Consider the following 164,520-nt stretch of genomic DNA (forward strand, 5'->3'; position numbering starts at 1 on the left):
TAAGGGTTTTTATATTTCTCGAACTAAGATTATAAACAAATTAAATATTTTATTCCTAATCAATAAATTAAGCTGTTACAAAATGGAAATTTATAATTCCTTTTTAAACAGTATTGGTGCTAACACGAATGTAGATTTACATATATATCATTGTGATGAATCTTTGTTTTTAAATTTATTAAACAAGCATAAAAAAGCTTATGATTACTATGTTATTATGCCACATTTTAAAACTGATGACCTACAGCATACTAGTACAACAGTTGCTGTATCTCAAGCAATAAATAAAATACCTAAAGAGAAACTAGTAATACTTGATAATAAAAAAATACCAACCGAAGATAACGTAATCACAGTTTATGAAGATTATGAAAAAGATATATTTAATGCCCTAAAAAATGGTATTGAAAAGATTTCAAAATACAAAAAAATAATTCTTATTTATCCTAAAAAATCTATTTATCCATATCCTAAACGTATTATGCGTGGTTTCATGAAATTTTGTGTTGAACATAATTTAGATTTTGATATTTTGGAACAAGTTTATGATGATATGGTTCTTTTAAAAGGTGATTTATTTATTACTATTGAAGAAGATGATTTAGTTAATTTAATAGAGCAAATAAGAGATAAAGAATTTGTTTTAGGAGAAGATATTGGTGTTATTTCATATAATGATACGCCTTTAAAAGAGCTTCTTGATATTACCGTTATATCAACAGATTTTCAAAAAATGGGAGAAATGACATCTAGTATGATTTTAAACAATCAAAAAGGTGATTATAAAGTTCCTTTTAATTTTATTGACAGAAAATCTATATAGCTAATATCAAACTAACATTTGTTAAAAATTTATGCATAAAAGGGCTTTTAATTTAACAGCGTTTAAATAAAAAAAAGTCTATATTTAAATGATCAAATCAGAAGTAGTATATGGATCTAATTAAATACATAAAGATTGACGAAAATTCAAGGGTGCCAAAATACCAGCAAATCATTGATTGTATTATAGATAACATTTCATTAGGTAATTTAACAATGGACCAAAAGATCCCTTCAATTAACATGTTTAGTGAGGAGTTTTATCTATCAAGAGATACTGTTGAAAAAGCTTACAGTATTTTAAAAGATCGTAATATTATTACTTCAATTAGAGGCAAAGGCTTTTATATTTCAAGAACTAAATTAATATCTAAAGTCAATATTTTATTTTTAGTTAATAAACTTAGTTCATACAAATTAAGAACTTATAATCACTTTATTAATGCCATTGGCGCAAATTCTCATACCGATTTACACATATACCATTGTGATGAAAATTTGTTTTTAAACTTACTAGATAAAAACAAATCTGCTTACGACTATTTTGTTATCATGCCTCATTTTAAAACAGATGAATTAAAACATGTAAGCATAACGGATAATGTTATTAAAAGTTTAAAAAAAATACCAAAAGACAAACTTATAATTCTAGATAATATAAAACCAGAAATTAAACATGGGCTTGTAGAAATCTATCAGGATTTTGAAAATGACATTTATTTTGCTTTGAATGAAGGGTTACCAAAAATAAAAAAGTATAAAAAAATAATGTTAATCTACCCAGAAAAATCAATATATCCATATCCGAGAAGAATTTTACATGGATTTAGAAAGTTTTGTGTAGAACATAAATTAGATTTTGAAATTCTTGACAAAGTTTATGATGATATGATTTTGAAAAAAGGTGATTTATTTATCACTATTGAAGAATCTGATTTAGTAAGTTTAGTAAAACAAGTTAGAGAAGATGAATATCAATTGGGAAGTGAAATTGGAATTATTTCTTATAACGATACACCCCTTAAAGAATTATTAGGTATCACCGTGATGTCTACAGATTTTAAAGTTATGGGAGAAACGGCTGCTAACATGATTTTAAATAAGCAAAAAGGTAATGTAAAAGTACCTTTTAATTTTATTGTTAGGGATTCTCTTTAAATAATTTAAAACACCATAACTTTTAATCCATATTGCCTTGCTAAATAGTTGTTTGCTTCATTTTATATTTCAAAAAAAGGGTTGATGTTATTTAGTTTAAAATTAAATATCATAAAACTTTAAACCCTTTTACTTTTCAAATTCTTTATAAACAGACTTATTTAGATTCGTCTGTAAAATTTCATCTTTATAAATTAATTTATCACCTTCTCCAACATAAATGTTTTGTAGTAACTCATTTTCATTTAATGTAATTACAGCAAAAGTGCCTTTAAAATAAATATCTAATTCTTTATCTTGAAAAACGGAATCTTTCGATTGCGTAATAACGTATTGAATAAGTTTATTTGAAGGCGTAGTACTCTCAATTTTTAAACCTTTATATACACCTGCTTGCTCAATTTTTTCAACCGATGAAATTGTTGGCGTTTCTTTTTGGCTATACGCTTCATAAACCACCACAAAAGGCTTATCCCAAGCAGCACCTCTATTGCGAATTACCAATGTAGGCGTTGGTAATGTATCGTAAGGCTTTGGGGCTTCAAAAGTATGCGGCGCTTTTACTTGTGTGTATTCTCGGTTTTCAAATCCTGGAATGTGCAATTGCATATATATTGATCCGGCGTGCAATTGTTCAACATTAAAAGTTGCCTTAACAGCCTCGTTATAAGGCCTCGATGTTTTTACATACTTAAAAAAGTGCCATCCAGGATTTCTATAGGTTCCTCTATCCCATTTAGCATTAGCACTTTGGTTGTATTTTTCTGGTGTACTTTTAAAAGCCATATTATTATTTTCAAACGCCAAAGTATCCCCGATATTGTGATATAAATAATCATGAAACTGGTTTGGTAATTTAGATTTTGAACGAAAAACATCTACATAATATCCTGTGGTTGGTGAAGTTCTAATTAATGCAAGTGTACGTTCTTGCATAGCTTCTGCTTTCGAGCCACCATTATCTTCAAAAGTTGTTTGGCTAAACGAATGGTATTGAGAAATGCCCTTTGCTCCAACTTGAGGTTCCATGGAAACAACTTCAACAGTATTAATACCTAAATTACTCCAGCCACCTTCACCTTGCGAGCTGCCATTTACTATTACTGTGTTATGCGCCGCAAATATTCTTGAATAGTTTTCATGAATATCTTTGGCATATTTGCCTCTACCATTATCGACACCCAATACTTGACCTTCTCCATACAGCTCAATATTCATACCTTCTGCATGCCCATGTACCATGTGCGCTCCACCTACAAAACACATGAGTCCGTCTTCCGGCTTATTTGTACTGCTTGGGTTTCTTTGCATTACTATACCTGCATGATATACGCGATCTGTTCTAGGTAACTGGAAGTCATTAGAATTTCCTTCAACTTCAGAATTCAGCAAAAAAACAGACTCCATATCACTTCTTTTGTAATTACCGTTTTCAAAAACACGATTTAAAATAGGCCCCATTTTATCTATAATGTCTGTAGAACCATCCATTTTAGCTAAAGCATAGGCATGATCGATAGCCTCGTAAGGTGCTTTACCTTTTCGGTGGCCATCTCCCCACCTTACCAACTCGTTATTAGGATACACAAAATAGTCTAATCTGGGTAAAGCATGTAAGATATTAGGATATTCTTGAGATAGTTTTAAAGCTGGATTAAACCTATTTACCACTAGCATAAGTTTTGTTAAAATGGCTGTAGAATGGTTTAGATACTGCGATGTTTCTGGCCAAATATCGCCTTTTTCTTTATAGTTTTTAGCCATTACATTAAGCGCATCTTGGTTTTTGGTATTTTCAGTTAGAAAATAAGACAGCAATTTTTCTCGCTCCTTTTTATCGTCCATGGCAAGCGCGTTATACACCAAACTTGGTGCTTCTAACACAGAATGGTTGGAACCTGTATGCCCATAGTTTATAGTGATATCTGCGTAAGTTCTAAATACATTTTGAGCTTCATTAAAAGGAAAATCAACTTTATCACCCTTTATGATATCTAAAGATTTACCACCGTTTTGAATATATGGATATACAAAATCGTAAATTAAAGGTAGTTTATAGCCTATAACACGTACTTCTCTAAAACCATCATAAGGAAATAACCAACCACCTCTACTATACCAATTAGATAGTTCTGCCTTTTGCACAGATTTTATAAAACTATATAAAATGCTACTGGCTACGTAAGCGTATTTTTCGTCTTGAGTAACATAGTAAATCATGCTACAATCTAAGGCTACTTGCAGGTTTTTAATTAAAAGTTCGGCAGGCTTCCATTCTTCATCTGTAGCATTATCTAAATTTTTATGAACACCATTTTCTATATGGTCTGTTTTATAAAATGGTGGAAACTGATTCTTTTGAGCTTCATCCCAATTAAATGGTAATTGATTAACGTAACTTTCCGGATTTTTATAAAACAAATCGACTTCGTAATCTGTTTTTTTTAATAGCTTATTATAAATATCTTGAGCCCAAGGCTGGGTTTTTATTTTTTGAAGTATTTGTGGTCGTTCACTTGATTTTACTAATATAAAAGGACGTTTAGCGTCTTGAGCATATATTTTAAACCCTACTAATACGAAAAGAAATATTATACTGTATTTAACTTTCATTTTTCTGTTCAAGCTATTATTGCTTTTTAACTTTAATGCACTACTTAATACAAAACAGGTCTAGTTACTACTGACTAAACCATTCTGTGTTATATATGCTTTGCAATCTTTCAAAGTTGCTTTTCATTGCTGGGTCATTAGTAAAATGCTTAGTCTCAAAGGGATCTCGCTTTAAATCTAATAGTTGCTCTTCAATACCTTCTACATCATAACGCATGTATTTTAAACCATTTTTTTCAACAACCATTTTTCCTATTTCACTTTCTACTCCTAGTGTTTCTCGCCATGGTATTTGTTTACCTTCAAAAAGTGGCTTTAAGCTTTTTCCACGTGAATCGGCAACGCCGTTTATATTAGCATAATCGCATACTGTAGGAAGTAAATCTATACCATTTGAAACTAAACTTGTTGTATTAACTTGTCCTTCGGGAATATGACCTTTCCACATAGCCATAAATGGAATGTTTGCAGACTCTTCATACAATGTTGATTTGTGCTCCATTCTATGACTTGCGCTCATTTCACCATGATCGCTTGAAAACATTACAAGTGTATTTTCTTCTTGTCCACTTTTTTTTATAGCATCTAATAACACTTGTACTTCTTTATCTAATACTTCCACTAATCGATGGTAAGCATACCTGTGGTGTTTCCAATCGTTATCTGAAAAATGTTCTCTGGCATTTTTACGAAATGGCCTATTGTCAATTAAACTTTTAACCGCCTTAGGCTCATCAATTTGTGGTTCGTAGTTTTCTGGTAACGGCGGACAATAATTTTTGTAAAAATCTTCTTTACTTACACCTTCGGGGATTTCCATGGCATTATCTAAAGTTGCTAGTTCTACCTTTGCACGCTTAAGTAATATAGCGTCATTTTTACTAGTAGCTTTTTTACGAAGTGCGAGGTAACAAATATCATGCGGATTTATTAAAGAAACCACCATAAAATAAGGATTTTCATGCTTAGCTTTTATAATATCTGCAGCCTTATTTACTAACTCACCCCTTTCGTTATCGCTAAATTTATTAAACCCAAGTGCCTTTGGTGTTAATGACTCTGGTAGGTGTTCTTTACCTCCAAAATACAACTCGTAATTAGCTTTTTTTAGATAAGAAGCAATGGTTGTGTTCTTAACTTCTTGAGATACTTCTGGAATAGCCATAGAACCTCTATTCTCTCGAACTTCATGTCCCTTATCATCCTTAAAATAACCTGAAAAACGTCCTGTCATTAAACTAACTCGTGCTGGAGAACATACAGGATTAGTAGTGTAAGCCCTTGTAAAACGTATACCGTTATTGGCTATATAATCTATTGCTGGCGTTTTTAAATAGGTATTTCCAGCGCAACTCATCATATTAGCACTCATTTGGTCTACATATACATAAATGATATTGGGTTTAATTGCTTTAGTATCTCCTTTTTTTTCTTGATTTTGGCAACCAAATAGAGTTAATAAAAATAATGACATAAGTGCATAATTTAAATGCATTACAATCCTCTTAACTCCTTTTATTTTAAACGTTTTTTTCAAAATTTACTACTAATGTATTTAAGTGATTTTACTGGTAACTTGTTGCTTGTTCTTGTTTCTTTTTAAGAGCACTTCGCATGTTGTTAAGCACCTTAATATAACTATTGTCTGCAACAACATTTTTGTTCTCCTCAGGGTCTAACTTACGATTGTACAACATCTCTTCGCCGTTTTCATATAAAGAATACGTAAAATCTTCGGTTACTATAGCATCTGCCTTTTTAAAACGGGCATAAACGTTTTCTCTAAACGACTGCTTAGGGTTTTCGATTATAGATGCAAAACTCTTGCCCATGATATAATCGGGTGTATCTAAATTAGCTAAATCACAAAGTGTAGGGTAAATATCAACGCTCTCAATTAAAGCTTTAGTTTGCTGCCCTTTGGCTTTTCCTGGAACTTTTACAATTAGCGGTACTTGCAATGCATTGTGTAAGGTATTATGTTTACCCCAAAACTCGTGCTCTCCCAAATGCCAGCCGTGGTCTCCCCACAATACAACAACGGTATTTTCTGCTAAACCAAGGGTTTCAAGCTCGCTAAGCACCTCGCCCACCAACTGATCTACATAACTTACGCATGCATAATATCCATGACGCATCATTTTATGAAACTCTTCTGTTCCAGGTTCGTATTCTCCAAAATTATAGGTTTTAAACTCCCCACTTCCACGCAAAGAACTAGGTGCATTTTCAGGTAAATAACGATTATTGGCTATCGCTATAGAATCTCTATCATACAAATCCCAGTACTTTTTAGGGGCATAGAAGGGCATGTGAGGACGGAAAAATCCACAAGCCATAAAGAACGATTCTCCTGTTTCTTTAAAACGCCGTAAATCTTTAATAGTTTTTTGTGCTATTTTATAATCAGGATACACGCGCTCACTAACTTCTGGCGCTTCGTACACACGACCATTTCCCGATTTCATAATTACTTTTTTAGTCTCAGGGTCGTAACTTACAGCGTGTCCACCCTCTGGCATCCATGGGTTTTCACTCCAACTAGACTCCTGAGCATCTTTGTTATAGTGAAAAATCTTTCCGTTAGAAATACTGGTATAACCAGCATCTTTAAATATACTTGGTAGAGTTTTGGCATTTGGCACATCTTCCTGCGCTTTTGCTCTAAAATCTATAAAACGTGTTTTTGTAGGCAAAATACTTGTTAGTAAACTAGCTCTGGAAGCACCACAAACAGGTACATTACAGTAGGCCCGATTAAAAACAAGAGCTTCTTTTGCAAATTGATCTATGTTTGGCGATTTTACCTGTGGTGCACCATAGACGCCTAATTCGGTTCTTAAATCATCAATAGCAATAAACAAAACGTTCATTGGTTTTTGTGCTTGCGTTTCCGCTGTTTTATTTTTTTCATTTTTACATGACGTAAAAAGAAAAGTTAAACCTAATACAAATGTGAAGTACTTATTCATTATAATATTTGTTTTTACCAATGTTCAATAATTGTTACATCGTTTACTGTAAGTGTGTTTTTAATTGAATCTGGGATTTTTCGTCTGGGTGTATCTTGATCTAGTTTAAACCCTTTGTTTCCTTTTGGGGTAATGATAGGCATATTCCCGATAGTTTCATCTAAAATATCTTCTTGAGATTTCATCCAACTGAATAAATCTTGTTTTAATTTTGCTTTAACTGATTGCAATTCTGGGTTTTGAGCTAAATTGTTTTGCTCAAATGGGTCATTTTGCAAATCGTACAATTCTTCTAGAGGCTCATTTTTATGTGCGTTTGCTCCTCTTTTAATAAAGTAGTCTACATTAGCTTTTCCCGTTAAATTTTGACCAACAACCTCTATTGAATTAAAATTTCTGATGTATTTATACCGCTTATCGCGAATCATTCGAGAAGGAAACACTTCAGAATTTAAAATATTTTGATTGGTTCTAACACCATATACATACTTGTTTATTTCCACATCTTGACCTTGTAATAGCGGTAAAAAGCTATTGCCATCCATATTGCTAGGAGATTTCCCCTCTGCAATGGCCATAAAAGTTGGTAAAACATCGGTATAATGAATGAGTTGATTAGAAGTAGATCCTGGCTTAATTACCTTTGGCCAGCGTGCTACAAATGGTACTTTTAAACCTATATCTTTAACCGTAAATTTTCCTGAAACCCCATGATCTGCGCTGTAAATAAATAAGGTATTATCATCTAAATACGTATCAACTAAATCTAAAACCTTTTCTATTTGTGTGTTATCTTCTTCGATGCTTCTGTAGTAACCTGCCTTAGCTTTTACATAAGCTTTATCGTTTTTTTTGTGTTCATTGAAAGGATAAAACTTAATATCATCGGCATTTGGGTTTTCAACATCAAAATACTTCCCATGCGGGTATTTTGAGGTTATAAACATACAAAATGGCTTTTTGGATGTTTTAAAATATGCCTCAATACTATCTAAAGGAATATAATCTCTAGGCACATCCTTTTTAGGAACGGGTTCCCATTCTCTATCCCATTGGTAAACACCTTCTGGTTTTACATGGCTTTTACCTGCTAAAACAACTTGGTAACCCAAATTTTTCATTTGAGTAGTTACACTTTTTATGTCTGGTCTTGTGGCCGTATGATTTGCAAAACAACCATTCTTTAACGGGTATTTACCTGTAAAAAGTTGAGAGCGACTTGGAGCACAAATGGCTTGAGCCGTAAAAGCATTATTAAACAACATGCCTTCTTTTGCTAAACGGTCTACTGCCGCCGTATGTACCTTTTCGTTTCCGTAACACCCATAATCGTATACATCTTGATCGTCGGCTAGATAGAAAATTAAATTGGGTTTTTCGGTTTCGCTTAAATTGTGATGCTTCTGTACTAAGCCCTCTTTTTGTTGGTCTTTACAACCTATTAGTGATAAAAAAATTAAAGCTAAAAACATTTCAAATAATGATCTTTTTTCTAACATAATATTGATTTTAACCATCTTTATATTTTTTTCTGAATAAATTATCGTTCTGCCCCAATAACTTTTACAGGCTTAACATTTTTACCATTAACACGCTCCTTTTGTTCCACAAAATAGGGTTGAAATGTGTAATTTGACTCGGCGTCCCACTTCGCATTTGTTTTGGGTAACAAAGCTTTTAATTCTTGAATCTTATTTTTAAACCTTGGGTTATTAGCTTCGTTATGCCATTCATTAGGGTCGCTACTATGGTCATAAAATTCTTCATTTCCATCTTCGTAGCGAATATATCTATAGCCATCTGCTTTTATTGCATGGTTATTCATACCAAAGGTTGTTATAGCTCTTGCCGCTTCCAATCCTTCATCATTTTGCATCATGGCCACTAAACTATTCCCTTCATTTCTAGCATAAGCTGGCAATCCGCTTAATTCTAGTAGTGTTGGATAAATAGATAACATCTCGACCGGAGCTTCAATTTTCTTGCCTTTTGGTACATTAGGTCCCGCAAACATTAAAGGTGCTTTGGTTGCCGTTTCCCATAAGGCATGTTTTGCAAAGGTGCCTTTTTCGCCTAAACGGTACCCATGGTCTGACCATAATACAATAATAGTATTATCTGCATATTTACTATTCTCGAAAGCATCCAGCACCCGGCCTAATTCATAGTCTACATAACTCATACAGGCTAAATAGGCTTGTACTATCTTTTTCCATTCGCCACTTTCCTTTGCCCATTCTGTAGACGGCATCATAGGCAAATCATTTATTTGCAAGCCTACAGGTGGTATATCGTTTAAATCATCTACTAAATATGGTGGTGTTTCAATGCTTTCCAAAGGATGTAAATCAAACCATTTTTGCGGTACATAAAGCGGCACATGTACACGTAAAAATCCGAGTCCTAAAAAGAATGGCTTATCGTATTCTCTTTGCAACCGTTCTATAGTCCAATTTACAGATTGATGGTCTGGCATTAAAGTATCATGTTCTGGAAATGCACCCCAGTCTGTACTGGTTCTGCCGTGCGTTCCTTTAATACCTTCTCCAAAACCATCCCAAACAAAACGCTTTTCAGGATAGGGACCAAAACCTTTAACACGACCTCCAGATTCAATAAACGCACTATCTGGTGCATGGATATGGAACAGTTTACCTATACCCATGGTATGATAGCCGTTATCCTGAAAATATTCTGGTAAAAATGTAATGTCTTTGGTTGCTGGATTGCCTGGTCTTCGGATTTTGTTATCTGGAGTCATGCCATAAATTCCAGTTGTAGAAGGACGCAATCCCGACATTATAGATGCTCTAGATGGTCCACACAAAGGTGCTTGAACATGGGCGTTTGTAAACGTAACTCCCATAGCTGCTAACCTATCAAAATTAGGCGTTTTCGCATTAGAAAATCCATCAATAGACGATATCCAATTGTTTAAATCATCAACCGCAATGAATAAAACATTTGGCTTCGACACTTCATCTTTAACGACTTTCTTTTTTTCATTATTACATGAAAAGATGAATGTGAAAACTAGTACTAATAACAAAAATGTTTTTTTCATAATACGTACTTTTTATTCAGCTCTAAAACTAGCAATTTGTTGTTTTAATTTTTCAACTATTTCAGGATTGTTTTTTGCTATATTATTTTTTTCAAAAGGGTCTTTATCAATATTAAACAATTGAATATTTTCTTCAGCCTTTCTAACAGCATCTGGAACTATTACTTTATACGGCGGTGCAATAGCAATATTGTAAAACATGCTTGACTCTATTGTATCAAAATCGTGCGCATATATTTCTCCGAAAATAACTTCGCGATTGTTTAATTCCGTTTCATTTAAAACACTTATACCCGGTAAGTTTTTATGCTTATTAATATCTAATATATCTAAAACGGTTGGCACCATATCAATACTACTTACCACGGTTGTAGTATCTTTTTTAGGTTTTATTTGTCCTGCCCATTTATACATAATTGGTGTGCGCATACCCAAATCGTAAGGGGAGCGTTTTGATATTTTATCGTAACTAGAGTCGTTTAAGTTTTGTACCCAACCATTATCGCAGACATAAACAAATACTGTGTTATCACTTAACCCTCTTTCTTCAATGGCATCAAAAAGTTCACCACAGGTTTCATCAAACCATTCACACATGGCCCAATATTTAGCCACATGTTCTGTTGGCGCTTTTGGAAGATACTTATCTAGTAAACGTTGTGGCGGATTGTGCGGTGCATGTGGTAAAAATGGTGCATACCACAAAAAGAATGGTTTCTTCTGTTTTACAGCAACATCTATATAACTGTTTAACGTATCCATGCCTTTTCGTCCAATTTCTAATCCGTAATCACCATGACGACCGCCTCGGTTTGGATTGCCATGTGTCATCCCATAATCAAAACCACCATTTGTATGGTTTCCTATCCACCATTTGCCGGTTTGGAAGGATAAATACCCCTTATCTTTTAACATATCTGGAAGTGTATTTAAGCTTTTAAAATTCTCTATTACCGGCTCATAATTTTTAGCGCGCCATTCCTTTTTGTTTTCTCTTGTGTTACCAGGAAGCACTCTGTCATTCCCTAAAACGCCATGATTTTTTGGGTATACTCCTGTAATTATAGTTGCTAAAGAAGGCGAGCATAAGGATGTTGGCACATAGCCTCTGGTAAAGGTTAAACTCTCTGAAGCAAATTTATCTAAACGTGGTGTTTCAATTTGTTCATGCCCCATAAACCCATAGTCTGTCCAAGCTTGATCGTCGGAAAGTATGAAAACGATATTTGGTGGTGTTTGTACATCATCTGACACTTCATTTTTAATCGTCTCACTTTTAGTCTTATTACCGCAAGACAAAAGAGAACCTATCATAAAAAAAATAAGAAATAGTGGTTTAGTTGTTTTCATATTATGCGAATTAAATAATTATTTTATTCAATTGAAATTTTAAAGTTTTCACTATTTTTTTCAACATTATTCCAATTAATGAATAATGATACCGAGCCTTCTTGTGGTTCTTTTATAAACGTTGGTTGCGCATCTGGTCCAAACTCGGTAGGTTTTTTCCATTTGGAACCAATTGCTGAAATGGTATTAAAAAAATAAAACCCTGCTTTATCAGGATATTTCCATGATGCATATTTTGCGTTTTCACCATTTACAGGGTTCAGTACTCCTAAAATAACATCGCTATTATTTTGAAACCCTATTGGAACGTTATCTTCTAGATAAAACACAGCCCATTTCCAAGGTGCAAAATAGCCTTCGAACTCAGGTTGATTATAAACTTCTCCTGGTATGTTAATTAATTTATCCACTCCATACACATCATACAAACCGCCTTCCATTCGATTTTTCCAAATTCTTGCGGGCCCCTCACCTAGCCACCTTTTACTTTTTATTGCATCTGCGTTTACGCTCATACCTATTCCTGCATATTCGTATGTGCCCTCTTGTGGGGAAAATTTATAGTCTAGTTTTATTTCTCCCGATGGTTTTATAGTCCACCTTATAGCATCAAAACCATTACAATTGTTGCTTTCTACAACAAAATTTTCACTTTCTTTTTTTACTAAAGCCTTAACTTCAAGTTGATTTTTTTCTTCTACTTTCAACGAATCAGCCTGTTTTACATCAATAAAAGGAAAGTTTGTAATACTCGTTTGCTTTCCTTTTACTGCTACTTTTTTCAACACGGCGCTATGCGCATCAAATAATATAGTAGTTGTACCCAAATAAAAAAGGAACGGATTATTTTCATCCTGTTTTACTTTATTTCTTTCTGACGTTTGAAAGAAAATCGATTCTTTCTCTAGCATTAACCGCTTTTCATAAACCAATAGCCCTTTATTGTCTCTTACTTCAATAACCAATGCGTCGAATTTAGGTTTGTTTTGTGGTAAATCTATCCTTATCTGTCCTGTATGATTAGGAAAAATATTGGGTGTATTAACTTTACCTGAGACGATGGTTCTATATCCTGATGCCGATGTATTTGGTGTTTCAAAAGCAATGAGTTTCCATCGAAATTCACATTCATTTAAATTCACAAAATCGAACTTATTTTTAATGGTTAATTCGCCATTAAAATTTGAAGTAATTATACTTTCTTCTATATTAACTGGTGACCATATTTCTCTAACCGCATAAAAACTTCCGTCTTTTTCTGAATTTGGACCAACAATACCATCTGGTGCGTTATTACCTTGATGAAACGGTTTATTGTTCATATCTGTTCGCCTTAAACCTTCATCAAAAAGTGCCCAAATCATCAATCCGCCACCAACTTTTGATGTTTCGATGGCGTCCCAATAAGTTTTTAGGTTGGCACCGCCGCCGCCATCATATAGCGCATGCAAGGCTTCATTGGGTAAAACAATATGGTTTTCTTCAAATAAACGTTGCTTTAATAATTTGTAACCTGGATAAAAATTAGTTTTTACAATGTCAAAATCTGGAGCATACCCCTTATAAATATCACCTGTTTTGGTTTCATTTTTTAAAGGACGTCGTTTTTGGATATCCCATTTAAAAAAATCTTCATCAAACTTAGGATTATGTGCTAAGTGATTTCCATTACTCCATAGTACAACCGATGGATGATTTACATCTCTTACCACTAATTCTTTTACAATTTTGCTCCCAATTTCATCTGGAAGTGCATGCCTCCAACCAGGTAACTCATCCATTACCATTAAGCCCAAAGAATCACATAAATCTAAAAACTCTGCATCTGGTGGGTAGTGACAAATACGCACCGTATTAAAGTTCATGTCTTGCATGAGTTTTATATTATCAAGCATATCTTGTTTGGCTAATGTGCGCCCTGTTTCTGGTCTAAAACTATGCATGTTTGCTCCTTTTAATAAAACTCGCTTGCCATTTAAGTAAAAACCGTCGTGATCTCGAACTTCAAAGGTTCTAAAACCAAATTTTTGTCTATACGTATGTAATGTTTTCTTTTTTTGCTTTAAAGTAACCTCAACACTATATAAGTTTGGGTACTCATGAGACCATAATGCAATATCTTTTAAAGTGGCTTCCAAATGACCTTTATTTTTTAAAACTTTTCCTGAAAATGTTTTCCCTACTTTTTGATTATTGCTGTCGTAAATTAGTGCTGTTAATGATACATTTTCTTTAGAAGCATCTGTAAACACATCCATTTTAAAGTCACCATTCATTTGAGCATCAATAGCAACACGCTTTATATAATTTGTGGGTAACTCTTCAATATAAACAGGTCTAAAAATGCCTCCAAACAACCAATAATCGGCAATACGTTCGGCTTTAACAACTTGAGGATGTATGGCTGGTTTTAACACATCCACCTCCAAAAGGTTGTCTCCCGTTTTTAAAAAATTTGTAATTTCATATTTAAACTCTGTAAAACCACCAATGTGAGTCTCTCCAACTTGTTTACCATTTAAGGTAACAGTAGTTTCTGTCATAGCGCCCTGAAACACTATAAAATAACGTTTATCTGATTTTAAATTGAATTTAAAATTATGACGATAAAACCCAATTTCAGGTTTTGTTTTATAATCCTTATGATCTTTACCATAGGTGTAATAGCCAAAGCCTTTGGTTTCCCAGTTTGATGGTACAGGAATGGTAGTCCAATAGCCACTATTGCGTCCTTGAGACATTTTAAATTCCCAGTCAACAGCAGTATCGGCGTAGGTACCGGATAAGTAGGTTTTTGTTTGTGCAATTAAACTACTAAAAAAGAAAAAATTGATTAGAATAAAATAACATGTATACTTACTAGTTTTCATTTTAAATCTTGTTTTTAGTGCTTCAAATTATAAACGTTAATTCTCATAAGTTCACAATAGACTAGATAGTTTTAATATGGCATTGGCACCCCATAGTTACTAGATTCTAAAATGCATTTACTTACTCCTTGTTTCTAATCCCTTAGAATTTTAGCTTCATCTATATCACGCTTAATAGGTCCATGATCCCCCAACAAATACATTGTTCTATAATCTGTTCCAGATATTTTTTCGCCTACAATAATTCTAGCATCTGGGTGTGGATTATCAATAAGAGAAGATATTACGAATGAAGACTTTTTTCTGCTTAAAAAAACAGTTCCTTTTTTAAAGGATGCTCCGCCATTAAAGCTATCCCATCTACTAATTTCTCCAAAACCCTCATTGGTTACACTTTCTAGATATATACTAACTTCTTTCGATGATTTTACTTCTAAATCACCATTACCTCTAGGAAGGTCTTTATTTTCGCTTTTTAACCACATTTTCCCATCCCATCTAAAATGTTGAATACGTTTTGGGCCACTTCTATTTTCTCCTATATCTGGACCTACCAATACGCAAACTTGTGGGTTTCCGTTTGGATCTACATCTGCTATACCTTGAAATGTCCAATCTTCAGCTATTTCCCTAACCAAGGTTTTCTCGTCGGCCATTTCTTTGGTTAAAGGCATTTCTAACCGTTCATTTTTAACATTTTTCCACACTCCAGTTTTGGTATTAAACACCATATAATACAAGTTATGTCGCTCTGGTATATGACCTCGAGCATCTTGAGCATTTTTACTATCTCTACAGATATGGTAATCGAACGCCACAATAATGTCATCTCCATTACCCTTGCTCACCCAAGGATACCAAGAATCTTCGGCTTCAATACTTTGCAAGCGCTTATGTTTTAAAAATGAAACAGGTGCCTCGAAAGTAATTCCATTGTCTGTAGATTTTTGATACACCCAGTCGCTTCTATGTGCACCATGTCTATAAAACAAATAGATATCACCGTTATCCATTTTTACAAACTGACTATAGGTTCCAAATACCGAAATATTATCTAGTGTTTGCCATGAAGAAATATCTAGCGGCTTCTTAGAAACCGCATGTAAGTTTTTACCATAATGATGATTTCCTAGCGGATTTTTACCATCTGCTGGAGCTCCTCCATGCCCACCATAAGCAATGTGAATATACCCTGCATCATCAATAAGAATTGCAGGCTTACCATGGTTATCAATTTTCTTCTTCCGGTTTGGGTCTTTACCCATCTCACTAATTCCTGCTTTAAATGGCCCTTGCCATTCTTTAGTTTTATTATTATATGAAGCAACATAAGGGTCTTCTAGCGGTCCTTGATACGCAACATAAGTGATGCCTTTGTGATACACACCCGATGGATGTTGCACAATGGCTACCGCATTTCCAAAACCGTTGTCGGCAAAATAATCTACCATTTGATTTTCCTCTGTAGTTGCTTTGGCTTCTTTAGTTTTTGATGCACATCCTAAAAAGCAAAAAGAAATGAATAGTATTTTGAAACAAAGTTTATTTAGTATCATCTTAAAGCTTTACTTTTTTATAAAATTGAATATTTACAGGCCCTAAAAGACCAGACATTTTTAATTCATCATCTTTACTCCAATGTTTCCAAGAAGAGAATGTTTGCCTTTTGGAATCTCGAGATTTTGGATTTGATAACCAACTAGGAAGCGCTTTGGTTTTATTACCTCTACGCTCGTAATCTAATGGCTCTTTTTCATCGCCAATTAAACGATTCACCCATAAATTCGTGATTTTTAGTGTTATTGTATTACGGCCTTTTTTCACATAATCACCAATAGCAACTCTAAAAGGCGCTTTCCATAGTGTGCTTACTTTTTTATCGTTTATAAAAACTTCGGCTACAATAGCTACACTTCCTAAATCCAATTCAAAAGCATTTTCTTTAGACAACTGTTTTTTAGATAGGATGAATTCTTTCTCATAAATTGCAGTTCCTGAAAAATGTTGAATGTCTTCTTCTTTTGCTTCTGACCACGATGTTAAGGCTTTGTATTTCTTTTTGATTGAAGAACCATTTTTTAAAGGAAATGTTACTTCCCAATTTTCAGATAGTTCTATTGGCTGTGGAACTGTTATTTTTATTTGATTTGATTTCCCTGATGCCTTTGTATAAGATAAACTTCCAGAAAAAGGGGTTTTCCAAATGTTATGACCATTAGCTTTATAAATTTCTGATGAAGGTACAGACCTATTTAAGTTTAAAAATTCGCCCTCTGGAATTATAGTCGTTCTTGAATTGCCATCGGTTTCAAATGTAATTTTTAAGAAATTAACAGCATTTTTTAAAGCTTTACCATTTACCAATTCATCTGAAATTTTGATATTCAAGTTTCCAGAAGCCACTTGTTTTTCGATGCTTTCGGTAACATTGAAAGCTTCAAAGTTTTTAGGCACACCTTTAGTTTCTGCTTTAAATTTACCAAAAACCGCAGAAATTATTTTAAGAGGTTTATTGCCTGCATCAATAGTAACAAACTCTCTTTCTTCGGCGTGAATATGTTCAATTTCATCACCAATTTGATATTCCATTCGAAACTCTTTTACATAACCCATTGCAGGATCGCAATCGCAAAAAGCTCTTGACATCTGAAAATTTAGTTTTCCATCATGTACTTGGGCTGCTACCTTATCAGTAATATCTACCAAGCCTTCTTGTAGAAAATTACCGTATTCTGCTTTTATTATTTTTAGGTTAGATAATGATGTTGGTGTTGGTTTTTCTAATTTCACATCAGCTTCAACAATATGATTTTTATCTACTGAATTTTCTTTAAACACTACAAAAACAGCTTGTTCACTATCTAAAGCAATAGGAATACTTATTGTTCCATCATCATTATTTTTCCAGACTGCTAATTTTTTAATGTCTCCTGTTTCAGCATTCCAAATTTCAGGTAATTTGTTAGCCACTTTAAAACGCCCTGTAAATGCTACTTTTTCCTTTTTTGCATTGGCAACAAAATAGATATCGGCGTCTTTTGTTCTTCTGTGTATAAAACCAACGTCTTCCTTATTGGCTTCAACAATAGAAAAATCTGGGGTTATATGCGCGTTACTTAAGAACTCATCAATGGAAATAGCTTTTATTAAACCTTTGTCCCAAAGTGCATGGGCAGTTGTTCTTATATAAACATCACTTTCTAGGTAATTGCTTAAACTTGGCGAACGCTTTGGCTTGTTACCAATAATTTTTGCACCGTTTTTAACTAGTGCATCTATTATTTTTAGTGTTTTAGGCGTTATCCAATCGCTTTCTGGTAAGGTTAGTACTTCGTAGGCTACTCCAAATTTTGTAACAATTTTACCGTTTTCTACGGATAATTCTGCTAGTTTATTAGCACCAATTAAATCATAGTCGTAACCAGATTTCTTTAATTCTGGTAATAAAAAAGCCGTGTTTGGAGATGAATCGCCAGTAAATACCAATACGTCTGCCACATTTGTACCTTGTTGTAATAAATATTGGGATTTGGCAATATAATCTAAATACGATTTGCTTTGTGTCCACCAGGTATTCAAACGGTTAAAATCGAAACCGTGATAACTTAGCGCCATTCCTGGGCCAATATCCCAAGGCTGATGCACATAAGTATGAAATATAAAACGGGTAATGCCCTCTGCCCATGCTTTATCTCCGATAGATTTTATGGTTGCTGGGTGTTTGTCCCAACCACCAATACCGGTAAAAGATTCTGCACCAACAATGCTACTTCCATTTAAATGGGCTATGGAAGAGACAAATTTTGACGAATCAAAAAACGGATAACCTCCACTCCAAAACTCGCACATTACAATATCGCCTTTGGCACCAACCTGCATATTATCAAAAGGTCCCCAATAAGGTTCTACAGAAAATTTCAGTTTGTTTTTATGGCACAATTTTGCAAAATGTCCATAGTAGTTCTCGGCGATTAAATCGCCAATGGTTCTTCTAAAATCCCATTGAAAACGTTCGGTTATTTCGCCACTTTCTACATAATAACCTGCTAAAGTTGGTAAATACGGTGTTAAATCGTAACCTCTTAATTTTTTAAATTGATGCTCAAAACCTGTAGTCCAATTTTGCGAACCTACCTCGTAACTGTCAATTAAACAATTATTTACAGTTTCGCCAACTAAATCTCCTAGCTTATTCAAAATGGGCTGTACGCCTTTAATCCAATAATCATCTAAAGCAGCTGTAGACATTTTATCTACTTCCAAACCGTGACCACCATCAACAGCTGGTCTGTTTTTTGAACCATTCGGTGTATGCCCAATTCGTAAAATAACCCATTCACCTTTTGGAATGTTCCAATCTAAAACACCATTTTCAGAAAACTTAGACGTAATATCTATAATACTTTCTTTCTTTACTATGGCTGCTTTAGGAATTTCTTTGGTATCTGGCAATAAATGATTTCTGATTCTATCTGATAATATTTTATAATCTAATCCATCAATTTTTATAGCTTTTTCAGGTTTTGGAAATGCTAATACAGCAATGTCGTTATAGTAACTGAATTTAGTTTCTGGCTTTGAAAGTTCTCCTTTAAATTCTTGTTCTCCATTAACAATAATCTCGCTAAAAACTACGGTTTGCATTGCGTTTTCTTCTGTAACCCACGGTCCTCCACTAGAAGACCAACCCGCACTATTATGAAATGCTAATTCTAAATCCAACCGTTTTGCTTCTGAAGCTGCAAAATGAAATAAATCTAACCATGCCTCACTTAAATAGGTTATTCCGCCTTTTGGAAAACCCAAGTGCACATTAAACAACTGGGCTTCTTGAATGCCCACTTGTTTCATGGCTTCCAAATCTTTTGTAATTCCAGATTTGGAAACATTTCCGCTTATCCAATGCCACCAAGTTCTGGCTTTGGCTTGGTTTGGTGGATTTTGAAATCCAGATTCTAATTCATCAATTACAGTTGAGTTTTGACCTTGCAATGCCATGCTAAACATTGCTAGGAAGAAAACATAAAATAGATTTCTTTTTTTCATTACTTTTTATTCCTGTTTTTGTAATTCCAGTTGGACTGTTTTTCCTGCTTCATCACCTGTCGGTAATTGTAATGTTATCTGAGTTTTTCCGTTGACATATTGACTGCCATTTGCTTTATAATTACCAGAAATAGTTATGGTTATTTTAGTCAATTTGTGCGTTGGGTCACTTACTGATATTATGAGTTGATTTGCTTTTTCTTCTAACATCATCATGCAAGGTTGATTCACCGAAATACCTCCTTTTATTCTTGATGTTCCTTTTGAATAAAACACCATACCTACCAATGTTCCATCCATGGTTTCAACAGATTGTAGCGCTTCATTATTCTCGATTTTAAAAGGCTTATTTTTATTAAAATCCTTCAGTTTTGCTTCTGTAGCATTAGGCACCAAAATGTAATTGTATTTTTTATTTTTAGGTTGTTTACCATGAGTAAACCATAGTTTAAAAATATGTTCCGTTAGTATCACCGGACGATAACGTTTTGCAACTTTATTCCAACTGCCTTCTAAAATATTTGTTGATAGATTTACGGTTCCTCCATTTGGAAATAAGTAGCCTATGTTATCGTGAAGCAACCAATCGGGATTTATCTCTTTGCGTTTTCTTACATTAGTTTCTACTTCATCATTTTTTCCTATTACAACTCCTCCCTTTGCAAAGGCTTGATTTATGGCTGTCGTAACTGGATATTTGGTGTTTGATGAAATTCCACTTCCCAAACACACAATGGCATCATTAAACAAAAACCATGATTTTTTAGCCTTTAAACCATCACGATTATAGTCCATTGCAGTAATTCCATTTTCTCCATTACTAACACCTCCAACAAAAACACTATTGGTTTTAAAGTCACTAAATTTTATAATTGGTAAAGGTTTATTATCTTGAATAATCGTAGTTCCGGGTAATTTTTTCCAATCCCAAAACGGAAAGATATTTTCATATTCCTTTCCACTAGTAGATAGTAGCGACACACCATCGCCCAAGTAATAGCCTTGAATATTTTCTTGATTTACAGACTCAGTTCCAACAACTCTCTTTGAACTCATTTTAACAGAAAAGTAAAAATCTTTTGTTCTGTGCACTTGAAAATCAGATTTCCAAAAATGTTTGTTTCCAGATAGAATTTTTGAATCTAAAGCATCATCATAAGCTTTTGAATGTGCTTTATCCAAGACCTTCATTTTATGAATACATGCTTTTAAACGTGATGCTTTTTTAACTTGTTCGTTCTCAAAAAGCTGTCTGCCAGATGCGCTTATATCATAGCTATCCTTCCATAATATCCATTGCTGAGCTTTAAGGATAATGTTTCTTAAAAATTCTATTTTGTTGGCTTCAAAATGATATGGTGTGTTGTGAACAAATGAGTAACACTTTATCATATCTTCTAAATACGAAAGGCCGTAATTACCAAATTGCAATTGCGCGCCATGTTCGTGATACGACCAATCTGGTTTTACACCAACACCTTTTGCTATTTGTAATTCATTTTGAATGGCTTTACTTGCAATAGCCACAGAATCTGGTTTTCGCAATAACAATGAACGCAACATGACGTTGGTAGATAACCATACTTTATTCTGACCAGACATTTTTATTTTTGCACGATCAAGCAATACTTTAGCTTTTTTTAATTGGTCTTCACTTAACTCTGCTTCCATTAAAAAAAGTGTCGGCAATAATAGCTCTGGCACTCCAATATGTTGATCGTGCCAATTGGTGCTTAAAAAATCATTATCTAACCAATAGTTTAAACTTTTATGGATTTTTTTTGAAATGTTCTTATCTAGATAGTATTTTGAAGCTTTGTTTTTATAATTAATGGATAAGGTTTGAACATGTTGCAAATGATGTTTAACAGGCCATCCTCCTCTAATGTTATTTTTATAATCAATGGTAGACCAAGAGCCATCTTCTTTTAAATTTTTTAATAGTTGTTTTATATTATTGTCATCTGTTTTTTGATTTATATAATAGTTAAAAACGTTTTTATGTAATTGAACCAAATCAGACGAATATGAAACTGCTGCACTATTATTACTTAAATTACTACAACTAACCGCAGTAATTAAAAATAATAATAGACACAGATAAGTTTTATATAAATTCATCAATAAATTTTTATTTAAATCAATCCTTATTACAACTAAAAAACATTAATAATGCATTAAAAAATATTAACCCTCCTATTATGTAAAAATCATCACACTATTCTTTTTAAATTAATCAATAAAAAGTTCATCAATATAAGGGCCGCTTTCTCCAGTTGTTTCAAGCTTAATACTATTAGCTCCTGATTTAAAATAGACTTTAGCATTTACAAATTTCCAATTTTGCACCCAACCACCTGTAGGGACAAATTTAAAGGTTTTAATGTATATATCGTTTACAAAGAGTTTCATTGGATAGGTTTTACCAGCATCATTATGCATATATCTAAATCTAATGGCATACTCTTTTCCAGCACCATCATTTTCCTTATAAAACGTAACAGCTCCTTCTTTACCATCAAATTTGACAAAACCTGAGCCTTTAAAGTGATGAGCATCTTCACTTGCTTTTGCTTCTCCTGTAAGTATACCCTCTTCGGCAGCAATGTTTATTCCTCTACCAATCCACATATCTTTAGAGTGCTCGTCTCCCCAAAATAAACCTTTGTTTTTACCAAAGGTTTCTTCCATATTTAAAACAACTTTACCATTAAGTTTAACTACTGCTTTTACTGTAGTACCATCGGTAACTTGAAAAGCGCCTTTGTAAACTTTTCCGTTGGTTTCTGGATTTTCGCCATTGGTTGTGTAACGAATTTCTAAATCATCAGAATTTGAAGTTCCAAAAATTTGAATTTGTTTAGCATCGATTGTTATTTTATTTGTAATATATAATGCCTTATCACCTAAAATTGAAGCGGTTGTTATTGATGCTTTTTCTGCGTTAGGTAATGCTCTTAAAAACAATCTAGACTTACCAAAAAATAAAGCTCTATAGTCTGATTTTGTTCTACTGGTTGGGTCAATTGGATTTCCATTTTCCATAGAAATTTTCTTAACATCGCCTTGAATATTATAATAAACCTTATTTTCTCCGTAAGGATATAAATTATCCTTTTCATCTAATGCTTCTGAAGTAATGATATAACTTGTAGTAAAAGAATCTTCAGCATCTAACTTTTGAATACTTGTTTTTAATTTTGAAGGTTGCTTACTGGTTGAAAAAGAGGTGCGTTTTACTTCTTTACCATCAATGTATGCTACGGCTTCTAATTTACCATCTTGGTAAGGTACCATCCACTCGCATTGCATTTCGTTCCAAACGCTTCCTGGTTTATCTTTACCTAAAGATTTTCCGTTTAAAAACAGTTCTACTTCCTCTGCATTAGAATATACCCAAACCGGAATTACCGTTCCTTTTTCCATTCTTGGATGGGTCCAATGAGGAAGCATATGAATCATGGTTTCATTAGTCCATTGACTTTGATAGAAGTAGAATAAATCCTTTTTAAATCCTGCTACATCTAAGGCTCCTCCCATAAATAAATTAAATGGTAAACCTCCATGAGCTAAACCTGCCTCTCCGTAATAATCGAAACCTGTCCAACGGAAATGACCACTATGCCAAGGATTATCACGCATAACTTCCCAATATTTTCTAGCTGATACTCTTACAGTAGCATTATCATAAGACGAATTGAAACTTTGTTTTCTGTTTCGCCAGTTTTTTGGATTAATCCCTTCGTAGAAAAATACTTCTTTATCAGTTAAATTTGGCAACTCGTAAGTTCCTGGTAATTCATTATCTCTCCACCAAGTTTGTGTTCTGTAATAGCCTCGTGTTTGCCATGTATGTGGTGCTTCGGTAGAAATAAATGGTTTATCAAAGGTTTTACTTTCAATAAATGCTTTTGTTTCTGAACCTCCGTTTACACCTTCAATATCCATATCTTCTGGGTTTCCTGCACCAGATGTAAATAATCGAGTTGGGTCTAAATTTTTTCCGAATTTCACTAAGTCTGGTGCAATATCGTCATGAGTTTCGTTTCCTAAACTCCAAACAAAAATACTAGGATGATTACGGTCTCTAGTAATCCACTCTTTTACATCGCGTTGCCACCACTCATCAAAAGCTTGTTTCCCATAATCTTGTGGTGCTTTTTTGTGCCAACCATCAAATATTTCATCCATAACTAACAACCCTATTTGATCACATATATCATAAAACATTGGTGGTGTTGGGTTGTGCGATGGGCGAATGGCATTAATGCCCATATCTTTTAAAGATTGTAATTTCCAACGTAATAAAGGTTTTGTCCAAGCGCCTCCTACAGGACCACCTTCCCAATGCTCGCAAACACCTTTTAGCTTTACATTTTCACCATTTAACCAAAAGCCAGTTTCGGTTTTCCAGTCTACGGTTTTAAATCCAAAAATAGTTTCTAACTCATCAATAACTCTTTTACCATCTAAAATTTGGGTAACGGCTTTGTATAAGGTTGGACTTTCTGGACTCCACAATCTTGGGTTTTCTATTTCAAATTGATATGTTGGGTTTGCAACTTTTAATTTTTTACATGTATTAACCAATTCTTTTCCCTCTGGAGAAAACAATTTCACTTCATATTTTAGATTCTTTAAATCGCCATTAATTTCTGCATCAATAGAAACAGTCGCTTTACCTTCTTTAATTGAGGGCGTTTTTATAAAAATACTATTGGGTATAAAATGCGTCGGGTTTACAACAATTAATTTTACTGGTGCGTAAATTCCACAAGGATGATACCAACGTGCTGATGGTTCTAAACTATTATCGACCCTAATCGCAATGGTGTTTTTACCTTGTTTTAAATATTTAGAAATATCGTAACGAAAACTGATATAACCATAAGGTCTTTTACCTAAATGGTTGCCATTTATCCAAACTTCACTATTCATATAAACCCCATCAAAATTGATGTAGGTTACCTTTGATAGGTTTTGTTTTTTTACCTCAAAAGTTTTTCTATACCAGCCAATACCTCCATCATGATAACCGCCACCTTGACCTTGATCGCCTCCTTTACGAACGCCTTTTTCAAAAGACCAATCGTGCGGCACGTTTAATGTTTGCCAGTTGAAATCATTAACATTTTCTTTTGAAAATGATTGATTATCATCTAAAATAAACTGCCAATTATTATTGAAATTTATTTCCGCACGTTGCGAAAAAAGTTCCAACGACAAAAACATTAGAGAAAGTATTATTATGAAATGCTTTTTCATGGTATTGCGATAGTGTTTTTTATTTAAACTGATTTTATATAGATTTATATTTTACCTAGGAATATCATTTTGCAAGAATGGCTTATCCCTTGGAAATTGTTTTTCTAAAAGCATTTTCATTCTTTTTTCAACTTTCTTATATTTTATATTTCCAGATAAATTAACATAAGATAAAAGGCTGTTTTTATGCTCGTATAATTCGGCTTGCAAAACCTCATTAGTTTGAGAATTTCTCCATTCTGTATAACGCCACTCGCCATCTGTTGCCGTACAACCCATTATTTTTTTTCCTCTAGCAAACACACTTGTTGCCACTTTATCCCATCTTTTTTTTGGATTATCAATTACAGAAAGTAAACTTCTTCCTTCCGATTTTGGATCTTGTAATCCACATAATTCAACTAAAGTTGGAAATATATCTACATTTTCTACTAAGGCATCAGATGATTTGCCAATAACTCTATGTTTATAGCCTGTTTCTCTACTAATAATTAACGGAACTCTTACATCAATTTCTAGATTAGAATGTTTACACCAAGCTCCATATTCACCTATTTTATATCCATGATCGCTCATAAAAATAACCATAGTGTTTTTACGTAAATCTAATTTTTCTAGAGTATTCATGATTTTACCAATTTGAGCATCGATAAAACTAACAGATGCGTGATAACCATGAATTAAAGTTTGGGTTAAATCATCATCTAAATCGCCTTCTTTGGGTATTCCATAATATCCCCTTAGTTCTCCCCAATTAGTTAATGCTAATCTGTAAGCATCTTCAGGTTTTTTTCTTGAAGGAATTTTGAAATTATCTTTATTATGTAAATCCCAATATTTTTTTGGAGCATTAAATGGTAAATGGGGTTTACTTAAACCTACAAACATCAAGAACTTATCATCTTTAATTTTGTGCAATGTTTCTATGGCATATTTTGAAACACGACCATCTTTATAAGCCTCATCTTCTACATCTGCATCTTCGTAAGCAGGGCCTTTAACAGATTTTTTACCTTGCTTTTTTAATTTCTCTATTAAAGCTAAGTTGTCTGGCTTTAAATAGCTATTTGGCTCTTTCTCATAAAAATTCGTCCAACTTTCTTTATCATCATGACCATGATGATATACTTTACCAATACTTACCGTTTTATACCCATTAGCCTTGAATAATTGTGGCATGGAAATTACATTTTTATGAATTTTCCGAAATGGTGTAAAAATACTATATATACCCAGAGACTCTGGACGTAATCCTGTTAACGTACTCATTCTAGAAGGACCACAAATAGCTTGTTGTGTATAAGCTTTATTAAACATTACTCCTTCTGAAGCTAGCTTATCTATGTTTGGTGTTATTGCTGTTTCGCTTCCGTAGCATCCTAATTCTGCTCTTAAATCATCAACGTAGAAAACCAATATATTTGGTCGTTCTGCTTGAGCTGAAGTTGATAAAAAATAAAATACTGTTAAAAATAAAAATATATAATTTTTCATTGTAAAAAATGATCTATTGGTTTTAGTAATACTATTAAAATTATTTTTTAGCTATTTGCTTAGCTTTGGTATAGCTACCTGTCCTATTTAACTCATCATAAATTCGCATTTTCCAATAATAGGTTTTGCCTTGTTCTAATTTAAGATTACTAGGTTTTTCAGCTTCATTTGAAGTGCTTTGTATATTAGCACTATTCCAAACATCTCCTATATTGTTATTAATGTTTTCTTGAGAAGAGGCTACTAAAATTTGATATGCTGTTTGTTTTTGTATGGTGTTTGACAAATCCCAACTGAATGCTTTACCATCAAATCTATTTTCTACAATAGTTAAGGCATAAGGGTCTTTATACTTTTCTATTAAATTTTCACACTTTGCTCTTAAGTTATTTAACACGTCTTTGTATTGCTTATCATTAACAAGGTTGTTTGTTTCTCTTGGATCGTCTTTTAAATTGTATAATTCTTCAATAGATTTATTATCAACATATCTAAAATACTTCCAGTCTTTAGTTCTAACCCCTTCACTTGGTGCTATATTTTTAAAGTCCCATAAATGTTCTATTAAAACCGTATCTCTTTCTAAATTCACTTGTTTTTCATCAATAAAAGGTTTTAAACTTTTTCCGTGCCAACTTGCAGGTGCTTCTACGTTAGCAAAATCTAAAATTGTAGATGGTATATCTATATTTAATGCCATGGCATCAACATCTTTATGTTGTTTATTCCTTGGGTCGTAAATAATTAAAGGTACTTTTAATGAGTTATCGTACATTAACCATTTTCCAGAAATTTGTCTTTCGCCTAAGAAAAACCCATTATCTCCCATTAAAACAATAACTGTATTATCTGCTATGCCTTTAGCTTCTAATTTTGTTCTTATTTTGGCTATTTCGTTATCAATTCCAGCTAGCATTCTAAAATAGCCTTTAACACTATGTTGATATTTCTCTGGTGTATCATAACGCCAATACCAACGTAAACGATTAAAACCATCCTTTACCAATTGTGGTAGCTTATTATAATCTTCATCAGAAGAAATATTAGCATCTGGCACGGTTACATTTTCTAAAACATGATTGTTTTCTTCTTGCCAAAAGTATTGCTCTACAGTATTATCGCTTGCATGAGGTGCGCTAAAACTCAGTTGTAAACAAAACGGCTTATCTGTTGGTGCTTTGTCTAAAAACTGTAGTGCTTTTTCTCCTGTATAACGTGTTAAGTGCACCGTATCTTTACCTAAAGTTTTGTAGTAATAACTGGTAATATCTTTACGGTCGTATCTTAAATCGTAATTTTCATGAACATCATAAAGTGAGTCTAGTTTTTTATATTTTACACCAAACTTCCCATATAAACCAGTATAATATCCAGCTTTTTTAAGCAGTCGTGGATATGCGTTTTCCATATATTCGTCTTTCATAACTCCTGTTGTAAAACTGTAGTTATGTGTTCGCTCTTGTAAGCCACTAAATATACTAGCTCTACTTGCTGCACAAATTGGTGTTGTCGCAATGGTATTTTCAAAAAACACACCATTTTTTGCTAGTTTATCCATTTCTGGAGTGTGTGCTAAATCATTTCCAGCATAGCCTAAAGCATCCCATCTTTGATCGTCTGTTAGGATAAAAATAATATTAGGTTTTTCTTCTTTAATTTCAGAAGACTTGTTATTATTACAAGCTAGAAATGACAATCCTATTATTGATAATGTTAGTAATTTATTCATTTTAATAATATTGATTAAATAAATATATAGAAGTTTTACTTTACTGGTTTTGGTGATTGTACAACTCCCTTGCCTACTTCAAATTCCCAATGTGGAACAGCTGGCTTTTTCTTATCAAATGTGTAGTTGTATTTTTTGAGATAATAATCTCTTGATTTAAATTCATCTCCAATTTGAGCTAATTTCCCATTCAATTTATTATCTAATTCTAATTGAATTGTTTTAAACTCAGGTTTACCTAACAAATTATTCATTTGGTAAGGATCTGTGACATTATCAAAAAACATACTTGGGCCATTAGGTGTTCTTGCATAGGTGTATTGTTTGGTTCTAATGGCTCGATATGGTAAACTACTGTAATTGCCTGCAAAAGGAGCAACACTCATTACTAATGCTACTCTATCTGCACTCGAATCAGGATTCTTTATTAGTGCTGTTAAATTTTCTCCTTCAATATCTTGTGGAATTTTTATGTTAGACAACCCTAACAACGAAGGTAAAATATCAGGCGTGTTTATAGGTGCATTTATAATTGCACCTTTTTGCTTATCTATTCCTGGATAGCTTATTAAAAATGGGACTTTTATAGATTCATCCCATGCGCGCTGTTTCTGAAAAGGTCTAACATCATGTGCCCCCATCATTTCGCCATGGTCGGCAGAAAAAACTACTATAGTATTATTTAATATATCAAGTTCTTTTAATTTATCTAAAACGGTTCCAATGGCTTCATCGGTTGCGGTTGCATGTGCATAGTAACCTTGCAATTCTTCACGACTTCTATCTTTAAACTTTTCAGCAACATTTGGGTTTAAGGTTAAAGATTCTGGCGGGTACAAATCCTTATACTTTTTAGGCGCATTATCGTGCGGAAAATGTGGTGTTGCAATTGAAATGAATGCTAAAAAAGGTTTGTCATCTTTTGCATGCTCTGTTATATATTGATTGGCATCTTTAACAATTGCAAATGGCGAATACTCTTTCCAGTATTTTATCTCAGGATTATCATTATCATAATACGGCATTTTGGTGTAATTATGTGAGCACTCTAGAGCCTTCCAATAGTCAAAACCTTGGCGTCTTTCTTTTGGAGTGTAATTTAACCGTCCATGACCATCTAAATGCCATTTGCCCCAATAGGCAGTGTTATAACCTGCTTCTTTGTAAATTTCTGCCATTGTTAATTCTTCAGATGGCAAATACAAGTCATTAACAAACATACCTGTTGTTGTTGGAAACTTACCTGTTAATAATGCTGCTCTATGCGGTGTACAAACTGGCATTACAGATACGGCATTTGTAAAATTAACCGACGCTTTTGCAAACGCATCTAAATTGGGTGTTTTTACATCAGTATTCCCTGCGTATCCTAAAGCAGCCCCTCTCCATTGATCGGTTAGAATGTATACAATGTTTGGTTTTCTAGATACCTCTTTTGAATTTTCTGATAATGACTCAGATTTTGTTTCTTTTTTACAACTTGATAAAGTAACTACTGTTAAAAATAGAGCTATCGAAAATAATTTGATTTTCATTTTTTGGATTAATTGATTTTATTTAATTTTTTGAACCCCTTCTTTTGTGGCGTAAATTTCTTGTATTGTTCCGTCTGCGTTATAATATAAATATTCGATACAGGTATTTCTTCTAAATTTTGTACCTCCATTCCAACCTTGCCAATGGTAGAAGAAATAGTTTTGTCCTTTATATTCTACTATAGAATGATGATCTTGTCTTTGTTTTGGGTTAATCGCTCCTTTATACTGAAATGGTCCGTAAGGACTATCTCCCATAGCATAAAAACCTCCTAAACCTGCATTATAAGAATAGTAATACTTTCCTTTATATTTATGCATATAACTGGCTTCAAAGAAATTTTTAGCTCCATACTCTATAGCTCTAGGGGTTTCAGCTAATTCTAAAAGGTTGTCTTTTAATAACGCCATTTTTGGTTCTCTAACACCCCAATACAAATACGTTTTCCCATCTTCATCAGTAAAAATACAAGGATCCAACCATTGTCCTTCAACACCTTCAATCCAACCTATATCTTTAAATGGTCCTTCAGGCACATCACTAACAGCAACACCACATCTCATATCATCTTTAGAACCTTTTACAGAATGCGGATACAATAAATAATACTTATTATTTTTATAAATGGCTGTAGGTGCCCACATCCATCCTTTTGCACCCCACGGGATATTCTTAGAATGTAATACTTCTCCGTGGTCTTTCCAATTTACCATATCTGTTGATGAAAAGGCATGGTACCCATCCATGGAATCATAGAATGTAGCATCTTCCATATCCTGAGAGGTGTACATCCATACTTTTCCATCTTTCCATACATGTGCTGAAGGATCTGCAGTACGAATATGACGAATTACTGGATTGTTATTTACTTTTTCAATTGAAACTTCTTGCTGTTCTGTTTCTGTTACTTTTGTGTCGTTAGATTTACAGCTAATTACTATAGAAAGAACTAACAATAAAGTCTTTATTTTTCTGGCACTTACTCTCATTTATCCTTTTTACACTTTAAAATAAAATTCTAATTATTACCGCTTATGTAATCCAATAATATCGCTTTTACATCTTTTACTGTGCCTTGTTTTAGTCCATTTTTTGTATTCGCACCAGTTATCCAATATAATATCATACCAGCATCTGAGCAATCCCACTTTCCTTTTTGAAATTTAACCACATCATCAACCTCAGCCATTTTACCATATAACCATACTTGTTGTAACCTTGGGTCTTTATGGTCTCTAGCCCAATCCCACTCTGCAATATTAACTTTAAGTTTTATGTTCTGGTCTGGAATCCTAACTTCTTCAACTCCAAAATCTAAAATTTGCTGCCATGTGTAAAAATCTCCCGCATCATCGTTAGCAGGGTGGTGTGTTATTACTTTTACATATTTATGTTTGTCTTTAGAACTCGCATCAAGTGCAAAACCAATTATATCCGGTTCGCCTGCTTCTATAATCCAAAGTGGGTCTTCAGCTGTTGATGCGTTAATGGCTTTAGCTAAATCTTTAGTAGTTTCATCTATATTCCATTTTGCATCTAAAAATTTAATCCCATCAAAACCACCCCATCGTCTTGCTGTAACATCGCAAACACTTTGCATAAGGGCATGACGTTCCATTTCTGCTTTTTCAGAAATTCTGTTAACACGAACAATATCACAACTATGAGAGTAGTGTACCAATGTGTTTTCTAAACCTGAGGCTCTTAATAAGGCTAAGGTAATGGCTGTACCACCTAAATCATCAGGGTCGGGGGAGTTACCATCAGCAACAACAGCAATACGACCTTTAGGCGCGTTTATCTCTGGCTTTGTATTTGGTAACACTTTTAGCGCTCCATTATAAGGTGTTTTTATAACATCTTTTCCTTTGCCAACTGGGGCAAAAATAATACCCGACCAGCGTGCTCTTGCCCATTCTTTTCCGTCTGCACTTCCAATTTTGGCAATGACCGTGATTTTATCGCCTTTTTTAAACTTTATATTTTCCCAGAGGGCGTTGTTACTTTCTCCTTCTTCAAATAGATCTTTGGTTAATGGCGGTTTAAACGTTCCTAATTTTTTATCGTTGATTCTTATAGTAAATTCTGATTGTCCATCATTTTCTCCAACAGCAACAAATACCAAATCATAGTTTCCATTTTTAAACGTGAAAGGTGTTGTTGTTTGCGCTTCTTTTTGCTTGTTTGGATTAATCCCTAGCCATTTACCTCCAGCGTGTTTATAAAACCCTGTGCCTTTAATTGGAAAATCATCAATAGGTAGGGTTTTATTTTCAATATTAGAAGCTGCTATTTGTTTGTAATACGATTGTAAAGGCCAAAGCGTGGTTACTTTTAAACCTTCGCCTTTTGGTGTGTAAGTACTGTCTTTGGTTAAAATGAATTTATCAAACTCAAAACCATCCTCACGCATACTAAATTGAATATCGTGAGTACCAGCTTTATCTATATCTAAATAAATTTCTTTTGGCAAACCGCAATGCACTTCTTTTGTTCTTTGCTTACTCTCCCAAGTCCATTTATTTTTTCCTTCGCACCACTGCATGCGCTGCCCGTGCTCTGGCCACTCTCCATTTAATCCAACATGTAAACCATTATCCTCACTCCCTGTGCTAAATGCACGCACCCAAACGTAATAGCGTCCTGGATTACTAAAACTAACTTTATAATGCAAGATACCCATTTCACCTGCCTTATTGGAAAAGTTTTCGCCTTGGACTAGCTTATCGGAATGTGTTATTCTTGTATCAGGTAATATTTCGACGTAAGTATTATTACTTGCATTGATGTGATGTGGAGCGTCTTCATCACTACCTACATTCGATACAGCATTCTTTGAAGTGATATACCATTGTCGTAGTTCTGAATTGCTCTGTTTATTGAAGTATTCAGCTTCAACAGCAACCATACCGTTATTTTCTTGAAATATAACTTTGTTATCAACAATAGGCGTGTTGAATTTTGTGGACTGAGCGTTCAAAACTAAACTTGATACGATTAGCAAAAACGATACTAATTTTATTTTCATTTTTAATTATTTAAGTTTTGATTGAAATTCGTATGATCCAGCTTGTACTTCTAATACGAATGCATCCTTCTCAGTATTAGTTAATTTTACGTTTGAATTATCTTCAACGTTAGTATCGTTTAATAAGAGTGCTTGTTTCGTATTAGCTAGAATAACAACTTTTGCTGTGGTATTTGGAGGCACAACCACTTCTAATTTAAAATCATTACCTTTTATTTCCCAAGTAGAAGCTACTTTTCCATAAGGCGTATTTAAACTAGCTGCCGCTGATGTTAATGGTTCTTTTGGTACAGGCGCTATTCTAATAGTTTTGTAACCAGCCTCTAAAGGTGCAATACCTGCAATACGTTCGTACATCCATTCACCAATAGCACCATAAGCATAATGGTTTAGACTATTCATTTTTTGAGCATTAAAACCATCTTTTTTACTATAACTGTTCCAACGTTCCCAAATAGTGGTTGCGCCTTGATTTATAGAATAAAACCATGACGGATAAGTTTCATTAAATAATAATTTGTACATCAAGTCTAATTCACCAGTTGCATCTAAAACTTCGTATAATAAAGGGGTACCTAAGAATCCGGTTCTTAAATGATTATCGGCTTCTGCTATTTTTCTTAATAAATGTATTTTAGCATTTGCTTTATTCTCTTCAGAAAGTAAACCAAAGGCTAAAGCTAGTAAATAAGAGGTTTGTGTTTCTGCGACATCTTTTACTTTTCCGTTATTAAAAAACTTGTTTTCAAAAGCATTTGCAACCGTTTTATAAATGGCATTATATTTTTCAAATTCTTCAGTTTTACCTAAAGCTTTAGCTGTTTTTGCTGTTAAGTTTGCAGAATGCGCAAAAAATGCAGTTCCTATTAAGCTTTTAGATGTATCTCCTTTATTGTCGCCATTTTCTGGAAGCGGCTGTAACCAGTCTGCAAAAAAGCCCATAGAAGAAATGTTATTTTTAGTAACACTTTCGTGGTATTTCACCCAGCCTTTCATGGTTTCAAAATTCTCTTCTAGGATTTTTTTATCTCCTGTTCTTAAGTAAATTTTCCAAGGTATAATGGTACATGCATCTCCCCAACCTGCACTTACTTTATTGTTGTATAAAACATCTGGAACAACCCAAGGAATAGCTCCATTATCGCTTTGTGATTCGCGAACACTTTGCATCCAACTTGCCCAAAACTTATATACATCGGCATTAAACATAGACGCTGGTGCAAATACTTGTGCATCTGCAGTCCATCCCATACGTTCGTCACGTTGCGGGCAATCGGTTGGGATATCAAAAAAGTTTCCTCTTAATCCCCAAACGATATTGCTTTGTAATTGATTTAACTTTTCGTGAGACGATGTAAAGGTTCCGTTTTCTTCAAAATCTGAATATTGCACTAATCCTGTTACCCAATCTTTTGATGGGGTTTTTGAAGTATCAAATCCGCTTAATTCTACATATTGAAATCCGTGAAATGTAAATTTTGGCATCCATTCAATCACACCGTCCTTTGAAGCTGTATAATAATTAGTTGACTCCGCACTTCTATAATTTTCAGTATAAAACGTACCATCTGGAGATAACTTTTCAGCAAATCGAACTTTTAATGTTTGCCCTTTTTTCATTGGCACTTTTAGCAAAGGCACACCTACCATATTCTGTTGAAAATCAAAAATAGCAGCTCCATCTTTTTCAATAATAGCTTTTGTTGCTAATTCAATTTTAGATTTAACTGTGGTATGTCTTTTAGGTTCTAGCCTTATGTCTTCCGTAACAGGAAATGTTTTTACAGACTCCCATGTTTTATCATCAAAATTAGTAGTGGTCCAATTTGGCATTTCTAAATTGGCATCATAGGTTTCTCCATCGTAAATTTCAGAAACTCGAATCGGTCCAGTTGTTGTTCCTTTCCATGTGTCATCAGATAAAATCATTTCTTTAGAACCATCTTTCATAATTAATTCTAATTGAAACAACATTTTAGGAGTTTCTGTATCGCTCCAATATGATTCCATCCAACCTAAACGTCCTGAATGCCATCCTGCAGCAACCTCAACACCTATGGTGTTTTGTCCAGATTCTATTAAATTGGTAACATCGTAAGTAATCGTTTCAATACGTTCTTTATAAGGCGTATATCCGGGAGGCATTACATCATCACTAACATCTTCTCCATTTATAGCCACATCAAAAACCCCTTTTGCGGTAATGTATAATCTTGCGGAAGCAACATCATTAGACAATTTGAAACCTTTTCTTAAGTATTGCGGTCTATGAATAATATTATTTTGACTTCCTAAAACCTTTTCTTTTTTCGTGTCTAAACCAATCCATTTGGCTTTCCAATCATTATTATTCAATAAACCCAACTCAAAATGATTGATTTCACTCCATTTTGAAGCTTCATTATCTTGATTCCAATATTTAACTTGCCAATATACTTTTTGACGTGATTGTAAAGCTGCTCCTTCATACTTGATCCAAGTAGATTGTGCTGTTTGCTGTTTCTCAGAGTTCCATAAATCTGCATGATCAGGTAACAAATCTGGACTACTGGCCACTACTATTTGATATGCTGACTGACTTAAAACACCTTCTGAAACTGGCAACTGCCATGAAAAACTTGGCACTTTATCATAAAACCCTAATGGATTTTCAAACCCTTCTGAAATGGTTAATTTTTGAGCTTCTGCTATAGTTGCTTGTTCTTTACATGACGTAAAGCTCAAACAAACACTAGCACATAACGCATATATAAAATGTTTAAAGTTCATTTTTTTTAACATGATTTAAAGTTTAGTTTGAAAGTTATAGGTTCCTGGTTCTGCTAAAATCTTTACCGAATTTGTATCAGAACTCATTAATTTTAAATTTGAATTTTCTGTAAAAATACTTCCATTTACAAATAAATGATCTTTATTACCATAAGGAATATGTACCTCTGCAGAAGTATTAGGTGGAATTATAACATCAAGATTAAAAGAATCATTCTCAATTTTCCAAGATGATGAAGCTTTTCCATAAGGTGTTTTTACGCTTGCTGAAGCTGATGTTAAATATTCGGTATTAGGTAAAGGTGCAATTCTAATTTTTAGGTAACCTGGTTCTAATGATGCTAGACCAGCGATACGCTCGTACATCCATTGGCCAATAGCGCCGTAGGCATAATGATTTAAACTATTCATAGGCTGTGAATTGTAACCACCTTCTTTACTAAAGCTATTCCAACGTTCCCACATCGTGGTTGCGCCTTGATTTATAGAATAAAACCAAGATGGATACGTTTCTTTAAATAGAATTTTATACATCAAATCTATTTCTCCCATATCATCTAAAACCTTTGGTAAAATTGGTGTTCCTAAAAAACCTGTTCCTAAATGATAATCGGCATTTTTAATTTCTTCCAATAAATACTTTTGCGCTTTTATTTTGGTTTCTGGTTTAAATAAATCAAAATAAATACCTAGTAAATAACTTGTTTGTGTTTGTATTTCTCCTGTAAACTTTCCTTCTTCAAAAAAAGCATTTTCGAAAGCATTAGCAACTGCTTTGTATAAATCTCTATATTTTTTTGCATCCTCTGATTCACCTAGAACAACCGCAATTTTAGACACTAAATGTGCAGAATGTGCAAAAAAAGCGGCATGTATTAAGTCTTTTGGAGTATCACCTCTATTACCCAATTTATCAGATTTAGAAGGATAAGGTTGCAACCAATCTGAAAACGAATGCATCTTTGGTAAATAAGGTTGTTTTTTTACTTTAGATTGATAGTAACCAACCCATTTTTTTGCCGACTCATAACTTTCTTCAAGCACAGTAATATCGCCAGTTGCATTGTAAATATCCCAAGGAATAATTACAGCAACGTCACCCCAACCAGAACTTCCATTTCTGGTTTGTAATACATCTGGTACAATAAAAGGCACCATACCATCTTTATGTTCAGATTGATTTTCTCTTAAACTTTGCAACCAAGCCGTCCAAAATGCATGTACATCATAGTTAAACAAAGATGTTGGTGCAATAACCTGTGCATCTCCTGTCCAACCCAAACGTTCATCACGTTGCGGACAATCTGTGGGGATATCGAAAAAATTATCTCTTAACCCCCAAGTAATATTACTTTGTAATTGATTCAATTTTTCATGAGAAGAAGTAAACATTCCGTTTTTCTCAAAATCTGAATGCTGCGCTATACCTTGTACCCAAGAAGCTTCTGGTTTCGCATTTTTATCGTAACCACTTAATTCTAAAAATTGAAATCCGTGAAATGTAAATTTTGGAACATACTCTATAATTTCATTTTTAGCAGCTACGTAATAATCGGTTGACTTTGCAGAACGATAATTCTTGGTGTAAAAAGTATTGTCTTTTAACAACATTTCAGAAAAACGTATTTTTAAAGTATCGCCTTTTATCATAGGCACTTTTACTTTTGGTACGCCAACTATATTTTGTTTTAAATTAAAAACTGCCGAATTATCATCAACTGAAACTATTTCTATATCTTTTAAAACCCCTTGATATTTTACAGTTTGATGTCTTTTTGGAGCTAATTTAACATCCTTAGAAATAGTTTCTGTTTCAACTAATTTCCATTTAGAATCATCAAAAGTAGCAATATTCCAATTTGGTATTTCAAAATTTGCATCATATACCTCACCATCATAAATACCAGCTAAACGTATGGGCCCATTAGTTGTTCCTCTCCAAGATTTATCAGAAACAATGGTTTGTTTTGAACCATCTTTCATGACAACTTCTAACTGAAATAAAATTTTAGGTGATAAAAAATTATCATAAAGCGCGGTTAGTCTGCTAATTCTTCCTGAATGCCACCCAGAAGCTAACTCAACAGCTAAAGCGTTTTTTCCTGCTTGTAAAAGCTCAGTAACATCATAAGTCAATGTTTCTATACGGTGATTATATGGCGTCCAACCCGGTGTCATAACATCGTCACTTACATCTTTTCCATTTAAATGCACATCAAAAACACCTTTTGCTGTAATGTATAATCTTGCCAAAGCCACATCAGAGGCTAACTCAAAACCTTTCCTTAAATATTGTGGCCTGTGCATTAAAAATTTACGAACACCCTTAATGCTATCTTTTGCAGTATCTAATCCTACCCATTTGGCTTGCCAGTCGGCATTGTTTAATAAACCTAATTCAAAAGAATTGATTTCGCTCCAATTTGAAGCCTTTTTATCTTGATTCCAATACCTTACTTGCCAATATACTTTTTGTCTTGATTTTAGTGCTTTTCCTTGATATTTTACAAAAGTTGATTGTTTACTTTTTTGTTTTTCAGAATCCCATAAATCGGGATTATTAGATAATAATTCTTTAGAAGATGCTACAACTATTTGGTAAGCAGATTGGGATTTAATTTGTTCTGATACAGGTAATTCCCATGAAAATGTTGGATTGGGGTTATAAAACCCTATAGGATTTTTAAAACCTTCGGAAATTTTTAAGGATATTGGTACATTAATCCCTTCTTTAATACATGACACACATAAAAGTAACGAAACGATAACACAATATAATAAGAAATGAAAACTTGACTTTATTGATAATTTCATATTAAACACAAAAAGATAACAATATTTTACGTCCCTAAAAAAGGTCTTAAATTAACTACCAAAGTCTTATTTTTTTTGATAAAAACTATCCTGTACTGTCTCGAAATTTAAATATTTAATAAGAATTACTTTTCATCTGAATTTTATAAGTAAAAAAGCTAGAGATTTTAGAATCTCTAGCTTTTTTTAAACAAAATGTTTTTTTAACTTTTTATCTAATTATAAGTTTAGAATGGAAAACCCTTTGATTATCGTCAACTATTTTTATTAAATATAATCCCGATTTAAATCGACCATTATTATCAATATCAATTCTATTTGAATTTATTGTATTTTGATAAATAATTTGTCCAAGCATATCGTTTATTACAATAGTAGCTTTATTTACGCCATTAAGTAAAACGGTAAATTGATTGTTTGCTGGATTAGGAAAAACCTTCGCTGAAAAAGCATTGGCTTCTACTTCTGGTGCACTTAGCGTTGTAGATTCTACTACCCATTTAGACCTGTCGTCGGAATTTCCAATATGTTCAATTATACCGTTGGCGTTGTGATATATATAATTTGAACCATTTCGTGTTCGAAATTGATATGTACCATCACTACTGTTATAAATAACGGTAAACTGTTTATCCGAATCTTCTCTTGGTGCAGAAAACCCTGTATTGATAATATCATTTGGAGGATTGCCAGCTGCTCGTAATATTCCCCTATCAGATCTTTTACTTTCTATATTATAATATTCTCCAGCTTTTACAAATTCCCATTCCTTATCGCCAGAAGCACTATTATCGCCTGTATCACTTTCAACGACATCTGAACCTACAGAGTATAAATATTTGCCTGTAACAAAATTCTTAATTCTATAAATATCACCTGTTAGGTCTGTTGGATCGAATTCACTAAAATTAACAGTATTTTCAATTGAAGATACTGTTTCATTATTCACATTATACGCAATAGCTTGAAGTGTATAGTCTCCTTCAGCAGTAGGTGACCAATCTATAGCATAAGGCGCACTATTGTCTTCACCAAAATAAGAACCATTTACCCAAAATTCAACCTTAGATATACTGCCATTTTCATCAACTGCATTCGCCGAAACTTGAACTGTTTCTCCTATATCAAAAGATGCACCGTTGGATGGTGAAGTTAAAGATACTCTAAACGGTTCTTGCACAATATCTAAATCAATAATCTGAAGATAAAGTGGCTGCGCATTACCCGATTTATCTTCCATTAAGTAATAGTATGCTTTACCATTTTCTATGTGGACAACGCCGTGGTCAAACTGTTTTCCACTAGTAGCCTCATAAACCTTCTCAAAATTATCAGTTCCGCCTTCTGCTTTGTACACAACTACCCTACCGTTATTTAAACCTACTGTATAAACATTAGGCCCTGAGGTGTAAAAAGATCCTGTTATAGATTTTTCTGTAGTTGTAAACTCTGTAGCACCTGCTGGCTTGTAGGTGTGTAAATTTTTAGTAACGTTATTATCCAAATCTCGTACCTGACTCTTAATATGTACATCCCCATTGTTGGTAACGGTCCAATCAAATCCCCCTACAATGTATACTCTATTTGGATTTGTTGTCTCTACGTAATCTCCAGGTTCCATGACTTTCATAAAATCGGCATCCCATAATGGAAGACTAAAAGATTCTCCTTTATAATTCTTCCAACCCGTAGCAGCCGTTTGATCATCTGAATAGGCATAATACACACCGTTTTGATAAAGATATTTATCATCATTGTTTTGTGACCTACGTTGAAAACCTAAACGAAACTTACCGTTTACATATTTCATATCACCGTAAAGCCCCCAGTTATAATCAATTCCTGGTTGGCTTCTAGCATTTAACCTATTAAAATCTGTGAAATTACCCCAATCTCCTGTATTGGCATCGTATTTTATAAACTTAAACATACCATTGTTATTACCACCTTCCCGCATAAGCATGAAAAGGTCACCATCATCATTTTGGAAAAACCGTGGATAGGTCAATGCAACAAACTCAGATTGAGCAGCAGTACCTGGCATTCTTAAATGTTTATAATCATCATTAGAATTTTTAACAAACTTATCTAATGTAAAATCTGCATCTGGAAGAGATGCCGCATTTTTAACTGAATAAGAATATCTAAAATAATCGTTAGCTAAACTTCCATTTGATGGTCTACTGGCACTGTAAGCATGCATATCATATAACAAATGAATTGTACCATCTAAAGGACTTATACCAACAGCTATGGTATTATGAGATTCTCCAATCCAGTATTGATTTTGATATCCTGTATGCCTATGAGGAAACTCTATAGTTGCCATTGTACCGGTTACTGTATTGTAACGGGTAAGCATAACATGACGATCTGCTTTACCACCACGATACCACGTCATAAAAACATAATCACCATAGGTTTTTATGGCATCTCCATGAGCAGAAATATTACGTCCAAAGAAAAAATCATATGGTGCATTATCTCCTGTATTAGAGGTGCCACTAGAAACTTTACTACCATCAAAATGGAGACCTAAATCTGTGATTTTAACTTCCGTTTCTAGAATAACTTGAGCTAAACTGGTTTGAAATAAACACAGCGTAAGAAGAACACTTAAGTTTTTTATTAAGAAACTTAAGTTTGGGGTATTTTTTTTCATGCTTTTTTTTTTAATATTCGAAATTGAATAATTATATAAAAATTATGAAAAAAAAGTTTAAAAGTATCCTGCTCTATCCTGAAAAACAGACAAACAACTATATTTACTCCATATAAAACACTTCTTCCAAAGGAATTGAGACTGGAGAGTTATCTGGATTAACGTCCATAATATCTGCCATAAAATCCCACCATTTTTTTACAATTGGATTATGTGCTAAATCTTGAGAACCTCCATCTCCTGAAACTTTTTGAAAAGCAAAAAGGGTATGGGTTTCCTCATCAAAAAATATGGAATACTCACTTACACCATTATCTTTTAAAAGCTTTTCAAGTTCTGGCCATAGCTCATTATGGCGTTTAGTATAGGCTTCTTTTTGTCCTTTATTTAATTTCATTTTAAAAGCTAGTCTTTGCATAATTTATTTAGTTTTATCAGTTTCAATATAAGGTATTGCTCCAGGATAACCCATTGGTACATTTGAAAAATACTTTTTGTCTTCTATTTTCTTAATTTGTTTATATGGTATCATTTCATAATTTATATCATATAATACTAATTTCTCTTTAATTGATTTCTTGAACCACCTTGGACTTATTTGTATTGATTTATTTTCTTTTTTTAATAATAAAAGTTCTTCTTTAACTTTTAAAGTAGTTAAAGCTTCCCAACGAATATGAATAAATAATACAATTAATGCATTTATCATAATTAAAAAAATGAGTCCATAATTAAATGCTTTTTTTTCTTTAAAAGAGTATAATCCAATAAGCATAGGTATAATAGGAATTAGCCATATTTGAGGAGCAAAACGGGCCCACCAAAAATGCTTACTTATTAGCAAAGAACTAATTATGGCACTATATGCTATAAGCACTAGAAGTCTTTTACTTTTATAATGCCTCAATAAATAAAACAAATAGAGTATTGAAAGAATTAAGATACCACTAAAAAAAGGACCAAAACCTGCAATTCTAGTTTCATGAAAACGGTAGGCTTTCCAACTTGAAATACTAGATATAAAAGGTATTGCTAATTCTGCATTATCTTGATTATCGTAAGGGGCATTTCCTGGTTTACCAAAATGAGCATAAAACAAACGAAACGGTAGTGATTTACCTTTCATATTTAAAGGTGTTTCATGCTTTTCATTCCCGTCTTTTCCTTGTTCTAGTTGACTTAGATATTCTTTAGATCCTAAAATGGGATATAATGGATTCCCTCTTTTATGCAGGTTTGAAACATAAGGATTGAATCCAAAAACAATTAGCCCTAATACAATTGCTAAAGTATGAAACCCTATATAGTTAAAAATCAAAGCTTTATTTTTTAATAGAATATACATAAATCCAAAGCCTGAAAAAATAATTAAAAATACTATACCTGTAAACTTTACATTGAGTAATCCAACTATTGCCATTATACCAATTAAGAGGTGTAAAAAATTATATTTACGAATTACAGAAAATAGAGCTGCTATATAAATACTGAGATACAAAAAAAGAAGACCATCTACTAAATAAGTTGCAATTTCGCTCCACACTACAGGATTTAAAATAATTAAACTAGAAACAATAAAACTATTTCGTTTACTTAATCTAAACTTTCTTGATACTATATAAAAAAATAAGCTAGCAGCTATTAATACAATAAAATTAAGTGCTTTACCGGCTTCAATAAAACCAAAAGTACTGTATATAGATGCAGCCATATACCAGGATCCTTTAGGAAAATGAATAATTGATAAATCGTTACTTCTATTAAATTTTCTGATAGGTTCTGAAAAAGGGTTCCACCCTTCGGCTAAATTATAAATAGCAGACTGATGATACCATTGTCCATCCCACGATAAATCCAAGAACAATCCTGAAACCAATAAAGAAAATACAATAAAAAAAAAACTTAGTAAAACCGAAACCTTAACTGTTCTTTTATCAATTTCATATTTCTTTCCTAAAATAAAAAGAACGATAACAGCCAAAATAACAGATAATGGAAATGTCCATGGTAAAAAAAAATGCCCAATAATAAAACTTAATAAAACCAATAAATGATTTAAACAAATAGTCAGTAACAGTATAAGGCAACAGCTTAATGTTATTTTATAACCAAAAGAATATTCATATTCTTTATTCATATACTAATATGATTTTTTCTTAGATAAAGAATTCTTACAACTATTTAAGATAATTATTATAAAATATTCAATCCTACTGTTTCTAATTTAAATCAGAAAGATTTATAGCTTTTGACTTACTAGGCTTAAAACCAATACGTTGAGACTGGACCATAATTATAGCATCTTTAGAAGCAGAAAATGGGTTTGTATAAATCGACCACGTTTCAGGAAAATCACCACCTTTAGTTTTAATTTTATAACCTATTGATGCACCTTCTGTTTCGCAATTAATTTGAATTTCACCATTAGAATAAGATATTAATGGTTGAGATGTTAGCGGTTTACTATCACTACCTTTCCAAAGTTGATTGATAAGTTCTGCTTCTGGTAAGTTTGGCTTATCACCAATTGCAACTAACCACCTATCCATTTCAGATCGTAATTCATTAAGCTTGTCTTTATAGTCTGGGTTATTAGCTAAATTATTTAATTCATGAGGGTCTGCTTTACAATCAAACAACTCTTCTTTAGGTTTTGAATTTCTAAACCATTGCATTTGTAAATCGTTTAACTTACCAGTATCTTTTAATCTTAATAATTCTTGCATTGTCGGAATTTTTTCCCTGTAAGCAAGTGGTAAATAATAACCTTGTTCTGGTCTATAATTACGAATGTATTTAAATTGATTATCCTTTACTGCTCTTATAGCATCGGTTACTTCATCGAAACGGTCTGCAGCAGCATGTATATAGTTACGTTTATTTTTAGCCTGATAATCACCTAAAAATGCTTGTCCTTGCATATACTCTTCAGGCTTTTCACCTATTAAAGATAATAACGTTGGAGCAAAATCTGTAAAACTAATTAATTGCTCGTCTTTAGTTCCTGCATTCATTTTATTAGGAAAACGAATAATCATTGGTGTATTTAAGCCTGAATCATAAATTAAACGTTTTTGCCTAGGTAATGGCCCTCCGTGGTCACCATAGAAAATGATAATGGTATTTTCTAAAAGTCCATCATCTTCTAATTGCTTTAAAACGGCTCCAACTTGATTGTCCATTTCGGCAATATTGTTGTACAATTTCCACATATCACGTTTAGTAACGTCATTATCTGGAAGGTATGGCGGGATATTAAATTTTGTATCTTTAGGTAAATGCTTTGTAATATCTTCTTCTGCAATTCTATTTTTTGCTTCAGGTAGTCCGTTTTGTTTCCAAGCATAAGTTCTATCACCAGCACGGTAATGTCTTGTTTCTATTTGTCTAAAACCATAAGGTTCAAATAAGCCAGATTCGTGTGTTTCTGTAAAATTGAATATTGAAAAAAAAGGCTGATTATCTTTTCTGTTACGCCAATGTGCATAAGGACTACTTTCATCCCACGCTGTAACTGGTGCTCTAAATTGATAATCTTCCTTATAATTATTAGTACAATAATATCCATTTAAACGGAGTAATTCACTAATCATTTTTACTTGAGAAGGGGGTACTGCTTCATACTTAGGCAAGCCTGTTTGCTTAGTATTAGATGTTGTACGCATATGGTTTGCACCAATACTTGAAGGGTACATTCCTGTTGCTATGGCTGCCCTACTAGGGGCACATACACCAGAAGTTGAATACAAATTAGGATAAATAACACCTTCGTTAGCTAAACGAGTTAAATTTGGTGTTTTAACAGTTAAGTCTCCAAAAGGTGGAATATAAGCTCCCATATCTTCTGTAACTAACCATAAAATATTAGGTTTCTTAGGTAATTCTACTTGCTCGTTATTTACTATCTGTTCATTTTTGCTTTTGGTGTTTTGACATGTAAAAAACATTAAACAAAATACGCTACAAATTAATGTATTAATTTTCATTTTTAATTGTATTATCATTGTGACTTATATTGTTATAAGATAATATAACAATATAAAACACTAAATTATTTACTTCTTTTTAGCAATAACAACATACATTCTAGCGTCTTCTGGAGCATCTCCATCACTATTTCCAGCCATAACTACACTCTCTCCTGCTTTAACGTCACGCTTAAATAATGACATTTTAACTTCTCCTATAATGAAATCATCCCCTGTATCAACATAATCTTCAATTAAAAACTCTGGACGAGACACTCTATCATCATGTCCTACATAAAGTGTCATATCTTCTCCTGCTATAAATTGTAACAGGTCTCTTGCCCAATAACGACTATCTGAATTAGGTACTCTTACATATTCTGAACCATGTAAATAGCTTGGAATCTTTGTATAGTTATATTGTAAGTCAGTATATGGTTTCTTTCCCCAAAACACATTTGTTCTTAACATTGCTTGAGAGTCTCCTGTATAACTAAATTTAGTAAACAATTTACTCTTATTAGTAACACCTGGCACATAAGGAGGAATAAATGGTGTGTAAGCTGTTTTAGGTTCTTCTTTTACTACTGTCTTATAAAGTTGAGGCATTTTAGTACTTAAACCACCTTCTAAATTTACCGGTTTAGAATTTAAAGTAATGGTAGCATCTTTCAACCCTTGTCTTTTTGCTGTAATTTTAACTTCACCTGCTTTTAATAATGATTTAATTGCCACTCTATTTATACCGCATTCTGTATCTAGATATAGGTTATTAATTGTGTTTTCTTTACCACTATTATAACCACCTCTCCATATACCTGCCCCTGATATAGTAAAATCTATACGTCCTTTATCTAATGGACATCTGTTACCTTCTTTATCAACAACTTCAACATCGATTAAAGCAATATCTGATCCATCTGCTAACCATCCATCGGCACCAGTTATAGATGTTAATTTAATAGCTACAGGCTCTCCTGTAGTATGTTTAATTTGTGTTGCAGAAAGTTCATTATCAATATAAGCTTCTGCTCTTATTTCACCAGGTTTCCATTGTACATTATCAAATTTATAAACATACCCATTATCTGGAATAGTATCAGTACCTATCAACTCATTATTTACAAATAATTTAACTGCTGCTGTATTGGATATAACATATAATGGCTTGGTTGTATCTTCGGTATAATTCCAATGTCCAATTATATGAACTTGTGGTTCTGGTCGCCACATAGATTTTAAAGCATAAAACCCTTCTTTAGGTAAGCGAACAGCATCAACTTCTCCACTTGCTCTGGTAACTTCTGTAGGACATCTACCACCATGAGGTCCATCAGAAAAAATCCAATTTGCACCACCACTATGGTAAGGCTTTTTACCCATTTTTTTCCACCAATGGTCTGCTTGTCTTACAGCAAATTCTTCTGACGTTAATTTATAGGTATTTCTGCTTAAATTTGGGTGACTGAAAAAGTTATCATCTGGTGAATATTTATCCCATGATCTACGTGGTGCTTCATCTCGACAATATTCACTTTCAATAATTGGTAGGTTAGGATATTCACCTTCCCATCCTTCAGTTCCAATTTCAATACTAATGTATTTTTCTGACCAAGGTGCATTATCTGCACGTCTGTGTCCCATTAATCGTTTTCCTTTAGGATCGAAAGTATCAATAACATCTAATATTTCCTGATAATGTGCTTCCGACTCAGCCCAGTTACCGCCTTCCCATATAAAAATAGATGGATGGTTACGGTAGTAAACAATCATATCTCTAAAAGCAGCAATACGTATATCCCAAGTTTCTCCTTCATCTTCAGATTCTCCTGCAACGCCAGGCATTAAGGTTACAAAACCATATTTATCTCCCATGGCTATTTCAGCTGGAGATCCTGCGCAATGTCCCCAACGTATAAAATTACCTCCTGCTTCATCCATTAAATCATAGGTAAAATCTCTTAACCAGTCTGGTAAAGCAGCACCAAGTCCTGCCCAACTATTGGTTGGTTTTTGTCCCCATCCATGCAACTTTACATATTCCTTATTAATATGAAAACCAGAGTCTTTATTAAATTCAAAACTTCTTATTCCCAGAGGTGTTTCGTAACTATCTAATACAACATCATTTTGTTTAACCACGGTATAAACTTTATACATATAGGGGTTACGAGTGTACCAAAGTTGTGGGTTATCAATATTTAATTGTGTTTCAAATGTAAATTTTTCATTTGCTTTTATATCTTGAGAATTTGTTCCTTTTTGAACAATATTACCTTCTTTATTAATAATATAAGTTTCAAGAACCACATTTTTTTGTTCTTGATATTCATTATAAACTTCAGATTTTACAGTAACAGTTGCTTTATCGTTAGTAATGTTATCTGCATATGCATACGTACCAACTGTTTTTAAATTATCGTACAAAGGTAAAGTTACGTGTAAGGGATCCATAACATGTAAAAATACATTTCTATAAATTCCTCCATGTGTTGGGTGCCAATGTTCATGATTCCATACTAAAGGAAAATTATCTCTAAAATGATCGCCTCTGTCGTTATTAACTTTTACGGCTATTACGTTTTCTTCTCCAAAATTAATGTGAGAAGTTAAATCAAATCCGAAAGGGATAAACCCTGTTTGGTTTTGACCAATATGCTTACCATTAATATAAACATCGGCAATTTGTCGTACCGATTCAAATTCGATAAATATTTTTTTTCCTTTTTCTGATTCTGGAAGCGTGAAATTTTTTCTATACCAAACTGTACCTCGCCATTGATTATCTTCTCCATCGTGATGACCATGACTTAAATCATCAAAAGTATCAACATCATTAAAAGTATGCGGACAACTTATTGTGACCCAGGATTTATCATCAAATTCTTTTGATTGAGCATGATCTGGATTCTCTTTTATAAATTTCCAATCAAGATTAAAATTATATTTAAACCTATTACCCTTAGATAAGTCTTTTTCATGATCTTGAGAGCTACAACCACTTAAAAACAAAGTAGTTAAACAAAAAAACAGACAAACTATACTTTTAAAACGCTTTTTCATAAATTAAATAATGAGAAGTTACTTTAATTTTTAGCTGTTAAGATTATGGTTTTTAAGTCTTTTTCCATAGATGATGCCCCAACTGATATTGTAAATGTTCCTGGCTCCACCACTTTTTTCATATCTTGGTTTAACACATTAAGCTCATTAAAACCTAATTTAAAGGTTACTGTTTTTGTTTCACCTGGTTTTAAGGAAATACGCTCAAATCCTTTTAACATTTTAAGGTAACGTCCTACTGAAGCATAATCGTCTCTAACGTACATTTGTACTACCTCATCTCCTTGTCTATCCCCAGTATTGGTAACTTCTATTGAAACTGTGGTTTCTCCATCTGTATTTATAGTATTACTTTCTAATTTAGGTTCTCCATATTTAAAAGTCGTATAACTTAATCCATAACCAAATGGAAATAAGGGTGACTTATCAGTAAATCGGTACTTTCCTTTTCCAGATCCAATAAAATCAGGACGCTCAAGATAAGTTACAGGAACTTGCCCAACGGAGCGTGGAAAAGACATGGTTAGTTTACCTCCTGGATTTACGTCTCCAAAAATAACGTTAGCAACAGCATTACCTGCTCTCATACCACCATACCAAGTTTCAAGTACTGATGGTATGTTTTCGGCTATATAGTTGATACTTAATGGGCGTCCATTAATTAAAACCACAATAACTGGTTTTCCTGTTTTATGAATCGCCTCTACCAATTCATTTTGAACACCATACAAATCAAGATCAGAACGATCTCCACCTTCACCACATGTTTTATGAGAGCTACCTACTACTAGAACAACAGCATCTGATTTTTTAGCGGCAGAAATAGCCTCAGGAAATCCTTCTTTTGAAAAACTATCAATATCACAACCTTTAGCGTAATTTATTTTTACATTATCTCCTACTTTTTTCTTTAAACCATCAAGAACTGAAACATAATATGGTGGTAACCCTGAATAGCCACCCAATAGTTTATAGGTTTTCTTTTTAGGTCTCTCTTCATGAGCGTTAGGGCCAATAACTGCTAAAGATTTTATTTTAGATAAATCTAGTGGTAAAAGATTATTATCATTTTTTAGCATAATCATAGATTTTTCTGCCATTTCCAAAGCAAACTCACGATGTTCATCAGTACCAGCTTCTACAGTTTTCTCATCAATCTCTTTTGGTTTTGAATCAAATAAGCCTAATTTATATTTTGCTGTTAGAATACGTGATGTGGCTTTGTCTATATACTTCATCAATGAAGGATCCTGCTTTATTGTATCCTTCAATACATTGATATGATAGGTTGACAAATCAACATTCTTACCAATTACCAAGTCCATATCAACACCCGCTTTTAATCCTAAAATAGCCGATTTAGCTCTGGTTTCAGGAATAAAATGCATAGTCTGTAATCTCCCAACATCATTATTATCAGAAACAATAAAACCATCAAAACCTAGCTCGTCTCGTAAAATATCCTTTAACAACCAAGTATTCATATGACAAGGAACTCCGTTAAAATCTTGATGCCCTGGCATAACGGAACCTACCTTTGCTTCCTTTACTGCTGCCTCAAACGATGGCAGATAAACCTCACGCAAACGACGTTCGGACATATCACTAAATCCACCATTTATACCACGACGATTTTCAGGATATCCAACAAAATGCTTAGCTGTGGCGATAACATGATTTTCATCAAATTGCTCATCGCCTGTACCTTGTAAGCCCTCGATAAACGCAACACCCATTCGTGAAACTAAATAAGGGTCTTCACCATAAGATTCTTCAACACGACCATATCGTGCATCTCCTGAATAAACATCTAAATTGGGAGAATAACAATGAGTAACACCTAAAGCACGAGCTTCTAACGCTGTTTGTGAAGCCATTTTTTTGATTAACTCAGGTTCCCAGGTTGAAGCACAGGCCACCGCTTGTGGATAAACCGTTGTATTACCATAATAATCAAGAACAAGCCATAATCCATGTAATGCTTCCCCATACTTCATAACAGGAATGCCCAATCTTTCATTGGCAGGTGCATCCTGAATCATTTCTGTCATCTTCTCTTCTAAGGTCATTTGACTAATTAAATTTTCAACTTTTGAGGCAATTTCAGAATCTTTCTGAGACGTCGTTTTATTCGCTTTACTTTCTGAGTTGCAATTCAATAATAAGACTGTAAAAAATCCAAGAACAAATAATTTCTTCATAAACTCTTTTTTAATAATTACTTTATTTTAATTAATCAAAATTCCTTATTCCAGGAACAATTTTTATATCCAATATCCCTTCGGTTTTTGGCCATTTTAATACTATTAATTTTTGACTTTTGGAATCCCAAATAAAATCTGTCGGATCAATTTCATTAGACAATTTATAAATTTCAAGTCCAACATTTTTTAAAGGATTATAATATAAGACTGACTCTTGACCTATAAATATTGAAAAACCATCAGGATAATGTCTATTAGCACCAATAAATATTTTTGATGCACCTTTGCTATTATCTGGTTTTATTTTAACATCTAAACTTCTAGTTGCATGATTAAATAAAAAGGATTGAATATCTCCTGCAATAGATTGAGGAAAAGGTCTAGAAATCACATCTGTAATATACTTTCTTTCTACTGTACCTGCATCTGTTTTATCACTAAATATCGACCAAGTTGAAGGGCCACCTGGAAGAAAATTTTGCATGGTTCTATTTCCTAAAAACCAAGCTTTTATAGAACCTACACCCATCTTATCGAAAACTTCGGCAGTTCGGATATAAAGCTCTCTGTATTTTAATTGCCCTAGCTTGCCCTCTATTATAGTATCGGTTGTTGCAAATGTTGGAAACCCCCATTCTCCAATTAAAATTGGAGCTTTTAACATATCTGATTCCTTATCAAATCGATCCATATTACGCTTTATAAAGCTTATATCATTTTGGTATATATGCGGTGCAAAAATGATATTTTTTCTATTAATTGGCTTTGTAATTTCTGAGTATTGATTATTATCTATTTTCTCTCCTTTATTCATAAAAATAGACTGAAATAATATCATTTTATCTTCATTTATTTTTTGACTTTCATCAATTATTTTTTGATATAAAGGAATAAGGTATTTGTTTGTTAAATTTTCATAAGAAATATCCATGGTTAACTTTCTTGGTTCATTAACCACATCGTATCCTAACACAGAAGATGCATTGGAATATCGGTTCCAAATTACTTTCCATGCATCTATATAAGTTTTATATTCATTCTTTTTATTTTGCCAGAATTCTTCCCAGACAAACTTATCTACACCATAAACTGTCATTTTAAAAACCGTTTTTATACCATGGTATTTACCTAAAGCCACTAAAGAATCTAATTTAACCAAATAATCTGGCTCAAGCTTACCACCTGGAAAATTACTAAGTTTACCTAACTCCAACCGAATAACTTGGGTGTTAGCTCCCATTCGCACCATACGTACGTAGTCGTCGCTATTAAAAAACACTTCACCTTTATGGTCGTTGGTGTTTACTACAAAACCTCTGGGTATAATATGTTTTCCCATATCATCTCTAAGGCCATGTTTTATTTGTGAAAACGTGTGAAGTGAGCTTAAAAAACAAAAAAACAGAATGCATCTAACTTTTACGGACATGAAAAAGGATTTATTATTACAATTTTATTACCAATCAAAGTTAAATTGAAGAATAAAATTTTGTATCCTGTACAGTACTGCAAAATAAAATATTTAAAGAATTAGTATAAATTACACTATTTATTAGCGTTTTTAACAACAAAAAGACCGAAAGAAAACTTCTTCCGGTCTTTTAAACTAAACTAACTCAAAAAAATAAAACTAATATTTATCTATACCCATTATTTGTTGGATCTGATTCCAATAAAGCTGGATTATTTTCTAATTCTTGTAAAGGAATAGGCAATAAAACATGATATGGTTTTATATTTACATTAGGCTCCCAGAAACGATATTCAAGATTCTGAACTACATCTAATAATATTCCCCATCTAATCAAGTCATATCTTCTAGTTGCTTCTCCGGCTAACTCCCATTTACGTTCATCGTAAATAGCTCTTCTAAACGATTCTTGATCTAGTCCTAATATAGCTTCAGCTTCTACTTGAGTAGCAAAAGCACGCTCTCTTACTTCTCTTATATATTCAAAAGCAGTGTTAGGGTTTCCTCCAGGGCGTTCGTTTTCGCATTCAGCAGCCATTAAGGCAACATCAGCTAAACGGAATACCATTCTATTATCTGAGTGGTTAAAACGCGGTGAAGTTTCCAAATCTAAATTCCAAAATTTAGCCATGTAAGGAAATACTAAATCGAAACCTAAATAGTTATCTACAATATTAAGTTCTCTTCTTAAATCATTCATAGGAAATTTTTCCGCAAAATCTTTCGAAGCAACTTGTAAACCAGTTCCATTAAAGGCTTGTCCATTTGCAGCAAGCGCAGCTCCAAGAGCTCCTCTTTCATCGGTATTAAGGGGTTCATCTCTTAAACGCGGGTTAAACATACTTGGTCTCCAACTATTATTACCAGCAAATGAACGGCCAGGAAAAGCAGGATCAAATATACCTTCAATGTCCTTTGCAAAATCTAATGACCAAATAATCTCAGCATTATATTCATTTAACGGATCAAAAACATCATTATAGTTTGGTAAAATGGTATGAGGAGATCCATTTAAAATTTCATTACACTTATCTAAACCAGCTTGCCAGTTTTTCTGCTTCATATAAATTTTAGCCATAATTGTAGCGGCTGCCCATTTTGAAGCTCTACCGCTTTGATCACCGGTATATGAATCTTGTAAATTATCTTGAGCAAACTGTAAATCTACTAAAGTACCTGCAATTATAGTTGCTTCATCTGTTCTTCCTAATGCACCTATTTCCTCTAGTGTAAGCACTTCTGTATAATATGGTGCCGCGCCCCAAAGATTAGTAATGTGCCAGTAACATAAACCTCTTAGAAATGTAGCTTCTGCAATAATATCTGTTCGAGCTGGTTCAAGTATGCCTTCATTCCCAGTTACTCTATCTATAATTACATTGGTATTTAATATGACTCTATAAAGATCCTTCCAAGTATCAGAAACACTCATTTTTTGAACAGATACATCTGCCAAAGCTTCATTCATTGTATAATTACCAATAGGCTGTACAAAATTTGCAGCACGGTTAGGTTCAATGATATCGGCACCATTATCATAAAAATGATCAAGCCCTACTTGCCCGTATATAGAATTATTCTTTAAAATGGCATATGTACCATTAATAGCTTGTCTTGCATCACTTTCTGAAGCAAAAAAGGTTTCAGGAGAAACAAGTGCTCTTGGTTCTTCTTCTAAAAAACTCTCACAACTAAAACATGAGAATATCATAAAGACGTATAAAATTATATTTTTTGTTTTCATAATCATTATTTTTTTAAAAAGTTACGTTTAAACCAAGTGTTATAACTCTTGGGTTAGGATATTGTGCACTAAGATATCCTTGTGCTATATTACTACGACCAAAACTACTTGCTTCTGGATCAATTAATCTCGTTTTAGAAAACAATAATAAATTCGTTCCTGAAAAATAAACGGTTGCATTGTTAATTCCGTCTAATCCCATTTTATCAACAGGGAAATTATATGCTAATCTCACGTTTTTTAGACGTATGTGCGATCCATCTTCAACATATTCCGAATTACTTGGTGTGTTTGTAACAGAATCTGCACCTGCTCTAGGAATATTAGATGTTTCATTAACACCTTCTATCCAACGGTCACGTAAATCTCCAAACTTAACACCTTCTCCACGGTTAAAATAATTATTCCTCATGTTTAGGTTGTAGACTTCATTGCCCGTAGTACCTTGAAAATAGAAAGAAAAATCCCAGTTCTTATATGAAAATGAGTTTTCAAATCCAAAAATTAAATCTGGTGTAGGATCTCCTAAAATCACGTTATCCTCAGTTGAAATAATACCATCCGGAACACCATCAGGACCGCTAATATCGTCAAATCTAGACCCACCAACAACTTGAGCAGTTAAACCAGAAGCATCAATCTCAGCTTGACTTTTCCATGTCCCTAAGTATCTAACTCCTGTGTAAACAGGAACTGATTCTCCAACAATTAAACGTGTATTACCAGACCCAATAATAGGATCTACTACAATATCAATAAAATCTACACCACCAAGGTCTAAAATTTTGTTTCTGTTTGCAGATAATGTTACCGTAGAATTCCAATTAAAATTAGAGGTTCTAACATTTGTAGAGTTTACAAGAAATTCCCATCCTTTATTTTCTAAAGATCCAACATTTTGTAATTGACTATTAAAACCTGTTTGTCTTGGAATAGTTACATCTAATAATAAATCTTCTGTTTTCTTGTAGTAATAATTAAATTCTGTAAAAACTCTACCACCAAACAAAGATGCTTCTAGAGCGATATCGAACGAACTTGTAGTCTCCCACATTAAATTGGGATTTGAAGGCCTACCAAGAGTCAAACCGGGCACTTCTTTACCATTAAGTGTTGTATTTGCTTCAGTTAATTCTCCAAAAGTTCTATATGGCTCAATAGCTTGATTACCTGATTTACCCCAACTAGCTCTTAATTTTAAATCTTGAAACACATTTTGATCTTGCATAAAATCTTCTTCAGATATTTTCCAAGCTCCTGCTATTGAAGGGAAAAACGCATATTTATTACCTGGTGCAAAACGAGAACTACCATCTGTTCTTCCTACTAAAGTTAAAAGGTATTTATCTTTATAGCTATAATTTAATCTTCCGAAAAAAGATGCTATTTGAAATGCACTATAATCACTAGAAACCGCTGCCCTAACTGGATCTGAAAAACCTAAGTTATCAAAACCTACTGCATCACTTGTAATTCCTGCAGCCTCTGATAAAGCTATTTCAGTAGCTACTTTTTGAAAAGAAGCACCTGCAAGTGCGGTAATACTATGATTTTCTCCAAAATCTGATTGATATTGTATAGTATTTTCATTATTCCATCCTGTACTAGCAACTGTTCTCACACTCGCTGTACCTCCATCGGGTACGTTATCTGCGAGAAAACCTGGCAATTGACTAGATGTAAATCTATTTTGCTTAGTATTGTTAAATTCTGGACTAAATGTAGAACGAATAGTCCACTTTGGAGCTGGACTATACTCTAAATAAACTGTTGCTAATAAATTATTAGTAAACGTTTCATTAGTATTCAATGCTATAGCAGCTAAAGGGTTATTAAAAGGAGCTCCTGCAACCTCATCTCGTCCATTAAAGGTTCCATCGTCATTAAAAGCAGGCTGTGTACGAAGTATACCAAAAGCTGCCTGACTAAAACTACCCAGCGCGTTATCTTGTTCTAGTCTAGAATAATTTAATCTAAATCCTGTTTTTACTTTATCGTTAATTTTAAGATCTAAATTTGTTCTGAAAATATATTTTTCAATACCAGAACTCCTAACGATACCTTCTTGATTAAAATAATTAAACGATGTGTAATAATTAACATTATCTGATGCTCCAGAAACAGAAATATCTGCATTATAAATTGGAGCAGTTCCTAATACTAAATCAACCCAATCGTTGTCAGGATATGAAGATGGATCACCTGGAAATGGCTCTGCAGCAGACCTAAAACGAGCACTTTCGTTTGTAAACTCTATTTGCTCCCTTTGAGAAAGTCTATCTGGTAATTCTGGTAACATTTGTGAACTTGTATATAGATTTAGACTAATCTGTGGTTTTCCAGTTCCAGCTCCTACACCATTTTTTGTAGTTACTAAAACTACCCCATTTGCACCTCTAGAACCATAAATGGCAATAGAAGAAGCATCTTTTAAAACCTCGATAGATTTAATATCGTTACTATTAATGTTGTTTAAGTTGAAATTTGTACCAACCACAATACCATCAATAACCCAAAGCGGCTCATTACTTCCCGTAATGGAGTTACCTCCTCTTACTCTAATAACAGTACCAGCACCTGGCGCACCACTAGTTTGTGTTACTTGAACACCGGCAGCTCTTCCTTGTAAAGCTTGATCTACTCTGGCAACTGGTACAGCCGTTAAATCTTCTGAACTTACAGATGATACCGATCCTGTTAAATCTGATTTTCGTTGCGTACCGTAACCAATAACAACGACTTAATCTAGCTTATTGTCTTGCTCTAAAGATACATTGATTTGAGTTTGATTACCTACAAGTATTTCTTTTGTTGAGTAACCAATGTAAGAAATAACAAGTGTACTTAGTGCATCTGCCTTAATAGTAAACTCTCCATCAAAATCAGTAGTTGTACCTTGTGATGTCCCTTTAATTAATACTGTTGCTCCTGGTAGTGGTTGACCGTCTGCAGTAACTGTACCTTTTACAGACTGCGCATTAGACATTGCCATACAAGAAAATGCCAAAATAACACACATCCAGGTTTTCCGAAAACTCGAACGAATACTTAATTTAGTTTTTAAATTCATAAAATTTTAGTTTGATTGTTAATAGATTCCTAAAATATTATGAATTTTTTTATCAACTGTCCTGTTGCATCCCTTACTATCCTGCACTACCCTGTGCTATTCTGTACTATTCTGTACTATCCAATAATAGGTTGTTAAAAAAAAATCTCAGACTACATAGTAATCTGAGATTTCACAACTAAAAGAATGGTTATTTACTCTTTATTTATTGAGGAATTAATTCAATTAATTTAACACTATGTGGTTCTAAATCCACTTGTAAGGTAAGCTTACCATCTATTTTTTTTACAATAGAATCTGTGATTGTTAATGGCAATTTAGCCAACTGTGTATATTTGGTTAAGTTGGAATTTAACACGTTATCCCATCCATCTCCAAAACGATCTGAAGGTCTGTTTCCATAAATACGGCCGTTCGTATTTTCAACGATACCAGCTGCTCTTAAATCTTTATAAAGTTCGTGCATCATGATACCATGGTTTTTATCTATAGTCCACTCTTTCATTTTCCAGCTTGTACCGCCGGAAATTTGCCCACCATCTAATTGAGGGTAAAGCGTTCTGTTTGAAGTGCTTGTACGGCTTGTATTATGATTATAAACCATTAAGTAGATAATATCACCTTTTATAACAGGTATTACACCTGCATGGCCACTAAGATTATCAATAGTTTCTAATCTACTACCTCCTTCCATCTTCAAAAACATTTCGGTTACATTCCGTCTACCTTGAGGTAAATTACTAGATTCTATTTCTTGTCCCCAATCATAAATTTCAGTAATTCTATTCTCATAAGCCAAGTCTGCAATTCTTGCATACCAACTTGCTCCTAATTCTGTTGCGTCTGTTAAACTAAGCCCACGAACCCTATTTTCGTCACGCAATATCCCAAATTCTTGAATATCAAAAGGTATATTACTAAACTGTGGGTAACTATTTAATTTAGCTCTGTACGCATCTACAGTTTCAGGAAACTTAACTGTGTTTTCGTCAATTTTCTCGTAGTATGAAATACAGAAAAAATCCATTTTTGTCCCTACTTCTCCTGTTGCATAATTGGTACCATTGGCACAATGATCAATAATCTCTGTAGTGAAAGTAGCAACGCCTTCGGTTAAATTATTTCCTGGGCCAATAATAGCATCCGGAATAACTTTTAAAACCTCATCTACTGTAATATCGTAATGTTTAAAAAACTCATCTTTAGTGCCATTCCAATGTTGGGGCGAATAGTTTGGCTCTGTAGCTACTCGAAAGCGCCATGTTTTAACTTCATTCATACCAAACTCATTAACAAGTGTTTGCATAAATGCATTTATGTATTGTCTCCAAATATCATAATCATCTGGCGGGTTTGTATTCCCATAGGTATTTACCTCTTTTACCGCATTCATTTCCCATGGCACATTATCTAATACAATTCTAGGTTTAAAACCGGTTAACATAAAATTGCGCATATCATTTAACAAATCACTAAAATCTGTTATGATATTTCCCGAACCATCCACACCTTTGTAAAAGTCATTTTTGTTATCCGTTCTACCACCCAAAACACGAACCAAATTATAACTTTTAACATACGGCTTAATATTTTCTATATTGGTCCTAAAACCAGAACTACTAAAACGCGTTTGATTTATCATTGGTCTTGTTGACCAGAAATTATATAATTGCCCTACAACTGCGCCAGTATTAATACTAACTAAATTATCGGGATCTACAACAATTACAGGCTGTTCTGGCTCTTCTGGTTCTTCTGGTTCTTCAGGATCTGGATTTTCAATAACCGGTTCGGTTAAATCTTCTGACTTTGAACATGTAAAAAATATGGTGAATAATGAGAGAAATAGAAGAATAGATAATCTTCTAAAGGAATATAACATTTTCATAAGCAATTTGTTTACTTCAAAAATAAATAAAAACCAACTAACAAACCATCCTGTACTGTACTGTACTGTACTGTAATGCTATTATAAATAGAATTAATAAATTTTTGAAAGTTAAATACCTATGTTAGATAAAAAAACATCTTGAGTTAACAACATATTGTATATTTAAACTACAAAGACTTCAATCTAATATTTTTAAAAGACACAGTCATTGGTGGACCAACATGCACTTGAACGCCAACGAATCCTTTTAAACTTCTATTTGTAGTATCTAAATCGATTACTTCACTCATTAAAACACCGTTTACATAATGCTGCATTAGACTATCTACAACAATTAAATGCATGTCATTCCAGTCATTTTCTTTTACATTCGACTTTAGAGTTTTAGTATCCCCTAAAGAAGCCACAACATCTCTAGTTTGCCAACAATTCTTTTTAACGTTTTCTTTAATGTTTTTAATAGAAATGCTATCTGGCAAAGCATTAATTACCACTTTCTCTCCAATATATGCTAAAGTGGTTCGCTTTTTTTCTTCGTAATTTTGACCAGTATATTTATTTTTTCCATCAATATCACATTGGTAACCTTTTAAAGCAAAGGGGAAACCATCAATAACTTGACTTCTATAATTAACACCACTATTACCCGATTTGGAAATTTTGTACTGTAATTTTAATTCAAAATTTTCAGGTTGTTCTTTATTATAAATTATAAAAGTATTTCTTTTTAAAATAGTCTCTGGAGTTACTTCACCAACCAAAATACCGTCTTTAACCTTCCAATAAGCAGTATCACCCTTCCAACCTTCTAAATTTTCACCATTAAAAATAGATCTGAATCTTGATGCCTCTTTATTAGCTTGGTTATTCACATTATACTTACATGAAAAACACGTAATTAGAAATAGTAAACATATCGTTTTAATAATATTTAAAATCATTTTATTAATATTAATCTAATGTTATCTTACTCTTCCACCAATTTTCATTTGGTTGAAAATCTTTTGATAGAACTTCTAATCGTTGCTTTTCCAGGGCTGGTAATTTTTTATTTATGGTATTTAAATAACGATTTTGCGCTTTAACTTTACTGTATTCAACATCTTTAACGGGATATTTAGCACCTACTTTTTTTAACCAAGACAATAAATTATGGCTTAATTCTTTTGCTATTTCTGAATGTTGTGCAATCACATTTAAATTGTCATTTTCGTTTGAAGGTAACTTATACAACTCTTCACGACCATCTTCCCAATAGTGAATTAGTTTCCATCCATTTTGTTGAATTATAGAAGCTGGTTCGCCACCTTGATTACCGTAGTGAGGATAGTGCCAATACAATGGCCTATTTACAGCTAAAATCTTTCCTTCCAGTAATGGCTTAAGACTTATACCATCTATATGCTGTTTTGGTAGTAGTGGCACATTGGCAACATCAAGTAGTGTAGGATAAAAATCGGTATTAATTACGGGGAAATCTGTTGTAGTACCCGTTTTTTTTAACCATGGTATTTTTATAAAATAAGGTTCTCGAATACCACCTTCCCATTGATAGCCTTTTCCGCCTCTTAACGGCAGGTTACTTGTTGCATAATGATCGCCTGAGGCTACACCTCCGTTATCGGAAGTAAAAACTACAATGGTATTTTCTTCTAATCCGTTATCTTTTAATGCTTTTAAAACAATACCAACAGCATCGTCCATGGTTTCTACTAACCCTGCATAAACTGGATTGTCTTGAACTTTACGAATTGGTAAAACACGTTCCATACTGTAACCAGTATTTGCTATACCTATTGAATCGGCTTTATCGCGGTATTTTGCCCATTTAGGTTCTGTAGTTTGTATAGGTGCATGTACTGCATAAAAGGATAAGAAAGCAAAAAATGTGGTGTCTTTATGTTTTGAAATAAAATTGGCTGTTTCATTGGCTAAACGTAATGTTAAATTTTCTCCTTTTTGCTTATTGGGCAATTTAGGGTTATTCCATGGTGAGAAGAAACCGCCTCTAGGCGAACCCGCATCTATACCTGCAATATTAATATCGAAACCATGATTTTCGGGGTATGCTCCTTCACCGCCTAAATGCCATTTTCCAGCAAAAAAGGTTTTGTATCCGTTATTTTTAAAAGCTTCAGCAATAGTAATATCTTCTTGCGGTAATGCATGAACATAATCTGCTGGTAATAACTTATCATAACGATTTCTTTTACGCCAATCTTCTCCTGTTTTGGCACCAATCCAATCGGTAATACCATGACGAGCAGTAAACTTTCCTGTCATGATGCTGGCTCGTGATGGACTACAAACTCTACTAGCTGCATAGCCTTGAGTAAACATCATCCCTTCGTTTGCCAATTTATCTACATTTGGTGTTTCGTAAAATGTACTACCTGTAACACCTAAATCATGATACCCTAAATCGTCAACTAAAATGAATAAAATATTCGGTTTTTGATGTTGCTTTATAATTTCTGATGCTTTGAATTTACATCCAAAAAAAAAGAAAATACTAATACCAAAAAACAGCTTATTTAGTATATGCATGAATTTTAAACTTTATTTAGCTGCTTTTGGCCCATCATAATCATAGGTAAACCAATCAACATCTATATAACCTGTATCTGCTTTTTCATTCCAAGAGAAAAACCCTAATCTATCGCCTGTCCATTTTCCAAATGCAATAGTAAATGTTGGTCCAAAACGTGTATAATTTTTACCATCGATACTATATTCATAAGTGGCTTGGTTTATATTATTTGAGGTTCTTACATATAAGTTGTTACCTGTTATATCTGGCCCTTTTGTTTTTTTAGACATTGGATCCATATAAAACAGACTCTTTTTACCATTTTCATCTACTTCAACACCCAACAAATTAAAGACACCTCCATATCTTACAAATCCTGCTAATTGATGTGGTTTCATGCCTGAAACATCAAACTTTGCTACAGCAGTACCTGTTGTAATTCCCATAATTCGTTGACTTAATGTGTTACAAGCTCTCCAGAAATCTGAATCTGAACCATCATTGTTTGTCCACTCGTTTATATTTGGTCCATAACCTTTTTCGTTTGGTAATATTTTGCTTGCTTTAAGGCGTAGCCACCCTGGGCGCTCGGTTAAAGACCAATGTGAGTTTCTTGGATTATGGTTCCATTCCCATTGAAAACCTAATTTTGAAGAAGAAAAATCATCATCTGAACTTGGAGCAGAGATTGGATAACCATCTATAGGTTTTTTATATTGTTTTACAGGTTCGCCAATACCATCATTATCTTCGTCTACACCAATTATTGGCCAACCATCAACCCATGTAACAGGTGCTAAACATTGTGGTCGACCTTGAAAAGGAATATCATCATTTTGTATTAACTGATGCATATACCACCACGATTTATCTGGTGCTTGCATTAAACCTCCTTGACTACAACTACGATTATTAAATGCTGTTCCTTTTTCTAGAACAGTTTTTACTTCATAAGGTCCATATATACTTTCTTTAGAGCGTAATACAATTTGCTTCCTATCATTTTTAGGGTTTTTAACACCTGGTTTTGTAGAAGTATCACCCATAGTCCATTGTGCTAAAAAGATATACCAAGTGCCCTCTATTTTATAGATTTTTGCAGCTTCGGCTCCCATTCCTGTGTAGGCTAATTTACCTTCATCTAAGATTTTTGTACCATCCCAACTCATTTCGTAAATTCTATTCTCATTACCTTCAATGGTGTTTTCTGGTCCTTTTTGCTTTCCTGCTGTATTAATTATTACGTAAGCTTTATGTGCTTCTTCATCCCAAAAAACTCCTGGATCGTCTAATACTTTTGCTTTTGGAAGCATCATGATGGGCTTACTCCATGGACCTTTAATATCTTTAGCTGTGGCCACCATTAAACCATGTTGATAGTCTATTTGGTAACAATACCAAGTCCCTTCATGATAAGCCAAATCGCCTGCCCATGTACCAAAAGAATAGCCATTCATGCGATCCCAATTATATTCTGGAGCCCATGATAAACTTTCAAACACATGGCCAACATTTGTCCAGTTTACCATATCCTTAGATTCTAGAATAGGCATACCAGGTGACATATGTTGTTTAGATGTAATCATGTAATATGTATCGCCAACTTGCTCGATATCAGAATCTGGATAATCGGCATTTAAAATAGGGTTGATGTATGTGCCATCGCCTTGATCGCCAAAACTCCCTATTTTAGCTTCAACTTGAGCTATATCCTTAGATTTTAATATTTCATTTTCTGAATTCTCTGTATTTTTTTTACAGCTTAATACGCTTAAAACAGAAACTAAAACAAATGCTTTAAAAACACTTACATGTTGTATATTCATTTAAAAATTTATTTAAAATGTTTCAATTATAATTTAATAATCTTTTTTAACAATGTCGTTTTACTATCTTTTGTGGATATAAAATAAATTCCACTAATTAAATCGTTAATATCAATAATTTGATTTCTGGATGTACTTGTATATTCACGAACGGTAGCACCATGTATATTAGATATAATAAGTTTGGAGTTAAGTGGTAAATTTTTAAAATTCACAATACCATTGGTTGGGTTTGGGTACACTTTAATTTCTTCTAAATTACTTTCAGAGCCTATTGATAATGAACCATTGTAGCATGAAGATTCGCTATTTGATAAATTGAAAGCAACACTATCAGAAATACCATTTAATCTTAACACCATTCTATCTAATAGACAATAAGAAGACCTTGCATCTAAAGTTATTTTATATATCCCAGGGTTGTTAAAAGTAACAAAGACTCTATGAGAATCGCCATCATTAGTATTGGCAACAAATCTCCACTCCTGCGTATTTCCAAAAATTTTAAAAAAACCTAATTCTGATTTTCCTTCCGGGCAATCATTATTTGCATCGGTTTCACAAGCAGGTCTAGGGATAACTCTATGACCAGATTTTATACCATAATAATCATCGGCATCAATTTTTAACCAAGAATCGTTGTGCTCTCCATTAGATGTTCCCATATTTATTTTCATGTGCCAAGCAAATCTATAGGTACCAGGAGTATTTATTTTAATATTATAAACAATTGGAGCATTTGATAAGTTGTTAAAAGATTGTGGACCATCCCAGTATATATAACCACTACCTGTATAACCAGAAACACTATTATCTATTTTCCAGTTTGGGTGATTTATTATACCGGACTCCATTTCAATTGTTAAAAGTCCGTTTTGCTCTTCAAATGGTAATGTACCATCACAGGCTGCTGTTTGTGCAAACACACCCATTGATAATATTAAAAGAAAAAGAAATGTAATTCTATTTTTCATTTTTATTGTATTTTAATTTAAATTAGATATATATAATTACTTAACTTTTCAAATATAATCAAGCAATTCAGGTATATTGTCCTGAACTGTCATGTATCATTTATAAAAACACCTAATAAAGTAAAAAACTAATTTATGTTATTTAACCAAAACAGTTTTCACTTCTTTTAAATATCTAAAAGAGAAAAAGAAAATATAGTATTACCATATTTTCTTTTTCAAATTATAACTATTTAGATTTTGAATATTCAATTTGATAATTCCCAGAACCTAAAACTATAGAATCTTCTTTAATTTTAAGAGTGTTATTTTGTTTGAATTCTGAAATAGATTTTCCATTTATTTTTAAACTTTCAAGTTCTGAAGGTGTCACTAGAACCCTTGCTTCTGTATTAAACGGTACTTCAAGATTCATATGCAACACTTTATCGTTTATTGTCCAATTATTGGTAATATCGCCATAAGGAGTTGGAACTTTTACTTCCGTTTTTGTAATTGCATTAGGAAACTCAGGGTTTACAGTAAATGCTTTGTAACCTGGTTGATCTTCTGAAGATTTAATACCACCTAAAGATTCATAAAAATAAGCTGCAAAACCACTATGCATTGGGTGATTTAAAGAGTTTGTTGGCCCTTCCATTTCTTCCCAAACAAATTGGCGTTCTGGCCATGTGGTAAATCCTGAATTCATGACATAGGTTTGACTTGGAAAATCTGGAGTTGTTAGAATTTGATGTGCTAAATCTGCTTTTCCGTATTTAGATAATACGGTGTAAATATATCTATTACCATGTATTCCTGTTGAATGATGACCACCTTTAACTTTAACAATATCATGTGCTAAACCATTCACAATACTTTCAATATCATTTTCTGGTGCTAAACCAAATTGTAAAGCTTGAACAGTTGCCGTTTGACTTTGATACCATTTGTGCTTTGTGTTAGGAATTTCAACTAAAAATTGCTTGTTAAATGCCTCTTTTAATTCGTTTTGTTCTTGCTTCATTTTTGCGGCATAAGCAGCATCATTATTCATTTCAGCAAAGGTTTCCATAATACCCAAAACATCATAAAAATAAGCGTTTGCCGAAATAATAGGATCGCATTCCATGGCACTAGGATTTTTACGTCGGTCCCATCGTGGTGGACACCAATCGCCCATACCATCTTGCATAATGCCATTTTCGCCTTTAAAGTTGAGATAGAAATTGGTCAAGTTTCTCATTTCTTCATAGTACTCTTTTACTATAGCATCATCTCCATAAAACTTGTAATTATACCATGGCAAATACATGGTGGCCACACCCCAATCTATTTTTGCATAGGTTGATGTACGTTTTCCTGGAGCTATCATAGTTGGTACTTGAAACTTTATATCTGGATTATTATGTCCTTTTGTTGGTCGCATTTGCGTACGGATGTCTTCCATATATTTTTTATAGAAATCGTACATATCGTAATTGTAAAGTGCATATTCACAAAATGCATGTGCATCTCCCAACCAACCACATTTTTCACGGTGCGGACAATCTTCTGGAATACCGTGAACATTGTCTACAATCGTCCATTTACTAATACTGTGCATTTTGTTTAGTAATTCATCTGAAGATGTAAAACTTCCTGTTTCTTGAATATCTGTAGCCACCAAAACTGCTTTTATCATCTTAGCATCTGGTTTTCTAGAAACACCATTTATTTTTGCATATCTAAACCCGTGATAACTAAATTTAGGTTCCCAAGATTCTATGCCATCTCCTTTACAAATGTATTTATAAATTTGTGCCATTCCATTTGCGCCACCTCCTGTAGAGCCTGGAAAAATATCTTTCCCATTGGTTAATAATGCTTCGGTTGTTGTGATTTCAATTAATTGCCCTTCTTTTCCTTGAACATTTAATTTTACCCAACCTGCAATGTTTTGTCCAAAATCAACAATCCAATTACCATCTGGTGCTTTAAACACCTTTTGTGGTTCAAATTCTTTTAATTTTTTAATTGGAGGAATTTGACTCGCACTTATTTTTTTTACTTGCGGAGATGCTACTTTTGCATTACCCCATTTAGCATCATTATAGCCAACTGTATTCCAATTTCCTAATTCATAACGCGCATCATAGGTGTCGCCTCCATAAATATTATTGAATACTATTGGTCCTGTAGCTTCTTTCCAGTTTTCGTCTGTATAAAAATCTGATGATGTACCATCTTTATAAATCAATTTCACCAAACAACGCACGGTTGGTGGGCCGTAAGACACTCCTTTTTTATTAGATTCTGGATCACGGCTCCAAGAAATATTTTGTCCGTAAAATCCATTTCCTAATATAATTCCAAAGGCATTTTTACCAGATTTTAACTGTTCTGTAATATTATAATTTACATAATAGGCTTGCTTATCGTAGTTAGATGGCGCAGGATCTAAAACATGATCTCCAACTTTAGTTCCATTTAAATACAACTCATAATAACCTAAACCGCAAATATAAACTTGTGCATTTTCAACATCTTTACTAAGGTCTATCTCATTTCTAAAATAACTAGCTGCAAAACCATCAACTGGTTTGGCTTTTTTCATATTACCTCTTTTATAATCTCTAAATCGATGCTCTGAAGTTCGCGTATCTTTATTTAGTGTGATCCATTTTGAAGCTCCCCAATTTTCGGCATCCATCAAACTCATTTCGAATTCTTGAATCTCTGACCATTTAGAAACCGTACCCTGTTCATCCCAAATTTTTACTTTCCAAAAGTATTTTTGCATTGGTTTTAAACCTGTGCCTTTATATTTTACAAAAGTTGATTTGTTGCTTTTTACTTTTTTAGTATCCCATAAATCAGCATCTCCTTCATTTAATTTTTCTTTTGATGATGAAACCAATATGTGATATGCTGATTGAGATTTGTTAAATCCATCAATATTTACAATCCAAGAGAAATCGAATTGATTGTTTTCTATGGTAGTTGGATTTTCTTTAGCATTAACTAATAATTTTTCAAAAGATATTGGCTTACCTGATGTAGAAACATCTTTACAAGAAAAGCATATAATTAAGATTATAATAAGTGAGAATAAAGTTTGTTTTTTGACCATAACTATTTTCTAATTTGAAGATTTTTTAGGTTAATTACCCTTTATTTTATTATAATTTTATGATTTGAAATACCTTGCTCACTCTCTATTTGTAATATATAAATACCTTTTTGTTTATTCTGAAAACGAATTTGTTTTTCTGATTTAAAGCTCCCTTTTTGAACTTCTACTCCATTTATTGAGTAAATTCTATATTGAGCTTTTCCTCCATTGTTTATTTTAATGTTAAAGACTCCTATACTAGGATTAGGAAACACCTTAACCTTTTGTAGGTTATTTTTATCTACAGATAATTGACCTTTAGAAAATATGGCTTTGATATTCATATCTGATGTTATTACTAATGCTAAAGGATTATCAGTACTAGTTACATCTCCTTCCCAACGTTCAAACTCCCAACCTTCATCTGCAATAGCATTTAAACTAAATTCTTGCCCATTTAGTGCTGTACCACTACTATAATTTAAAAGACCTTGTCCTTCTTTACTTAGCGTTATTGTATGGATAGTTGGATCTGTAGGAATAAATTCAATGCTATCAAAAATGATACTTCCAGAACTGAAATTATTATAAAATTTAAATTCATTAATAGTACCTGTCCATAGCCCCCAATTAGTTAAATCAAAATCTAAGGTATGCCATTGGTTATCATTAGGTACTGTTTCTTTTTTTCTTCCAGACAAAAAACTTGTACCTGGTGCATTTGGTAACATTTGAAGATCTGGTTTATCTGTACTATTTTTAACTACAATTCTTAAGGTGCCATATAAACTAGCATTTATATTTAGATCTGTTATAGCTATCATAGGCCAAGTAACATCTGAAGTAAAAGGCACACTTAATTTATCATTTTCTGTATTAATTGTTACCTCTCCATTAACTGCATACCAAGACCAAGCTGAAAAATCATCAGTAGTAGTCCAAACATAAGTTGCTGGAGTAATGGCTTCCACAAAGCTTGCTTCTGGTCTAAATTCAAATTTTTCAAAAGCAAAAGATTCAATTTCAGTTGATACATTAACTTCAGACCCTGATTTACCATCATTTCGTTCTTCAGTATTAATACTTTTCCATTCTGTAAATTGATGAGGGCTTGGATTTTCATAATTTTGATATGCAGTAAACCCTTCTTCTGTTAAGGTTCGTTCTGGTGCTCCTTTCTCATCATAACCACTCTTTACATAGTTTGAATTGTTGATTAAAAAATTCTGAAGTTTGTTATTCTCTTTACCATAAGATTTACTTCTATAATACAAGGTTGTACCAACAGGTAGATCTGTTGTAAACGAAACATCTACAGTTTCCTTGTTTCTATAAGTTAAGGAACTACTATTATAATTATAGATTAACGCATCATATTCATTCTCAGTATTATTTTTTACAAAGATGGCATCCAACTCATTTGTTGATGTATTAGGACTCCCGGAAATACTAGTTTCATAACGAATTAAACCTAGCATCTCATTTAATTCTTTTATAGCATCTGGATTTTCACTTCCTGTTCTATTTCCCCATCTGTAAATAAATTCTAAGCCTTTGTCCTTATTCTTATAATAAGTATTGGAAAAAATCAATTCTACGATTTCTCTATGTGAAGTTTCACAACCAATTGTTCCTTTACCGTCTGCTCCATTCATGGTCGTTACGGTTTTATACTCCATAATATCTATTGACGTTTCAGGATTCCATTTAGGATTATTTATAAGAGGCGCAAAATTTTTGATGTATTTTCCATTCATATCCCTAAGAACACTATTACCAATAACAATATAATCTGAAAGTCCCCAAAAGTCACATGTTATATTATTATCAAAATTATAATCTATTAAGTCTTCTATAAATGATGCATAAGGTTCACCTTTATAATTTAATACTGATCCACTCTTATATATAAAACCTGGGTTTCTAGTGTGCAAGCCTATCTTAGCATTTGGTAATATAGCTCTAACGGCTTGTACTGTATTTGCAAAATGCTCGATAAAATCTTGCTTTGTGCCATACCAATGCTCTGGAGTTTCAATTTCTGAACCTACTCTAAAACGCCATGACAACACTTTTTCTTCACCATAGGTCTCAACCAATTTTGTCATTAAAGCTTTTATAAAATCATGGTAAGCTTGTTTATCTGCAGGAGGCAAAGAGTTTCCATAAATTGATATTCTCTCATTTTCTCGAAAATTAATATTATCTCGTGTGCCTTCTGGAATAAATGTATACCCATGTTGAAAAGCCCATGGTGGTTGATCTAAAGCTATTTGTAAAATTTCAGTTTGTGAATTAACAACTTTATTTAGTCTATCTATTAGCGCATCCCATTGATAAACGTATTGATTATTAATAGAATCGTAAATACAAGGATCAAAATCTAAATCTTTTACATTTTCATCATTAACTTTTTTATTAATACCTCCAATCATCCTTACTATATTCATTTTAAGGCCAGGACGAATATTAGATCCATTTCTTGGACTTATTCGATTAGCAGTATTCCAAACATCATGAATAGGGAGTTTTCTATCACTTTCACTTGTAAAATCGGTGGATAAGTTTACTTGACCTTGAGTTGAAGTAACTAAAATAAAACACAATAAAATAAAAATATTGCATTTAATAAAACTAAAATTTTTCATTTTTTTTTTTTTATAACTATCATCATTATACTCTCTCAAAATAACAACTTTATTATATGATTAATAACCTGTACTATCCTGCATAAAAACGCATCAACACTTTTTTACTCAATAGTGTGAATTTTTATCTAGATTAATACTCTGTGTTCTGGAGGTTATGAAAATTTAGCAAATAGCTGTGGTTGCTATGAGATTACTGATGGTAATATTTTAAAAGACGAAGAAGCTAGTAGCACCAACCTAAGTACTAGGCCTCTACTTTATGCTATCAAAACTTCAGACAATAAAAATAAACTTGAAAAACTATGTAACGATTAACCCTTTATGTAACTAAAAATGGAGATATGTTGCTAATAGTTGAGCTTTTTCAAAAATAAAAGTAGGCAATACTAAAACCTACATTAAACACTACCATACTACAGAACGGGTTTACCCTAGTTATGCACTTATTACAAAAGTGATACTGGGAATTTAACTGCACATGTTGTATATAAAAAGGTTAAGTTCTAAAGGGAATAAACAATAAGATATTTTAGTTTACAACAATTTTATGAGTTGAAACACCTTGACTACCTCTTAGTTGCAGAATATATATTCCTGTTTGATTATTATCAAAATGAATCTCTTTAGATGATATGAAATTTCCTTTTTGAATTTCTAAACCGTTAATTGAATAAATTCGATACTGCACTTCTTCTCCATGAGTTAGTTTTACATTAAACGTACCTTTATTAGGATTTGGATATATGCTTATCTCATCTTGCTTTACGATTTTTGAATTAGATAATGATGCATTAGTTAATTCTATAATATTTATTGAAAATTTTGGTAATATAATACTTTCGCTACCATCGCTAATTAAAGTTAAAGGATCTACATCTATCCCCATAGTTCTTTCTTCGTCCATTGTAGAAAACGCAATTGCTTTATGTACTGCAGCATCTGTATAAGCTACCCCATCAATATTTACATTGAATGGCACGTCTTGATCACTAAGATTTACAACAAAAACAGAGGTATTTCCATCTTTAGTTACCACTCTTGCATTAACTGCTTTTACGCTATCTTCAAGGTTAGCTACTTGTACATCGCTTTCAATTAATGTGGTATTTTCAAGTGCCAAACGTATAATTTCATAAGTTGAACCAAAAAGAGTTTTTTCTAAAGGATATTTAATTCTTGGACGTTCTACACCACTTGGAGCAATATAGGTTTCCCAAACATAATGTGAGTTTAATTGTCCATTAACACTAAACCAATTGGCACGTTCAAAAACATCTTGATTTTGACTCATATAGATATAACAATCTGCCATTCCTAAAGCAGATACCGCATTCGGGCCACCAGATTTCACACCCCACTCTGTTAACCAAATGGGCTTATTGGGTGCAACTTGATGTGCATAATCGTAAATAGAATTTCCTAGATGTTTACGTGCTGTAAGTGCCGTACCAAAAGCTTCATCACTATTGGCAGCATCATCAGGATCTGAACCTACGTAGGTATGTACTGTAACTGCATCAAAATAAGTTAAATCTTCTGTTAAATCTGCATTCCAATTAGGGTTTGCCCAACTATCTTTTCTTAATAATGGTATAGATACTTTTATATTGGGATCTTTAGCTTTAAGTGCTGCTGACATGGCTTTTGCTCTAGCAATATAGTCTTCTGTATTTGGAATAATAGAGCTTCGTTGACCTGGATAAAAACACTCGTTACCCATTTCAACAACTTTTACTTCTAAACCCCTAGCTATCAAATCATCATATCGTGCTATGGTTTCCGGACATCCGTTATTAAAATCAGTACCATCTGCACTCATGTTAAAAGTCCACATCATATCAAACCCCTTGCCTGTTGTAGATTTTCTTGAAGTATTTAAACTTGTTAGCCCATCAATACCAACTTTAATATTATTGCTATCAAATATTTTTATATTAGCTAATAAATCAGGAGATTTTGTTCTAATAGTCTTGCTAACTCCTTGTTCGTATTGAAAGCTTTCTGTTCCAAAAAGACGAGTAACATCACGCCGCCAATCATACCAGTTAGCCCATAAACCATGAGGAAACCTTATAGTTATAGGTTTTAATTTGTTTATTAAATCCTTCTCTTTTGTAGTTGAAAAATGATGTGTATTTGTTCCAAGTAATAAATTGTTATACACTTCTTTTGATGTTGAAGTTATATTAATAGTTGCTTCCATATTAGACGGCAAACTAAAAGGGTAATCTTGAGCATATAATGATGCTGAGATTAGTAGTACTAAGCAAAAATTAAGTAATCTCTTCAATATTTCTTTTTTATAAGTTTAATTAAGTAAATGTAGAACTTCTTAAAACTAATCATATCCTGTACTGTCCTGACAAACGTTATAAATACAAGACATAGCTGGACAATTATAAATACTTAACAGTTTATTTTTACTTATTTTTTAACAAATAGTTACAACCCTTAAGTTTAAAAGTTTACCAAGTTTTTCTAATTTATTACCTATGTGCCCTACTCCAATAGCACAATGATGTGATGGTCCTTGCTTAGACCACTCATTCATAAAAGCTCTTGCTCCTATTGAAAAACGGTAGCGGCTATTGGTATTCCCAATTTGTAAAACAGGACCTTCTACAGATTCGCCTTCTGCTACTAATAAAAAGACATCGTCTTTACCTTCTACCACAGATAATAAGGTTACATGACCATGTTTTACCGTCATTTGAATAGATAATCCTTTTCCTGGTTTTCCGTGATAAACTGGTAGTGGTACTAACTGTACATTTCCTTCGGCAATTGCAAAATGCGCTGGACCATCATGACCAAGCATAACAATATCATCATTAAAATCCATGGCATAAAATTCAGAAAAAGAACCACCAACACCAAAGGCATCCATTATTTTCATGGCTTGGGCATTTTTAACTTCATACTCGCCAGCTACAGGTATATTTCTTCCTGTTAATAAGGTGTTTCCTGCAATAACAGAGGTTACAATGTTTTCATATTCATTACCAGATTCTCCTTCATAATAATAGGCTAAAGAACCAAGGTTATGAGCATCTACTAATTTATCAAGTGCTACCGATGTTTTAGCGGCGCGAATCAATTCTGATTCTTCACATTCTTCAACAACCTCAAAAGTATTGTAAAATTCTTTAATTTTTGCTTGCACCTCTACTTCCGTGGCTTCATCTCTGTATTTTTTTACTTCGCACATTTCAACAACTTCTATATGCGTACCAAAAGCTGCCGATTGCTTCGTTAAATCTGAATACACATCTAACATTCCGCAGTAATAATGCCCTAAAACACCTAGTCGATTATTATTCATAACAGAAGCCACGTTAGCTGCATCTATCCAATCTTGAATATCATCCCAAACAGCTTGCTCTCCTAAATATCCTGTTACAAATTCGTAATCTAACCCAGAACGATTAAATACATTTGCAATTTCTGGTGCAGAACATGCCTGACAATGTGCAAGCCACTCCCCCGTCATTAAACCACGGTCTCCCATTTTATTAAATTTATCATAATCAATGGCAGCAACTGGTTGAATATTTAATATAACTATGGGGCATTTTAATTTTTGAACAACCGGTAAAACCGTAGATGATAACGCATACGTAGAAACGTATAAAAACACAATATCTACATCATTCTTCTTTAAACCATCTGCTGCTACTCTTGCTTTAACAGGCGAATCAATCAACCCTACATTTACAACCTCTGCACCAAATTCGTTCATTTTATCAGCTATCTGCTTTTGATAGCCTTCTAAACGCTCTAACAAACCTTCAAATTGAGGCCAATAGGTGTCCAAGCCAATTCCAAATAGTCCTACTTTTATTCCACTTTCTTTTTTAATATTCATTTTCAAACTTTTTACTTTCTATTACTTTTCTATTATTCGAGATACTTTTAACACCACAGGCCCTACCAATCCTGCAGGTAATAATTCGTCTCCTCTTTTATAAAATGGATAGGTGGTAAAAGTAGATCGCTGCCCTAAAGGTGCTGGTTCATTATTTGTATACCAATCTACCATCTTATTTCTATTGATAAGCGATAACTGTGGATCTTTAATTAATAATGGTGTTTTAAGGTGTGGTTGTAAATTGTAACCAGAAACATTAGGGAAGTTTTCGTCACCAATTAAACGATTTGTCCATTGGTTTGTAACTTCTATCTTTAAGTTATTTTTACCTGCTTTTAAAACAGAAGTAATATCAATGGTTTGGGGTGCTTTCCAAAGAACACCTAAGTCTTTTCCATTTAAAATAACCCTCGCAATTTCGTAAACCTTCCCTAAATCAAGTATAAACTTGTTTTTAGAAGTTAGTATTTTTTTATCGACCTTAAATGTTTTTTGATAAATAGCTGTTCCGGAGTAATACTTTATTCCTTCAAAATTATGAGAAGTCCAATCAATCAATTTTGGAAAGGTAAAACTTTGTACACCTGCTTTTAAATCTGGAAAAGCAACTTCCCAATCACCTTTTATTACAATTGGCTCTAGAAGATTTTTAACCTCTAATTTTTGTTGTTTTCCATCTGCATAAAAAATAGCATACACACCGTTTTTGCTGGCTTCAATTTCTGCTTTACCCGCTGAGTTTAACTTAAAGCTAAGTTCTGGATTATCTATAACACTAGCCGTAGTAATTGAATTTATAGATGCGGATGATTCTCTAAAAACTACAAAACCAGAACCCTGAGAAGGAAGTGTAATAGCAACTTTGGTTTTACCATTGCTATGCTCAAACCCCACTAATTTTGTTATAGATCCATCCATTGGATTCCAAAACTCAGGAATTTTTCCTTCTACGTTAAAGGTACATTCGTAGGTACGTTTTTCTTTCTCTGGATTGAAGAAAAAATAAATATCTTCATTTGCAGATGTACGATGTGCATAATTAATTTGCTCGCCTCCTTTTATCTTTAAATCTACAGGAATATTATATTTTTTATATATGTCATTCCAATTGTAGATTGTACTTGTGGTTGGTTTACTCCATATTTGTTCTAATAATTTAGAAAACTCAATTTCGTCTTTTTCTGATACTAAATAGCCTCCAATTTTACCGGGCTTATTTCCTATAATAATTACACCTTTATTCGCCAATTCTGCTATTCTTTTTAAGGTAGCAAGACGCATTTCTTTTTGGTTGCCTAAATAAAGTACACGATAACGAGTACCTTCTGGTAAAACAAGTTGTCCGTTTTCTACCGAAATACGGTTTAAAAGAACATCTGCATTTACACCATCATAATTGATATGATTTGGCAAATTTCTTACTCCTTTGCGTGATGCGGTAGTACTAGGAGAACCATCACCTACAAAAGCTAGTACATCAGACACAGGCACTCCCTGACGTAAAAGATACTGTCCACGAGCTAAATACTTAAACCAGCTTTTACCTGCATTATCCCACCAGGTTTGTGTACGATCTATATGTGACCCAAAACCGCTCATACCCATTCCTGGTTTTACTTTTGTATTGGCTTGGTGTGCAAAACGGTGAAAGACTATTTCATTAATTCCAGCAGCCCAACCCTTATCTCCAAATTCTTTAAAGAAACCTGGATGTCCTTCAAAATTGACATTAGGTCCCGAAGTAAAAGCTTCTGCAGAAATAATATTACGACCATAAATATGACCAGCAGATACTGCTACACCCGTCATTGATTTTCCACTAGCATGAAATTCTCCCATTGGTATATCAAAACTACGAGCGGCATCTAAAGTATTAAAAGGACCATTCCCATAAGGTTCTACATAACTCTTTAACCCATCTGCATGAATAAGCTCTGTAGCATAATCAAAGTAATTTTCACACATAAGCTTACTGTTTAAATTACGAATATCCCAAAGTACACGTTCTGTAGTACCTGCATTATCTACATAACGACCTGCGTACAATGGCAAGAAATTTGTAATATCGTAACCGTATTCTGCTTGAAATTGTTTTTCATAATCTTTTGTCCAATTTTGTCCTCCTACTTCATAGCTATCAATTTCTACATATTGTAAGGCATTTGGTGCTATTTTACTAGAAGCATCTATCACCTTTCTTACATGGCCATCGTAAAAAATCTTAAAAGATTCACGGCTAAATTTATCAACTTCCCAACCGGTACCTGCAACAGAAGCAGGATCATTTAAAGCACCTGTGGTAGTATATCCAACACGCATAATTGTCCACTTTCCTTTAGGCAATGTTGTTTTTAACACTCCTTTATCATCAACATATTTAGTTAAATTTAAAATTTCAGATTTCTTAATAACCTTACTAGCATCTACTGCCTCTAACTTTGGTAACCCTCCATTATTGGCTCTATGAATATTGGTACGAGAAATCATATTATCATAACGAGCTGTATTTGTTAGGCTAATTTCTGCAATATCTAAAGGCACATCTGTTACAAAACGAAAATATTGTGCAGTTATACCTTTAAAGGTCTTGTCAATTGTATATTCATACTTACCATGTCTAGACATTTTAATAACAAATTCGTCTTTAAAATTGATGCCATCGTAAGAACTTTGTAAAAGTTGTGGTACTTTATAACGCTGCCTTTGTGTTTTAAGAAGAAACGATTGTACGGTTAATGGTTTTCCAAAATTCCATTGTATCCAAGCCTTACCATCTTTAGGAACTCTTAACTCTGTACGTTCATCAATTTTACCATTGGTAGCAATATTAATATCAAAATCTTTATTTGAACTCGTGATAATCGTTGGATTTTCTGAATCTATAATTTCTGACGCCAAAGCTGGATAAGCTAAAACGGCAATCTCTTTATAAAATCCTCCAATTTTACTAGGGCTAGGCAAAAACATTTTAACGTTGCCGCCATTTACAATAACCTCACGATGCACCACTTGTTTCATAGAATGCTCTACGGGTACCCAAGGTCCACCGCTAGAAGTCCATCCATCGCAATTATGAATCCCAAAACTCAACCCTAAACGTTCACATTCCGCAGCAGCGTGCGCAGTAATTTCAATATATTCTGGTGAATTAAAATCAACAGGTCCGTTTGGTATTCTATGAGTTACATTAAAAAGAATAATGCCGCCAATACCTACATCGGCAATAGCCTCTAAATCTTTGGTCATTCCTACTTTACTCATATTTCCGCCCATCACATGCATCCACGTTAATGGACGATTCTCTGGTAATGGATTTTTAAATAATTGTTCTGAAATAGAATTCTCTTGCTTCTGCGAATAACTAGACATTCCTATTAATAAAATTCCTATTAAAATTTTTATTTTATTCATTGTATTAATATATAATTCCGGAAACTTATTAGATGCTAGCCTTAAATTGATACTTCCCAGCTTCTACTTTATATAAAGCATTTCCGTTTTCAAAACGAAGGAAGGTTACTCCTTCACTTTTTTTCATTGCTTTTCCGTTTTCAGTAATACTTTTTAAATTATTTGTTGGTATATAAACTGTAGCTTGAGAATTAGGAGGAATACTTACACTTAATGTAAATTGTTTATCATAATGCTCCCAACGGCTACTTATTTTCCCATAAAGGGATGTCGTACTTCCTTCTACAAAACTCAAATCGCGTGCTAGTATTGGTTGAATAATGAAAGATTGAAAACCAGGAGACAAAGGGTCTGGACGAATACCCGCGAGACTTTTTGTCATCCAAGACGCTACTCCTGTGTAACAGGTATGAATACGACTAGATACATCTACATTCCAATACTCTGGCCAAGTGTTTTCTCCGCGCTCAATAAAATACCCGTAACTCGGTTGTACCTTACTAGAAAGTGCTTTAAAAAACAAATCACTTCGTCCAGATTCTTCAATCATATACTTAAAGAAAACGGGTAAGCCAGAACTTCCCATATCTAAATAAGCCTGATTATCTGTAAGTTCTTTTTCTATGTTAGCAAATACTTTATCACGAAGATTTTTAGGTGCAACGCCTGTCATTAAAGCAAAAGCTTGTTGTACCTGAGTTCCGTTTGAATAGGTATTTGTTTCAGAATTAAAAAAGTGTTGATGTATAGCCTTTCTCAATGCATCTAAGCGTTTTTTATAAAGCATAGCCTCATTTTCTTTACCTTGTATACGTGCCATTTTAATGACATCTGATAAGTTCATTGCATATACGCAGTTGTTAAAATATTGCGCCTCTGGAGTATCTCCCCATTCCTTTCGTTTTTTAGGTGCTGCCCAATCCCCAAGAAATTTTCCTTTGTGTCCCGCATAATTAACAAGTAGTCCGTTTTCTACATTTTTATTTAAATATTCCAACCACTTAATAGCCGCTGGATATATTCGGTCAAAAATTTGTTTATCCCCATAAACTTGATAATATGCCAACGCAATATTTATTCCTGCACTACTCCACATTGGGCCACCGAAATGATGATTAATTTGTGGTGCCGTATGATAAAACCATCCGTTTTCTGTTTGTACATCTGCCCAATCTCGCACATGTTTCATGTACAATGCGCCACTTTGGTAATTTGGCAACGCTATACCCCAAGAGGTTGCAAAAGCTACTTCGCCATACCCTAATCGTTCTCTATGTGGGCAATCCATGGTAAAACCTTCTACCGTGTTTGCACGATAGGTCCATAAATCTGCCTCGTAAATTTTATTGAATAATTCTTTTGATGACGTAAAATGCCCAACCTGTTTAATATCGGTTGCAAGCACCAAACCTTTTACATCACTAAGTTCTGGTTTTTGCCTTAAACCTTCAATAGTTACATATCGTCCTGCTATATAATTAAATCGATTTCTAAAGACCTCTTCCCCTATTCCTGTACAAATATATTCATTAAGCTGTCCAAAATCTTGCCCAGTTTTATCATCATCGGCCACTTTAATTTTTATGACATCACCTGCTTGCTGTCCTCTTATTTTTAGTTCTACCCAACCTGTAAAATTCTTACCTAAATCTACAAAGTAAGTCTCTTCACCAGAAATATTTTTAGCAGAAATGGTTTCAATAATACGAGTTGGCTCCATCATTTGAGAAGAAAGCTTTGCTTTAATGGTTGTTTCTTCTGCTAAATCCCAATTTGTATCATCAAACTCAGGTAAATTCCACCCTTGTATATATTGTTGGGCATCCACAATTTCACCACCGTGATCTCTATATTTTATTTTCCCTCGGTTTTTACTGTTAGCCGCATGGCATCTCCAATCTTTTCCTGTTTCTAAAGAAATCGACTTTCCTTTTTCATCTTCGCCATTAAGTTGAACACGTAAGGCTTGAAACGTGTTAAAGGTTGTGTAACGAGACCATCCTGGGCCTGTCCAAAATGCTATAACATTATCGCCTTTCACTAATAAATCACTAATATCGTAAGTAACATACAAAATACGTTTGTCTAAACGCGTTTGAGCAGGTGCTAAAAAACGATTATCTGCTTTTTTGCCATTTACATACAACTCGTGATAACCACATGAAGCCACATGAAGAAATGCTTTTTTAGCCGGAGCAGATAAATTTAGATTTTTCCGAAACCATAAATGTTGTTCTACCGGAAGATTAGTTTTGTGATCTGTTGCTAATTCAGTTGTTTTTTCTTTATCAGCAGTCTTAGCAACTTTATCCATATTGGGATGTCTAATCCAAGAGGCTGTCCAATCTTTATCTGAAAGTAATCCTATAGAAAAACGAGCAGATTTACTCCAATTACTAGCTTTACCATCTTTATCAAAAACACGAACTTTCCAATAACAATCTTGATTTGAAACTAATGTTTTACCTACATAAGAGACCAAAGCAGATTGCGATGATTTAATTTTACCACTATCCCATAAATCGCCTTCGTTTTTAGTTAAAAGTTCTGGGCTACTAGCTACAAGTATATAATAAGCCGTTTGCTTTTGACCTCTAACATATGCTTCGTCAAAAATCTGCCAACTTAAACGTGGTTTATTAGTGTCTATCCCTAAAGGATTTACCAAATATTCACATCTTAATTCTTTTACATCTATATGTTTAACCTTTTGAGCACAACATACATTCAAAAAAGCCAAACAAAGTAGTACTAGAAAATTTCGAATTTTATAATCCATCTTTTTAATTAATTAGAAACCGCTTTTGGTGATTGTACTACGCCGTTTCCTTTTTCCCAACTCCAATAATCTATAGCCTTTCTGTTTTTATCCAATACATAATTCCATTTTTTTAGATAAAATTCTTTGGGTTTAAAATCATCACCCACATCTTTTAATGCTTTTTGAAGTTTAGCGTCTAAGTCTTTTTGTAGTGTTTCAAACTCTGGTTTATCCAATAAATTATTCATTTGATACGGATCTTTAACGTTGTCAAAAAGTTGAGTTGCGCCTTGCGGACTACGTGTATAACTATATTGCTTGGTTCTAATAGCTCTGTAAGAAGGATCTTTATAACTGCTAGAAAAAGGACTCACTCCCATTATCAAAGCAACACGGTCTGCATTAGGATCTGGATTTTTTATTAACTGAGAGATGTCTTCGCCCTCTATACTATTTGGTACTTTACTATTTGTTAAACCTAACAAAGAAGGTAAAATATCTGGTGTATTTATGGGTGCATTTACTACAGCTCCTTTATTTTGATGAATACCTGGGTAGCTTATTAAAAACGGAACTCTAGTAGATTCATCCCAAGCTAATTGCTTTGTAAAAGGCACTTCTCCGTGACCACCCATCATTTCTCCATGATCTGCAGAAAACACTATAATAGTATTCTCTAATAAATTTAATGCTTTAATTTTTGCTAAAACACTACCAATAGCTTCATCTGTTGCTGTGCAATGTGCATAGTAGCCTTGTAATTCTTTACGTGTTTTTTCTTCTAAATTTTTAGGAACATTTGCGTTGATTTTTAAGCCTTCCGTTGGGTACATGTCTTTATACTTCTGAGGAGCGCTATAATGCGGAAAATGAGGTGTAGAAATAGAAATAAACATTAAAAATGGATTTTCATCATTTACGTGTTCACTCAAATATTTATTAGCATCTTTGGTAATAGCAAAAGGCGAATATTCGTCCCAATATTTAATGTTTGTGTCTTCATTATCATAATAAGGCATTTTATTATAATCGTGAGAACATTCTAAGGCTTTCCAATAGTCAAATCCTTGACGTCTTTCTTTAGGTATGTAATTAGAGCGTCCATGACCATCTAAATGCCATTTACCCCAATAAGCAGTAGAATAGCCTTCTGTTTTAAAAATTTCGGCCATACATAATTCTTCTTCTGGCAAATACAAATCGTTTATAAACATCCCTGTAGATGTTGGGTACTTTCCGGTAAGTAAGGCGGCTCTATGCGGTGTACAAACAGGTGTTACCGAAACTGCATTTGTAAAATTTACAGACTCCTTAGCAAACTTATCTAGATTAGGTGTTTTAACATTGGTATCTCCAGCATATCCTAAAGCCGAACCTCTCCATTGGTCGGTTAAAATATAAACGATATTAGGCTTTTTATTAGATTGAATTGCTGATTTAGTATTCTCATTTTTTTTAATATTCGCACAACTTGATAGCGTTATGGTTACTATGGAAAAGACACCTAGAATTTTATATATTTTCATTGCTAATCATTTAGAATTGTTTCAGGTATATATTAATATTTTAAAAGTTTTACCGGTCCTTCTATACCTGTTGGAACAAGATCTTTGTATCTTCTTGTCCAACCATTTGTCATTTTATTGTCTTTAAGGGATTTAGCGTAATTTGCCAATACTGTGGTATAATGAATTTCTATTTCATTATTTCCTTTTTTAAGATAATCTTCTATATTATAAAGCGCTTTTCCGTACCAACGTTTCCCTACTTTTTGTCCATTTATGTACAACTCTGTAACTCCTTCGTTTACATCGCCTAAATCTAAATGTGTAAAATCTGTTGTGTTACTTACCGTTGTTTTATAAATTATTTTTCCACCAAAACCACTTTGTGTGCTATCATTAGATTTGCTAAAATCGATAAGTTCTTTCATTTGCCACGTAAAAGTTTGCTTATCTATTTGATTTCCTGTTACGGTCCAATTCACATCTAATACTTTAGAATCTTTTATTTTAGTGCTTACAGGAACAGCTTTTACAGATGGTTTTTCGTCTTCAAAAATTAATAATAAAGATTCTAAAGGATTTAAACTGATGCTTAACTCATTTGTTTTAGAAGCGTAATAATACGGTGTTCTTTCTCCTGTTTCAGGATTCCAAACCCAAGGGTATTTCCCTTCAACAGGAAATTTAGCATCAAAATTGGTGGTTTCGAATCTGTGTATATTAGTAAAGAAGTAAATATCTTTATCGGCAGTAAACTGATGTAATTGATACACCTTTTTAGTTGGATTGCTAATTACAACATCTGCAGCAATTTTAGATTCTTTTAAGATCTGTTCTGTCCATGGCAATAAGTCATCTAAAGACTTTGGTTCTTTTACCTGAATAAAAGATTTAGGATTTTCTGCCAACAACTTATCTAAAGTACTTTTTACAATGTTATCATTTTTTTCAAAATCTTTAAAATGTAATGATTTTGTAGGTATTTGATCTACAACCACTACTTTTCCTCCAGATTCTACATAGTTTTTTATAATGATTGTAGCCTCTGGACTAATCGATTTTAAGCTTGCTAAAACAAGTAAATCATAAGTCATATCACCAAAAGAAATAGTCCCTTCATTAATTACAGCCCCTTCTAAAACTCTTTGATTGATGTATTCACACGAATATCCTAACTGACTAATAGGCTCCCATAATTTATACAAATACCCTAAGTTGTTTTGTAGTTTGCCACGGTTTAATCCGTAATCTCCCCAGACATCTGCAGTTGGACCAACAATAGCCACCGATTTTTCTGCTTGCGAATTTTGGAAAACATAAGATAAACGCGCATTATAATCTGTCCAATGACTTAAATGCTCCCACCATGTATTTCGTTCACTAAAATAAGTACCGAAACGCACCCAACCAGGAAACTCAACTTCGGGTGGCGAATAATTATACCCATGCACTACAGTATGATTAATTCCTGTAATGAAATTCATATCATCATGCTGCTTTATCTCTTCTAGAGTTGCTTTAAAAACTCCATGTAAATTGGTAAATGCTTCACTACTTGTAATTTTCTTTCCTGTTAAGTGTGCCCCTGCAGATGCGTGCATGTTCCAAAGCATATACCCATGACTCTCTTTCCATTTCCAAATAGAATCTTTCATTTCAACGGTATAAATCCAGTTATTACTTTCAGGAATATCTGGTATCATATTACCATCTAAAAGTCCCATTAAAAAAGGCGTACCATAGGCTTGGTAACGACATAACACATTATTTTCTTCACAAAAATCTTTATAAGTTTGGGTAAAGTTCTTTAAGAATGTTTCTACCAATAGTTTATTATAATCATAACGTACACGCTTTAATTGATCTTTAAACTCTTGTGTGAAATTTTCAGAATATTTAGCTTTTGAATAATCATCATAAGCTAAATAAAATACAAAAGGCATCCAATTGTCTAATTTGTAACCATAGGTTTTGGAGAAAAGTTCAGCAAAACCATCTGTCCAGTTAGCACCAGAAACTTCTATACTATCACAAAACAAAGCTCTTATCAAATCGCTTAAAGGATATCCAGATCGCTCAGATATTTTCTTTAATCTATTTAAATACGCTAAGGTCATTTCTTTTTTATAATGATTCATTACGGGGCCTGCACCTCCTGGCGCACCTAATGTTACATCTCTAAAATTTTGTTGTACTAAGCCATAGCTTAAAAAGTAATTTCCTACTTTTTCTATCTTGTATGATAATTTTCCGTTGCTATCTATATGTTTTTTAAGATCTATCACCTCATTTGCATTCTCGCAATTTTCTGGTACTAACGTTACGTGCGATAGTTTGTAAATTGTACGCTCGCTAATGTGTTTTTGAGCACGATAGTTTTTATATTTTTCTTTATATAAATTGATAAGAAAAGGTTCATCTACAGAAATAGTTTCTCCGCCTTTATAAGAGACATTATCGGAAACCATACGCTGGCAAGTTTCATCATCTTTAAGAAACTCTCCACCAAATGGCCAACCTGTACCGGCAATCATATCGGTAATCATGCCTAAATCTTTGGCTTTTTTACTAGCATGTACTACCATATCAATCCATTCGTCACTCATCCAAACTAAGGACTTATCGCCATTATCAGGAGCTGCTGGCATACCAATAGGATTAATTTCTACACCACCAAAACCGACATTATAAAGCGATTCTAATTCTCTATCTAATTCTTTAGCTTTAATTTTATCTCCGTTCCACCACCAACGTACAAATGGACGGGCTTGGGCTGGTGGATTTTGGAATCCATTATAAAAATTTTGACTTGTCGATTCCGATTTACCTTTATTACAACTACTTAAATTAATCAATGCGAATATTAACAGTACAAATATTGATAACTTTTTCAATTTGAAACTAACAAATACTCTTTTTATGTTTTTCATTATTATTATTATTGTTGTTTTTTATCTCTTATATGAAAAATTCTCTGATCCTATCTTTTGCATGCGCATAAAAACGTGGCAAGCTGCTCTTACTTTATAATTGCGATCATCCATATTATACACCTCGAGAATAGTTGCTTCATAAGGCTTTTTATTTTTAAGGTAAAGCAATTGATTAATAGCTATTAGAGCGACCTCCATATTTTCGCTTCGACAATATTCCTTTAATTTTTCTTCAGCTTCTTTGTTACCAAATTCATTAAATGCCATAGCAGAAGCCATTACAGCAACCGGAAGATATGTATCTTTCATTGCTAAAATAATTTCTTGTTTATATGGCTTAATTAATTCTGAATTTTGAGAACGTAAACCAAGCATTGCCCAATAGCGTACAAACTTATTTGAATCTGCTAATAAACAAATTTGTTTTTTTGTTACTTTCTCAGTCCGTTTACCAGAAAGAGATGCAGCAGTATAAATCTGCTTTATCGGATATTTATTGTTGTCTAGTCTAAACTCATAAGCTGTACTAGTTTGTGAAATTAACCCAATTTCATACTCAGGTAAAAAATGTATATCTCGCGTTTCTATTATGTTCTTATCCAAAAGCTTTTGCATTTTTTTCAATACATTTTTGTATTTGGGATTTCCTGCTAAATTTTTAATCTCCCATATATCATTTTTAATATCGTAAAGATATTCAGCGGGGCGTTCCTCAAACAAACTCTTTTGTAATTCATTAAGAGTACCCTTTTTTAAATCACTTCGCATTTCCTTAGTAATATCACCAACTTCTACATAACGAATAGAGCGCATTTGCGGAATATAGGGCATAAAATTTCTTGAATACATAAATCGACCATCCGTAATACTACGAACCAAATCTGGACCATTATCAGCCCGATCTGCCGACAATTCCAAATAATCCACAATTTCAGAACGATTTCTACCTAATAATACCCTTCCAACCATATGGTCTGGTATTTTAGCTCCTACCAATTCTAAGATAGTAGGTGCTAAATCTTTAAAATCTATAAGTTCACTAGTTACAGTACCGCTTGTTCCCCAAGGAGAAAGATGCTTGTACTTTTCTGGAAACCATATTACAAAAGGGGCACGGTAACCTAAATTTATTCCATTGGTTTTTCCTCTAGGAATGCCCTCTCCATGATCGGCATAAAAGAAAATAATAGTATTCTCTTTTAAATTGTCTTTTTCTAATCTATCTAATAATTCCCCTATTCTAATATCAGCAAGTTTTATCGAATTATAAACACGCGCAAAATGTTTACGCATTTCTGGGGTGTCTTTATAAAAAGGAGGCATTTTAAATGCATCTTCGGCAATTCTTTCCTTTTCTGGAATTTGCCCTAATACATTTTCTAGATACCAATTATAAGGCTGGCTCATTGTACGTGATTGATGGGATTCCGTAAAATTAAAAACAGAAAAAAATGGTTGCCCTGGCTTTCTATTCCACCATCCTGCGGTATTAGAACTTTCATTCCAAGCCTCTTTTGTAAAAGCTCTCATATTGGCCACATTGTAATCGGTTTTTACATTATTACTTACATAATAACCTTGCTGTTGTAAATAATATGGAAACCCTTTAATGTAATTTGGTATGGTATAATTACTACGATGGTTACCAGTACCCATTTTAAATGTATGCACGCCTGTTATTATTGCACTTCTACTTGCAGAACACACACTACCCGTAGAAAAAGCATTTGTAAACCTTACCCCTTCCTTAGCTAGTTTGTCTATTACAGGTGTTCTAGCTTCTTGATTGCCATAACAACCAATAAACTGTGGAGATGTATCCTCTATAGTTACCCAAAGAATATTCGGTTTTTCTTGCGCTACTAAATTTGTTATGCTAAATATCGAGAATACTAATAATAGTTTTTTAATTATCATTATTTAAATTTTTAATAAGATTAATCTGCTTTAGTTATTCTATTTCTAATTTAGTACGTTCTGCTTTTAAAGAGGGTTTATTCCAATTAATAAACATTGATACAGCACCTTTTATTTGTTTTTCTATTAGAATTGGCTGTGCGTCTGGACCAAATACCTTAGCTGGTTTCCATTTAGAACCTACTGCTGAAATTTCATCAAAAAAGAAAAACCCTTCTTGTTTTGGATAATGCCAAGTTGCTTTTTTAGGATCATTACCATTTACAGGGTTTAATACACCTAAAGTTACATCTGTTTTGTTTTTAAAACCAACATTAAGATTGTTAGTTAAATAGAATACAGCCCAATGCCAAGGTGCAAAATAACCTTCAAATTCGGGTCCATTATAAACTTGTCCCGGAATATTTATTTTTTTATCAATAGCATAAACATCTAAAATACCGCCTTGTGTTCGGTTGTTATAAATTCTCCAAGGCCCTTCGCCTAACCAACGTTTTCTATTAACATCTTTTGCTGCAACTTCAATTCCTATACCTGAATAATGATATTTGCCTTTTGTTAAAGTATAGGCATAATCTAGAGCTATTTCTCCATTAGGCTTTAATGTCCATTTAAGAGTATCAAAACCTTTAGTATTTGTTGCTTCAATTATAAATTGATTTTCTTGTTTTGTAATAGTTGCTTTTGATGTTGATGATGTCTGGTTCTTTATAGATACATCGTCTGCTTTAAAGGTAAGAAAAGGGAAATTAGCTAAACTCGTTGCTTTATCATTATCTAAAACGGATACTAATATTCCACTAGACTCATCAAAACGAAGTGTTGTTTTTCCTCTATGAAATGTAAAACCATCTTTTTTATCTTGCACAAATGCTTTATTTTCTGATACTCTAAAACTATTTTTAGGTTCTGTAATAGGTAAGCGTTTATCATACACTAAGCGACCTTGGTTATCAAATACTTCGATAACAAGTGCATCATTTTTAATAAATGACTTTGGCAATGCGACTACTAATTGTCCTTTTTCTCCTGCCTTTATATTCGCTTTATTTACTGTTCCTGTTTTTATAGTTCTATGTCCGTTACTTGCAGCATCTGGGTTTGCAAAGTCAATCAATTTCCAATTAATAGTACATTGGTTAAGATTAACAAATGAAAATTTATTATGTATTTGTAAAGAGCAATCAAAATTGACATCGATTTTATTGTTTGCTATTACAACTGGCGACCAAATTTCGCGTACAGCATCAGAACTTCCTTTTTTCTCGGCACTAGGACCAGCAATACCATCAGCAGCTTTATTGTCTTGATTATCGACTGTATATCCTAAATCATTTCTCATCAACCCTTCATCATAAAGTGCCCAAATAGTCATACCACCACCTACTTTAGATTTTTCAAACAAATCCCAATAGGTTTTTAGGTTTGCAGCTCCACCGCCATCATACAAGGCATGAAGTACCTCGTTGGGAAGATATACGTGATTTTCTTCAAAGAGATTTTTCTTTATCGATTCGTAATCTGGATAATAAGTGGTATTTACAATATCCCACTTAGGGTTATAATTTGCAAAAATATCATTTGCTTTCGCTTCATTTTTTAAAGGTCTTCTGTTTTGAATATCCCATTTGGCAAATAACTCATCGAATTCTGGTGTATGTGCTATATGATTACCGTTACTCCACAAAATGATACTTGGATGATTTACATCTCGCACCACTAATTCTTTTAATATTTTGGGCCCAACTTCTTTATCTAATGGTCGCCACCAACCAGGTAATTCATCTAGTACTAGTAATCCAAGAGAATCACATAAATCAAAGAAATGGGTATCTGCAGGATAACAAACGGAACGAACAAAATTGAAATTTAAGTCTTTCATAAACTGAACATTATCTTCCATATCCTGCTTAGAAAGTGTACGTCCTGTTTCTGGACGAAAACTATGCATACTTGCACCTTTAAGTAAAATTCGTTTATTGTTTAGATAAAAACCATCATGATCCCGCACTTCAAAAGTTCTAAAACCAAATTTTTGTTTGTATGTATGTACTATTTCTTTCTTATTTTTTAATGCTATTTCTACCGTATATAAATTAGGGAATTCGTGCGACCAAAGTTTTATATTATTAAAATTACCTTTAACAACAGTGTAGTTGTCTAATATTTTGGTTTCTATAGGTGCCCCTACTTTATTGTTATTGGCATCGTAAATTTGTGCTAACACAGTTTTAGCGTTTTTAATACCTTTAGTAAAAACGTTCATAGTAAAATCACCAGTCATTTGAGCGTTAATAGCTACACGTTCTATAAATTCTTTAGGCACTTCTTCTATATAAACAGGTCTAAAAATTCCGCTAAACAACCAATAGTCTGCAAATCTTTCGGCAGCATTTATTGATTCATTTGAAGAAGCGTTGTTAACCTTAACTTCAAGAAGATTCGTCCCTTCTTTTAGAAAATTTGTTATTTCAAATTTAAACTCCGTATGCCCACCTTGATGGAAACCGACTTCTTTTTTATTTAGGATTACCTTTGTATCGGTCATTGATCCTTGAAAGATGATAAAATATCTTTTATCAGATGTTTTCTTAAAATCGAATTCATGACGATAATTACCAATACTAGTTATTCGTTGTTCTACCTTATCCATACCATACAAGTAAAACCCAAAACCTTCCATTTCCCAATTAGAAGGAACAGGAATAGTGGTCCAAAAACCACTGTTACGGCCTTTATCTATTTTAAAATCCCAATTTACCGCTGTAGTAGCATCTTCTCCTGAGAGATATGTTTTTTTCTGAGCTTGGATTTCAACCAAAAAAATTGGTACGAATAAAAAAAGTATTAACTGTAAAATATTTTTTCTCATAATCTTTAGTTTTGTTTTAATAACATTAAGCACATATTGTATGCTATTCAAATAATTTAATTATTCCATTTGCAATCAACTCATGTCCTTTTTTATTAGGATGATTTAATTGTGCCATATATTTTTTTAGTTCTTTGGTATCACCATAAAGAAATTTGAACGCTTTATAACTATCTACTAAACCGACATTATATTTTTTGGCAAGTAGCCTAATTTGATTTGTATGCTGTTTTAATTCGTTTTCAGGGTTATTATAATCAACTCTCGTGTCTGGAGAAGGAGTTAACAATATCAAAGGAATCTTTTGTTTTAATGCCTCTTCAATCATCTTTTCCCACGCTTTTTTGGCTTTTTCTAAACTTAAGTTATGCTCACTCAATCTATATTTCAACTATTTTAATTCTTTTACTTTATTAACTATGATTTTCACAGGTCCTAATAATCCCGACGGAAGTAGTGCAGAATCTTTATGCCAATGTTTAAAGGCAGCTAAAGTTACACGCTCTGTAGGTCGGTTTGTACTATTTAAAAGCCACTCGGGCCATTCTGTAACATTTGGTCCTTTTCTTTTATAATCTAGTTTTAATTGTTCATCACCAATCAATCTATTTGGCCAAAGATTGGTAATTTTTACTTCCAGAGAATTTGTTCCTTTTACAATAGCATCATCAATGTTAATTCTGAAAGGTGCCTTCCAAAATATCCCTAATTTTTTTCCATTAAGAATAACTTCTGCAATTTCCTTAACATGCCCCAAGTCTAAATGCAAAAAATGACTAGATTTAAGTAGGTTTGAAGAAATATTGAATTCCTTTTTATAGGTTGCAGTACCTGAAAAATAGCGTATATCTTTTTCTATTGCATTTGACCATGATATCAATTTATTGAAAGTATTATCAACAGAAGTATCATTTTTTAAAGGAAAATTAACATGCCACTCTCCTTGTAATTCAATAGGCTCAGGTACCGATTTTACTTTTAATGTTTTGGTTTTTCCTTTTGATGAATGATATGTAATTTCTCCTGGATAAGGCGTCACCCAATGTATTTTATCGTTTTTATTTGATAATTTTGATTCTGCTAGTACTTGCGTTAAACTTAAAACACCTCCATTAAAAACTGAAACTGTTTTCTCTTCAGCATTGGTAATATAACTTACGCGTAGTATGTTTTGAGTATTCTTATTTTTTTCTTTAAACAAACTATCGTTTACAGGAATTTCATATACTCCAGAGGCTAACAATGATTTTATTTTTTCTGTAACATTATAAATTGGTTTGTTTGGAGGAATACCTTCAACACCTCTTGCAAATTTTCCAAAGACGGCTTTAAAGATTTCAATTTTTCCTTTATTTGCAGCATCAACTTCCAACCATTCTTTTTCCATAGCATTTTTTTCAAATAGCTCATCTCCAATTTTGTATTGAATACGTAACTCTTTTTTATATCCAGGAGCAGGATCACCTTTAGACAGTTCTCGGGTTGCCTTTAAATATAATTTGTTGTTTTTAACTTTGTTTTTAACTACATCTGTAACATCCACCAGTCCATCTGGCAAAAATATACCGTACTCTGCCTTAATAATTTTTAAGTTTGGAAGCGGTATTGCATTTTGTTTTCCTAACGTAATAGCTGTACTTACAATATGTTCTTTTGTTCTAACTGGTTTTTTAAAAACTACAAAAACAGAGCCTTCTGGCCGAAAAGGAATAGCTACTGTAGTTGTGCCATCTCCATTATCTTGCCATACTGAAGCATTGGATATTTTACCAGTTTCGGCATTCCAAAGCTCGGGTTGTTTACCAGACACTCTAAAACGACATAACAATTCTGAATATTCTTTACTTGAGTTAACTACAAAATAGATATCTGTATCTTCTGTTTTTCTATGAATAAAATCAATAGATTCAGGACTTCCTTTCTCAATTAAAAAGTCAGGTTGCAAGTTTCCGTTTTTTAAGAAGGTTGTAATAGAGCTACATTTTATAATTCCAGAATTCCATAAATCGTTAGCTAAATGAGCTACATCATCATCGCATGCTGGATATTTTTTAAGACTTGGAGATTTTTTGGGTTTAGCGCCTATAATTTGCGCTCCTTGAGTCACTAATTCTTTAATTTTAACTAGCGTTTCTGGTGTCATCCAATCTGTTGGAGGTAATACTAAGGCTTTATATTTATCTCCAACAGTATTGTGTATCAACCCTTCTTTTACATATAATGAGTTTAGTTTATTGGCTCCAATAACGTCATAATCATAACCCATCGCTTTTATTTCTGGCATTAATAAAGCGTCATTAGGTGATGCTTCGCCTGTAAATACTAAAACATCGGCTACAGATTTACCTTGCTGTAATAAAAACTGACCTCTACTAATATAATCTACAAAAGGTTTTCCTTGGTTCCACCAAGTGTTTAACCTATTAAAATCGGTTCCAAAAGCTTGCAATGTTAATCCTGGACCAATATCCCAAGGTTGGTGAACATAACAATGAAAAACAAAACGATTAATACCTTGAGCCCAAGCTAAATCGCCCATAGCTTTTAGCGTTCCAGGATGCTGATCCCATCCACCCATTCCTGTAAAAGATTCTGCTTCTGCAATAGGACTTCCATTTAATTTGGCTATAGAAGCTACAAATTTAGGAGAATCGAAAAAAGCTAAACTTCCACTCCAAAATTCGGACATAACAATATCGGCAGTTTCGCCTACTTGCATATTATCAAAAGGTCCCCAATAGGGCTCTGTGGTAAACAACATATTGTATTTATGACTTAGTTCGCTAAACCTGCCGTAATAATTTTTGGCAATTAAGTCGCCAATGGTACGCCTAAAATCCCAAAGAAAACGTTCTGTTTCTTCTCCACTTTCTACATAATACCCAGCTAGACTTGGCAAATATTGTTTACAATCATAAGACCTTAGTTTCTTAAATTCTTCTGGAAAACTATGAGTCCAGTTGGTAGTGCCCACCTCATAACTATCAATATGACATCTTGTAACTGTACTTCCTATTAGCGTATCTAATTTATTGATTATTGGCATAATACCACCTTCCCAAAAAACATCAACGGCTTTTCTATTCATTTTATCACATTCCAAACCTCTTCCACCATCACTAGGAAATCGATTGGTTTCACCGGTTGGTGTATGTCCTATTCTTAAGACAACCCACTCTCCAGCAGGCACATTCCATTCTAAAACACCATTTCTAGTAAACTTAGAGGTTAGGTCTATTATGTGTTCTTTTTTTACCACAGCTAAATCAGGAACAAGCTTATCAACAGGAGATAAATGGTTACGTACTTTATGCGATAGTGTTTTTATATCTAAATCTTCAATACGTACATCGCTTTTAGGTTTTGGGAAAGCAAGTATTGCAATATCTTTATAGTATCCTAATTTAGTTTCAGGTTGCACCAACGCGCCTTTAAAAACCTTTTTGTCTTTAATAATTGTTTCAGAAAAAACCAATTCTTGCATAGCAAATTCTGGAGTTATAGAAGGCCCTCCAGATGATGACCAACCGGCTCCATTATGAAAACCAAGTTCTAGCCCTAAACGATTAGCTTCTAGCGCTGCATAATTAAAAAGATTTAACCATTCTGCACTTAGATAATCTGCAAATCCTTTAGGGTTTCCTAAACTAACATTAAAAATTAAAGCGCCTTGAATGCCTATATTTTTCATAGCTTCCAAATCGGCCGTTATACCTTTTTTGGTTACATTACCGTTAATCCAGAACCACATAGTTAGTGGTTTTGCAGATGTTGGAGGATTCTTAAAATGTTGTTCTAAGGACTTGTTTTGAGCTTTTAAATTTGATTGAAACAAACAAAGAAGTGTAAAAACAATAATAAAAGTTTTAAATAATAATTTCATCTATTTTATAAATTTTAAGCAGATTCTTTCCCTTTTAAGATTTAATATTTCCCTTAGTTTGTACATGTTTTTTTTTTGCAATACGTATTTGCTTAATAATTAGTCTTAAATGAATATATTCCTGGGTTTACCTTAAAAACAAAAGCTTTATTTGTTTTCCTTAGTAATTTTATATCCGAATTACTCTCAAATTCTACTCCGTTTACCTTAATGCTTTCTTGTGTATTTCCTGGTACAAAAACTTGAGCAGTTGTATTTGGAGGTACTATTATATCTAAATTAAATTGCTTGTCTACTATTTTCCAACTTGAACTTACTTTTCCATAAGGCGAATTATAAGTAGCAGCTGCAGACGTTAAAGGGCCGCCTGGAATAGGAGCAATTTCTATTTCTTTGTAGCCTACTTTAATAGGTTTAATACCCGCAATGCGTTCGTACATCCAACGACCAATAGCTCCGTAAGCATAATGGTTAAAAGAATTCATACCGCCTTTGTTAAAACCATCTTTATGGGTGTAACTATTCCAACGTTCCCACATGGTAGTTGCCCCTTGGTTTATGGAGTAGAACCACGATGGGTAGGTATCTTTAAACAAAATTTCATACATCAATTCTATCTCGCCTATTTTATCAAGTACTAAAGGCAATAAAGGTGTACCCAAAAAACCGGTACGCAAATGGTTATCGGTTAGTTTTATTTGTTCCAATAAATGAGGTACTGCTTTTTGCGCTAATTCATCATCCAACAAATCGAATGCTAAGGCTAATAAATAAGCTGTTTGAGTTTCAGGACCTTCAATAATACGTCCTTGAGTATCGAAAAAACTATTTTGAAATACATCACGAATAGCATGGAATAAAAGCTCATATTCTTTGGCTTCAGACTCAAATCCTAGCACTCTTGCTGCTTGAGCAGTTAGGTTAACAGAGTGCGCATAATGAGCCGTGATAATTAGCTTGTTGGAAGTGATACCAAATCGCTCATCTCTTTTGTGTGTTGAATAGGGTTGCAACCAATCGCCATGGGTAAACATTTTAACAATATGATCTTTGGCATTTGACTGATAAAATCCTACCCATTTTTTCATACTTGCATAGTTTTCCTCCAAAACACCTATATCACCAGTACGTTGGTAAGTTTCCCAAGGGACAATAGTGATCACATCACTCCAACCAGCTCCAGCTCTAAGTCTACCACCTAAAGAAGGCACCATTACAGGAACCGCACCATCTTCATCTTGATCGTTTCGTACGCTTTGCAACCAACTCATCCAAAAAGAATGCACATCACCTAAGAAAAACGAGGTGGGTGCAATTACCTGAGCATCTCCTGTCCAGCCTGCTCTTTCATCACGCTGCGGACAATCGGTTGGTATATCGAGTGTATTACCTCTTAATCCCCAAATTATATTGCTTTGCAGTTGATTTAGTTTTTCGTGTGACGAGTTGAACTCAACATTCAAATTATAATTAGAATGTTGCACAACACCTGTTACCCATGATTTATCTGGTGTAGCATTTGCACTAAAACCGCTTAACTCTACATATCTAAAACCATGAAACGTAAATGTTGGTTGATATTCAATTTGTCCATCTTCTTTAGCGGTATAATAATCGGTTGAAACTGCACCTCGGTAATTTTTAGTATACATACGTCCATCTTGCTGTAGCATTTCCGCAAAGCGTATTTTTAAGATTCCATCTTTGTTCATAGGCAGTTTTATACGAGGTACTCCCACCATATTTTGTCCCATATCAAAAATGACAACACCTTTGTCAATCTCGGTAATAGCAACTGGTCCTAATTCCTGTACAGATTTAACTGTATTGTGTCTCTTAGGTGTCAAACTAATTTGTGTCTCTATATCTTCAGCAACCACCTTTTGCCAACTTGCAGCATCAAACGATGTTAACGACCAAGCTTTTTGTTCTTTCCGTTCATCATATTGCTCTCCATCATAAATTCCAGCATAAACAATTGGCCCCTCTTGGGTAGCTTTCCAACTTTCATCAGTAATAAAGGTTTTAACATTGCCATTGGTATATTTTACTTCAAGCTGACACATTACTTTGGGAGAAACTTTTGGATAGCCTCTAAGCATTAATCGACCTGCATACCAGCCCTCAGCTAAGGAAATTCCAATGGCATTAGAACCATCTTGCAAATGGTCTATTACATCATAAGTTAACGTTTCAATGCGTTTATTGTAAGGGGTCCAACCTGGAGCCATTACATCGTCGCCAACCTTTATGCCATTGATTTCAGCTTCAAAAAGTCCCTTTGCTGTAATGTACAATCTAGCAGATTCAATTTTAGAGTCAAGAGTAAACTCTTTTCGCAAATACTGGACTTTATAAGAGGTTTTATTCGTATTTGGCGACTTTGCTTTATCAACTTTTGGCAAGCTAATCCATTTGGCCTGCCAATCGGAGTTATGGAGTAGTCCTAACTCAAAGTTGGATACCTCACTCCAAGCAGAAGCCTTTTTATCTTGATCCCAAAACTTTAACTGCCAATACACTTTTTGTCGCGAAGAGAGTTTTTTTCCTTTGTATTTTACAAATAGAGTTTGCTCACTTTCCACTTTTCCGCTTTCCCATAAATCAGCATTATTTGGTAATAGTTCAGGTTCAGAAGCCACTACAATCGAATAAGCTGTTTGCTTTTTGATGTTTTTATTTTGTGCTAGTTTCCAAGAAAAAGAAGGTGTAGCATCATAAAACCCTATTGGATTTTTAAATTGTTCACTAACAACCAACTCCTGTGGTGGAATATTGTATGGAGGAGTATTATTTTGAGTTGAAGAACACGAAACCAAAAATAGAATTGTCAGTATGACTGTTGCCAATCTATTGCTCGAAATTATGTACATGTTATTTTATATTTGTGTGTATTATTTACTAATGTTTAGTCGTTTCAATACTTGCAGGCCCTAACAATCCTGAAGGCTGTAATTTTGATTTCGGTTTAATATCATCAATAACTAACCAAGTATATTTTTCATTTTCCGACCGTTGTTTGTCTTTTATCAATTGGTTTCGCCATAAATTAACCACTTCTATCTCCAATTGATTTTCTCCTTTTTTTAGTGCTTCTGAAATGTTTAAACGATAAGGCGCTATCCAAAGCCCTCCCATATCTTTTCCATTTAGTTTTACCCTAGCCATCACAGAAAGCTTTCCTAAATTCAAATAAAATTCTTTATTTTTTGAAAGCTTGTCTATTGAAAAAGTGGTTGTATATGTTGCTGTACCAGAATAATATTTAATTTGCTCGTTTTCTGATTTAGACCAATCTTCTAAAGCATTAAAAACGATAGGTTCCTTAGGACCGATTTCCTTATTTGAGAAATCTACTGTAAACGGATTTTTCAATTCGCTTACTGTTTCAAATGCAGGAAAATTTTCCGTATTCATCGGTTTTTCTAATAAATTATTGTCTTTAGCAAATACAATAAACCAACTTTGTGCAGCTGTCATTTTTAAAGGCACTTTTATACCTGTTTCTGTAATTTCATATTCAGGTAAAACTCTCATTTCGCCAGTTACAGCATCCCACAACTGTGGTTTCATTTTTTTATTCACACGAAAAACGGGAGATAAATCTATAGTTTTATCACTCTGATTGGTTACAAAATAAATATCCATACCTGGCATATTTCTATGTATCCAAAGAACTGGTGCATCTTCAGAAACATTAACATCTTTCGCTAAATTTATATCAGTAAATACTTCTGACAATTCGTAACCATCCATTACTTTTCCTTTGCCATATTGAATTGTCATTTTACCATCTTTATAAGTTCCAGCCCATAACTTGCTTGCAATAATTTTAACTTCTTCATCACTAGTAGGATAGTTTTGCAGACTTGGTGATTTTTCAGGTTTCTGACCTAAAATGATTCCTCCTTGTGCAACTAATTGTTCCAACTTGGTTAATAATTCTGGGCGCATGGTTTTAAAAGGTGGCAAAATCATTACTTTATAAGACATGCCATCTGGTAACACAAAACGTCCATCTTTTACAGACAATCTGTTTAAAATTACTTCGGCATTGATATAATCATAAGAATATCCTTTTGGAATTTCAGGAACACGACCACCCGTCATTATTGGTGCATCTTCTCCAATAAAATAACAAACATCTGCTACGTATTTACCTTGTTGCAAAAGGTGTTGACAACGACGTAAATAGTCAAAATAGGTATCTGCTTGACTAAACCACGTATTATGGCGATTAAATTCGGTACCAAACCAAGCATTCATCCCTGGTTTACGATTATCATCGGGCTGCTGAATGTATAAGTGCATCACAAAATGATTAATCCCTTCTGTTAATGCCCAATCGCCACGTTTTTTTAGCATAGCTGGATGCCTAAGATAAGCTCTTCGAGACGATGTAAATGCCTCTGCAGAAGTTATAGGTTTTCCGTAGGTATGTGATGTGGAAGAAGACGCTTTACATTCGATATTACCCAATGTACCTTCGTTCCAAAACTCTCCAGAAATTAAATCTGACTGCCCACCATACATCATAAATTCTCCGGGAAACCCCCAATGCCCATAGTTTTCTAACCAGGTTTTTAAATTATGTTTGTTACTCGCTTTTCTTAATCCACCTACGTACTCATAAGCTACATCATCTGCAATAGCTCGTCGCAAATCCCAAAGAAAACGTTCTGACGCTTCTACACTTCCTACAATTCTACCTGAAAGAACTGGTAAAAATGGTACAGGGTCGTATCCGTATTTTTCTTTAAACTTTACCTCATATCCATCTGTCCAATTTTGAGAACCTTGTTCGTAACTATCGGCAACGACATACTTAAAAGCTGATTTACTTTCTTCTGGAATTCGTTTTAACAGTTCACCAACAAAATTATCAAAATGATACTGTGCCAATTCGCTATTCATTTTATCAATTTCATAACCCACACCTTGTGGAGCTGCTGGCGCATTTTTTGTACCTGTAGGCGACATTCCCATTCTCATTATCGTCCATTTTCCTGCTGGTGTATTCCAATTTAACACTCCGTTTTCATCCAACTTATCACTAACATCTATTACCTCATCAGGCTTTATAAATAGACTTTTGTTTGTAAACGCTTCTTGTGTTTTAAAAATGTAAGTATCCCAAGTAGGTTTAGGTGTAGAGTGCATTTTTCCGAGTTGTTTCTCTATATATTTATCTAAAACTGGAGCTTCTGATATATTAATTTCTGCAAAGCCATATTCCTTTTTTCTAGAATTAAAATTGGTACACTTTAATATGAATTGTTGTGCTTTGGTATCAGGTAAAATAGTGGCAAAATCTCCAGTTTCAATTGAAGCCACATTAGGTGTAATGCGAAAACGATCAAAATGAAACTCTTTTACCATTTTTTCTTGACCATCAACAATAGCATATAACGTCATTTTACATTTAAAGGCTCTACTTGGAATTATGGTAATTGAACGAGCAGTTATTGACTCAGAAAGCTGAAAATATATCTCTAAAGCTTCTCCTTTTTTAGGCTCAAAACTAGTGTCGTCCTCTTTATTTCCATCTGTTAAGATTTTTACGTTTAAATCGCTCCAATTGGCACTTACCTTAGTAGGGATAAACTGCGTACTTTTTTCTTCGATATCCGATGATTTAAAAGCAAAGGTATGAGTGTCTTGAAATTCCTTTTTAGGTTGTGGTAATTTAATAGAAAGCTGTTTTCCTCCTAGAACTTTTGTTTCACTATACGTTAAGTAACGCATTGCTTTTGTGTAATCTATCCAAGGACCACCACTTTGGCTCCAACCTGGACAATTAAATACTCCAACATCTACACCAATTCGTTTTCCTTCTTCTACAGCGTGTACCATATGGCTCCACCAATCTTCGCTTAACATCGGGACTTTACCATCTTTATGTGCTGGATTTATATTTCCTATTAATGCGCCACCAATACCGGCTTTTTTCATAGCAATCAAATCCTTGGTAATTCCTTCTTTAGAAATATCATCATTAATCCAATACCAATAACACCAAATGGTGTTGTTATCATTAGGTGTTACAAAATCTGATGTTATTTGCTGAAAGTTTTGAGAATTATTACACCCTAAAACAAAAAACACAATACTTACTAAAATTGCAACAATACTAATCTGGCTTTTTCTAATTTTCATTATTAAAAATTTTTACCTCTGAAATTGAGGGTGCTTTTATAGCATCAACAATAAATATTCTACATTTTGAAGCTGTTATTACATCAAAATTATGTTCTTTATTTTTTCCACAACTTGTATCAGTTACAATAGTTTTCCATTCTTTCTTATCCCAATATTGAATTTTATAGGATGTTATTTCTTCTCCAACTTCATCAATTATTATATTATTAAATATTTGTGGTTTTACCCAAGCCACTTCTAAGTATTGATTTTTAGTTTCAGCAGCCAACCAACGTGTTTCATCATCTTCATCATTTGATTTAAAAGCCTCAAAACCTGGTAGTTTTTCAGTTTCAATAAACATAGACGAAGCGTTCATTCGACCCAAAGCTGACAAATTTTTAGACGCCATTATCGGATCGGGATAAGATATCTCTGGTAATTCTTCTACATGGAAATCATAAATACCTGAAACGACATCAAAAATAATATAGTTACCTACAGCCTTATTTTTTTCAGTCCCCACAAAGGTGATATTTTCAGATTTATCTGCTAAAACACCACTCTCTAGTACACCCTTTTTATTTGTAGCCGGCAAATACACTTTTGCACTTGTATTTACAGGGACTTCAATATGAAATGTGGCCCCTTTATCTTCTTTTTTCCAGTTCACAATCACATTTCCATACATAGATTGGTATTCTGTGTTTGCAAAAGTTAAATCGCCTACAGGAGCAGGTTTTATAATCATCTTTTGCATGCCTAAATTATCTGGATTTGAACGAATTCCACCAAAACCTTTAATAAAATACCCTCCAATTCCAGTATAACATGTATGTATCTGGCTATTTCCAATAGCCGACCAACGCTCTGGCCATACTGTTTTTCCTTGCTCTATAAAGTAGCCATAACTTGGGTGATGTTTGTCTTGAAGTAATTCATATATTAAATCCATTCTTTCTCCAGACTCCGTAAAATAACGTGTGTATAATGCTTGTCCTGAGCTACCTGTATCGTAATAAGGAAACTTATACAACACATTATCTACTAAATTATCAGAAACCTTTTTCTTTTCTGCTTCTGGTGTAACTCCTGTTAATAAAGCAAAAGCTTGATTTACTTGTTGTCCACTCCCATATTTACCAGTTTGAGCATTGTAAGACATTTTATGTGTAGCTTCTTGTTGCACTTTTAATCTATCAGCATACTTTTTTGCATCTTCCGTTTTACCTAAAGCCGTTGCTATTTTTACAGCATTATCTAACATAAATGCATACACACAATTATTAAAATGTACTGCATCTGGTGAATTACTACTGGTCCAAAAATTACCTCTAGGTGTGCACCAATCACCTAAACCAGGAAATTCTCTTGCACCTTGTTTCCCTGCTTTTAGAGCTCCTCCCATTTCGTAATTTGAGTTATCAAACAACCATTTCATCCATTTTTGCATAGATTCATAATTGTCTTCTAGCACCTTTTTGTCTCCCAACATTCTGTAAGTTTCCCAAACCGTTAATGGACTATTGGCTTTCCACATTAAAAATGGTCTGTCTTCTTCGTTTATAACACCCCTAATTTGACCATCAGACAACTGAGCATCTCGGGTATATTGTAAATATTGATCCATATATGCACCACTTTCAAAATTGGGTAAGGCATCGCCGTACATGGCGGCTACTGTTACTTCTCCCCAACCTCGACGTTCTCTGTGTGGACAGTCCACTAAAATACCATCCATAGTATTTGCTAAATAGGTATTTAAATTGATTTGATAAATTTGATTAAGCTGCTCATTTGAAGATGTGAATTTGCTGATTCGCTTACGATTATTAGTAATAACATAGCCTTTTACATCTTCTAGTTTGGGCTTATAATTCAAACCATAAATAGTAATCCATCTTCCACCAGCCACATTAAATCGGTTTGCAAACGTACCTTTCCCAGATTTTCCAAAAATGTATTTACTCTTTTGGTTCCAGTTCATTACCACTTCCGTTTGATCACTAATTTCAAACGTAATTGAATCGCCTTCTACACCATTATACAAATCCATTTCAAAGAAACCGGTGTAGTTTTCTCCCATATCTATACGATAGGTACCATCATTGTTTTTATCAATAGCAACCGCTTTTATCTCTTTATATCTTACTTGTGGCTCTACCATTTGTGCACTTAGAGTAGCTTTTATAGGGCTGTATAATGCGCGAACTTTTCTATCTTTTTTACTGTTTATAGCTAAATTAATGTTGTTTCCTTTAGCTATTTTTGCATTTAGTGCTTCATGATTATAAAAAACAGCATGCTTCCAGTTCGTATCATCATAATCTGATGTATTCCAATTGTCCTCGCGTTTTCTATCATCAATAGTTTCCCCTCCAAAACGTAAAATATCCCAATCACCATAATACTCGCTATGGCTTTTTTTAGTTTTCCAGGTTTCGTCTGTACTTAACGTTATCTGCTCATTCTCTGTTTGAATTTCGGCTTGCGCTTTAAACACAAAAGGGATATTTCTGTATTCTCTAATTCGTCGCCATCTAGACCAACCTGCAGCATGCCAAACAGCAATTACATTATCACCTTTTTTGAGTTTATCTGAAATGTCATAAGTTAAATACGGAACCCTTTTTTTCATGTATGATGATACTGGATTCATAACATTTTCGGTAACTTTTTCGCCGTTTACATACAATTCATGATAACCAAATGAGCCCACAAATACGAATGCTGATTCCGCTTTTTCTTTTAATTCAAAGTTTTTTCTGTACCAATTGTGGTCCGTTTTCTTTTGATCAGATTTTAAAATCCAGTCGCCTTTCCAATCAGATTGTTGCAGTAGTCCCATTGAAATTTTAGCAGGTTCACTCCAGCTGGATGCATTGCCATCTTTATCCCAAACTTTTACTTTCCAGAAATACTGTTTTGCAGATTCTAATTCATTTCCTAAAAAGGTATTATTTACAGATTGGTTTGTTTCTACTTTACCCGAGTCCCAAACATCTCCAATATGGTTATTCAAATTTTCTAAACTACTCGCAACAAGTATTTGAAACGCTGTTTGCTTTTGTCCTCGTTTTTGATATAGATCAATTAACTTCCAACTTAATCTTGGTGAATTATTATCTATACCTAAAGGATTTATACGGTATTCGCAACGCAAATCATTAACTTCAAGTATTTCTGAATTATTAGGTTTGCAACTAAAAATGCACAGCGTCCATATTAAACCTATAGAAATTAATAATCTATTTCTCATGCTTTTTATTATTTAAATAGTGTTAGAATTACTATTTATTATTTGTGGTGATTTCTAAATTATCAAATAGGTTTTCATCGTAAGAAGTAGCCAACACAACATAACCCTTGGTCTTTTTATGAGATACGTTAACCACCGAAACCTCATCTACAAAAGCTTCTATTTCTTTATTTTGAAAAGTAAGTTTTAGGGAATGCCATTTATTTCCGTCAAAATTAGAAATACTCCCCTCTTTTATAACCTCCTTATTAAACATCAATTTCCAATTACCATTTTTTGCTACTTGGAAACGGTAGCCTTTTAAGTAACTTCCCTTAACACGACCTCCTAATTCTACATTACCGCCATCAATAAACACATCAACCTTACAAGTGTAATTTTCCCAGTTTACATCACCAACCAATGTATTTGGTTTTATATTGGAACGCCTATATACTCGCATCCAATCGTATCCTTGTTCGGGTATAATTTGTTTTAAACATTGTGATCCATCGTCTTTAAAAGCGATTTCGAAACTTCCAGTTTGGTCTGAATGATATTTAGGAAGATCTCCTACTTTTCGGTCTTCATAGTTTTCCTTGTAAGGAAAAGGAAATGCTGTTTCTTTTGGAATTTTATAAGTTCCTTTTTGTTGCCCTGTAGTAGTAGTTAATGAGTATATGGCTTTTGGATCTAATGAAAATCTAATTACACCGTTTTTAGGAACAATGGATTCTTGCTTTACAAACTGCTCATTTTTATCAGATTTCCAAATACTAACAGTACCTAACGAAAGACCCTCTTCTATTATTACTTCAATATCTTCTTGATTTTCTGTACAAATAATCATACTCCAATTTGTCCCATTTTTTTCCTTTAAGGCAACACTACTACCTTTATAAGTTGCTCCATCAAAAAGGCCACAAGCACTATTTAAATAGTGCCAATTTTCAGGCTCTGCAAATTGCGTAGTATGTGCTGTAGCCCATATAGTTGGCCATACTTCATAATACCCACTCCATGGACTATTCGCTTTCATAGCACCTGCTTTATCCCAAGTAACTGATTTATAAATAGACCCTATTGGCGCCCATATTAATGTTTTGGTAATTCGGTCGCGTATGTAAAATTTGTTATACATACGTGCTAAATTTAATGCTCCTGCACCACCCCAATCTTTACCTGTCCAGCTCCAATCTTCACTAGCCCATAAAGGTTTACCACTATTTTTAGCTTTTTTGGTTGTTGGACGACCTCTTCCATCCACCATATTTTCGTTAAATTCTCTACCAGTAACATAATGATAACCGACCGCTTCTACCACATTGTCAAAGACTTTATCTTTTTCAAATTCATTAAATATTTTCCAATCGCCACTATTGTCATCTGGTCCTTGAATTTTTACATTTTTGTAACCTCTAGCATCTAATAAAGGGCGTACTTGATTTACTAGCCAATCACGATTAGTGCCATTTTCATTTTCTGCAGCAGCAACCCAATCAATGTTCATGCCCCATTGATTTTTAGCCACATCCAAAAACGAAACAAAATACTCCGCAGATTCTTGAGTAAAAATATTTGGTTTTAAATATGCAGGAAAACTCCAAGGCAAGTATTCTAAAATAACGTTTGGATTTCTATTTTTAGCTTCTTTCATCAACCAAAATTCATACCCTCTAGAAACTGGATTTTTTAACTCTTCTCGTGTAATGGCATGGGATGGTTCTGATCCGCAAGTTGAGTTTTCTCCACCTCCCATTTCTACTTTTAAATGCTGAAAACCAGCACCAAATTTAGGTTTAAACAATACATCTAAAATTTGACTTTTTATTGGGTCTTCATAATCGTACAACAAATCGGTTGAAGCTCCTGCACTTACACCTCCAATACCTTCAAAAGTTCGTCCTTTATCATTTCCGTTTAACTTTATTTGAACAACACCTTTTGTTTTTGGAAACACATTAGGTTGAAAAGGAGTTTCTGGGTTTATTATATCTCCCATCTCAAACCACGCAGGTTCGCTATGCTTTGCTCCACGATTGTTGCCCCAAACAATTACTTTCCAGTAAATACGTTGTCCTGATTTTAAAGGAGCTCCTGAATATTTAAAAGGCCCAGTTTCTGATGTGCTTGTTGGTCCAGTATCCCAAACATCTGGGTATTTAAGTTTTTCTATAGAAGTTGCCATACAAATACGATAACCACCTTGTTTTGAGCTTTTTTCATCTCCAATAAAGGTCCAACTAAATTCAGGTATGGCATTAACAATACCTGTTGGATTTATTTTAGAATTGCACTTTAATTCTTTTACATCTATCGCAAAAGCTAAAGAACTAAAAAATAATAAAAACCCTAGAGTAAGGATATTGTATCTTTTTAATTGTGTTTTCATATTTCTTAATTTATTGTGTTTTATCATTTATCACAAAAAAGTAATCTGATTAACAAATTCCTGTTATTTTTTATACACTTCAAACTCTGAAACACTAGGTTTATCTGTAGCGCTAGTTATTAATAATCTACATTTTTTAGATGTAACCGTTTCAAAATTAAAGGTTTTAATATCTCCAATAGTCGTTCCCTTTTTAAGATCTACCCATTGATTTTCTTTTAAAAATTGAATTTTATAATTGGTGATATGCCTGTCTATTTCTCTAAGTACAATAGTATTGAATGTTATAGGTTTCACCCATTCTATCTCTAACCATTCATTAACCGAACCACTTGCTTTCCAATGGGTTTCATGGTTTTCATCATTAGCTCTAAAAGCTTCAAAAACTGGTAATTTTTCAGATTTAATAGTCATTGAAGATGCATTCATTCTTCCTATTAATGCTAAATTTTCTTGCTGATTTAACGGCTCTGGATAGATTGTTTTTGGAAGTTGTGTCACGTTAAAATTGTAAACACCAGAACTAATTTCATAAATAACATAATTTCCAACTGCATCACTTTTTTCTGTGCCTATGTAATTAATTCCTTCAACATCTTCTGCAATAACATTACCTTCTAAAACATCTTGACTTGAGCTAGCTGGAATATAAATTTTAGCTGATGTATTTACAGGAACTTCAATTTGAAAAACTGCTGAATTGTCCGTTTTCTTCCAATTTACAGCAATATCTCCATACATTGATTTATAAGCTGTATTAGCGAATGTTAAGTCTCCTACAGGAGCAGGTTTTACTATAAAACGTTTCATTCCAAATGTTTCAGAATCGGGTCTAATACCTCCAAAACCTTTTATAAAATAACCACCAATACCTGTATAACACGTATGTATTTGACTGCCACCTACAGCAGACCATCGCTCTGGCCATACCGTTTTACCTTGCTCAATAAAATACCCATAACTTGGGTGGCGTTTATCTTGAAGTAGTTCGTAAATTAAATCCATACGCTCGCCGTACTCGGTAAAATAACGCGCATAAAGTGCTTGACCAGAACTACCTGTATCATAATATGGAAATTTATACAATACTTGATCTACCAAATTATCATATACTTTTTGTTTTTCTGATTCTGGAGTTACACCAGCAATTAATGCAAAAGCCTGATTTACTTGATGTCCTTCGCCATATTTTCCTGTTTTAGGATTGTAAAGTTCTTTATGTGTAGCCTTACGTTGCACCTCTAAACGGCTTGCAAAAACTTTTACATCTTCATCTTTATCTAATGCTTCGGCTATATTCTTTGCTGATTCTAACATAAAAGCATACACACAATTGTTAAAATGCGCAGACTCTGGGGAGTTACTAGACGTCCAGAAATTACCTCTTGGCGTACACCAATCTCCTAAACCCGGAAAAGCCATAGAACCTTGCTCCCCCACTTTTAACGCACCGCCTGTTTCGTAATTAGAATGCTCGTATAGCCAATTCATCCATTTTTTTAATGCTGGATAATGTTTTTTAAGTAGCTTCTTATCGCCCAACATTCTGTATGTTTCCCAAATAGTAATTGGGCTATTTGCCATCCACATTAAAAAGTTAAAATCGTCGCCATTAATTACGGCTCTCATTTTACCATTATCTGCTTGGGCATCTTGCATAAACTGTGCGTATTGCTCCATATAAGCACCACTTTCAAAATTAGGTAAAGCATCGCCATACATAGCTGCTACGGTAACTTCTCCCCAACCACGTCTTTCACGGTGTGGACAATCTACCAAAATACCATCAATAGTATTTGCTATATAAGTGTCTAAATTAATTTTATAAATTTTATTTAAAAGTTCGCTAGAACTTTCAAATTTGCTAATCTGTTTACGATTATTTGTAATTACGTACCCCTTAATATCTTTTAGTTCTGGCTTGTAATTTATCCCCTGAATAGTAACCCAACGACCACCTGCTAAATTAAAACGGTTGGTAAAATGACCTTTACCCGATTTATCAAAAATATACATACTTCGTTGTTGCCAAGAAGATGTTTGCCCTAACTGGTCGCTAATTTCGAAGGTTACCGTATCGCCTTCTGAACCGTTAAATAAATTCATCTCGAAGAAACCTGTGTAATTTTCTCCCATATCTACCACGTAAGTACCATCGTTATTTTTTTGAACACCAATAGGTTTTACCTCTTTAAACTTAACTTGAGGTTCTACCATTTGCGCACTTAGAGTCGCGGTTATTTTACTTGTTGGCGGATTATTATCGGTGCTTTCTACAACTTTGGCTCCTTTTAAACCCAAATAAATATCGGCTTTACCAATTTCTTTTGCATCAGACTGATTGAAAACTACGGCATTTTCCCAATTGCTATCGTCGTAATCTGCTTTGTTCCAATCATCTTCACGTAAACGCTCATCAATGACTTCACCACCAAAATTTAAAATATCCCAAGGCCCGTAATACGCGCTGTAACTTTTTTTACATTTCCAAGTTGTATCTGTTGCTAAAACCATATTATTACCTCCAACAGAAATATTAGCTTGGGCTTTAAATACAAACGGTGCATCGTGATACTCAACCATTCTTCCCCATCTAGCCCACCCTGCAGCGTGCCAAATACCAATAACGTTATTTCCTTTTTTAAGTTGCTTTTTTATGTCGTAAGTTAAATACGGCAAACGTTTTTTCATGGCCGAATACACCGGATTCATAACAGCATTACTTACTTTTTCGCCATTAACGTAAACTTCATGGTATCCAAATGAAGCTACGTGTATAAGTCCTGATTCGGGAGCATCTGTAAGCGTTACGTTTTTTCTGTACCAGTTATGATCTTTTTTTGTTTGGTCGTTTTTGTAAATCCAATCGCCTGTCCAGTCTTTTTCATTTAACAAACCCATTGCAAATTTGGCTGGCTCACTCCAATTTGAAGCACTACCAGATGTATCCCAAACCCGAACCTTCCAATAACAAATTTGACCAGAAGTTAATGCTTTACCTTGGTATATATTATTAACAGATTGCGCATCTGAAATCTTACCAGAATCCCATACATCACCTATATTTGTGTTTAGATTTTCTAGACTATTGGCTACTATTATTTGAAACCCTGTTTGCTTTTGACCACGAGTTTTATTTTTGTCTATAATTTTCCAACTTAATCTTGGTTGTACATTATCTATTCCTAAAGGATCTGTACGATATTCACATTTAAGATCTATTGGTGTAACTTCGCTTTGAGTTTTTGAACTACAACTGATTATTGCCAGCATAAAAACGATAACAATAACAACTTTATAAGCTGATTTAGAACGACACCAAAATTTATTTTTCATTTTTAATAATTTAAAAATCTTATAACACATGTAACCCGTTTATTATGATAAAACACTAATTGGAAACATGCTTTATTTTAAATTGAAGTAGGACTTTCTTTTTTTTATAAATTTCTACAATTAAACACTATTTATCAATTAACAATTTGATATATTAGTTGCACAAAATGACATGAAAAATACATACCGAAAATATCTTATAACTCTAGAAAATGATAAAAAATGGGGTTTTTACATAAATAACTTAGGACGATCTGTTATCGAAAAAAATAGTGTTTATCCTCTAAAAGATCATCCAGATAATTATTTTTTCACTTGGGAGAGAGGTCGTGTTTTAAATGAATTTCATGTTGTACTTATAACTAAAGGCGAAGGTTTTTTTGAAAGTAAAGAAAGTGGACCTTTAAAAGTATCTGATGGTGACCTTTTTTTATTATTTCCTGGAGTTTGGCATAAATACAAACCGTTAAAAAAAACAGGATGGACAGAACGTTGGGTTGGATTCTCTGGTGTAATAGCCAATCAGTTATTATCAAATGGATTTTTTACGCCTAATGAACCTATAATTTCTAAATGCAATAAACCTCAAGTTTTAAATTATTTTAATACCCTTTTTAATTTATTTGATGAAGAACCTTTTGGATTCCAAAAATTAGCTTCTGGCGTATGCATTCAACTTATGGCAGAACTCCATAATATAAAATATGGAGGAAATAACGTAGACCATCTCAACTCTATGGTTTCTAAGGCAAAAGGTTTAATGTATGAGAACATTAATAAAACCATTGACTTAAAAAAAATTGCAGCCGAATTAGGTGTTAGCTATTCTAAATTTAGATTAGACTTTAAAAAGCAAACAGGTGTTTCCCCGCTACAATACTATTTATTGTTAAAAATTGAAAAATCTAAAGAGCTATTGTTAAGTTCTGAAAAAAACCAAAAGGAAATAGCCTATGAGCTAGGTTTTGAATCTGATTATTATTTTAACAGATTGTTTAAAAGTAAAACTGGATTATCACCTGGTAAATTTAGAAACTTAAGCAAAATACATACTTAAAATTCTAGTTTTAGCTTACTGTTATTGAAATATGCAATTCTTTTATATTTTTTGTAAAAAAAACTTCTAATGGTAAAGCCTCTGTACCCGGAACCATATTAAACGTTCTTTCACCCTCTATATCTTTTATTTTTATTGGGGCATTCGATTTAACTGTAACCAAACCTTCTGGCTTTTGTATAGTAAACTCTGTTTCACTTACTTTAGAAACTGCTTCATTATTAGGTGAGATTATTGGCAAAACAAATGCCGTTGGCTCCAAAATATCTTGCTTAGTATTTACCGTTATTTTTATATCATCTTCCTTACATGAATAAGCAATATTGAAATCTGAAGCTGTTTTTTCGATGACGTTTCTATCTACATCTTTCAGTTTAACATTTGCTAACAATTTAATGGTAGCATTTTCATCTTTACTAGAAACGGTAGCTGGCAAATCATACAAATTGGTGTACCATGTATCGTTTACAAATGCTTCAATTCGTGGTGTTAAAGCAATATCTTTACCTGGTTGTTCCTGCTGATTATTTTTTTCAACCATGTGATATTCTGCCATACTTGCTGCACATATCAACCCTACTGTATTATGATATAAAACACCTAAAGCACCTCCTGAAGCTTGACGAAAATCGTATTTATAATGGTATTCGGCATCATACGCACTAACAGTTCCTCTCCAATCACCTCTTGCAAAAAGATATACATCTAAATCTTTAAAATGTTTTACACCATCTGCTGCGGTTCTAGGTAACGCTGTGTTTTTATTTATTTCTGGTAGATGCTGCCAATGATCTAGCATAGCAGCTAATGGTTTAGCATGGGCAAATGTATGATGCACACAAGGTGGAATTCCGGCAGAGACAAAATGTGGGCCTCCATGAATTAAACCATCTGCGGTACAACGTTTTAATAACTCGGTATTTTTTACTGCTGCGGTTCCAAAGGCTGGATTAATATGTGCCATCATACCAAATGCTGGTTGGCTACCATCACAGGTTCTACTTCCCCAATAACTCCATTTGTACATACGGTTACCCCAACTATTATCCCAAGCACCATCTGGCAACATAAATTCTAAATGACTGTTTAGAGATTTAGTTACTATTTGTAATAACGATTCGTCTTTATGCTTTAAGGCATACATGACAATACTATTTAATGTTTCCTCTACATTATAACCTAAATCTACACCTTGTAAACCTTTAGCACTTAACTTTTTAGAATCTGGTTTACACTCACCAAATAATAGTGTTTCATTAGCTGTAAAATAGTCCTTAATTTCTACCGATAGCTTTTTGCTTTTTGCTTTAAAATCATCATTACCTACAACATCACCAATTAAGTCTAAACCATAAATGGCTGTGCCACCATAATTAATATTTGTAAAAGATATGGTAAACTCTTTATAAATAAACTGCCCCGCTCTTTCCAGACGTTTTGTCCAAGCATTGCGGGTTGTTTCATTTAAAACATGACCATGATAATGTAAGGCTTCTGCTAACGCAATAGCTCCAAAAACAGTAATACCTTTCCATGATTTAGGATTTCTAATTACTGTCCATGCACCATTTTCTTGAGACACATTATTTTCTGCCCATGTCATAACTAACTCGGCAGCTTCAATATATTTTTTATCACCCGAAATGTCGGCCATATATAAAAATGGATACACAGCGTCCATGCATCGCCCATGAATATGCGAACAAGATGGACAACCTAAAGCGCCATGTTCTTCTAAATTTTCTGGGTTATTAATTTGGACTTTTATCATACCATCGCACCAGTCTTTCAACAAATCTGAAATTAAATTTTTAAATTCTAAAGAATGCTCAGGATGATTTGAACAAGCGTTTAATATTCCTGCCATAGGAAGTGATAGTCCGATTCCTGCAAGGGCTGATAGTTGTATAAAGTTGCGTCTTTCCATAATTAACCACAATAGTTTTTCAGATTGAAAAGTATTTAAAATTAAATTTTAATCTATCCTGTTTCATCCTGTATTACTAAATTAAAAAAGCCAGAACATAATTTTCTGGCTTTTTTAACAATTGATATTATATTAAACTTTTTTTATTTTATTACAAGCTTGGTATTGTAGACTTTATTTGCACCATCAACAACCCTAATAAGATAAACACCAGACTTAAATTGTCCATTATTATTTACCTTTAGATTTTCACCTAGAGACTCACTTTTAAAAACAGTTTTACCTAACATATCGAAAATTTCAACTTTTACTTGATTTAGATTTTTAAAGGCCATAGTAAAGCTATCATTTGCTGGGTTAGGAAAAACTCGAACCTGTGAAGAAACTAGTTTATTTTTATCTAAACTAAGAGTCACACTTGTTGGAATAGCCTGCCATACACTTCTATTATCAGTTTCATTAGCTTGAATATGTGTTACTGTTCCATTTGCTTCATGGTACAAATATCTGCCACTAGTTCCAGATTGAAATCTATAAGTTTCATTAGTTGCGTTATATTGTATAGTCCAAACCTTATCACCATCACTTGCTGGTGATGCTTTTGAAGTACTTACAACTACATAGGCACCTCCTGGGCCACCAGCACCTGGTGCACGTAGTATTCCAAACGTTTCACTATCGATATTAAAAAACGCGCCACTTTCAACAAAAGTCCAATGTGTGTTTTGCGCTTCGCCCGAATCTGACATTGTAACTGGTGAAGCACTAACTCCAGAATCTGTTAAGAATTTCCCTGTTTCTACATTTCTCAATCTGTAAATGTCATCAGATGGACCTGAATTGCCATTATCTATAACTTCTTCCCTTTGGTATGTGGTATTTGCCCATCTAATTTGAGCTCTTCCACCTCTAACGCGGTATACACCATATCTAATACCAGATTCTAAACCTCTGTCTGGCTCAGGAATGTTATAATTAAAAGCATCACCTCCAATTACAGCATCACAATAATGAATCTTTTTTGTGGCATCGTTAGGGTCTTCTCTAAAACCTACCTCTAACTCAAAGTCAATTTCTTCATTTTTATTTACTCGCTTTAATAACACGACTTCTCTACCGCTACCTTCTCCACCACGTTCTAAGATACGTTCGGCATATATATCAAACGCCACTTGTTTGTCTGCATTGATACCTGTACCATAAACAGGTTTTGCTAGATATAAACAAATAGCTGGATCATTAGATCCTCCACCGCCTGTGTGCTTTCCTTTGGCTTGAGCTATATAAGTTCCATTTTGACTAAAACTACCAGCATCTCCTACCTCTAAAATCCTAAATACTCCCGTAAATCTTGCATAACTACCAACTCCTGTTTCCCCAGATCTAGGTAAAGAACGCTCTATTCTAGGCTGTAAGGTGTTTGGAGCATCCCAATGGTTAGACCCATCTGTAATATTATAAACGCCCCAATTTTTTCCATAAACATTACTTTCTGAATAATCGGAATAGCAACTTCTATCATCAGCAGTACCTACATTAACAGGGTTTGGTAAATCTACATTTCTGGTACTGTTGTTTTCGAATTCACCTGAAGCTGGACAATTTAAGTCTGTATTAGTGTCTTCATCTGGAGCTATCTCTACAGGTATTTCTACAAATGGAACAAGTTCCCAATTACTTCTATCATCCGTTGCTGAAACTGCAACATGTGTTACGGTTCCATTTGCGTCATGATACATAAATCTACCGCTATTTCCAGATTGAAATCTATAGGTGTCATCCGTTTGGTTATGTTGTATGGTCCACACTTTATCGGCATCTGCAGCTGGTGAAGCTTTAGTTGTACTAACAACCACAAAAGCACCTCCTGGACCACCTGCTCCTGGCGCACGTAATATTCCTAAAATTTCGCTATCTATATTATAAAATGTACCGCTTTGCACAAACTTAAAATGGGTACTTTGATCTTCTGCACCTAAATCTGTCATAGTTACGGCTGTAGCACTTACACCTGTATCTGTTAAGAATTTACCTGTTTCAACATTTTTCAATCTGTAAATATCATCAGAAGGTGGCGCATCTTGCGCTGTTATGCCTAATGAACATAAGATAAAAAAGAAAAATAAAATAGATTTTAAATTACTGTTTTTCATAGTTGTCTTAAATTATAGTTTATTTGGTATATCACCAACTTTGTAAAGTTCAATTAAACCTATGAAATTACTATCCTGAACTATCCTGATTAAGATGTAACTCCACTTTCTTTTCGTTAAAAACCTATTTCTTTAGATTAAAAACATATATATTTAACTAAAAATGAATTAGTTAATTGGTTATTTTTAAAAGAACTGGCCCAATAAGCCCAGAAACCTCTAATTCCGTTTCATTTTTTTTAGGCGGATTCGTAGTCCACGTTTTCTTTTGGTTTTTAGGGCGACTATTATCAAAAATTAATTGATTACGCCACGTATTAGTAACTTTAACCTCAAGGGTGTTTTCTCCTTTTAGAGCATACTTGGTAATATCAAACTCAAAAGGTGGCGCCCATTTTACACCAATTTTTTTACCATTACACGATAGTTCAGCAATGTTTGCAACATCGCCTAAATCAATTATTATACTTTTTGATTTTTGTTCAAGATTAAAAGTTTTTGAATATGTGGTTGTCCCAGAATAGTGCTTAACGGCATCATTTTCAAGTTCGGTTAGAGATTTTAATTCTGAAACTTTAATAGACTTTGGTGTATCCCAACCTTTTTCAAAATTTAATTTCCAATCTGTTTGAAGTAAAGCCTCATCGACTCTAATATTTTTAGTTACTATATCTTCATTTTGAATAAAACTATATATTCCTGATGTTGAAGCCGAAATTTCATCCTCTTTCCAGCTAATTTTAGGAAAATCTGCGGTATCATGAATTTTAAACCATCCCGTTTCTGCATTTAAAATAATGGTATCATTATAAGTTACTTTTGAAGCAAAAGGTTTTTTATCAGTCTTTAAAAACACAACAATAGTACTACCGTTTGGAGGAAAAGATAAAGCAACATTCGTTCTTTCATTTGATTTACTCCAAACTTTTGCATCTTGTTGTTCTCCAGATAATGCGTCCCAAATTTGTGGTGAAACACTACTAACTCTAAAACTTAATGCAGCATCAACTGGTTTATCGTTGTTTGATGCGACAAAATAAATATGTGCATCTGTGGTTTCACGATGAATCCATTTTATGTTTAAATCATCTGGTACTATAACATCTTGTGCAATGCGCTCTGCTTTTAAAACATCATCAAGTGATATTCCCCAATATACTTTTCCTTTTCCAACTTGTTTAGAACCACTTTTTGTATTTCCCCATAATTCATTCGCAATTTTATTTAGTTCTTTTAAATCATTTTCATCATCCATTAAACTTGGAGAGTCTTCTGGTTTATCACCTAAAATTACTGCTCCAGCTAATACTAACTCTTTTATTTTTTTAGCTGTAGATAACAACATGTTTTTTGAATCTCTTAGAGTAATAACACGATAATCGCCTGCATTTTCAATATGAATTTTACCGTTTTTTACACTCAATTTATCATTTAAAATTTCAGCATTTAAATAATCAAAACGATAGCCATCTGAAAACTCATCTAGATCAAAAGGTGGTCTATCAAAATCGTCTCCATAATACCGTAACACATCTGCTACATATTCCCCTTGTTGCAAAACATATTGATTTCTAGACAAATACTCAATCCATTGTGGCATATATTTCCACCAAGTTTGTTGACGAACCAAAGGAAAACCTATATTCCCTCCAAAACTAGAACCTGGATACACATCTGTTTGAGGTGTATGTGAAAAAGTGTGAAACACTAAATGATTTACACCTTTGGTAAAATTATAATCAATTAAATACTTTACAGAAAAAGGATGTTCATTCCACTTTACACCCACTTGTGTACAAGCTTCAGCTGCTAATTTGGGTTTGTTATACAAATGTACCGCAGAAGCAGCATTATAAATAGGCTTTGCATATTCATTTTGACTGGATGGTGCTTTAGGGTACCAAAACTCGGTCATTGGTATATCGCTAACACCATAATAGCGCATAGGGTCTATTGGCAATACTTCGCCTCCTGCTCCTTCAGTATAAACATCAGCTCCCATATCGTTTGCAACAGTAGCAAAATGCTTGAAGAAGTTTTCAATAAACACATCATCCATAGTTTGGCGGAGGTCTCTTAAAAATTTAGTTGTTACTTCTGGAGTATCTACGATATAACCCATTGTTGCAGGCAAATATGTTTTCATACTATAACCTCTTCGCGTTTCAAATTCAGCAAACATATCTTCAGAATTCATGGTCCACGTTGGCACATGACTTTCCCAACTATCAATCAATAAACCATGTAATTTTCCATCACCAATTGGGCCACCATCTTTAATTAAATTACCAATCATACCATTTCGTAAATGATTTTCTATGGCAACTTTATCTAGTTTACTTGATTCCCAACCTGTGGCTTCTGGTACTGCCGGCTTATTAGTTAATCGCATATTAATATGTCCAAAACGAACGACAGTCCAATTGCCTTCTGGAACTTCCCAAGTTAGTTTTCCATCAAAAGTCAATTTATCGGTAAGATTTATAATGCTACTTGATTTTATGATGGTATTTTTAGCATAATTATGTGATACCTTTTTTTCTAGACGTCTTAATACTTTTGCTGCTTTAGCTTCATGATTATGAAGTTTTGGTTTTGAACTTAATCGGATAAATTCTGGAGCAATATTATGTTTGCCCATAAATGTAAATACAAATTCATTTGAAGTAGTTTCAGGAATAGCCAACGTAAGATGTTTTCTCCTATCATTCCAATTCGCATCAGGTAAGTTTACAGTTGTCACTTCAACTAATTTATTGTTTTGAAGTGCTTCAACTTTGATATTAACGTCTACTTTAGGGTATTGTGTATCCAAAATCATGTGTCGTGATTGCGGAAAAGTAATTGTTCGCAATGTTATGGGAGCATTAAACTTTGTTTTAACCCAAGTATTTTGATTTTTTACTTTTGAAATACCTTGACTTCTGTATGCTTTTAAAGGTTTATCAAGTTGAGTAGTTTTTCGATTTACAATAATTTTTGAATTGGGATTAAAGATATCCTTCCAAGGCACCAAACTATTATTTGTTTCAATTTTTAAAGGGTTGAAGGGTTCTAAATCGTCCCCTTCTGGTGTTGGGAATGCTAATAGTTGAATATCTTTATAGTTATAATCTGGTGTATGGTATAATGAATCTAACTGAAGAGTTTCTTCAAATACTTTACCTCCTTTAACTCTGTAAACCGTTTCAACAACCTCACGTTGTGCCTCTTCTGCTGGAACCCATGGACCTCCAGTCATAGACCAACCTGGGCAGTTTTGCATCGTAAATTTTAACCCTAACCGCTTACTTTCATCTGCAGCATGACGAATCATATCTTCCCATTGTGGAGATAAAATTTTAATGGGTTTTACATCTGGATATAAGCGTCCTGCTTTATTAAATAAGTGAATACCTTGTAATCCTGCTGCTTTAATAGCTTCCAAATCTTGAGTCAAGCCTTCTTTACTAATATTATTCCCGTTAATGTGAAACCAGGTTTCTGGATGGTATTGCTTTGAAGGTGATTTAAAATTTTGTGATAATTCTTTGAAACCTATTTTTGGAGTAACACCTTTATTTACTTTATCTTTTGGATGGCAACTTAAAATTGAGGCTATTATAAAAAAGTATAAAAATTTGTGCATAATTTAATAGATTTACAAACAATAAAATAAGCATTTTATAAGTTTAAGAGTATCCTGTTGTATCATGTAAAAGAAATAGATAAAGCAATCTTAACATAAATTCTGCAAGATTTAAATTAGTTTGTGAAAACTAAAAAATAAAACACATTATAGATAAAAGCTATTTTCAATCAGGACACCACAGGATAACTAGATTCTACTATAGTCTTATCTTTGAATAAATTTGTGAAATATTATGAAAAAATCAAGATTCATTTATAAAATCTTATCAATTACTGCGTTATTTGTATTTACAGCATTCTTTTCATGTACAAAAGATGGGCTTGGGCTATCTGAAGACATCATAGTTTATGAAAACGTACCTGTTTCAGACCCTGATCCAGATCCAAACCCTATTCCTGTAGCTATTGATGAGGACACAGGATCTTATACAACATGTAATCCAGATGGAGAAAATGTTACTAGAACATCAAACGATTTACCAAACCCTGTTAATGTAGGAACTATTGACGACCGTAGTTGTTATGCAAATTACAAAGAAAGTATTATTGACGGTGTTACCTGGGGAATATATAATATAACTGCTGATTCTAATAATCAAGACGCAGCAGGCACCTTACAACCTCGAATAGAACGCTCATTACCTATAGCAAACGCTAACGTAGGATCTTTTGTTAAATTTAAAGGAGACTTTAGAATTCTAGAAGTAGGTGATGCGGGATCTTTTGATCAAGATGGCACTTACATAGCACAGGCCAAAGGTCAACATACTGGTGGTGGTGGTTCTCCGGATCCTGCTATTTGTTTATATCTAGCAAAGCCAGTTTATGGTACAGGTATCAATGCAGACAAGCAAGTGGCTTTCGATATTTATGCAGAGCGTATCTTAGAACGTGGTGGCTCAGGTAGTGGCAGAGAAGTAGTTCTACTAAAAAGAGTTACTAAAAATGAAATAACCTCTTTTGATTTAGAAGTAGGTTTTAAAGTAGACCCAACCGATGCTACTAAAAAAATACATTATTGTAATGCCATAATTGGTGGTGAATCATTTAACTGGAATATTCCTGATCCTGAAAGAGGAACACAATCGAAAATTAGATATGGCGCATACCGCGTTAAAGGTGGAAGAGCACAAATTAGGTGGGCAAACACGACGCATGAAAGAGTTTAAATATAAGCTTATGCGAAAGTGTACTTAATATTCTATAAATATTATAATTAAAAAAAGCCAGAAAATATATTTTCTGGCTTTTTTTATAATTATTTTATCTTAAAATCTCTTGTTAGATACTTTATTCTGTATTAAAATATTGAGTTATAACAAGAAGAAAAGATTAATTAACTCTTCTTAGCTTTATACCACTAAGTCTGGTTTTCCCTTTTCTAGCCTTAAATTCTACGGTAACACCTTTATCATCTTCAATTGTTATTAAAAAACGTTTGGAAACACCTCGGTCATTTCCGTACTCCTTTTTTAGATTTATGTTACTCCAAAGCGTTTTACCATTAACAATAATATCCATAACGTTATCATCTTTGGTATTTAACTCTGCTAAGAGTAATGACAATTCATAAGTACCATTAGGGGCATCAAATTTATAGGCGTCAATACCTAAACGTTGGGTTTGATAAATTGGATCGTTTTCCGTTCCTTTAATACTCACATCAACACCTATATTATTTCTTCGTTTACTTTTAAATCTTAAAAAATCGCCACCTACATAGCCATAGCCACCTTTTTCATATGCTTTATCCGGCATCCATAAATAATCTACATTATGGCTTTCAATAAAAAAACAATAAGAGCCAACATTAATTGCAACCTCTTTAAAAGGATTGGTTTTACTATTTAAGTTTTTAGGCTGTAGTGTAAATTCTATTAAGGCGAAGTCTTTTAAAGTTTCCCCGCCCTTTTCCGAGATTACTTCAATCAAGTTTTGTCCTTGTTGAAACGGCACATTGAATATTGCCGTTGAAAAATCAAAATATTGTTTTCCTAGAGACTTACCGTTTAAAATTAATTCTACTTCATCACTATTTCCTACTACAGTTATAGGCTGTGTAGCTACATTTGCCCCTTCATTATCTTCAATACCAGATCTTTTATTCCAAGATTTTGAAGCTATGGCTAAAAATGGAGTTTCTTTTAATAAGGCTTGATACAAATAATACGCATCTTTCTTTTCTCGTGAAGCTGACACTAAACCTTTGTTGTTAATATGCGGCACCGCATCTTTTCTATGTTCCACTTGAAAATCTGCATAATTCCAAACGTTTGCTCCAACAATTTCAGGAATATCTAAAATAGCTTTCATGTATGCCTTGTGTAGAAGAAACTGATAATCTACACTAAAATCAAATCGGGTTGGGTTATAAGACCTTATTCTGGGGTCTGCTCCTCCTCCATATTCACTTAAAATAAAAGGTTTATCTGGGTCTAACTCTAATGATCGCTTAACTAAACTTCTTAAATTCTTATCAATGTCTTCTAATTCTTCAATATACCAACCATAATATTTATTATACCCTACAATATCCGTTACTCTAATTCCTAAATTATCTTGGTAAGCTGGTTCTCTAAAAAACACAGAGTAAGAACTACGTGTTGTATCTTCTTCTTTAATAGTTTTTGCTAATGCTTTATGTGTACTTATAAAATGCTTAATGTAGTCTTCACCAAGTTTATCAGGCGCTTTCATAGTAGTTTCGTTTCCTAAATTCCATGCTACAATAGCTGGATTATTATAATTAAAACGAATAGCCTCTTTTAGCATATTAATACTATTTTGTTTACCAGCTTCGTTTGCCGCTGCTTTGTCTACAAATGGTATTTCTAGGGTTGCAATAAAGCCTAATTTATTACACATTTCTAAAATAGCCGGATCTTGTGGATAATGAGCAATGCGTAAGAAATTAGATCCCATTTCTTTGAGCAACTTCATATCATTACGGTGAATTTCATCACTTACTGCATTTGCTTTTCCATAAAAATCTTGATGTCTACATGTGCCAATAAGTTTGGTTTGTTTTCCGTTGATAAAGAAGCCTTTTTTAGCATCGAAACTAAACCATCTAAAACCAACAACATTCTCAATACGGTCTAATACATTATCTTTTTTATCTACTACTTCTGAAACTAATTTATATAAGTACGGATTATCTGGAGACCATAAATTTGGTTTAGAAATTGTAAATTCACTTATAACATCTTTCCCGAATGCTGTTTTAGTTTTTACTTGTTTAACAGGATTATTTTCGGCATCAAACAAAGATTGCCTTACATAATAGGTGCCTTTTTTTGGTCTTACTAATTTTGATTGAACAGAAACTTTTGCAGAAGCTTCAGACACTTCTGGTGTTCTGATAAATATGGCATTAGCACCTACATTGGCAACTTCAAAATGAATTGGTTTTGTAATGATTAATTGAATGTCACGATAAATACCTCCGTAAAATGAAAAATCTGCAGCTTGTGGCACAATTTCATCATTATGAGCATTGTTTACTTTAACCCAAATTTGATTCTTACCAGGTTTTAAAGCTGATGTAATATCTCTACTAAATGATGTATACCCGCCAATATGATCTTTGCCAACTGCTTTACCATTTACAAATAACGATGCTACCTGATTAGCAGCTTCAAACAATAAAAAAACTTGCTGATTTTCGTAAACTTGCGGAATTTCTAAGGTTTTTTTATACCAAGCTACTCCACGATAATAACCATCTTGATCGTCTAAAATATCTTTGGTATTCCATGAATGTGGAATGGTTACTTTTTCCCAGGATACTGAATCATCATTTGAAAAAGGCTTATCGATACTTCCTTTATGAAAGTGCCATAAATCATTTACAGTTTCTATATGCCGTACGCTTTGAGCCTTGCTTATTAAAACAAAACTTAATAAAATAAGGGAGAAAGTTTTTTTCATTATTATTTATAATTTGGTATTTATTTTAAGTCTTCTAATCATATCAATATTAAAGAAATATACCTTTTAAACAATCCTGCTCTGTTATGTAAAACTTAATAAAAAAACCTGTCGTATGTTATACATTTGACAGGTTTTAAAAATAGTTTACATGCAGTTTTTTTTGCATTTGAGTATTGTTTAGCATATTCTGTGTTAATGTATTAATAGTATAAAACTTAGAACTCTAAAAAAAAGGCATTAGCATAAGTATTTTAGTACCATAAACTATAATTTGTTTAAGCTTGTTTAAAATCATATAAAACCCAAGGACAAACTTAATTTCTAACAAACAAAAAAAAGGCCATTTAAAAAATTAAATGGCCTTTCTTTAAAAAGTTGTAAATATTTATTTTTTCACAATCTTTTTGCTTATGCTACCTTTATCGCTTGCAATTTTAACAATATAAATACCAGTAGATAAAGCACTAGTATCTATAGATAAAGAAGTCTCTTGGTTTAGGTTACGAGATAAAACTCTTTTTCCTAATAAACTATAAACACTAACCTCTTTAATATTTGGAGATAAGCCTTTAATTGATAATTCATTATTTACAGGATTTGAAACAAATATTGAGCTTGCATCAAAATCTATAGTACTTAACGCAGCAACAAGATGAAATTGTATCACATCAATTCCTGCACCATCAAATTGAACAGGGTCACCTGCTGCAGATGGAACTACCCCATATCTTGAATTAGTACCAATTGTATTTTTTAGAAATAATGCATTGTTTCCATCTGCTGGGTTAGATCCAGTAGCATCTGCAAGTCCCTCTGCATTAACTTTAGTTTTTCTTCTTTGAAACTGATCTAGACCAGAATGATCTGCAGAATAGGTAATCGGATCTGTTGTATCATCGTATGCTACACTTATCGGATCACCAGGTCTAACGGCAAGGGTTAGACTAGGATGTGCTGAGTCGTCGGCTGTACACAAGGTAACGGGTCCTAAACCAGTAATGTTTCCCGTAATTTCCATCAATCCAGCAGTAGCAGGAGTTCTATGACCTTTTATAGTCCAAAGTTGTGTTTCATCATCACCTGGTAATTCTTCGGCCCATTCTATAGTACCTAAAGAAGTGTTAACTGTAACGTAAAGATTCGGAGTTAAACCTGATGTTGAAATTTTATAAGTACCTTCCACAGTATACAATGCTTGCCCCTGTAATTGAAGCGCAAACATAGTTAACAATAAAAAAGCACTAATTTTTAAAGTAATTTTTTTCATAATTTTAGTTTTAGTTTTAATTAATATTAGTACAATATATAAACACTTATTAATCATATTATCCTGTACTATCCTGTTCTTAGTTTTATTAACACAGAAAAAAGTGTTAAAAGTGTTTAAAAACCAATAATTCAAGGCTTTAAAACTAAATTAAAAAATAAAAATTAGTTAAATAATGCTATTCTAATTAAATTTTAAAACTTCACTACCTGCCATTAAAAAAGCGCCAGTACCAAAATTTTGCCAAGAATCAGCCGATGCTGGCTCAGGAAATGCGCCAATATTTTGTACCCAACCTACGCGACCATCGTTGTGCTGGCAATTTGCTATTGCATTCCAAGCTTTAATAACTGCTGGTTTATGTTTTTTATCTAGCAAACCGTTGTTTATACCCCAAGCTAAAGCAAACGTATGGAATCCACTACCGCTAACTTCGCCATGATTGTAAGATTCTGGGCTTAGTAAACTTGTTCTCCATAAACCATCTTCTGGTTGAATGGCTAACATTTTAGCAGCCATTTCTTTATAAAGTTTTTCATAAAACGGACGGTGCTGATAATCTTGTGGCATATCATCTAAAATTAAAGCTAAACCAGCTATAACCCAACCATTTCCTCTAGACCAAAATACTTTTTTACCATTTGGTTCTTTACTATCTTTATCGTTACCTTGCCATACAAAACGCATATCTCTTGCAAACAACTGCTCTTCCTCATCATATAATTTATTATAAGTTTGCATATAAAATTTATGCATCTCTTCTAAATACTTTGGTTGCGCTGTGTGTTTTGCATACAAATTTAATACTGGCGGCGCCATAAATAAAGCATCACACCACCACCATAAAATATCTTTTCCTTCTTTACCCGGATTTTTACCCGATTTCCAGTTGTCATCTTCATATAAATGTACATCCAAGAATTTTTTTGTAGGCTCTAAGTCTACAAAATTTCTTCTTTTCTCATTCCTATCAATATATATATAACTATATGAGATGGCAACATCATCAGCGTGATGTAAACGTTTATAAGTTTGCCAATTATTCCAATAAGCTTGGTTCTTAAGAGCAGCCATGTACATCATATTTTTGGTTGCTTTGTGCGCTCTAGCAACCCCTACGTAATAAGCCCCTGCTGTCCAATCTGTAGGTGCAATAGCAAAAATAGGGTGCGCTTCTTGCCATTCTAAAGCTTTAATCATAGAGGATTTCACCTTAGCTTTATCTATAGTTTGAGTTGCAGTTACTTTTTGAGCTGTTGAACAATTGAATAATAATACAACTGCTACAAGTGTTAAAATTGTTTTATTCATTATATCTTACTTTTTTAGTTTGAATGTTGTTTCTAAATACTCTTGCGAAGAGGTTCCTATCTTTACGGTATAGTCTCCAGCTTCTAAAACTTTTTCCATTGAAATACCTGTAAACTCTAACATTTTTGGTGTTATTTTAAATGAAACGGTTTTGCTTTCTCCAGCATCTAATTCTATTTTTTCAAAGGCTTTTAATTCTTTATCTGGTCGTGTTACTGAACCTATTTCATCTTTAATATACATTTGCACCACTTCTTTAGCCTTAACACTACCATTGTTAGTGACTTTTACACTTACCTCTAACTCTGTATTTGGTGTTATTTCAGTATTTGAAATTGCAATATCTGAATATTTGAAATCGCCATAACTTAACCCATGACCAAAAGGATATAACGGCCCTTTACCCAAGAATAAATATTCTTTTTTATAGTTGATTTCTTTCATGCTATAATGGTATGGCAATTGACCAATAGATCGTGGAATTGTAACTGGTGATCTTCCTGATGGCGATACCTCTCCAAAGATAATTCTTGCTGTAGATTCGTCTCCAAATTCACTTAAATCCCAAGTGTCTAAAATAGCATCTGCATGCTCTGAAATAGCATTTATAGATAATGTTCTTCTGTGTTTTAACACTACAATAACTGGTTTTCCTAACGCTTTAATTTTTTCAACGAGCTCGTCTTGAGGGCCAACAGGATCAATAGTTGCTCTATCGCCTAGTGTACTATTACTAAAATAAGCTTCTTTAGCGGTATACTTATCGCCTCCTAAAAATAAGATATTTACATCTGCAGATCTTGCTTTATTTACTAAACTCGCAATAGCTTTAGGATCTCTTTCTAAAAGTTCTGGTGCCCCACCTTTTTGATTGGTTAATTGAAAGCCTTTTTCTGCTATAAACTTCACATTTGAACCTGCAGCAGATTCAAACATTGCTTTTGTATCTTCATTTAATAATGGACCTAATAGTGCCACTTTTAAAGACTTGTTTTTTGATAGCGGTAAGGCTTTATTTTCGTTCTTTAATAAGATTACAGACTCTAAATCTGATTCTTTAGCTAATTCTAAAGATGATGCTGCTCTTACGCCTTTTTTAACAGCTTCAATATCGATATACGGATTATCAAATAATCCTAAAATGAATTTTGTTCTTAACACACGTCTTACAGATCTATCAATTAGTTTTTCAAGTTCTGGGTTTTTCTTTACCATTTCAGGTAAGTATGCATAAGAATCTTCAGCATATAAATCGATATCGATTCCTGCTTCTAAGCCCATTTGTGCTGCGGCTTCTGGAGATTCTGCAACACCCATAAAATAATACAAACGTGCTATATCATTTGAATCTGAAACTACATAACCTTCAAATCCCCATTGATCGCGCAATACACCAGTTAACAATTCTGGATTACCATGACTAGCTACACCGTTTAAATCGCCATGTGATGCCATAATCCCTAATGTTTTTGCTTCTTTTACTGCTGCTTCAAATGGCGGATAAATTTCATCAATTAAGGTTCTTTCTGAAATTTCGATTGCTGCAAAGTTTGAGCCTCCTAATACTTGCCCGTATCCTGCAAAGTGTTTAGCTACGGCACCAATATGTGTTCCGTTTCCTAAACCTTCATAATTACCTTGTACACCAATTATAGCATTTTTAACCATTTGCGTTGTTAAATAGGTATCTTCTCCAAATGCTTCACTCATTCGTCCAAAACGTGGATCGCGTACAATATCTGCTTCTGGTGAGTGGCACATGTGCATCCCTCTTAATCGTGCTTCTCTACCTACTACATCCCATTGACGTCTTACCAAATCTGGATTGAATGATGCTGCCGATGTCATTGGGCGACCAAACTTAGTACAGCCCTCTGCATCTACGCCGTTATAAGATTCTGTAACAAACAATGCAGGGATTCCCCAGCGATTATTTTCTATAATATATTTTTGAAGTTCATTATTCAACTTAGCAGCAGCTACAGCATCAATATGCTCTCCAGGATTTTTTATACCTGCAATACCAATTTTAAGTTTTTCTTTAACTTTATCAGAAAGCTTTAAGTTGCCGTTTTCATCAGGTTTAGTACCTATATTTGCATGAAAAATTCGCATTTGTGCCACTTTCTCTTCAAGTGACAACTTTGGTAATAAAGCTTCTACGCGCTCATCAATGGATAATGAGGCGTCTTTATAATCTTTTGAAACAGTCTCCCCACAAGACGTAACAGCAATACTGATTATTAAGCATAACGAAAATAATTTCTTCATTTTAGAGTTTTTAGTAGTTGTTTAATTTTTAAATTGAAATCTATTTAGTGTAAACGATTTATCTTTTATTCCTTTGTACACAAAACAAATAGATTGTATGTTTTTAATGTTTTCAATATCAAACTGTCTATTTTGAAGCGTATAAATATCATTTTTAGGCACATTACAAGTAAATAGTAATTCACCATTAGAATGGTTAGCTCTAACTTCTATTTGAGCAGCTTCACGAGCTATCACCTGTAGCTCTATAGTATTTTTATCATTCAACCCTTTTACATTTGGATATATGGTATAACTATTATCATGTTGAGGCTGTATTGAAAAACCTCCAATGGTATTTTCAATTTTATTAACACCTTCGGATTTAAAATAATCTTCTGCTTCAATACTAGCATTTGCTTTATAATTACCAACACCAACACCATCTACTCGTATGGTTGCCATTTCTCCGTTGTCTTTAAAATGCACGTAACTTATAAAGCTATCTCTAAAATAGCGATTTCCTGTTTGACTGATATCACAATATACATAGTACCATTGATTATGCCACTCAAAAAAACTACCATGACGCCCTTGCAAAAAACCATTTGGCCAAGTAGGAGCGTTATACCCTTCTGCAAAACTTTCCTCTTTTATAACAGAATCTTTATATTCATAAGGGCCATATAAGTTATCAGACATGGCATAAAAGCAACCCCAAGATAAATAATATTTACCATTGTATTTGTGAAGAAACGGTTTATCGTCAGTTGGCATTTTTTTGTTTTTTCCATCTGTATTGTATGGGCCTCTAACATTTGAAATCTCTATTTTTTTAGGTGTTTCTGCTAAACTTATCATATCATCATTCAGCTTTGCTATATAATAATCCCAAACACCAAAAATGATATAATGCGCTCCATTTTCTTCAAAAATAGCCATATCGTATTCATGTGTTGGCGTTAAGTCTGAATTTAAAAGAGGTTTTCCTAAATCATCTTTCCAAGGTCCTGTTGGTGTATCTCCTACAACAACCCCTGTTTGTTCATTTCCTTCTGAAAAATACCAGTAATATTTTCCGTTTTTATATGCTGCATCCGTTGCCCAACATCTTGAAAAGTCTTTTCCTATATAGGTGTCTTTAGGATTTAAAACGCTTCGCTTTGTCCAATTCACTAAATCTGGAGACGACCACACCCACCAATCTTCCATAATAAATTTTTTATTATCAATGGATTTATCGTGAGATGCATAAACATAAGCTGTATCATTAAAAATATGAATATGCGGGTCGTTTAAACCTTGATTTGAGACTATTGGGTTTTGGGCATAGAAGTAACTAGTAAACACGAATAAAAAAACAGTATATGCGTATTTAAAATTCATAAACCTATTTGTTTTTTTGCTGGATTTTAACTGAATATATTAGTGAATAAATATATAATTATGGCTTTTGAATTGCGTCCTGTCCTATCCTGTTTTTCACTCTCATTTTCATGATTTTAGAACATATCTCTCTTAAATTGAAGTATCTGTAATTAAAAGAAAATAAATATAAATAAAGTTTGAAATAATTTTAAACTATTTATGAGCTTGGATACATATTACCCAATCTTTATCTATTTCTGAAGGAGAAACTCCTAAACTAACATATCCGTTTCCTTTTACAGAAGTAATTGATATATTTTGAAATTCGCCTCCCTCTCTTGGGTCAAACCATTTTACTACATAGCTTTTACCGGAAATTCTATGCCTTTTTATAACTCGACATCTATTAAAACCTTTTTTTAGTATGCTCCCTTATAAGTTGGATAAAAATGTGAAGAGGACTATTTTATATATTTTTTTCTTTAAGTTTTATATTTTCTGATAATTGATTTTAAAAGATAGAATATCCCAAAATGATAGATACTGATTTGAATTCTGTACCCCAAGAACCTTGGCTATTTAAAATATTTCTATTTGGTAAATATCTTAATTCTAGGTTATATCTATCGTTATATTTACACCCAATCCCAAGAGCTGTACTAATTCCTGTAACAAGTTTTGCTGAGAACAATTTTGCACCATCAACTCTATTTACTTCAACTATGGAATTCACATTATTATCTATAACTCCCAAAGCATTGACAAATAGTTTTAAGTTTTTGTTCAGAAACAAATAATGTCTTAAACCAAGATTTATTTGTATGGATTTATGATTTACATTAGCAACATACTCCTCTCCAGTAGTTCTATTTGTAACAAACGTTTCTTCAGACTCAAATTGTTGATAGGTAGGCTCCAAAAGAATCGCCCATTTATTATTGTTAAATCCTAAAACAAATTCAGCCTCTACTCCGAATCTAAAAGAAGTTAATCCTTTACCAAAGTCAATTTCCTTCCAATTATATTCTCCGTTTTTCAAAACAAGAGATGAACTTCTTATACCAGGGCGCAGCGTTAAATTAAACAAATCTTTTTTCTCTTTCTTTTTTATATAATTAATAAATTCTGAATTAGTACATTCATTGTATTTTATAAAAAACTTAATTAATGTAGATTGTTTATAATCTAGTTTTGAAAGGTTATTCATTGAAATACTTTCACACTTTAAAGTATTCCATAATTGTCTCCTAAACTCATTGTTTTTAGCTACTTGTCCTTCAGAAGTTAAATAATTTTTATAAATTAATTGCGCAACCTCAGAGTCATCTTTATTGTAAAAATATCTAGTTAAACCTTTGTCTTCATATAGAAATAAATTAGCTTTTCCTGCAATTAATACTTTCAAAAACAGCTCTTCCTTATTGAAAACTGGATTTTTATTATAATCTAACTCATTAACTATTTTGCTAGTTCTATCAATATCAACATTATGCCTAACATACTTTGATATATTAAAAAACCCAAACTCTTTAACCGAACTAATAGTTAGGGTTTTCTGTTCTGCACTTTCCGTAATTTTATATTCAAATTCAGTTGGATTATTCAACCAATCATTATTTTTTATAAAACAGTTTATTTTTTCATCAGAGTTGTTAATGAAATATCCCTTAACAAACGTACTTTGACTGAAGCCATTAAGTCCAAGAATTAGTGCTAAAAATAAAGTTATTAATTTATTCATTTTTGTATAATTTATTTAAGATCGATTCGATTATAAATTCAATATGTTCATCATTTTTGTACTAGACTAAGTTCAATAAAAAATTAAAATATTATTAAATACATTGTATTTTTTCTCATTAATTAGGCCAGATGTTTAAAAAGCTATTTTATCACTATTTTTTTTACTGTAGCACTATGGTTAGAATTTAATTGAAGAAAATAAATCCCAATTGGATATTTCATTAAGTCCAAACTGTTATTAACCAAAACTCCTTTTTTTAGCACTTTTCCTTGTGTAGAAATTAGTTTATAATTTAAGTTTTTTATTGGACTATTTATATTAAAAATGCCGATACTTGGGTTAGGGTAAACCGTTACTTTTTGAATATTAAAGTTATTAGTACTTAAAGCTGACTTCAACTCAAATTCAATTTTATCTGGTTCGCTTGATAATGATCTTCGTTGTGTTAGTCTTACTGTGTTTTCACCTTGAATTAGTGTAACATCAGGAATTATTGTTTCTAAATACACATTCCAATCAAAGGTTCTTGTTATTAGAACATCGTCATACAACGTGCCATTAATTTCAATATCCATTATGGAATCGTCTCTATTTCTATTCGCTGCAAAAAGAATAAAATCGTAAGTACCAGCTGTTGCTACTTGAAATTTATGTTCGATAAACTGACTTGCTGCAAACGCATCTATATATTCACCTCCAGATGCAACAGAATTAGTCCCAACTATAATAGTACTTGATGCGGTTGTGTAGTCTTCAGCTTCTAATAATAAATTATCAACTTCTACTGGAGCATCAACCTCAGACAATGTAAATTCTTGAAAGTATAAGGGGCGCTTATCACCAACACCTGGTGTGTTATTTCCTGTGTCTTGCATTAAATAAACATATAATTTATTACCTGTAACAAAAGCATCAAAGTGATCAAAATTTATAGATTCTGTACCTACATGTGCTATTTTCCAATTATTCTGACCTTCTAAAGTGGTTTTAACAATTATTTTCCCTCCTATAATTTCCACCATAAAGACATGGTTTTTATAACTGTAAAGTTCACCACGAGTTTGAGGATTGGGTATAACACCACCTACATCACTAGAAAAATTTGCATCTGTAGCCAACTTATAATAATGTACATTTCTATTATCAACACGTTGTACAAAATGAATCGCACCATTTTCAGTAACTGTCCATGCTGGATCAGAAGACGATTTAGGAAATGTGGCTGTCCCATAATCATCTCCAGGTTGTGCAATCTGTACTGGATCTAAGTTTGGGTTAATATTATTTTGAATTGGCAAAGTAATAGAAGTATCATTAACATCAAACCATGCTATTGATGCATTTTTAGGAATTCCGTTGGTATAAGCATAATAAAGTCCACTATTTAACATATAACCGTTACTGGTATTTGTATCATTATTAGTAGAGTATCTTATTGAAAAACCTGAATAAAATTTACCGTTTAAAAAACGTTCACCTCCATACATATTGTTTCTGTTAGGTAATGCCAAAGTTCCTTCATGAAATAACCAATTATTGCTCCATACATTACCATCATAATGTGCTAAAAGTATATCACCATTACCAGAGCCGCCTTGTCTATATCTAGCAATCAAACTTCCATCGTCAGCTCTGTGTATCATGGGATAGGTCATACGTTCGTAATCGCCTCCAGATTTTAAATAGTTTTGCTTTGGATTAAAAATAGCCAATGTGAATTCATTATCTGGTACGAAAGCTTTATTTTTAAGCGATACTGAATAATTAAAAAAATCATTAGGTAAAGAAGAAGCTCTGTAAGCATGCATATCATAAATGATATGTATTGTGTCATCTATAGTACTGATGCCTATAGCGGCGGTGTTATGAGAATCGCCTCGAATACCTGTACCATTTAACAGTTCGCCAGATTGCCCTACATGTTTGTGTGGAAACTCTATAGAAATCCAAGGCGAATTAGGGACATTCAAATTTTTTCTAGATAACATTAAATTGCGTTTATCCATGCCGCCTTTATACCATGTTATAAAGGCATAACCATTAACAACATCAATACAATCACCATGAGGAGATATTCTTTGGGAAAACCTATAATTTACATCTTTTGTTCCTGCAAAATATAAACCACCTACACCATCTGGAGTTACTTTGGTGGAACTATCAAGAGTTACTTCTAATTCTTTTTGTGCTAATGCGGAAAACACAGCTAATAATAGACATATTGTTAAGTAATACTTTTTCATCATTGTTTTTTATTTTATGCCTTAAAATCTTAGCTAAGCTTACAAAAAAGCCAGTAAAATTAGTGTTTTACTGGCTTTTTATATCCTTACCATTTTTCTTAAAAAGAATTAATTTTAAGTTGAATAGTATGCTTTCCTGGTGATAATCTAATAGACTCGAAAGCCGATGGCACCTTATCTCCATTATGTATTAAATCCTTTCCATCTAATCCATTTAAAGAAAACTCTGCTACCATATTACCCGGTATTTCTATTTCATAGGTTTGAAGTCTTGCACCGTTATACGTGTATTTTCCTTTAATAGCACCTCTTACAGTTGGTACTTCAATTTCACTAGACTTTAACTTACTCATCTGTGGCTTAATTGTTGCCACCCCAAATCCTGCTGTTTTAGGTTTAATACCCCACAATCCTCTTGGAATTACATTTGCAGGTACTGCACCCCAAGCATGATTCCAGTCTAAATTGTTTTTATATTTTAAATCCCAAGCTTCTAATGTAATTGTAGAGCCGCTTCTAATCATATTATACCAGCTTCTTTCTGCTTTACTTGCCATTAATTCTAAAGCATAATCTGCTTCGCCTGCGTTATACAATCCATCCATTAAAAATTGTGCACCATAAACACTACAAGCCATACCTCTAGATTTCACATAGTCTACTACAGTTTGGTAATGCTCCTCAGGTACCAATCCAAATGCTAAAGGCATCATATTAGCATGCAACGATGCATGATCTGTACCTATTCCATCCACATAAATGCCTCGTGAAGAATCAAACATTTGTTCATTAACTGCTTTTTTAACTTTGGCTGCTCTTAATTCAAAATCTAAAACTTCCTGGGTTTTTCCTAAAATCTGAGCAAATTCTGCCATGATTTTCATATTCTCATAGAAAAACGCATTAATTACAGTACTGTATGGTTTAAATACAAACCCGTCGCGCTCTCCTTTAGTTTTACTACCGTTAAAGTTTGCAGATGGCCAATCAACAATATCTGTTAATGGTTTTTTATAGCCTTCTTGAAAACCTAATTTTTTCATAAAGTCGGCATCTACTTTTGTAGACGTGATTAAGCCATCTTCATTAGAAAGTTCGAATAATGTTTTGTGTTTTAAAGGCTCATAATAACGCTCTATAAGCTCTGTATTTCCCGTGTACATATAGTCTGCATAAATTAATAATGCTACATGTTGTTGCCACTCTGTAGGCCATGTTGGGTTTTTCATAAAATACTCGATAGTTCGTCTTGCCATAGCAAATTCCCTATCTGTGGTATAATGACTTAACTGGTTTAAGTACGCATCAGCTTCGTAAGGAATGCGCTCTCTATCTCCATCGACATATAAACCATTAAAGGTTGTCGCTTTAATTGAATACTTACATAAATCCCATACTTGATTTAAAATGTCGTTGTTACTTGTAAAACTGCTAGCCTCATCATCCCAATAGGTACGATATACTAATTGTTCAAAATTATCGCCAGATATTGCGTTTTGCGCACCTTCAACTTCAGCATATCTAAATGGCACAAGTGGAGGAAATCCGTTTGGTAACGGAATGGCTTTATTAGCTCTGGTATTTCTCTCATTTTCCTGTACTTTTATTTGATATTTTGTCTGTCCCGGCTTTACATCAACTTTAATCTCTTGATAACGAATATTACTTTTCTTTGGCGGTGTTCTATTAACATTTCCATTGTCGTCAATCATTTCACCAACTCTAACGGTTAAGGTATGTGGTGTTTTTGCTTGGTATGTAAAGTCCATGGTGGCAAATCCTGCTTTACCAAAATCCATGAAATAAAAATCACCTCGCTTTTCAAACTTAACCGGCTTTATTCTATCTATTTCAAATTTGTTTTCAGTTGATATTATATAGCTATCACTTTTACCTGTTGTGAATTTTTGAGCTTCGGAATAATCAACCAATCTATTTTGCTCATCCCATATTCTCACTTTCCAATAATAGGTTTGTCCTATTGCAAGTGGGTTCCCCTGATATTCAACATTTGTTGATTGTAAAGAACGTACTTGACCACTATCCCAAACATTGCCATTATTATTATCAATGTCCTTTTTATTAGAAGCAACTAATATTTGATACGCTCCTTGAAATTTTGAACCTAACGGAACCGTCCAACCAAACTCTGGTTTTAAATCGAATATTTTAACATTGGTAGCAGGCTCTCTAATTAAATCTACCGTTAAATCTGTTGGAGCTGCTCTATATTCATTACTATTCTTTTTAATTAATTCATCAAGTTTAGCGCGAAGTTTATTGGCTATTTCATTATATTTTTTCTTTCCAATTAAATTTTTAACTTCTTTTGGATCTTTCTTTAAATTGTATAATTCTTCAATACTTTTATCATTTACATATCTAAAGTATTTCCATTCTTCAGTTCGTACACCTTCACTTGGTGGAATTTCGCTAAAATCCCAAATGTGCTCAATTAAAATAGCATCTCTACCTATAGTATTTGATTCTTTTTTTACAATAGGCATTAAACTTTTACCTTGCCATGTCTCTGGAGCTTTAACACCTGCTATATCTGCAATTGTTTGAGGTACATCTATATTTAACACCATATCATCAATGTCTTGATGCTGCTCTAATCTTGGATCGAAAACAATTAAGGGTACTCTAATTGAGTTATCATACATTAACCATTTACCTGCCATTTGTCGTTCACCTAAAAAATAACCATTATCACCCATTACAATAATTACGGTGTTTTTGTCAAGTCCCTTTTCTTTAAGTTTATTACGTATTTTTTTGATTTCTAAATCAACACCAGAAATCATTCTATAATAGCCTTTTAAGCTATGTTGGTATTTTTCAGGAGTATCATAACGCCACGTCCAACGTAATCTATTAAATCCGTCTCTAACAATTTTTGGTTGTGCATCAAAATATTTATCATCACCAAGTTCTGGACCAGGAATAGTTGTGTCTGTAAGTAAATTATCTGTTGTATTTTGCCAGAAATATTGTTCTGGTGCTGCATCGTGAGCATGAGGTGCACTAAAGCTTAATGATAAGCAAAAAGGCTTATTGTTTTCCGCATTTTTTTCTATAAAATTTAAAGCTTGGTGCCCAGTATATCTCGTTAAGTGTACCGTATCATTATCTATTGTTTTATAATAATATCCTCTTCTGTCTTTATACCTGTTATTTCTGTCGTAAGACTCATATTCATCAAACTGTTTATCCAAATCGTTATATCTAACTCCATATTTGCCATAAAAACCAGTATAATACCCGTTATTTCTAAGAAGCGTTGGATAAGAATTCTCCATATACTCACTTCTTATATTTCCTGTTTGAAAATTAAAATTATGTGCACGTTCATGCAAACCAGTTAAAATACTGGCTCTACTTGCCGCACAAATTGGGGTAGTAACAATTGCTGTATTAAAATAAGTACCAGACTTAGCCAAATTATCCATTTCTGGAGTTTCTACAAATTCATTTCCTGCATAACCAATAGCATCAAAACGCTGGTCATCGGTAAGAATGAAAATAATATTTGGTTTTTCGCTATTGTTTATTTGTTGAGCACTTAAAAAATTAAGACTACTTAAAGCACTTAATAGAACTAATAATAAACTGTTTTTACGCATAAATGGGTTTCTTAAAATTTAATAATTTCACCTAAATAACATCTAAAATATAGACTGACGCTAAAATTAAAACTTTAACCATTTAAACCTATCCTGTCGTGTCCTGAGATAATACTAATTTTTAAAAATATTTGATTGTTTTTACTTATTTCCAATTATCCGTTCTAAACACAGAAATTGGCAATCCTGATTTTGTTTTTAAATTACTTTCAAAACATTCTTCAAAACCATATCGTACGCTAACTGGTTCATTTACTTTTTCACTATATAAAATGATGCTTTTTTTATCCTTATTAAATTTTAACTGTGCTGGATAAAATATTTTATTTGTGCCTGCAATAGAGAAACCTTTTACATCATTACTTTCTTTAAAAAAATCTTTATTGTAAAAATTAAAAATTAAATGTATTTGACTATTTTTAACAGACATCGATTTAAATTCCGCACTTCTATAATTTAAATTCTTGAAATTATATTGTTTTGTTAAAGCCCAATTAGCTAATCTTTTGGCAATAATCTCTTTTTTTGGTGGGTGTATATCATTACAATCGCCAGCATCTGTTGTTACGACTAAGGCCGTATTATTAGTTTCTTGAAAAACTTTTAATTGAGCCTCTCTAATTAAGTCTGCCCCTAATAAAGATGCGTTTTTATTTTTAACATAATTAAAAGGTGCAATCTGTACAAAGTAAAAAGGGAGGTTTTCATCTTTCCATTGCTTTCGCCATGAAGCAATTAAATCTTTCATGTAATTTTTATATGTGCTTGGTTGCAGCCTATTTGACTCTCCCTGATACCATAGTATTCCTTTTATTTTAAAATCTTGAAAAGGATGAATCATTGCATTATATAAAAAAGTTGGTTGTTTTTGCTTGTTTTGTTCTTTCGATAAACTACTAGGTATTTTAATATATTTATATTTTAATAGACTTTCTTTTGGCATCCAAGATTCAATTTTAGTACCTCCCCACGAAGATTCAATAATACCAATTGGAACACATAAGTTTTCAAAAAGTTTTGTACCAAAAATATACCCAATAGCACTAAATGATTTTGCTGACTCTAAATTTGACTCTTCCCAATTTCCTTTTACGCTAAAATTAGGAGAAACACTTGCTGTTCTTGGATTATTGAATAATCGAATATTTTTGTTATTTGAGATTTCAAGATATTTATTGGCATTTAAAACCTTAGATTTATGAAAGCCTTTTAATGGCATTTCCATGTTTGATTGACCAGAACAAAGCCATACTTCACCAATTAAAACATTAGTTAAAACTACTGTATTGCTACCTTCAATACGTAATGTATGTTTTTCGAAAGAACCTTGACTTGTTTGAATTGTTGAAAACCAAAATCCTTTTGAATCTGAAACTACTGAAGTTTTACTTCCCCAACTTGAAGAAATTTTAATTAAAGTTCTAGGAATATCTTTACCCCAAATCGAAACGTTTTCGTTTTGTTGCAAAACCATATTATTTCCAAAAAAAGCTGGCAGTTCTATTTGACTATTTAGTGTTACACTAAAAAGACACATAACAAAGAAAATAAGTTTAGAATGTACCATCTTTTTTTAATAATTTATTTAGTTTTCCATTTTACAATTTCGTTGTTATACATAGCATCGAGTCCCATTTGTACACTTATTGCAGCATTTGCACCTGTAATAACATTTGATTCTGGAGTTTTATTATTTATTATTGAATACTTAAAATCAAGTAAAGCTTGCTTACTTGGGTCTAAATGCTCTAGATTTATTCTAGAACCTTTCTCTTTATCCCATTGGGCAGTCGCTCCACTTACACCATCTACATCTCTTATAACTTTATTTTTCTTTTTACCTTCTGGATAAAACCATGCATTTTTAGTATCAATAATTATGGTTCCTTTATCCCCAATAACCTTTATTTGATAACCATCTTTAGCATTACTAGTTAAACAAGTAAACTTTGCTTTAACTCCATTAGGATAACTATATATTAAATGGACATTATCATAGGTTTCTCTACCATCTTTCCAATAATCTACACCTCCAACACCCATTACTTGATTTGGGGTTTCTTTGAGCACCCAATTAACAAAATCAATTTGGTGAGAGCACAGTTCTGCAGTAAGTCCTCCAGAATAATCTCGATACATTCTCCAATTTATGGCTCTTTCAAACTTAGGATCAGGTACTGGTCTTCGCCAATTTCCATGTCTATTCCATTGGCACTCAAATGCTGTAATATTACCAACTTTTCCTTGTTGAATTAAATCTACTACATGGGTATATAACCTTGAGCTATGGTATTGATGACCTGTTTGAAATATGTTTTTGGAATGATTTGCTTTATTTACTAACTCATTAATTCCTTGATAACCCTTAGCTAATGTTTTTTCACAATATACATGCTTATTAGCATCTAGCGCATCAATAGCAATTTTTGAATGCATATTAAAAGGTGTTGCTACAATAACAGCATCAACATTCTTATTATCCAAAAGTTGTTGATAATCTGAATAACCTATAGGTTTTGTATGAGACTTTGCTAAACCTTTTTTTAATCTAAATGGCAGTACATCACAAGCAGCTATAACATTTACATTATCTATAGAATTGATAATAGACATTAATCCGCCACCTCGATCTCCTGTACCAATAACACCAATATTAATTGTATCATTAGTATTTACACTAGACAAGACATTGCCATATAAATATGATGAACTAGCTATACCTGCAGTAACTGCAGCTGTTTTTTTTATAAATGAGCGTCTTTTCACATTTTATATTTTAGGTTCCCAACCTGGTTCATAAGTTCTAGACCAAAGTTTCATGGCATCTCTATTAAACATAGTACCCGTTTTATCATCAATATCAAAACCACTATTAATTCTGTAAGCTATATTTGCATAATGGACCATAGCCATACTTTTACTAGCATCATCAATAGGTGCTGTTAATTTAGTTTTTCCTCTAATGGTATCAAAAAGATTTTGAACATGTTTAGTTGATGTATCTCCGCCGCCACCTAAAGCAGTTCCCGCTTCTTTTGATGCCGAATTATATTCTTTAACTATTTTCCCTTTACGGTTATATAATATATATTTACCTCTATCTACAAATACGGTTCCTTCTGTACCATAAATAATAGTACCTCTTCCACCACCATATGTACTGTAACTATTTCTAGATTTACCATCCCATTTAATGACTTTATTGTCTACAAATTTAAATGTAGCTTCCATATCATCATACATTTCCCAACCATCATTTAAAAAGTGACGTTTTTCTGCTTCCACATAAACATGCTGAGGAAAATCTACTTGTAAAGCCCAACGCGCCACATCTAATTCGTGTGTTCCATTATTACCTGCTTCGGCTGTACCATATTCCCAACCATACCAATGCCAATTATAATTCCATGTTTCAGATGTATAACTACGTCTTGGGGCTGGCCCTTGCCATAAATCCCAATCTAATCCATCAGGAATTGGAGCACTTTTTTGTATTGGCGATTCACCTCTTCCATTATTATAAAAAGCGACTGCCTTATATGGTTTTCCAATGATGCCATTATGAATTTCATTTATTATTTCAATGGTATGACCAGATGAACGTTGCTGATTACCCATTTGTACCACTTTATTAAAATGTTTTGATGCTTTAACCAATTGTTCATTTTCATACATATTGTGGCTACAAGGTTTTTCTACATACACATGTTTACCTGCTTTCATTGCCATTATTGAACCTGGTGTATGCCAATGGTCTGGTGTAGCATTAATCAATACATCTACATTTTTATCTTCTAATACGTTTCTAATATCATTTTCTAAGGCAGGATTATAATCAATATGTTCTCTAAAAGCCTTTAATCCTTTTAAACGCTGACTTTCCATAACATCACACAAGTAAAGTAATTTTACGTTACTAGCTTTTGAAGCTATTGGTGATTTAAAAGCATTTAATCTTCTACCTAAACCAGCAATTGCAACATTTAAGCGTTCGTTTGCTCCAATGATATTATTATAACTTTTAGCAGACATAGCATTAACTCCTCCAGTTAAACTTACTCCTATTGCAGCTACTGTTGTTTTTTTTAAAAAATCTCTTCTTTTATTGTCCATCTTACTTTTTATTTTCTGTTGGAATTTTGATTTTGATGTTTCTAAATGACACTTTATCACCATGGTCTTGTAATAAGATTTGACCTTTTTCGAGCACTCCAAAATTAGGCCATTTAGCATATTTACTTTCTGAAACTAATTTTAAAAAATCTTTATTTCCACGTTCATACTCAAGTACTTTAACACCATTTAACCAATGTTCAACATGATTATTAATAGACTTAATGTATGCCGTATTCCATGCTCCTATTACATTTATAGGTTTATTAGGATCTGCTTGAATTAAATCGTACAACGAACATACCGTTCTACTACCTTCATGAGAACCTAATTTTGCATCTGCATGTAGCTTATCATCAAGAATTTGATATTCTAAACCAATTGATGACCCTGGACCTTTATTAATTTCAGTATCAACATAATATTTAATACCACTATTAGCTCCTGGGGTTAACTTAAAATCTACTTGTAACTCAAAATTACTATAAACATCTGTAGTCACGATATCGCCACCAGCTTCAGATTCAGCACCACCTGTATCTGCTACAATTAATTCTCCGTTTTCTATAGACCATCCTTTTGAAGGGAATTTATCTAGTTTTGCACCTCGCCAGCCATTGGTGGTTTTACCATCCCATAGCATTTTCCATCCAGATTTTTTTTCGTTTACTGTTAGGTTATTTTTTGTAACTACAGGTGTTAAGGGCGATTTTTTTGAGTATTTTGAAAGATTGTCTGTTAATATTTTAGCATTCTTCCACATAACCTGTTTACCTAATTTTTCTTTTTTGTTACCTATAGAATGTACTTGTAAACCTATAAAACCGCAAGCAGTTTTATCGTCAATTAAATAAGATGCAGGAACACCGTTTACCCATGTTTTTATAGTATCTGCAATGGCTTCAACACGATAATGATTCCATTCATTCTGTTTAAATGCTTTTTGAGCTTTAATATTATTCTCTAAAGTATTTAACCATTTACGTCTACCTTCATCATAAATACCACCACTCCAAGCACGCTTAGAAGGATCTATTTCCACTTGATAACCATGTACTCGTCCATTTTGGTAATATGGTAAACTATTACTGCGTATCTGAATCCCAGAATTCATTGTAGAATCTACTTTAAAATCAATTTCAAAAATAAAGTCACCATACATTTTATTAGTAGTTAAAAATGTGTTTGGGGTATTTGCCGCAGTTGTTCCAATAACTACTCCATTCTCTACTTTATAACTAGCGTCTCCCCCTTTAATATTCCAACCATCAAGTGTATTATTATTTATAAGATTTAACCAAGGCGTTTCGTCTTTACCATCATTACAAGAAAGCAAACATCCTGTTACTATTATTGAAATAAAAAATTGCTTAATAAGTTTAAATCGTTTCATGGGTTTCTAATTAAATTATTAAAAGTGAAGTTACTTAAAATTATCTTTTTGTAAAAAAAAACCCTCCATCATAATTTATTATATAATGGAGGGTTTAAACTAACTCAAATTACTAATTACTTAATAAAAAGTTTCATAATTATTTATTTTAATCATGTTAATTCTCTAATGAATTATTATAGATAAGGCATAAAACCATTATTAAATAAACTTATAAAAATTACTACTTGGTTAATTGTATTGTGAATTCTTCGAACTTAACATCTCGGTCTCTTATTACTAAAGTATCTTTAACTGTATGTAATAAATCAAATGTTGCTGTTTCTGTTGAAATTAATCTACCAAAAAAGCGGTTCTCTGTAACTTCAACTTCTGTTTCTCGGTATTCATAATCTAAGTAAATTACGTCTTGACTTTTTCCTCCCCATTCATCGCCATCTTCTACAAATTTACCTGAACCCGCTACAGCAACACCACTAGTTGGATCAGCATTAGTAACAGTAACATCTCCATTATCGTTAAATGTCAATAGTAAAGACAACTTACTATTAGTAGCAATACCTGGTCTTCTTACATCAATAGTTATAATTGCGCTGTTTCTTCCTGCAGTTGATACTGGAATTAATTCATCATTTACAACATTCTCAGATCTATAAACTGTAGAGCCTTCAATGTTCTCTGAAACTGTTATTGTGGGATCACCACTTTCAAAAACCGTAACCAATTCGTTAGCTCCTGTAGCTGCATCCTCACCGCGTCTTAAATAGATACCTTGATATTTATTCATATACTTAATACCAAAAAGTGTATAGTCTTTAGGTTGAGTTTCCCAATCGTCGGTTTTAATCTTAATAGGATTTGTAACACCATCAGCCGGTACACCTACTAGAAGTGAATCCAATTCTTCATAATCTGTAATTCTTAATGGAAGTACATAATGCACTTCACCAAAATCTGCAAATGATTGTGGGTCATCAAAAAATGCATCTGAAAGCTGTACTGGGATACGTCCCTTTGTAGAGCCTGAAGGAATTGTTACTGGGCTTTCCTGTTCTAATGTGTAATAAGAAGCTGGTAAGACCTTAACATTTACAGTATCTACGCCTAACACAGTAGCATCTATTAATTCAGGAGCTAATTCAAAATGAACTCTTCTATTTTTGTTATTATCATAAACTCCCGACATAATAACACCGATTTCAAACCGACCATTATTATCGTTTTCATTAAATCCCAAATCATACTTCCCTTGAATTAATGTTCTTATAGGGGTTTGAAATGGAAAATATACTGAAGTTGAGCCAAAGTCGTCAAATTCATTTTCCTGATTTTCGCAAGCCATAAAACTAAAGGCAATTGCACATATTATTAAATATTTTATTTTCATGTCTAATATTTTTTTATTCTTCTAAATTACAAAATTACTTTACCATCCATTATTTTGCTCCAATTCAGAAAATTTTATCGTTTCAGCATTTGGAATTGGCATATAAGTAGCAAAAGGTTGATAATTTCTAATTTCAACAGACGGTAACTCAACATAATTATTTCCATCAAAAAAGTACCCCTTGGCCGCTTCATTTAGAGGTAGTCCCCATCTTCTAAGATCCCAAAATCTATGGCCTTCAAAACTAAGTTCTATACGGCGCTCATTTCTTATAAGTTCTCGCATATCCTCTTTAGTAGTAATAGATGCCAAGTAATTATCTGGTGATGCAATTCCGGCTCTATTACGTATTGCTGCAATCACATCTCGAGGGGTAATTCCATTAACTTGATGATCTGGACCACCAATTTCATTAGCTGACTCTGCTAATATTAAAAACAATTCAGTATATCTGAAATATACGTCAGCATGTCGTTTCCCTGATTTTGTTCCATCGTTATTAATTCTAACGTCTGGATGTAATAATTTTTTAAGGTAGTACCCAGTAGTTGTTGATTGTTGAGGAATAGAATCTAATCTATCATTTCCACCACCAACACCGGTATTAATTAATCCACCACCAAAAGATGAACCATTAAGAACAACATACTTTTCTAGTCTAGGGTCTCTATTAGCATAAGGGTTTTGCGGATCGAAACCATTAGCCTCAGTTGCAGGGTATCCGTCTTGCATTGGGAATGCCATTACAAAGTTATGAGTTGGGTTAATCTCTCCCCTTCCATTAACTGAAGGTGGAAACATTCTTTCCTCATAAGTAGAACTAATATTTCCTATAGAACCACGCCATAACATTTCACTACTTACTATATTATCATCCGATGCATAAAACTCGTTACCAATTGGATCTAAACCAGCAACACCACCAATAGTGTTTAAAATTTCTGATGCATTATTTGCTGCTATATTATAATAGCTTTGATCATTTAAAAATGATGGACTTGCTGCAAAAAGTGCCAAACGTGCTTTTAAAGCTTTTACAATTCTTCCAGAAATTCGTAAATCAAAAAAGTTATCATTTACTACTTGGTATTTATTATAATCAAAATTTTCTAAACTTGAGTACCATGGGTCCACATTTCCCTCACTTAAACCATAATCTGTTGGTAATAAACCTAAAGCTTCATCAAAATCTTTTGTAATCGCCTGAACAGAAGCTTCAAATGATAAACGAGGCGTATTAAAATCTCCATCAGACTCAATAAATTCAGTAAAGTATGGAATACCTAGTAACTCACCAGATTCGCCAACTCCAGCATGCGCCTGTAGCACATAAAAATGGTGTAATGCCCTAAGTGCAAGTGCTTCTCCTTTCAAACGAAGGTTAAACATTTGATTAGTTAATGTATCTCTACTCCATTGCATTTCTCCAGCGTCAATAATTTCTAGGAATCTGTTTACCCAGAATACGCGCTCAAAATTATTCCAACGGGATGCAGGATTAAATTGGGCGTTTAACTCACCAAGAGCCATTCGCTTATAGTTATTATCCAAAATATTGTTAACAGCATCATCTGTAGCCGCTTCAGAAAATGAATATTGATTAACTAAGTTAGCATATCCATTTAACAATATTCCTTCTGCTGCTTCTGGATTCGTGCTAACAAAATCAAAATCTAACCTGTTTTCATCAATAGGTTCCAGAGTATCGCAGGCAATCATGCCAGTAAATACCAGCACAATTAATATATATTTTATTAAATTTTTCATTTTATTTATCTTAATTTTCTAATTATATTAAAATGACGCTCTCACACCTAGAGTAAATGATCTAGTTAGTGGTGTAAAACCAATTCTTAATTGGCGAATATCTTTGTTTTTTGCTACTTCCAATAGGTTAGTTCCTTGCAAATTTAAACTTAAATCTTCTATACCAAGTTTGTCAATTAAATTATCATTGAATTCGTATGTTAATTGTGCACGGCTTATTGTAAAATAACTTGTGTCGAACAACCAAAAAGAAGATGTTTGAAAGTTATTTGAATTGTTTTGTGATGACAATCTTGGAAACGTTGCAGTATCTGCCGTTTCTGGTGTCCAACGTCCTAAAACAACTTCAGAGTATTTAACATCACCATTAACACTATAATAGTTATTATAACTACTATTTAACTTATTACCATCAGCCCCTGTTTGCCCTGTACCAAGTATAAATAGATTAAATGCTTTATACTTTAAGTTTAAGTTTACACCATAGCTCCAAGGGCTACTAGACTGACCGATTTCAATTCTATCATTATTATCAATAATATTGTCTCCGTTTTGATCCTGATATTTTATATCTCCTGGTTGTACATTTCCGAAATTTGGAACAGGTTGACCAGCGTTTAAGTTACCATCAGTATCAAAATCAGATTCAGCATAAAAACCTTGATCTACTAATCCAAAAATTGAAGATAGTTCTCTACCAACTCTATTTTGGTAATCAAACTCATTTAATTCAGAACGTTTTAGGGCTTTGGTTTGACTGTATAAAACGTTGGCACCAATACCTACTGAAAAATCATTAAAGGTTTTATTATAATTCATTCCTAATTCAAAGCCTGTATATTCATTCTTATTAAAATTATCATATGGTCTAAATGTATTAAAATAAGATGGGTATTGGGCATCTAAAAAATCTACTTGCTTATCTAGTTCTGTTTTAAAATAATTAAATTCTAACCAAAGTGAATTCATTAAATAACTTTCAAAACCAATATTTAAATCTATACGCTCTTCAAAACCTAAGTTAAGATTTTGGCCTTGTGAAATATTTTGTCTGCGGTTAGAATTTATATCAGCCCAAGTAAAATTGTTACCCGTAGAATAGTTTGAATCATATAAGTAATAACCGTCAATACCTTGATCAGACTTTATAATACCCCCCGAAGCTTTTAACTTAAGGTAGTTAAAAAATTTACTATCCTTTAAAAATGGTTCTTCACTTAAAATGTAAGCGATACCAGAAGTTGGTGATAAAGCACCTCTGTTACCTTCTGCAAGTTTTATCGAATTAACGTAGGTTCCACTAAAATCGAAAAATAGTTTCTTTTTAAAGTCATAAGCCACTTGAAAACCTAAATGAGCATCAACATCTGTTTGAATTACATTATTTCTTTTTTGTGAATTATAATATCCTAATAAAGTAGTACTTAAAGAATGATCTTTAGCAAAATTGGTTTCATAATTAACCAGTCCATATATACCAAATCGAGACACAAAACCATTAGTACTAACATTTTCAGTTTGATCTTTTAGGTCTTCACCAAAAATACCAGAATCATCTGCGATAGGGTTAAGAGGATCATCATTATTGATACCAAAATTTGTTATTCTATCGCCTTCCCAACCAGGTGCATATGTTTTAAATTGATTTCTTATTGATAAATTATAAGAATCATAAAAATCAAAACTTATATAGGTTTTAGCCGATAAGCCTTTCGTTATCCTGTCTAAGTCAAAATTAATTGTGTTGTTAAACTGTGTAGAACGAAACACCGTATTTTCATAACCACCGGCAATAGCTAGAGCTATGGGTGCATCTGTACCGAACTGTTGCGTTGATCCTAAAAGAAACCCATTAAACTTACGAGCTGCTTGTAATTGACCAGCAACCGTTGGGTCACTAGTATCTACTAAATCTACCGGTATAAATGGCGAATAGGTATTTGGCTTAAAAGTAGTACCCTCACTTAATAAATTAGCTCTTGACGACTTACTTGTGCTAATAACTGCAATTCCATCAAGGCTACTCGTAATCCAATCATTTATTTTAAAATCAATATTTCCTCTTACATTAAAACGATTAACCCCAGCATTGATATCGTCATTTATATCAACCCAAGCATCTTCACTAGTCCAGCCTACATTAACATAATACTGATTTTTTTCATTTCCACCAGAAAACTCAGAAATAACGCTTGTAGAATTTACAAAGGGTTGCACAAATTCATTAGAATAAAGGTCTACATCTGGATACTTGAAACTATTAGTACTTGTTCTAAATTCTTGAATAAGTGATGGCGCAAAAAAATCATCTAACCCATCATTATTTCTAGCTTCATTAAAAAGTGTCATATATGCAGCAGAACTTAAATAATTTGGCAATGCCCTTGGTGCTTTTATTCCAGTACGTATATTCACATTAACTTCTTTTTTATTAATTTGACCACGTTTGGTGTTTATAACAATAACTCCGTTTCTTCCTTGACTTCCATATAAAGCCACAGAATTAGCGTCTTTAAGAACCGTTATCTGCTCGACCTCTTCCATATTTAAAATATTAGGGTCACGACCAATAACACCATCAATAACAAAAATGGCACTACCTATACCTCTAATATTATCAGAACCTCTAACTCCTGGTGTTAAGCCGTTAATGTAATCTCTTACCCATTGCGTATTGTCATAGGTTAAACGGTCTCTTGTGTTTATTGATGATACAGCTCCTACAATATCACGACGAACTTTAGTGGCAACTCCCATTTCAATTTCGTCATCTTCGGAAGCGAGAAAAGGAGATTTTACCAAGGTAATATTACCTGTTAAATCAGACATATCAATAAGTTCTGATTCATACCCTTTTTTTTCAATTACAACAGATTCGTCACTAAGTAATGGAATTTTAAACTGTCCTTTAGCATCCGAAGTTGCTTTATCTCCATTTGGGCTAAAAACAGCAACTCCGCTTAAGGGGTTACCTTGTTCATCAACTACAGTTGCCTTTACATTTACACCCTTTGTTTGAGCCATTGTTACATTACTTAAACCTAATAACATTAAGCAAGCTAGAGTAAACAACCTATATAATTTATTTATCTTCATTTTTTTCTTTATATTAATTAAAACGAATTTGTACATGACTACCAACCTGGGTTTTGAGGGAAGCCCTCGTAAATTTGAGTCTGTTTAGCTTCAAACGGCAACCAATAATGCTGTGGGAACTCACAAATTCTCTCGACAATAAGTCTTTCTGTAAAACTAGTTCTGTCTTCTGGAAAATCTAAAGCTAATTTTCTTTTGTATTTATCTAAATGTGCTACTCCCCATCGGCGAATATCTACCCATCTATGTGCTTCATAACTTAACTCGACAGCTCTTTCTCTTCTAAGTTCATCCATAAACTTGTTGTTATCTCCCACTATACTAGGATGTACATTAGGAATACCGGCGCGATTACGAAATAAATTTATAGCTGCCTCGGCAGTTAAGTTGTAAGACGCTGGTGCTGTAGTTGCTCCCTTAGATGCGTGTAATGCTTCTGCATACATTAAATAAACATCTGTAAGTCGCATATGCAAACGCATACCAGAATATTGACCTATAATATTATTCCATTTACTATGATACTCGCCATCTACTTTAGGATAAAATTTTGTCCACATATAGCCTGTTGTAGATTTTTTATTATCAAATATTGTTCTACGGTGTATACCCGCAGTACCTGTATTTTCATACCAAAGTTGGGCAAATCTGTGCTGTGCGTCTGCTCCAGTTGCTTTTGGAGCTACCTCCTCTCCATCAATAATATGCCATCTATAAAAACGTGGATCGCGATTTTCAAAAGGCTTAGTAGGGTTATACAATGGTGTTCCGTATGCACCACTAAGATCATCTTCTATAGAAAGTCCATTAGACATTCCAAAATTGTTATGAATATAATTATGAGTAGGCGAAATATTTTCTGAAACACTACCATGTATATCTCTATTTACTCCAGATGTCATAAATCTTTCGGCTTGACTTTGATTACCTCCTCCTGCAGAAAACACATATTCTGTACCTCCTGGCCAAGCATTAGGTGTTGCTGTTTTCCAAAACACCTCATCATAATTTTCCCAAGAAGCTAATCCATAACGTCCTTGGTCTGCTAATTTAAGAATCCCTGAAAAAGCATCAACAGCCATATCACATAACTCTGTATCATATTGATACGTATTAACACTACCATTATTTCCAAACATTAAAGGACTTGCTGCTAAAAGTAAGTTTTTACCTTGAAAAGCATATGCCGTTCCTTTGGTAAGCCTACCCTTATTTTCTCCAAATGTTAATTGGCCGTATACCTCGTTATCCCAATCTACAGGTAATAACTCAATAGCTCTTTTATAATCTTCATTAGCAAGTAAAGCTACTTCTTTATAGGTCTCTGGACGTGGTATTTCAAAATCGTCTATTAAGACTCTATCAATGTATGGAAAACGCCCCCAAAATTTCATAATCTCATTATGGAAAAATGCTCTAAAAAAATAAGCTTGTCCTAAAATAACATCTTTTTCCTCTTGACTTGCATTTACCATTAAATCAATATTCGCTATTACAATATTAGCTTTACGAATACCACGTAAGCTGCCATCCCATAACCCAGGTCTTTGTCTGTTAAAATTATTGATATTATCAACATTGGCTGAATTGGTTCCTGTTGAACCATATTCGGAATTTTGATGATTATTAAAGTATGCGAAATTATCTGATATCACAGCATTGAAGTTACCTGCATCAATATCACCACTTATTTTTACTTCTCTATTAACATGCCCGTCATCACCCAAAAGAAAATCTTGAAAGGTATGCGTTTGCACTTCATAGGCTACGACTGAGGCATACATTTCTTCAACGAAACCTTGAGCATTTTTAAAGGTTGAAAAAACCTCTTCTTCATCTATGACTGACTCTGGTGCCTGATCTAAATAATCCTCACATGAATACGACAATACGAGTCCAAGGATTATTAATAATTTTATTTTATAGTTTTTCATAATATCTTCTTTTTAAAAATTCATATTAAAACCAAAGTTAAATCTCTTTAATGTAGGATAATCTCCTCTAGCTTGTGCATCTGATGACGTATTAAACTCTCTATCATCAGGCATATTAGACCATAAGTACAGGTCATTACCGTTTGCAAAAACTTGAAGTTTCTTCAGCCCAATTTTTTTACAAAACTTACTAGGTACATCATAACTTATAGAAACTGCTTTAAGCCTTGTTAACGATCCATCCAACCAAGTATCTCTAGGATTGGTAGCTCCATTTGCTTGCCATGCAGGTTGTGTATCTGTATTGTTAGGCGTATCTACGGTCCAATAATCTAAATCGTGCGTATAAATCAATGGTGTTTGTTGCGTAAAGGTATTGTTACTAAATCGTCTTGAAGTATTTTGAGTGCCATAAAACTGTGCTGAAACACTAAAACCCTTGTAGCGTGCCCCCAGAGTAGCACTCCAGTTTCTTTGAGGTTGTGATGGATAACCAAAAGGTGCATTATCAAAATTAGAATTGTAAATACCATCTCCATCAAAATCAACGACGTCATAATAACCTACACGGGTAAAAGTTTGATTTGTATTTGTTGGTGTTGACATGTAAACATCGTCCCAATTTGTTAATATCCCTGCAGGAATGGCTGTTCTTGATTGCCCAATAGGGTAACCTGCAAACCTTTGATAATCAGGTCTAAATAATGGGTCGTCTCTTGATATTACTTTATCTATTGCTTGGGTATAGTTGAAATTACCAAATAGATTTAACCCGCTCTCAAAGGTATGATTAGCACCTAGAACAAGCTCAAAACCTCTTACCTCAACTTCACCAGTATTAAGATCTGGAGGCGTTGCTCCAAAGAAATCTGGTACACTAAGATCACTACCTACAACTACAATATTATCGCGATCTTCTGCAAAATAATCAAATTCACCAGTTAACAAACCATCAAATATAGAGAACTCGGCCCCTATGTTATACTTAATAGATGTTTCCCATTGAAGGTTTGGATTTCCAACTATATCTTCTCTATAAAATGTATAAGGCGATCTTCCAGCATTACCTTGATATGTACTAGGTACTAAAAATGCAGAACCATATACAGGACCTCCATTTGCCCATTGGGTAATATATCCAAACCTATTCGAAGAATTATCATCACCAACAAGCCCATAAGACCCTCTAATTTTAAGTTTATTTAACCAATCAGCATTCTCTAAAAACGCTTCGTTTGAAGGTGTCCAACCTAAAGCTATAGAAGGAAAGAGATCAAAACGATATTCTGGACCAAATTTTTCAGACCCATTGTAAGCGCCGTTTACATCTATAAAATATCTTGAATCGTAATTATAAGTTAACCTTCCAACCCAACTTTCGAGATACCTTGGAAAAACGCTACCTTTAGCAGTTTCTTTTCTTCTCATTAAAAACAACGCAGTAAAATTATGCTTCTCACCAAAAGCCTTATCATAATTGAAAGAAAAATCATAGGTTAAATTTCTTGATCTCTGACTATTCTCAACCTGTGAAGTACCTAAAGTCCAAGGTCCTTGAACATAATCAAATCGACTACCATCAACATCTGGAATATTAAACTGCTCACTAGCACCATCGTAAAATCTATATTGTACACCCCCATCATTTAAAGATTGCTTACTTCTCATATTATTATCTAGCGAAAATCGTCCTTGAAAAGACAGACCATCCGTAATAAAGTCTAATTTTTGCTTTAAAATAAAATCTGTATTCACTTGGAAGTTCCTAAACGTATCATACCCATTAGCTGATAAACTTACAATAGGATTATTGAAAATAAAAGCTGAATTTATTGATTGCCCATAAAACCCATCTGGATATACAGGGGTATATAGGTTTGGAGCTATCTGGTAAATTCCATTTGTTACATTACTCACACTAGAAGGTTTTTCTTGAACCCCTAAAAACCCTGAAAGATTAACAGACAACTCTGTTGTACTTGTAATATTAAAATCAATATTACTTCTAAAGTTAAATCTATCGTATTTAAACTCGCCTAAATTTCCTCGTCCATTATCGTACTTTGCACCATCAAAAATATCACTAACCGTTTGATATGCTAAACTACCAAAATATTTAGCCGTTTTATTACCGCCACGCACAGACAAATTAACTCGATAATCTTGCGCAAAATCTTTCAACAATTCATCTTCCCAGTTAATGTTAGGATAAATATAACTTTCTTCCAAAGATGCCGGGTTACGGTATTTATCTAAAATAGACAACGGCGTAAAATCACCCCATGAGTTTGGCGCAACTGCTAGTTCTCTAAGAATAGAGCTATTTGCTTGTGATATTGCATCATAAGAATCTAATTTTTCTGGTAACTGCGACACCATTTTAATAGTTGTATTCACATTTAAAGACAATTCTGCTTTTCCTGGTTTACCTCTCTTAGTAGTAATTAATATTACACCATTTGCGCCTTCTACACCAAATACAGCTGTAGCAGAAGCATCTTTAAGCACAGACAGGTTTTCAATATCGTTCATATCAATATCAGTCATGGACCTCTCTACACCATCCACCAGAACAAGAGGACTTCCATCTCCGTTCCATGAACTTAGTCCACGAATAAATATTCTAATATTATCCTCTCCTGGAACTCCGCTACCTTCTATTGCAGTAACACCTGGTAAATTACCTTGTAATGCCTCTTCAACATTAGTTATACCAGCTGCTCTCTCCATTAAATCTGCTCCTTTTACTTGAGTAATGGCTCCCACTACACTTTCTTTTTTCTGGGTACCATAACCTACAATAACTACTTCATCTAAACTCGCTATATCCTCCTCTAAAGTCACATTAATTGTGGTCTTGTTAAGAACTTGAATGCTGACAGTTTTGTAACCGATGTAAGAAAACTGTAGAGTTTGACTACCTGTAGTTAATTCAAGAGTATACTCTCCATCAAAATCGGTAACGGCACCTCGATTAGTTCCTTTTTGAAGAACACTTACCCCAGGTATAGGTATACCACCTACATCTTTCACAACTCCAGAAATCCTATTTTGAGCCTCTAAATTAAAACCTGTAAAACTGGAAAAAACCAGCACAAGCATCAACATGAACGCAGAAACAGGAAATTGTCTTTTAATTTTTTGTTTCATTTTGAGTTTTAGTTTTAACATATTATAGTTTAGTTATATTTACTATGATGACTATTGTGAGTATAGACTCTAAAAAAACAGCCATTACAATTTGGTAACAATTTTACAAATAAGTACTTATTAATGTATCCTGTACTATACTGCTGATGTTAAAGAATTCTTAATTAATTTAATATAACTAGTTAACCAAGCAGCCTTGAGTTTACTTAATTACTGAATACCAGTATTTTAATTTTTTTTTATTTATTCAAAACTATTACTAAATATTTATTTTAAATTTATTAGAAATATTTTTAGAAATAAAACTAATTATCGATCCACAAAAGTGGGTATCTTACTGGCATATTACGTAATATTTCGGCTTTATTTGGGATTTCTGGTAATTTTGCCCAAACATTCAAATATTCTTTATTATTTAATCCTAAGCCTCCAAAAAGAAAAGAAGGTTGTTTTGTTGGCCAATCTTCCCAATACATCACATCTTTTTTAAATGGCCAACTACTTTTATTTTTAATAAAGGGGTATAAGAACTCTAAACCAAGTTTTAAACTTTTACCATCGGGGGTTGTATAAGACATTAAATTATCATTATTTGTAGATAAAATTTGTGCTAAACTACACATGGCATCCAAGTTAAAAATAGAATATCCGTAGGGCTTGGTTCTTGCCAACTCTTTTGGAAAACTTCCGTTTTGTGCCATTTGCTCTGGTAATAGTTTTTGTTTAAATAAAATTTTACAAAATTCTATTTGTTTTTGGTTATTAACTAAATGAGCAAAAGCAGACACTTGCATTGCCCAACAAGTACTATGATTATTACCATTATCGCGCTCTTTAATACCGTATTCATGTGTTGTTAACCATTTTAAATAATTAGAAAACCAAACTTTTATTGGATTTACTTCTTTAATGGTATATAACTTAGAATCTTCTAAAACTTGAACCGCCAATGCAACTTCTATTAAATGTATGGTATCTATAATTCCGATACCTCTGCCTGTTACGCGTCCTTTTATGGCTTGGGCATACAAAAGATTTGAATTCATTTTAGTATCCTTATCTACAAACCATGCATTTAGATGCTTGATAAGTGATTTTAGATACTTACTATCTTTATTTATAAGATATGCTGAAGCTAATGCACCAGAAATTTGACTGAACCTTATCATAGAATTTCTATGGGCCACAAAATTATCTGGATTTGATAAGCCGTCTTTTCTAATGTAAGCACTATCTGGATATTTTGGATTAGGCCACCAGTAATCACCTTCTGAATAAAAATCATGTTTTGTTCCAGCACTTCTTGATGAAACATGTGCTGTAACAGTTATTGGTTTTAAATTTAAATAGTTATTGGCATCTTTTAAAACTTTAACTTCTACTTGATTTTTAACAAAATCAAAATTTGATGATTGCCTAGAGCATGAGAAACATAATATTAAACATAAATAATATGAATACTTTATTTGCATAAACTAATTTATATTTAAATATGTGCCTTTAAAACTTTGGTTGAGTACTGTAACTTGAAGCATTTCATCTTTTGAAAATCGTTTTACTTCTATAGAAGCTTGCCCGTTGGCCATTTCAATAATTTCGCTACCAGTTGGGGTACCTTGGCTAACTATTGCTTCGCCCCCACTTAAACATTGAAAATAAACACGCTTTTCATAATCTAAACACCTTAAGCCTTTTTTATCTACTGCAGTTGCTGTAACTAAATAATTACCATTAGACAGTTTTTTATGTTCTAATTGTAATGCGATTGCTTTTGTGTTTTTTATGTATCTGTAATTTAATTTTAAATCGTCAACAAATTGATCTCCACTTTTAGTTTTACCTACCGCTTTTAATATATTTTCGCCATTTTTAAAATTCACACTCCAATTTAAACCAGAAGCAGGAAATTCTAGGGTATTACGCGATTTTACACCTAAGCTTTTTCCATTTAAAAACAATTCTACTTTTGGACAATTACTGTAAACACTTATATTTCTTGATTTACCTTTTGGTCCTTGTCTTTCGGTCCAAGTATGCGACTCGATATAAGTAAACGGTTTATTACTCCAATAACTTTTAAAAACGTAAAATGCATCTTTAGGTTTACCTGTTCTATCTACCAGTCCTTTTTGGTTCATATATGGTATAGCGTTTTCTGGTCGTAATGGTGTACCAAAATCTTTAAATGCCCATTGAACGTTTCCAACAAAAGTAGAATCGTTTTCAGAAATTCTTAAATGCCAATCAAATAAATCGACTATATAATTCTCACTCCAATCTCCTATTTGAGCAATATTTGCAACATCGGTTTGCACAATTGCTTCTTCCCAACCATCAGAATTAATTTTACCTTCTCCTGTTATTGGATTTTCGGTATGTCGACCTACATGACTAGACCCACCATATTCAGCATGTAAAAAATGAGGATATTCTGCCTTATATTGGTCTATTGCTTTTTGATAACTTTTATAGCTTCCTGAATACCAACCAGACCATATTGATGGAGAAAAGACATCCACAATATCTGCCCCTTCATAATATTTTCTAATAGCTGTTTTTCTTGTAGGGTCTAACTTATGCGCATAATCATGTAATTCTTTTAAATAATTATTTATATTTTCTCTGTTATCACCATCTTCAAAGTCTGGTAACCAGTAAATTTCATTACCTAAAGACCAAAGGATAATACTTGGATGATTATGATTTTGCTCTATAATTTCTTTAAGCATGCCTTTAGTATTTTTCTTCCAGGCATCATTTCCTAAACCACCACGGCACCATGGTAACTCGTCCCAAACTAATAAACCAAGTTCATCGCAAGCTTTATAAACCTCAGGGTCTTGAGGGTAATGAGCTAAACGTACAAAATTGGCTCCCATGTCTTTTATAAGTTCCATATCTGCTCTGTGTTGCTCATTACTCATTGCTGCTCCAACACCCGCATGTTCTTCATGCCTATGTGTTCCTCTTAGCAGTAAACGTTTTCCATTTAGATAAAAAGCACCATGATCTTTAAATTCAAACCATCTAAAACCAACATTATCTGTAAGTTCATCAGATATTTCATTATTATTTAATAATTGAATTTTTAAAGTATAAAGATTCGGATTATCAGTATCCCATAACTTTACGTTTTTAATTTCTTTAAAATTGATTTCAGCTTCATTATTGACAATTTTAAAATCTGAAGATATTATCTCTTTTCCATTAACATCCATTAAAGAAGCTTTAACTTTTGAATTATTGCTAGCATTTACTACTGAAATTTTTGCATTTAAATCGGCACTTAAGTTTGATACGTTAGGTGTTGTTATCTTTAAATTAGCCAGATGCTGTTCTGGTATTGTTTCTAACCAAACATCTCTAGTAATTCCACCAAATATGAAGAAATCACTTTTTTGTGAAGGAATAATTTCGGGGTTGTAACTATTATCAACTCTAACTAGTATGGTATTAGTTCCCTTTGAAATTACATCGGTTATATTTACACTAAAACCAATATAACCACCAATATGACCACCTACTTTTTTTCCGTTTACATAAATTTCACTAGTTATATTAACACCTTCAAAATAGAGTTTATAAATATTATTAGAAACTGAAGAAATCTCTAATTCTTTCTTATACCAACTTCCTGTACGTCTGTAACCTGGGTTTACATCGGTAACATCAAGGGCATTCCAAGTGTGAGGTAAATTAATATTTTGCCAATTATCTTTTTTTAAAGCATCATTAATATTTGAAGTATTATTTTCAAGATATAACCAATTATTATTAATATTTAATTTACTTCGATTTTGGTTATTTTGCTGGGTATTGTTTCCGCATGAAAATGTAAAAACACAAAATAAAACAATCGTTAATTTTGAAAGTGTAGATTTTAATATCATTTAGTTTAAATCTTTTAATCTAATTAATGTTTGCAGGTAATAATAATCACCATAAACGATTGGCTCATTCATTTCTGATCTTTTAGACCAATCTCCAAAACTATGATCAAGAATAAAAGGAGCTTCAAAATCTTTTGGCAAAATATAATTTGTTGTTTCTAAGGTATTAATTACTTTTTTACTGTAATCTAAATAATCTTGATTTTTAGTGTAACCATAAAGTTCAACTAATGCAGAAGCAACTACTGCAGCTGCCGAAACATCTCGAGATACATTTGGTATGCTAGGGTCATCAAAATCCCAGTATGGTATACCATCTTCAGGTAAATTTTTATGATTTAAAAAGAAGTTTGCTGTAGCCTCTGCTTGATTTAGATATTTTAAATCTTTTGTGTACCTATACATCATTGTAAAACCATTAATAGCCCAACCTTGGCCACGTGCCCAAGCAGAATTATCACTAATTCCTTGATGTGTTATCTTAAGCCTTGGCAGGTGCGTAATGGTATCATAATCAAGAACATGCCATGTACTATGATCTAACCTAAAATGATTTTTTAATGTGGTATTAGCATGTTTTATTGCTATTTTATGAAAAGTACTATCGCCTGAAATTTTAGTAGCTTCAAATAGTAGCTCTAAATTCATCATATTATCTATAATAACTGGAAATTGCCATTTATCTTTATTAAAATCCCAGGAACGAATACTTCCAATAGTTTCATTAAAACGTGTACTTAAAGTCTGTGCACTTTTAACAATTATATCTTTATAAGCTTTATTATCTTCTTGTTTTAAAGCATTTCCGAAACTGCAAAAAACTTTAAAACCCATATCATGAGTTCTATTATTAAACTTTTCTTTTTCTATAAAAGCAGTCCATTCTTTAGCTTTCTTTTTAAAATCTTCATTACCTGTTAACTTATAAATTTGCCATAGGTTTCCTGCAAAAAAACCACTTGTCCAATCTTTGGAAGGCACTTTTTTTATTTGTTGTTTTTCATGAGAATAACTTCTAGGAAATGCTGTAGAATCTAGTTTGTATTCTAAAAGTTTATTATACCTGTTTTCTAACTTCTTTTGAAAATTATGATGTTCTTTTTTTTCGGATTTACAAGCAATAAGAAAACTTATAACTATAAAGAACAACTTAAAATGATGCTTTTTTATCATAAAAATTAAAGTAATATATTTCATTGTTAAATGTATATTAAACATAAAAATAGAAGTATAAAATAGAAACTCATTAAATGCAGTGTAGATAAGTGCGAAAATTGAAATTTTTTTGTTTGCGAAAAACTACTTAAACTGCAGCAAAAAAGTAACAATAAAACTTTACACTTAAACATTAGTATTTTCTAAATTATTTCAAATGCATTATTGCATATATTAAAAGTATAAATTTTTAACCGTTCAATAAATATGTATATAAACAAGTCATACTTTCCTTAAATGTTTTTTAATAATAACTTCAATATTGAAGGAACATCTTTAGGTAAACCAATTAAATATTTTTCTTTGCTACATACAATCAAAGCATTATAAATACAATCAAAATATTTAAAGCATATTCTATAAATCAAATAATCTAGGCAAATACATAGAAATCTCTGGTATATAAGTAATTAAAAGCAATACAATTACCATGATGAGTAAAAATGGTAATAAAGGCTTGACAACTTGAGATACCGATACATTTGCTATTCCGCTACCAACAAAAAGTATGGTACCAACAGGCGGAGTACATAATCCAATACATAAATTAAGCACTAATACAATTCCAAAATGAACAGGATGCATACCTAAAGCAACAACTACTGGCAGAAAAATAGGTGTAAATATCAATACTGCAGGAGTCATATCCATAAACGTACCTATAATTAATAGTACTAAATTAATAACTAGGAAAATCACAATTTTATTACTGAATTGCTCTAATAAAAAGTTACTAATAAGTTCTGGAATACCCTCAAAAGAAAATAACCATGACATAGCCATTGATGTACAAATTAAAAACATTACAACAGCTGTAGTTTTAGCACTAGTTAATAAGATATTAGGAAAATCTTTGGTACTAATATCACCATAAATTAAAGCTAAAACAGCAGCATAAAGAACCGCTATAGCAGAGGCTTCGGTTGCTGTAAATATACCTGCAACAATACCCCCTACAACTATAACTAAAAGTAATAAGCTAAAAAATGCTTTTCTGAAATATTTCCAAATTAACGATAATGGCACTCGACTTCCTTTAGAGAAATTTCGTGTAATAGCTACAAATGCTATATAACTCATAATAGCAACTCCAAGCAAAATACCTGGTAAATAACCTGCTATAAATAGAGCCGCTACAGATGCTGTTCCGCCACTTGCTAAAGCATAAACTATTAAAATATTACTTGGTGGTATTAATAACCCGGTTGTAGATGATGTAATATTTACAGAGGCACTAAATTCTCTGGGATATCCTTCTTCTTCCATTCTATCTGTCATGATACTACCAATTGCAGAAGTTGCTGCAATTGCAGATCCTGAAATAGCACCGAATAACATAGATGCCAATACATTTACATATGCTAAACCTCCTGGCAAACTAGCTACTAATGATTTTGCAAAATTGATTAATCTATTAGCTATACCTCCACGTTTCATAATTTCTCCTGCCAAGACAAAAAATGGTATTGCCAACAATGCAAAACTATCAATACCTGTAGTCATTCTCTGAGCTATTGTAGTTAAACCTGGCAACTTATCAATATTCAACAATAAACTTATTGTTGTAGAAATACCAATACTATATGCTACTGGTACTTTAATCATTAATAAAGTGAAAAAACTGGCAAATAATACGATAATACTTATTACTTCAATACTCATAATTATTCTGTTATTTCGTTAGCATTAATTTTAAACATATGATAGACTGAAAACCACATTATCAATAATCCACTTACAGGTAAAATAGCATAAATATAACCTAATGGTATTCTAAGAGTTCCTGATAATTGACCTAAATGCAAGGTGGTATAAACAAGGTTAAATCCTCCAATAACCATAACAATTAGTGCAAATGCAAAAACGCATATTTCAATAAAAATTAAAGCTTTTTTTCTGGTTTTGGGAGAAAACTTTTGGTACAAAAAATCCATTGATAAATGCAAGCGTTTAGCGTTTAAATAAGCCGCTCCTAGGATAGACATCCATATTAACGAAAAACGTGCTAACTCTTCTGTAAATGCAAAAGAGGTATTTAAAATATATCTTGAAAACACTTGTCCTAATACATCAATAACTAATAATCCAAAAATAATTACAAGGATAATTTCCATGACTTTACAAGCCTTATCAAAAATAACATCTGCTGTTTTCATAGTTATTGGTTTTTAATTTTATTAATTAAATCGTTCATTTCAGGATGTTCTTCCTTGAAAGCTTCTAAAACAGATTTTGACTGCTCTTGAAATAATGATTTATCTGGAATAATAATTTCTACACCTGCTTTTTTTGCGATAGCCATAGATTCTTCTACAGATTCATTCCAGAATCTTTTTTGGGCTTGTACAGACTCATCCATGGATTCTTGAACCCATTTTTTCTCATCGTCTGTTAACTTATTCCAATATTTAGTTCCTATTAATAAAACGTCGGGTACTGAGGAGTGTTGATCTAAAGTATAATATTTACTAACTTCAAAATGATTTGATGATACGAATGAAGGCGGGTTGTTTTCAGCTCCATCAACAACACCTTGTTGTATAGCTGTATATAATTCTCCATAGGCCATTGGTGTTGCCGAACCTCCTAAAGAATTTACCATATTAATAGCCATTTGGTTATTCATGACCCGGATTTTTAAACCTTTTAAGTCTTCTGGTGTTCTAATAGCTTTATTAGATGTATAAAAACTACGACTCCCAGCATCATAATATCCTAGTCCTCGTAACCAAAATTTACTTCCTTTTTCTAAAATAGATTTACCAACTTCTCCTTCTAAAACATCAAATTGGTGTTGTTTATCTCTAAATAAATAAGGTATTCCTAATACATGATATTCTGGCACGAAATTAGACAATGTAGCTGCACTTACTTTGGTAATAGCAACACTTCCTATTTGTAAAAGTTCAAGAACTTCACGTTCAGAGCCTAATTGTCCATCAGGAAATATCTTGACTTTCATTTTCCCACCAGACTTTTCGTTTAGTGCTTTCTTAAACTCTAAAATACCTTTGTGAACAGGGTGTCCTTGAGGTAACGTATGGGCCAAGTATAAGGTTTTTATATCACTTTCTTTTTTACAAGAAGTAAATGCTAAAGCCAAAATACATACTAAAATAAATTGTTTCATAATTATTGTGTTTTAAAACCAAAATAGTTTTTGGCATTATAGTAACAAATGTCTTGAACCATTTTACCTAAAAATTCAATATCGTTTGGAATAAGACCTTGCTTTACATCCTCTCCTAAAATGTTACATAAAATACGTCTGAAATATTCGTGTCTTGGAAAAGATAAAAAGCTACGACTATCTGTTAGCATACCAACAAATTTGCTTAATAGACCCATATTAGACAAGCAATTAATTTGCTTTTCCATACCATCTTTTTGGTCTAAAAACCACCAACCAGAACCCCATTGCATTTTACCTGGATAATCTGAATTTTGAAAATTACCCATCATTGTGGCAAAAACTTCATTTTGCGATGGGTTAAGATTATATGTAATTGTTTTGGCTAATTTATTGTTTAAATTAAGTGTATTAAATAATTTAGACATTGATTTTGCTACTGGGAATTCTCCAATAGAATCTACACCAGCATCTAAACCAACTTGTTCTAACAACCTACTATTATTATTACGAATGGCCCCAACATGCATTTGTTGTATCCACCCTTTAGCATGATACATTTCGCATAATTTTACGAGTATACAAGATGCAAATAAGTTGGCTTCATCTCTAGAAATTTCATTTCCAGAAATACGCTTTTTAAGAATTACATTTGCTTCGTCTTCTGTAAAATCAAATGCAAAAATTTCTTCAAGACCATAATCAGAAAGGCGGCATCCTAGACTATCAAAAAAATCAATTCGCTTTTGGATAGCTTTCAACAAGTCATCTAAATTATTAATTGAAAAATTAACAGAAGCAGCTAGTTTTAGTATATAGGCTGGAAAAGTAGACTTTTCTACCATTAACAAAACATCTGGTCTAAATGTTGGAAAAACCTTTGTATAAAATCCTTTTTCTGCAATTTCTTGATGGTATTTTAAATCATCAATAGGATCGTCTGTAGTACAGATTACCTCAACTTTTAAATCTTCTAGAAGCTGTGCAGGTGTTTTGTTTTCTAAAATAGCATTAGCTTTTTCATAAATTGCCTCAGCTGTATTTGGTTGTAACAATTCATCAATATCAAAATAGCGTTTTAACTCTAAATGTGTCCAATGAAATAATGGGTTTCTTAATGTATAAGGTACTGTTTCTGCCCATTTTAAAAACTTCTCTTTATGAGATGTAGCAGAAGCTGTTATAAAAATTTCATCAATACCATTAGCTCTCATAGCTCGCCATTTGTAATGGTCGCCTTTAAGCCATGCTTCGGTAATATTTTTAATAGGTTGATTTTCTGCAATTAATTGAGGTGATAAATGATTATGATAATCGATAATTGGTAAATCTTTAGCATAGTTGTGATATAATTTTTCAGCAACTTCAGATTGTAGTACAAAATTATCTGAAATAAAATTAGAGGTATTCATAATTAATTGAATGTAACTATTAGTGGGTTGTTTATCTTTTTAGAAAAACTTTCTAAATAAGAATTCCATACTTTTTTAGAAGTAAACTCTCCTGCTTTTTTCCAACCAAAACCAGCATAATAAATTGCTTTATTATTATTTACTTTAATCTGAGCGTACAAATTACTCCAGTCTTTTAAAGGAGTATCAAATAATTCGCTAGAAATCATATTTTGGTTAGGAACAACAATAGCTGTTCCTAGTTCAGAATCATCATGCGGTTCCCAATACGATATCCACCCTGACTCCTTATTATGTGTTGATTCGCCATCTTTTTCATGTAATGTTAAACCTGCATAAATAGCGTTTGTACCTGTTAGTTTTATTTCAAATCTTGATAGGTTATTACCATAATCTAAAGATATATGCTTGGTTTCTGAAATAGTTTTTCCATTAGCATCCCAATCTGCATATTCTAAAACAAAACTTGTTCTTATTGGTCCTGTAGTAATCGTTTTCCAATTGGTGAAATTTCTAGATATATAGTATGTAGTATCTACTTTAACTGCAATACCACCAACACCACGAGAAACACCTACATGAAAATTATCAAGGCCTTCACCTGAGTCTTTGTGGTATGCCCCTTTTTCGGTTTCGGCTTTTTTGTACCATTTATTAATAATTGGATATTCAACGCGTTTTAACCACGCATCGATACCACTAGAGAGTGTACCTCCCTTCACTTTATCTTCAATCATTTTTTGAGCCGTTGGACCAAAAGTTCTAAAACCAACTTTGTTATTTTCCCATGCGTAATCATCTGTTCTTTCAGGAACAAATCTTGAATAACAATACTCTAAGGCTTCAGGTTTTTTAGAATCTTCAATGGTAACTAATTCATATTGATTTATTGAATTAGCCTCTATAACTGGCTGAAATAATAATGCATCTGCTTCTCCATCTTGGTTATTATCTACAAATTGAGATATTAAGATTTTATCAGTTTTTAAATCTTTAACTGAAAAACTATCAAAGTGTTCATCGTGGCTAAGTTTTAAGTCTGATTTATGTATTTCAACTGTTTCAAATGAACGGTCTACATCTAGAGCATTTTTAACTGTAATAATATGAGCATTTTCTTTCTTACATCCTAAAAGACAAAAAAAGGCTAAAAACGCTGAAAATAAAGTTACTTTTTTCATAATTAATCTTCGTTTGAAGGCTTACCAATAGTAGCTAAAATACCGCCATCAACATATACTACATGACCATTTACAAAATCACTAGCTTTTGATGATAAGAATATAGCTGCACCGGCTAGATCGTTAGGGTCTCCCCATTTAGCCGCTGGAGTTCTATTTACTATAAAATCATTAAATGGATGCCCATCTACTCTAATTGGAGCAGTTTGCGATGTTGCAAAATAGCCAGGCCCAATACCATTTACTTGAATATTATGTTTTGCCCACTCAGTCGCCATGTTTTGAGTTAACATTTTTAATCCACCTTTTGCTGCTGCGTAAGCACCAACACTATTACGCCCCAACTCGCTCATCATAGAACAAATATTAATTACTTTACCAGCTTTACGAGCAATCATTCCTGGTACAACATGTTTAGACACTATAAATGGACTTACTAAATCCACATCAATAACTTGTTTAAAATCTTCAACCTCCATTTCAATAAGCGGTGTACGCTTAATGATTCCTGCATTATTGATTAAAATATCAATCTGTCCTACTTCAGCTTCTATTTTTGCAACAGCAGCAATAACTTCTGCTTCGTTTGTTACATTAAATTTAAAACCTACGGCATTTATGCCTTCACTTTTATATTCTAAAACTGCTTGGTCAATTTTTTCTTGCGATGAGTTACCATTTACAATAATGGTAGCTCCTGCTAAACCTAAACCTCTAGCCATTGCCTTACCCAAACCATGAGTACTACCTGTAACTAAGGCATTTTTTCCTTTTACATCAAATAATGAAACACTCATAACTTATCTTAATTCGTTTATTTTAGCAACATCCATATCTCCATAATCTAAATTCTCGCCTGCCATACCCCATATAAAAGAATAACTTGCAGTTCCTGAACCTGAATGAATAGACCATGGTGGAGATATTACAGCTTGATTATTTTGCATCCAAATATGTCGTGTTTCTTGAGGTTGCCCCATAAAATGACATACTGCTTGATCTTCTGGAACTTCAAAATAGAAATAGACTTCCATCCTACGATCGTGAACATGAGCTGGCATAGTGTTCCAACTACTACCAGGTTTTAAAGTTGTCATACCCATTTGTAATTGACAAACATCTACAACACTATTAACAATATACTTTCTTAATGTTCTGGCATTTGCTGTTTCTGGAGCTCCTAACTCAATAACTTCAACATCGTTTGTTCCTATTTTTTTAGTAGGATACGCCTTGTGTGCTGGAGTGGAATTTAAATAAAATTTTGCTGGATTTTTTTCAGATTTACTTGAAAAAACTACTTTTTTATTTCCTTGTCCTACATATAATGCCTCTCTATGGTTTAAAACATATTCAGTACCATCAACCGATACAGTACCTGATTCACCAATATTTATAATACCAAGTTCTCTTCTTTCTAAAAAATACGGCGCTTTTAAAGGGTCTATAGTGTCTAATTCTATAGATTCGGAAAGCGGCATAACTCCACCTGTAATAAATCTATCATAATGCGAATAAACCAAATTGATTTTATTGTCTTCAAATAAATTTTCAATTAAAAACTCTTCTCTTAATTGATTTGTATCATATTGTTTTACACCCTGCGGACTTGATGCGTAACGCGTTTCATAAGTTGTTTTCATGATTAAATAATGCTTTTGTTATTTATATGTTTTGTTTTAAACCGTATTCTAAACCTCTTAATTCTGCTAGGCCACGTAATCGTCCAATTCCTGAATAACCAGGATTGGTTTTTTTATGCAAATCATCAAGCATTTGATGCCCATGATCTGGTCTAACTGGAATGGCATAATCGGCTCTTCCTTCTGCTTTTCTTCTTTTTTCTTCAACAAGAATTTCTTTTACGATACTGTACATATCTACATCGCCATCAAGATGGTTTGCTTCGTAAAAATTTCCTTGCTCATCACGTTTTGTACTTCTTAAATGCAGGAAATGAGCACGATCTGCAAAACGTTTAAATATTTGAACCAAATTATTATCAGCTCTTACACCTAATGACCCTGTACAGAATGTAATGCCATTTGCTCTATCAGGAACATTATCGAATAAATACGCATAATCTTCCTCGGTGCTAACCACTCTTGGCAATCCTAATATTGGATAAGGAGGATCGTCTGGATGAATACACATTAACACCTCGTTTTGAGAAGCTACAGGTATAATTTCTTTTAAAAACAGTACTAAGTTTTCTCTTAAAGATTGCGCATCAATAGATGCATAAGTATCTAATATTGTTTGAAATTGTTCTAAAGTATATCCCTCTTCAGCTCCAGGTAAACCTGCTATAATATTATTTACAAGTTGTTTTTTTTGTGAATCATTTAGCTTTTCAAAATATACTTTCGCTGCTGCTTTTTGGGTATCACTATAACTATTTTCTGCCCCTGGTCGTTTTAATAAAAATAACT

86 protein-coding genes are annotated in these 164,520 nt (G+C 33.1%); 4 read left to right on the forward strand and 82 right to left on the reverse strand.

Annotated features, from left to right (window positions below; translation table 11 throughout):
• Positions 1-82 precede the first annotated feature (82 nt).
• On the forward strand, positions 83-823 hold the full coding sequence (locus Q0842_RS06585; RefSeq protein WP_298495796.1) for a transcriptional regulator: 741 nt from the start codon (positions 83-85) through the stop codon (positions 821-823).
• A gap of 110 nt (positions 824-933) precedes the next feature.
• Entirely contained in the window at positions 934-1,980 is a 1,047-nt protein-coding gene (locus Q0842_RS06590) for a GntR family transcriptional regulator (RefSeq protein ID WP_298495799.1), read from the forward strand.
• Positions 1,981-2,109: 129 nt separating this feature from the next.
• Here Q0842_RS06590 and Q0842_RS06595 read toward each other — a convergent pair whose 3' ends face one another.
• The 50 genes from Q0842_RS06595 to Q0842_RS06840 form a co-directional block, all read right to left on the reverse strand.
• Entirely contained in the window at positions 2,110-4,593 is a 2,484-nt protein-coding gene (locus Q0842_RS06595) for a heparinase II/III family protein (RefSeq protein ID WP_298495802.1), read from the reverse strand.
• Positions 4,594-4,660: 67 nt separating this feature from the next.
• Positions 4,661-6,067 (reverse strand): sulfatase-like hydrolase/transferase, encoded by a 1,407-nt coding sequence (locus Q0842_RS06600; protein WP_298495805.1) that lies wholly within the window; start codon positions 6,065-6,067, stop codon positions 4,661-4,663.
• Between the two features lie 91 nt (positions 6,068-6,158).
• Positions 6,159-7,565 (reverse strand): sulfatase, encoded by a 1,407-nt coding sequence (locus Q0842_RS06605; RefSeq protein ID WP_298495807.1) that lies wholly within the window; start codon positions 7,563-7,565, stop codon positions 6,159-6,161.
• 14 nt (positions 7,566-7,579) lie between these two features.
• Positions 7,580-9,064 (reverse strand): sulfatase, encoded by a 1,485-nt coding sequence (locus Q0842_RS06610; RefSeq protein WP_298495811.1) that lies wholly within the window; start codon positions 9,062-9,064, stop codon positions 7,580-7,582.
• Between the two features lie 41 nt (positions 9,065-9,105).
• The gene (locus Q0842_RS06615) at positions 9,106-10,629 is read right to left on the reverse strand and encodes a sulfatase (RefSeq protein ID WP_298495814.1); all 1,524 of its coding nucleotides are present in this window, start codon (positions 10,627-10,629) and stop codon (positions 9,106-9,108) included.
• 12 nt (positions 10,630-10,641) lie between these two features.
• Positions 10,642-11,979: a sulfatase-like hydrolase/transferase gene (locus tag Q0842_RS06620; protein WP_298495816.1), complete on the reverse strand. Its 1,338-nt coding sequence runs from the start codon at positions 11,977-11,979 to the stop codon at positions 10,642-10,644.
• Between the two features lie 23 nt (positions 11,980-12,002).
• Positions 12,003-14,849 carry a glycoside hydrolase family 2 TIM barrel-domain containing protein gene (locus tag Q0842_RS06625; protein WP_298495818.1) on the reverse strand — a complete coding sequence of 949 codons (2,847 nt, stop codon included), beginning with the start codon at positions 14,847-14,849 and terminating at the stop codon, positions 12,003-12,005.
• 134 nt (positions 14,850-14,983) lie between these two features.
• On the reverse strand, positions 14,984-16,405 hold the full coding sequence (locus tag Q0842_RS06630; protein WP_298495820.1) for a BNR-4 repeat-containing protein: 1,422 nt from the start codon (positions 16,403-16,405) through the stop codon (positions 14,984-14,986).
• 1 nt (position 16,406) lies between these two features.
• Entirely contained in the window at positions 16,407-19,895 is a 3,489-nt protein-coding gene (locus Q0842_RS06635) for a glycosyl hydrolase (protein WP_298495823.1), read from the reverse strand.
• Positions 19,896-19,901: 6 nt separating this feature from the next.
• Positions 19,902-22,016, reverse strand: coding sequence for a polysaccharide lyase 8 family protein (locus Q0842_RS06640; protein WP_298495826.1), 2,115 nt, complete (start codon positions 22,014-22,016; stop codon positions 19,902-19,904).
• A 111-nt stretch (positions 22,017-22,127) separates the two neighbouring features.
• A complete protein-coding gene (locus Q0842_RS06645) occupies positions 22,128-25,160 on the reverse strand; it encodes a sugar-binding domain-containing protein (protein WP_298495829.1) in 3,033 nt (1,010 codons plus the stop codon).
• Between the two features lie 51 nt (positions 25,161-25,211).
• On the reverse strand, positions 25,212-26,654 hold the full coding sequence (locus Q0842_RS06650; protein ID WP_298495831.1) for a sulfatase: 1,443 nt from the start codon (positions 26,652-26,654) through the stop codon (positions 25,212-25,214).
• Between the two features lie 40 nt (positions 26,655-26,694).
• On the reverse strand, positions 26,695-28,383 hold the full coding sequence (locus Q0842_RS06655; RefSeq protein WP_298495833.1) for a sulfatase: 1,689 nt from the start codon (positions 28,381-28,383) through the stop codon (positions 26,695-26,697).
• 35 nt (positions 28,384-28,418) lie between these two features.
• The gene (locus Q0842_RS06660) at positions 28,419-29,918 is read right to left on the reverse strand and encodes a sulfatase (RefSeq protein WP_298495836.1); all 1,500 of its coding nucleotides are present in this window, start codon (positions 29,916-29,918) and stop codon (positions 28,419-28,421) included.
• Positions 29,919-29,936: 18 nt separating this feature from the next.
• The gene (locus Q0842_RS06665; RefSeq protein WP_298495838.1) at positions 29,937-30,908 is read right to left on the reverse strand and encodes a family 43 glycosylhydrolase; all 972 of its coding nucleotides are present in this window, start codon (positions 30,906-30,908) and stop codon (positions 29,937-29,939) included.
• 29 nt (positions 30,909-30,937) lie between these two features.
• On the reverse strand, positions 30,938-32,947 hold the full coding sequence (locus tag Q0842_RS06670; protein ID WP_298495841.1) for a hypothetical protein: 2,010 nt from the start codon (positions 32,945-32,947) through the stop codon (positions 30,938-30,940).
• 6 nt (positions 32,948-32,953) lie between these two features.
• Positions 32,954-35,728, reverse strand: coding sequence for a family 78 glycoside hydrolase catalytic domain (locus Q0842_RS06675; RefSeq protein WP_298495843.1), 2,775 nt, complete (start codon positions 35,726-35,728; stop codon positions 32,954-32,956).
• Between the two features lie 3 nt (positions 35,729-35,731).
• Positions 35,732-38,530: a family 78 glycoside hydrolase catalytic domain gene (locus tag Q0842_RS06680; RefSeq protein WP_298495845.1), complete on the reverse strand. Its 2,799-nt coding sequence runs from the start codon at positions 38,528-38,530 to the stop codon at positions 35,732-35,734.
• Positions 38,531-38,741: 211 nt separating this feature from the next.
• On the reverse strand, positions 38,742-41,192 hold the full coding sequence (locus Q0842_RS06685; protein ID WP_298495847.1) for an Ig-like domain-containing protein: 2,451 nt from the start codon (positions 41,190-41,192) through the stop codon (positions 38,742-38,744).
• A gap of 103 nt (positions 41,193-41,295) precedes the next feature.
• The gene (gene rhaM / locus Q0842_RS06690; protein ID WP_298495849.1) at positions 41,296-41,610 is read right to left on the reverse strand and encodes an L-rhamnose mutarotase; all 315 of its coding nucleotides are present in this window, start codon (positions 41,608-41,610) and stop codon (positions 41,296-41,298) included.
• 3 nt (positions 41,611-41,613) lie between these two features.
• Entirely contained in the window at positions 41,614-43,329 is a 1,716-nt protein-coding gene (locus Q0842_RS06695; RefSeq protein WP_298495852.1) for a hypothetical protein, read from the reverse strand.
• Between the two features lie 82 nt (positions 43,330-43,411).
• A complete protein-coding gene (locus tag Q0842_RS06700; RefSeq protein ID WP_298495854.1) occupies positions 43,412-45,178 on the reverse strand; it encodes a sulfatase in 1,767 nt (588 codons plus the stop codon).
• A 69-nt stretch (positions 45,179-45,247) separates the two neighbouring features.
• Positions 45,248-48,223, reverse strand: coding sequence for a glycoside hydrolase family 2 protein (locus tag Q0842_RS06705; RefSeq protein ID WP_298495857.1), 2,976 nt, complete (start codon positions 48,221-48,223; stop codon positions 45,248-45,250).
• A 23-nt stretch (positions 48,224-48,246) separates the two neighbouring features.
• The gene (locus tag Q0842_RS06710) at positions 48,247-50,424 is read right to left on the reverse strand and encodes a beta-xylosidase (RefSeq protein ID WP_298495859.1); all 2,178 of its coding nucleotides are present in this window, start codon (positions 50,422-50,424) and stop codon (positions 48,247-48,249) included.
• Positions 50,425-50,455: 31 nt separating this feature from the next.
• Positions 50,456-51,766 (reverse strand): cellulase family glycosylhydrolase, encoded by a 1,311-nt coding sequence (locus Q0842_RS06715; RefSeq protein ID WP_298495861.1) that lies wholly within the window; start codon positions 51,764-51,766, stop codon positions 50,456-50,458.
• 298 nt (positions 51,767-52,064) lie between these two features.
• A complete protein-coding gene (locus tag Q0842_RS06720) occupies positions 52,065-53,642 on the reverse strand; it encodes a RagB/SusD family nutrient uptake outer membrane protein (protein ID WP_298495864.1) in 1,578 nt (525 codons plus the stop codon).
• 13 nt (positions 53,643-53,655) lie between these two features.
• Positions 53,656-56,373 carry a TonB-dependent receptor gene (locus Q0842_RS06725; RefSeq protein ID WP_298496020.1) on the reverse strand — a complete coding sequence of 906 codons (2,718 nt, stop codon included), beginning with the start codon at positions 56,371-56,373 and terminating at the stop codon, positions 53,656-53,658.
• 9 nt (positions 56,374-56,382) lie between these two features.
• Complete coding sequence (locus Q0842_RS06730; RefSeq protein WP_298495866.1) at positions 56,383-56,712, reverse strand: carboxypeptidase-like regulatory domain-containing protein; 330 nt, start codon at positions 56,710-56,712, stop codon at positions 56,383-56,385.
• Positions 56,713-56,917: 205 nt separating this feature from the next.
• Positions 56,918-58,600 (reverse strand): hypothetical protein, encoded by a 1,683-nt coding sequence (locus Q0842_RS06735; protein ID WP_298495869.1) that lies wholly within the window; start codon positions 58,598-58,600, stop codon positions 56,918-56,920.
• A 170-nt stretch (positions 58,601-58,770) separates the two neighbouring features.
• Positions 58,771-59,475 carry a DUF1080 domain-containing protein gene (locus Q0842_RS06740; RefSeq protein WP_298495872.1) on the reverse strand — a complete coding sequence of 235 codons (705 nt, stop codon included), beginning with the start codon at positions 59,473-59,475 and terminating at the stop codon, positions 58,771-58,773.
• Between the two features lie 79 nt (positions 59,476-59,554).
• Complete coding sequence (locus Q0842_RS06745; protein WP_298495875.1) at positions 59,555-61,150, reverse strand: sulfatase; 1,596 nt, start codon at positions 61,148-61,150, stop codon at positions 59,555-59,557.
• 12 nt (positions 61,151-61,162) lie between these two features.
• Positions 61,163-62,959: a glycoside hydrolase 43 family protein gene (locus tag Q0842_RS06750; protein ID WP_298495877.1), complete on the reverse strand. Its 1,797-nt coding sequence runs from the start codon at positions 62,957-62,959 to the stop codon at positions 61,163-61,165.
• 26 nt (positions 62,960-62,985) lie between these two features.
• On the reverse strand, positions 62,986-63,933 hold the full coding sequence (locus Q0842_RS06755) for a T9SS type A sorting domain-containing protein (protein WP_298495879.1): 948 nt from the start codon (positions 63,931-63,933) through the stop codon (positions 62,986-62,988).
• Positions 63,934-64,162: 229 nt separating this feature from the next.
• Positions 64,163-67,024: an alpha-L-rhamnosidase gene (locus Q0842_RS06760; RefSeq protein ID WP_298495882.1), complete on the reverse strand. Its 2,862-nt coding sequence runs from the start codon at positions 67,022-67,024 to the stop codon at positions 64,163-64,165.
• 41 nt (positions 67,025-67,065) lie between these two features.
• Positions 67,066-69,654: a T9SS type A sorting domain-containing protein gene (locus tag Q0842_RS06765; protein WP_298495885.1), complete on the reverse strand. Its 2,589-nt coding sequence runs from the start codon at positions 69,652-69,654 to the stop codon at positions 67,066-67,068.
• Between the two features lie 532 nt (positions 69,655-70,186).
• Positions 70,187-71,947 (reverse strand): T9SS type A sorting domain-containing protein, encoded by a 1,761-nt coding sequence (locus Q0842_RS06770; protein WP_298495888.1) that lies wholly within the window; start codon positions 71,945-71,947, stop codon positions 70,187-70,189.
• Positions 71,948-72,088: 141 nt separating this feature from the next.
• Positions 72,089-73,522: an L-fucose/L-arabinose isomerase family protein gene (locus Q0842_RS06775; protein ID WP_298495891.1), complete on the reverse strand. Its 1,434-nt coding sequence runs from the start codon at positions 73,520-73,522 to the stop codon at positions 72,089-72,091.
• Between the two features lie 21 nt (positions 73,523-73,543).
• Positions 73,544-76,936, reverse strand: a complete 3,393-nt coding sequence (locus Q0842_RS06780) for a glycosyl hydrolase (protein ID WP_298495894.1) — start codon at positions 76,934-76,936, stop codon at positions 73,544-73,546.
• A gap of 28 nt (positions 76,937-76,964) precedes the next feature.
• Positions 76,965-79,715: a family 78 glycoside hydrolase catalytic domain gene (locus tag Q0842_RS06785; protein WP_298495899.1), complete on the reverse strand. Its 2,751-nt coding sequence runs from the start codon at positions 79,713-79,715 to the stop codon at positions 76,965-76,967.
• A gap of 8 nt (positions 79,716-79,723) precedes the next feature.
• Positions 79,724-81,223 (reverse strand): sulfatase, encoded by a 1,500-nt coding sequence (locus Q0842_RS06790; RefSeq protein WP_298495902.1) that lies wholly within the window; start codon positions 81,221-81,223, stop codon positions 79,724-79,726.
• 32 nt (positions 81,224-81,255) lie between these two features.
• Entirely contained in the window at positions 81,256-84,132 is a 2,877-nt protein-coding gene (locus tag Q0842_RS06795; RefSeq protein WP_298495906.1) for a glycosyl hydrolase, read from the reverse strand.
• A gap of 21 nt (positions 84,133-84,153) precedes the next feature.
• Positions 84,154-86,052 carry a sulfatase-like hydrolase/transferase gene (locus Q0842_RS06800; protein ID WP_298495909.1) on the reverse strand — a complete coding sequence of 633 codons (1,899 nt, stop codon included), beginning with the start codon at positions 86,050-86,052 and terminating at the stop codon, positions 84,154-84,156.
• 34 nt (positions 86,053-86,086) lie between these two features.
• Complete coding sequence (locus tag Q0842_RS06805) at positions 86,087-88,924, reverse strand: glycoside hydrolase family 2 TIM barrel-domain containing protein (protein ID WP_298495912.1); 2,838 nt, start codon at positions 88,922-88,924, stop codon at positions 86,087-86,089.
• A gap of 43 nt (positions 88,925-88,967) precedes the next feature.
• Complete coding sequence (locus Q0842_RS06810) at positions 88,968-89,315, reverse strand: GDSL-type esterase/lipase family protein (RefSeq protein ID WP_298495914.1); 348 nt, start codon at positions 89,313-89,315, stop codon at positions 88,968-88,970.
• Positions 89,316-92,807, reverse strand: coding sequence for a glycosyl hydrolase (locus Q0842_RS06815; protein ID WP_298495916.1), 3,492 nt, complete (start codon positions 92,805-92,807; stop codon positions 89,316-89,318).
• Positions 92,808-92,899: 92 nt separating this feature from the next.
• A complete protein-coding gene (locus tag Q0842_RS06820) occupies positions 92,900-95,680 on the reverse strand; it encodes a family 78 glycoside hydrolase catalytic domain (protein ID WP_298495919.1) in 2,781 nt (926 codons plus the stop codon).
• Between the two features lie 28 nt (positions 95,681-95,708).
• On the reverse strand, positions 95,709-98,963 hold the full coding sequence (locus Q0842_RS06825; RefSeq protein WP_298495921.1) for a glycosyl hydrolase: 3,255 nt from the start codon (positions 98,961-98,963) through the stop codon (positions 95,709-95,711).
• Positions 98,953-102,204, reverse strand: a complete 3,252-nt coding sequence (locus tag Q0842_RS06830) for a family 78 glycoside hydrolase catalytic domain (protein ID WP_298495924.1) — start codon at positions 102,202-102,204, stop codon at positions 98,953-98,955. Before Q0842_RS06830 ends, Q0842_RS06825 begins: the two co-directional genes overlap by 11 nt.
• A 31-nt stretch (positions 102,205-102,235) precedes the next feature.
• The gene (locus Q0842_RS06835) at positions 102,236-104,575 is read right to left on the reverse strand and encodes a hypothetical protein (RefSeq protein ID WP_298495926.1); all 2,340 of its coding nucleotides are present in this window, start codon (positions 104,573-104,575) and stop codon (positions 102,236-102,238) included.
• 63 nt (positions 104,576-104,638) lie between these two features.
• Positions 104,639-107,911, reverse strand: coding sequence for a family 78 glycoside hydrolase catalytic domain (locus Q0842_RS06840; protein WP_298495929.1), 3,273 nt, complete (start codon positions 107,909-107,911; stop codon positions 104,639-104,641).
• A 172-nt stretch (positions 107,912-108,083) separates the two neighbouring features.
• Here Q0842_RS06840 and Q0842_RS06845 point away from each other — a divergent pair, with 172 nt between their 5' ends.
• Positions 108,084-108,968 carry an AraC family transcriptional regulator gene (locus tag Q0842_RS06845; protein ID WP_298495932.1) on the forward strand — a complete coding sequence of 295 codons (885 nt, stop codon included), beginning with the start codon at positions 108,084-108,086 and terminating at the stop codon, positions 108,966-108,968.
• Positions 108,969-108,978: 10 nt separating this feature from the next.
• Here Q0842_RS06845 and Q0842_RS06850 read toward each other — a convergent pair whose 3' ends face one another.
• The 3 genes from Q0842_RS06850 to Q0842_RS06860 all read right to left on the reverse strand — a co-directional run bounded on the left by Q0842_RS06850 (position 108,979) and on the right by Q0842_RS06860 (position 116,676).
• Positions 108,979-110,895: a hypothetical protein gene (locus Q0842_RS06850; RefSeq protein WP_298495935.1), complete on the reverse strand. Its 1,917-nt coding sequence runs from the start codon at positions 110,893-110,895 to the stop codon at positions 108,979-108,981.
• A gap of 143 nt (positions 110,896-111,038) precedes the next feature.
• Positions 111,039-113,048 (reverse strand): T9SS type A sorting domain-containing protein, encoded by a 2,010-nt coding sequence (locus Q0842_RS06855; RefSeq protein WP_298495938.1) that lies wholly within the window; start codon positions 113,046-113,048, stop codon positions 111,039-111,041.
• A gap of 172 nt (positions 113,049-113,220) precedes the next feature.
• The gene (locus tag Q0842_RS06860; RefSeq protein ID WP_298495940.1) at positions 113,221-116,676 is read right to left on the reverse strand and encodes a glycosyl hydrolase; all 3,456 of its coding nucleotides are present in this window, start codon (positions 116,674-116,676) and stop codon (positions 113,221-113,223) included.
• Positions 116,677-116,911: 235 nt separating this feature from the next.
• Here Q0842_RS06860 and Q0842_RS06865 point away from each other — a divergent pair, with 235 nt between their 5' ends.
• Positions 116,912-117,847, forward strand: coding sequence for a hypothetical protein (locus Q0842_RS06865; protein WP_298495945.1), 936 nt, complete (start codon positions 116,912-116,914; stop codon positions 117,845-117,847).
• 163 nt (positions 117,848-118,010) lie between these two features.
• Here the strand turns inward: Q0842_RS06865 and Q0842_RS06870 are convergent, their stop codons facing one another.
• The 29 genes from Q0842_RS06870 to uxuA form a co-directional block, all read right to left on the reverse strand.
• The gene (locus Q0842_RS06870) at positions 118,011-120,608 is read right to left on the reverse strand and encodes a glycoside hydrolase family 2 TIM barrel-domain containing protein (protein WP_298495947.1); all 2,598 of its coding nucleotides are present in this window, start codon (positions 120,606-120,608) and stop codon (positions 118,011-118,013) included.
• Between the two features lie 388 nt (positions 120,609-120,996).
• Positions 120,997-121,878 carry a T9SS type A sorting domain-containing protein gene (locus tag Q0842_RS06875; RefSeq protein ID WP_298495950.1) on the reverse strand — a complete coding sequence of 294 codons (882 nt, stop codon included), beginning with the start codon at positions 121,876-121,878 and terminating at the stop codon, positions 120,997-120,999.
• Positions 121,879-122,061: 183 nt separating this feature from the next.
• Complete coding sequence (locus Q0842_RS06880; RefSeq protein ID WP_298495952.1) at positions 122,062-123,189, reverse strand: glycoside hydrolase family 88 protein; 1,128 nt, start codon at positions 123,187-123,189, stop codon at positions 122,062-122,064.
• 6 nt (positions 123,190-123,195) lie between these two features.
• Positions 123,196-125,460, reverse strand: a complete 2,265-nt coding sequence (locus Q0842_RS06885; protein ID WP_298495955.1) for a glycoside hydrolase family 3 N-terminal domain-containing protein — start codon at positions 125,458-125,460, stop codon at positions 123,196-123,198.
• A gap of 21 nt (positions 125,461-125,481) precedes the next feature.
• Entirely contained in the window at positions 125,482-126,825 is a 1,344-nt protein-coding gene (locus tag Q0842_RS06890) for a family 43 glycosylhydrolase (protein WP_298495958.1), read from the reverse strand.
• A gap of 195 nt (positions 126,826-127,020) precedes the next feature.
• Entirely contained in the window at positions 127,021-127,233 is a 213-nt protein-coding gene (locus Q0842_RS16385) for a putative collagen-binding domain-containing protein (protein ID WP_366941110.1), read from the reverse strand.
• A gap of 85 nt (positions 127,234-127,318) precedes the next feature.
• Complete coding sequence (locus Q0842_RS06895; RefSeq protein WP_298495959.1) at positions 127,319-128,548, reverse strand: tRNA modification GTPase; 1,230 nt, start codon at positions 128,546-128,548, stop codon at positions 127,319-127,321.
• 143 nt (positions 128,549-128,691) lie between these two features.
• Positions 128,692-130,794: a BNR-4 repeat-containing protein gene (locus Q0842_RS06900; protein ID WP_298495961.1), complete on the reverse strand. Its 2,103-nt coding sequence runs from the start codon at positions 130,792-130,794 to the stop codon at positions 128,692-128,694.
• A 98-nt stretch (positions 130,795-130,892) separates the two neighbouring features.
• Positions 130,893-134,420 carry a sulfatase-like hydrolase/transferase gene (locus tag Q0842_RS06905; protein WP_298495964.1) on the reverse strand — a complete coding sequence of 1,176 codons (3,528 nt, stop codon included), beginning with the start codon at positions 134,418-134,420 and terminating at the stop codon, positions 130,893-130,895.
• Positions 134,421-134,565: 145 nt separating this feature from the next.
• Positions 134,566-135,987 carry a sialate O-acetylesterase gene (locus tag Q0842_RS06910; RefSeq protein WP_298495967.1) on the reverse strand — a complete coding sequence of 474 codons (1,422 nt, stop codon included), beginning with the start codon at positions 135,985-135,987 and terminating at the stop codon, positions 134,566-134,568.
• 14 nt (positions 135,988-136,001) lie between these two features.
• Positions 136,002-137,186 carry a Gfo/Idh/MocA family oxidoreductase gene (locus tag Q0842_RS06915; RefSeq protein ID WP_298495970.1) on the reverse strand — a complete coding sequence of 395 codons (1,185 nt, stop codon included), beginning with the start codon at positions 137,184-137,186 and terminating at the stop codon, positions 136,002-136,004.
• A 3-nt stretch (positions 137,187-137,189) separates the two neighbouring features.
• The gene (locus Q0842_RS06920; protein WP_298495973.1) at positions 137,190-138,533 is read right to left on the reverse strand and encodes a Gfo/Idh/MocA family oxidoreductase; all 1,344 of its coding nucleotides are present in this window, start codon (positions 138,531-138,533) and stop codon (positions 137,190-137,192) included.
• 1 nt (position 138,534) lies between these two features.
• Positions 138,535-139,926, reverse strand: a complete 1,392-nt coding sequence (locus Q0842_RS06925; RefSeq protein WP_298495976.1) for a DUF1080 domain-containing protein — start codon at positions 139,924-139,926, stop codon at positions 138,535-138,537.
• 223 nt (positions 139,927-140,149) lie between these two features.
• A complete protein-coding gene (locus Q0842_RS06930; protein ID WP_298495979.1) occupies positions 140,150-141,313 on the reverse strand; it encodes a DUF5627 domain-containing protein in 1,164 nt (387 codons plus the stop codon).
• 39 nt (positions 141,314-141,352) lie between these two features.
• Entirely contained in the window at positions 141,353-143,080 is a 1,728-nt protein-coding gene (locus tag Q0842_RS06935) for a RagB/SusD family nutrient uptake outer membrane protein (RefSeq protein ID WP_298495981.1), read from the reverse strand.
• A gap of 27 nt (positions 143,081-143,107) precedes the next feature.
• Positions 143,108-146,176 carry a SusC/RagA family TonB-linked outer membrane protein gene (locus tag Q0842_RS06940; protein ID WP_298495983.1) on the reverse strand — a complete coding sequence of 1,023 codons (3,069 nt, stop codon included), beginning with the start codon at positions 146,174-146,176 and terminating at the stop codon, positions 143,108-143,110.
• A 38-nt stretch (positions 146,177-146,214) separates the two neighbouring features.
• Positions 146,215-148,110 (reverse strand): RagB/SusD family nutrient uptake outer membrane protein, encoded by a 1,896-nt coding sequence (locus tag Q0842_RS06945; protein ID WP_298495987.1) that lies wholly within the window; start codon positions 148,108-148,110, stop codon positions 146,215-146,217.
• Positions 148,111-148,122: 12 nt separating this feature from the next.
• Entirely contained in the window at positions 148,123-151,260 is a 3,138-nt protein-coding gene (locus Q0842_RS06950) for a TonB-dependent receptor (RefSeq protein WP_298495989.1), read from the reverse strand.
• Between the two features lie 305 nt (positions 151,261-151,565).
• On the reverse strand, positions 151,566-152,732 hold the full coding sequence (locus Q0842_RS06955; protein ID WP_298495991.1) for an alginate lyase family protein: 1,167 nt from the start codon (positions 152,730-152,732) through the stop codon (positions 151,566-151,568).
• 3 nt (positions 152,733-152,735) lie between these two features.
• A complete protein-coding gene (locus Q0842_RS06960; protein ID WP_298495994.1) occupies positions 152,736-155,150 on the reverse strand; it encodes a glycoside hydrolase family 2 TIM barrel-domain containing protein in 2,415 nt (804 codons plus the stop codon).
• Complete coding sequence (locus Q0842_RS06965) at positions 155,151-156,347, reverse strand: glycoside hydrolase family 88 protein (protein WP_298495996.1); 1,197 nt, start codon at positions 156,345-156,347, stop codon at positions 155,151-155,153.
• Positions 156,348-156,722: 375 nt separating this feature from the next.
• Entirely contained in the window at positions 156,723-158,027 is a 1,305-nt protein-coding gene (locus Q0842_RS06970) for a TRAP transporter large permease (RefSeq protein WP_298495999.1), read from the reverse strand.
• Between the two features lie 2 nt (positions 158,028-158,029).
• Complete coding sequence (locus Q0842_RS06975) at positions 158,030-158,521, reverse strand: TRAP transporter small permease (RefSeq protein ID WP_298496002.1); 492 nt, start codon at positions 158,519-158,521, stop codon at positions 158,030-158,032.
• Between the two features lie 2 nt (positions 158,522-158,523).
• Positions 158,524-159,495: a TRAP transporter substrate-binding protein gene (locus Q0842_RS06980; protein ID WP_298496005.1), complete on the reverse strand. Its 972-nt coding sequence runs from the start codon at positions 159,493-159,495 to the stop codon at positions 158,524-158,526.
• A gap of 2 nt (positions 159,496-159,497) precedes the next feature.
• Positions 159,498-160,907 carry a glucuronate isomerase gene (gene uxaC, locus Q0842_RS06985; RefSeq protein WP_298496007.1) on the reverse strand — a complete coding sequence of 470 codons (1,410 nt, stop codon included), beginning with the start codon at positions 160,905-160,907 and terminating at the stop codon, positions 159,498-159,500.
• 2 nt (positions 160,908-160,909) lie between these two features.
• Positions 160,910-162,088, reverse strand: coding sequence for a DUF4861 family protein (locus Q0842_RS06990; RefSeq protein ID WP_298496009.1), 1,179 nt, complete (start codon positions 162,086-162,088; stop codon positions 160,910-160,912).
• 2 nt (positions 162,089-162,090) lie between these two features.
• Positions 162,091-162,885, reverse strand: a complete 795-nt coding sequence (locus tag Q0842_RS06995; RefSeq protein WP_298496012.1) for a gluconate 5-dehydrogenase — start codon at positions 162,883-162,885, stop codon at positions 162,091-162,093.
• Between the two features lie 3 nt (positions 162,886-162,888).
• Positions 162,889-163,731: a 5-dehydro-4-deoxy-D-glucuronate isomerase gene (gene kduI / locus Q0842_RS07000; protein ID WP_298496015.1), complete on the reverse strand. Its 843-nt coding sequence runs from the start codon at positions 163,729-163,731 to the stop codon at positions 162,889-162,891.
• Between the two features lie 22 nt (positions 163,732-163,753).
• Positions 163,754-164,520 (reverse strand): mannonate dehydratase (gene uxuA, locus Q0842_RS07005; protein ID WP_298496017.1); only part of this gene is annotated, 767 nt, incomplete at its 5' end.

Origin of the sequence: uncultured Algibacter sp. (genome assembly GCF_947495675.1) — a bacterium.
Taxonomy (GTDB): domain Bacteria; phylum Bacteroidota; class Bacteroidia; order Flavobacteriales; family Flavobacteriaceae; genus Algibacter_B.

Excerpts from the sequence above, each read along its gene's own strand:
- Q0842_RS06585 (WP_298495796.1), top strand. The coding sequence starts at position 83 with ATGGAAATTTATAATTCCTTTTTAAACAGTATTGGTGCTAACACGAAT.
- Q0842_RS06590 (WP_298495799.1), top strand. The coding sequence starts at position 934 with ATGGATCTAATTAAATACATAAAGATTGACGAAAATTCAAGGGTGCCA.
- Q0842_RS06595 (WP_298495802.1), bottom strand. The coding sequence starts at position 4,593 with ATGAAAGTTAAATACAGTATAATATTTCTTTTCGTATTAGTAGGGTTT.
- Q0842_RS06600 (WP_298495805.1), bottom strand. The coding sequence starts at position 6,067 with ATGTCATTATTTTTATTAACTCTATTTGGTTGCCAAAATCAAGAAAAA.
- Q0842_RS06605 (WP_298495807.1), bottom strand. The coding sequence starts at position 7,565 with ATGAATAAGTACTTCACATTTGTATTAGGTTTAACTTTTCTTTTTACG.
- Q0842_RS06610 (WP_298495811.1), bottom strand. The coding sequence starts at position 9,064 with ATGTTAGAAAAAAGATCATTATTTGAAATGTTTTTAGCTTTAATTTTT.
- Q0842_RS06615 (WP_298495814.1), bottom strand. The coding sequence starts at position 10,629 with ATGAAAAAAACATTTTTGTTATTAGTACTAGTTTTCACATTCATCTTT.
- Q0842_RS06620 (WP_298495816.1), bottom strand. The coding sequence starts at position 11,979 with ATGAAAACAACTAAACCACTATTTCTTATTTTTTTTATGATAGGTTCT.
- Q0842_RS06625 (WP_298495818.1), bottom strand. The coding sequence starts at position 14,849 with ATGAAAACTAGTAAGTATACATGTTATTTTATTCTAATCAATTTTTTC.
- Q0842_RS06630 (WP_298495820.1), bottom strand. The coding sequence starts at position 16,405 with ATGATACTAAATAAACTTTGTTTCAAAATACTATTCATTTCTTTTTGC.
- Q0842_RS06635 (WP_298495823.1), bottom strand. The coding sequence starts at position 19,895 with ATGAAAAAAAGAAATCTATTTTATGTTTTCTTCCTAGCAATGTTTAGC.
- Q0842_RS06640 (WP_298495826.1), bottom strand. The coding sequence starts at position 22,016 with ATGAATTTATATAAAACTTATCTGTGTCTATTATTATTTTTAATTACT.
- Q0842_RS06645 (WP_298495829.1), bottom strand. The coding sequence starts at position 25,160 with ATGAAAAAGCATTTCATAATAATACTTTCTCTAATGTTTTTGTCGTTG.
- Q0842_RS06650 (WP_298495831.1), bottom strand. The coding sequence starts at position 26,654 with ATGAAAAATTATATATTTTTATTTTTAACAGTATTTTATTTTTTATCA.
- Q0842_RS06655 (WP_298495833.1), bottom strand. The coding sequence starts at position 28,383 with ATGAATAAATTACTAACATTATCAATAATAGGATTGTCATTTCTAGCT.
- Q0842_RS06660 (WP_298495836.1), bottom strand. The coding sequence starts at position 29,918 with ATGAAAATCAAATTATTTTCGATAGCTCTATTTTTAACAGTAGTTACT.
- Q0842_RS06665 (WP_298495838.1), bottom strand. The coding sequence starts at position 30,908 with ATGAGAGTAAGTGCCAGAAAAATAAAGACTTTATTGTTAGTTCTTTCT.
- Q0842_RS06670 (WP_298495841.1), bottom strand. The coding sequence starts at position 32,947 with ATGAAAATAAAATTAGTATCGTTTTTGCTAATCGTATCAAGTTTAGTT.
- Q0842_RS06675 (WP_298495843.1), bottom strand. The coding sequence starts at position 35,728 with ATGTTAAAAAAAATGAACTTTAAACATTTTATATATGCGTTATGTGCT.
- Q0842_RS06680 (WP_298495845.1), bottom strand. The coding sequence starts at position 38,530 with ATGAAATTATCAATAAAGTCAAGTTTTCATTTCTTATTATATTGTGTT.
- Q0842_RS06685 (WP_298495847.1), bottom strand. The coding sequence starts at position 41,192 with ATGAAAAAAAATACCCCAAACTTAAGTTTCTTAATAAAAAACTTAAGT.
- rhaM (WP_298495849.1), bottom strand. The coding sequence starts at position 41,610 with ATGCAAAGACTAGCTTTTAAAATGAAATTAAATAAAGGACAAAAAGAA.
- Q0842_RS06695 (WP_298495852.1), bottom strand. The coding sequence starts at position 43,329 with ATGAATAAAGAATATGAATATTCTTTTGGTTATAAAATAACATTAAGC.
- Q0842_RS06700 (WP_298495854.1), bottom strand. The coding sequence starts at position 45,178 with ATGAAAATTAATACATTAATTTGTAGCGTATTTTGTTTAATGTTTTTT.
- Q0842_RS06705 (WP_298495857.1), bottom strand. The coding sequence starts at position 48,223 with ATGAAAAAGCGTTTTAAAAGTATAGTTTGTCTGTTTTTTTGTTTAACT.
- Q0842_RS06710 (WP_298495859.1), bottom strand. The coding sequence starts at position 50,424 with ATGAAGAAATTATTTGTTCTTGGATTTTTTACAGTCTTATTATTGAAT.
- Q0842_RS06715 (WP_298495861.1), bottom strand. The coding sequence starts at position 51,766 with ATGGGAAAACATATTATACCCAGAGGTTTTGTAGTAAACACCAACGAC.
- Q0842_RS06720 (WP_298495864.1), bottom strand. The coding sequence starts at position 53,642 with ATGAAAACAAAAAATATAATTTTATACGTCTTTATGATATTCTCATGT.
- Q0842_RS06730 (WP_298495866.1), bottom strand. The coding sequence starts at position 56,712 with ATGAATTTAAAAACTAAATTAAGTATTCGTTCGAGTTTTCGGAAAACC.
- Q0842_RS06735 (WP_298495869.1), bottom strand. The coding sequence starts at position 58,600 with ATGAAAATGTTATATTCCTTTAGAAGATTATCTATTCTTCTATTTCTC.
- Q0842_RS06745 (WP_298495875.1), bottom strand. The coding sequence starts at position 61,150 with ATGCATATACTAAATAAGCTGTTTTTTGGTATTAGTATTTTCTTTTTT.
- Q0842_RS06750 (WP_298495877.1), bottom strand. The coding sequence starts at position 62,959 with ATGAATATACAACATGTAAGTGTTTTTAAAGCATTTGTTTTAGTTTCT.
- Q0842_RS06755 (WP_298495879.1), bottom strand. The coding sequence starts at position 63,933 with ATGAAAAATAGAATTACATTTCTTTTTCTTTTAATATTATCAATGGGT.
- Q0842_RS06760 (WP_298495882.1), bottom strand. The coding sequence starts at position 67,024 with ATGGTCAAAAAACAAACTTTATTCTCACTTATTATAATCTTAATTATA.
- Q0842_RS06765 (WP_298495885.1), bottom strand. The coding sequence starts at position 69,654 with ATGAAAAATTTTAGTTTTATTAAATGCAATATTTTTATTTTATTGTGT.
- Q0842_RS06775 (WP_298495891.1), bottom strand. The coding sequence starts at position 73,522 with ATGAATATTAAAAAAGAAAGTGGAATAAAAGTAGGACTATTTGGAATT.
- Q0842_RS06780 (WP_298495894.1), bottom strand. The coding sequence starts at position 76,936 with ATGAATAAAATAAAAATTTTAATAGGAATTTTATTAATAGGAATGTCT.
- Q0842_RS06785 (WP_298495899.1), bottom strand. The coding sequence starts at position 79,715 with ATGGATTATAAAATTCGAAATTTTCTAGTACTACTTTGTTTGGCTTTT.
- Q0842_RS06790 (WP_298495902.1), bottom strand. The coding sequence starts at position 81,223 with ATGAAAATATATAAAATTCTAGGTGTCTTTTCCATAGTAACCATAACG.
- Q0842_RS06795 (WP_298495906.1), bottom strand. The coding sequence starts at position 84,132 with ATGAAAAACATAAAAAGAGTATTTGTTAGTTTCAAATTGAAAAAGTTA.
- Q0842_RS06800 (WP_298495909.1), bottom strand. The coding sequence starts at position 86,052 with ATGATAATTAAAAAACTATTATTAGTATTCTCGATATTTAGCATAACA.
- Q0842_RS06805 (WP_298495912.1), bottom strand. The coding sequence starts at position 88,924 with ATGAGAAAAAATATTTTACAGTTAATACTTTTTTTATTCGTACCAATT.
- Q0842_RS06815 (WP_298495916.1), bottom strand. The coding sequence starts at position 92,807 with ATGAAATTATTATTTAAAACTTTTATTATTGTTTTTACACTTCTTTGT.
- Q0842_RS06820 (WP_298495919.1), bottom strand. The coding sequence starts at position 95,680 with ATGTACATAATTTCGAGCAATAGATTGGCAACAGTCATACTGACAATT.
- Q0842_RS06825 (WP_298495921.1), bottom strand. The coding sequence starts at position 98,963 with ATGAAAATTAGAAAAAGCCAGATTAGTATTGTTGCAATTTTAGTAAGT.
- Q0842_RS06830 (WP_298495924.1), bottom strand. The coding sequence starts at position 102,204 with ATGAGAAATAGATTATTAATTTCTATAGGTTTAATATGGACGCTGTGC.
- Q0842_RS06835 (WP_298495926.1), bottom strand. The coding sequence starts at position 104,575 with ATGAAAACACAATTAAAAAGATACAATATCCTTACTCTAGGGTTTTTA.
- Q0842_RS06840 (WP_298495929.1), bottom strand. The coding sequence starts at position 107,911 with ATGAAAAATAAATTTTGGTGTCGTTCTAAATCAGCTTATAAAGTTGTT.
- Q0842_RS06845 (WP_298495932.1), top strand. The coding sequence starts at position 108,084 with ATGAAAAATACATACCGAAAATATCTTATAACTCTAGAAAATGATAAA.
- Q0842_RS06850 (WP_298495935.1), bottom strand. The coding sequence starts at position 110,895 with ATGGAAAGACGCAACTTTATACAACTATCAGCCCTTGCAGGAATCGGA.
- Q0842_RS06855 (WP_298495938.1), bottom strand. The coding sequence starts at position 113,048 with ATGAAAAACAGTAATTTAAAATCTATTTTATTTTTCTTTTTTATCTTA.
- Q0842_RS06860 (WP_298495940.1), bottom strand. The coding sequence starts at position 116,676 with ATGCACAAATTTTTATACTTTTTTATAATAGCCTCAATTTTAAGTTGC.
- Q0842_RS06865 (WP_298495945.1), top strand. The coding sequence starts at position 116,912 with ATGAAAAAATCAAGATTCATTTATAAAATCTTATCAATTACTGCGTTA.
- Q0842_RS06870 (WP_298495947.1), bottom strand. The coding sequence starts at position 120,608 with ATGAAAAAAACTTTCTCCCTTATTTTATTAAGTTTTGTTTTAATAAGC.
- Q0842_RS06875 (WP_298495950.1), bottom strand. The coding sequence starts at position 121,878 with ATGAAAAAAATTACTTTAAAAATTAGTGCTTTTTTATTGTTAACTATG.
- Q0842_RS06880 (WP_298495952.1), bottom strand. The coding sequence starts at position 123,189 with ATGAATAAAACAATTTTAACACTTGTAGCAGTTGTATTATTATTCAAT.
- Q0842_RS06885 (WP_298495955.1), bottom strand. The coding sequence starts at position 125,460 with ATGAAGAAATTATTTTCGTTATGCTTAATAATCAGTATTGCTGTTACG.
- Q0842_RS06890 (WP_298495958.1), bottom strand. The coding sequence starts at position 126,825 with ATGAATTTTAAATACGCATATACTGTTTTTTTATTCGTGTTTACTAGT.
- Q0842_RS06895 (WP_298495959.1), bottom strand. The coding sequence starts at position 128,548 with ATGAATAAATTAATAACTTTATTTTTAGCACTAATTCTTGGACTTAAT.
- Q0842_RS06900 (WP_298495961.1), bottom strand. The coding sequence starts at position 130,794 with ATGAAAAAGTATTACTTAACAATATGTCTATTATTAGCTGTGTTTTCC.
- Q0842_RS06905 (WP_298495964.1), bottom strand. The coding sequence starts at position 134,420 with ATGCGTAAAAACAGTTTATTATTAGTTCTATTAAGTGCTTTAAGTAGT.
- Q0842_RS06910 (WP_298495967.1), bottom strand. The coding sequence starts at position 135,987 with ATGGTACATTCTAAACTTATTTTCTTTGTTATGTGTCTTTTTAGTGTA.
- Q0842_RS06920 (WP_298495973.1), bottom strand. The coding sequence starts at position 138,533 with ATGGACAATAAAAGAAGAGATTTTTTAAAAAAAACAACAGTAGCTGCA.
- Q0842_RS06925 (WP_298495976.1), bottom strand. The coding sequence starts at position 139,926 with ATGAAACGATTTAAACTTATTAAGCAATTTTTTATTTCAATAATAGTA.
- Q0842_RS06930 (WP_298495979.1), bottom strand. The coding sequence starts at position 141,313 with ATGAAAATAAAATATTTAATAATATGTGCAATTGCCTTTAGTTTTATG.
- Q0842_RS06935 (WP_298495981.1), bottom strand. The coding sequence starts at position 143,080 with ATGAAAAATTTAATAAAATATATATTAATTGTGCTGGTATTTACTGGC.
- Q0842_RS06940 (WP_298495983.1), bottom strand. The coding sequence starts at position 146,176 with ATGAAGATAAATAAATTATATAGGTTGTTTACTCTAGCTTGCTTAATG.
- Q0842_RS06945 (WP_298495987.1), bottom strand. The coding sequence starts at position 148,110 with ATGAAAAACTATAAAATAAAATTATTAATAATCCTTGGACTCGTATTG.
- Q0842_RS06950 (WP_298495989.1), bottom strand. The coding sequence starts at position 151,260 with ATGAAACAAAAAATTAAAAGACAATTTCCTGTTTCTGCGTTCATGTTG.
- Q0842_RS06955 (WP_298495991.1), bottom strand. The coding sequence starts at position 152,732 with ATGCAAATAAAGTATTCATATTATTTATGTTTAATATTATGTTTCTCA.
- Q0842_RS06960 (WP_298495994.1), bottom strand. The coding sequence starts at position 155,150 with ATGATATTAAAATCTACACTTTCAAAATTAACGATTGTTTTATTTTGT.
- Q0842_RS06965 (WP_298495996.1), bottom strand. The coding sequence starts at position 156,347 with ATGAAATATATTACTTTAATTTTTATGATAAAAAAGCATCATTTTAAG.
- Q0842_RS06970 (WP_298495999.1), bottom strand. The coding sequence starts at position 158,027 with ATGAGTATTGAAGTAATAAGTATTATCGTATTATTTGCCAGTTTTTTC.
- Q0842_RS06975 (WP_298496002.1), bottom strand. The coding sequence starts at position 158,521 with ATGAAAACAGCAGATGTTATTTTTGATAAGGCTTGTAAAGTCATGGAA.
- Q0842_RS06980 (WP_298496005.1), bottom strand. The coding sequence starts at position 159,495 with ATGAAACAATTTATTTTAGTATGTATTTTGGCTTTAGCATTTACTTCT.
- uxaC (WP_298496007.1), bottom strand. The coding sequence starts at position 160,907 with ATGAATACCTCTAATTTTATTTCAGATAATTTTGTACTACAATCTGAA.
- Q0842_RS06990 (WP_298496009.1), bottom strand. The coding sequence starts at position 162,088 with ATGAAAAAAGTAACTTTATTTTCAGCGTTTTTAGCCTTTTTTTGTCTT.
- Q0842_RS06995 (WP_298496012.1), bottom strand. The coding sequence starts at position 162,885 with ATGAGTGTTTCATTATTTGATGTAAAAGGAAAAAATGCCTTAGTTACA.
- kduI (WP_298496015.1), bottom strand. The coding sequence starts at position 163,731 with ATGAAAACAACTTATGAAACGCGTTACGCATCAAGTCCGCAGGGTGTA.